The following is a 230,686-nucleotide window of genomic DNA, read 5'->3' on the forward strand; positions in this document are numbered from 1 at the left end:
CCATTCCGCAAGGAAGTAAGATCCCTGAAAGATGATCAGGTTGATAGGTCTGAGGTGGAAGCGTGGTGACACGTGGAGCTGACAGATACTAATAGATCGAGGACTTAACCTATATTCTAATGTGAAGTTTGAACATTGTTATCTAGTTTTGAGAGAACATTCTCTCCATCAGGTTTGGTGGCGATAGCGAAGAGGTCACACCCGTTCCCATACCGAACACGGAAGTTAAGCTCTTCAGCGCCGATGGTAGTTGGGGGTCTCCCCCTGTGAGAGTAGGACGCCGCCAAGCTTTTTGTTTATATCCTTCCAATGGAAGAAGTTACTTTATCATTCCGCAGTAGCTCAGTGGTAGAGCTATCGGCTGTTAACCGATCGGTCGTAGGTTCGAGTCCTACCTGCGGAGCCATGCTTCCATAGCTCAGTAGGTAGAGCACTTCCATGGTAAGGAAGAGGTCAGCGGTTCGAGCCCGCTTGGAAGCTTTCCTCTAAATTATAATGATTAATGTTTAAGGTTTCTCGATGATGAGAAGGCTTTTTTTGTTTTCATATATATTTGAACTCATTCACGTTGGATCACAAACAAGATTGCTATACGAATGGATTGGTTTGCATTAGATTTTTACATGTGCCGTTTTTTGTTTTGGTCTACAGTACCCTATTTATGCTTACGAAAGTGACATATCCTCTCTAACAAAAGACTCTGTACGTTCCTCTTTTCCCCCGAAAGTGAAGCATTGTTTATTTTTCTTTTCTTCATCTCCAGGTTTGGTTAACCTCATTTTTCCATGTTCGGTATGTATATAAAAAGGAGTAGATGGTTTGAAAGATTTATTTGTAAAGCAAGAATGGTTTGGGCATGTGCGTCAGGATGTGCTTGCGGGTATTTTAGTGGCTCTGGCCTTAATTCCAGAGGCGATTGCGTTTTCGATTATTGCGGGCGTTGATCCGAAGATCGGGTTGTATGCTTCGTTTTGTATTGCAATTGTGATTTCGTTTGTTGGTGGACGGCCAGGTATGATTTCGGCCGCTACAGGGGCTATGGCTCTGGTCATGGTTAATTTGGTTGCCGATCATGGATTGCAATATTTGTTTGCAGCTACGATTTTAACAGGTCTGATTCAAATAGTGTTTGGACTCTGCCGAGTGTCTCGTCTGATGAAATTTATTCCGAGGTCCGTGATGGTTGGTTTTGTGAATGCGTTGGCTATTATGATCTTCATGGCTCAGCTTCCACATTTCGTCGGAGAATCAATGGCCATGTATATCATGACAGGTGGCGCCTTGTTGATTATTTATTTATTGCCGATGGTGATAAAGGTGATACCTTCCCCACTCATTGCGATTATTGTCATGACGATCATTGCTGTATTTGGACATATTGATGTTAGAACGGTTGGAGATATGGGAGAGCTTCCTAGTTCTTTGCCTGCTTTTCTGATTCCTCAAGTACCGTTTAGCTGGGAGACACTTACTATCATTTTTCCTTATTCTTTAGCACTTGCGATGGTTGGTTTACTTGAGTCTCTTTTAACTGCACAGATTGTCGATGATATGACGGAGACGTCTAGTCGTAAGAACAAGGAAGCGAGAGGTCAAGGGATTGCTAATGTGGTTGCAGGATTCTTTGGTGGTATGGCTGGCTGTGCGATGATTGGTCAATCAGTGATTAATACGAAGGCAGGCGGGCGTGGCCGTCTTTCTACCTTTGTAGCGGGCGCATTTCTAATGGTGCTGATTTTTGTACTCGGAGATGTGGTGGTTCAAATTCCGATGGCTGCTCTTGTGGCTGTGATGATTATGGTCTCCGTTGGGACATTTGATTGGAGTTCCTTTCAGCAGCTAAAAAAGAATCCGAAAACAGATTCTATTGTCATGATTGTCACGGTCGTGACTGTGGTGTTGACTCATGATTTATCAAAAGGTGTGTTTGCAGGTGTGCTGCTTAGTGCGATATTCTTTGTAGCAAAAATATCAAAGCTTCATATTACCTCTACAGAAAGCCAAGCGGGTATTTGGGTGTATCGAATTAAAGGGCAAATTTTCTTTGCTTCTGTCACTGATTTCATCCAAGCGTTCCATCAGGAGAAAGATCTCCAAGCCGTTGTGATTGATTTGTCTGAAGCGCGTATATGGGATGAATCAGGCGTGGCAGCGATAGAACGTGTAAAGGAAAAGTATCAAGCAGCTGGTGTACAGGTAGACGTAGTTGGAATGGATACCTCGAGTCGAAAGCTTGTGAAACAGGTGAATGGTTCTTAAAAAGATCTTTCTGTTTGTTACAATAGAAAAGGTAAGAAAGTGAAGGATGGAGGTGGCCGGCATGCTTGTGCGTTTGAACCAAGTGCTCGGCCGGATGATGCCGCTTATTACGCCCATTAGTGTGTTACTCGGTGTATTATTGTCGGCCTATTTAAAGGATTTTACGTTTATGGTGCCCTGGGTATTTGCCATGATGACATTTTCAGGGAGCTTGTCATCTACTTTTTCAGCTTTAAAGCATACGGTGATGCACCCATTGCCTTTGATTTTATCGTTTATGATTTTACATGTGCTGATGCCCCTTTATGCCTGGTCAGCGGGGCATTTGATATTTGCGGGTGATTCCATGACGATCACCGGTTTGACGCTTGCGATGGTGATTCCAACAGGTGTTTCTAGTTTAATATGGGCGGCGATGTATAAAGGGAATGTCGGGTTAACGTTATCTATCATTTTAATTGATACATTGCTTTCGCCATTGATTGTGCCAGTAAGCTTGTCACTCTTCGTCGGTACACAGGTCCATATGGACATGGTTGCGATCATGAAAGGGCTGTTTGGTATGGTGGTACTGCCCTCTATTTTAGGGATGCTCGTTCGCCAGTATGCAAAGCCATCGGTGACGAAAACAATTAGTCAGACCCTGTCTCCTTTTTCAAAATTAGGCTTGTTTGTTGTCGTATCGATTAACAGTTCTGTTGTCGCCCCATATTTGCGTGAACTGGATGTTGCATTTTTTAGCAAAGCAGCGACTGTCTTTTTCATTGCGATGAGTGGATATGCTTTTGCATGGTTGATTGGAAAGGTGATGAAATGTACTCAAGGGGAGATTGTGGCCATTGTGTATACGGGCGGCATGAGAAATATTAGTGCCGGAGCTGTGCTTGCTATTAGCTTTTTCCCGCCTGCTGTTGCTGTCCCTGTTGTGATTGGCATGCTATTTCAGCAAGTGCTTGCTGCCTTGTTTGGTTTCTTACTCAATCGTTTTGAGCTGAAGGCGCCTGCTGTGACTAAATCTTTATCATGAAAAGACCTCCATCTTATGAGATGGAGGTCTTTTTGCGAATTAATAGATGAGATATTTCTTCCGTTTCTTTTCGAACGATTTGAGGTCATGATGATAGCGCTTCATGATGTGTTTGACGGAAGTACCTTGATTGATTTCTTCTTTGATCCAACCATTTCCGATGAGTTTATCAAAGCTGCCTGTTTGAAGGAACTGAAAGTCTTTTGGATATAAATCATGTATGGCTTTGATGATGGATAACCCTGTTTTTACCGCTTCGAATGAAGAGCTGTCTGTGACGTATAGCTGCACACCGTGTGATAGCTTACCTGCATGTTTAGAAAAAGTGGGGGTGAATGATACTGGTCTAAATTGTACACCCTTTAGTTTTAACTGATTTAAATGATCTGCTAGTTCGCTGCTATTGATATATGGAGCGCCAATGAGCTCGAACGGTTTTGTTGTTCCTCTGCCTTCAGAGACATTTGTTCCTTCAATTAATCCTGTGGCGGGATATACAAAGGTACTATCCACTGTCGGCATGTTAGGTGAAGGAAGGACGAACGGCAGCTTCGTGTCATCAAACGTCATGGAACGCTTCCAATTTTTCATTTTGATGACTGTGACATCAGCATTGATATGAAACTCTTTGTTAAAGAATTTTGCTAGTTCACCAGTGGTCATTCCATGTCTTAATGGTATTGGATAGAGCCCTACAAATGAAGCGTGCTCAGGTTCTAAGACAGGGCCTTCTACTTTTAGTCCGCCAATGGGGTTTGGACGGTCTAGGACAACAAAGGGAATGTTGTTTTCTTTAGCGGCCTCCATCGCATAAGCCATCGTGTAAATATAGGTGTAATAACGAGCACCAACATCTTGGATATCAAACAGCAAGACATCTACATTTTTGAGCATGTCAGGCGTGGGTTTTCTTGTTTTTCCATAGAGAGAGTAAACAGGGAGACCTGTTTTTTCATCAGTATAGGATTCGACGCCTTCTCCTGCTTGTGCATCGCCGCGCACACCATGTTCTGGTCCATATAGAGCAGTAAGCTTGATACTTGGATGCTCAAATAGGAGATCGACACTGCTTTTCATATTTGCATCAATACCAGTTGGGTTCGTAATGAGGCCGACCCTTTTCCCTTTTAACCATGCAAGGTTGCCTGAGAGTAGTGTTTCGATCCCTGTTTTGACCGCTGCTTTTTTTCCTTTTGTATCTGTTCGTTCTTGGTTTGCGGGGGAGGCGGCGGTCAATGTGCTCATAATGAGAATGCTTGCGAGTATCAAGCTTGCTGTTTTTTTCAAGAGAATCCCTCCTATTTGATCTGTTTCCCTTTCAAGTTGAGTCCATAGCCGAATGGATACAGGGTTTGATTTGGATGAGTGACAGATGGGATATCCACAGGCAATTTGCCCTTAGGTGATGCAGCGCCAAATATCACTTCTAATCCAGCAGGAATATTTGGCTGATTGAATTGCCCGTTTGAGTAGCCTTTAAAACCGTAAACGGCTAGTAAGGCATCAGCCTCCTCAAAATTTGCCGCATCGTAAGGATTTCTTAGACTCATGATGACCATTTTTTTGTTTTGTGCTGCTGCTTCTTTCATAACAGCACGAGGGAAGGCAGTAGCCCATTTTTTCGGGTCCTGTACATTGTCATCAATCACACCATCATTCACAGCTGGGTCATTTTGGACAACGTAAGAGCCGGTAATCACATAGTCAGCATCTTGTATTAGTTTGGCTGTTTCTTTAGTGAAGGTCTTATCCGCAAACGCATATGATTGGATACGTACAGGCTTGATCTTTTTTTGTTTGATCAGAGAGTCAATTGTGACAGACATGGCTTTTGTCTGATCTTCGTAAGGTGCCATGACCAAGATCTTGTTATTCTTTTTAGGCTTGAATGGTAAGGTCTTTTCGTTGTTTTTAAGCAGGGTGATCCCTTCACGTGCCATTTTTTGTTCTGCTTTCCGGTGCGACTTTTTCCCAACGACTTGAGTGGCTTTTTTGATTTTTTTCTCAAGGGTGATGGGTTTCTTGGAAGAAATGATGCCGCGTTTGATTTTCAATTGAAGAATTTTTTCGACAGATTGGTTGATTTGAGACATCGGAATTTCTTTCTTTACAACCGCCTGTTTTACAGCATTGAACACATTCTCTAGGTTTTTTTCTGTTTTTAGAGAGGTGACTGGTGCTGGCATAAGGGCGATGTCGACACCTGCCTTAATAGCCATCACCACGGCTTCTTCCTGCCCAAAGTTATCTGCAATCGCTTTCATATTTAGGGCGTCTGTTACCACAACACCTTGAAAGCCCATCTCTTCTTTTAATAAGTGTGTGATGACTTTTTTCGATAAGGTTGCTGGAACCATAATGTCCTCGCCATCTTTTTTGCTTTTGTACGTTGTGTGGTCAATGGCAGGGAATTGAACATGAGCGGTCATGACCATATCCGCACCAGCGTTGATGGCTTGTTGAAACGGATACAGCTCCACTTTTTTAAGACGATCTAGGTCATGTTCTACGAGCGGCAAGCCATAGTGACTATCGACGGCTGTATCACCATGTCCCGGGAAATGCTTTAGTGTGGAAATGGTCTTTTCCTTTTGAAGTCCTTTCATGGTTTGAAGGCCAAGCCTAGTGACAAGAGCAGGATCAGAGCTAAAGGAACGGACACCAATGACGGGGTTGTTTGGATTATTATTCACATCAAGCACAGGAGAGAAGTTTGTATTGATCCCTAGTGCGTTTAGTTCTTTGCCGATGATTTTACCTGTGTCGTATGCATTTTTCTTACTTCTAGAGGCACCAATCGACATATTTCCTGGGAAATGTGTTCCCTTTTGTAATCTTGTGACGATTCCACCTTCTTGATCAATTGAAATGAGTAATGGAATCTTTGGTGATGCTTTTTGAAATTCATGGGTGAGTTTGACGGTTTGTTTCGTATCAACGACATTCTCCGCAAATAAGATGACACCGCCTAGATGATATTTTTCAACAAGATGGAACACTTCTTTATTCATCTTTGTTAAGCCTGTAGGTGCAGATTCATCTTTTGTTTGCCAATTGCGAAAGTCTGGCATGAGCATTTGACCTATCTTTTCATCCAGGGACATGTCTTGCACCATTTGTTTTGCGGTTGGAAGAGGGGCAGAGCTAACCTTTTCCGTTGGAATGGAAGAGGTTAGCAGGGCCAAAACCAGAGTAGCGGGGAAAAGAGCTTTTAACATCGAATTCCTCCTTTTACTTAAAAGATTCGTAGATTGCGGTCATGATGCTTCCATAAGTACCAGTTGGGAAAAGGTCACCTTCAAATTGATTTGGGTTGGTTTCAGGTGAAACGATAGGCGAATGTTTCTTATTTGTCAGCAAGACGATACCTAGATTATGTTTTGGATCAATCAATGTCATGGTTCCGGTCCAGCCAGTATGTCCATAGGCTTCGTTACTTGCATATTTTCCAAACATCCATTCCATGTCAGTATGACCGTTTTTACGCCAGCCTAGCCCGTAAGTTGGGTTTGTATCAGAAGAGGCTGTAAAGAGATCGATAGAAGCTTGATCAAAGATGGTTTTTTTTCCATAGCCTCCTTTGTTCAGCATGAGCTGGAGCAGCACGCCCATATCTGACATGTTAGAGAAAAGTCCGGCATGACCAGAGATACCTGCCATTGAGTAATATGCTTTCTCATCGTGGACTTCGCCTAGCAGGGTGTACCTGCGAATGTTTTCAAAATCAATGACACCATCTCGCGAATTACCTAAACGTTCGGTTGCTGCAAAATGCTTCGGTTTAAATCCTTTTTGCAGTGGATTGAACATTGTATGTTTGAGACCTAGCGGCCGATAGATCGTCGACTCTACATATTGATCAAGAGGCATACCTGTTTTTTTCTCAATGATCATGCCTAACAGCATGTAATCAATGTCACTATAAATGTGCTGGGTGCCTGGTTTGTATTGCAGCGGCACCTTCGGCAGCCATTTCATCGTTGTCTTTCTATCTTGAGAGAAAAAAGAGCCGGCGGCTTCTTTGCTATAAAATAAGACACTGGAAGGGAGCCCGGCAGAATGGGTCAGAAGATCTTTTACACGGAGCTGATCTTTGCCGGTTACCTTTGCATCTGGTTCATCTTTAAAATCTGGCAGGATGGCTTGTATTTTTTCGTTCACATCCAGTTTTTTCTCGTAGACGAGCTTTTGCAGGGCATAGTTCGTCGCATACATTTTGGTGTTGGATGCTAAGTCGAACAGTGTATTCTTTTTCATTTTTTTATATGATTTGAGTTCAGTTGTGCCTTCGTATTTTTGCCTGTAGCCATAGGCTTTTTGATGGACGATTTTTCCATCTTTGATAATGATGAGTGCGGCTCCTGGAAATCCTGCTTTGATGTCGTTTTGAATCATGTGATCAACCTTCCTAAGCTGCCTGGAAGAAAAACCTGCTTGTTCCGGTCGTTTTGCCTTTTTTAAGACGGGGTATTCTTCAGGTGCTGTTTTAGACAAAGACGATACAGGATGGGAGCTAGTTGCAAATGTTTGTGCTGGTAATCCAAGGAGCATGAGCAGACTTGTTATTAAGAGAAAGTATTTCTTCAAGAGTTAGACCTCCTATTGCTTATTTTTCCTCAAATTCAACAGCCATATCATCATGAAAACCAAATAAGTATGTGAAAATAAATCCAGCGACATATGCAATAAAGAGTCCGATTAAGTAAAGAAGCATTTGATGTGTGTGAACAATAAAGGTTAATGGGAGACCTGATACACCAATCGCCTTCGTTGCAATTTGGAAGTAGGCTTGAAATGCGCCGCCGATTCCAGCGCCAAGACAAGCAGTGAGAAATGGCCGTCCCAGAGGGAGTGTAACACCGAAAATGAGTGGTTCACCAATGCCGAGCATCCCTGAAGGAAGTCCACCTGCGATGGCTCTTTTGAGTTTTTTCTTTTTTGTTTTCATATAAATGGCGAATGCCGCACCTACCTGTCCTGCACCGCCCATAGCGAGAATTGGCAAAAGCGGGTCATCTCCAATGGAATTAATGAGTTCCATATGAATTGGTGTCAGTCCTTGGTGAAGTCCTGTCACAACAAGTGGAAGGAAGGTCGCACCAAGAACAAATCCAGCGAAGATTCCGCCCATATTTAATAGATAAGTTAATCCTGAGGTGATGGCATCCGATATAAATCCGCCGACTGGCATGAAGACAACGTACGTAAAAATGCCTGTAATGAGTAGTGTGATGGTTGGTGTGACGATGATATCAAGTGATTGCGGGACGAAGCGTCTAATTCGGGTTTCCACAAGTGCCATAAAGATGGCGGCTAGAAGAACACCGATGAGCCCGCCTCTGCCTGGTAGAATATTTGTGCCAAATAACATAATGTCTGCGGAGGCTGGGTTAATAATGAGGATACCAGCTAATGCGCCTAATGCAGGAGAGCCTCCAAACTCCTTTGCGGCATTTGATCCGACTAAAATACCGAGATATGCGAACAAGCCTGAACCAATAACGGTTAAAATGATCGCTGCTTGAGACTTTTCATCGAGCCAGCCTGCTTGCACGATTGCTTTCGTAATCCCTGTAATAAGACCTGATGCAACGAGTGCCGGAATGATAGGAATAAAGATGCTGGCAATCCGTCGTAAGAACAGCTTGAACGGTGTGCGGTTCTTTTGTGAAATGGCTTGCTTGTTTTTTTGTGCTTCATTGTTTAAATCATAAGAGCCAGAGGCATTTAGCAGCTGTTCAAACGCACTTGATACTTGGTTGACAACACCTGTACCTAAAATGATTTGAAGCGTTTCTGCCTCAACGACACCAATGACGCCATCGAGTTCTTTAATTGCTGTGATGTGAACTTGTTCATTGTCAATCGGTGTAATTCGGAGACGCGTCATACAATGTGTATGGGAAGAGATGTTTTCAGAACCACCACAGAGAGAAAGAATGTCTTTCGCCAACTGCTGATATTTCTTTTGATGACTCATGTTGAATCCCCCTTTGATTTTCGTTTCATGGAGCGGATGGCATGTCTTGTCTTGTCAATATATTGCGCTGTCTCTTCATATTGACGGGAAGCTAAGCTGAGGAACAAGACATCAATTAAGTAGAGCTGTGCCATTCTAGAGGAAGTGGCTGCACTGCGAAAAGGTGCTTCATTGGAACCGGACGTCGATAGGTGAACATCACTTAAGGCAGAAACGCTTGTTTGACCAGGATGCGTTAAGGCAATGGTTTTCACTTGATTGTCTTTTGCGAGCTGAAGGGCTTGAATGATGTCTAACGTTTCTCCTGAAAAGGATATACCGAACACGATGTCATTCTTTCCTGCATTTGCGATGACCGTTGATGCGATGTGCATGTCAGTGAAGGCAGTCGCTGCATAATTGATTCTGAGAAATTTCTGCTGGGCATCCGCTGCGACGATGCCAGATGCACCGACGCCGATAAAATGGATTTGGTTTGCATGCAGCAGTAATTGAACAGCTTTTTCTAATGCTTCTGCATTTAAAATAGAAGCGGTGTCCTTAATCGATTGAATCGAGTTTCCTGCTGTTTTTTGAATAATGGATTGAAGCGGTTCATCTTGTTCGATATCACGATAGCCTTGTTTATCGTCGTGCATCAAGTCTCCAGCGATTCGCATTTTTAAATCGTGATAGCCATCTAGCCCGAGAGATTTACAAAGGCGGATGACAGCAGAGCTGCTTGCTCCGGCTGCCTGACTGATCTCGTGTACTGTGCTTTTAATGACTTTGTCAGGATGGGCAAGAATATAGTCTGCAATGATTTTTTCAGATTGGGGGAGCTTTGCTTTCATTGTGTGTAGTAGGGTGAGTCCACCTGCTGACATGAGCTCTGCCTCCTTTAGGATTGATGATGAGAGATGGCTTTGTCGATATGGCCATTCGCTTTGTTGAGTAAATCCTTGGCTGTTTTTTTGTCTGTGTTTGTTTGGAGCATGACGATGGCGGTTTTGACTTCTAAGTCTGCTGCTTCAAGAGTCTTCACGGCTTGTTCATAGGAAGCGTTTGTCACATGTTGAATGATGGTGATGGCGCGTTCTTTTAATTTATGATTGCTGACTTTTACATCAACCATCAGGTTTTCATATACTTTACCTTGTCTGATCATGACAGAGGTGGAAAGCATATTTAAAATCATTTTATGAGCGGATGCGGCTTTCATTCGTGTTGACCCAGTGATGGCTTCTGGTCCTACAATGACTTCAATGGCGCAGTCTGCCAGCTCGCTAATTTCTGCTTGTTCATTGCAGCTGAGGGCTACTGTTTTTGCGCCGATGGATTTAGCGTAGTTTAAAGCGCCGATGATGTAGGGTGTCCTGCCGCTGGCGGCGATACCGACGACCGTATCTTTTGATGTCAGGTGAATGTGTACTAAATCCTGTTTGCCGGCTTCTTCACTGTCTTCCACATCTTCGGCAGCATGTGAAAAAGCAGAGTCGCCGCCTGCCATGATACCGACAATCACATCAGGTGAGACGCTATAGGTAGGGGGACATTCAACAGCATCCATCACGCCAAGTCTGCCGCTTGTCCCGGCTCCTAAATAAACGAGTCTACCCCCATTTGAAATGGATTCATAGGCGAAGTCACTTGCTGTTTTGACATGTGGTAGGACACGGTTCACTGCTTGAGCGACCTTCATATCTTCTTCATTGATCAGCTGGAGTATTTCGAGCGGATCTGCTTGTGATATTCCCATTGTGTTAGGGTTTCTTGATTCTGTTGTCAAAGAACGCAATTGAGATGGCTGCATGCGACATTCCTCCTTATTTCTTCATTTTCAGTATATTCAGTGTGATATGAAATTTCAACATTATATTTAAATATTGAAATTATATTTCACTCGAAACGTTGTGCTAACTGGAGGTAAATAATTAGAAAATAAAAAAAATAAAAATCCCCTTTACAAAAGGGGGACAACCTGTATATAATAACTTTTGTCAGCTTCACGGAAACAGCAAACTTGACAAACTGGCCCGTTGGTCAAGCGGTTAAGACACCGCCCTTTCACGGCGGTAACACGGGTTCGAATCCCGTACGGGTCACCATGATGTGGAGGATTAGCTCAGCTGGGAGAGCATCTGCCTTACAAGCAGAGGGTCGGCGGTTCGAGCCCGTCATCCTCCACCATATGCCGGTGTAGCTCAACTGGTAGAGCAACTGACTTGTAATCAGTAGGTTGGGGGTTCAAGTCCTCTTGCCGGCACTGTTTTTTCTTTATCAATTCCATATGTGGAGGGGTAGCGAAGTGGCTAAACGCGGCGGACTGTAAATCCGCTCCCTCCGGGTTCGGCGGTTCGAATCCGCCCCCCTCCACCATTTTTGGGCTATAGCCAAGCGGTAAGGCAACGGACTTTGACTCCGTCATGCGTTGGTTCGAATCCAGCTAGCCCAGTTAAGACACCTTTTTCAAAAAGGTGTCTTTTTTTATGTTGGCAGACGGAATGTATAACTATTCAAAATATTGTTGAGTTGAGTCAGAAGGCATCGAGAAAGTAAAATATAAGCATGAACGGAAAGGGGATGTACATATGGGAGATCAAAAGAAGGTCACGATTGTCGGAGTTCCGATGGATTTGGGTCAAATGAGAAGGGGCGTCGATATGGGACCGAGTGCGATTCGGTGTGCAGGCGTAAAAGAAAAATTGGAATCGCTTTCATTTGATGTGGAGGATCTCGGCGATATTTTGGTTGAACAAAGAGATGATGAGAAAGGTTTATATACAAGTGAAAAGCTAAAAAATTTAACGGAGAATGCTAGTGCGAATCAGCTGCTAGCTGAGAAGGTTGACAGTATTGTGCAATCAGGCTCATTCCCGCTCATTTTAGGCGGTGATCACAGCATTGCGATAGGAACACTTGCGGGGGTAGCCAAGCATTATGAAAACTTAGGTGCCATTTGGTATGATGCACACGGTGATTTAAATACAGAGGAAACCTCTCCTTCTGGAAATATACATGGTATGCCGCTTGCAGTCAGTCTCGGTCTTGGGCATGCTGATTTAACGAACATTGGTGGTTATTCCCCTAAATTGAAGCCTGAGAATGTTGTTATAATTGGTGCTCGATCCTTAGATGAAGGAGAGCGGGCATTGATTAGAGAGAAAGGCATTAAAGTGTATACGATGCATGAAATAGATCGTTTAGGGATGACAAGGGTGATGGAGGAAGCCATTTCATATTTAAAGGAAAGAACAGATGGTGTCCACCTGTCGCTTGATTTAGATGGACTAGATCCAGCGGAGTGCCCTGGTGTAGGAACTCCTGTGGCGGGTGGCATTAGTTACCGGGAGAGTCATCTTGCCATGGAGCTTTTAGAGGAAGCGGGTATTTTGACTTCAGCTGAATTTGTTGAGGTGAATCCGGTATTAGATGAAAAAAATAAAACAGCCGAGGCAGCTGTTGCGTTGATTGGTTCGTTAATGGGCGAAAAGCTATTGTAGAGCGGGACTTGTTCCCGTTCTTTTTTGTTTTGGAGAAATTTAAGGATATATTAAGGTTTTTACCGGTGGATATGCGTAACACGCTGTCAAAAATTTGTTACACTATTTTTTAGAGGAGAATGAAACCTTTTGGAAAGAGATTCGTATACATAAAGACCGGTGAAGGCAGAGGTTGAATATACTATGGACACAATGATTAAAAAGAGAATTAAGCAATTGAAAAAAGGCGACCAGAACGCATTTGCAGACATCGTAGACCTGTATAAAGACAAAATTTATCAGCTGTGCTACCGTATGCTTGGGAATGCACACGAAGCAGAGGATATTGCACAGGAGGCGTTTATTCGTGCCTATGTGAATATTGAAAGCTTTGATGTGAATCGTAAGTTTTCTACGTGGCTGTACCGCATTGCAACCAACCTGACCATCGACCGTATTCGCAAAAAAAAGCCGGATTATTATTTAGATGCAGAGGTGGCAGGAACAGAAGGATTGAATATGTATTCTCAAATTGCTGCTGATGGCATTTTGCCAGAGGAAGAGGTGGTGTCTCTTGAATTATCGAGTACCATTCAGCAAAAAATTCTAAGATTACCCGATAAATATCGTTCGGTCATCGTATTAAAGTATATTGATGAACTCTCGTTAAAAGAAATTAGCGAGATTCTGAATATACCCGTTGGTACGGTGAAAACGAGAATACACAGGGGTAGAGAGGCTCTCCGGAAACAGTTGAGAGACCTTTGAGTGAGGTGATTTTGATGAGCTGTCAGGAAAAAATCGTCCTGCTTATGCATCAGTATTTAGACGGGGACATTGAGCCCCAAGACGAAAAAGAATTAAAAAGCCATCTGCAATCGTGTGAGGAGTGCCGTACTCATTTTCAACAAATTGAGAAATCCATCGCGCTTGTGCAGAGTACATCTCATATAGAAGCACCATCTGATTTCACTGCAAAGGTGATGGCAGGTCTTCCAAAGGAAAAAAAGCGTGTGTCGATTCAAAGATGGATCAAAGCTCATCCGCTGATGGTGGCCGCTGCCCTCTTTCTCATTTTGATGGGAGGCAGTCTGTTTACAAGCTGGAATACCGATCATAATTTCAGTGTGTCAAAACAGTCGAATCTCGTCGTTGTAAATGATACAGTGACCGTACCTAAAGGGGAAACCGTAAAAGGTGATGTCACTGTCAAAAATGGCAAGCTGATTGTAGAAGGCAAGGTTGATGGAAATGTCACCGTCGTCAATGGGGAACAGCTGACTGCTTCTGCCGGACAAGTCACTGGTCAAATTAATGAAATTAATGAAGTGTTTGATTGGATTTGGTACAAAATGAAATCCACAGCACAAAATGTGATGCGGGTCATTGGACCAGAGGAGCAAAAGTAATCATACGGGTCGAGAGCAGTCTCTTTATGGGGCTGCTCTTTTTCTATATTATAGGTCAGAATGTATGCGAACTAGCACGCCAGCCATATATGGCAACTGTTTTCCTTGCTGAAACAAAATGTGGTATAATAGCCACGCTATGTATTTACACATAGTCTCTTTTTTTATTAAAAATGCATCAAACGAAGAATAACTGAAAATTCTGGAGGACGAGGAAATGGCTTTAGGGGATATTCCTTTTTTGCAGTACCTCGGTAATGCTGTTGATGTTCTCGTTGTTTGGTATGTGATATATAAATTAATGATGGTCATCCGCGGAACAAAAGCGGTTCAGCTTTTAAAGGGAATTGTGGTCATTGTTCTTGTCAGGATGGGAAGTGCGTATCTCGGTCTTAACACACTTCAATGGCTGATGGATCAAGCGATTACGTGGGGATTCCTTGCGATCATTATTATTTTTCAGCCAGAGCTAAGGAGAGCGCTTGAGCAGCTTGGGCGCGGCCGTTTCTTCTCAAGAAGCGGGACACCTATAGAGGAACAGCAGCAGAAAACGATCGAGGCAATTACAAAAGCAATTAAATATATGGCAAAACGCAGAATCGGCGCGCTGCTGACAATTGAGCGTGATACTGGGATGAATGATTACATAGAGACTGGAATTCCTTTGAATGCAAAGGTGAGTTCAGAGCTGCTCATTAATATTTTCATTCCAAATACACCGCTTCATGACGGTGCTGTCATTATGAAGCGTGATGAGATTGCAGCTGCGGCTTGTTATTTACCGCTGTCAGAAAGTCCTTTTATCTCTAAGGAACTGGGGACGCGTCACCGGGCGGCAGTCGGAATTAGTGAAGTGACAGACAGCTTAACCGTCATCGTTTCTGAAGAGACAGGCGGCATTTCTGTCGCAAGAAATGGTGATCTCCACCGAGAATTGACAGAAGAAGCGCTTGAAGAAATGCTGATTGCTGAATTTAGTAAGAACAGCAAAGATGCTTCCTCGACCAAATGGTATTGGAGGGGCAAGAAAAATGGATAAGATTTTGAATAATCGCTGGGCCGTAAAGCTTCTTGCATTGGTCTTCGCTTTATTGCTGTATGGTGCAGTCAATTCAGCGCAAGCGCCCACGCCGAAAAAAATCGGTGAATCCTTTTTCCCAACATCGACGACAGATGAAGCAACCTTAACCGACATTCCTGTTAAAGCGTATTATGATGACGAGAAGTACGTCGTTACTGGTGTGCCGCAAACAGTCAATGTGACGATTAAAGGGTCAACGAGTGCTGTGAAAACAGCAAGACAAACAAAGAACTTCGAAATATATGCAGATATGCAGAATTTATCCACAGGTACCCATAAAGTGGAGCTGAAGGCAAGAGATGTATCAAAAGGGCTCACACTATCGATCAACCCATCTGTGACGACGGTGACGATACAAGAAAAAACAACAGCAGAATTTCCTGTTGAAACTGAATTTTATAATCAAAATAAAATCAAAGATGGCTATTCACCTGAACAGCCTATTGTGAATCCGAAAAAAGTCACAGTCACTGGTTCAAAGGACGTAATCGACAAAATTTCTGTCATTAAAGCATTTGTGAACCTAGAGGATGTCGATCAGCAAATTGAAAAGGAAGCGAAGCTCACTGTGTATGATAGCAGCGGGAATGAGCTGCCAGTCGAATTGAGTCCGTCTGTGGTGAATATTACAGTTCCCATCTCAAGTCCAAGCAAAAAGGTTCCGTTTAAAATAGAGCGGACTGGCAGTTTGCCGGATGGGATCAGTATCTCAAGCATTGAGACAAGCCCGAGTGAGGTCACAGTGTACGGCTCTCAAAAAGTGCTGGATTCGCTTGATTTTATTGATGGCGTTAAGCTGGACCTAAGCAAGATCAAAGATGATACCGAGATTGATGCCGACATTCCCCTGCCAGATGGTGTGAAAAAGGTATCGCCCGAAACGGTTAAAATCAAGGTGAAGGTTGCAACAGCGCAAGAAAAAAAGATCGATAATGTACCGATTTCTGTCGTGGGTCTGAGCAAGGATCTCACCTCTGATTTTGTGAGCCCATCTTCTGGACGGCTCACGTTAACAGCAAAGGGATCAAAGAGTGCGATTGATAAACTAAAGGCTTCAGATGTTGAAGCCTATATCAATGTTGGGGACTTGAACGAAGGAACACATGAGGTCACAATTCAAGTGAACGGTCCTCAAAATGTGACGTGGACATTATCGAGATCAAAGGTCAAAGTGAAACTGACTTCTACTGAGACAGAAGATCAGCCAGCGTCTACGAATGATCGCAAGGATCCATCTTCTGATGACGATGATCAGGATGAGAAGAGTAAAGAAGAATCCACGCAAGATAAAGCAAAGAAAGAATCAAGTCAAAGACAGCGGATCAAAGAAGATAAAAAAGAGGACGAAGCGTCCTCTTGAATGGTAAAAAAGGAGCGATTGAAACATGGGCAAGTACTTTGGAACTGATGGTGTAAGGGGTGTGGCGAATAGCGAATTAACGCCAGAGCTCGCATTTAAAATTGGGAGATTTGGCGGCTATGTGCTCACGAAGGATAAAGAACGTCCAAAGGTACTCGTTGGACGAGACACACGTGTATCCGGTCATATGCTAGAAGGAGCGCTCGTTGCAGGCTTACTTTCAATTGGCGCTGAAGTGATGCGTCTAGGTGTGATCTCAACACCTGGTGTGTCTTATTTAACGAAGGCAATGGACGCAGAAGCGGGTGTCATGATTTCTGCTTCTCACAACCCAGTTCAAGACAACGGAATTAAATTCTTCGGCGGTGACGGCTTTAAGCTGTCTGATGAACAGGAGAATGAAATTGAGCAGCTGATGGATCAGCCGGTCGATCAATTGCCACGCCCAGTTGGAGCGGATCTTGGAACGATGAATGACTACTTTGAAGGTGGTCAGAAATACTTGCAATTCTTGAAGCAGACAGCGGACGAGGATTTCACAGGTATTCACGTGGCGCTTGACTGTGCTCACGGTGCAACCTCTTCTCTAGCGACACATTTATTTGCGGATTTAGATGCTGATGTGTCCACAATGGGAACATCACCAAACGGATTGAATATCAATGATGGTGTCGGCTCAACTCATCCAGAGGCACTTTCTGCTTTTGTGAAGGAGAAGGGTGCAGATATTGGTCTTGCGTTTGATGGTGACGGAGACCGTTTAATTGCTGTCGATGAAAAAGGTGATATTGTAGACGGCGATCAAATTATGTACATATGTGCACGTTATTTGAAGGGTGAAGGCCGATTAAAGGATGACACCGTCGTGTCCACGGTCATGAGTAACCTAGGCTTCTATAAAGCGCTGGAGAAACAAGGCATTAAGAGCATCCAAACCGCTGTTGGTGACCGCTATGTGGTTGAAGCGATGAAAAAGGATGGCTATAATGTCGGCGGTGAGCAATCAGGCCATTTGATTTTCCTTGATTACAATACGACAGGTGATGGCATGCTTTCTGCGATCATGCTTGTCAATACACTCAAAGCAACAGGAAAAACATTGTCAGAGCTTGCGGCTGAAATGGAAAAATTCCCGCAGCTTCTAGTGAATGTGAAAGTGTCTGATAAATATAAAGTGGAAGAAAATGAAAAAGTAAAAGCAGTGATTCAAGAGGTCGAAAAAGAGATGAACGGTGATGGCCGTATTCTTGTTCGTCCATCTGGAACAGAGCCGCTTGTACGCGTGATGGCAGAGGCGAAAACAAAAGAGCTGTGTGATGAATATGTGACTCGAATTACCGCTGTTGTGAAAGAGGAAATGGGTATCGAGTAATAGATGAAAGCAAATCGCCAGCGGCGGTTTGCTTTTTTTTCGAATAAACGTCATAAATGGATGGATTTGTACGAATCTTATAAGCGAGGGCAATTTGCTGCCTTCATACATAGGAGAGCACATCAAAGGTAGAACATGACAAGCCTCATCGCATATAGTGTATGGAGGTCTCACTTTCTTGAGCGGGATCACCCGCTAAATTGTGATTGACGGAGGTCAGACCTTATAGTACAATCATCCTTGTGTTACTGGATTTTTATTCTATCAGGAAAGGCAGGGTAGATGTTCAGCAACTCTCTTATAATTATAGCGCCCGAACTAAGCGATCGGACGAAAGATGCTTAGTTGACGAGGATGGAGGTTATCGAATTTTCGGCGGATGCCTCCCGGCTGATCAAAAAAGAGATCACAGCCGTAAGTGTTTCTTTAAAGCAAAGAGGTGACTCTTTGTACAAAGGGAATACACATGATCTCCCAAATTAAACATGTAGAGAGGGACGAAGAAATGTCCCTTCTATTTTAGTAGGCTTTCTTTGTCCCTTTCACATGATCGGGAGGAAGAATATTTATGTGTGGAATCGTAGGTTATATTGGTCAGAATGATGCGAAGGAAATCTTATTAAAGGGTTTAGAGAAGCTAGAGTACCGCGGGTATGACTCAGCAGGTATCGCTGTGGCAAACGAAGAAGGCGTGCATGTGTTCAAAGAAAAAGGACGTATCGCTGAGCTTCGTGAAGTTGTTGATGCAAATGTAGCATCTTCAGCTGGAATCGGACATACACGCTGGGCAACACACGGTGTACCAAGCCATCTAAATGCGCATCCGCATCAAAGTGCTTCTGGCCGTTTTACGCTTGTTCATAACGGTGTCATCGAGAACTATGTACAATTGACACGCGAATATTTACAAGACGTCACACTAAAAAGCGACACAGATACAGAGGTTGTTGTTCAAGTTATCGAACAATTTGTGGACAGAGGTCTTGATACAGAGGAAGCTTTCCGTCAAACGCTTCTTCAACTAAAAGGCTCTTACGCAATTGCCCTTTTCGATAACGAAAACAAAGAAACAATCTATGTGGCGAAAAACAAAAGCCCATTATTGGTTGGTTTCGGAGAAGATTTCAACGTTGTAGCTTCTGACGCAATGGCGATGCTTCAAGTAACAAACGAATATGCGGAATTAATGGATAAAGAAATGGTCATTGTCACAAAAGACGAGGTGATCATCAAAAACCTTGACGGTGATATCATGACACGTCCTTCTTATATCGCTGAGCTAGATGCAAGCGACATCGAGAAAGGCACATATCCTCACTACATGTTAAAAGAAACGGATGAGCAGCCGCTTGTCATGCGCAAAATCATCCAAGAATATCAAGACGAAAACGGCAAGCTGTCAGTCGCTGGCGATATCGCAAGCGCAGTAGCAGAAGCAGACCGCATTTACATTGTGGCTTGCGGAACGAGCTACCATGCAGGACTTGTCGGTAAACAATATATTGAAGACTGGGCGAAAGTACCTGTAGAAGTCCATGTAGCAAGTGAATTCTCTTACAACATGCCGCTTCTATCGAAAAAGCCGTTGTTCATCTTCCTTTCTCAATCTGGGGAGACAGCGGACAGCCGTGCTGTACTTGTTCAAGTCAAAGAGCTTGGTCATAAAGCATTAACGATCACAAACGTACCAGGATCTACGCTTTCTCGTGAAGCGGACTTCACATTGCTTCTTCATGCAGGACCAGAAATCGCAGTGGCTTCAACAAAAGCTTACACAGCGCAAATCGCTGTTCTTGCGATCCTTGCATCCGTTGCAGCTGAATTAAATGGTCAATCTCTTGACTTCGACCTTGTGAAAGAGCTTGGGATTGTAGCAAACGCAATGGAAGCCCTTGTCGATCAAAAGGATGAAATGGAACAAATCGCTCGTGACTTCTTCACAGTGACACGTAACGCATTCTTTATCGGAAGAGGACTTGATTACTATGTGTGCCTTGAAGGTTCACTAAAACTAAAAGAGATCTCTTACATCCAAGCAGAAGGCTTTGCTGGTGGAGAACTCAAACACGGAACAATTGCTTTAATTGAAGAAGGCACACCGGTCATTGCCCTTGCAACGCAAGAGCACGTGAACCTCAGCATTCGCGGTAACGTCAAAGAAGTCGTTGCACGCGGCGCAAACCCATGTGTCATCTCACTAAAAGGCCTAGAAGACGAAGGCGACCGTTTCGTCCTTCCAGCTGTACACCCAGCACTTGCACCACTTGCATCTGTTGTCCCATTACAGCTCATCGCTTACTACGCAGCCCTTCACCGCGGGTGTGATGTGGATAAACCACGTAACCTTGCGAAGAGTGTGACGGTGGAGTAGGGTTTAAATTAAATCAGACTTTTGATACCCCTTTAGATATAATTATCTAAAGGGGTATTTTTGTGTCTAAAGAGCTTAATAAAATGAAAGATAGATTCGATAAGGTCGTACATTTTCAAGGGAGCGGAATGATTATTAGTGAATATTTAAAAAAGGAAAAATGGGGAAATATTTTTTTCTTAATCGTTTATATCGCATTGTTTATTAGCTCTTATTTGTTGATTAGTGGTCCTGCCACGGTCGAAGGACCGATTTGTGTATTCCTTGGATTTTGTTTCGTTCAATTTCTTAAATATAGGACTTTCAAAAAAGATGAAGAGAATAAAAAGAGAAATAATAAAGGTTTATATCATCGTTTATAAGTTGTATGATAGCCATAATTTCACATGGGATATAATGTGCTAAGGACATTAAAAATAGAATGCCAAGTTGGTTTGAAAATAAAGGAATTAGGCATAATGAGAGAGCCGCATCTTTCGCAGGCAATACAGGTTAAATATTTAACAAAGAAAGAGAGAAGAGCGCATGACCAAACATAAAATTTACACAATGAGCTTCGCAAAAGTCTATCCTCTCTATATCGCAAAAGCAGAGAGAAAAGGACGAACAAAGGCTGAAGTCGATACGATTATTTGTTGGTTAACAGGGTACAGTCCGGAAGAGCTGCAGGAACAGGTGGATCAACAGACAGATATTGAAAACTTCTTTGCCGAGGCCCCTGAGCTTCATCCTTCCCGCAGTTTAATCAAAGGAGTCATCTGTGGTGTTCGAGTAGAAGACATTGAGGAAGAAACAATGAAAAACATTCGGTATCTAGATAAGCTGATTGATGAGTTAGCGAAAGGAAAGACGATGGAAAAGATTTTGCGAGGTTCGTTATGACCATCACAAGCAAGCCCAGTGAACAACTTTCACTGGGCTTTTTTATATCTTATAGACCATTCGATCGATAAAAATAAAATCCATTTGAACGAATTCACTCTTCATGTCGTCAAAAGAAGTGATATCAAAACAAATTGGTTATGAAAAAGGAGTGGCGTGGATGGATATGAAGATGATATTACCTCTTATTTTGCTGCAAGCCATTTTAATGGTGATTGGTTTGTTTGATTTGCTGAAAAGAGATCCATCGAGGATCAGAGGAGAAGTGAAGTGGGTTTGGGCTTTGGTGATTGTGTTTGTGGCGAGTGCCGGCCCTATTGCGTATTTCATTTTTGGTCGTAAACAATCTTAGTAGGGGGGATTTGCTTGAATATGCTGGAGTGTCAAGGGCTGACGAAATCGTATGGTCGGCATGAAATTTTAAAAAACGTTTCGTTTTCTGTTGGGGAAGTTGGTTGTGTCGGTTTTTTAGGAGCCAATGGAGCGGGGAAGACAACGACGATTCGGATTTTGACGGGGCTTGCTCGTCCTACGTCTGGCGTCGTGAAGGTGGCGGGTATGGATGTGACAAAGGACATGGATGACATCAGTCATGTGATTGGCTATTGTCCGCAGCAGCCTGCATTTTATCAGGACATGACGGGGCAGGAGTGGATGCATTGGGTTGGCGGGTTATTTCAATTAGAGAAAAAAATCATTCGTTCCAAAACTGAGAAGCTGTTGAAGCTTTGCCGTGTGTATGAGGCGAAGGATCGTGCCATTGGCAGCTATAGCGGAGGGATGAAGCAGAGGCTCGCCATTGCACAGGCGCTCATCAACAGCCCGAAGGTTCTGATCTTGGATGAACCTGTGTCTGCACTTGATCCAATGGGAAGAAAAGACGTCCTGACTTTGATTGAGCGTCTAAAGCATGAGATGCTGATCTTTATGTCGACCCATATTTTAGATGACATTGAACGAGTGGCGGATCATATTATCATGATCAACAGCGGAAAAATTGAGATGTCCTCTTCGATGAAACAGATCAAAGAAGACTATATCCAGCCAGTGATTGAATTTCAATTAGAACAACAGAATACGAAACTAGTGGCTTTGTTAAAAGAACGGGATTGGGTGGAGGAATGCATTGAAACAGGAGACGATTATCAGGTGCGAGTCAATGATCAACAAATGGCATTGAAGGAGCTGCCTCGTCTCATCACTGAAGCTGGCGGTGTTATCCTCCATTATCGACTATCTAAGCTGACGCTAGAAGATATTTTCATGAAGGTTGTGACTGCATGATGATGTTGAAAAAGGAATTTAGGGAGTTATTCACTAGTTATAAAATGTTGTTTGTGCCAATCATTTTTACGATTTTAATGATCACGCAGCCTATTACGCTCAAAATGCTGCCAGATCTTTTGTCGAAATCGGCTAATTTACCTGAAGGGTCTACATTTTATATACCAGAGCCTAGTGCTGGAGAGGCTTTAGCAAGTGCATTGAGTAAATTTGATTCGCTCGGCGTGTTTATCCTGATTATGATCGTGATGGGGACGATTGCTGGAGAGCGTGCCTCTGGGGTGACGGCGATGATTATGGTGAAACCGATCAGTCGAATGAGTTATTATGTCTCGAAAATATGCGCCTATGCTTGTTTGACCTTGTTTAGTTTGGTGGTGGCGGTGCTTGCCTCCGTTTATTATGTGGACATCCAATTTGGGCATGTAGATTGGGTCAATGTGGTAAAAGGAACGCTTCTTTATTACCCCAATTTATTGCTGATTGTGGTATCGACCATTTGTGCTTCGGCATTCTTTACACGTTCCGTCACAGCTGGCGGTGTATCGCTTTTGATCAACCTTATTCTATTTACCGTTCCTTCATTTTATGAGGATACATTAGGGAAGTTTGCGCCTAAAGGCGTGACAAGTGCGGCCGAGGAGATGATTCATGGAGGAACTTATTCGGATCAGGCGCTTACAAGCTTTCTAGGTGTATCGGTATTGATTGGTTTCTTTTTTCTCTTTGGATGGTTTCTTTTTAGAAGACAAGAATTATAGCAGGCGGTTGCGATTGTTTCTTCAGGTTTACTATGAGCATAAAAATCTGAATACCATTGAAAGTTTGATATGATGATAAAAATTGACTGTATTTTCAGAAAAGGGGTTTTTATCAATGCGAACATCACGTAATCCGGAGGCCATTCACCCGCCAGTTGCACCCTACACTCATCAAATAGAAACAACAGGGCCGCAGCGGTGGTTAACCTTGTCAGGGCAAGTGGGGATGGAAGTCGATGGGACCATCCCAGCGAGCCCGATGGAACAGCTCGAGCTAGCGTTAGAGAATGTAAAACGCAATGTAGAAGCGGCAGATATGAAAGTAGAAGATATAACGAAGCTTGTGTTTTATTTGGTAGGTGAGTTTGAAGCAGAGAGCAGAAAGCGAATCATGCGAGAGTTTTTAGGGGATCATCTGCCTTGTATGACGATGATTTATGTGGTGGCTTTGGCTTCACCTGCTTTAAAGGTCGAGGTGGATGCTTGGGCTTGTCGGGATATGGATTGATGAAATGATTGTTTATATCAGTTGAATATGATAAAAATGGTATAAAAAGTGTTAATAAAGAGGTGGTTTTTCGTTTCAATCAAACCAAGAATTGAAAAAAACGGTGTTCTTTTATGCAGGTGTGGGAGCTGTTTTGCTGATTCTCATGATGTTGAAATGGCTGCCGGTTTCTGCAGACTGGGAGTTGCCGTTGATTTTGTTTGGATTGGGGATTTTGTTTTATGTGAAGCGTGTGCTATGGAAGGAAGAAAAAGGTAAGGGCTAAAATGTTTAGCCCTTTTTTACGTAATCAAAGTTTCAAGTTAAGTCAGTGCCTGAATTAGATTTAAATTATGTTGGTTTCTGAACAGTAAATAGATCCAATGAATGATCATTAGGTATGTTGATAGAAGTTTGTTCTGCTATTCCTTTTGAATACCAATCATAATAATTTTCGGCTATTTCTTTTGGTAAATCATGCATGATAGTTGTTTTTGTTGGTTTTGCTCTGTTAACTATTTTAATTGAAGCCAACCCTAATTTCCTTTGGATAAGTGTCTCTGAGATTATTAATCTTTCTATATTATATTTGTGTGTTATGAGAAGTCTATCTGTAAGGCCGCCTTTTTTTATTTGCAAATAATGATCATTACAACTGTAGGAGCTGTACAAACTGCTAAACAATTGAATGAGTAAAAATACAACACTTATAAATATTGAAATATACCATAAGTCATTTCTGAAAAATAAAAGAAGAGCTGGCGTTAAACACCAAAATATGACTGATCTAAATAATTTAGGTATGATAGAATACCATGGTATTCTCTTCATATTGGTCTCTAGTCTAATGCTAGGAAAGATATCTGAAATTAATTTATTTGCCAAATTTTTATTTATAAAAGGAAATAATATATTTGGTGATTTTACATTTTCGTCATTAACTTCAGTCGAACTGATGATTTTTACTTTCACAATAGAAAGTAATTTTTGTATAAAACTGCTAGTGAAGTATAACGCTTCAATCTTTTCTTTTGGGATAGAGAAGTCAGTAATATTCAATTTACCTTTTTCGATGTACAGTCTAGTTTTGTCCGAAGATAATTTAAATCCTCCATATTGCAAGTATGTCTTTAAAATTCCATATAGAATAGACAATATAATAAGTAAAAAAACACTCAGTATAATTGTCATTGGAGAGGATTTTACAAATGAAATCAAACTATCTATATACTTTTCTAAAGACAAAAATTGATTGATTTCTGAGTAAGCAGAATAGAGAAGAAGTAGAAAGAAAAGTAATCTTAAAGATGTAAGGGAAGCAATAAATATCTCCTTCATTTGGATTTCATAATGAAGTTTCTGAGCACTTTGTTGTATAGGTTCTTCAAATTCACTTTCTACATTAGCATTGATACTGCCTTTTTCCGTAAGGTGCTTTTTTATGCTCAAAGCTTCTGAAGTTGTAATCATATGTAATTTTACTACGTGGTCATTATTGCTTGATCCTACATCAATTAACAAAGAGGTAAGGTCAAAAAAACGATGGAAAAAAGTAGATGTTTGATTCACACCTTGAATACTGTTAATTGGAAAATGTCTTTTTACAGTAATGAACCTACCCTTTTCTAAATATAACTCCTCTTCGCTTAGGTCATAACCAAAATGTTTCCACTCTAATAATATAGTAATGACCTTGTAAATTACAAAAATAACAATAATTAAAAAACCTAATTTAGAGAATATTGATATGGATGAAAAACCAAATAATACTGATAAAAAAATACAGAAGAAGATGAAACCTTTAATCGATTTTAATAATTCAAATAGCATCCATAATGGATGTAATCTTTTTAGGCGACTATTAGTTTCCATTTATAGAGAGCTTTCCTTTCTAATCTCATTCTTTTTGGTTTGATTATCAGTAATATGCGCTATATAATCACGAATATCTGAAGCTTCTTTTTCTGGAATGCAAGGTATTTCATGTACATAGCCAATCGTACCAATCTTAATAGAAGATAATTCATATTTTTTTAATAAGGGACCCTGATAAGTATCTACAAAATATACTTTATTCATAGGAATTATTAGGTGTTTCCTTCTGAAAATTCCTCCATGCTTTAATTGAATCATATTTATATCTATTTCATAACGCCAAGTTTTTTGTTTGTAAATAGGGACTAACATGAGTTCTACAATGGCTGATATAATTAAAATACCCATGAGGCTATAAATAAGCCAAACAATCCATTCTGACCAACTATAATAGTTGTGTAGAACTAAAAGGACAGCTAAAACGCTAATTGATATAATAAAATTTATAAAGTCAACTATCCGCCAAACCTTAATCGCATCTTTAGAAATTTTTTTTGAGGGCTCCTTCAATTGATACAAATATAATCCTCCTTATCCTTTGTAGATTTAGTACCACTTGGATACTAAATCTACTTTTTATAGGATTCTTAATTATTATCTCCAATATTAAGAAATATTTCTTCTAATGATGGCTCATCGACTTCTATTCTAAATACATCAATGTTTTTAGAAATAAAAAGCTTGTTGATTAATGGTATAGATGATTCATCTTCAATGGTTATTTGGGATGATAGTTCACTGATTTCACTTTTTATAGAAATACTCTTAAGGTCTACTGTTAATGACTCAATCTGTGCAATTGAAGCAACACTATGCTTTATATAAACGGTCATATTCTTTTTGTATGCTGTTCTTAACTCTTTCATACTTCCTTTAATTTGAATGACACCTTTGTTCATAATAGCAACTTCATCACATAATTTCTCAACTTCATCTAAATTGTGTGAGGTTAGAAATACGGTAGTACCGTTTGTGGCGATTTCTTTAATAATAGAATGGATATTTAATACTGAATTTGCATCAACCCCTGAAGTCGGTTCATCTAAAAAAATTAAATCAGGTTTATTTAATAATGCTTGGGCGATCCCTAGTTTTTTTTTCATTCCAAATGAAAAATTTTTAGTCTTTAACTTAGCTGCATCTTTTAACTCAACTTTATCTAGAAGTTCAATTAAATCTTCTTGTTTTAAATCTAATTTCAATATTTGACTAAAGTATTTCAAATGATCTAGTGCGGTCATGTTTTCATAGAATGTAGAATAGTCAGGGAGAACCCCTATTTTACCCCAGATTGATTTTTGTTGATTCTTTTTATAGCCCAATACTTCATAAAGTCCTTCAGTTGGTTCAATTATACCTGTAATCATATTTATAAATGTTGATTTGCCGGCACCGTTCTTCCCTAGAAAACCAAATATTGTGCCTTTATCGATTGATAAGTTCATTTTATCAACAACAATTTTATTTCCATATCTCTTTGTTAGATTGGTCGTTTTGAGTGCATACACTATAAATCCCTCTTTCTAAAAAGCATTAAACTTACGATTAAAAACAAAATTGGGAAAAGGATGACTATATATGTAAAAGCAGTCTGCTCTTGAGTGAAATAATAATAGGGTGTGATATAACTAATCATTTTAATGATAATATTATTTGATCCAATGCTAATCATACCGATAACAGGTAAAATAATCGACAATGTAATACCTAGAAACATTGTAATAGAAGGGTTTGAAATGATAGTGGATAGTAATAGAGTTAACCCTAAGAAGTAAGAAATAAACACAATACATTGTATTAATTCTAGAAAATAAAAAGTGTTTGAAAACGGGATAATTAATATTAAGGAAATAGTTAAACATACAATCCAAAAAAGAAGATTACCTAAAAACTTTCCTAATAATATGTTATTTCTAGATGTTTTCGTCACTAAAAATCGAACAGTACGAGAGTATACCTCTTTATTGATTACATTATGGGCTAGACTGGTGACAAATAGTGGGGCAGCAATGAAAAGTAATACCATTAATCCACCCACATATGCATTATCACCTAGACCTAAAGATTTCAATTGGTCACTAAATTGGCTAAGGATTTTTGCCGTACCGGTTGTAATTCCAATTAGGACAATAATAATTAGGATAGAGCGTATACTTTTAAACAGTGCTTTGAATTCATTCAAACCAATTGCAAACATAGTTTCACCTCTTTTAGAATGACTGATCTGTCCCGTTTCTTGCTTTTTTATCTTTCACAATTATAGTAATTCCAGCAATTAGATACGCAATGCCGCCAAGTATGCCTAAAAAGATTGTTAATAAGGAGCCTAAAATAGAGGTAGTTATTAATAGAATACCGGCAGAGCGTGCTCTGTTTTTTAATAATATTAATGAAAAAATTCCTGCTAGTATGCTCAATATCGTTATTGCGATCATATATAAAGAACCATTGGCAAGGATGTTAATTACTTGTTCCGGTGTGATATCTTGTACGTTTTCTTCATCAATAAAGTCTTGGATTAGTTTGTTAGTATCATTGTTATTTTTTGTTCCTTCATAAAACATAAAGCTCCCAATAAGTAAGGCTGTGAATAAAATAACACCTATAATAGTAAAAGTCTTTTCTAAAGTACGTTTCATGCTTAACCTCCACAAAATACAATTTATTGGTTAAATAACCTAAACTTACAATAACATATTTTGGATAGGTTTTTCCACATAAATTTTAAAAAAGTTTAGAAAAAATAAACATTATTCATTTTTTTATTCATTTTTTGGTTACATTTATTCTTTCTGTGTTATAATAATAAAAAAGCGGGGTGGCTGATATATGGAGCAAGATATTCCAACATGGATTTTATCTGTAGATTCTGAGGACAGAGAATTTATAAGAAAATTTATACTTAGTTCAGGTTCATTAAAACAAATAGCAAAAGATTATGATGTTTCTTATCCAACAGTTAGAACCCGATTAGACAGAATCATTCAATTGATTAGATTAAATGAAACTCTAGAGCAAGAAACTCTAGTTAAATATGTAAAGAAACTCGCGATTGAGGAAAAAATTAGTTTAGAAGTTGCCAAAAACATTATTGAAAAATATAAAGCAGAAAGGGATGGAGATTAAATGAATGAATTAATGTATTTTATTTTAGTAGTTGTCGTTTTTGCAGTTCAGTATTTCCTTTCAACAAGAAACAACCTTATTTGGGGAGCTTTAATCCCGATCGTCTTTATCGCTGGAATGTCATGGTTTTATTTCGAAAATAAAGTAAGTAATAACATAGGTTTTCTTATTATCGCGCTAGTTGGATTAGCTCTTTTAATTGAAGAGTGGAACCGCGGTCGTAGAATGCTCCACAAAAAAAGAGTCAAAGAAATTGAAAAGATGAAAACACAAGACATCACTATAAAAAAATAATCACAAAAATTATGATTTTTAGGTTTTAAATGTTTGATTTTTGGCTATAATAAAACAATAGGGATAGAGTGTTTACACTATCCCTATTGGGCTAACGAACAACTAGCCATTGATGATGCTGTCAATTTTATCGCTGATCCATTGGAACGTTGCACCGTTCTTGATCCAGTTGATAACAGTTGATTTGTTAGCCCAAGCCCATTTAGCTGCTTTAGTACCAAGTTGAGCAACAAGTCTTAAGAAAGCTACCATTATTTATTTCACCTCCTGAATTCGTTTAGCCTGCTAAAGCTCGGATAATTTGGTTTGAAATCCATTTAAAAGAAAAGCCTTGTCCTATCCATTCAAGTACCTTTTTTTTGTTAGCCCAAGCCCAAATCGCCTGTTTAGCTGTAAGTTTAGAAACAAGTTGTAAGAAAGTTGTCATTCTTTTCACCTCCACCAAACTACTTTGAAAGATAATCTCAGAATTAGCCGTTGATGATGCTGTCAATTTTATCACTGATCCATTGGAACGTTGCACCGTTCTTGATCCAGTTGATAACAGTTGATTTGTTGTCCCAAGCCCATTTAGCTGCTTTAGTGCCAAGTTGAGCAACAAGTCGTAAGAAAGCTACCATATTCTTTCCACCTCCCAAATTCGTTTAATTGCTCAATTTTATTTGCCTGCTAAAGCTTTGATAATTTGTCTTTCAATCCATTTGAAAGAAAAGCCATGTTGCATCCATTCAATAACCTTTTCTTTATTAGCCCAAGCCCAAAAAGCTTTTTCACCTGTAAGTTTAGCCACAAGTCGTAAGAAACCTACCATTATTTCACCTCCACCAAACTACTTTAAAAGATATCTCAGAATTAGCCGTTGATGATGCTGTCAATTTTATCACTGATCCATTGGAACGTTGCACCATTTTTGATCCAGTTGATAACAGTTGATTTGTTGTCCCAAGCCCATTTAGCGGCTTTAGTACCAAGTTGAGCAACAAGCCTCAAGAAAGCTACCATTTTTTTCACCCCCTGTTAATTTATGTATTAAATATTAAATCAAAATAATCCTAAATACAACAATTTTTTCATATTTTACATTAAATTGAAGATTATGAACTATATTTTTCGGGTTTTTTATTGGGTTTCATTTTCGTATAGTAAATAAGTCTTTGTTTTGTAGTAGGGCGAATAAAGTATATATAAAGATAATTATATTAGTTAAATGATGTATAAATTAAATTTTACTTTTAAGAGTATGATTATTTCACTAATCTTACTTGTCTTCTTGTTAAGTACAATTTTAGATAGTTTATAACTTTTGGGGATTTTATAACCTTTTTTTACATATATGGGTTATTATATTGTATGGTTGTATTTATATTTTCCGAAGGAGCTGTCGTGTTGAAGGGATCTAGGGTTGAATTTATTGATAGTTTACGTGGTTTTAGTTTATTAGGTATTTTGATAGTGAATATGCTTAATTTTCAATATGATTATGATTTTGAGAAAATGTTTGATTCGAGCATATGGGGACAGGAATTCGGGGTATATGTGACGGAAATTTTGTTCCAGGGGTCGTTTTATCCGATTTTCTCCTTTTTGTTTGGGTATTCTTTTATCAAGCTGATTGAATCCACTAAGGCCAAGGGGCTGAATACGAATGCTATTGTCGTTCGCCGCGGCTTTGGTCTTATTGTGCTTGGGATGCTGCATTACATATTTATTTGGAATGGTGACATTCTCATGTATTACGGTGCATGTATGTTTTTCTTGCTGATGTTTTTAAGCAGCCGGATCAAAACGATGCTGATTTGGTCAGGTGTGTTAGGTGCCTTGTCATTGGTGGTTTTGCCATATCTGATGACCTTTGTTTATGGAAATGATGATTTGTTAACTGATGTGTATGCGAAGGGTGCATACGGTGATATTATGTTGAGCCGGATTACGATTGAAGACGATATGATGATTGTGACCATTATTATGGCGATCGTGACCATTACGCTGATGCCAATCCTAGGTTTTCTATTCGGTACGATCATGGTGGGGCCATTTGCACTGCTTGGCATGGCCATTGGGAAAAAAGGTCATTTGACAGAAGAAGATCGAGGCATGGCTTATCGTAAAGGCTGGGTTGGGATGATTATCATCGGGCTCGCCTTAAAATGTGCGACGTTCATTGATGCCCCTTGGAGTGAAATGGTGATGACGTTAGGTGCCTATGTTCTGACGATCGGGTATATTCAAGCCTTTATTGTTTTCTACTATTCGAAGGCAGCCCAAGGCCTCAAACGTCTGCTTGCAGGACTTGGCCGTTTGTCTCTATCAAACTATTTGGCGCAGTCGATCATTTGTACAACGATTTTCTATTCTTATGGACTTGGTCTATTTGGACAATTGGGGTCAATGTTGGGACTGCTGCTCGCTGTCGGACTGTATACAGCGCAGCTGTTCATCAGCCATCTCTATTTGAAAAAATGGAGAAGAGGTCCGGTGGAGTGGATGATGGGAAAATGGGTGTATTGGAGATAAATTTTGTTGGGGAAGGCCGCATAGCTGAAGAGCTGTGCGGTTTTTTTAATTGAGTTGCAATCAAAAAGTGGTTGATTATTCTTCCAAAGTGTATATAATGTATATATAGTGTATATACATTATTTTGTTCCAAACACCAGTACAGAAAAAAGAGGTTTTTATATGCAGATTACGATTTCAAACCACTCTAAGGAGCCCATTTATGAGCAAATTACGAATCAAATCAAATCGATGATTTTAACGGGGGAGCTGGCGGAAGGCTCGGCACTGCCGTCTATTCGAAAGCTGGCGAAGGATTTGCAAATTAGCGTCATCACAACAAAGCGAGCATATGAAGAGTTAGAGAAGGCAGGATTTATTTATTCGATTGTAGGCAAGGGATCATTTGTTGCGGAACAAAACCTAGAGGTCATGAGAGAGAAAAAATTGAAGGTGATTGAAGATCAGCTTGGAGCGGTTGTCACAAACGGCAAGGAATTAGGCTTATCTTTTGATGAATTGCAGCAGTTATTAAAGTTCTTGTATGAGGAGTGAGAAGAGTGGAGCATGTGATTGAATTCAAAGGAGTATCAAAACGATTCAAGGACTTTTCAGTTAAGAGTCTCGATTTGCAGGTCAAGAAAGGCTTTGTTACAGGGTTTATTGGAGAAAATGGAGCTGGTAAGTCGACCACCATTAAAATGATCATGAATTTGTTAAAACCAGATTCAGGTGAGGTCAAGATTTTCGGATTAGATTATCACACCCATGAAAAAGAGATTAAGGAACGAATCGGCTTTGTTTACGATGCCAATGTTTTTTTCCCAGGTTTGAATTTAAAAGACATTAAACGGATTGTGGCACCTGCTTATAAACGCTGGGATGACCGTCTTTTCCATCAATATATTGAACAGTTTGGCCTGCCCCTGCATAAAGCAATCAAAACATTCTCAAAAGGGATGCAGATGAAGGCGTCACTTGCGATTGCGCTATCACATCATGCAGAGTTGATTATCATGGATGAGCCAACAGCCGGTTTAGACCCAGTTTTTAGAAGAGAGCTGTTAGGAACGTTACAAGAGTTAATGATTGATGAGAACCGGACCATATTTTTCTCAACACATATGACAACAGATTTAGACCGGATTGCGGATTATATTGCGTTTATACAAAATGGACAATTGGTCTTTCAACAGTCGGTTCATGATGTAGCGGAGAATTATGCGCTGGTGAAGGGAAGCCTGGATTTGTTGGATCGAGACACAGAAAAGGCTTTTGTCCATATTCAGCGTACAGCAGCAGGGTTTGAAGCATTAACAGATCGGATCGGTGAAGTGAATCATATTTTTGGAGACGCTGTTGTGATCGAACCGGCGTCACTTGAGGATATCATGTTTTATTTGAAAGGCGGGGTGGCGCATGTTTCATTTAATGAAGCGTGATGTGATTTTGCAGAAAAAGCAGCTGATTATTTTTCTTCCGTTTATCTTATTTTTTATTCTCATGGATGCGCATCCGGCATTGATTTTTCTAGTCGCTAGTTTCTTCATACCTTTTAACACATATGCGTACGATGAGAAGGCAGAAACGAATATTCTATTAAACTCTTTGCCTTATACACGTAAAGAAATTATCGCATCACGTTATCTTGGTGCCGTTTTCTATATGATTATCGCAATCGGGCTGACAAGTGCTGCTTTATTTGTTTTTGGGAAGCTGTTTTCGCTGACGGATATTGCGATTGGCAGCGGGCTGTTTTTATTGTTTGCGGCGTGTACGTTTCCATTGTTTTATATCTTGAAGCCTGGCTATATCACAACGGCAGTGATTATTGGCTTTATCCTTTTATCTGGTATAGGACCGCCATTTGTTGCCTATTTAGCGGAGCAATTCAGTGGGATCACAGATTTTATCATGAAATTATCGATACCTATTTTATATACTGGGTCAGCTGTGCTGATTATGCTTATCTACCTGCTGTCTTGGGGGCTTTCTACTGCTATTTATCAGAGGAAAGTGTTCTAGGAAAAATAGCTGAATCTATTCAAAGTAGATCATGACCGCAATTATGACCAAGTAGAGGTGAGCGAGATGATGTATAGTCTGTCACGCAAGAGGCGATTTTCTATTTTGAGTCGTATTTGATGGATGAGCTGTATTAAGGCAGGTGCCTGAAATAGTGGGATATTCTCATTTTCATTTCAATATGCGATTGTTTTAGATATCCCTTCTCACAGTGAATCCATTCATTTTGGTGTCTTGCTCAGCGGCAAGGGAACGGTATGGGCAGATGGGTTTCGATTTGAGGAAGTGAATGAGAAGACACCTACAACCAATATGGTGGAGGATTCTGCATTGCCAGATGTTCCAGTGAATTTACAGTTTGAGCTTGAGGAGACCGTGTGAGCGGTCTTTTTTATTTATTTTATATAAAGAACCTATATTGACAGTTTATCATGAAGTAGATTAAAATACATACCAACGGTCGGTATGTAAGAGGAGGCGTTTCATTTGGCCAGAAATAAGTATCCAGAAAAGACAATCAAACAAATTTTAGATGTGTCGACGAAGCTGTTTCAGGAAAAAGGATTTGAAAAGACGAGTTTGCAGGATATCATCCATGAATTGAACATGTCTAAGGGTGCTATTTATCATCATTTCAAATCGAAGGAAGAAATATTACGTGCCGTGATGGATCGGCAATTTCGTCATGCGACAGAGAAGCTTGAAGATCTGATTGAGCATACAGAGGCAGTTCATGCAAAAGAGAAGCTGCAGCTTATTTTAGAGAAGCTTGTGGCAGATCCACAGTCTCACTCAATTGATGGAATCTTAGTTGATCAGATCAAAAACCCGCAGTTTGTGGTGGAAGGGATGAAGGCAGGAGTAAATCAGGATGCGCTTAAAATTAAAAGGCTCATTCTAGAAGGAATTGATGATGGTTCGATGAAGACTGCTTTTCCTGGTGAAGTGGCAGAAGTGTTTATGCTTCTCGTGAATATATGGCTGAATCCAACACTATTTGCCCGTGATGAGCAGGAAACTAGTCAGCGTTTGCTGTTTTTACAACAGATGATGAAAGGGCTTGGAGTGGATGTAGTGAGTGATCTATTTATTCAAAAGGTCACAGCGCATTATGCTGGAATTGGTGGATATGATCAGCCTGGAACCTAAATGGTCAGATAAAAGACAAAAAGAAAAATTCATTTCATAGGAGGATGCCTTATGCTTCACTTCATAAAACTTGAGCTAAGAAAAAGCCATATGAAACATTATATTCAATCTAGTATGATTGCAAGCATTGTACTGCTGGTGTTTATTTATTTTGTCGCGTTTGTTGCACAGGTTGAACAGGAAATAGGTTTTCAGCAATATCCGAATATCTATTTGTTGACCAGTATAGTATGGATGATCTTTTTTTCGATCGTCACAGCCTTGATGTATTGTCGAGTGATGGTGACTGCATTGAAAGAGCATGAACCTCATTCATCAAGTCTGAAAGCATCACTCCTTTCGAGAATGGTCTGGATGCTGTGCTTTTCTACGTTTGCAATGCTGTGTAGCATCATTCCCTCATTTGTTGTGTTTAGTGTCACTGAAACGTTCTTCCCCCTTGTTCAGGATGCGCTGACAGCTGATGTGATGTTCACTGTGATCAAAACGTACCTGGTGTTTACTTGTTGTATCAACGGTATTGGCATGATTGCGATGAGAGTGGGGTTAATGAAGAAATCTACCTCCATGACCATTCTGACTGCGATTGTTCTATGTGCTGTTTTAGGAAACCTATTAATTGCTTTTTATGGAAATGATCAAATGAATTTCATTCTGTCAGGAGTCATGATCGCAGCCGTTCTCATTGTGATCTTGGAATTATGGGGCAGTATCATCCGGCTTCAAGAGAGATGAGCCGCGTTGAAAAAAGGAGGGAGACATTGTGGAGCATACGGTTCGAATTGAAGAATCGGTCGTAGAATTATCGCTGGATTGGCTATTGGGAGAGGTGCGTATTCATCATCATGATCATCCTTATCTATTCATTCGTCAAACGACCAATCAAGCTTTTCCCCAACGTTATTTGCTGCATCATCAGGTAAGAGATGGACGGCTGGTCATTCAAGATAGACGAAAAAAAATACTCAGCTTAGGGCTTCACCTTTATAAAACCGATGTAGCTATTTATCTTCCTAAACAACAATTACAGTCCATATCTCTTCGTTGTAAAGGAACAAATCTTCAGGCAGAGAGGCTGAAGGTGGAAAATGTCTCTTGTCATTTAACTTCTGGAAAGACGATGCTATCAGGTGAAATCAAACATCTCCATTTAGAGACAGTAGGTGGACTTATTTCTAGTCGGCAGCTGGTCGCGCAGAGATTATTACTGCACGCCACATCGTCAAAAGTTGAGTTGACGGGTGCTTTTTTGAACGTTGATCTGCATGTAACAGGTAGAAGGATACAGATTCATTCTACAAACATGCTAAATTCACTTAAGTCTACTTCAACTGGAGCATATGTCAAAGTGGAGATACCGGAAAATGATGGGTTTACTTGTTATGTAAAGAAAAGATCCGGCGCTTTCCGGAATGACTTTTCTTGTCATCGAGAGAAGGAGAAAATGGTGCATAAAAATGGATTGCGATCCTTTGAGGTTGATATAAGAGGCGGTCAGTTTCTAATAAGTCATAAGCATTGAAGTGACTTTCACTCGTTGATTCAATATATCAATATAAAACAATTTGAATCTCTTTTATCGTCGGAATATTTTGATAATAGTGTTTCCCTCAAAAAAACAATTGTTTTTTAAGGGTAGATTTATTATGATAATATACATCGAAAGATTGATGTTTCTCAATCAGAATGAACATTCTGATTTTTATTTTTTATGTTGTTTGTTGATGAGGGGGAAGAAAAGTGGCTCAAAAGGAATTAAAGAGAGGGTTAAGTGCCCGCCATATTCAAATGATCGCACTCGGCGGCACGATTGGTGTTGGCTTATTTATGGGGTCAGCCAAGGCCATTCAATGGACAGGTCCATCGGTTCTTCTCGCGTACGCAGTATGTGGTATCTTTATCTTTTTTATTATGCGTGCGATGGGAGAAATGTTATACGTTGAACCGAGTACAGGTTCATTTGCTACATTCGGTCATCAATATATTCATCCGCTTGCGGGGTATATGACAGCTTGGAGTAACTGGTTCCAGTGGGTCATTGTCGGGATGTCGGAAATTATTGCCGTAGGCGCTTATATGAAATATTGGTTCCCAGAGCTGCCAGCGTGGATTCCAGGATTAATTGCGATGATTATTTTGGGAGCGGCCAACTTGATTTCGGTTAAATCGTTCGGTGAGTTCGAATTTTGGTTTGCAATGATCAAGATTGTGACGATTATTTTAATGATCATTGCAGGTCTAGGCATTATTTTCTTTGGATTTGGAAATGGCGGGACACCTATTGGCTTGTCTAATCTGTGGGCGCACGGCGGGTTCTTTACAGGTGGATTTACCGGATTCTTGTTTGCGTTGTCGCTCGTCATTGCTGCTTATCAAGGTGTAGAATTGATTGGAATTACAGCAGGTGAAGCGCAAAATCCAGAAAAGACACTGACCAATGCTATCAAAAGTATCATCTGGCGTATTTTGATTTTCTATATCGGTGCGATCTTTGTCATTGTGACAGTGTATCCTTGGGATCAGCTGAATACCCTTGGCAGTCCATTTGTGGCGACGTTTGCGAAAATTGGGATTACAGCAGCGGCTGGTATTATTAACTTTGTTGTGATTACAGCAGCGATGTCTGGCTGTAATAGTGGGATTTTCAGTGCGGGTCGTATGCTTTATACATTAGGTGTGAATGGGCAGGCGCCTGCTTTCTTCACCAAGATTTCGAAGAATGGTGTACCGTATTTTGGGACATTCGCTGTGCTGATTGGCTTAGCGATAGGAGTTGTCCTCAATTATGTTGCGCCACCAAACATTTTCGTCTATGTGTATAGTGCGAGTGTACTTCCTGGTATGGTGCCTTGGTTTGTGATTTTGATTAGTCATATCGGCTTTAGAAAGGCGAAGGGATCTGCGCTTGATCAACATCCATTCAAGATGCCGCTAGCGCCATTTTCTAATTATTTGACAATCGGTTTCTTACTGATGGTGCTTGTATTTATGCTCATTAATCAGGATACGCGTATTTCTCTAATCGTGGCCATTGGGTTCTTGATTCTAGTAGCGCTTAGCTTCTATGTCTTTGGGATCGGGAAACGGAAACCGATCGAAACAGCTTCTTCTGATCAAACGGTAAAATAATCAAAGGCCTTGCGGGATGGACCGCAAGGCTTTTTTGTTTAAAGTGAAGCTTTCACACGCTGAAAAACATCTGGAAAGTTGGTGAAAAGACCGGTGACGCCGTATTGAAGTAGACGGGTCATGTCTGCTTCGTTGTTGACCGTATATGGGTGGAGGAGGAGTCCGTGGCTTCTGACCTGCTGTACGTTTTCAAGTGTCAATGCTCTAAAATTCGGTCCGACACCCACTGCATAAGATTTGATGAAATCGAGCTGATCATCTGTGATGGACGTCATTTGGGTTCTGTCTAAAAGCTGTACTTTGGGAAGGCGTGGATCTAATTTCTGTAGTTTTAGCAGGCTGTCTTGGCTAAAGGATTGGATAATGACCTGCCCTTTTCTTGTGTGTTTCCCGAGAAGATGATGTTTTTTAAGGGTAGCCAATAGCTTTTCTTCCATTTGCGGATAGATGTCTGGTTTTTTTGTTTCAATATAATAATTCTCTCGTTTGCCAAAATAGCGCAGCACTTCATCTAATGTGAGGACTCGCTGTCCGATATAGTTGGCATTTTGTCTGTCGGGATTGGCTTCGTTAAACCAAGTACCGGCATCAAGCTGTTTGATTTCGGCAAGTGTGAGGTCTTTGACCCAGCCTGTTCCGTTTGTGGTCCGGTCAACGGTTTCATCGTGCATGACGATGAGGTGTCCATCCTTTGTCATTTGAAGGTCGAGTTCGAGGTAATCCACATTCATCTTTGTGGCGAGTTTGTAGGAAGCCAGGGTATGCTCTGGTGCATACCCTGATGCTCCGCGGTGTGCAACGGTTAAAATACGATCTGGAGATAAAAGATGTTCATGTGCCGATATGGTGGTCGGCACCCACGCAAAAGACAGTAAAGCAAAAGAGAGCAACACGAAAGCAAGTAATCTACTTTTCTTCATATTTTATCCTCCTTTTACGGTAACTGCCTTCATCATAAGAAATAGATGTAAAGGGCATGTTGGGTGGATATGAATCTTTTATGTGATTTTCATTAAGCTTGCTCTACACGCTTCCCAGTATTCCATGTCATCGCTAGGAAGACAATCGCAAGCACACAAGAACCAACCAGTAAAATGAAGCCTCCTGTCCAGTCGTAATGATCCACTACGACGCCCATCATTGCATTGGCAAAAGCAGAGCCGCCAATATAGCCGAAGAACCCTGTCAGGCCGGCAGCAGTGCCAGCGGCTTTTTTGGGAGCGAGATCAATGGCTTGAAGTCCAATGAGCATGACAGGTCCGTAAATTAAAAAGCCGATGCTGATGAGGGCAATGTTATCGACCATTGGATTGCCAGCAGGATTTAGCCAGTAAACGAGAACCGCAATTAATACCCCAGCCATAAAGAGGACGCCCGCTGGTGCACGGCGGCTTCTAAAGAATCGGTCGCTAATCCAGCCGCACAATAATGTGCCGGGAATGCCTGCATATTCATAAAGAAAATATGACCAGCGTGAATGTTCTGGTGAAAAGCCTTTTGCTTCTGTTAAGTAGGTCGGCGCCCAGTCCACGACACCGTAACGGACGAAGTATACAAAGACGTTGGCAATGGCGATATACCAAAGGAATTTATTGTTGAGTACATACTTAAATAAAATCTCTTTCACTGTTAATTCTTTTTCTTGATCTTCATACTGCTGTGCCGGATAGTCATTGCGATATTCCTCGATTGGCGGAAGGCCAGCGGATTGCGGGGTATCCCGGACGAGTAGAATGATCACGATGGAGACGATAATGGCAATGATGGCAGGGAAGAAAAAGATACTTTTCCATGTCGCAAACAGCACGATCCCTAAGGTGATGAGCGGTGCAAGAATTCCCCCGCCGATATTGTGAGCAACGTTCCAAATGGACATTTTCGTTCCACGTTCACTAACCGAAAACCAATGCGCCATCGTGCGTCCGCATGGCGGCCACCCCATGCCTTGGAACCAGCCGTTTAAAAACATGAATAAGAACATGATCCATACACTTGACGTCACCCATGGAAATGAGACAAATAGGATATTGATAAGGGCTGATAGAAAGAGTCCGGTGGCTAAAAAGTATCTTGGGTTACAGCGGTCTGAGATCATCCCCATGATGAATTTACTAAAGCCATAAGCGATAGAGACAGCTGCGAGTACAAAGCCTAATTCACTTTTCGTGAACCCTTCTTCCTGTAGATAAGGAATGGCAAAAGCGAAATTTTTGCGCAGCAAATAGTAGCCCGCATACCCGATAAAGATGCCTAAAAAGACTTGCAGCCGCAGCCGCTTATAGGTCTCATCTGTTTTGGCATCATCGAGCCTGTCGATATGCGGAGCGGGTTTAAACCATTTGAACATAAAGATCCTCCTCTTGTCGTTATCCGATTGACTGAAGCAAAAGTACGAGATCGGCGTTTGATCTTGTACTTTTTAAGAGACAAAAGAATTGATAGCGCTTTCTTTTGTACTCCCATCATATCGGATGGAAGAGACGTTTATGATGAGGCTTTTGTCATAATTTTGGAAAAACAGTTCATCAAGTAACGAAAAAAAATCCGCACAATGGCGGATTTTTCTTAGCTGTTACAGAGATACATTAATTTTCGCAGATTTCTTTAGTTTTTCAATTTCTTTTTGTACTTCTTTCTGCTTTTCTTGAGATTCTAGCTGTTTTTTAATTTGTGATTTAACCTCTTTGTATTCAGGTGCTTTTTGCTTTTGTTTTTTCATTTCATCTGCGTATTGATCATAGTACGCTTTGACATCCTTTTCAGAGACGGACGCTGATTTGATTTCTTTGTCGACATACTGGCTGTATTTGATGCTGTCGGCAATGTCACTTTTCAGCTGATCCATTGTGAGTCCGCTTTTCTTAAGAGCTTCTTCAAATTGAGCGTTGTCTTTGAATTGTTTCTTTTCTTCTTTTAGCTGTTTATCTACCTGCTTGTCAGAGGCTTTGATGCCCTTCTTCTCAGCATCTTGCAGGATGAGCTCTTGACCTACGAGCGCATCAATGGTTTGTTTCTTGACTGCTTTTGCGCCTTCTTTAGATGTTGGGTCTTGCCCTGATTGTTGAAGCTGGCCTTGAATGGTCGATAAAGCACTATTATATTCATTACCTGTGATTTTGTCTTGGTTGACGGTCGCCACGACCTTTTGATCATCGATTTTTTGTGCGTCTAATTTCTTTTGCATCTCTTCCATTTGCTTTTGCTGTTCTTTTTGGTCAGCCTGTGTTGTTTCCTTGCTTTTGGCTGAATCGTTTTGCTTATCTTGTTTGGTATCGTTTGACGAGCAGGCTGCAAGCCCAACAGATAACAGACAAGCGATGAGTGTGTATGATACCTTTTTCATCATTTTCTCTCCCTTCGGTATGAGAACATCTAGTGCGCATTCTAACCGTTTTTTAGGAAAAATAAAACCGTACAGACAATTTGTTAGCGGATTGACATGTTTTTTATCTGTTTGTCCTCATTTTGTCTTCTCATAGTCATCTTATGACAAACTCAATCGTGGAATAATTGTTCCATCGCCTCGTCGATATTGGTAATGGGCTGGCGGCAACTGTAGTTTTCACAAATATACACAGTGGTTCTGCCATCGATTGTTTTGTAATCTTTTGTAAAGGGCGCGAGCTGCGCTAATTCCTGCCCTGTTTCGGCAGTCAATATGATATCAAATGGCATGAAGCGTTTTTGAAGCGCCTGTAAAAGCTGTTCTTTTTGAGGGTCTCCGTTTTTTCCGAGAATGATGATTTCTCTTTTCGATGCATATTGAGCGAGGAGCCCTTGCAGAAAAGCTGTGTGCCCGCTTGGATAGGAAGAGACATCGACATAAAAGGCTTGGAACATCTGCTCTAATGTGTCCAGCCAATCCTGACGTCCGGTCAGTCTGCTTAGCGTGAGAAGGTGCTTGAGTGCGGTGCTGTTACCAGAAGGCATGGCGCCGTCGTACACTTCTTTTTCTCGAACGATGAGCGCTTCCGCATCTGATCCTGAGAAGAAAAAGCCCCCTTTTTCCTTGTCCCAAAACAGCTCAAACATGTTCTCGGCAATGGCTGTCGCTTTTTCCAACCATTCTAATTCAAAGGTCGCTTCGTATAAAGACATATACGCTTTTAGCATATGCGAATAATCCTCGATAAAGCCAAGATGCTTTACGTCTCCTTCTCTATATCGGACCATGAGCCGCTCATGTTGGACGAGGTGTGTTTCTAGAAAAGATATCGCCTGTTTCGCCCTATCGATCGCTTCCTCTGCATCAAATACTCTTCCAGCTTTGGCGAGAGATGAGATCATGAGCGCATTCCAGGATGTGAGCACCTTGTCATCGATAAGCGGTGCAGGTCGCTGATGTCTGACAGATTGTAAAATGTGCCGGGCTTCATGCAGCTTAGACTGAAGCGTATGGTCATCAATTGAAAAAGAGGCTTTGATGTCATCAAAAGAGGTGGAAATGGTATGAGGGATGTTCGCCCCTTCAAAGTTCCCCTCATCTGTGATGTGATAGACAGCGCAGAATAATGCGCCGAGATCCTCGCCTAAATGAGTCATGATCTCATCTTTTGACCAGACGTAATATTGCCCTTCTTTCCCCTCAGAATCCGCATCGATCGCTGAATAAAAGGAGCCATCCGGATTCATCATATCTCGCTTGATAAAGTGAATCAGGCGGTGGACAAGCTTTTCATATGTAGGTTGTTGAGTGAGCTGATACGCTTCTGTGTAAGCCTCCATCAGCAAGGCGTTATCATACAGCATCTTTTCAAAATGAGGCACAAGCCATTTTTCGTCTGTTGAATAACGAGAAAAACCTGAACCGACATGGTCGTATATACCGCCATTTGCGATTCCATCTAATGTTTTCGTGACTGCATATAGCGCATTTTCCTGCCCAGTCCATTCGTAATAGCGCATCAAGAATGAAAGCATATGAGGTGCAGGAAATTTCGGTGCGGAGCCGAACCCGCCGTGCAGCGTATCAAAGCTGCTCATGAGCTGGTAATAGGCTTTGTGGATCGCCTCTTGAGACAAGGTATTTTCTGTCTGTCCTGCTGCTTTGATCCGCAAATTATTTGTCGCCTTCTCTGCCAACGATTCGATATGATCGCGGTCGTTGTGGTACGCATCCAGCAGTTGCGTCAGTGCTTCAATGAAACCAGGACGTCCGTAAGCACTTCTCTTTGGAAAATAAGTCCCCGCATAAAAAGGCTTTTGATCAGGCGTGACAAATACATTCAACGGCCAGCCGCCTTGCCCCGTCATCATCTGACAAACAGACATATACATAGAATCGATGTCTGGACGCTCCTCACGATCGACTTTAATCGAAATGAAATGCTCATTTAAGATGTCAGCGACTTGCTGATCTTCGAAGCTTTCGTGTGCCATGACGTGGCACCAATGACATGTGCGTGTAGCTACCCGAGCTAGCTATACCCAATAGATACGAGAACAGGTTTGTTTTCGCGTTTCGCTTTTTCAAATGCTTCTTCTCCCCAAGGGAACCAATTAACGGGGTTGTGAGCATGTTGAAGTAAATATAGAGACTTCTCAGCGATTAATCTATTGGGCTTATTGTTAGTGGGCATGGGATCACCTTCTTTCGATACAGTTTCTTATCAGTATGGTCTTTCCAATATCTAATATACCAAATATCAAAAAAGAAGAGGTCTTTTAGGGTTAGCCTCTTCTTTTCTTTTTATAAGGTGATTCCAGACCTCAATTGGATAAAAGGCGACGTTCAACAATAGGCATAAAAAAGTGAAGGATCATGCCTCCTAAACACACAGTTAAAATGGTTCCGATACCGACAGGGCCTTTACATATATAAGCCAACAATAAGAAAAAAGCATACAATACTGTTCTTGAAAATAGGATGGTTCTTTTTGAAATATCTCGAATAATGAGTGTTAAATGGTCGATAGGAGTTGATGCAAATTTTGTTTGAAGATAGATGGCTGTTCCAAGACCAATGAATACCAAACCAACTCCGAAACACGTCAGTTTGCTAAACCACATGCTTGTGTAGATGACATGTTTTATGAGGAACAACCACAGATCAATGCCTATTCCAGTCACGAATGCTGTTATCAAACCTAAAAAAACAGGTTTTTTTCTTGTTAATATAGAGTTACAGATTAAGGTGATGACAGAAATAAGGACCTCCCAGCTTCCTACGGTAAGACCGAATTCTTTGGAAAGGCCAACCAAAAGGGCATCGAATGGGGAAGTACCTAGTCCTGATTGTATTGTTAAAGAAATGCCTAAACTTAATACGAGTATACCTAGTCCGTAATAAACATACTTCTTTTTATTAGACATGATTTGTATTTCAAGATATTTCTTTTGTCATCAAGACGTGTGGAATTCCGTCTTCCATAAATTCATCTGAAGCAGTTTGATAGCCCAGTTTTTTATAAAAGCCTTCTGCATGTGTTTGCCCATGCAGCTTAATCTTAGTAATGCCTTTTTCTTGCATGATTTTTTCCAGCTCTCCAATGATGATTTTGCCCAAACCGTACTTACGATAAGGTTTTAGGATACAAATTCTTTCCAGTTTACCTGTATGATCAACGATGCGCACACGGCCTGTGCCGACAGGCTGATTCTCATGATATACCAAGACATGCTGGCATTGTTCATTGAGTGTATCGAATTGATCGAACTCATCGGATTCAGGTACTTGCTGTTCTTCAATGAATACCGATTTTCTAATATCTTGAGCAACATGTAAATCATTTTCAGTTGTTATTCTTTTTATATTCATTATTTATCAATCCTTTTCTGATATTAGTCTGGACTGTACAGCATGCGTGTGGTCTTATAAAAGTAAGGTTAAATTATTTTTGTTGTAATTGCAACGAAAATAGATGTAATTACAACAAAAAATATGTGAGGAGTTTTGGGTATGAACGACATTTTACGAGAGATCGGCATGATATCCAGAGGTTTAGATTCCATAAGCAATATTGAATTTAAAGATTTGGACTTAACGAGAGGGCAGTATCTCTATCTTGTACGTATATACGAAAACCCCGGTGTTATTCAAGATAAATTGGCTGAAATGATAAAAGTTGACCGAACAACGGCTGCACGGGCAATTAAGAAATTGGAAATATAAGGATTGATTGAAAAACAGCCGGACAGACAGAATAAAAAAATAAAAAAGCTGTTCACGACTGAGAAAGGGAAAAAAGTTTATCCTTTTTTAAAAAAAGAAGAAGAACATTCTATGAAAGTGGCCTGGTCTGATTTTTCACCTGAGGAAAAGGAAACCATTTTTAAACTTCTTCACAGAGTCAGGAAAAATGTAGAACGGGATTGGGAAAATGTGAAGAAGGGAAACAAAAGGGACTACTAAAGTACAAATTTCAACTTTAAAAGTTTTAGAGCACATTATGTGGTATAGTCCCTTCAATAAAAATATGTGTAATGGCATCAATGGCTAGTTTAACAGCCTATAAATAAAGGGAGTCCCATAAACAGGGACTCCCTTTATTTGTAAATTGTAGAAGCATCCTTAGAATTAATGCCTCATATGAATCTTTTTGTATGAGAATGGTGTCATATTCATAGCTTGTTGAAATTTACTTATGAAATAACTGGTACTGTTAAATCCAACTTGATAAGACACTTCTGTCACAGTGGTTTCCGGGTGTTGCAGTAATAGTAAGCTTTTTTGGATTCTATAATCCAGTACATAACGTAACGGCGTCTTATTCAGCATTCGTTTAAAATAACGGCAGCACTCAGAACGGCTTAATTGGCCAGCTTTTGCAATGTCTTCTAATGTCATTTTCTCAGCATAATGGAGATGTATCCAGTTTAACATTTGTTTCATTCGATGACTTTTTATCATTTCAGATTGATCGTACTTTAATTGAAAACCATTAATGACTAAGTTTTTCCATATTAAAGTTAATTGCATGGTAATGTCAATTTCATAGAGCGATGTCTTTTGTTGAACCAATTGATTTATTTTTTTTACAGCTTGTAGAATGTTATTTGCCCAATGTTGATTTCCACCCAAAAATAAATGGGATAAATTAGTTGAAAGAATATAGGGCTGAACATAGCTTGAATACAGCTCTTGAGCTAAAACGAAATGGGGTGAAACATTTAAACAAATGTAAGTACAACCCGAGTGATCCTTTTCCTCTGCCATGTGCAAGCAGCCACTATTAATAAATAATCCATCACCTTCTTGAACCTCTATTTTTTCTTCATTTATTTGAAAGACAGCTATCCCTTTTAGTATCAAAACAAATTGAATTTCGTCATGCCAATGAAGCGGTATATAGCCATTTATATTTTGATTGATCCTTGTCTCGTAACATGCAACTGGTAATGCAACCGTTCGGTGTTCTGTTAATTCCTTTAAGTTTTGATCAACCATAAAATTTTTTACTTGCACCCTTTCCACCTCAATATATTTATATTTTTTTGTTCGATTTAAGTATTTTTTATGAGATTTTGAATTTATGATAACACTATTATTATATTTATTAGCGAGGGATCTTGCATGAATAATTCAAATAGAAGAATGGGATTGTTCTATGTTATAACAGGGGCGACATGTTGGGGAATTGGGGGTACAGTAGCCAAAAAACTTTTTCAAGGTGATCAAATTGATGTCAATTGGCTTGTAACGATACGCTTACTTACGGCTGGCATTTTACTCTTGATGCTTCAATTGTTCAGAAAGAATCGGATTCAGATTATCGAGATTTGGAAAAATAAAGCCACAGCTTGTCAGCTTCTTATTTTTGGCTTATTCGGAATGCTAGCTGTGCAGTACACATATATGGCATCCATTCAACATGGGAATGCAGCGGTTGCTACGTTATTACAATATTTATCCCCAGTAATCGTTATTATCTACTCGCTTTTGCGAAAACGAACGGTTCTTACCAAACAAGATATCATAACAGTATCACTTGCTCTGGCGGGGTGCTTTTTTCTACTAACAAATGGTTCACTTTCTCAACTTTCAGTACCGGTAGCTGCGGTCGTATGGGGAGTTTTATCAGGATTCGCGGCAGCTTTCTATACTTTATATGCCGTTGGCTTATTAAATAAATTTAATTCTCTTGTTGTTGTAGGCTGGGCTATGATTATTGGCAGTTTTGCATTAAGTTTTATTCATCCGCCATGGCAAATGGATTTTAAAAGTTTAACTGCTGAGGTGTATGTATATATTATATTTGTAATAGTGTTTGGCACAATGATTGCGTTCTGGTTCTTCATAAAAAGTCTGCAAAGCCTCTCACCTAAAGAAACAAGCTTGTTAGGAAGCTTAGAGCCTCTATCTGCAGTTGTCACAACTGTTGTTTGGTTAAAGGAACCATTTGGGTATTTTCAGTGGATTGGTGCTGTATGTATTATAGGAAACACTCTGATATTGGCTTTGCATAAAGGGCCTTCTAAGCGGAGTGAGAAATCTAATTTGAAGATTGGGGAATCTTGCAAACACTAAAAGTTAAAAGGAAAAAAGAACCTGTAGAATTAACTATTTTGCCGCCCTTAAAAGGGCTTTTTTTTGTAAAACTTTAAGGTCACTTTAGCAGACATGGCACCAGTGACAAGTTGAATAGCCGATGCTGACCAGAACCGGCTTGTTTTCACGTTTTGCTTTTTCGAAGGCTTCTTCTCCCCAAGGGTACCAGTCTACGGGGTTGTGGGCGTGTTGAAGTAAGTATGGTGATTTTTCATTGATTAATCTATTGGGTTTACTTTTGTTTGGCATGGGATCACCTTCTTTCTGAATTTAACTAAAGATAACATACCACATTTTCTTTATTTAACTCTCCTTTTCAAATACCGCCTAAAATCATGAATAAAAAGCGTTATAAAACCAATATAAATATCGTGATTAAAATATGAAAAGGAGACTCAAGATGGAACTTATTCTTCATTATGGGTTTATTGCTGGTTCGCTGGCATGGGAGTATTTTTAACTAGAGAAAACGAAGATATGTGTATTACAACCAGGCCCTTTTCAAAAGTTTTACACCCTGTGTTATTTCATCAAAGTCGAGATGAGCGAAACCTAACTTTATGATTGGTCTATTAGGATTTCTATTAACGAAATAAATGTTAGTAGGATATACTTTTACTCCATATTTTAAAGCACGTTGGATTAATCTTTCTTCTGAATAGTTCAGATGAACTTTCACTAATATATATAATCCAGACTGCTCACCAATAATCGTTAAATGATCTCCGAACTGCTTCTTTAAATTTGAAGTAAAGTGCTGCATTTTGCTTCTATAAGTGGTGCGCATGCGTTTAATATGGCGGGCCCATTCACCTTCTTTCATAAATTCGGCCATGGTTAGTTGGTTAAGCAAAGAAGCAGTGCTTTCGAAATGAAGAAAACGGTTTTTGTATCGATGTAATATAGGCTGGGGCAAAACCATATAGCTTAGGCGAATGCCTGGAAGAAAGGATTTTGAGAAATTTCCTAAATAGATGACTCTTTCTGAATGAATGGAGGCAAGGGCAGGAAATGGCTGCTGCGTATAACGGAATTCACTATCATAATCATCTTCAAGAATATATCCCTCTTTTTTATTAATCCAATTGATAAGTGTTTGACGTTGCTGAATGGGCATGCTTACTCCGTAAGGGCTATGATGAGAAGGTGTCACATAAATTAGTTTTTCTTTCATTGAATGTAACTTCGAAAAATCAGCCCCACTTTCAAAGACAGGTAATGTTTCTAGAGAAAACCCATGAAATTGAAATGTTTCTCTAGCACCGTCAAAACCAGGATCCTCAACTATGATCCCGGAAAATTCATCTTTCAGAATATGACCAAGATAAACCAACATTTGTTGGGTGCTGCTGCCAATGATAATGGAATTTGCATCAGTTTTCACCCCGCGGGATTCTAACAGATAAGCAGCTACTTGTTCACGTAGCTGTATTTCTCCGAATGCTTCACCGTATAGGTAGCTTTTCTCTAATGTCAAAACTTGATTGTACAATTTTCTCCATGTTTTCAGAGGGAAGAGCTTTTGATCTACGGCACCTGCACGAAAATCAATCAGAACCCGTTCTAATGACATTTCTGTTTGCTTACTCCGAAAAGAGTTATTTTTTCTTTGGAACAAAAGGGTTTCTACTTTATTGACAAAATATCCTTTTCTTTTTTCGCCCCGAATGTACCCCTCCGCTAATAGTAGATCATACGCCATTAGCGTTGTATTGCGGCTTACCTGCAGGGAATTTGCTAATTCACGAATAGATGGTAATTGTTCATTTGCTTGGATATTTCCTTGCTCGATTAATATTTTGAATTGTTCATAAATTTGTTTGTATTTAGGAGTATTACTTTTAAAAGCAAAAATAATGTTTTTCATCGTCTTCTCCCCTGACATGTATATTTATTTGGAATTGTACCTTTTTAAATGTCAGTTAGTATCATATTATACTCTAAAAGCGCTTTATCAATCCATTTTGAGAGAGGAGAGTTTTTATGTATATCCCTGCCTCATTTCAGCTTAGTGAAGACGAAGCTTGCGATGTTATAAAAGAGTATGGTTTTGCAACATTGTTTTCAATGCACGATGGTATGCCATATGCAACCCATTTGCCCTTGATGATGAGCAACGATAAAAATTACTTATACGGTCATTTTGCTCTACCGAATCCTCAGTGGGAAGATATTGAAAGCCAATTCGTTTTAGCAGTTTTTCAAGGGCCTCATTGTTATATTTCGCCCAAGTGGTATGAGACAAATCAGGCTGTACCTACATGGAATTACGTATCTGCTCATGTTTACGGGAAAGTTGAACTTTTGGATGAGGAAGAAACAATAAATTCAATGAGTGATCTGGTATTGAAATACGAAAGCCCTGACAGTCCATACAAATTAGGGGATGTCGATTCTAAATTGTTAGCGGGCATGAACAAAGGGGTAAAAGGTTTTAAAATCAAAATCAACAAAATAGAGGGGAAAGCGAAGCTAAGTCAAAATCATTCGATATTACGGCAAGAATTAGTCGTTAACCAACTCAGTCTAATACCACATACACACGAACAAATAATCTCTAGTTTAATGAAAGAAAATATAAACAAAAAAATGCAATAAGTTTATAAGTTGGAGGTTGCTTTATAATGAAAAATTTTAACGTTGCTATTCCTACTCCTTTTTATGAAGATGAGAGTTTATTTTTAGAAGGCTTTGACCCTATTGTTGAATATTTACAAAACAACGGAATCGATTCCTTGCTTATATGCGGCACTACTGGTGAACAACATTCACTCAGCATTAATGAACGTATACAAATCATTGAACATTTCAATCAGCAAAAATTTGAGGATATTGAACTGATGTTTGGTGTGTCATCTATAAGAACAAGTGATGCTAGAAAGCTTATTGAAAAAATCGAAAAAACCAATATAGATGTTATATTACTTGGCTTTCCACCTTATATAAAACCAACACAACAGCAAGCTATTTATTATGTTGATGAACTGCTTAGCCATACGTCTAAAGAGGTTGTACTTTATAATAATCCTGCTCGAACTGGCTTTGATTTGAGCGAGAAAGCACTTAAAGACTTGGTTAGCCGGCATCCTAATATTATTGGACTGAAAGAAGGAGGGGACGTTCATCGTCATCAACAAACAAATCTTCCTAAAGACTTTATTATGTTTGCAGCAGGAGATGTAAACTTCCTAGAGTTAATCAATAATGGATGTAACGGTTTGTCGAGTATGGTAGGGAATGTTTATCCTCGAGAAGTCAAAGAAGCTTTCAATAACTTGTTAGAGAATAAACCGGTTAATCTAAATAAATTAAACGACCTAATAAATGAGGTTACAAATAATCAACCTATTGTCAATATAAAGACCCACTATAACAAGATCGGTATAAAAGTAGGGAATTGTCGGTCACCAATCATATCACTTTAAAGAAGGTTTGACATTAAACTAGTTGCTACCCAGTGAGTAACTAGTTTTTTATATCAAGCTAGTCTGCCTTTTACTGACTTGTTGAAATTAAAGAAAGTACATATGGATATTTCCAAATGATGTCAACACGAGTAGCAAAGATGTCAACACCGAAAACCATAAATGTCAGCACTCAAAACCATCCAAGTCAACACCGATATTTTGGCAAAGCAAAAACAGCTTTTCTCAATCTTTTTACATATAAAGACTATTTCCTGATTTGTTCCTAATAGAGATCAAATCAGGTTTTTATTTTCTCTTGGTCTTTTTGGTGTCCAAAAATTAGCAAGCTAGGAACAGCCAAATGATTTTCTAATCCTTATAATAGAGGCAGAGGTGGTAGTATGCAGTACAAGCAAATTATTGATCAAAGTATCACTTATATTAAAGACCACATTAACGAGCAGCTTATCGCTGAAAAAATAGCAAATCATGTTGGATACTCTACCTTTCATTTTTGTAGAATTTTTTCTCTGGTAAAAGGGGTTCCGGTCATGGAGTATGTGAGAAAATACCGCCTATCGACAGCAAGAATTGAACTTTCTGATAACCAGAAAATCTTAGATGTTGCCTTGCAGTATGGCTTTGAATCGGCAAGCGGATTTTCAAAATCATTTAGGCAAGAATTTGGATATACCCCGACATCATATAAAATTAGAATGGCGGATAGTGATAATACTCTCGTAAAAAATATACGAGATGTCCTAGATCCACCGAAATTCGTTGATAAAGAGCCCTTTAGGGTAGCAGGTTATGGCTTACACGCAAATATTGCAGATAATTATAGCCATCAAATAGCTGCTTACTGGGATTCAAGTAACGAATCCAATTTAGAGGAAAAGCTTTATGAACAATTAAAACCACCCAAACATGGTGAAGTTGGGCTGTGGCTTCCTTATCAGAATGAAGGTAATGCAATCTATTTATTTGGGGTTATTGTCGATGACTTTAGTCTGGCAACCTCAGATATGATCGTTGCAGAAATACCAAGTGCAACGTACGCTGTCTTCACTACTCCACCTATCAACAATCTATCAACCGCCACAACATACGACAAAGATCCTTTATCAATAGCTGTTAAGGAAACCTGGCGGTACATTTTTTCGGAGTGGTTTGATCAAAGTTCATATGAATTGGATGAAGATCGCCTTGCTTATGAATATTATGATGAACGCTGTCATGCCTCCGAAAATTCTATTATGGAAATCTATATACCGATTAAGAAATCATAGAAAGAAGTTGAAAATATGTTTACAGAATATGGTGAATTAAGCACCATGCTATACCAGTTGACCAAACCAGCCGGATACTCTATTGATGGTGATTTGGAATACTATTATGAACATTTGAAAAGTACTAAAGGTAAAATCTTAGAAGCAGGCGTCGGCACTGGTAGAATGATGATTCCTTTTCTGCAAAAGGGACTTGATGTAGAAGGTGTTGACGTATCTGAAGATATGTTAAAACAATGTAGAGCTAACATGGAGGCCGCAAAAGTGAAGGGAACTCTCTACCAAGGAGATCTTACTGACCTTCATCTACCTGAAAAATACGAGGCGATTATCATGCCTACCGGGAGTTTCTGTCTATTACCCCGGAATCAAGTTAAGGATATTCTGCGTTCTTTTTACCAACATCTTGAAGTAGGCGGTAAAATTATTATTGATTTGGAATTGCCAACTGGATTCATACCAGACAAAGTTTCAACAGGTCAATTTTCAATCGACAATGAAACTGGCATTCTATTTACGTCAACAACCCAAGGAATAGATTGGCTTCAACAGAAAACCAGCTTTATTCACCGATACGATTTGCTCAAAATTGGTAAGATTCAAGAAACAGAAATATCAAATTTTGTTCTCTATTGGTATGGAATCCAGGAGTTTCAGCTTTTACTGGAACATGAAGGATATTCTTCGATTGAGTATAAACTTGGGTATGAGAGAGATACGTCTTCTTCCCTCATCACCTTTTTTGCAAGTAAAGAATAATTAGGTTATTTCTTTTTAAGAAAGCTTCGCCAAAAACTACAAATTCATTTCTCTCTTACCTGTCACTCTGTTTATCATTTTTGGATTTTTTTACAGGTACTAACTTAGAAAAGATATTTAGTGTTCCGAGGAGGAGTCGAATGATTCAATACCAAAAGATCCTACAAATGTACTTCAACGGTGACTCTCAACGAACCATCGCAGCCGCCACCGGTCATTCATGGCGGACGGTAAAAGATGTGATTTACCGAGCAGAAAATAAAAATATCATTGAGCTGAAGCCGGAGATGGATAATCTCTGGCTATTTGGCTTCCTATACCCCGAAAGGCAGACATTTGAGCGGGGTTATTACCCTGTTAATTGGGAGTATATCCATAAAGAGCTGATGAAAAAGAACGTGACGCTCCAACTTCTTCATCGTGAATACAAAGAGAAAGCTCGAAACTCAAAGAAATATCCTTATTCCTATACCAGCTTTACAAGGGGTTATCGTCTATTTGTGATAACGCAAATACATTTGTATAATTCACATTTATGTAAATTAGTGAATAAAAAAAGCATATCCTTTAAGATATGCTGTAATTAAACACGTATGTAACTCATGGCTAATCCATTTTCATTTTTTTGAATTACTTTAAACCCGTTGTTTTCATAAAAAGATGATAACTGTTCATTTTCTTCATATTCAACAGATACTATTCTAATTGCAACTAATTTATTAATTAGCTTACAATTTTGAAACAAGAATTTTGGAACTTTCCAAGATTCATTAGGAAAGCACCTAATATACAAACTTTTTGTTTGATGTCTTTACAGAAATTATAAATCAAAATAGTCGCATCCTCAAGTGTTTTGTTGCAGATATCATTATTATCCTCCCCAATTATTAGTTATTTTATGCAGTTTCAAGCATATTAAATGACAAAAAATATGCTTCATTTATAGGTGGCAACAATATGACAAAAAAAGAGCATATCTAGTTAGAAGTTTGTTCTTTTTCTCTGTGCATCTTATAAAATCCATATCATATATTATTAAATTGAGGGGTTCGAATCTTTGTAACACTCGAGGCATTTGCAAGCTAATCAAACATTACTAGTTGATCTTTTGATTTTGCGTTATTCTGTTTTTATATCAGAGTAGCTAAACAAACAGGACACCAGTGACAAGTGGCGTAGCCGATGCTGACAAGCACTGGTTTATTTTCACGCTTGGCTTTGTCGAAGGCTTCTTGCCCCCACGGGTACCAGTGAACTGGGTTGTGGGCGTGCTGAAGGAGGTACGGTGATTTTTCGTTGATGAGTTGGTTGGGTGTTTGGTTGTTTGGCATGGGTCACCTGCTTTTACATCATTAGTTTAATTTCATCTTAAATTTCTTAAGGAGTAGAGACTAAGTCATTATTTGAGTGTATCATTTTGTTAAAATATAGGTTTTTCTTGATATTTGGAAACTGAATAAACACCCTACAATTTTAAAATTCGAAGGAGTTCTAATGTCTAAAAAAATAATGAGACGGTTATCACTGCTATGCTTTGTAATAGGTGTTCTACTATGGAGCCCTAATTTGATATTTGGATATGGAAGCGGATTATGGTTATTGAATTATCTATTAGGTCCAGTTGGTATTATATTAAGTATTTATAGTAGAAATTATCTTTATACGTTTTTAAACTTACTCACCACATTTAGCTTTTTTATCTTCATGTTTCTTGGGTATCACTGATTTACAACGTGACGTCAATTCACCTATCTAATACTAAATAATAAGAATGGAGAGATAAAATGGACTATGTTTATCAGAAAAATGAAAAGAAAAACGGTAATTGTGTCATATCCGTTCGAGATAGATGGGAGAATTCAATTATTGAATTTGAAAAAAAGCTACATCACATTGATATAGTGGTTAATTACCGTAATGATAAAACAACGAAGTATTCAATGCCAATAGAGATTTTTGAAAAAGTTTACGATGATCTACACAGAGATAATTGAGGCCTAAACTTTTCAACGCCTCATTGATGTTCCATTTCAATTCTCCTCTACTTCTTCACCAGCACATATTGTAAGTGTTCTAATTCAAACATATCAATCAGTTCACCGATCTCTTTAAAATCGATATGTTTCCCAAATCGTTTTTTGCTTAGGTCAATTTCTACATTTAATTGATCGTCTTTTTCTTTCGTTTCCAGGCCGTCTACACAAGAGTAGATTTCAATGGTTTCTCCTTTGGACAGCTCTGTTTCAATGAAAAGGAAAAGAGGACGGAGAGAATGAATGATGCCTAAATCATAAACAAAAGGATGCGTGAATTTGTCTCTTACGGCTTCATAGACCGGATCTACATAAGCAATGTGAATGTCAGCAAAGTCCTCTTCTGTTTCGTATACTTCTATCAAGGGCTCTTCTTTTTGATAGGTTTTGGGCTTTTTTCGTTTTCTATCAACCGTTTTGATATTGAGTTCAGAGAGTGGTTTATAGGTAGACTTTTGACCAAAGGTACCAAGCGACAGCTCTTTATTAGCACCAATATAGTGATGTAAAGTCATATGTGTGTCCTCTTTTCGCCAACTAATTTCTCGTGCATTGATTAACTTCTTTTTATCAATAAATGGTGGAATGTGCAATTCTTTTCACATACGATCTATCCTTTCTCTATAAAAAGGAGGGCAAGTCGTTTGACTAAATACCTCTTAGGGTATACTATCTGTTCATAGAAAGAATAGAAAGGAGTGCTGGTACATGGAATATAATCAGCAGATGAAGAACCGTCTTCGCCGGATTGAAGGGCAGATTAAAGGGGTTCTTTCGATGATGGAGCAAGGCAAGGATTGCCGCGAGGTGGTGACGCAGCTGTCTGCATCACGTAATGCCATTGATCGGGCAATGGGTGTGATTGTGAGTACAAATCTTGAGCAATGTGTTCGTGAAAGTCTTGAACAAGGCAAGGATACGGAAGGTCTTGTGAAAGAGGCAGTTGAGCTATTGGTGAAAAGCCGGTAAGAAATTCCTCAGCCTTTGGTGGTTGACGGATTTTTTTACTTGATGTAATATACCCTTACCGGTATATGTATATTTTTTATTTTCTATATACCCCCATAGGTAATTGTTGAAGGAGGAGCAGAATGGAAGAACAGAAAAAACGCACGACGATTGTGTTATTTAGTGGAGATTATGATAAAGCGATGGCAGCTTACATTATTGCTAATGGTGCAGCAGCCTATGATCATGAGGTGACCATTTTCCATACGTTTTGGGGGCTGAACGCCTTGCGTAAGGATGAGATGGTACCGATGAAAAAAGGATTTTTAGAAAAAATGTTTGGCAAGATGATGCCGCGCGGGGCTGATCGCATGGGGCTTTCCAAGATGAATTTTGCGGGAATGGGGCCGAAAATGATCAAGCATGTGATCAAAAAGCACAATGCTATGACCTTGCCGCAGCTCATTGAGATGGCGAAGGAGCAGGATATCAATCTCGTGGCATGTACAATGACGATGGATCTTTTAGGATTACAGGAGAAAGAATTATTAGATGACATTCAATATGCTGGTGTAGCGGCATATTTAGCAGAGGCTGAAATCGGACGTGTGAATTTATTTATCTAGTGAGGTGAAGCAGGATGGTGCAGACGATTTTACTCATCATCGTAATTGGATTACTCGTGAGCCGCTTTTTGCCGGTACGAGGTGTAAAGCAAATGGATGCAGCTCATATGAAAAAGAAGCTGAAAAGCAAAGGTCAACAGCTCATTGATGTGCGATCTCCTAGTGAATTTCAAACAAATCATATCAAAGGCTTTCAAAACATCCCGTTGTCTCATTTGAAGAAACGAGCTTCTCAGCTTGAGAAAAATGAAGAGGTCTATGTGATATGTCAAAGCGGAATGAGAAGTATGCAGGCGGCGAAAATATTGAAGAAGCAGGGATTTACTCAGATTACAAACATCAAGGGTGGCATGAATGCTTGGCATTAAATGCGCAATAAAATATACCCCCACCCCTATATAAAGGAGGATAAGACATGCAGCAACCAACTGTCATTTTAGATGCAAAAGGACTGGCATGCCCGATGCCGATTGTGAAAACAAAAAAACAAATGAATGAGCTTTTACCAGGAGACGTACTGGAAGTGCAAGCCACTGATAAAGGATCAGCAGCGGATCTAGCGGCATGGTCAAAAAGTGCAGGCCACGAATTTTTAGGAACAAAAGTAGAAGGCCAGGTGCTTCATCATTTGATTCGTAAGGGCGGAGAACAAGAGAAAGAAGGGAAGTCCATGATTTCGGAAATGTCTTTGGAGACTTTTCAACAGAAAGTAAAAGAAGATCCATCTTTGTTTATTTTAGATGTGCGAGAGCTGGATGAATACGAGGCGGGGCATATTCCAGGAGCTGTTCATATTCCTCTTGGTGAGGTTGAACAACGTGCGGAGGAATTGAGCCGGGAGACGGACATTTACCTGATCTGTCATTCAGGCAGAAGAAGTGAATTAGCTGCGCAAAAGTTAAAAGAAAAAGGATTTCATCAATTGACGAATATTGTGCCAGGCATGAATAGCTGGACAGGAGCGATTGAAAAATAGGAGCTGAATGGAACATGACGGTAAAAGTGATGAACGCAGAGCAGTTAACAAAAAAGATTGTGAACAAGGAACCGCTCTTTTTACTAGATGTGCGAAATCAAGCGGATGTACAGGACTGGAAGATCGAAGGGGAAGCAATCGTTCATATGAATGTGCCTTATTTTGATCTCCTTGAAGGAGTAGAGGGCATTTTATCTCACATTCCTTATGACCGTGAAGTGTTGGTGGTTTGTGCCAAGGAAGGCTCCTCTATCATGGTGGCGGAGATGCTGTCAGAGGCGGGCAGAACGGTCCATTATTTAGAAGGCGGTATGAAGGCGTGGAGCGAGCATCTAGAGCCAGTGAAGATCGGGGATTTAACCGGCGGTGGAGAGCTGTATCAATTTGTGCGTATGGGCAAGGGATGCCTGTCTTATATGATCATGTCGAATGGAGAAGCCGCAATTGTAGATGCAGCTAGAATGACGGATATCTATACCCGTTTTGCTAAAAAACATCATGTCTCTATAACGCAAGTGTTGGATACTCATCTTCATGCGGATCATATTTCTGGTGGGAAAAGACTGGCTGAACAGACTGGTGCCAGCTACTGGCTGCCGCCAAAAGATGCAGAAGAGGTGATCTTTGAATATCACCGTCTTGAAGAAGGGCAGCGGATGACGATTGGAGCGGCTTCCATTGATATTCACCCCCTTTACTCGCCGGGGCATACGATTGGTTCAACATCTTTTATCGTGGATCATCAATATCTTCTTTCAGGTGATATTTTGTTCGTTGATTCGATTGGAAGACCTGATCTCGCTGGAATGGCGGAGGACTGGGTAGGTGATTTGAGAGAAACACTTTATGACCGATATAGAGCACTTTCGAAAGAATTCATTGTATTGCCAGCGCATTTCATGATCATGGATGAAGTTAATGAAGACGGAAGCGTTTGGAAGGAGCTAGGCGTTCTATTTGAAGAAAATCATGGACTGAATATTGATGATGAAGCCGTATTTAGAGAAATGGTCACGAAGAACCTACCTGCACAACCAAACGCCTATCAAGACATTCGTCAAACCAATATGGGGAAGCTGAGCCCAGACGATGAAGCGCAGCGTGAAATGGAAATTGGTCCAAACCGTTGTGCGATTCGGTAATGTCCAATAAAATAAGAGGAGAGGAACAACGAAATGACATCAGATCAAATGTTAGACGTCACAGGGCTTGCATGCCCAATGCCGATTATTCGAACAAAGAAAAAAATGAACGACTTGGCGGAAGGTCAAGTTTTAGAAATACATGCAACAGATAAAGGAGCTAAAGCTGACTTGGCAGCATGGGCGAAGTCAAGCGGACATGAATTGATCACGCAGACGGATGAAGGACATGTGCTGAAGTTCTGGGTGAGAAAAGGGTCCTAAAGGATGTTAGGGGTATCTGCTGAAGATCCCCTTTTCCTTTTGCAAAGGAGGAGACCAGCGTGGATTTTGCGTTTTTGATTACACTTTTTATCATCGGATGTATTGGTTCCTTCTTATCAGGAATGGTGGGGATCGGGGGATCTGTGATCAACTATCCTATGCTGCTTTATATCCCGCCACTGGTCGGTGTGATGGCACTATCGGCTCACGAGGTATCAGGAATTGGCGCTATTCAAGTGCTTTTTTCGACGCTCGGTGGGGTATTGGCCTACCGAAAAAGCGGGTATTTACATCGGTCGTTGATTTTATATATGGGGAGCAGTATATTGGCGGGCAGCTTATTAGGCAGTTATGTATCTCACTTTATGCCAGAGAATGGGATGAATCTCGTCTATGGATTGCTCGCGGTAGTGGCTGTGATCCTTATGCTGATCCCAAAAAAGGGACAGCGTGCAGACTCAGAGGGAGAAGTCACTTTTCATAAAGGGCTTGCGGCAGGTATTGCCTTTGTGATTGGCAGTGTTTCCGGGGTGCTAGGCGCGGGTGGAGCATTTATATTGGTACCGGTGATGCTGTCTATTTTAAAAATTCCTGTCCGGATGACGATTGCGTCCTCACTTGCGATTACGTTTCTATCTGCGATCGGTGCATCGACTGGAAAGGTATTGACGGGTCAAGTCATGCTTCTTCCTGCGGTTGTGCTGATGCTGGCAAGTTTAATAGCCGCTCCGATTGGTGCTAAGGTCGGTCAGAAAATCAACGCCGTCTACTTACAATGGGCACTTGCTGTGATGATTACGGCGACAGCGGTCAAAATTTGGCTGGATTTATTATAAAGAAAAGACCAACAAAGCGTGTTGGTCTTTTTTATTTGACGTCATCGTGCTCGATATATGTTTCAAGGGCTGGATGAAACTCTTTTTGATAATGAAGGTTGGGGCATGTTTTCACGACTTTGCCTTGCAGGGCATTGGACTTAGAGACTTCTAATGCTGTTTTACATTTAGGGCAGCGTTCGGCAAACAGTGAGGGCCAGCGCTTCATATATCACCACTCCAGTTAAAGTCTTAAAAACCGATTATATTAATATGAATTATAGGGGATCGTGCAGGTGAGGTCAATGGGTGTTTGGGTCTTTTTAACAAAAAAAAAGCATCGTAAAGGATGCTTCTCTTTCGTTTCGATTCTCAATAAGCTTTCGCCCAGAAGACCATATCAGATGCAGGCTTTCCGCAGCAGACACATGTGTCTGAAACGGATTCCTGTTCAAATGGGATACAGCGTGAGGTCGCCCCTGTTCTTTCTTTAATGTCGTTTTCACAGGCTTCGTCACCGCACCACATGGCTTTAATCAATCGGTTTTCTTCTGAAAGAATGTGCTCAATGTCTTCAATTGTGTGAGCTTTTGATGTTTTTTCATGTAATCGTTCTTTCGCCTTTTCGTACATTGTCCGTTGAATGTCTTCAAGCGTGGATGTGATGGTTTGTTCAAGTGCATCTAATGTGACAGCTTGCTTTTCACCAGTGTCTCGTCTTGCGAGCATCACCTGTCCTTTTTCGATGTCCTTTGGTCCTACTTCGACACGTAGAGGGATGCCCTGCATTTCACATTCGTTGAACTTCCAGCCTGGCTGTTTATCACTTGCATCGATGTCAGTACGTGCGATGCGGGTGAGTCGATCTTTCAACTCGTAGGCATGATCGAGTACGCCTTCTTTATGAGAGGCGATTGGCACGATTCGCACTTGGGCTGGCGCAATGTTTGGCGGAAGGACGAGTCCTCTGTCATCACCGTGCACCATGATCATGGCACCGATGATTCTTGTCGTAAAGCCCCAAGAGGTTTGCTGGACATGCTCTAGTTTTCCTTCGCGGTTTAAGAATTCGATGCCAAATGCTTTGGCAAATCCGTTTCCGAAGAAGTGAGAAGTGGCCGTTTGCAGGGCTTTTCCGTCATGCATCAGACTTTCGACTGTATAGGTGAAGCGGGCGCCAGCGAATTTTTCTTTCTCTGTTTTCCTGCCTTTAATGACAGGGATCGCTAGAAGCTCTTCACAAATAGACGCATAGATATGGAGCATTCTTTCTGTTTCTTCAATCGCTTCTTGCTCAGTCTCGTGACAAGTGTGCCCTTCCTGCCAGAGGAATTCAAGGGTTCTAAGGAATGGACGTGTTGTCTTTTCCCAGCGGACGACATTGGCCCATTGGTTATATAGCTTCGGTAAATCACGGTAGGAATGAATGATATTTTTGTAATGCTCAGCGAACAGTACTTCAGAGGTTGGTCTGACGCAGAGCCTTTCCTGTAATTCGGATTCACCGCCATGTGTGACCCACGCCACTTCAGGAGCGAAGCCTTCGATATGGTCTTTTTCCTGCTGCAGCAGACTCTCTGGGATAAAGAGCGGCATATACACATTCTCATGCCCTGTTTCTTTGATTTGGCGGTCAAGTTCGTCGCGAATATTCTCCCAAATTTTAAAGCCATATGGCTGAATGATCATACTGCCTCTGACGCTTGAATAATCGACGAGTCGTGCCTTTGTGACAACATCTGTATACCACTGGGCAAAGTCGTCTTCCATGCTTGTGATTTTTTCAACAAATTGTTTCTTTGACATTGCATTTTCCTCCTTTTAAAAAACAAAAAAGCTGTGCTTTAAGTTAGGGACCATTCCTGGTGGTACCACCCTAATTTAAAGCACAGCTTTACACTCGATCATGATAACGGTATGAACCGCTGTATGAAACAGAACTAAATCGGCAGGTTCACTTGAAGATGTCAGTAGGAACTTCTCAGCACCGTTCCCTCTCTGTTAAAGGTCAATTCAAGCTACTATTCCAGATCTACGTTGATCAATGTTCGTTGATTTTTCATCAGTTTACCTGTAAATGCAGGAGAAAGCAAGTTGTACTGGGGTTTCTTTTCATGCTGTTCTGAGTGCTTTTGTGTGATCGTGAATTTGCAGTCATTTCCTATTTTTACAGCTTGCCAGTTATGTAAGGCTATGCTAATATATTTGAAGAAAAAAATAGACTTGTATAACCTCAATAATATGGTTTGAGGGTTTCTACCAGGATCCGATAAATCCTGATTACAAAAGCGCGCTTTCCTTTTTTGTAATCAGGGTTTTTTTGTTTGTCTGCGCCCTGTATCAAAAGTGAAAGCGATGATATATAGAAGGGATGTTAGACATGAACTGGAGAGTATATTTATTAGCCGTTTCTACTTTTGCGGTTGGATTAGTTGAGCTTGTGGTCGGGGGCATTTTGCCAAGCCTTGCAGAGGATTTGAATGTATCTCTTGCGACAGCTGGGCAGCTTATCACCGTATTTGCCATTGTGTATGCCATTTCAGCACCTGTGCTGCTGACTGCCACAGCTAAAATTGAACGAAAGCGTCTTTATCTAATCGCGTTATTGGTGTTTACAATAGGGAATGTATTCACATATTTTAGTTCGACTTTTGCCCTTGTCATGATCTCTAGGGTATTGATCGCAATGAGTACAGCGCTTGTCGTGGTGTTGTCACTGACGATCACTGCTAAATTGGTGGAACCAGCGCATCGTGCGAAGGCATTAGGGCTGATTTTTATTGGGATTAGTTCTTCACTTGTTCTCGGTGTACCGATCGGTATTTTTATTACAGAGAGCTTTGGCTGGAGAGTGATGTTTTTAGGAATCAGTATTTTATCAGCGATATCGATGGTGCTGATCTATTTCCTATTGGAGAAAATGCCTGTTGAAAAAGTGACACCTCTTAGAGAGCAAATACGTTCTTTAGGGCATCCGAAAATTTTTAGTGCACACTTGATTAGTTTGTTTATGCTGGCAGGTCATTATATGCTTTATTCTTATTTCACTCCGTTTTTAATGGAAGTTCTGCATATGACCCCGTTCTGGATTAGTATTTGTTATTTGGTCTTTGGGCTTGCATCTATTGGCGGGAATGGGTTTGGCGGCTGGCTTAGTGACAAGCTGGGTTCAGGGAAAGCCATTTTGCTGGTGACAATCGCGTTTGCAGTTGTGATGTTTATCATTCCTTATACAGCGGGTGTGTTTGTCCTCTTTATGATCATGGTTGTCCTATGGGGAGCGCTTAGCTGGGCATTAACGCCTGCCTTGCAGAGTTATTTGATTCAAACAGATCCTGTGACGTCTGATATTCAGCAAAGCTTAAATACATCGGCCTTGCAAATTGGTATCTCAATTGGATCAGCGGTTGGCGGTGTCCTGTTTACGATGACCGGTTCATCTGTTGATCTGGCGAAATTCGGTGCAGTGTTTGTGCTGATTGCCTTTAGCTGTGCGGTGATTTCGTTGAAAAGACCACCACTTTATATGGATCGTCAGCATCGTGCTGAATAGCTGCCTCATGATAGGCAGCTTTTTTTCTGTTCTATATTATTTCAACATCTCACGAAAAGAGCCTTTCTTTCCATGAATTATAGCAAATAAAAGAAAGAGGAGCTGTGACATGATGGGTCAACTAGTAGAAAAGTGCATACACCATTTTCAGGTCTGATGGCCTGTTCTTTTTCTCACACTGACATTTCTTTTGACTCCTCTTTTAATTATTAGTACCATTTTATTAACCAGTTAAGAGTGGAGGTTCAGATGGAAACTAAAGAGCAGATTGTATTAAAAGCGATTCAAGATCTGATTATGCATAGGGAAAAGAGACGGAATGATCCAACAGATCCACTGATTACCACGACTGATACACTCAAGCAAGATTGGACACTCACACAGCTTCACATTTTATCGATGATTCAAGCCAATCCAAACGAATCAAATAATACATTTCTTTCTCAACAACTAAAACTATCAAAGCCTGCCATTACAAAGGCTGTGAAAAAACTAATTGATAAAGGCATGGTGGACTATTGCCACCGGCAAGGGGATAAGAAATCTGTCTACTATTCATTGACAGAGAAAGGCACGCAATTGGCAGCGCTGCATGATGAACTACATGAAAAAGCCGTCGCGTCCTACTTAGAATTTCTCCAGCAGTTTCATGAAGATGAATTACAAGTAATTGAGCGCTTTTTGAAGGCATGGAAAGAAAAAATATAGATTAAAAAAACCGAAACCATCGTAGAAAATGAGATGATTTCGGTTTTTTATATGGTAAAATTAACATATATTGACGTTATTCCTGATCATGTTAAAAGGGAGGGAGCTTCTCTGGGGAAAGAAATGATGGAAAATTTTAAAAAGTCAGCAGCCATCATGCCGTTCGTAGGACTGTTTGTCAGCTTGCTATTATTTGTTTACTATTTTGGTATTACAGGAGTTGAAGAACCTGTTTGGGCGGCCGCTTTGTATTGTGCCCTGCCCTTTTTAGGGTACACGATCTTCTATCTGCCTGTATGTATTTATTTTAAAGTCAGTAAAAAACGCTCAATCCATAAAAATGAGGAACAGACGTGATTGTGGTCAGCGCTTGTCTTGCTGGGTTGAAGGTCCGGTATAATGGCAGCCATCGATTAGATCAGCGAATTGAAGAGCTTGTGCAGGAAGGAAAGGCTGTGACAGTTTGTCCTGAACTGCTTGGCGGCTTCTCTACGCCTAGACCACCGGCAGAAATCATTGGCGGAGATGGATATGATGTTTTACGGGGGCAGGCTGCTGTTGTCGATGTTCATGGAACTGACGTCACAGAGATGTATGTAAAAGGTGCAAAAGCCACGCTGGAACAGGTTCAGTCTCTGAAAGCAACAGCAGTTGTGTTAAAAGAGTACAGCCCTTCTTGCGGGAGCCGGCTGATTTACCAGGGAGAGTTTAACGGTAAGACAAAAGCGGGTGATGGTGTGACGTCCGCCTTGCTGAAACAGCACGGGATTCAAGTGTTCTCTGAGGAGGATGATTGGACTTCGTTGTTTCAATAGGTGTGGCGTGGATAGAAGGAGGAGCTAGGTTGAAAAAGTGGATCATTGGTGTAGGTGTAGTGGTTTTAATAGGAATAGGTATTTATTTTATGATCAATACCAAAACATACTCTTTTGATGATGTGACCTCACTGGATAAGAATAAGGTGACTTCGATTCAAATTGAGCATGATAATGAGCAAGTTGTGGTAGATAAGAAAGAAGATATTCAAAAGCTGCTGAATGAATTTTCAGGTATGAAATTAAAGAAGGCGAATGGCGCTAAAAAAGAAACAAAAGAGTCTTATTGGATTAGGGTGTTAGAGGAAGGCAATGTTACATACGGATTCGTCTTTTATGATCAAGCTTATTTAGAGACATATGATGGTTCTAAAACGAAAAATAAGATCAGCGAATACCAAATCGTTGACGCCAATCAAGTCGATATAGGACAATATATCAAATAACACCAGCGAAATTTCTTGCATGATCAATAGAAAATTCGGGTATAGTGCTTGGTAAGTAAAAATGAAGCGGAGGTTTGTTTGATGAGTGGATTAACAGATACAGTCACATTAGCAAACGGAGTAAAAATGCCGAAGCTAGGCTTTGGTGTATGGCAGGTAAAAGACGGGGAAGAGGCTGTAAATGCAGTCACAGACGCTCTTGAAGCGGGCTACCGCAGCATCGATACAGCAGCAGCCTATCAAAATGAAGAAGGGGTAGGCAAAGCCATTCAGCAATCAGGCATCTCTCGCGATGATCTGTTTATTACGACAAAGGTCTGGAATCGTGATCAAGGCTATGAAGCAACACTTGAAGCCTTTGAAACAAGTATGAACAAGCTTGGGCTAGATGTATTAGACCTTTATTTAATTCATTGGCCAGTTGAAGGTAAATATAAAGATACTTGGAAAGCACTAGAGAAGCTGTATAAGGATGGACGCGTTCGAGCCATCGGTGTGTGTAACTTCCATCAGCACCACCTAGATGATTTATTAGAAGAGGCAGAAGTTGTGCCAATGGTCAATCAAATCGAGCTACATCCTAAGCTAACGCAGGAGCCTTTACGAGACTACTGCAAGGAGAAAGGGATTCATGTAGAAGCGTGGTCACCATTAGGCAGCGGGAAGCTTCTGAACCATCCTGTTCTTCAGGATATTGCGAAAAAACATGACAAATCCGTGGCTCAAGTCATTCTTCGCTGGGACTTGCAGCATGGCATTATCACCATTCCAAAATCTGTGACGAAGAGCCGAATCATCGAAAACACACAAGTCTTCGATTTCGAGCTGTCCGCACATGAGATGGGTGTCATCGATCAGCTCAATGAAGATGAGCGCACAGGTCCAGATCCAGATAACTTTGATTTTTAATCGAAAGAAAAGTACAGGTGGATGCCTGTGCTTTTTTTTATTTAACGGTTTTTCGAGGCTGATACGTTTTCAATGACTTGAATGGCGTCGGCAATTTGCTCTTTGGAATAGTCTCCAATCAAGCAAAAGGTTTCGTCTGCACGTGCAGCATGGCTTGCCACTGTTTTTGCGGCTTCTTCCAGCTGAGCTGTGATGCCAAGCTCACGCATATTTCTAGGTAATCCGAGTGTTTCATAAAGCTCAAGTAATTCTTCTACTTCGCTCATTCGATTTTCTGCGGCAAGCTGAACAAGAATGCCATAGGCCACTTTTTGACCATGTAATACGTGATGCGTTTCTTCAATAAATGTCAATCCGTTATGGATGGCGTGAGCTCCTGCCATTCTGCCGTAGCGTCCCCCGTACCCGCCGACCGTGCCGGCTAATGTAATAATGGTATCCGTTACATCCGCAAATGCTTGCGAGTGCTGCCCTGTTGTCAAGCTGTGGACGGCTTCTTCGCTATGGGAAAGAAGAATGTCTCTGACGTATACCGCCTGCTTTAGTGCAGCATGCACCATGAGCGGTAAGGAGTCTTTTGCATTTCGAATAATGGCTTCCGCTTCATACCATTTGGCCAGCGTATCTCCAATCCCACTTTGAAGGTAGGAAAGAGGAGAAGAAAGCAAAAATGTATGATCAATGAGCGTGAGGTAGCTGGACCGTTTATGATAATCGACTCTCATGAAATTCCCCTTGTCATCATAAATGACGCTAAGCGGTGTAGATGCAGCACATGTCCCTGGGATGGTTGGAACCATGATCACTTCAATTTGAAGAGCTTCTGCTACTGACTTGGCGGTGTCTAAAATCGTGCCGCCTCCAATCCCAATCATCACATCTGCCCCTTTCAGTTCTTCAGCAATTCGTGTGATCGCATTTGGTGAACTGTATCCTTTGTGCTGAACAACAGGCCAATGAGGTGGAAGCTTTGTGTACGCTGAAAAAGCATGAAATGAATCGTGTCCCGTCAGTACAGCGGGCGACTGGAAGGATGGAGAAACAAGTGAATCGAGTTCATGATAAATGCCTTTTTGAGAAATAAATTGGTTTGGACCGCTTCTGACGATATCTTCTGGCTGGATCATTGCGTTCTGCTCCTTTACAACATCATATTTCATAAATCATCTCATTTTACAGAAAGTTCTGTCAAATATGAGGAAAAAGACCCTTCCGTTTTATGGAATTGAGCCGCTGTCATTGCCTTTAGGTATGTATTTCCTGTATGATAAAGAACGGTATGTTTTGATTAAATTTAAGAGGTGTTTATATATATGGAAAAACAATATCGTGTCTTACTTTACTATCAATATGTCCCCATTGAGGACCCAGAGACGTTTACAGCAGAGCATCTAGCATTCTGTAAGGAGCTTGGTTTGTTAGGCCGTATCCTTGTGTCAGCAGAAGGCTTGAACGGAACTGTTTCTGGTACCATTGAGCAAACGGACAAGTACATGCAAGCGTTAAAAGAAGATCCGCGCTTTGCGTCTATGCCGATCAAAATTGACGAAGCAGACGGTCATGCGTTTAAAAAAATGCACGTCCGCCATCGAAATGAACTAGTGAATCTGAGCCTTGAAGATGACGTGAACCCGTTAGAATTAACAGGTAAACATCTCAGCCCAGTTGAATTTTACGAGCAAATGCAATCACCTGATACCGTTGTGATTGATGCACGTAATGATTACGAGTTTGATGTCGGCCACTTTAGAGGGGCAGTACGTCCTGATATCGAGACATTCCGCGAATTACCTGAGTGGATTCGTGACAATAAAGAGATTCTTGAAGGGAAAAAAATCCTGACGTATTGCACAGGCGGCGTACGCTGTGAGAAATTCTCAGGCTGGTTAAAGCGTGAAGGCTTTGAAGATGTCTCTCAGCTTGACGGCGGAATTGTCACGTACGGAAAAGACCCAGAAGTTCAAGGAAAGCTATGGGATGGTCAATGCTATGTGTTTGATACCCGCTTAACAGTGCCAGTGAATCAAACAGAGCATGTAGTTGTCGGAAAAGATTTCTTCACCGGTGAGCCTTGCGAGCGTTATGTGAACTGTGCAAACCCTGCATGCAACCGCAAAATGATTGCAACAGAAGAGAGCGAGCATAAGTATATGCGCAGCTGCAGCCATGAATGCCGTACAAGTGAACGTAACCTTTATGTGAAACAGCACAATCTGTCTGAAGAAGAAGTGCAAGAAAGACTAGCTGTGATTGAAAAAGAACAAGCAATCTCACAAGGATAGAGGGACCCCCTTTATCCTTTTTTTCTATACACGAGAGGGTTCAGAAGAAAGAGGGATTCATTTCCTCTTTCTTTTTTTGTTTTGTTTTTTTCAAAATAAGGGTAAAGGTAGTTATTCAGTCTAATAGATTGAATCGTTGAAAAAGCGCTTTCTTTAGAAATAAGCATGTTCGACTATTTCAGAAAATAGAGAATTGAGAGATAATAAAACAGGCGAAAAAATGAACAAGGGTAAAGATTTAGTTGAAGAAATATTTGTCAATTGATTGAAAAGTGAGCTGCAAGTAAGAAAGACGCTTACTTGGGCACATGCTTTGTAATTTAATCGAAAGGTGTTATGAACATGAATCATTTGCATCGTAGAATGGGAACTTTCGCTTTAATGATGGTAGGTCTTGGCTCAATCATTGGTTCAGGATGGCTTTTCGGTGCTTGGCGTGCCGCTCAAATTGCCGGCCCTGCTGCTATTTTGTCCTGGTTGATTGGGATGGTCGTGATTTTATTTATCGCTTTGTCTTATAGTGAACTCGGATCGATGTTTCCAGAGGCAGGCGGAATGGTGAAATATACGCAATATTCACACGGCTCTTTTATCGGGTTTATTGCTGCTTGGGCAAACTGGATCGCTATTGTCTCCGTCATTCCTGTTGAGGCGGTGGCTTCTGTCCAGTATATGAGCTCATGGCCTTGGGAGTGGGCAAAGTGGACAAGCCATTTGGTCACAAAAGGGGTTTTGACGACAGAAGGGCTCATGGTCGCCAGTGTACTTCTTGTGATTTACTTTCTGCTCAATTATTGGACAGTTGGGTTATTTTCAAAAGCGAATACATTCATTACTGTGTTTAAAATTGTCATTCCAGGATTAACAATTGGTGCGCTCTTATTCGTAGGTTTTCATAGTGAGAATTTTACTTCTGGAACAAGTATTGCCCCTAATGGCTGGGCGAGTGTGCTGACAGCTGTTGCGACATCAGGGATTGTGTTTGCCTTCAATGGCTTCCAAAGCCCGATTAATATGGCTGGTGAGGCGAAAAATCCAGGCCGATCGATTCCGATCGCCATTGTTGGATCCATTTTGATTGCGACTGTAATTTATGTGCTTTTACAAATCGCCTTTATCGGTGCTGTCAATCCGTCCATGATTGTGAATGGATGGGGCCATTTGAATTTTAACTCGCCATTTGCTGACCTTGCCATTGCGCTTGGGATTAACTGGCTGGTTCTGATTTTATATGCAGATGCGTTTGTATCACCTTCTGGTACAGGGATTACGTATACGGCGACGACATCTCGTATGATTTATGGAATGGAAAAAAACAAATACATGCCAAGCGTGCTTGGCCGTCTGCACCCTATTTACGGTGTGCCTCGTCCAGCGATGTTTTTTAACTTAGCCGTATCGTTTATCTTTCTGTTTTTATTTAGAGGCTGGGGTGTACTTGCAGAAATCATTTCAGTTGCGACGCTCATTTCTTATTTGACAGGTCCAGTGACCGTTATGACACTGAGAAAGACAGGGACAGATTTATATCGTCCGCTTCGAATAAAAGGACTCAGCATCATTGCTCCTCTCGGCTTTGTCTTTGCCTCATTGACGCTGTATTGGGCGAGGTGGCCGTTAACAGGTCAGGTGCTGTTCATTATCCTCATCGGTCTTCCGATCTATTTTTACTATCAAGCAAAAGCGAAGTGGAAAGGCTTCGGCCGCAACTTTAAGGCGGGTGCTTGGATGGTCGTGTACTTGCTTGTGATGATGACGATTTCCTGCCTTGGCAGTGACAAATTCGGCGGCTATAACGTCATTCATTATGGCTGGGACATGGCACTTATTACAGTGGTTGCCTTGCTATTTTATATGTGGGCACTCAAAAGTGGATTTGAAACAGAATTTCTAAAGGATGCGAAAAAAATTAATGATGAGCTGCGTACTTCTCAGCAAGAAGCCGCATCATCCAAAGAATAAAGGAACGGCTGCCTGAATATCGCGGGCAGCCGTTTTATTTTGATAAATGATGCATCACGTGCTGCCTCAGCCAAGTGGTGACGCCACGCAAAACGGCTGCTGTGACAAATGAGATGAGCACATATCTCCAAAGCTGATCCATGCCTTGTCCACTAAGCCAAAACACGATTCCTAGAAAAACGAGTGTGAATAGAAGCATGAATAAAAATGATGCAGACCAGAAAAAAGCCTTCACTGAAGGTCACCTCCTCGGAGTATTGTATGCAGGCAATTGAATGATCAGACCAGCTATGAAGGGGTAGAATCATGATGAAATCTATTTCAAAAGTCAGATAAAAACACCAAGTGATTTGACAGTTGTGTTAAGATGAGAGCATATTTTGAGTGAAGATTGTGGGTCATAGACGGAGGTGTTTGGGGTTGCAGATACAAAAAGTTCTAAACAATAATGTCATTAGTGTGATAGATGAACAAGGAAAAGAAATCGTCGTCATGGGCAGAGGTATCGCGTTTCAACGACGGCCTGGAGACCCGGTAGACGAATCGTTAATCGATAAAGTCTTCCGCCTGGAGGATCACTCCGTTCATGAGCGGATGAAAATGCTGCTTCTGGAAGTTCCGTATGATGTGGTCAAGGTAACCGAAGAAATGATTCAATATGCACATACAAAGCTGAACCGAAGATTAAATGAAAGTCTGCATGTATCACTCGCAGACCATATTCATTACGCCATCGAACGATTGAAGAAAAATCACCTCATTGAGAATTCGCTTATTTGGGAGATTAAACGCTTATACAAAGATGAATTTCTTGTGGCAAAGGACTGTCTTGAGATGATTGAAGAGCGTCTTCATATTGAACTGCCTGAGGATGAAGCAGGCTTTATTGCGATGCATATCATTAATGCAGAGCTCAATGAGGACATGAATACAACGGTCAATATCACAAAAGAAGTAAACGCCATTCTCACCATTGTGAAATATCATCTCAACATGGATTTTGATGAAGACTCACTCAACTATTACCGTTTTCTCACGCATTTGCGCTTTTTCGTCCAGCGTCTGATCAACGAAACACTGCTTGTCAGCGAAGATCAGGACTTGTATCAGCTGATCAAGGTGAAATATCCGAAGGCTTACGAATGTGCAAAGAAAATCGCAGAATATGTCTATCAAACCTATCACCGAGATCTCACATCAGAGGAGATGCTGTATCTATCCATTCATTTGAATCGATTGATCAAACGAGAAAAATAAAGGTAGATTTTAAAAGAAAGCGTTGACATGAGAAAAGCTGAGTGGTACTATTTGCTCATAAACATAAAAGAATACGGTTTCACAATGATCGTCTTAGAGGATTGTGACTGTTCGGCAGGCAAAACCTAAACGTTCACTGAAAAAGCGCAATGGCAAGTTGCGACTATTTTTGGTGCCCGTTTAGGTTTTTATTTTGCCCAAAAACGTATTTTTTTGAAAAAAAGGGGGTTTTTGTATGAGTTATCGTCAATTAGCAGAAGACATTATCAAACACATTGGCACAGAGAAAAACGTTCATTCACTGGTCCATTGTGCCACAAGACTTCGCTTCACATTACATGACCGATCAAAAGCAGACAAAGCAGCCATTGAAAAATTAAATGGTGTTGTAACCGTCATGGAAAGCGGCGGCCAATTTCAAGTAGTCATTGGCAATACCGTACCAGAGGTTTATCGAGAAATTGGGGAGTTTACGAATCTATTAGAGGATTCCACTTCTTCATCTGCAAAATCAGGTGGAGAGAGCACAAGCCTTTTCGGAAAATTCGTCGACATTGTCTCTGGTATTTTCACACCACTTCTCGGTGTCATGGCGGGTGCTGGTATTTTAAAAGGTCTATTAGGCATCTGTATCAATGCGAAATGGTTATCACCTGAAGATACGTCGTACCAAATTTTATTTGCTGCGTCTGACAGCTTGTTCTACTTCCTGCCATTACTGCTCGCATTCACTTCGGCGAGGAAGTTTAGAGCGAATCCATTTGTCGCTGTGACGATTGCTGGTGCACTCATTTACCCAACCATTCAAGAGTTGTCAAAAGGCGGCGGAGATGTGACCTTCTTCGGTATTCCGGTCGTCTTAATGTCGTATACATCAACGGTTATTCCAATCATTTTGGCAGTGTTTGTCATGGGATATATCGAACGTTTCTTTAACAAAGTCATTCATGAAAGTGTCAAAAACTTTATTACACCACTGATTTTACTTGTCACGGTTGTTCCGCTGACACTCATTGTATTCGGCCCATTTGGTGTGTATGCAGGGAACGGCATTGCAGCTGTCTTGCTGAAAATATTCTCCTTTAGTCCTACACTTGCAGGTGCTTTAATTGCGATGGCATGGCAGGTTCTCGTGATCTTCGGTATCCACTGGGGTCTAGTGCCAGTGATTTTAAATAATATCGCCGTCCATGGAAAAGATCATATCAAGCCGGCTACTGCGCCAGCTGTATTCTCACAAGCCGGTGCCTCAATCGGTGTTATGCTGAAAACAAAGAATAAAAAACTGAAATCATTGGCTGGATCGACAGCGGTTTCTGCCGTGTTTGGGATTACAGAGCCAGCTGTATACGGGGTCACGCTTCGTTTGAAAAAACCATTTATTGCAGCCGTTCTCTCTGCCGGTGTCGGCGGTGCGATCATCGGTTATTCACAAAGTATTGCGATTGCGTCAGGGCTTCCAAGTTTACTGACACTTCCGATTTTCTACGGACAAGGGTTTACAGGGTTCATCATCGGAATCTCGGTCTCGTTTGTTCTATCCATCGTCTTGACTTATTTGATTGGATTTAAGGATCCAGTAGATGAAGATGACACGCCAGCACCGATTTCCGCACCAACAATGGAAAACGAACATGGGGTCAAAGCAGCTCATGTGAAGAGTCCTTTAAAAGGCGAGGTGATCAAGCTGGAGGAAGTGCAGGATAAGGCATTCTCATCTGGTGCACTAGGAAAGGGTGCAGCCATCATTCCATCAGAAGGCAAGCTGTTTGCACCAGTATCAGGAGTCGTGACAACGGTGTTCCCAACAGGCCATGCGTACGGCCTCACCTCTGAAAGCGGAGCAGAAGTGCTCATTCACATTGGACTGGATACCGTCCAATTAGGCGGTCAGCATTTTGCCCCGAAGGTCGTACAGGGGCAAACCATCACAGAAGGTGAACTGCTTGCAGAATTTGATATTGAAGCCATCCAAGCTTCCGGCCTGTCCGTCACAACACCAGTGATTATTACCAATTCCGGTGAGTTTAGCGATATCATAGAAACAGAAGTAAAACAAATCACACCAGGACAATCATTTTTACATCTCGTTTAATCAAGAGGAGGAAGAAATTATGAGATATTCAACACTAGCACCATTTCCAAAGGACTTTTTCTGGGGCGGATCTACTTCCGCCTATCAAGTAGAAGGTGCGTGGAACGAGGATGGCAAGGGGCCTTCTGTCATTGATATGAGAGCAAGTTACCCTGAAGGGACAACGGATTTTAAAGTCGCAAGCGATCACTATCACCGCTATAAAGAGGATGTGAAGATGTTTGCAGAAATGGGTTTAAAGGCTTATCGCTTCTCTATTGCATGGACACGGATCATTCCAGATGGAGATGGGGAGATCAATCAAAAGGGGATTGAATTCTATCATTCTCTCATCGATGAATTGCGCCGCTATGACATTGAACCAATCGTGACAATGTATCATTTTGATCTGCCTCATGCGCTTCAAGTAAAAGGCGGTTGGTCAAATCGTGCGACAGTAGATGCGTTTGAACGTTATGCAGAGGTTCTCTTTAAGGAATATGGCCAGAAGGTAAACTATTGGCTGACCATTAATGAACAAAACATGATGATCTTACATGGATCGGCGCTCGGTACACTTGATCCAAATTTAGAAAATCCAAAAAAAGAACTGTATCAGCAGAACCACCATATGCTCGTAGCTCAGGCGAAAGCCATGACGCTTTGTCATCGTTTGCTGCCTGAAGCGAAAATTGGACCAGCACCAAATATTGCACTCATTTATCCGGCATCTCCAAAGCCTGAGGATGTGCTTGCTGCGGCGAATTACAATGCGATCCGCAACTGGCTGTATCTTGATATGGCAGTCTTCGGCCGTTATAACAACCTTGCTTGGGCATACATGAAAGAAAAAGACATTCTTCCTGTTATTGAAGAGGGAGATATGGATATTTTGAAAAGTGCGAAGCCAGACTTCATTGCCTTTAACTACTACACATCTCAAACGGTTGAAGCGAGTAAAGGAGATGGCAACGATGAATTTGCACGCGGCGGAGATCAGCATTTAAAATCTGGTGAAGATGGCGTATACAAAGGCGGCAACAACCCGTTCTTAAGTAAAAATGCGTTTGGCTGGGAGATTGACCCTGTCGGCTTCCGTTCAACGATGCGCGAGATTTATGACCGTTATCAGCTGCCCCTTATTATCACGGAAAACGGATTGGGTGCTTTCGACAAATTAGAAGAAGATGGATCGATTCAAGATGATTATCGAATTGACTATTTAGAAAAGCATATCGAACAAATCAAATGGGCAATCACAGACGGCGTCGAGGTTTTCGGATACTGCCCATGGTCTGCAATCGATCTAATCAGCACACACCAAGGATGCTCCAAGCGCTACGGATTCATCTACGTCAACCGCGACGAATTTGACCTAAAAGACCTCAAACGAATTCGTAAAAAGAGCTCTTATTGGTACGAAACCTTGATTCAGCAAAATGGAGAGAACATCGGGGGGTAACAAATAAAAAAGCCAATCACCTTATGCGGGTGGCTGGCTTTTTTTCTTCATTCACTCTAATTAGCAAGATCATATTGTTCGAGTTGTTCTAAAATGATAGTCTAATTATATATTGTAAAATTTGGTTTAATATCCATTATAAGAGAGGGTCTGTTTATATGATGACGATTCTTTTTCTGTTTTTCTTATTGTTTTTCATTTTTTATGCTTTGAATTATATAGGTCAGAAATTAATTGCGAAGGAATACCCAATGAACCATGGTGTGATTGTGACTCTATCAGCTGTGGAAGGTATTCTTGTTTTTGTACTTGTTGGTGTTAATGAGAAGTTTCCATTTTTTTAGATCCAATCACATCTTGCTCTCTACTATTATTATACCGCGAATACAATCTCATTTACAGACTGTTTTCCGCCCAAATCAGGTCGTATACTGTTATACGCAAGTCAAAAACGATAAGGGGTGCGGCTGTATGAATGACAATGAGCAGGTTTTAGATCCTGGCCCATTTTTTCATGGGACGAAAGCAGAATTGAAGATTGGAGATCTGCTTGAACCGCTGTATTTATCCAATTTTCAGGATAAAAAATCAAACCATATCTATTTCACTGGAACATTAAATGCGGCCAAATGGGGTGCTGAGTTAGCAAGGTCTGATGCGAAAGAGAGAATATATCTTGTAGAACCGTTAGGCGAATTTGAAAATGATCCGAATTTGACTGACAAAAAATTTCCCGGCAATCCAACACGTTCTTATCGATCGAAATCCCCTTTGAAAATTGTCGCAGAATTAGGTTCATGGGAAAGACATTCTGATGAAGAAATTGAACATATGCTGAGCTCTTTGAAGAAATTAAGCGAAGAAGGGAAAAATGTCATATACGATTGATGATCCATATTCTAAATAACACGAAGGCCGCCTCATCAACAACTGGGCGGCCTTTGTTCTATTTTATTGAAACAATGCATCCATCAACTCATCAAATGTTTTTGCTTGCTTCAGGAAGTGAATGCGGTCTGGATTGTCCAGTAAATCGACGGCCTGTTCAAAGAATTGATTCATACAGACTGCGTCATCCTTATGAATGGCTAATAAAAAGACAAGTGATACTTGGTCTCCCTGCCAGTCAATTGGCTGTTTTAAGTGTGCGATGGCTACGCAGGATGTGCCTTCATTTGTGATGAGCGGGTGAGGCATAGCCATTCCTCTGCCAAGATAGGTAGACGACATTTGCTCCCGCTCAAGCACCGAGGACCGAAAAGAAGGCGATACTAGCTGATGCTTCTCTAAACGGCTGCATAGTGTGTCTAATACCTCCTCCTTGCTGGATAGGTCAGCATTCAATAAGGTCAATCGTTCTTGAAAAAATGCCATCAGCTCTTTAGAGGGAGTCCCATGTCCATTTAATAAATGAATGATCTCATTTACCCGCTGTACATCATGATGTTCAAAAAAAGCGCTGACCTGAATCACGGGTTTTCCCTTTGATGCGAGTGGGACGGTTGTAATGATGACATCACAGGGCAGGGTGGTGCTCATGAGATAATCCTGATAGGAATACAGCTCGACGATTTCCAGTTCGTGCTGAAAGGCTGCCTTCAATTTAATTTCAAGCAGTCTTGCCGTCCCTAGTCCAGACCCGCACACGATAATGGCTTTCTTTTTTTGCGAGGTATCGAGCTGACTTCTTTCAAATGAAGCAGCGATATGCAGAGCAACATATGCCGCCTCGTCTTCATTTGGCGTCCGTACCAGCTGTAAGGCATTCAGTCCGCTGACAGCCAAATCAAACGGGTAAGGATAGGACGCTTTGATCTCATGCAAAAGCGGATTTTGTAAGGATACGCCATATTGGATTCGATTTAATAATGGCTTCATATGAAGCATCAAGTCTTGCTGCAGGATGTTGTCATCTGCAAAGCGGTGGCCGCTTGTTTTCTCAATGTGCTGTAGAAAGACCGCAACCGCCTGCTGAACTTCCACTGTCGTCTGATGCTGAGCGGCTTCTTTCCACGTTTGATTCGCCAATAGATGCATCACTAAGTAATCTGTTTCATCCTCTGATAAGATGACGTGAAAGGTGTCACTTACCTGCTGTATGATCTTTTGGGCAATTCTCATTAAGACTTGCGATCTTTGTGTACGAGTGGTACTGGCGGATATCCGCTGGTTTTTTCGTGTCTGCTGAATCGCAATCGCTAAGTGAATGACTAAGTTTTTTAAGGCAATGTCTTTAATGAGCAATGACTCTTGATGCAGGTTCGTCAGGACAATAGATCGAATGGTTTCAAGAGAAATATCAGGAAAATGGAGCTGCTCCCGCTCGGTGATATGAGAAAGTGCAGGCTCTTCCTCAAGGAGTAAGTCTGCATAGCATGTTCTTTTTTGCAGCTCGTCTCCCTCAATCTTTAAGCCAAAACCAGGCTTTGACACAAGGGTCATGCCGTAACGGGCTAACAGCTCTCGTCCTTTTTTTAAATCACTGCTGACCGTCATGCGGCTGATAAACAGTTCTTCAGCCAGCTGGTCAATTTTTAAGTAATCCGGTTGAAGCAATAGCTTTCTCATCATAAATCGTACACGCTCTTCTGGCATGACGGGGACGAGAGAGCGGGCAGGAAGCTTCTGTTGATGAAGCCAAAGCAGGAAGGCGTCTTGGTCACTTGTTAATAGGGTGTATCCCTTTCCGCGGATCGTTTTAATCTTGGCTCCAGCTTCCTTTAATTGCTCATTTGCTTCTTTGATTAAATTGCGGATGGAGCGGTCAGATAAGCGAAAAGAGGCAGTGAGCTCCTCCAGCTTCACGAACCCCTTCGTTTCAAATAGCCGCTGAATCAGCTGATAGGTTCGAGGATCTGCCGTCATCATCATTGCGCGGCTCCTTGCGCCTGTAAGGCATCAGTACCAAGAGCGATTGCGCCCATTAAACCCGATAATCCATCAAAGGATGGCTTGGTGATAATTTCATTTAAAGGCTTTGGCAGCTGCAAATACCCGTGAAGCCGCTTTTCTGTTTCATCAAGAATGAGCGGCAGCATAGCGGGCTGTTTCATCACACCTCCGCCGAGAATGATGCGTTCAGGTGAAAGAGTGAGTAATAAATTGGCGGTCATCTGCCCGAGATAGTAGGCATGAAGTGACCAGGCAGGATGCTCCTCTGGCAGCATTTGCGCCAGTGTATGATAGCGTCCTTCTATGGCAGGTCCAGATGCCAGTCCCTCTAAACAGTCGTGATGTATTGGGCAGCAGCCTCCGTAGGAATCATGAGGATGCCGCTGAACGGTGATATGACCCATTTCTGGATGCAACAATCCGTGAATGAGGCGGTGTTCAATATAGGCACCGCCGCCTATTCCTGTTCCAACTGTGATGTAAACCAAAGAAGCAGGCTTTTGTGCTTCGACCGAAAAGCGGGCTTCCCCGAGTGCTGCACAGTTCACATCGGTATCAAGCTTCATCGGGAGCCCAAGGGCTTGTTTTAAGGTAGAGAAGAAAGAGAATTGGCGCCAGGCTGTTTTTGGTGTATCTAAAATCGTCCCATAGCTTGGGCTTTGTTCTTTTACATCGACAGGCCCGAATGCCCCAATGCCAATGGCATCGACAGGATGCTTTGTAAAGTAATCGATCACTTGCCGGCATGTTTCAATTGGGTTTCCTGTTGCAAAGGAAGTCATGTGTTCAATCGTTCCGTCTGTTGTTCCGTAGCCGCAGACAAATTTTGTTCCGCCTGCTTCAATGCCTCCAATTCGCATGATCAATGCCCTCCATTAAAGAGGGGCGGAATCCAAATGGACCCCGCCCCTACATGTTCATTTTTTCTTTACAATGTAGGTTTGTACCTGACAAGGTGTGAGCGGTTCAATGTGTAATGATCCATGTTGTGCTTTGAGTATATGTCCTTCAGGTGTTTCGCCTAAATTCGCTGTTTCTCCGTGTTGTAGAGATGAACTATTGATTGAAGCGGCTGTTTGACGCGTTAAATATGGATTGAAGAGACGGATGACAATGCCTGTTCCATGCTCTTCTTTTTTTAGAGCGCTTAGAATGGCTCCGTCTGTCTCAATGTCAAGCAGGCTATAAGTAGATTGTAAGTCTTCTTTTTCATCTCGGAAAGAGAAAATTAAACGACCGTTTAAAAAGTCTGCCCGTTCGTAGCATTGAACTGGGGTGGTATACCGCTTAGCAAGCTGCGCTAAGTGCCCCTCGCTGACAGCGTCCTTGCTATAGTGCATGCCAAATGAGAACGACAGTGCACCTTGCAGCTGAGCGTCAGGTGTCTCAACAATTTTTTCCCCAGATGCGCGGCCTGGACGGTAAAGAAGATTTTCTTTCCCCATTTTTCCGAAACAGCGGAAGAGCGTATACGCAATCGTTGTGTAGCCTTCTCCTGTGATCTGGTATTCTCTCACACAGTCGGTCAATAGAGCGACACCATATGCTTCATCACGAAGTGCAGTAAAGGATTGCATCGGTTCAATGGTGATCGGTTTTTCTTCCCAATGCTCATTGCTCCACCATTCAAGCTCTTGCGTGAGCTCTGTTGGGCGTTCGATGGTTCCAAACTGCTGATCGCTCAGTGATACCTTTGATGCGATGCCTGTATCAAAGAGGACACGCAGACGATGGTCTAACGCATGATTGTCGACATCGACATGAAAACGGATGACAGGCTCATCTTTGTTTAATGCCACCTTCGCTGTGATCGGGAGTGAAGTCGTGACCGATTGCTGAGAGCGCTCTTCTAAGTCATATGGGACAGTGAGAGTAAGCTGGATGGTGAGCTCTTCCTGCAGGCCGCTTTTAGACACTGTGATGTCTGCTGAAGAAAGATCCTTGGATGACACATACAGATCTTCGCGCGGCGGGGAATAGTTGTAGGAATCTCCATCGTCTCCATTGTCTTCAAAGATCATTTGCTCAGAGAATGTCCGGCCTGTTTGTTTATCTGTGATGTCCAGCGATCCGTTGTCATTTGCCGCTATGCGGTAATACGTATTTTCAATCGCGCGTCCTTCTGTTTGTTCCCATACAGATTCGCTCGATTCATCGAAAACCATGCTGACTTGTGTATAACCAACGGACGGTAAGCTGGCGGCTTCAATCAGCAGAATGGCTTTCCATACTTGTTTTGGCATGTACACATCTTTACTTGGGTTAAGAGAAATTTGCTGTGCCAGCACATAATCTGTGACATCGGTTTTGCTTTTCACTGTGTAGTGAAGCGTTCTTCCGTTTGCATCCTTTAGTGTAAATGGACGTTCCGTGATAAAGGTTTCGACCTCAATGACTTCAGAACGCTTTGAAGGCAGTGTATTAAATAACGTGAATGTGATTTCTTGCTCAGTTTGCAGTCGAATAGCAATGAGACGCATGTGTAAGTCCACAAGATTCTCGGCGATTTCCTTTGCCTGCTTGTAGCGGAAGAAGACATCTTGATTCGTCGTGTCGCTATTGCAGCCGCCAATGCTGTCATGCGCTGCATTTTCAAACATGAGGTACCAAATATCACGAACCGTATCATGCGGATAGTCGTGTCCGAGTGAATAGCTAATCGTTAGGATGGGTTCCATCACATTGACGAGATAGTTTTCAATTTGATTGTTTAAGATTTTTAAATCAGCTCGTGTTGAAAAAATAGATTTGTGAATCCGCATATGCTTCGCATGAATGAGCTCTCCTTCTAATGTTTCAAAAGACGTCCGCTCTTTTTTTACTGCTGCAATGTAATCTTCTAAACTGCTAATTTGATAGTGGTGCTCGTTAAGTTCATTGGCTTTTTCCAATAAGTCAGGCAGGTTTTTGCGGATCGGTGCCTGGTCAAAGCCATTTGGGAAATAGACATTCTTTGTGGTTGCTTTTGCTTGCAGCGCACCAATTTTTTCAGATAAAAAGGCTTGTAAGTCCTCATCCTTTTCAGGAATATTTCCACCGTAGTAGTAGCCAAATGGCAGGTTCACAGCAAAGACCTCACTGCCGTCAGCACCTTGCCAATTGAATTCAGTGTGATTCGTCATATGGTCTGAAACACCGCGCCAAAAAGCTGTATCCACAATGCCGAATCCACGGTAAATTTGAGGCATTTGCGCGGATTGACCGAAGGAATCAGGGACATAGCCGACTTTCATCACATGACCGAACTGCTGACAGCGTTCAATCCCATATTGCAGGTTCCGTACAATCGATTCACCTGAAATGACGAGCTGGTCGGTTTGGGTATACCATGGGCCGATGATGAGACGTTTGGCTGTGACGAGCTTTTTGATTCTATTCTCATCCTCAGGGCGCCATTTCAAGTAATCATCCAATAAGGATGCCTGTGCATCGAGCATGAAGTAATGGAACCTTTCATCTGTTTCAAGGGTGTCTAAAATGTCCATTACGCTTTTCATTAAGTAGATACGGGATCGGGAGGTGGTGAAATACCATTCCCGGTCCCAGTGAGTATGTGGAATCACATGTACATTGACAGTCATTGATCAACGACACCTTTCTATGTTCAAATTATCCTTCTAGCACAAGGTCAAAATCGTCTTCTTCTTTCTGCTTCTGGTCATGTTCTGGCGTTTTTGGCTCTTTTTTCTCAGAGAAATTCACAAGCAGGTTGGCGCCAATACCGATGACGAGTGCGCCAGTAAGGGCTCCGATTAAATAGGCCCACCAGTTTCCGACTGAGAAGAAGCCGTATAGCCCGCCAATTGGCGGCATGATGTCATGAACACCTAATAATGCAGCGACCCCGCTTCCAGCAGCACACGCGACAACATTGAGCGGAATTAATTTCAAAGGATTGACAAGGGTAAAAGGAATCGCCCCTTCCGTAATACCGATAATGCCCATCACAAGCCCGCCTCGTCCGGCTTCTCTAAAGGTTGGAGAGAAGTTGCGTTTTCGAATCAATGTCGCAAGCCCGTATCCAAGCGGCGGAATGACAATCGCAATATTGACGAGGATGGCAGGGAGGTAGACGCCTGATAGGAAGAGTGCATTACCTGCCATCCAAGCGGATTTATTCACCGGTCCGCCAAGGTCGAAGCCAATCATCGCACCTAGAATCAGAGCGAGTGCAAGTGTGCTTGTGCCGTCAGCGACCATACCTTTAATCCATTCAATTAATGCCGTGTTCAAAGCGCCTAATGGCCCGCCAAGCAGAACGGACATGAGAAGTCCGGTTAAGCCAACGGTAATAAGCGGTAAGATGAGCAGAGGAACGAGTCCTGCTGCGGAGCCTTGAATTTGAATTTTTCGTTTCACAAAGAGAGCAACATATCCTGCGAAGAAGCCTGCAATGACGGCACCGATAAATCCAGCATTCGTTGAGCTGGCAAGGGCACCACCGATGAAGCCGGCCGCAAGACCTGATTTATCCGCAATCGAATAGGCGATAAATCCAGCGAGCAGGACGTTCATTAAGCCAATGCCTGTCCAGCCAACCTGCTCCATTAAATAGGCGCCGTGTAAAATGCCGCCAGCATCCTTATAGGCGTTTAAATCTGAAACACCAAATCCTAATCCGACTAGTTTTGCTAAACCAACGATAAGGGAGGCGCCGATGATCACAGGAAGAATATAAGAAATACCGGTCATGAGATGGCCTTCAATGACTTTTAATTTTGCTTTCATTTTGCTTTGCTCCTTTCTATATGGCATTGCTCACGTTTATTGAGATTCAGATTTTTTCTTTTCAACAAGTGCTACGGCTTTTGTGATGATTTGCTCGGCATTTTTTAAGGCGCGTCCGATCTCGACACGTACTGTGGGAATGCCTGAGAAACGTTCCGCATCGTTGATATGCTGATTTGAGGCAATGATACAAAGGTCTGCCTGTTTTGCTTCCTCTGCTGTAATGCCATTTACCTGTCCCATAATCCCTTGCTGCTCGATTTTGATCTCGTGACCGAGCTGTTTACCCGCATTTTCTAACGCCTTTGCTGCCATTGGTGTATGAGCTAACCCTGCTGGACATGAAGTGACACCGACAATTTTCATTGTGTAATCCCCTCTTTCAATTGTTGTTCAATGACTTCGTAATAATAGTCAGCGGTTTGACCTGGTTGTATCTTTTCGATGAAAGCCGGTTCCATGAGGCTTGTCGCAATCCCTGACAGTAATTTCAAGTGTGTGACATTTGCTTCTTCTAATGGAACGAGCAGTGTAAATAAATAGCTTGTGGGCAAATCGTCGAAGCTTCCCCATTCAATCGGTTGTTCTAACTCTAAAAATAGAAGTGAAGCCGTTTGTACAGCGGAGCTTTTTGTATGAGGAATGGCGAAGCCTTGCTGAAGTCCTGTTGAGACTTCGTCTTCGCGTGTCAACAAATCGGATAATAACCCCGCCTGATCGTTTGTAATCTGAAGGTCTTCAGCTTTCTCGGCAATGTATTGTAAAATCTCATTCTTTGATCGTCCGTTTACTTGTGTGAAAACATGATCTTTTTGGAACAAGCTGATCCCTTCTCTCTTGTTTGTTAAGCGCTTACAAGTTGATTGTAATGTACTTTTCGGCATGGTTAAATAGCATCATTTTCCGTTTGAAATGGCAAAAAGTTTATGAAGCTATCTGTCATACTTTCTGGATATCTCAAATCCTAGCTTAAAACGAGTTTAATTATGTAAAAAACAGATTCTACTAAATGCATTTCTGTGATATTCTTCCAAGGTATTACAAAAGATAAGGGGGTCTTTTCATGTTCAAAAAGCAGGTCAAATCCTGTGTGATCGTACTCATGGCCATCATTCTCTGTATGGCGGCATTACCTGGATATGAGGCAGCAGCTGCCAGTAAAGGAACAACTGTCAATGAAGCCATTGGGTTAAAAAATGGTGAAGTGATTTCAGGTACATTACAGAATGAAAAGGAAGAGTCATGGTACCAAATCACGCCATCTGCACAAGAGGTGGCAAAACATACGCATATGAAAATTTCTGTAAAAAGTAAACAAGTGTTGTCCGTATCGGTCTATCCAAGCAAGGACAGAGCGATGAAGGATGACACTTATTCCAGATATCGTGTGGACACTGCAAGTGGAGAGACAGAGATCGACTTCCCGCATGCATGGTCAGGTCCTTATTTTGTCAAAGTGCTCTATTTAGGGTCGGAGGAAGACAGCCGTGATGAGGAAGAGGATGCGGCCTATACAATTGGGTATAAAGGAGCTAACCTTCCGCCTTCTGAACCCGTTTTCCCTGAAGACGATGAGCCTGACATCATTATTATTGAGAAAAAGTACGGGCGCGAAATTCTCCAATCGATGCGTACAATTGAAGATAAACGTTTTAATGAAACACCAAATGGTCAGAAGCTGAGTCGCCTGCTCCAAAAGACAAAGCCATTTCTCAAATTGAAGCTCATCAAACAAAAAAATGAGCAGCAAAAGGTATACAATCATCTGCTGACATTAAAGTCACTGCTAAATGACGTAGAGAAAAATGGTGCATTTAGCGGTCATATCGTGACAGAGAAAGAACAACAGGCGATCCGTTCCCTTTTTGATATGCTCAAAGGAGCAAGTCCTGCCTATTTAAAGAAGGAATTAGAAGCAGTGAGTCAAAATATTGGAATCGATCAGCTTGAAGGAAAATCGATCGGTTATGTATTAGAGAAGCAAAAGCTTGTAAAAGAAGAGAAAGTGAAGACGAATAAGATCATTTTTAAATTAAAGGATGGCCAAACGCTTCAATCTGCGAAAAAGAAGATGAAAAGCTATGGAATCCAAGAAAACCGCGTGACATCGCAGTCAGTAAGTCCTTTGTTTAAAGGAATGTATGTCTATGATGTACCAGCAGGGCAAGAATCAGCTGGGAAGACACTAAAAGCAGGCAAAGCTGTGATCAAAAGCACTGCAAGAAAGCTGTCCAGTATGCCGAATGTTGAATTTGCGGAGCCTGTTCAAACGTATCGTGCACTTAGCAATGACGTGCAGTATGGTTACCAGTGGCCACTGAAAAACAGTGCGCAAAACAGCGGGAAAAAAGGCGCTGATGTGAAGTTTGAACAAATGAATACACTGATTGGCACAAGCAAGATGAAGCAAACATTGATTGCAGTTGTGGATACAGGTGTAGACAGTCGTTTGACTGATTTAAGCGGGACTGTTCGTACGGACTTAGGTGCGAATCTCATTGGACGAAACAAAGATGCGATTGATGACAATGGACACGGTACGCATGTTGCCGGCATCATTGCCGCAAAAGCCGATAATCATTACTCCATGGCAGGTCTCAATCAACATACGGGCATCATTCCGGTGAAGGTGCTGGATGCCTATGGCTTTGGAGATACAGAGCATATTGCACTTGGAATCAAGCATGCAGTGGATAAAGGTGCAAAGGTCATCAACATGAGCCTTGGCGGCTACTACAGCAGGGTGATTGAATACGCAATGAACTACGCGGCTCAAAGAAATGTACTAGTGGTCGTGGCGAGTGGAAATGATGGCGTTCCAGAAATGGGCTATCCTGCGACATCAAAGTATGCAATGGCCATTGGCGCAAGCAACCGTATGGATATTGCCGCTGAATTCTCAAGCTACGGTAAAGGACTGAGCATGTCTGCACCAGGATCTGATATTCCAAGCTTAATGCCAGATGGGAATGTCTCATATCTGAGCGGGACATCAATGGCGACACCATATGTGGCAGCGGCAGCAGGATTACTGCTTTCTAAAAATCCATCCTTGAAGCCAAATCAAGTAAGGAATATCTTGCAAAGCACAGCAGATAAGATCTCCTTTACATCTGTTGATGGAAAAGATGACGTTTTCTATGATGAAAACGATGAGCCAATTGTCGATCCGAAAATTCCAGGTATTGATTGGATGACAGGTCATGGCAGACTGAATGCATTTGCTGCTTTAAGTGCTGTCGAACTGAATGCATCTGTGAGCAAAGTGGAGGATCAGCATCAAAAGGTGACAGGTAAAGCAAAGGCCGGCGCTGCTATTTCTGTGTATAGAGGCAGAACCCTGCTTGGAAAAGGCACAGCAGGCAAAAATGGAACTTTTAGTGTGAAGATCAAGCATCAGAACAAAAACAAAGTCCTTCACATTAAGATTTCAAAAGGAAAGGCCGCTACAACGCTCAAAACAGTCGTCAAAAAAGGCAAAGCACCAGCTAAGCCGAAAGTGGGAAAAGTAACGGTCAAAAGTAAAACGGTCAAAGGTACTGCGGGTGCAGGATTGACCATTAAAGTGAAAAACAAATCAAAGAAAGTCATCAAAACGGTGAAAACGAATAACAAGGGCGCATTTACTGCCCAAATAAAACCGCAAAAAGCCAAAACAGTCTTGTATGTGACCGCTTCTGATGTGAGAAAAAGAGAAAGCAAAGCGGTGAAGGTTGTTGTTGTGAAAAAGTAAGAGAAGAACTTCCCTTTCTAAAAAAGGGAAGTTCTTTTGTTTGTTACTGGAAAAATACCAATTAATGTCGATGGTAATATAGTAGGAAAAAAAGGAGGATTTATCGATGAAAAAAATGATGTTTGCTTTCTTTCTATCATTGCTTCTCGTATTCCCAACCTTTGCACATGCAGAGGAAACAGGAGCAGTACCAGCATCTGTACAAGTAACAAGTGTTACAGCAGCCGATAGTGGATTGGTGAATTACGGCTATGGCAGTAAATATCGCGTGGGTTCTTATTATCCAGCTACGTTTAAAGGAACACTAAAAGATGCAAGTGGAAATCTCATGCCCAATCAGCCGATCCAGCTTTATTTTGAAGCAGCAATCAAATCATATGCTCAAACAGCGACAGGCACAACAGACGTAAATGGACAATTTTCACTGACGTTTCAAGTTCCTGCAGGTGCAGGCTACCAAACATACAATAATGCAGGCTGGTCTACACATTACTACGATATCGTTCCAGTGACGTTCACTTCAAACGACATCAAGCTATCTTCAAATGTCACAAGTGTATACCATTTGGCATATACATCACGTTACTAATCTGCTGGAAGAGGCGACTTGGCGAAAGCCCTGTCGTTTTTTTCATAGAAAAAAGGATGTCATCATTTGACATCCTTTTCTTTTTGTTAGCAAACCTGCTGGGCGGCAACCGAAAGAGTCGATAAACAAACACTCATGAGCCGTGACTCCCAGATTTGATCGAGTGTTTACCTTTTAATTCTGAGCTTTGATGGATAAGAACTTTCACACTTGAACGTTGATCCTTGAACCTTCAGCTTTGAGCTTTTATCAAGGATCATCCAGAGATGATCAGATGAGGAGGGAATGACCTTTCCCTCGGAGGTGTTTAGTTCTATCGATTTTCGGCTCACTAACAAAATCAATTAATCGATCTGTATTTTCGTCAGTGTATTGCTTTCAGACAAGGAAAAATCAACTTCCATTTGAAAATCCTCAATTTCGTTCGAAAGCTTTTCAATCTTCACTCGAAGACGAAGCGGATCGATGATCGTTGCCTCATTTTCAGCTAGGAACGACTTGACGATCTCTTGGTTGGCAGCCGCTTGTGTTTTTCCGTCTTTTCCAAACAAGGTTTCTAAATGCTGGTCGAGTCTCTTTTTCACATCTTCATTGGTTTGTTCTGCTTTGTCTACTAGTTCTGTGTACACCTTTTTTAATTTCCGTAAATAACGAATATCGTATTCAATGGACGTCTTCCGTTCAATCGCTTCTGCCACCGTCATGCTGACACCCGCTACATCAATTGTTGTGGTCGCATTCGACACAACAATGGCTGATTTGATGGCATTCCGGCGTTTGATTAATGCTTGAATCGATTGGTCATCAGCCTTCGCCTTTTTTTCGATTTCTTCTTGATTTTGAAACCCGTGCTGTATATGTTTCCCGATCATCAATCCACCAAGTACGGCTTCATCAACGGTTCGGTTGATTCTCTTATCTAACATTTTCAGTTCACTTAATGCTCTTGTAATGGTCATTTCCATATTAGTGACAACTCCCTTGGTTCATCCTGAAAATCATAGATTCCTATCATATACCAATGTGTGTTTCTTTTGCTAGCGATATCCTTTTTTGTCAAGTTGTTTATACTTTAAAAAACCTGGTGCTATACACCAGGTTCTTCTCGTTTTTTCTGAATCCAAGCTGTCACATAATAGGCAGCATAGCAGAGCGCGATGAAAGGAATGCCGCAGATGAGGGCAATCCGCTGATTTGGATCAAAGGCAATACCGATGACAGATGCAAAACACAGGAGGAAGGCAGCAATTGGAACCACTGGATAGAGCGGGGTTCGAAAGGAAAGATCATGGAGCTGTCCGCCTTCCTGTAAAAAACGTTTCCGAAACATCAACTGTGACGCAGCAATCCCCATCCACACGATTACAACGGCCAGTCCAGAGATCGAAACAAGGACAAGGTATACCGTTTCGGGTGCGATGACACTTGATAACAAAGAAAGAATACCGCCGATCATACTTAAAATCAGTGCATTCAAAGGAATTCCTTTTGATGTCAGCTTTGCAAGTTTCTTAGGCAGTGTCCGTTCCTCAGAAAGTGACCAGAGCATACGGGATGACGCGTATAGTCCAGAGTTTGCAGCAGATAAGATCGCTGTCAAAATGACAAAATTCATGAAATCTGCGGCATATGGAATCCCGATTCGATCAAACACCACAACAAATGGACTTTTGATCACCCCGGCTTCTTCCACTGGGATCAAGCCGGCTAAGACCACGATCGTTCCAACGAAAAACAGGACAAGACGCAGTACGGTTGTGCGAATCGCTCTTGGAATGGTCTCGTCAGGATTGACGCTTTCACCCGCAGCAATTCCAATTAACTCCGTACCTGAAAAAGCAAAATTGACGGCTAGCATCGTCATTAAAATTGGTAAAAAGCCGTTTGGGAAAAGTCCGCCTTCTCCAGTGAAGTTAGAAAAGAACGGAGCGGCCTCACCGCCCTTTAATGGAATCAAGCCAAACATCGCAGCTCCGCCAAGGATAATAAAGAGAATAATAGCCATTACTTTAATGCTGGAAAACCAAAATTCCGATTCTGCAAAGAACTTAACTGTAAAAGCATTGAGTAAAAAGATGAGAAGAGCAAAAACGCCGCTCCACATCCAAACCGATGTGTCTGGGAACCAGCGCTGCATTAAAAGGCCTGCCGCTGTAAATTCCGAACCGAGTGCCACTGTCCATGTCAGCCAGTAGAGCCAAGCGACTGTATAGCCTGTGCCGGGTCCAATGTATTTTGTTGCATACGTATGAAAGGCCCCTGTAACCGGCATTGCGACAGATAGCTCGCCTAAACAGAGCATCACTAGGTACACAATTAATGCCCCGACAAGATAGGCAAGAATCGTTCCTGCGGGTCCTGCCTGATTGATGGTATACCCAGAGCTTAAAAAGAGCCCTGTTCCAATAACGCCGCCTAGAGAAAGCATGAACAGGTGGCGGCTCGTCATTTTTCGTTGATATTGTTGTGACTGATCTTTTGCTTGTTCCATGTCTTCCCGCCCTTTTGCTTAGAAGTATGTGTGATGATTCGTGGTGCTATGATGTGGTTTGTTTTAAGATGTCCGTGATATCTTCTGGGGTCGTCCGGCAGCAGCCGCCGATGATATGCGCGCCGTCTTTGTACCATTGATGCGCACATTCACCAAATGTATGCTGAGATGTATCCCCGCTCCATACCTTTTCTTCAGGATCATATAATTCTCCTGAGTTTGGATACACGACAATCGGCTTGCTCGTCCCCTTTTTCATCTCTTGAATGAGAGAAGAGATAAATTGCGGCGGCGTACAGTTTACACCAACAGCAGCGATCTGTTCATAAGGTTCCAATGCTTGTACACATTCTCTGAGCAAATCACCTTCACTAATATGAAGGTCATCCTTCGCGCTGAAAGTAATCCAAGCACATACACCACTGAATTCATCTTGCAGCAGCTTTGCGATAGCCGTTGCTTCAATCAGACAAGGGATCGTTTCACATGCAAGAATGTCTGCACCAGCTTCTACTAATGCCTGAATTCTTGGTCTGTGAAAATCAATAAGTGCCTGCTCCGTGAGTCCGTAATTTCCCTTATATTCTGAACCATCAGACAAATAAGCGCCGAATGGCCCCACAGATCCTGCGACAAATGGTTTTGTCCGCCCTTTACGACGCGCTTCATCCTGCCAAAAAAGATCGCGTGCCTCTTTTGCTAAAGTGACAGATCGTTTCATTAGTTCAATGGCTTCTTCTTTTGTATAGCCTTTTTCAGCGAAGCCATCAATCGTTGTTTGGTAGCTCGCTGTTGTGGCACAGTCAGCTCCGGCTTGGAAGTAATCCAAGTGTACTTGCTGAATCAATTCTGGCTGTTCAATGAGTATTTTGGCTGACCATAAACGATCGTTTAAATCGCAGCCCTTTCGTTCAAGCTCCGTTGCAAGTGCACCGTCTAAAACCAAAGGTGCGTGAGGCTGTAAACGGCTTTGAATAGGATTCATCGGAATCGAACACCCTCCTTTTTAGTTGGAAATGATGGATATGATATGAGGCAGTAGTTTAAATGACTAAAGTGTTTTTGTCAAGGAGAGGAAAAAGCATGATATCGCGGAAAAACCTTGAAAACATGCGGGTTCCGGTGCATAAACATGCAGTCAAAATAATAGAAAACCAAGTCATTGACAGCCTCTAAAAAGAGATATATATTATGGAAAGGTTCATTTCAGAAAGCTTCATCAAAAGGCGCTGTCTTTTGATTTTTATTTTGTCCAACGACTGTCTTCTTTCGTGCAGAAAGAGGGTTTTTTATATGCTTAGAAAAGGAGGAAAGAAGAAATTGAAAAAATGTGTAAAAGATTTGGCTATGATTCTGATTGGTTCTTTTTTATTTGCTGCAGCAGTGAACATGTTTGTCATTCCACTTGAATTTGGTGAAGGCGGTGTAACGGGGCTGTCCATCATTTTCTATTATTTGTTTGAAATTGCACCATGGCTGACGAACCTGGTGTTTAATTCCATCCTGCTGCTTGTGGGGTATAAATATTTGGACAAGAAGACGACGATTTATACTGTGGTTGCCGTCGCAAGTAACTCCCTATTTTTACACCTGACCACAACATGGGTCGTGAATGTACATGAATTGATCATTGGAGCGATTTTCGCAGGAATTATCATCGGTATTGGAATTGGTCTTGTGCTAAGAGCAGGCGGTACAACGGCGGGTTCTGCCATACTCGGAAGAATTGCCAACAAGTATTTAGACTGGAACGTGAGCTATGCCATCTTGTTCTTTGATCTGATCGTCGTATTTGCTTCCTACTTTATTATTGGTGCGGAAAAATTAATGTTCACCATTGTGATGCTGTACGTGGCAACAAAGGTGATGGACTTCGTGATAGAAGGGCTTAACACGAAAAAGGCAGTAACGATTATTTCTTCATGCAAAGATGATATTGCTGAAGAAATCAATCACACTTTGGATCGAGGCGTGACGATTTTAAACGGACGCGGTCATTATTCAAAGGAATCGAAGGAGATTCTCTACGCAGTCATTCAAAAGCAAGAGCTCATGCGCCTAAAGAAAATCATCAAGAAAATTGATCGAGACGCATTCGTTGTTGTCCATGACGTGCGTGATGTGTTCGGAGAAGGATTTGTGAATATATAAACCTGAAAAGACCTTAACCGGGTCTTTTTTTATGCTCTATACCTCTTGTCACATCATACTATGTATTGTATAGTATAAATGGTTAGGAGTTGTAATCATGAATGCACAATTAAAAAAAGGTTTGCTGGAATTCTGTGTACTGGCGGTATTAAAGAAAGGCGATTCCTATGGTTATCAAATTATTAAAGATATGTCCCATTGTATTGAGATTTCAGAATCGACATTATATCCGATATTAAAGCGGTTAGAGCAAAACAACTATGTGGAGACCTATTCCCAGGAACATAACAGTCGATTAAGAAAGTACTACCGAATGACAAATAGCGGCCGTGAGCATATGGCGCAGTTTTTAGCGGAATGGGATCAAGTAATGGCGATTTACGACTTTATTTCTGGAGGACAGGGCAATGAATAAAAAAGAATTTTTAGCCAGCTTAGAGAAGCACCTGCATCGTCTAGGCGAAAAAGAAAGTGATCGGTTCATCGAATATTACGATGAAATGATCGAGGATTATCAGGAAGATGGCTACAGCGAACAGGAAGCTGTTCATCAAGTGGGTCAGCCTTCAATCATCGCTGAGGGGATTATGAAGGAACAAGGAATCAAAACTGCTCAGGTGCCGACGTTCGGAGAAAAAGCTACAAGGCTTTCCATTCTCATTTTGGGCTTTCCGTTATGGGGAAGTATTTTAGCAACGGTCATTCTGCTGATTCTTTCTGTCTATATGGTGGTTTGGTGCGTTCCGCTCGTCACAGGTGCATTGACGCTCACTGGTCTGCTCGGAGGTTTTTGGAGCATCATTGGTTCTCCATTTATTTTTCAGGACGGTTTGCATGTGGTGGTGACGCAGGTTGGAGTGGGTATTCTTCTATTAGGTGTCGGATTATTATGCGGCATAGCCACGGTGTATTTGACAAAGCTATTTGTTCAAATGACTGTTCAAACCACTAAGGCATTCATGGGAATGTTTAAAAAGAAGGTCGTGAGAATATGAATGTGAATGATTTAAAAAAGCAATGCATCAAATGGGGGATCATCTTCACCGTTGTCGGAGGAATGATCATGGCAATTGGTTTTGGACTATCAGGCTTTGACCTAGATGCATATCACAACAATGACCAGAACAATGTGTTTCGCACTATCAATTGGAACAAGCCATAAATGAAAGACCCGCTTATGCGGGTCTTTTTTTCGCTCGAACCACAAAGAAGAAATAACAGCAAAGTGCACCTAGTTCACAAAGCATAATGATCAGGCCCATTGGAAAGGCTGTTTGGCTTCCCGCTAGTCCGACAAGAGGTGTCATGCATGCGCCTAGCAGCATTTGTGCCACCCCGATGAGGGCAGCTGCACTTCCTGCATGCGCTCCATGATGCTGCATCGCAAGAGACGGCGCGGACGTACCGACAATTCCGACGCTTGAGACAACAAAAAACAATGGAATGAGAATGCCATACAATCCTGCATCAATGGAGATCATCAAAAATAAGGTGACGCCGCCTAAGGCAGCTGTCAGCAATCCAATGCGAAGAACTTTCTCTTCGCCGATTTTTACAGCGACACGGGCAAATACTTGTCCAGCCATGATGATGCCAAGACTGTTCACTGCAAAGGCAGCACTAAATCCTTGTGGAGAAAGGTGGAAAAGATCCTGGAGCACAAACGGTGAGCCAGAAATATAGGCAAACATCGCTGCGAATACAAGACCCTGCGAGAGGGCATACCCAACAAAGAGACGATCACTCGCTAAAATTTTCATGGCACCAACAATCTGTTGAAAGCCCCCAGTCTGTCTGCGCTCCACAGGTAAACTTTCTTGTAGTGAAAAAATGGATCTCAGCAGCATCAAGGCCCCGAGAATTCCTAGTAGAACAAATACACCCTGCCATGTTGTAAAGCGTAAAATCTGTCCGCCCACAATAGGTGCCGCTGCCGGAGCAACCCCGTTGACCAACATCAGCAGTGCAAAGAATTTCGTCATTTCTGATCCTTCATAATGATCTCGCACAATGGCTCGTGCAATGACAATGCCAGCTGAACCAGCGAGCCCTTGAATCAATCTTAAGAGGATGAACATCCAAATCGATGTGACTACCGTACATAAAAGTGATGAGGCTATAAAAATGATTAAGCCGATCATCAGCGGTTTTCTTCTGCCGATCGTATCACTAATAGGACCTGCAATCAGCTGTCCAAGCGCCAGTCCAATAAGACAAGCCATAAGACTTAATTGGGACAAAGCCGTGCTTGCTTCAAAATCACGCGCAATATTAGGCAAAGCAGGTAAATACATATCCATTGCAAGCGGTGCAAGGGCTGTTAAAGACCCAAGCAATGCAGCAAGGAGAAATCGATTTTTTTTCGATTCTTGGGGATAAGATAAAGAACTCATATGATTACTACACTCCTCGTATACTTCCTCAAAACAGCATAATGAATCAAGCGTTCCTTTTCAATAGAAATTTTCAAAGATGGATTCCGTGCAAAATGATTGATCTTTCGAATGAGACTCTTTACATTGAATGAGTAGAGAAAAGAACAAGGTCATCGACATGCAGTATTTGCATGATACGTATATCTAGCAATAAGCAACAGGAGGTGCTGACATGAAGCAGCAAGAGCTGATCATTCGTCAAGCAGTCAAAGAAGATCATGAAGCGATCAGGCATGTACTAATCAAATCCTATTCACAGTATGAGCCTCAATTTACAGAGGAAGGCTGGCAAAATTATTCTGCTGCGCTTGCAGCAGCTGTAGATAATCCGAACATGGAGCTGATGCTTGTGGCGGAGCTTGAAGGCAAGGTCGTGGGGACGCTTCAAATGTTTCGGTCATCAGAGCAAGCGTATGACAAACCCGAAATGGGCATTACATCAGCCATCGTCCGGTTTTTAGGAGTAGATCCCGATGTTAGGGGAAAAGGAATTGCAGAGTCATTGTTACGTAAAAGTATTGAACTTACGCAATCATGGGGCGAAAATGTCCTGTATCTTCATACATCTGATAAAATGCAGGCTGCCATTCGTCTATATGAAAGAATGGGCTTTGAGCGTGCACTAGATAAAGAATTTGTGAATCAAAATGGGACGCATGTCAAGAGCTATCAATATGTTATCCAGAAAGAACAGCCGGCTGGTTCATCACATCACTCGTAATAAAAGGAAGAGCACGTCCTTCAGGGACAGCTCTTCCTTTTTTCAATTTACGCCCACAGTACAAGCGCCCAATATGATACCCCCCACGAAATTAAACCGAACATGACTTTTAACACGCGTTTGTAAAGGGACAGCTTTCGTTCTCTCTTCGTTTTCACCAGCCGCCAATAAAAGGCATAGCTGCATAAAAAGAGGATGATTTGTCCAAGCTCTGTAAGGTTTTCAAAAATCGTGATTCCGTTCATTTATTTCACTTCATCATAGGTCTTCCATAAGTAAATGCAGCAACCCTTTATTTCTTCAAAAAAAATCGGTGTATACTGGAAAGAGAGAAACTAGATGCAGAGGGAGTTGTGACATGTTGTTTTCGCTACGTGCGGATCGTTGGGATGAAGTAATCGAGAGGAAAATCAAATACGATCAGAAGGTCGTGGAATATACTTGTCAGCTGTTAGACGCACAGGAGCAGCAGGCTGTGCTGTTTCACAAGATCGAAGACACGTTTACGATGAGGGCAGGTGATGGTGCTCTGACGATTCCAAAAGGGAGCTATACGACCGCTTATTATTGGAAGGATCGACCTTACAATATTTACTTCTGGAGGGATGATCAAGGGAAGGAACTTGGGTCTTATTTTAATATTGTGGGGAATACATGGTTCAACGGCCAGCTGGTCATATTTGAAGACCTCATTATTGATCTTCTCGTTCTGCCGAATGGTCATTTCTTTGTGTTGGATGAAGATGAATTGCCGGAGAGTTTAGCGGCTTTTGAACAAGGTTCAGTGCGCCAGGCATTAGAGGGTGTGATGGCTTCGTTAGAAAGCATACTCGATCAAGTGAGGGCAGATGTCGAAGGGAAATATCATCACAGCTTGTTTGCGCCGCTGTTGAAATAAAAAACGATTCCTTTAAAGCGAGGAATCGTTTTTTTTCTGTTACACTTTGATCCGGTTCAATCGTTTTTGTAAACTGGTTTTCGTTTTAGAAGCTTTTAACTGTTTCACAGCGGTTTGCGCTGCTGCTTTTGTTTTCTTTGTTCGTTTGGCTTCTGCTTTTTTGACCTTTTGTTTGGCGTCTGTCACTTTCTTTTGATAGGCGACCTGTTTTTTGACTTTGTCGAGCCGGTTTTGGAGGCTTGTTTTTTCTTTGCCTTTGTTTAGCTTTTTGATAGCCGTTTGGGCGCTTTTAATGGCGCCTTGTGTTTTGCTTTTTTCGGCTGTTTGGACCTTTGCACGTGCGGAACGGATATCAATGGTTCCTTGTACTTTTTTCACCCGTTCGGTGAGTGCTGTTTTTTGTTTACTTGCAGTGAGTCTGCCAATTCTCGTTTTGGCTTGATTGACATCTGCCTGCTTTTTAGATGTTTCGGCTGTTTTGACAGCGCTGGTCGCAGCCTTCAAAAAGCTTGATTGTGGTATATATTGCATGCGGCCATAGCCGAATTGTGGATCCCTTCCTTTTGCGCCAAGATCCACTGTATAGCTGCGCAATAAGGTGCGAAGCTGTACATTTGTTTTCTTCGGATGAAGCTGTTTCAACAGTGCCAGCATGCCTGTGACATGCGGTGCAGCTTGTGATGTACCTGTTGCATACCAATATTCATTCTTTAAATAAGTGCTAATGACGTTCTGGCCAGGGGCAGAAAATTCAATGCCTTTCCCTGTATTTGAGAGAGACGCGAGTTTGTCTTTGTCCGTCGTTGCAGAAACGGCAATGACGCTATTGTACGCGGCAGGGTAGCTAATATAATTCTTCTTCCCATCATTCCCGCTTGCAGCGACCACAAGCAGTCCTTTTTTGTATGCCGCATCCACTGCTGAATGCAAGATGGGGATATTGTCTTCAAAACTTAGGCTTAAATTCATAATATCCATCTTGTTGTTAATGGCCCAATCGATTCCTCGAAGCAGGCTGTACAAGTCGCCTTCTCCCTTTTTATCTAACACTTTTACAGCATACAGCTTCGCACCAGAAGCGACGCCGACTGTGCCATAATCGTTATTGAGCGCACCAATCGTGCCTGCGACATGTGTGCCATGCCCTTGATCATCTTTATAGGAAGTTGTGTACTTCACAAATGATTTCCCGCCGGATATCTTTAAATCCTCATGTGGAGAAATACCAGTATCTAAAACAGCTACCTTCACATTTTTCCCCGTGACGCCTTCTTTTATCGCTTGCTTTACATTCAGCTTTTGCAAGTTGTAAGATTGTTGAACCAAAAAATTCTGACCCGTAGCGGCAGCGGTTTTTTTCATAGTAGAAGAAGCGAGTTTAACCTTTATGTTTTTTGAGACATAAGCGATGTTTGGATCTTTTTTGAGTGAGGTGACCGCTTGTTCATCTGCTGTCACAGCGACAGCGGGAAGATGTATGTACTGAGCGTTCACTTTTTCACTTTCTTCAATAGCCGTTTGCTTTCCTTTTTGGTTTTTATAGACGATGATGACATCTGTTTCTTTTGGCGGTGCAGCTGCCTGCGAATGGTAGGGCAAAGCAGTTGTCAACGCAAGAAGAAACGCGATGACTATGAATATTTTCTTTTTCAAGGCGATAGCCCCTTGCATACGATGACCTCCGTCTTTTTTTCTCTATTATATCGGAGAAATGAGAAGGATGGTTAGAAGAATCATATTGTTTGTCAGAAAGTTTTTTTACAAGTAACCTTAAATTGAAATTCATACAAATCTAGTAGACAATAGAGAGATCATAATAAGAGAAAGTAGGATATGCTGATGAACGTAAAAGAGTATATGACGTATGATGCGACTGGCTTGGCAGCACTTGTACGGAAGAAGCAGGTAACGCCAGACGAGCTTGTACAGGCTGCATTTGCTAGATTGAATGAGGTCAATCCTGAACTAAATGCGGTGATTCAGACAAGACAAGATCAAGTATTAAAAGAAATCAAGACATTACATACGAATCAGCCGTTTGCGGGCGTTCCATTTGTACTGAAAAATATATCGCAAGGGATGGAAAATGAACCGCTGACAGCAGGTGCTGCATTGTTAAAGGATGTAAAGGCAAAAACGGATTCCCACTTTGTCCATCGATTGAAGCAGGCTGGATTTCTCATGATGGGGCATACAAACACACCAGAATTCGGTTTAAGGAATGTAACAGAACCTTCTTTACATGGTCCAACGAGGAACCCTTGGCATCCTGACTATTCCCCTGGCGGTTCAAGCGGCGGGACGGCAGCAGCTGTTGCAAGCGGCATCGTACCGGCTGGTGGAGCAAGTGATGGCGGTGGGTCCATTCGGATTCCAGCATCCTTTACAGGTTTGTTCGGTCTCAAACCAACGAGAGGAAGAACGCCGGTAGGACCAGGCGCAGGAAGGCAGTGGCAAGGGGCTTCCATTGATTTTACACTCACAAAAACAGTGCGGGACAGTGCAGCCCTTCTTGATCTGCTTCAAGTCATTCAGCCTGAAGCGGCTTTCCAAACGCCGTTATACGACGGCAGCTATCAAGAAGATCTAGTGAAATGTACATCTTCTATGCGAATTGCTTACAGTATAGAATCTCCAGTAGGTACGAAGGTTAGTGAGGAAGCGAAGCAGGCGGTTCAGCAAACAGTGAAATGGCTGAGTGACCAAGGGCACCAAGTAGAAGAAGCGAAGCCGGCAATTGACGGGATCCATCTAATGCAGCAATACTACGTCATGAACAGCGGAGAAATGTCTGCATTATTCACGTCCTTGGCTCGTTCATTAGGACGTCCAGTCAATCCGGAGGAAACGGACATCGTCGCATGGGTGCTGGCGGAGGCTGGCAAGAATGTGACCGCTGCTGCTTATACAGAAAGTCTTGATGCGTGGGATATGGCGGCTGCACAAATGGCATCATTTCATCAAACGTACGATCTTTTTGTGACACCAGCTACTGCCTATTCAGCTCCAAAGGTTGGTGAGCTGATGCATTCGAAAGAGGAAATCACTGAACTTTTACGTGTGTCATCCCTCTCAATGCAAGCGCAGCAGGATCTCATTTATGACATGTTCTTAAAGAGTCTGACCTACACACCATTTACACAGCTTGCCAACTTAACGGGTCAGCCTTCTATGAGTGTTCCTGTTCATCTCACTGAAGCGGGCATGCCTTTAGGGGTACAGGTGACAGCACCAAAGGGAAAAGAGGACTGGCTGCTTCGGCTTGCAGCAGAAATGGAGACATCCTCGATTTGGAAAGGAACAAATCAAATCATACGTTGAAACGACATTTGTCTATGGAGGGAAAGGAGTGTCACACGTGAGTACGAAGGACAGAATCATTCAAACGGCTGCACTTCTTTTACGAAAACAGGGGTATCATGCGACAGGATTGAATCAAATTATTAGAGAGAGCGGCACCCCTAAAGGATCTCTTTATTATTACTTTCCAAACGGAAAAGAAGAGCTAGCCATAGCAGCCGTTGAATATATTAGTCAAAAGGTCATCGATCGAATTGAAGAAAGTTTTGCCTATTCGGATGACCCTTATATCGCCATCGACCGTTTTATGACAAACATCATTCGGGGATTTATGGAGCAAGAAAGTGAAAGAGGGATTCCGATTGTCTTGCTGGCGGCAGAATCCAAGCCAGAACATACGCAGCTTCATGCTGCATGCAAACAAGAAATGATCCGCTGGCAAGAGCTTGTGAAAGAAAAGCTAATGAACAGCGGATATGAAGAAAACAAAGCGGATGAGCTGGCTTCTCTCCTTCATTCAATGGTGATTGGGGGTCTATCGATGACCACAGCACTCAAACAAACGACCCCGTTAGAACACGTAAAGTGTTACCTTAGACACTTATTTATGCGAGAAGAGTAAAATCTCTCGCATATTGTCTATCTATTATATCAATTGGTCTATATAATAAAGATAGTCAATTAGTCATGAGGAGTGATGGGATGTCGGAGCAACCGCAATCAATCAAGCAATCCGAGGATACCTATTTTTATACCGTGTCTGGATCAGGGAAGCTGTATGGGCTGGAAAATCAGCTTGTTCATGTACTGGCAGAAGCAAATCAAACGAATCAGCTGTTTGAGCTTGTCTTAATCACAGGTGGGAAAGGAGCTTATTTTCCACTTCATTGTCATGAGCACTTATTTGAAACCATTTTCATGCTGGAAGGAAAGCTTGAAGTGATACTGGACGGTAAAAAATATATGGTCACAGCCTTCGATTATATTCATATCCCGCCTAAAACGATTCATGGCTACAGAATGCATAGTCACAAAACAAGGTTTATTTCATATACGTTGGGCGGACAAATGACAGATGTCTATCAGCAAATTGGGAAGAGGCTTCAGCAGAACGAATGGCTGATGACTGATCATGCTTTCGATGCAGCCAGCTTTGAACAAGCTGAAAAAGAAAGCGATCTCATATTGATGCATGGTATCCGGCAGCTATCAAATACAACCAAGCCCTCCGTTTTATTTCATAGTCAGCTCCCTCAGGCGGTGCAGCCCTATGTATTAGAGGCTGGTGAAGGGAAGCAATATATCGTGGATGGTCAGCTTCATGAGCTGATCGCAACAACAGAAACAACTGGAGGCGGGTTCAGCCATTTTGTGATTGAAGGCGCGAAGGGAAAGTATTTTCCTCCGCATTATCATCAAGTACATACAGAAGCACTCTATTGCGTTGAAGGAAAAATGAACCTTCAATTGAACGGAGAGGATATTTGCCTGATGCCGGGTGATTTTGCCTATATACCGCCGGATACGATTCATTCTTATGAATTCGTTTCCCATTCTAATAAATTTTTGCTTTTACTGCTCCCTGGAAAGATTGAGCAGTTGTATGAGCAGTTTGAAGAATCACAAAGCCCGAGTATATGTCCTTATTTTATTCAAGAAGGGAACTTGATGATCGATCGAGAGACTTCCTCTCAATATGATTTGGTTTTTGTCGAAAAAGGATAAATATGTAACGCGTTACACATGATTGAATAAGCGCCTGTCGAACCCATCGACGGGCTTTTTTGTTTTTCAAATATTCCTGATCTGATGCATGAACCATCCATTCCAGGTGAAGCTATGTACAGATGATTTTCGCTAAAGGAGGAAATGCATGTGAGAGCTGTTACTTATCAAGGAAAAAATAGCATTGCAGTGAAGAAAGTAGATGCGCCATCTATTCAAGATCGGGAAGATGTGATCATACGAATTACATCAACAGCAATTTGTGGATCTGATTTACATTTGTATCAGGGGAACTTCCCGCTTCCAATCGGCTATGTGATTGGGCATGAGCCAATGGGGATTGTGGAGGAAGTTGGACCGGATGTCACGGTAGTAAAAAAGGGAGATCGTGTCGTTATTCCATTTACCGTTGCATGTGGTCAATGCCAATATTGTCATCATCATTTAGAAAGTCAATGCGACAACTCAAACCCGCACTACGATTCGGGTGGGCTTTTTGGATATAGTGAGAAATATGGGAATTATCCTGGAGGACAGGCAGAGTATTTACGCGTGCCTTTTGGAAATTACACCCCGTTTAAGATCCCAGATGATTGTGAGCTGGAGGATGAACAATTACTGTTCTTATCGGATGTTCTTCCAACTGCCTATTGGAGCGTGGAGCACGCAGGTGTGAAAAAAGGTGATACGGTCATTGTGTTAGGCTGTGGACCTGTTGGGTTAATGGCGCAGCAATTTGCATGGCAAAAAGGGGCAGAACGTGTGATTGCGGTCGATTACATTGATTACCGTCTGCGACATGCAAAACGGATGAGCGGCGTAGAAGTATTTGATTTTACAGAAGATCCCGACATGGGAGAAACGTTAAAGGAGCTCACCAAGGGTGGAGCCGATGTTGTGATCGATTGTGTGGGAATGGACGGGAAGAAGTCACCGCTTGAAAAAATTGAGCAGAAACTCAAGCTGCAAGGTGGAACGATCGGACCGATTCAAATTGCTACAAAAGCCGTCCGTAAATGTGGAACGGTGCAGATGACGGGTGTGTACGGCGGCCTATACAATATGTTCCCATTAGGTGCCTTTTTCGCAAGAAACGTCACCCTGAAAATGGGACAGGCTCCGGCGAGAGGCTACATGTCAAAGCTCTATCAAAAAGTGACAACCGGTGAAATTGATCCTAGAGCGATCATCACACATCAATTGCCATTAGATGATGCCGCTCATGCGTATCACATATTTAACGAAAAACAGGATGATTGTATAAAGGTCATCTTAAAGCCATAAAAAGAAGGCCCTCAGCATGTAGACAAACCCTCGCATTCGGTGTCAGTCCTGCGTGCCGGTACTCACGAATGTAAATTCGCTCCGCTCCGGTACTCGTCCTTCCTAGGGCTGCAAAGGTTTTCTATCACGCTGAAAAGAAGACAAAGGGCATTTTAGCCCTTTGTCAAAAAATCTAAAGGCTTAGGAGTATTCCTAAGCCTTTAATGTGTGCTCGTCCATCATTTTTTCGATTAATTCAAAAAATGTTTTTTTATCTTCTTCTGAAAGATGGTTGAACAGCTGATTGACAAGCAGCTGGCGGTTGTCGATCATTTGTTTTGCGATTTGTTCACCTGATTCAGAGAGTGTAATCCATACAGTGCGGCGGTCATTATTATTTCGAGAGCGGATAATCAGCCCTTCATCTTCTAAGTGATTGAGAGCGGTTGTTGTTGCAGAGGGAGATAATGAAACTTCCTGCAGAATATTTTTCACAGTACATGATTGATGGCGATAAATGATGCGTAAAATAAACCCTTTCACATTCGTGACGTTTTTCGGGATGTTCTCTTCATCTATTTGCTTCGTCGCCTTTAAATACTTTGTCAGCGCATGGTCTAATAAACTTGCCTCTAGCTCGAAATGTTGCATTCTCCATACCTCTTTTCCTATTGCGTTCGCATTTTCCGATCAATTACTAGGTCTATCTTATCATAATAGTTATCATCATTTAAACCAAAATGGAAGACGGCTATAAAATTACCTATATTATCAATTAATATAAAGAACAATTCCAAAATGAAATGATTTTACTTTCAGCTGGTTTTATTTTAGAATGTGAATGAGATAAAATCTGCCAACCCCATTCACTGGAAATTGGCTATTGTAAATCAAACGTTTGGAGATGAAGATATTGAATACTTTACAGGCATTACTTAACGACAGAATGGAACGCTCTTCACAAATTGAAGCGGTAACTGGCGGGGGTGTGTCTTATACATTTGAAGAATATGCAAAACGCATTGACCAGCTCGCTCATTACTTATATCAAAAGGGGATTCGAAAAGGAGACCGCGTTTGCTTTATTTGTCAAAACCATCATCACTTTTCAACGATTATGCTGGCAGCCATCAAAGCAGGTGCAGTCGCAGTTCCGCTTAGCTGGCAGCTTACTTCTTTTGAGCTGGAAGGTATTTTGAAAAAAGCAGAGCCAAAGGCTTTATTTTTTGACCGTGAATTCCGTGACATCATTGCGGCAGTGAATGTGTCTTTAGAAGATTGTCTGATGGTGGAATCCGGTGCCAATGCGAAAACAACCCAGCTGTTTGAAGACATTTTGGCTTCAAATGATGGAAGTCATCTTGCTGATGAGGTATCAGAAGAGGATTTAGCGATGATTTTATTCACTTCTGGAACAACGGGCAATCCAAAGGGCTGTATGGTCGGGCATGGACGAATTTATCAATTTTTAACAAGACATGGGAATCGAGGATTTGATCTGAAAGGAAAACGGTACTTGGCGAGTCATCCGCTGTATCATATGAGTTCAATTAATCATCTGATCGCAGCTGCGATTGAAGGGTATACGCTTGTCTTCTTACATGATGCAACACCGAAACGCATTTTAGAAACGATTGAGAAAGAAAGAATTACGTTCATGATGGCTTTCCCATCAGCTTACACGTACATGCTAGAAGAAATGAAACGCGGTTCGTACGATCTCTCATCTTTTGAAATTGCGATTTCTGGCGGTACGAAGGTGCCGGTACGCTTAATTAAAGATTACAAAGAAGCAGGCATTCAGATGATGCATGGCTATGGAAGTACGGAAGCATGGATTGTCAGTGCGTGGCATCCAGCGATGGGTGAGGATAAAATGGGCTCTGCCGGTAAAGTGGATGCGGATGTAGATGTGAAAATCGTGCATCCTGAGACAGAGGAGACATTGCCAGCAGGAGAAATTGGCGAAGTCGTCATGAGAAGTCCATTTTATTTCCTAGGCTACTATCATCAGCCTGACGCTACTGAGAAGGTGCTGAAAGATGGCTGGTTCCATATGGGGGATGCAGGCTATCTAGATAAAGACGGTTTTCTTTTCATCACAGGCAGATACAAAGATGTGATTCTGTACGGCGGGGATAATATCTATCCTGACCAAGTAGAAGAGATTATTGAACAAATTCCAGGTGTGATTGAGTCAGCTGTCATCGGGGTACCGGACGAATTATATGGGGAAGTGCCAAGTGCGTATATCGTAAAAGACGAATCCTCCGATTTCTCCGAAGAAGATGTGGTGAACTATTGCCAGGAACGTTTGGCAGATTACAAAGTGCCCTCCATTCATTTCACACAGGAGCTGCCAAAAAACAAGCTTGGTAAAATCATGAAGAAAGATTTACGTGAATTGGTTGTGAATGCGTAGTACCTATTCTGCTATAATGAAATTTGAATGATTTTTTGTTTTTCTAACGTTTTGGAGGGAAAGGGTTTGCGACATATTCTTCGTAAGAAACACATTCACGATTTGTTAGAACAGAGCAGGCAGCAAAAGGTAAAGAGAACGCTGGGCGGGCTCGATCTCACGCTCCTCGGTATAGGGGCAGTGATCGGCACGGGGGTCATGGTGTTAACCGGAATTACAGCGGCTAAGGATGCAGGACCGGCTGTCATTTTCTCCTTTGCCATTGCAGCGATTGTGTGCAGTTTGGCAGCACTTTGCTATGCAGAAATGGCTTCAGCGCTGCCTGTATTCGGCAGTGCATACATTTATTCATATACAACGATGGGTGAGCTTGTCGGGCATCTAATGGGATGGACTTTATTGTCCGTTTATATGCTGACTGCTTCAGCTGTCGCCAGTGGCTGGTCGAGTTATTTCAACAGCTTGCTTGAGGGGTTTGGCATTTCGATTCCCCATCAATTTTTAGCGGGGCCAGAACAAGGCGGATATATGAATCTGCCAGCCATTATCATTGCCTTACTGATTGCGTGGATCTTATCTAGAGGAACGAAGGAAAGTAAAAAATTCAATAATATCATGGTGTTTGTGAAACTCGGTATTATTGTTCTTTTCATTGTAGTAGGCGGGTTTTATGTACAGCCATCCAATTGGCAGCCGTTCATGCCATTTGGTGCAGAAGGCGTCATTGCCGGTGCTGCTGCTGTATTTTTTGCCTTTTTAGGATTTGATGCGATTTCTGCTTCTGCGGAAGAGGTGAAAAATCCGCAGCGGAATCTGCCAATTGGCATTATTGGCTCATTACTCATTTGCACGATCATTTACATTGTCGTTTGTTTGATCATGACAGGTATGGTGCACTATACAAAACTGAATGTCACAGAGGCTATGTCCTATGTGCTGCAAAGTGTACATCAAAATAGCGTAGCCGGTATTATTTCTGTCGGTGCGGTCATTGGATTGATGGCTGTGATTTTCGCCAATAATTATGCAGCAACTCGAATTGCCTATGCGATGGGCCGAGACGGTCTTTTGCCTAAAGTGTTTTCGAAAACAAACAAAAGCGATACGCCTGTTGCAAGCATATGGATGATTGGCGGCATGACAGCTGTTATTTCAGGGTTTATTGATTTAAAGGACTTGTCGAATTTAGCGAATATCGGTGCTTTATTGACGTTTGCAATGGTGAGTTTATCTGTGCTCATTTTGAGAAAGACACATCAGCAGCTTGAGAGGGGATTCCGGGTTCCATTTGTGCCGGTCTTGCCGATTATCTCAATGGGCTGCTGCTTGTTCCTTATGCTCAACTTACCAGGCCGGACGTGGCTTTACTTTGGTGTTTGGCTGTTAATCGGTGTCGTCATGTACGCAGCGTATTCAAACAAACATAGTGAATTAGCGAAAGCTTCATGAGAAAAAGGTGCAAATCCGTTGACGATTTGTGCCTTTTTTCATACGATTTGGGATAAGCTATAAAAGAGAAGATGGACGGAAACAAGAGGAGGATGAAGGGTATGATTAGCGTTAGTCCTTATATTGTGGTAGACGATGTGAAGGAATCTCTTCAATATTATCAAGGAATTTTTGGCGGAGATATTCATATTTTAAATGAACATCAAGACCGTGTGTTGCATGCGGAACTTCACCTTGGAGAATCATTGCTTCACTTTTCAGATACGTTTGGCCGCACACCAAAGCCCGAACATCTCAGATTGATTATGCAGTTTGACAATGAAGAAGAACTAAAGGCTGTATATGAAGCGCTAGAAGCTGATGGAGATGTACTGGTCGAATTACAGGATACGTTCTTTGGCGCACTTCACGGACAAGTACAGGACCGCAAAAATGGGTTGATCTGGGTGCTGAATTATATGAAATAGATGAAGACAAAGAGCTAAATAAAGATCATGCAATGATATAAAAATAAAAAATGATTGTGGACACAGCAACCTCAAAAAACTATTCCCTTATATTTACCTTAAATCTATTGAATATCCAGGTGATAAATCTATGTATGATCTCTTTTCAGCAAAATTATTGTTTGAATCCATACCGTCTCCCAAAGTTAGACCTGATAAGATATTTGAAGAAAGAATCGTATTAATCAAAGCAAAAGATCAAGATGAAGTTAAAAAAATTATAGAAAAAAGTTTTCCAGAAGAAACATTTGGAAATGGGGATTACGGACAAACAACAAAAAAATTAGTAGCAATCCTAGATATATTTGAACTTGTAGACAATTTAGAAGAAGAACCACTTCACTTAAGTGAAGTGTATTGTCGTTATCTTTCATTTGATGAAGAAATATCTCCAAAAGAAGCAATAGAAAAATATTCTCTAGATAAATAAAAATCGTAAAAAAAGCAGACTGATTAGAGTCTGCTTTTTTAGTTATTTAGTCATTTAGCACAAATACATATCTTCTCTGTTTCTTTCGCAATAAGACACCAATTCGCTGTTCAAGGATCCTTGGTCAAAATTCTAAGACCTTCACTATTGTGAAGGTTTTTTTGGGAGTGTTTTTATTTTCTGAAAAATGGAAAATATGCTATGTTGGAAGAATAAAAGAACAAGGAGAAGGGTGGCAAAGGGATGGAGCAAATTGAATTTCAATCGATCCAAACAAATGGTGTAACACTTCACACAGCAATGGCTGGACCTGAGAATGGCCCGCTGCTTGTACTGCTGCACGGGTTTCCTGAGTTCTGGTACGGCTGGAAGAACCAAATCATGCCCCTCGCTGAGGCAGGCTATCGTGTCGTCGTTCCTGATCAAAGGGGCTACCATCTAAGTGATAAGCCAGAAGGAATCGAATCCTACGTATTAGATCAACTGAGAGATGATATCGTAGGGCTGATTAAGACGCTTAGTCCGAATCAAAAGGCGATTGTGGGTGGTCATGATTGGGGCGGAGCAGTTGCTTGGCATTTGGCATCCACACGTTCTCAATATGTAGAGAAATTAATCATTGTCAACATGCCGCATCCGCGGGTCATGATGAAGGTTCTTCCGTTTTATCCCCCGCAGTGGAAGAAAAGCTCCTATATCGCTTTCTTTCAGCTTCCGAATGTGCCAGAGGCAGCACTTCAAGAAAATCACTACCAACGGCTGGATGAAGCCATTGGGCTGTCTGCACGACCACACCTATTTACAAAAGAAGATGTATCAAGATATAAGCTGGCTTGGACGCAGCCAGGTGCCATGACCTCAATGCTGAATTGGTACCGCGCCATCAAAAAAGGCGGCTTTGAAAAGCCGATATCTAAACGCATTTTAGTACCTGTTCGCATGATCTGGGGGATGGAGGACAAGTTTTTAAGCAGAAAGCTGGCGAAGGAATCGATGAAGATTTGCCCAAATGGTCAGCTGATTTTTGTCGATGATGCATCTCATTGGATCAATCATGAAAAGCCAGAAGTGGTGAACAAACTCATACTCGAATTTTTGAACTAAAGAAAAAAGCTCTGGTCAGACGACCAGAGCTTTTGTGATTTATCCGATATGATTCTTTTTCAACGAAGCAGGTTCGTCGTCCCAGCATTCAATGTTCTCATTGTTTGGAACGGCATTTTTATAAAAGACTGGATCTTTCCCCTCTTTTTTCTGCCGTGAATAATCCTTTAATGCTGCAAAGGCGACTTTAGACAGCATGGTAATGGCAATGAGGTTGACGATGACCATTAACCCCATAAACAGGTCGGCAAGATTCCAAACAAAAGGAACACTTGCTACAGCACCGAATAAAACCATGACAATTACCGCAATACGGTATCCAATCAACCATGCTTTGCTTGATTTAAGGAACTCAATGTTCGTTTCCCCATAGTAATAATTCCCGATCAGCGTACTAAACGCAAATAAGAAAACCATAATGGCAAGAACACCAGAAGCCCAAGGACCGATGTGTTCACTCAAAGATGCTTGAGTGAGCTCAATACCTGTTAATTTTGTCGTTTTATATGCACTTGAGAAAAGGACGATAAAGGCAGTACTTGTACAAATAATCAGGGTATCAATTAAGACACCAAATGCTTGAATCAGTCCTTGCTTCACAGGGTGGCTCGTCACGGCAGCTGCAGCAGCGTTTGGTGCGCTACCCATCCCTGCTTCGTTTGAGAATAGACCCCGTTTGATTCCTTCCATAATGACGGCACCCATCGTACCACCTGCAAACTGCTCAATACCGAATGCATGTGAAATAATAGTATGGACAACACCAGGCAGTTCAGTAATGTTTGTAATCATGACAAAAAGAGCAATACCAATATATGCGACAGCTAAGAAGACCACAATGTATTCTGCCATCTTGGCAATCGTTTTGACCCCGCCGAAAATGATGATACTAAATCCAATAGCCATAATGACGCCTACGACCAAACGATTTGTGCCAAATGAATTTTCAAAAGCAATGGTAATGGTGTTCGACTGTACAGCATTAAAGACAATACCGAAAGAAATGGTGATTAATACAGCAAACAAAATCCCCATCCAGCGTTTCTTTAAGCCTCTTTCAATATAGTAAGCGGGACCACCGCGAAAGCCTGATGCATCTTTTACTTTATACACTTGGGCAAGCGTACTTTCAACAAAGCTTGACGCGGAACCGATAATGGCTAGGATCCACATCCAAAAAATAGCGCCAGGACCACCCATGGCAATTGCGATCGCAATCCCAGTAATGTTCCCAGTTCCAACCCGAGCCGCCATACTAATAGCAAAGGCTTGGAATGGTGATACGCCAGATTTTTGTTTATTTGTTCCTTCTTTCAGAACGATCACCATTTCCTTAAGCATACGCACTTGAAGGAAACGAGACCTGAATGTGAAATAAAGGCCGACAAGAATTAATAGTGCAACAATAATATATGACCATAGAAAACCATTTGTTGTTGTTAATAAACCATTCATAACATCACCTCTTCTAATTCATCCTATTTCTTTAAAAAATACTGAGATCCCACTCTTTGGCGAGCTTTTTCAGCATCATGACACCGGTAATACTATTTCCACAATCGTCAATGGCGGGACCATAAATACCGATTCCACAGCCTGTCTGAAACGGGAATTCTCTTCTTGCGCTTGGCGGAACGCAAGCCATAATTCCTCCAGACACACCACTTTTGGCTGGTACGCCTACGAAAGCAGCAAAATTACCTGATGCATTATACATGCCGCATGTCAGCATCAATGCCTTTGTTAGTCTTGCGATATCTTTTGGGATGACTTGGACTTGTTTAAAGGGATGGTAGCCATCACTTGAAATAATTAGTCCAATCAAGGCGATGTCCTCAGTTGTGACCTCGATGGAACATTGCTTTAAATACACTTCTAATGTGTCCTCGACATCTGATTCTAAGTAATTGGTTTCTTTTAAGTAATAAGCAAGAGCACGGTTGCGGTGCGCAGTTGCCCATTCTGATTGATAAACCTCTTCATTAACAGATGGACGCTTTCCTATTAAGTTTTCGATTAAATCGAAAATATATGCTAGCTTTTCTGTAGAAGTCTTTCCGGGAAGGATGGAGGATACGGTAATAGCTCCAGCATTAATCATTGGATTAAAGGGCTTCCCCGGTTTATGCATCTCAAGGCGGTAGATGGAATTAAATGCATCACCAGTTGGCTCTACATCTACCCGGTCCAAGACGTAAGGAACGCCTCTTCCTAAACAGGCAGCTATAAAGCTGATGACTTTTGAGATACTTTGCAGGGTAAAGGGAACGTCCCAATCACCATATCGTACAGATGATCCATCTGGGCCTATCACGCTGATACCAAGTTGAGAGGAATTCACTTTTCCGAGTGCTGGAATGTAGCCAGCATTCTGCCCGTTTTTGTAATACGGACGTATTTCTTCTGCCCATTGATCAACAGAAGACTGGCATGCGTGTTGTGTATTATTAGAAATTGCTGTTTTCATACGATTCCTCCAATCAAAAATCAAAAAGTACCCTATTGAATTGGCGGATGACAAAAAATGCGATCAAATAGGCACGAAAACATGTTACACATCTTCAAAGAACTTGTCATGCGCTGCTTGTACCACTCCTTTACACCTAAATATATGTTCAATTGAAGGCTTTGGCGGCGAAAAAACAAAAAGGGTTTTTAGTGAAAATTCAGAAAACGCTTACATATAGTTTCACTAAAATTGTTCATTCAATTTATCTTGGAAACTACACAATCTGACGAAAATCTACAGAAAAACTTACAAATAAAAATCGGTTTGTCGATGATTGTCTAAACAATTCCCATTATTGTAGACAATCACCAAAACACTGAATAGCTGAAAGGTCACCATGCCGCCTCGGAGAATAGTCATAAAAAAGGATTTTGGGGAAAGAAGGAGCTGTGAAAATTATTTTTTTGCACATTGTGAAGAAAAGAGTCTCCTTGTATACTGTGGCTATGCAAAAAGGGGAAGGGATGTCAGTCATTTGAGTTTAAACCAGCTTGTCAAAAAAGACGCATTCATTTTAATTTTTATGGTGGTTATTGTGCCGCTTGCAGGAGAACTGAAGTTTTATCCTGTGAATGAGACGTTCCGGATCAGCTTTGGCGCACCTGCGTTTTTCTTTTGTTTATTACTCTTAAGGAAATCTAGACCGTTTTTGCCTGGGTTTTTAACAGGCGCAGCCATTGTGCTTTTTCGAGTAGGCTTAGATCTGATTCAGCATCATGCTGATCTCGCTGCATCATTTTATCAGCAATTCCCAAGTTTCTTTTTCTATTTTACATATGCATTTCTGTTCTTTGCCGTCCGTACGGGACGTTTTAAACAGCGCTCTATTTTTATTGGCATCATTGGTCTCATGATTGAATTAGTGGCTGATTTTGTTGAGCTCTTTGTACAATTTTTAGTGTTTGATACGACGATGACGCTATCAAAGCTGAGTGATATGTTTCTCATTGCGTTTGCTCACAGCTTTGTCGTAATCAGCTTTTTTAATATGATGAAGCTATATGAGGCACAATCAAGAGAGAAGCAAATCATGAAACAAAATGAGCATATGATGATGGTCATTTCAAATTTATACGAAGAAACGGTTCATTTAAAGAAAACGTTAAAACATACAGAGCACATTACGCAAGAATCATACAGGCTTTATCGTCTCTTGCATGAACACGAAGCAGGGAAGAAAGTGAGTCAGGAGCTATTGAAGCTTGCAGGAGAAATCCATGAAGTGAAAAAGGATAATCAGCGTATATATGCTGGGCTTTCGAAGCTAATTTCTAAGGAAAATATGCAAGACTATATGAAGGCAGAAGAACTCGTTCAAATTGTACTCCGCATTCAAGAAAAGTATGCGCTCTCTCTAGGGAAAAACATCTCCTTTATATCTGATATAAGGGGCATTCATTTGCATGATTATCATGTGTTCATTTTTTTATCGCTCATTAATAATTTAATGGCAAATGCGGTTGAAGCCATAAAGGATACTGGAATGATCTCACTCGTATTGAAAGGAAGTCATGATAAAATAGAGATTCGGATTGAAGATGATGGCCCGGGGATTCCTGAAAAAATGAGAGAAATAGTATTTGATCCAGGCTATACTTCTAAATTTGATGCATATGGAACACCATCAACTGGGATTGGATTATCCTATGTGAAAGAGCTGGTTAAAGAGCTTGGCGGTCAAATTAAAATCGAACAAAGAGAAACAAAGGGAACAGCTTTTCAGCTAATCCTTCCTATACAAAATTTAATACAGAGAGGGTGAGTGTATGCGATTTTTCATTGCAGATGATGATCGTGCAATACGCTCGATTTTAGGTCAAATCATTGAGGATGAAGATTTGGGAGAAGTCGTAGATGAAGCCGATGACGGAGTTGGATTAGAAGCCCATTCATTGAACCTAAAAAAAGTAGACATCCTTCTGATTGACCTTTTAATGCCTGCTAGAGACGGCATTCAAACGATTCGTCATATTCACCCTGAATTCAAAGGTAAAATCATGATGATTTCCCAAGTAGAGGCGAAAGAGATGATGGCAGAAGCCTATGAATTAGGGATCGAATATTATATTCATAAACCTGTCAATCGAATTGAGATCGTCAGTGTGATTCGAAAAGTCATGGAGCGTATTAAGCTGGAGAAATCGATATATGATATTCAAGCTTCCCTTCGCCATGTGCTGCCGTTAGAGCCTGTAATTTCTCATGATACGACGGGTGCTGGGGCGAAAAAAAGGACGATGAAAGAGGCAGGGGAATTTCTCTTATCCGAACTAGGAATTGTCGGAGAGAGCGGTTCTAAGGATTTACTAGAGATCCTGATCTACTTACATGAAACACAGTCAGCCAATTCTCATGAGGTCAATTTCCCGCCGCTAAAGCAGCTCTTTATCAAAACAGCGGAGAGGAAGCTGGATCATGGAGCAACCGATGTAGAAGTGATGAGGGAAGTGAAAGCGGCAGAGCAGCGGATTAGACGAGCTATTCACCATTCCTTGAATCATTTTGCTTCACTAGGATTAACAGATTTTTCGAATCCTAAATTTGAGCACTATGCGTCGAAGTTTTTTGACTTTACCGATGTCAGCCAAAGAATGAAAGAGATGCAGAAGACCTCTTCATCCGCAGGATCGACGGGCAGAGTCAATACGAAGAAGTTTGTTCAAATCTTTTATTTTGAAGCAAAGCAGTTATTTGAGGGAATGAGCTGAAGAAAATCTGTTGGAATGATTGGAGAAAATAAACAGAAAAAGACCGCTATTCCTATGATCTGTCGTGATCTTTATGTATCTTTGTTATTTAACTGATCATTCTGATTTTTCTTTTTTCTTGAAAATAAAACTCTCCTGTGCAATCGTTTGTTAAAATAGTGAGGTTAGACTAGAATGTCGGAGGTTTTATTTTGGGAAAAATTAAACGAAATGCGCTCTGCTCATGCGGAAGCGGAAAAAAATATAAACATTGCTGTGGTCAAAAGTCAGGCGGAGAACAAACGTCTGAGCTTGTGTTTAAGGAAGCTGTACAAGTTCAAAAGGATTTAATGAATTATGCTTTCTCTAAGCATCAGAGAGCCATCAATCAATTCATTAATGAGTTTTCTTTCCTTGCAGATATGGATAAAGAAACGCAACAAATTTCAGTTTTCCATTTGAGTGTATGGGGCATTTTCTTCCGTCCATTAACGGATCAGAAAGAAACCATCTTCCAAGAATTTCTGACAAAGAAAGCAGAGGATATTACCCGTCCGAAAACAAAACAAGTGGTTCAATCATGGACAAACATGGAACCATCTTTGCTTTTATTAAATGAAAAAACGGACGAGTCTCTTTACTTTGAGAATATGGTGACAGCTGAGAAGGTTGAAGTAGATGTAAAACCGGATCAAACAGTCTTGCCTGAAAAAGGAAGTCTCGTGCTTGGATTCCCTGTTCAATTTGAAGAAAAAGCAGAGTTTTTCATTCAATATACGATGTTTGCGAAAGAGTTTACAGATACGCTTCTTCTTCAGGTTCGTCAGCTTGTTGAAGCATATGAGGCAAATGGAGGGGCACGCAGTACATTTATGAGAGAATCATTCCCTGACGTGCTGAAGTGCATGTTTGCGAAGCAAGAAGTAGAAGAATCAGAAACATCTGCTCAAACAGAAGGCGATACTGGTCTATCAGCAGATCGTATGGACTGGGCAAGTGACGTTCAGCTGGAAACAGCTAAGCTGATTGAAGACGGAATGAAGGAACACGGTGATCAAAGCCTGACAGATGGCGCTTTAACTGTGTGGAAAGCCTATTGTGATCAGAAATCACCTGTGATCCGTAAAGCAGCATCATTTGCTGCGGGAATCGAATATTACATTCATTCACTTGCAAGCGATGCCCCGCTTTCTCAAGCGCAAATAGCGAAAAAGTATGGCATTAGTGCGTCTACTGTATCGAGCCGTTTTAAAGATATTGAAAAAGCGGTGAAAGAAGAGCAAGAGGCGACTGTATAGCATAATAGAAAAGACGCGGCACCTTCATGGGCCAGCGTCTTTTTTGTTGATGCTTATCTTGTTTTAATAAAACCGCTCATGTACTGCGATGTATTATAATCGTTGAGGTCAATTTTCCACTGACCATCCCCATTACGTTTCATTTTCACTTCGTATTCAGCTGGGCTGGAGACTGGGGGAAGCTTCTCGAATTCAGACGCGTACATGTCTAAGCTTTTCTTATACAATTCTTCTTTAGAGCGGATCTTGCCGTTGTAAAACTCGTCTCTTTGCTTGTCTAGCTTGTCTTTTAAGTTAGAAGCATCAATGCCTGTTACTTGAGCGACAACCTTCGCCTCGTCATCAGAGATGGTTTTCACACTTGTTTCTACTTTGGCTTTATCCTTCATGGTGTTTTGAATGCGTTTATACATAGACAGAATATCACGATCACTTACTTCATTTCCGTACATTCCGGCACTTCTTTTGAAGTCTTTGACAAACATTTCGTGGTATTTATTGACGACATCCGATTGGTTGTCACCTGTTAAATCGGCAAATTGATCGTTCTTTTTGTCAAAGACAATCATATCGGTATAAGCGGATAGCGCCTTTGCAGGGTTATCCAGCTTTTTCGCTGTATCCAGTATTTTGTTTCCATCTAGGTTGATTTCGATCGAATCACTGTTTTTCTTGATGCTGTCTTGGTACACGAACTGATATTTTTTCCCTTTGTCTACTAGGAAATAAAGAGCACCTGATTGTGATTTGCCTTTGTTCAATGAACCGAGGTCAAGGCGGTCTTTACTGCCGTAAAATTTTAAATCAGATACTTTGGCATCGTCCTGATAAAGGGAGAAGTCAGAGTTATATAATGAAAGGGCTTTGTCACCTTTGTTTGTGATCGTCAAGTTGACTTTTAAAACCAATTCATTGTCTCTTAGCGTAGTTGTTGAGTCTTCTGGTAACGTATATTCGTAGCTATTGACTTTTACCTCTGCTGTTTTTGTTGATTTTTGATCAGCGTTGCTTGATTTGGCTGAGCTCTGGCAGGCTGCAGAGATGATCATCACGAATGAAATCATGAGGAGTGCACTTATTTTTTTTAGATTCACAGTTGATGCTCCTTTGCTTTTCTTTCGTCATTTCATTCCCGCTATCTGACTATGAAAAAAGAAACAGATAGAATGGTATATTCGGGTGTTAAAGGGGAAAATCTCCTTATGACGATTTGCACTATTCATTCTATCGAAATTCAATCATGATGAGGAATAGGTTTTAATCCCTATCTTTGAAAGAAATTTACACAAACATCTTTAATAAAAGGAATTTTGTAAGTCTAATATACTAGTTAATAAGAATTAATTTATAGATTTATCATGGGTTTTAAATGTTTTTTAGGTAAAAATCTTGAAGTGAAGGTGTTAATGCTTTTAGAGAGATGACTATACGTCCCTTCATTTTTTCAGCATCTACCTGCTATGTTAATTTTCAGAGAGCAGGATACTTGAATGTTGAAAAGGATTCATGGGAAAATAAGGATGATTAAGCAGATAAGGGAGATGAGCTTTTGAAAAAGGTAACGCTTGGACGAACTGATTTACAGGTGAATCCGATAGGGCTTGGTACGAATGCGGTAGGTGGACATAATTTGTTCCCGAACCTGAGTGAAGATGCCGGACGAGAGCTTGTGGAGACGGCTCTTGATCAAGGTGTCAATTTCTTAGATTCTGCTTTTATTTATGGGCTGGGCCGTTCAGAGGAATTGATCGGTGAGATCATTGCCAAAAGAGGCGGCAGAGAAAACCTTGTCCTTGCGACAAAGGGGGCTCATAAAGAAGTAAACGGACAAATTGAACTGGATAACAGCCGGGACTTTTTAAGAGAGCAGGTCGAAAATAGCCTGAAACGACTGCAAACAGATTATATTGATTTATACTATATGCATTTCCCGGACGGCCGGACGCCGCTGGAAGAAGTAGCAGGCACATTAAAGGAATTGAAGGATGAAGGAAAAATCAGGGCAATTGGTGCATCAAACCTTGATTTTGAACAGCTTCAAGCCTTTAATCGAGATGGCTACTTAGACGTGCTTCAGTCGGAGTATTCTCTGCTGAAACGTGAGGCAGAGCAGGATCTTCTCCCATACTGTGTCGAGCATCGTATTTCCTTTATTCCTTATTTCCCGTTGGCGTCAGGCCTGTTGACTGGGAAATTTACGAAGGATGCGACATTTGATGATATTCGAGCAAAAGACCCGCTTTTCCAAGGCGAGGCGTTCCTGCAAAACCTCGAAAAAGTAGACAAGCTGAAGGCAATTGCACAATCAAAGAACGCTGAAACGGCACACGTCGCACTGGCTTGGCTTTTAGCGCAGGACGGCATCGACGCCATCATTCCAGGTGCAAAACGAGCTGAGCAAGTTCTGCAAAACCTAAAAACAAACGATGTTCAATTAACAAAAGAGGAAATCAATCAAATTGACCACATTTTCTCTTAACATAAAAAAGGTGCTCAGCTGCACCTTTTTTTTATGACATCGTAAGGGGAATTTTGATGACGAGCCGCAAATTTGGAGAACGGTAAGTGAAATCAAGTTTACCGTCTGCCTTTTCAACAAGCTGATGAATGATATACGTCCCCATTCCTTGATGATCGCCGCCTTTTGTCGAGCGCCCATAGGTTTTGAACAAATGGTCTAACACGTGTTTTTCCATTCCTTTTGTGCTGTTCTCACAATGGATTAAAAAGAGCCCGCTCCGAATAGAGGTCGTGATTGAGATGCTTCCCTCGTTCCCGGCTTGCTTCGCTTCAATCGCCGCATCTAGGGCATTATCAAGCAGGTTGCCAGTAAAACTAACCTGATCCGCCTTAGAAAACGGAAGCGATGAAAAAGGTGCTTGAAGGTCTAGTGAAAGGGCAATGTCCTCTTTTTCAGCCCGCTCAAAAAAGGAGTGCAGGGTTGAGGCCAAATAAGCATTTTCTCCTTTAATCCATGGGAAATGTTTCACGTATTGCTGAATCAAATCCTTGATCTCATGTTCGTCGTTCGACGCGGAAAAGGCATTTAAATGTCTAGCTGTTTCATGATGTTTACTGCGCAGCTCAAGCAGCAATTCATTGGTTCTTGATTCTGCGTTGATCAGCTCTTGAAGCCGTCCATTTAACCGTCTCTCCGTCTGCATCATCTTCAATGAAAGGATATCTGCTGTCATGATGATTATAAAAGCCAAAAGAGAGCTCAGCCCATTTCCTTGCGTCAGAAAAAGGGAAAGACCTGCACAGGTGAAGAGCACAAAAGCGCCCAGCATCACATAACCACTCACATGAGACAAAAACCTTTTGTACATGAAGAATGTATAAAGACAAATCACACAAAAGGTGAGGAGCCACAGCACCCCAGATGATAGCGGCAGAAAAGCTTCAACAGCTGCATGAAATGCAAGACCTAGCCATATGAGAGCATACATGCGGAATCCAAGATAGAAAGCGTTCACGTTCGTTCTCCTTAAAAATAGTATTTCTTAAAGTATTCTAATTGCTGCTTGGTCATCATGGCTTTTTTATCCGTACCTTCAAAAGACACGATAAACGAATTTTTGGCATACGCCGAGAAGTTCTTAATGTAATGAATATTGATGATAAACGATCGGTGGGAGCGGATAAAATCTCTTTCAGCCAGATCGCCTTTTAACTCGTTTAATGTCTGATATGTCTGGATATCTCCTGTTGTTGTGACAATGGTGGTTGACCGTCCTGTTCGCTCAACAAAAATGACATCCTTCTTTTGCAGCACATGAATATCTGACTGCTGCTTAATGAGAAGCCGTCCATGAATGCTTTTCTCCTGCTTGGTGGACAGATAGCGATCTAAGGATTTGGCAATTCGATCGGCTTGATAGGGCTTCATAATATAATCATGAACATTTAAATCAAACGCATGGACCGCATATCCGCTGTTTCCTGTCACAAATACAACATCGACATTCAGTGCGTGAGAGTGAATGAGATCCGCTAATTCATAACCGGACATTCCGGGCATTTCAATGTCTGCGAACAACAGGTCAATGTCTCCCTGTTTGACCTTCTCGTATGCATCCTCTGCTGACTGCGTGACAAAGACAATGTCCACAGCCTCCATTCTGCCCACAATGGCATGCAGTTTTTCTAAATCTACTCGGTAATCATCAACGAGACCTACTTTTATCATAAAAATCACCTGTGACTCTTCTTATTATTTGTCTATTTTACCATTTGTTTTTTTAAAATAGATCATTTCAAGACAGAAAAAGGACGTTTCGCGACATTTTTATGTCAGGGAAGCGTTATTTTTTCTATCATAGACTTAGAAAGTTGAAAGGGGCGAACCAAATGATTACTCTCAGCGATTGCAGCTGCTGGTTTAAAGATAAGAAAAAAGTCGTGAAAGCAATGAAACACATGACGTTCTCTGTGAAGGAAGGGGAAGTCGTTGGCATCTTAGGAGAAAATGGTGCAGGAAAAACCACATTATTGCGCGCCGTAGCCACATTATTAGAGCCTACGCACGGAACAGTCACTGTCGCAGGCTTTGATACGGTGAAAGAAGCAACTGAAGTGAAAAAGCGAATTGGTGTTTTGTTTGGCGGTGAGACGGGGCTTTACGATCGTTTGACGGCACGAGAAAATCTTGAATACTTTGGCAAATTATATGGCTTAGATCAGCATGAAATCAAAGCAAGAATAGAGGATCTGGCAAAGCGTTTTGGGATGAGACAATATATGGATCGCAAGGTGAAAGGATTCTCAAGAGGAATGAAACAAAAGGTGGCAATTGCCAGAACCTTGATTCATGATCCTGACATTATCTTATTTGATGAGCCGACAACAGGCTTGGATATCACATCAAGTAATATTTTCAGAGACTTTATTCATCAGCTCAAGCAGCAAAATAAAACCATCCTTTTTTCAAGCCACATCATGGAAGAAGTCAGCCAGCTTTGTGACAGTGTCATGATGATTCATCAAGGAGAGCTTGTGTACAAAGGAACACTTCCAGAATTATATACACAGGAACAAAGTGATGACTTGAACTATATCTTTATGTCGAAGCTCGCTAGGGGGATTTCATAATGTGGAAAACCGTATTTTTAAAAGAAATGACAGATGCGCTAAGGGACCGAAAAACCTTACTCTTAACAGTGCTGATTCCTCTTTTGACGATGCTTGGACTGGTGTTCTTTTATGAAAGCATGATTGCAGATCCAGGGGATGAAACCTATACGGTCGCAATCAATGAAAAGCTTCCAACTGAAATGAATCAAATGATCAAAGAGGTCAAAAACCTCACGCTTGAAACATTTGATGACCCGCAGCAAGCTGTCAAAGAAGGGAAGGCGAATGCTTACCTGGAAATGCCGAAAGAGGCTGACGACATGCTTCAGCATCAAAAATCATTTGCGATTAAAATTCATGGGTACACAACAGATGATGATTCGGTCATCGCGGTTCAAATGCTGCAATCCTTACTGGAGCAGTATCAAAACCAAATCGTAGAAAAGCGTTTAGCCGCTGATCAAATCAATACATCTGTTATTCATCCATTTCAGGTGCAGGCCGTTGATGTAGAAGAAGGCGATGAAGGGGAAAATGGAATGACCGCTATGCTTTTGTCGATTCTCCTTCCGATGATTTTGGTGACCTCCGTTATCTCAGGAGCTTTGCCAGCTGCGCTTGATATTGTAGCGGGTGAAAAAGACCGGAAATCCATTGAAGCGTTGTTCCTGACACCTGCCAGCAGACTTCATATTCTCATAGGAAAATGGCTTGCTGTCTCCATGTTCGGGATTTTAAGTGGAATTGTGGCGATCGGCATGCTGCTTTTATCCACGCTGCTCTTTACAGAAAAGCTAAAACAAGCACTGAACTTTGGTGATCAAATGTGGAGCATTATCGCCGTCATGTTTGCGGCGCTTATCATCTTCTCATTCATGGTATCGATGATTGAACTGCTGCTCAGTGTCGTTTCAAGCTCAGTGAAAGAAGCGCAATCGTACATGTCCATGATCATTACATTAGGTGTGATCCCAATGTTCTTTACCATGAGAGCAGGTGCTACGCAGCTAGATACGTACTACTTTGCTGTCCCATTCCTTAATATTCATGCATTGTGTAAGCAATTGATGTTTGGCATCATCGATCCGATGTCCATCACTCTGACACTCGGCTCCTCAGCCCTCGCAGTCGTCATCTTGTTTGTCATCGTGAGAAGCTTGTTTATGAAAGAAAAGTGGATGCTTGCAAAATAAAGAAACGCCCTCTATGATAGAGGGCGTTTTCAAGTGAATGCCGATCACCGTATGTTTTAGTTTAAGAAACCGAATTGATCCAAGTTCTCTAAATAAAATTGAAAATACTCGTTATGAATATCAACTGGATATTCTTCTAACTCATTTTCAATAATTGCACCTACAATTAAAGCATTTAAATACCTATCAAGCTTTTCGCAGCTAGCTCTTACTTGAGATTCTGAAATATATAATCCATCTTTACTTTCTAAAATGATATCAATTCTTCTACCTTCTTGTTCATCAAGCAATAAGTGATTATACTCCCATTCTTTGACTCTCTTGGGGTTTAAGGGATGTTCACGATTATCAAGTATTTCTTCACGATGATTCTTTTTTTCCTCATTTGAAAACAATTGAATCAATATACTTGGATCATCTATGACAAAACATTTATATATCTTATTATACTCAAAGTGATCATCATTTACTAAATCTAAAATTTTTGTTTTTGAAAATTCTCTAGCTTTAAATTTAGACGTTATCATCTCAGCGACTCGTTCTTTAGTAAAAATCAATTGATCTTTTTTATATAAATACTGTTTATATAGCTTTTCGTAATTATACATTGTTCACCTCTATTAATTATTTAACAGGACCTCCGTAGAATGAATGAGCTTTTGGAGTTCTTTTATAGGGATGCCAGTGATAATAATACCATGAGAGCAGGAGCTACGCAGCTAGATACGTATTACTTTGCTATCCCATTCTTAATATTCACGTACTATGTAAGTAATTGATGTTTGGCAGCGTGAGAAGTTTGTTTATGAAAGAAAAGTGAATGCTTGCGAAATAAAAAAGCTAAAAACTTGTAGATTTTTTCTGCAAGTTTTTTTATATCCAGAGATTCATATAAAAGAGGTTCACGATCGGACAAAAGAAATGGCATAATAGAAGGCGAAATGACATTATTATCCTAATTTAATTAAAGAGGTGATTGGTGTATGTCTTATCAAACAGATGATGATGATGTGCTAGAGTTATGTAATATATATGCTCAACAAACACACCATTTTGAAGCGTTTATTTTGGGAAACAGGAAAGGGTTATTGGAATTAAGAAAAGCGATAGATGAGGCATTAGAAACGGGTAGTTCCGTTGCACATTTATATCCATCTGATTTTGAAGGATATGAAACGTATGTTGCTTTAGTAGATGATGAGCAAAAGTTTGAGAAATTAATGGACCCTTATGTAGAGGAATACGCACAAGAGGAGGATGCGGTTGATCCGGTTGAGGTGATAAAAGAGTATGAAGCTGTAAAAGAAAATCCTTCATAATAGACCGTATCTTACTTTCTTGGCTGCAATTCGGAACTAAATATAGGGATCAAACAAAAAACCCCCGGCATCGGGGGTTTTTCATTAGTTCTTGATGAATTTTTCAACTAATGAGCTTGTTTTGTAATCGTTCAAATCAAGTTTCCATTGGTCGATGTCATTTTTCTTCATGTTGACTTCTACTGTTTCTTCAGAAGATGAAGGTCCTAATTTTTTGAACTCTTCTGGGTAGATCGAGAGTAAATATTTTTGTGCTTCATCATAAGACGCTGTACGGTTTTTGCTGTAGAACTCAGTTGCTTTTTCTTTTAAACGATCAACAAGCGGGCTTGCGTCAATTGGTGTGAGAGTCACAGTCACGACGGCTTTATCACCGCTGATTGATTTTGTTTTTGTTGAAACTTTTGATTTTTCAGCTAATGTTTCTTTCACAGCTTTTAACAGCTTATCAAGGTTTTCATCTTTCGCTGAACTAGAAGAAATACCTGATGACGTGATGTAGCCTTGTTTGAATGATTTATTAAATTCGTTGACAACGGTTGATTTGTTATCACCTGTTAGTTTTTCGAACTCGTCGTTATTCTTACCAAAAATCATCACATCAATATAAGAAGAAAGGGCTTTTGCAGATGCTTGAAGTGTATCTGCTTTTTTCATTAAGTCTTTTCCTTTAATATCGAACTCTAGTGTTTTGTCATCTTTTTTAGAACCAGTGCCTGGCTCTGTGTATACAAGCTGATAGTCTTTGTCTTTATCAACAACAAAGAAAAGACCGCCTTTTGATACTTTGTCTGCATTTAGAGAGCTTGAAGATAATACTTCGTTGTAGTCATCTGGAGAGATCGTAGACACCTGTGCGTCATCTTGGTAAAGCGTGAAGTTGCTTTTATCAACATTTAGAGGCTCTTTGCTGATATTTTTTACAGATACATTCACTTTTAGAACATACTGATCATCCTGTACAGATGTATCGTATTGAGGTGGTAATGTGTACTCAGCACTTTCTACCTTTACCTCTGCTGCATCAAGGGATTTTGTATCTTTTTCCTTTGCAGCTGACTTTTCTTTTCCACCACTACAAGCAGCAGCGACAACAGTGACACACAAGATCAGAAGAAACAGGGATAATTTCTTTTTAAACATGACGTGTTTTCCTCCTCGGGTTTATGATGAATTTCATTGGAAAGCTTTAGTTCATATCGTTCTTTTTGCACAAAAAGAAAAATACTGTATGTTTTTTACTGTAGAATGAAGCGAAAGTACTGTCAATACTTCAGTGCGTTTCAAAGGTCGCACAGCTTCAAGTAGTAAAAATGACACTAAGTTGAGAGGAGAAACTTGTAATTTATTATTTGATATCTCCTGTAAAAACTCAACATTTTATATTTTAAGGTTTTGAGTCGGATTATTGAATAGGTTCAAATGACTGTTTTTGACGAAGGTGTAGCAATTAGAAGGATTTTTATGACTTGTAAATGAGTCTATAGTAATGAATATTTTTTCCTGTTATGTGTATGATCACTTGGTTTGTGTGTTGTTGGCAGAGAGACACATGTCCAGCAAAATGTTGAGGTGTTTAGACAGGCTCTCGACACTGAATGTGTCTTTTCCCGTCAAAATGGCAGTCATCTACACAGAAAGACCACATAAAATAAAAGAGAAACGAAATGGAGGTGGATGTATGGCAGTGGTAAGAGCGACAAGCTCTGATATTGATCTAATGGCCAGACTGCTGAGAGCGGAGGCAGAAGGTGAAGGGAAGCAAGGGATGCTGCTCGTAGGAAATGTAGGCATCAACCGGTTGCGTGCCAACTGCTCTGACTTTAAAGGGCTGCGTACGATTCCACAAATGATTTATCAGGAGCATGCATTTGAAGCGGTCACGCATGGTTATTTTTATCAACGAGCACGAGAAACGGAAAAAGCACTAGCGCGGAGGAATATTAACGGAGAACGATTTTGGCCGGCAAAATTCAGCCTTTGGTATTTTAAACCGCCCGGAAATTGTCCACCGACTTGGTACAATCAGCCGTTTGTGGCAAGGTATAAGTCGCATTGCTTTTATCAGCCAACCGGTGAAACATGTGAAAATGTCTATAACACCTTTTAGCTTGATGAACAGCACAATCCTCTTAGTCAACGATTGCAGAGGGTTGTGTTTTTCTTTTTTTCAAAATGGGTAACCATTGTGTATCAACAAGATGAAGCACGTGATTGGGGGAAATGAAGATGTATCAAGATTTAAAAGGAAAAACAGCCATTGTCACAGGTTCTTCAAAAGGAATCGGACAAGCCATCGCATTACGATTTGGACAAGAGCAAATGAATGTGGTTGTAAACTATAAAGGCGATGAAGATGGTGCTGAAGAAACGGTACAAGCTATTCAGCAGCGCGGAGGTCAAGCGGTGAAAGTACACGCAGATGTCTCCAAAGAGGAAGGAATTCAAGCCATCATGGATACAGCACTGGAGCATTTCGGTACAGTAGATGTGTTCGTTAATAATTCAGGCTTTAATGGCGAAGAAGCGATGCCGCATGAGATGACGCTTGAACAATGGCAAAAAGTCATTGATGTCAATATCACAGGCGCCTTTTTAGGAGCAAAGGCTGCGATCGCCTATATGATGGAGCATGACATCAAAGGGTCCATTTTAAATATATCCAGTGTCCATCAGGAAATACCGCGCCCGTTCAATGTTCACTATTCCACTTCCAAAGGTGGAATGAATATGATGACGAAGACGCTGGCTCTTGATTATGCGGAAGCAGGGATTCGGATCAATGCGATTGCACCAGGTACAATGGGAACCGAATCGAATGATGATTTGCAGGATGAACAGAAAAAACAAAAGCAGCTTGAAAAGATTCCGATGAGAGCCTTTGGCGAACCGAAGGAGATTGGGTCCGCCGCTGCATTCCTCGTATCTAAGGAAGCTTCGTATATCACAGGCACCACCTTATTTGTGGATGGAGGAATGACGCTTTATCCTTCTCAAATCAATGATTAATACAAAAAGCATCCGCCCGATCAGCCGGCGGATGTTTTTTGTTCGTAGCGGTGTGCTGTTTTGGCTGGTTTGCCGAGCAGCATCGGATACTTGCTCAGGAAGGAGATACACGGCACCATAAGCAGCAAAGTCCCGATTGTATAAAAGAGTGTCCAAGAGAGCTGCGCTGTATCCGCAATATTGATACCAAGTCCATAATAAACAAATGCTTTCATGATATCGATGCCGGCAAACTGCAAGACAAGAATAACAATAGAATTTCGTCCGAGATACGTCAAAATTGGGGACGTTTTGAATTTAAAGCTTAAATAAATCACGGCAGCTGAACCGAGCAGTGCACATGCATAGAAAAGAAAGAGATCGCCATAGTCGTTAACGCGCATATCGATCCGTGAATTCAAGCTTTGCATGTAAGCCGTCAGTACAAGCAGACCTGTACATAGAAGAAGGGTTGGATCTGTTTTTAATTCCACAAACCATTGCTTTGCCAAAAATCCAATTGAATAAAACACAACAGCCGTCAAGGCGACATTGGCATTCCAAGGAAGACTTTGGTCTAAAAGCAATGTAGAGACATATCCAGCACCTCCGCAAAAAACGGTCAGTAAGATCAGGACAGCAGGTTTCCCTTTTGTCAGACGGTGCATAAAGAAAAATATAATTTCCACTAAAAAGAGCGTCGTTAAAAACCAGATGGCTGGGTTATGCGTGAGTCTAGCTTCATCTGCATTGGATATAAAAATACCTGTAAACGGAACGAAAGGGTCAATATCCGTTTGTCCCTTAAAGGCAAAAAAACGAGTAACGGAGAACCAGAAAACATACGTAATGATGGAGAAATAGAGATAGGGTAAGAGTAAGCTCTTGGCTTTCTTCTGAATAAATGACAGAGCAGGGTGTGAGGATGATCGAAACATCATGCCTGATAGTAAAAAGAAAAGCGGCATATGAAAAGAGTAAATGAATTGCTTTAAAGAATCTGGAATGGGCACATGCGCCATGACCACGAGCAGAATGCCGATTCCTTTAGCCGCATCGACCCAATCGAGTCTCTTTTTCATGGCCTGTCATCTCCTTCCTTCTAGCGTCGTAAACGATTCTTTGAATATGTACCTCTACTATATAAAAGGTACACCCCTTATGCGTTTACAGTTCGCTAACGATTAGAAGACACATTTGCGATCAGATGACAGACGGAAGGATTTTGACATCTTGATGTTACATTTCCCATTTTCTATGACAATGAAAAAAAGAAGCCAAGGGGATTGGCTTCAAAATAATTCTGCGATTCGTTTGAAGGAGCGCTGTTTTTCGATCGGATCAAAGGAATTGTTTAGAATCATGATGTCATCCGTTTGATAGCGGTCCATCAAGCTAAGTAATTGCTCTTTCACCGTTGCCTTTGAGCCAACAATCATCCGCTGGCGGTTTTGTAACACTTTTTTCTTTTCCTGCGTGGTGTAGTGATAGGAACTGGCTTCTTCTATAGAAGGTACGCGGCTGTCCAGTCCTTTTTCAACACGCAGCAGCCATAAATCTGTACTGCTGGCGATCTGGTCGGCCTCTTCATCTGTTTCACCACAGATGACAAAAACAGCAAACATAGCGTGCGGCTGCCCGGAAAAGACAGATGGAGAAAAGTGAGACCGGTACGTCTCAAATGCTTGCTTGCCGCGTGCAGGGTGGATAAAATGACCAAAAATATAGTTGATCCCAAGCTCCGCCGCCTGCATGGCACTATTTTCTCCTAGCCCAAGCAGCCAAACCGGCGGATGAGCATCAACAAGCGGAGAAGCTTTGACTCCTGCATGCGGGTGCCCAGAAGGCAGGCTGTCTGATAAGTAAAATAGAAGATCCTTCAGCTGGCGGTCAAACTGAGACAGGTCTTTATGCACGCCGTCCGTCAAAGCCAGTCTCGTCCTTTCAATCCCGCCCGGAGATTTGCCGACACCGATTTCAATTCGTCCAGGATAAAGGGCCTCAAGCTGCCGCGTGACCTCTGCTACTTTAAAAGGGCTGTACTGCGGAAGTAAAATGCCGCCAGACCCGGTACGTAAGGTTGATGTATGAGCGGCAATATGAGCCATTAATATTTCAGGTGCTGTACTAGCGAGCCCTCTTGTGCTGTGGTGTTCAGCAAACCAATAACGCTCATACCCAAGAGTTTCCGCAAGCTGAGCCAGCTGCGTTGTGTGAATCAATGTCTCTTGGGCTGTCTGACCTTTAGGAATAGCGACTTGATCTAATATGTGAAGTGATGGCATCATCAACATCCTTTCATCGACACGGTCAATGTTCTTCATCTCAAGTATAAAGAAATCCATGAATAGAAGGAAACGAAAGGGTTTATCTCTCGATCGCAAGCTTTTATATTTTCTATATCAACATATAAAACCAAGTGAAATGATGCCTACACTTCGTTCATTCAGCTAGAGCTGCTTACCGGGAACATTCGACAATGTTTCACATGAAACACTTCATTTACGACATGAACCATTTTCAACATGGATCTTTCGTTAAAAAAATATCATCTGTTTGAAACCTATCTTGAACATAGATCGTATATACTAGTAAATAGAAAAAAGAGTAAGAGGCTCCAATGTCATATCATGAATTTTGTCGAATTTTCATGTATGATAATTTTAATAGGGTCCATCGCTTAATAAATAGATTTTTATTATGCTGGAGGAGTGATTGATTTGGCGATTACATTAGAAAAAGGTCAACGTATTGATTTAACAAAAGGCAAAGCAGGGCTAACGAATATTCTTGTTGGACTTGGCTGGGACCCTGTATCACAAGGCGGCGGATTTTTAGGAAAGCTGTTTGGCGGCGGAGGCGGCGCTGATGTTGATTGTGATGCTTCAGTGCTCATGCTGAAAAATGATAAGTTTACGGAAAATAAAGATTTGATTTATTTTGGCAACTTGAAAAGCAAATGCGGCAGTGTCGAGCATACAGGTGACAACCTAACTGGTGAAGGAGACGGAGATGATGAACAAGTCCTCGTCAACTTGAGCAAGGTGCCAGGCAATGTGAATAAATTGGTGTTTGTTGTGAACATCTATGATGCACTAAGAAGAAATCAACATTTTGGTATGATTCAAAATGCGTACATTCGCATCGTGGATCGTTCAAACAATCAAGAATTAGTGAAATATAATTTAAAAGATGAGTATGCAGGGAAAACATCGTTAATCGTTGGAGAGCTTTATCGTCATGAGAATGATTGGAAGTTTGCGGCTGTTGGAAACGGTACAAATGATGCGAAGCTTGCCGATATTACGAGAAACTATATTTAATCAGAAGGGAGAGATTCCTAGTGGGAATTTCTTTAGCGAAAGGTCAAAAAATTGATTTAACAAAAACGAATCCAGGTTTAACAAAAGTGGTCGTCGGTCTTGGCTGGGACGTCAATAAGTATGACGGCGGACATGACTTTGATCTAGACGCAAGTGTATTTCTTTTAGATGCAGCAGGTAAGGCAAGCTCTCCATCGGATTTTGTCTTTTACAATCAAACAACTGGCGGTGGCGGCAGTGTCGTACATACAGGCGATAACCGCACTGGTGAAGGAGACGGAGATGACGAGCAAGTCAATATCGACTTATCAGCTGTACCAGCGAGTATTGAGAAGATTTCATTTGTCATTACGATTCATGATGCGGAAGCGCGCAGTCAAAATTTCGGACAAGTAACGAACGCATATGTGCGTATTTTAAATGCGGCATCAAATGAAGAACTCATTCGCTACGATTTGGCAGAGGACTTCTCCATCGAGACAGCGATTATTGTAGGTGAATTATACCGTCATGGCGGGGAATGGAAATTCTCAGCTGTCGGATCGGGCTATCAAGGCGGACTTGCCCGCATTGCAACGGACTTCGGTTTAGATATCGGGTAACGGCTAGTTTCATATTTTCAAAGACAGGAGAGGTACGAATATGGCGATTCAGCTTTCAAAAGGACAACGTGTCGATTTAACAAAAACCAACCCAGGGCTGACGAAAGTGATGATCGGTCTTGGCTGGGATACGAATAAATATTCTGGTGGAGCCGAATTTGATTTGGACGCTTCGGCTTTCTTAGTCGATGCAAACAATCGTTGTCAGCAAGACACAGATTTTGTCTTCTATAATAACCTTCAGCACCCAAGCGGCAGTGTCACTCATACAGGTGATAACCGGACGGGCGAAGGAGATGGAGATGATGAGCAAATTCTCGTTGATTTCTCAAAAATTCCTGCTAACATTGATCGTATCGGAATTACAGTTACGATTCATGATGCAGAGACGCGCAGCCAGAATTTTGGACAAGTCTCTAATGCGTTTGTTCGTGTTGTAAATGAAGAGGGCGGGGAAGAATTGATTCGCTTTGATTTAGGGGAAGACTTCTCAATTGAAACAGCTGTTGTGGTATGTGAGTTGTACCGCCACGGAAGCGATTGGAAGTTTAACGCCATCGGAAGCGGATTCTCTGGCGGACTTGCAGCTCTTTGTCAAAATTATGGGTTAGAAGTGTAAACGATAGAAACAAATCGATTCAAGTGGCGCTGCCAATGACTCATATGAGGGCCTTTTCCAAAGTGAGAAAGAAACAGCGGTCAAGAATAACAGCAGGCGAAAGCCTGCTGATGCTTCTACACTTATAGGAGGAAAACCAGTTGGATATTTTGAAACATATGTTGGACACGTATGCCTCGTTTTTTGATTGGCATATGTGGGCAGAGGTATTAACAAACCCTGTCTCTTGGGGGCTTATTGGGACCCTTGTTGTGCTTGAAGGATTGTTATCAGCAGATAACGCGCTTGTATTAGCTGTCATGGTGAAACATTTACCAGAAAAGCAGCGTAAAAAGGCATTAACCTACGGATTAATTGGCGCTTATTTCTTCCGTTTTCTATTCATTGGCGTAGGGATGCTGCTTATTAAGTTCTGGTGGATTAAGGTCCTCGGAGCTGCATATTTAGCATGGCTTGTCATTAAGCACTTCTGGTTAGGTGACGGCGATGACGAAGCGAAGGAATTGAAAAAAGAAGGCTGGATGGTTCGTGTATTTGGCGTGTTTTGGGCAACTGTTATTTCTGTGGAAATTATGGACCTTGCCTTCTCGGTGGACAGTATTCTTGCGGCATTCGCTGTATCTGAGGAAGTATGGATTCTGCTATTAGGCGGAATGCTTGGAATTCTCATGATGCGTACAGTGGCACAGTTATTCCTTGTCCTCATTGACCGTATTCCAGAGCTTGAGAATACAGCGTTTATTCTCATTGGAATTATTGCCATCAAAATGGGCTTAAGTGCTGCTCATATTGAAATTCCGCATGTCGCATTCTTTGCAATTATTATCCTAGCATTTATCGGGACGTTTATTGTTCATAAAATCAATAAGAAGAAACATCAAGATGTGACAAACGAAGCTGCGGCTTCAAAAGAAGAATAGGACGATCAAAAAGGAATGGAGTTGACTAGCGGCTCCATCCTTTTTTGAATCATCAGGTCATTTATTTTCTCTAAACAACAGGAGGTGGCACAGCATGCGGTATTTTCGATTTTTATCAGAGGCGAGGCAGCACGATCTTTTTTTCAAGCGGCCAGGGGCGATGTATTCACTGACACCGAGGCATGTACTTGCGCATGCATTAGGTGCTACTTTGTATATGCCTGCGACAAGACAAGATATAGCAGATATGCTGCTGTCACAGAAATATGAAGCGCTTTGTTCTGTTGTATTTTGCTTGGAGGATGCCATCGGTGATCAAGAAGTGGACATGGCCGAACAGAATCTAGTGGCACAATTGGCCAGTCTCAAAGAGAAAGTAACGCATGCTCCTGAAACGGCTGAACAATTGCCTCTTTTATTTATTCGAGTTCGTTCGCCGAAACAGCTGCTTAAAATGGCAGACTTGCTCGGTTCCTCTCTTCAATTACTTACCGGTTTTGTGTTTCCGAAGTGCTCGGTTCATAATGCGAAGGATTATTTGGACAGTCTGAAACAGGCATCGTCCCAAACGCGGACAACACTTTATGGGATGCCCATTTTGGAAACACCCGATTTATTAGAAAAAGAAACAAGATATACGGTGTTGTCTGAGTTAAAGCAGATCTTGCTGAATGATGAAGAATATATTTTGAATATTCGCATTGGGGCAACGGATCTTTGCGGTTTGTACGGTATTCGCCGTGATCGTGACACGACCATCTATGAGATCAAATTGATTGCAGATTTAATCACAGATATCATCAATTATTTTGGGCGTTCCTTTGTAATTTCTGGGGCTGTGTGGGAGCATTTTGGCCCTGCTCGAAAGGAACAAAAGCCATTCATCCGTGCGCTTTCTCATAGGAGCGGTGAACCGTCTTTATCTGAATTTGATGACGTACAAGGTTTACTCAAGGAGACAAAACTCGATGTCGCTAACGGCATTCATGGAAAGACGGTCATTCATCCAACACATCTTAAGCCGGTGCAAAGCATGTATGTTGTGACGAAGGAAGAGTATATGGATGCATTAAGCATTCTTGAACATGCAGACGGCACAGTTGGCGTAATGAAGAGTACCTTCTCTAATAAAATGAATGAAACGAAGCCGCATTACCGGTGGGCAGAGCACATTTTAATTAAGTCAGATATTTACGGGGTGTTTCATGAAAATAGAAGCTATATCGACATACTCACAGAAACAGAAGCCGCATACGCTGAGCATCTTGGAACATATGGAAGTTGAGCTTGATCTCAAAAAAGGTGCGCTTCAGCTGGAAAAAGAGCATCTTTTTGACATGGCAGCAAGAGTGAACAAAAAAAGAGCCTTTTTATTCGTTAGTAAGGTGCTCGGTAAGCATATTCCTGTTCATCCAGTAAAACCGCTTCTTGTCTCGGGTCTTTTAGCCATGGCGTATGCACAAGAGCAAACAGGCAAGACGTCTCCGCATCAAGACCTTTTAGTAGAAGCACTCAAGACGGATGACCACACGGCATTAACTAAAGCCTACGAAGCACTCAAAAAAGAGAAGCTTTCATCAGGAAAACAGCCGATCGTGATCGGCTTTGCAGAAACAGCAACAGCACTGGGTCATGGTGTGTATGACGTAATAGAAGGAGCATCTTACATCCATACGACACGTGAACAGCTGCTGGATCTTGATCCTTCATTGGTATTTGAAGAAGAGCATTCGCATGCAACGGATCAGCTTTGTTATGCAGACGAAGCATTACTTCGCACAGACCATCCCATCGTGCTAGTAGATGATGAAGTCACGACAGGCCGTACGAATATCAATATCATTCGGGACCTTCATGCAAAGCATCCGCGGCATTCTTACACGATTCTTTCTATTTTGGACTGGCGGACTGAGGAGCACGAGAAAGCCATGTGTGAGCTTGAAGAGGAGCTTGGTATTCACATCACATCATTGTCTTTATTAAAAGGGCAAATGGTCTTTCGGGGCAAAACGCTGGATGAGCCAGCTTATTCGTATGAGATTGCTGAGCAAAAGGATCTGCCAAGTCTCTCTGTTCACTCTCTTCAATCTTTCTTTAAGCACGAGCCGTATGCACTTTCTCATGCAGCAAATTCGGCGGGTCATTCGCCATATATACATGAAACGGGCCGTTTTGGTTTAAACGCAGCAGATACGGCAGCCATCGACCAAGCAGCTGCACAGGCTGGGCTGAAACTGAAGAAGGAACGTAAAGGAAAGCAGACACTTTGTTTAGGAACAGGTGAGCTGATGTATGTGCCGATGAGACTGGCTGCACATATGGGAGAAGGCGTTCTCTTTCATTCAACGACGAGAAGCCCAATTCACCCTGTTGAAAAGGATGGATACGCTGTTCAAAATGGGTTTACCTTTGTGAGTCCAGAGGATGCCCGAATTCAGCACTACGTGTACAACATACCAAAAGATCAATACGATGATGTATTTCTCTTTTTTGAGAAAAAGGTCTCTCAGGAGGCATTGCGTCCGCTTGTTCACTTATTTGCCGAGCGGCATGTGAAGCATGTGCATATTGTGACTTTATCAGACGAGGTGAAGGTGAATGGCTAATGTGTATACAAAGATGGGAAGCTATCCAGAGCAGGATGTAACCTTCTTACTCAAAGATTTATCATCCATTGAGATGGAGAAAAGTACAGAAGAGCGGGAGCGTTCGATTCAGAGCGGTGCGCATTATTCAGAAATGCTGCCGATTGAGTATAAACCAACGGAATCTTATATGGATTTATTCTATCAATCTCTGAAAGAAAGTAAGGAAAAGGTAGCAGAAGCAGTAGCTGTGGTAGCAGAACAGATTGTGAAAAAGCGAGGCTTCCAAACGGTTCTTTGCAGTTTGGCTAGGGCGGGAACGCCGATCGGGGTGCTCATCAAACGATATATTCGAAAGACATATGGTCTTGAACTGCCTCATTACAGCATCTCTATTATTCGTGACCGAGGAATAGATGAGAATGCGCTGCATTATATGCTCAAGGAACATCCGGGCTTTGAGATTGCCTTTATTGATGGATGGACCGGAAAAGGTGCGATTTCGAGAGAGCTCCAAAAAGCTGTGATTGATTTTGAAAGAAAGTATGATATTCGTCTTTCTAGTGAACTGGCTGTACTAGCTGATCCAGGCTATTGTACAAATGTCTACGGAACGAGAGAGGACTTTCTCATTCCAAGTGCCTGCCTGAATTCGACGGTATCAGGACTTGTCAGTCGAACGGTACTAAACAACCGCTGGATCAATGCCGATGATTTCCATGGGGCGAAGTATTATGAAGAGCTGCTTGATGAGGATGTGTCCAACCTGTATGTGGATACAATTGAAGAAGCATTTTCTAGCCTCAAACCAAATGTAGAAGAGAAAGCAGAGACTATCCTCACACAAGGAATGCCTGCGGACTGGCGGGGGATGGCGTCCATTGAAGCGATCGGTCAGGAGTTTCACATTGAAAATACCCATTTGATTAAGCCGGGTGTTGGTGAGACGACCCGTGTGCTGCTTAGAAGAATCCCTTGGAAAATCCTGATTCAGCCGGGGTCTCAGGAGAAGCTGAAGCATATTTTGCTTCTGGCAGAGGACAGAGGCGTTCCTGTCATTGAATATGCCAATATGTCCTATACGTGCTGTGGACTTATTCGTCCGATGGAACAGACGTCATGAAGACATGTGCGTTTGCCAGTGATTTAGACCGGACACTGATTTACTCACATCGAGTGCTTGATCAGTATGAGTATGAAGGAGATTATGATTTAGTTGAGGTGCTGGATGAACGGCCGCTTTCCTATATGTCGGTTGAAACGAAAAAATCCTTGCAGACAATCCATCAACTGGGCTGGTTCATTCCAGTGACGACAAGAACGACTGCTCAGTATGAACGGATCACCTTCTTTCAGCAAGAGCTTAAACCGGAGTATGCCGTTACGACAAATGGGGGCTGTATCCTTCATCACGGCAAGCCGCTTGAGGATTGGCAGGCCATCGTTGATGAGAGGCTCAAAGCGTGTATGTCAGTCAGAGAGATGCTAAGAGCCATCTCCGACCTTCCAGTTGCGGCATGGGTGAAGCGTACCCGGACAGCAGAGGGGAAATTTCTTTATTTGATTATGAAAGATGAGTATTTGTCTCACATTCCACTTGCTGAATTGAAGCTGTGGGGCGAGGAGAGAGGCTGGCAGGTTTCTCTTCAAGGACGGAAGCTTTATTTTATTCCGGAGCCGCTCAATAAGTGGGATGCTGTTGCTTTTTTAAAGGAACGGCTGGAGCTTGAATATGTATATGGTGCAGGCGATTCCCTTTTAGATGCAGGTCTTATTCGTCAGGCGGATATGGGCTTTGCCCCGAGGCATGGGGAAGTGCTTGACTTTGACCCATTACTTGAGCCGACAGCAGCATCTGGCATGGCAGCAGCAGATGAAATCACCTCTTGTGTCATGAAGCAGATGACGACCGTAAAAAAGCCTTCGATTCGATAGCAGAAGTAGAAGGGTGAATGATATGATAGTAGTAGCTTTCGAGAAAATATAGGAGAAAGGAAGGAGCGGCGTGAGTTATAAAGAAATCGATGTCAACCATACACGGGCGGAGCAGGAAGCCTGGAAAAACGTGCTGAAAAAGCCGCTCCCTGAAAGAGACGGTTATGTAAAGGACGAGCATACATTGTCCTTGCCGCGTCTCGCCGCCCGGGTCCTTGGAACTCCGCATGATGCAACCGATTATTTTATTTATTTACATGAATTATATGAAACAGATGGCGTTCATATTTTAAGTGAAACGCTCAATCGTCATATTGAGCCGGAGCATTTTCAAGCGCTTCAACGCATTCATTTGATTAACCAAGAAGAAAAGGGATTGTCCGTGAATCGCTTTGTGGCTTTTTTAGATGGTGAACAGCTGATTGTACGCCATCCAAACCCTGTGATGAACCGGCATATCCGCCTTTCATTGATCAAGGTGTTTGAGCATTTCAAACAGATGCATGAGGGTGGATTTCAGCATCCCGATTTCCGCCGGGTTCTGCTGGATGTAGTGAAGTTTTCAAATAATCATCTAGATCCATGGCTGAAGGAAGTCAATATAGAAGAAAAAATGCCGGCTGTCATTTGGTATGGAGAGGCGAATAAAAGTCAGCTTTATTTTCTTTACTATGTCATGCTGATTGGCTGTGATGTTGTGCTATTTCATCCAGAGGGCGAGGATTCGTTCCGCGAATTAGATCCAGAAGAAAAGCTGACTTTTATTGATCAGTATCCGGGAAATTCAAAGCTTGAACCGTTCCCTACTGAAAAGCCTGAGAGGAAATCAACGGTGGCGTACCGCTCGACAAGAGAGCTTGAAGAGGTGCTCCACACGGAAGATTCAATGCTGTATAAGCCGTGGCAATTCAGAGATCATACCCCTCATTCCATTACGCTGAAGACAACGTATGATGAGCTGTTTTTAATTGCAAAGGAACGTTCCTTTATTCGCCCTAATTTTCAAGCAGACCGGGACACGATACAGATTCCGAATCTCTTTGCGAAAATGATGGGGATCACACGAGACAAGCGTGAATACTGGGATCGTATCCATACGTTAATGGAAGGGAAAGAGACGAAGACCATTCGCCATTTTCCTTTTACGAAAGAAGTGTCTTCGAATTATCAATTTCATTATCAGCATGCCCTTTCTTCTGCTGGAGAGATTGATCCTGAATTATTAATGAAAAGCAATGTATGGCAGTTTTCTCATCTATATGAGGGCGCGCAGCGTGCGATAGCAGAGGCGATATCTCGAATCTGTCACCATCCAAAGCTATTAAAAGAAGGCAATGAGACCGAATTAGATGTCCGTATTTATTTATTCAAACAGATACTGCATATCGGCCAGGAGCTCATTGAACTCATTCAAACCTTTGATTATGCACAAACCGTACCGAAAGTGATTTTATACCATACGGAATATAATGGTGAGCTGACTCGTTCTGATGCGGCTGCCCTCATTTTCCTAAACGAAATGGGGGTGGATCTCTTCGTGTATCATCCGGCGGGATACCAGTGTATCGAGCGGTATATAGATGACCAATTATTTGATACCCATTGGCTTGATGAGATGGTCATGAATCAGGAGTTTAAAGAGCCATCCATCGTCAGAAAGTTATTTCAATCCATTAAAAATCGATAAGGAGATCAAAGCTTATGACAAATACAAACGGAAATGACATCATTTCAATTGATAAAGAGGAAATCTCCATTGAGAAGGCAGACGATATCCGCGTTCAGCTTCGAAATGAACCAGAAGTGCAAAATATTGCGAGACAGATCGATGCGAAAAATCAGCTGGAGCTGCTTGAATACGGAAAACAGCCGGCCGTTGAAATCTCTAAGTTCTCTGATCGTATTCTTTCGATGATGCGTTCAACAAGTGTCACTGACTCAGGAACGATGCTGACGCAGCTTGGAAAAATTATGGATCGTTTTGATAAAAATGATTTTGACGAGCCAAAGGGTGGTTTGTTGTCAAAAATCTTTAAGCGCGGCGGCAGCATGATTGAAAAGATTTTCAGTAAATATCAAACGCTCGGTGCAGAGATTGAAAAAATTAATGTAGAAATCAGTAAATATAAAGACGAAATGACTAAATCGACTGTGACGCTTGAAGAAATGTATGAGCATAACATTCAATACTATATGGAGCTTGAAAAGTATGTTGTTGCAGGTCAAATGAAAATCGAAGAATTAAAGCAATTGGTTCCTTCTTATGAAGAAAAAGCGGCTAGTGGAAACCAGCTGGCACAAATGGAGCTTGATACACTTCGTAACGGCATTCAAGCATTGGAAGAGCGTGTATATGACCTTGATATGGCACGGATGGTGGCTCTTCAAACGGCACCGCAAATTCGTTTGCTGCAGCGTGGGAATACGAAATTAATCGGTAAAATCAACTCAGCGTTCATCATCACCATTCCAATTTTTAAAAATGGGATCATTCAAGCTGTTACAGCGAAGAGACAAAAGCTTGTGGCTGATTCAATGAGTGAGCTGGATAGAAGAACAAATGAAATGCTGAAACGAAATGCTGAAAACATCTCAAGTCAAAGTGTGGAGATTGCCAAATTGTCTGGACGTCCAAGTATCGACATTGAAACGATCGAATCTTCCTTTAATACGATTGTACAAGGGATGAAAGAGACGAAACAGATCGAAGAAGAAAACAAACGATTACGCGAAGATGGAACAAAACGTATGCTTGAATTGCAAGATAATATTAAGCGGGCTGCCCTAGAGTCCTAAAAAATAAGCTGTCTGTAACTAAAGTTGCAGGCAGTTACTCATGAATTTTATTAAAATTTGAAGAAAAAAGGTTTTTATGTGACCATTTTCGGGTAAATCCTGTTCAGGGGAATGGTTCGCCCATGTTTGAAAAAGTCCGCTATGGTGAGGATTCGAGTTATTTTTTAGCACAATTAGGAATTTCCAGTAAAATATTGTCTGATGAGAGGAAATACCCCGTAAAATATGTAGTTTATGAAGCATTCTATAGGATTTACGAGTAATACGGCGTATAAACTCTAATCACCAGACCTCTATATGGAATTCATACATATTGTGCGGAAATAAGCGAATTCTAAAGATTGTTCGCATCATAACGCTTATGTTACGGTTATAAAGATGCTAATTTGGAGGGAAAATATGAATTCTGAAGAGAGAACTATCAAAATCAAGATAAATAATGTATCTAAAATTTTCGGTAAAAATGCTAAAAAAGCATCTCAAATGCTTGGAAAAGGGAAAACAAAAAGAGAGATTCTAAAAGAGACCGGCGCAACAGTTGGTGTCAATCGAGCAAATTTTGATGTGTATGACGGCGAGATATTTGTCATCATGGGGCTATCAGGGAGCGGAAAGTCCACACTTGTGCGGCTGCTAAATAGGTTAATCGAACCAACCTCCGGAGAAATATTTATTGATGGGGATATGATAACAAATATGTCAAAGGATCAATTGCGTGAAGTCAGACGGAAAAAGATCAGCATGGTCTTCCAAAACTTTGCATTGTTCCCCCACCGTACGATTCTTGAGAACACCGAGTACGGTCTTGAATTACAAGGTGTAGACAAAGAAGAGCGCCGCTCAAAAGCGCTTGAATCCTTAAAGCTTGTTGGACTTGAAGGCTTTGAAGAACAGTACCCAAACCAATTAAGTGGCGGGATGCAGCAGCGTGTTGGATTGGCACGTGCATTAGCAAATGACCCTGATATTTTATTAATGGATGAAGCATTCAGCGCACTCGATCCATTAATTCGTAAAGATATGCAGGATGAATTGCTTGAGCTTCATACATCTGTAGGAAAAACGATCATTTTCATTACCCATGATTTAGATGAGGCGCTTCGGATTGGCGACCGCATTGTGCTCATGAAGGACGGAAATATCGTTCAAATCGGAACACCAGAAGAAATTCTGATGAACCCATCGAATGAATATGTTGAACGTTTCGTTGAAGATGTCGACCTTTCTAAAGTATTAACCGCTGGTCATATTATGAAACGTGCAGAAACAATTCAGATCGACAAAGGGGCACGTGTTGCGCTCACGCTCATGAAAAACCTTGGGATTTCGTCTATCTATGCAGTAGATAAGAAAAAGCATTTATTAGGTGTTATTTCTGCACAAGCAGCGAAAAAGGCAGCAGAAATGGGAGCGTCGCTTGAAACAGTTCTCGATAAAGAATTCACGACAGTATTGGAATCTACGTATTTGACAGAAATCTTTGACGCAGTGTCTGATGCAGCAAACATTCCGATTGCCGTTGTCGATGAGAAAAACAGAATGAAGGGTATTGTGGTCAGAGGTGCATTAATTGGTGCGTTATCAGGTAATGATGAGTATATCAACATGTCTTCTAACAAACTTGAGGAAATTAAAACACAAGAGCCTTCTGCACAGGAGGTAGAATAAGATGTTTAGTATGAGTGATTTACCTAGAATTCAGTTCGCGGATTACATTGATCGATTTGTTGACTGGTTAACATTAACGTTTGGTGGTTTCTTTGATGGCATCACAAATGGATTAGCAGGCACAGTAAATGGAATTGTGGCAGCACTTGGTGTGATTCCATCTATTATTTTAACCCTTATTTTTGCCGGCATTGCCTGGTGGATCAGTACAAGAGGAGTTGCTCTTTTCACACTTATTGGATTTTTGCTGATCGACTATTTAGGCTACTGGCATCCAATGCTACAAACACTTGCGCTCGTTTTGACAGCTGTGGTCATTTCCATCGTGATCGGGGTTCCGATCGGTATTTGGGCATCACAGAAGGAAACTGTGCGTAAGATTGTAACACCTATTTTAGATTTAATGCAGACAATGCCTGCATTCGTTTATCTATTACCAGCAATCTTCTTCTTTAACATTGGCGTTGTGCCTGGGGTTGTGGCATCAGTTATTTTCTCCATGCCGCCAACGATTCGTATGACGATTCTCGGTATTAAACAAGTACCAGCTGATTTAATTGAAGCAACAGAAGCATTTGGTTCAACGACATTCCAGCGTTTATTCAAAGTTCAGCTTCCACTTGCAACAAAAACCATCCTAGCTGGTATTAACCAAAGTATCATGCTTGCTCTATCAATGGTCGTCATTGCGGCAATGGTAGGTGCTCCAGGACTTGGTTCGGAAGTATATAGTGCGGTAACGCAGCTGAAAACAGGAATTGGTTTTGAAGCAGGTATTGCCATTGTGATTGTGGCGATTACACTCGACCGTATTACACAAAACATTAAAACGAAAAAAACCAGGGGGAATGCTTAATGTGGAAAAAGTCTCTCTACATTGGGATGACCGCCCTGCTTGTCTTTTTACTAGCCGCTTGTGGCGTGAAGTCAGATTCAAATGCGAGTGCAGCACAGCAGGTGAATAAAACCATTATCGGCATTGATCCGGGTTCAGGGATTATGGCGCTAACGGATCAAGCGAAAAAGGATTACGGCTTAGAGGATTGGACGGTTGTGTCTGCATCAAGTGCAGCTATGACCGCAACGCTCAAGAAATCTTACGACCGTAAAAAGCCAATTATTATCACTGGCTGGAATCCACACTGGATGTTTACTCGCTATGATTTAAAATATTTAGAGGATCCAAAGAAATCTTACGGTGAAGCGGAAGAGATTCATACGATTTCACGTAAAGGTTTTGCAAAAGATCAGCCGGAAGCAGCCAAAATGCTTAGTCAATTTAAATGGTCTCAAGATGACATGGGCGAAGTCATGATGGATATCCAAGATGGTATCAATCCAAAGGATGCCGCCGTTAAATATGTGAAAAAACATAAAGACCAAGTAGCGAAATGGACAAAAGGCGTGAAAAAGTCGAATGGTGACAAAGTCAATCTTGCCTACGTTGCGTGGGATAGTGAGATTGCAAGTACCAATGTCGCTGCAGAAGTACTGCGTGAGCTCGGATTTGAAGTGACCTTGACTCAGGTGGAAGCAGGTCCGATGTGGACAGCAATTGCAACTGGAAGTGCAGATGCATCGTTATCTGCTTGGCTGCCAAATACGCATAAAACGTATGCAGCGAAGTTTAAAGGGAAATATGATGATCTAGGCACAAGTATGAAAGGTCTTCGTATGGGGCTAGTTGTTCCGACATATATGAAGAACGTCAACTCGATTGAGGATTTGAAAAAATAGCCTATAGTGATGAGGTTCCCTTATAATAGAAGGGAGCATATGAAAAAGCAGTCTGCTCAAAAAGCGGCTGCTTTTTTCTTATATAAGGATGGTGGACGAGTTGTCGATGATGGATAAGCCAATCATGATTTTCCTGCATGGCGGAGGAGTCAGCAGCTGGATGTGGCAGGAGCAGATGGAAACATTCAAGGAAGCGTATGAATGCTATACGCCTGAACTGATTGGTCACGGGACAAGAGCAAATGAACAGTCATTTTCCATGCGAGAAAGCGCTCTTGAAGTCATCTCGTGGTTCAAGCAGCATGCGCACGGCCGTAAAGTGATACTCATTGGATTCTCTCTAGGTGCACAGGTTGCCGTTGAAGTGTTATCGAATGAGCCTGATATCGTAGACATAGCCGTCATCAACAGCGCTCTTGTGATGCCGCTGCCATGGCTTTACTTGATGGTGAGACCTCTTCTCCCTCTTACGTATCCATTATTAAAGAAAGATTGGTTTATCCAGCTCCAAGCTGAAAAGATGGGGCTTCCAAACGATGTACTGAATGACTATGCGGCGGATTCGAAGAGTTTGCAGAAGAAAACCCTTCTGACGATGTTTCAAGAAAATCTCCATTACAAGCTCCCAGACACGTTTCAACAAGCGAAGGCACGGATTCTTGTCACAGTGGGAGAAAAGGAAAAAGGTATCATGAAACGGTCAGCAAAGAAAATAACGACATCACATCCGAAGGCAACAGGTGTCGTCGTTCCTGATATTGGACATACATTTACGTTTGAAAAGAAAGAACTGTTTATTGATATGATTCAATCCTTTATAGAAGAGCGTGCGTTACCGGTGGAATTAAAGGAAATCAAGTAGCCGAAAGTGAAGACAGGCATAAAAGAGGCAGTTAGATCTTAGAACCTATATGATATAGGCATAAAACGCTTACAGATGAGCTGCAGTCTGACTGAAAGCTCATGAGCCGTAGAAGGAGGAGCTATGAGTAAAAACTATATCATATTCGGTGCGAGTCAAGGCTTAGGGGATGCTTTTGTAAAAGGTCTTCCTTCAAGTGGAGATACAGTTTGGATTGTGTCTCGAAGTGAACCGAGCAGTTTGAACATAGATGACGGTGTACATAGAATTTGGCTGAAAATTGATTTATCAAGCCAAACCCACATCCCTTTTATGCTCGAAGCATTGGAGAATAAAACCATTGATGTTCTCATCTATAACATTGGTTTATGGGAAAAACGAGGCTTTGAAGATGATTATTCATTCGATCACGATCAGCCAGAGGATATCGCTCATTTAATCAATGTGAATGTCACCTCTACGATTACTTACATCCAAGCACTGCTTCCGCACGTAAGGAAATCGGAGAATGGAAAAATCATCGTGATTGGCTCAACGGCGGGACTAGATCATACAAACCTGCCGCAGGTTTCTTTTGTCGCTTCTAAATTTGGCCTGCGCGGAATTGTGAATGCACTGAGAGAACATGTGAGAAAAGATAAAATATCCGTCACCTGTATCAATCCAGGAGAGCTGGCGGCAGAGGTTCCATATGAAGATGGAGCCGAAAAAGCCATCACTCTATATGGTGAAACGAGAATCCCTGTACAGGATATTGTAGAGCTTGCGAGATGTGTGATTCATTTATCAAGGGTATCCTGTGTAAAAGAAATCAACGTCCCAGCCATGACAGATTTGAATGCATAATATAAAGCATACCACCCGTTTAAAGAAAAAACGGGTGGTTTTTTGATTTTATGATGAATGCTGCTGAAGGGTTTGATAGACAGCTTCCGTCAAGATCTCAATGCCGGTAAAGATAGCAGAGCGGTCGAATGTCATATATGGATGATGTAGACCGGGCTCTAGATCACAGCCTAAACCAAGCATCGTGGATTTGATATGCGGAACCTTTGCTGCATAAAAGTGAAAATCCTCTCCGCCTGTCGTGACGATCGGGGGATCGAGCTGCTCTTTGCCTAAAATCTGTTCAATTGCATTAGACATGATCTGGACAGCTTCCTCATTTAAGGTTGCGGCAGGCAGACGGTGATCGGTTGAAAGTGTAATGGAAGCGCCAAAGGCATCCGCTACAGCATGTACGGCTCTTTCAATTTCTTTTTCTAGTTCATCCATCACATCATTTGTTTGTGCCCTGACATCTAATGTAAAAGAAGCTTTGCCAGGGATGATGTTTGAACTGCCCCCGCCAGCATGTAGGTTGGTCATTTTTACAGAATGTGCAACTCTTGGGTCGACATGGATATGCGCGAGTCTCTGCACGAGGGTAGAAGCCACTTCAATGACGTTGACCCCAAGATGCGGGCGTGCACCGTGGGCTTCCTCTCCAATAATTGTGCCGATGTAATGATTACTCGATCCATGTAAAATTGCAGGTGCACAGCGTCCGTTTAATGTTTCTTGAATTGGGCGCACATGCACTCCGTATAAGTAATCAACGTCTGCTAACATACCTTTTTCAATCATTTTCAGCGCGCCGCCGCCTTTTTCCTCAGCAGGCTGAAAAATGAAGCGGATGGTGCCGTTCGGGAGCTCCTTTTCCTTTAATGCCATGAAGGCGCCGAGAGCCATTGTCATGTGTGCATCGTGACCACATGAATGATTGGGTTGAAACTCACCATCTACTTCCTGCCAAAGTGCATCAATATCGGCTCTCACAGCGACCACTGGTGCGCCTTCTCCAATTTCACCAATCACTCCTGTACAGTCGTCAAATGTTCGAGTCTTGCAGCCCATTTTTTTTAATATGCCTTCAAGATAAGCCGTCGTATTCGTTTCTTCCCAGCTTATTTCTGGGTGGGCGTGCAGGTGTTCAAAGATGTCTGTCACGGTCTGTTGCATTTCGTTTGTCAAAGTTGTCATGAGTAGCCTCCTTGCTGACAGAAAATCTGCCAAAACATTCTTTTAGTGAAATAATATTGATCTTAAATATCATCAGTGTTTATAATATAACACATCATTTGATTATTCTGAAAATTAAGTGAAATTCCGATCGGGACAAAGGGGTTTTGACACATGAAAACAGCGGCAGTATCAGCACCAGAGAAACAAAAACGAAAACTTCAAATGCCGGATGCGTATGTTCTCTTATTTATCATTGCGCTCATTTGTACCATTGCAACGTATTTTGTACCAGCGGGTGAGTTTGACCGAAAGACATCAGGGGAAATCACAACAGCTGTTCCTGGTAGCTATCACCGCATTGATCAATCACCCGTAAGTCCCGTTGGCTTTTTTACAGCCATTCAGGAAGGGATGGTAGGGTCCTCTTCTATTATTTTTCTCATTCTATTTACTGGCGGAACCATTGCCATTTTGGAGAAAACAGGTGCCATTAACGGAATGATTCACCATGTCATCAGCAGGTTTCAAACGAAGCAATTATTGTTTATTTGTATTGTTGGAGGATTATTTTCGGTGCTTGGAACGACCGGCATTGTCGTGAATTCTGTTATAGGATTTATTCCAATCGGGATTATTGTGGCAAGGTCCTTGAAATGGGACGCTGTGGCAGGAGCAGCGGTCATTTACATCGGCTGTTATGCTGGATTTAACGCAACCATTTTGTCTCCATCTCCACTAGGTTTATCTCAAACGATTGCAGAGCTGCCGATCTTTTCTGGCATTGGCCTGCGTGTCATTATTTATCTTTGCTTTCTTATATCTAGTATTGTGTACATCTATTTATATACAAGACGCCTGAAGAATAAAGAAAAGGGAAGTCTTCTTGGTGATCAATGGTTTCCTGCGAAGGGGCTTGGCGGATCTGATGCAGAATCTGTGGACAAGCCTGCATTTACCGGCAGACATAAGCTGATTTTAGCGGTGTGCGGATTGTCTCTTGGGGGCTTCTTATATGGCGCGCTTCAGCTTGGCTGGACCGATAAGGAAATGGCAGGTGTGTTCATTTTTATGGCCATTGCTGCTGGATTGCTTGGCGGATTAGCAGCCAATGATATTGCGAAAACATTTATTGTCGGCTGTCAAAGCCTTGTGTACGGCGCACTCATTGTCGGAATGGCACGCTGCATTTCTGTCATTTTAGAAAACGGTAAGCTGCTTGATACAGTGGTCAATGGCTTGGCGAGTATGCTGACAGGATTTAGTCCAATTGCTGGTGCGATTGGGATGTATATTGCGAGTGCACTTCTTCACTTTTTGATTTCATCAGGATCAGGAGAAGCGGTTGTCTTTATTCCAATTCTTGCGCCACTGGCTGATTTAATGGGCATCACAAGACAGGTAGCTGTTGAAGCGGTTATGCTTGGCGAAGGGGTGGTCAACTGTATCAATCCGACGTCAGGTGTGTTGATGGCTGTGCTTGCTGCAAGTGGTATTCCTTATGTGAAGTGGCTGCGTTTTATGGTACCGCTTGCGCTCATTTGGTTTGTCATTGGTCTTGTCTTTATTTGTATCGGCGTTATGATCAACTGGGGACCTTATTAAACATGTATAAAGCTGCTGACAATTGTTTGGCAGCTTTTTTCTTGTGGAAATATGCATGGAGACAGCGCTTTGAAAGCACAATAAGTGTGTTCACAAATTCGCTACATATTTTTTTTGAGCAACCCCCTTGCAAAAGTTTGTGAAGTATTGCACAATAAGAATGTGAAATACTTCACATACGAAAAACAACCTAGTTTTACTCAGGAGGATGAGATAAATGACAAACGAAAAAGTAAACAAAGTAGCACTTATTGGAGCAGGTTTTGTAGGCAGCAGTTATGCCTTTACATTAATAAATCAAGCGATCACAGATGAATTGGTTGTCATCGATTTAAATCAAGATAAAGCAATGGGTGACGTCATGGATTTGAACCACGGGAAAGCATTTGCTCCGCATCCTGTGAATACATGGTATGGAGATTATGAGGATTGTAAGGATGCAGACATTGTATGTATCTGTGCTGGTGCGAACCAAAAGCCAGGTGAAACGAGACTTGACCTTGTTGAGAAAAATTTAAATATATTTAAAGGCATTGTAGACAATGTGATGAAAAGTGGATTCGATGGTATTTTCTTAGTCGCCACGAACCCTGTTGATATTTTGACATATGCCACTTGGAAATTCAGTGGCCTGCCAAAAGAGCGAGTGATTGGCAGTGGAACCACACTTGATACTGCAAGATTTAGATACATGCTCAGTGAGTACTTTGAAGCAGCGGCACACAATGTGCATGCGTACATCATTGGAGAGCATGGGGATACAGAGCTTGCTGTGTGGAGTCATGCGAATATCGGAAGTGTACCCATTACAGAATTAATGAAGAGAAATGATCAATACAAACAAGAAGATTTAGATGAGATGATGGAAAATGTCCGCCATGCCGCTTACCAAATCATTGAGAAAAAAGGCGCCACTTACTACGGCGTAGCGATGAGTTTGGCCCGCATTACAAGAGCGATCCTGCACAATGAAAACAGTATTTTGACCGTCAGCACTTACTTAGATGGAGAGTATGGAGCAGAAGATGTCTACATTGGTGTACCTGCCCTTGTGAATCGAAATGGCGCAACAGAAGTGATGGAGCTTGCACTTAATGATACAGAAAAAGAACAATTCGCACACAGTGTGAATGTGTTAAAAGAGATTTTGGCTCCTCATTTTTAATCAAAAGCAACCTATCTGAGCAGAAAAGGATGAATCACTATGTGGCAGCAAATATATAATCCGTTTGGTAATGAGTTCGTGAGTGCATTGGTAGCAATGCTCCCAATTTTGTTTTTCCTGCTTGCATTAACTGTATTTAAGTTAAAAGGTGTTTTAGCCGCTTGTTTTACCTTAATCGTCAGCTTTGTAACAGCTGTTTTCTTCTTTCATATGCCAATTGAAAAGGCATTATCTGCTGTGCTGCTCGGTATATCTAATGGGCTGTGGCCGATTGGATATATCGTCATCATGGCGGTATGGCTCTATAAAATTGCTGTGAAATCTGGTAAATTCGATGTCATTCGTTCTAGTATTGCAGGAATCTCTCAAGATCAACGTCTTCAGCTCTTATTAATTGGTTTTAGTTTTAACGCATTTTTAGAGGGAGCCGCTGGGTTTGGTGTACCGATTGCGATCAGTGCCGCTCTCTTAACAGAGCTTGGGTTTAAACCGCTGAAAGCTGCGATGCTCTGCTTAATTGCCAATGCTGCGTCTGGCGCATTTGGTGCTGTGGGTATCCCAGTCATTACAGGGGCGCAAATGGGCAATATGACGCCGCTTGCGTTATCTCAAACCCTTGTGTATACGATACCGTTTATTTCATTCTGTATTCCGTTCCTCCTCATTCTCATTGTGGACGGATTCAAAGGGATTAAAGAAACGCTCCCTGCCTTGCTTGTTGTAAGTGGAAGCTATGCCATTTTACAAGCTGTCACAATGGTGACAATGGGTCCTGAGCTTGCCAATATTATTTCAGCTTTAGCAAGTATGGGCATTTTGGCTTTATTTCTTCGAAAATGGCAGCCGAAACACATTTATCGTGAAGAAGGAGCACCAGCCATTGAACAGAAACAAACGTATCGCGGCATTGAAGTGCTGAAAGCATGGTCTCCGTTCTATATTTTAACCGCCGTTATTACGGTATGGAGTCTGCCAGCATTTAAAGCATTGTTTGCTGCAGGAGGCCCGCTCAACTGGACGACGATTTTAGTGAAGATGCCGTTTTTGCATCAGCAAATTGTGAAATTACCACCAATTGCACAAACAGAAACACCTATTGATGCAATCTTTAAAATTGATGTCATCAGTGCAACGGGTACTGCCATTCTGATTGCGGTGATGCTGACAGGGTTGTTTAGCAGACATATTACATTAACAGAAGGCGCTGCCTGCTTAAAAGCATCAGTGAAAGAGCTTTGGGTACCTGTTCTTACCATTTGTTTTGTCATGGGCTTTGCCAACTTGGCGAACTTCGCTGGACTAAGTTCAGCCATTGGGCTTGCACTTGCCAAAACAGGCGATTTGTTCCCGCTTGTCAGCCCGGTGCTTGGCTGGATCGGGGTGTTTATTACAGGATCTGTCGTGAGTAACAACGCCTTATTCGGCAACCTTCAAGCGGTCACTGCTTCTCAAATCGGCTCACAGGCAGGTTTGTTAATCGGGGCAAATACAACTGGCGGGGTCATGGCAAAATTAATTTCTCCACAATCCATTGCCATAGCTACAGCAGCTGTTGGAGAAACAGGTAAAGAATCTGAGCTCTTCCAAAAGACTGTGAAGTACAGCTTCATCCTGCTCGTTATTGTGTGTATATGGACATTCATTCTTGCTCAATTTGTATAGGTTTAAAAAAAGACTGAGACAGCTCTCAGTCACAGCGTGTAGATAAACCCTCGCATTCTTTGTCAGGTCTGTGCTCCGGTGCTCACGAATGTAAAATTCGCTCCGCTCCGGTGCTCGCCTTTCCTAGACTGCAAAGGTTTTCTATCACGCTGCAAGAAGGAAGACAAAGGGCTAAAACAAAGATCATTTTAGCCCTTTGTCAACAAAAAAGACTGAGACAGCTCTCAGTCTTTTTTGTTTATGTCGATTCCCTTGTCACAAGCCGGGTAGGCAGATGGATATGTTCACGCTGTAATGGTTTTTGGTCTTGCAGGATCTCGATTATTTGCTGCACAGACCGCTGGCCAAGCTCTACGATCGGGATGTCAATTGTGGTGATTGTTGGAGCTGTCACCTCGCAAATGTCTTGATTGTCATAGCCGATCACCGCTAGATCCTTAGGGATTTGATAACCGTATGAAATGGCCTGTTTAATGAGCCCTGCTGCGACTTGATCATTACCCGTGAAAATGGCATCAGGTGCATTCTTCATGTCATGGATGACATCCATTAAGCGAAAACCGTCTTCAATGGTGAAGGCCTCCCCAAAAAGCCAATCGTCATGCAGCGGCAAGCCGTGTGCAGAAAGTGCATCAAGATAGCCCTGTTTCCTTTGTTTTTGTGCTTCACTGCTTTCAGTATCAAAGCAAAACCCAATCGATCTTCGCCCTGACTGAATCAAGTAGTCAACCGCTTTATAGGCGGCTTCCCGCTCATCGTATCCAATAATCGGGATGTCTGCTGTTTGATGATATTCGTTCGCCATGACAATAGGGCCGTTCGTTAAAAATGGCTCGATCTTTTCCCACGGATTTTCTAATGCCCCTAATATGACCCCATCTACTTCTCTTTTTTTTAATAATTGAAGCCCTTCAAGCTCTAACGATTCCTGATAAAACGTCTGAAGCACGATGGCTTTATAACCTTGATCCAGTACTTCCTTTGATATGCCTTTAATCAATTGTGCAAAAAAAGGATGGTCCACAGCCGGGACAGACACAGCAATGGTTTTTGTCTGATGTGAACGAAGAGTGCGAGCCGCTGAACTTGGTGTATATTCCATTTCTTTCATCACCTGTAAAATAAGCTGACGCTTTTCCTCTGACACATATGGATGATGATTCAGCACTCTGGAAACGGTGGTGGTTGAAACCCCGCAGCGTTTGGCAATTTCATAAATTGTACACATATTAACAAATCCTTTACACAAAGTTATTGTTCTGAAATCGATAACATCATTTACAATGTGAAACAAGTTAAATATTAACAAATGGAATTGATTAATTGGAGGGAATGGAATGCAAATATTGACGAAGATATCAGGTAAAAGCAAGGATTATCTTCCTTTGCTGGATATGATCAATCAAGGTGTTCAAGTAAAGTCTGATTCAGTTGAGAAGCACCTAGCAAATGAAAAGCTGGTGACGTTCCTTGAGCAAGATATAGGGCGCACAGGCTTGGAAAAAATTCTCTTCCATTATAAACAAAATAAGGAAAAAAAGATACCGTTTCTGCCAGTTGATAAACTGATTTCAGAGGATGAGATCGATGATATCATGCAGGTGTTGAAAGAAGTATTGAGTTCTGGCCGTTTTACTTCAGGGCCATATATTCCGGCGTTTGAAAAGCAGCTCGCTGAGTACTTAGGGAAGAAATATGTCATTGCCACGTCAAGTGGAACAGATGCCCTAATGATCAGCCTCATATCAGCAGGCGTCCATCCGGGAGACGAGGTCATTTTGCCAGCGAATAGCTTTGCTGCAACAGAAAATGCAGTGCTTGCGATTGGGGCTGTTCCGGTCTATGCCGATATTGATTCAGATACTTACTGCTTGGCACCGAGTGAAATTGAGAAGCATATCACAGATCAAACGGCATGCATTCTTCCGGTTCATTTATATGGAAAGCAAGCGGATATGAAGGCCATTTCGGCGATTGCGAAACAGCATGGGTTGAAAATCATTGAAGATGGCTGTCAGGCGATCGGCAGCAGCGGCCTTGGTGCATATGGAGATGGACTTGTTCTCAGCTTTAATCCATACAAAAACCTTGGCGTCTGCGGTAAGGCAGGGGCTATCGCCACAAATGATGAAGCCTTAGCGGAAAAATGCATGGAGATCAGCTATCACGGCTTTGAAGTAGGAAAGAAAAATGTCAAACGCAGTGACTATGGATTTAATTCTAAAATTGATAATTTGCAGGCAGCGATCGGACTCGAACGCATGAAGTATTTAGGATTACAAAACTTTAAACGCTTTTACTTAGCAAAGCGATACATTGACCAGCTGCAAACGCTTGAGGAAGAAGGATACTTGAAGCTTCCGAAGCTGACGGATGATCATGTCTGGCATCTGTTCCCGATCAGAGTGCTAAAGGGCGAACGAGATGAGCTTGCAGCGAAATTGCTGGAAATGGGCATAGAAACAGATGTTTATTACCCGATTCTATCGCATCAGCATCAAACAAATCTTGTTTCTCAAAAGTATAAACGTACGACACTTCCACACACGGAAAAAGCAGCACAGCAATTACTTCACTTGCCGCTGTATCCAGGCATGCCGCTGCAAGATCAGGAGAAGGTCATCGAGGGGGTTCATCATGTTATCAAGTCTTCCATTCAATAAAAAGCTGCTGAATCAGCCGGAAAATCCGAAGTGGATCGTCTTCTGTGACTTTGATGAAACCTATTATTCTCACGGAATGACCAATGAGCAGAGAGAGGATGTAAAGCGGCTGGAAGCCTTTGTGGCAGAAAAGAGCGAAGCAGGACAGCTCATGCTTGGCTGGGTCACGGGAAGCAGCCTCGATTCTGTCACAAGTAAAATGGAAAAAGGAGGTTTTCATCAATTCCCGCATTTCATTGCGTCGAACTTAGGAACTGAAATTGTGTATACATCGGAAGCCCGTTTTGGACAGCCAGATGCGGAATGGATGAAGCGGCTGGATGCGCAGGGCTTTTCAGATGAAAAAATTGAAGACATCCTGGAAACCGTACGTGAAAAGGGAATTCATCTCAGACCGCAAACGCAGCTGGGCAGCTCAGGGTATAAGAAGAATTTCTATTATCAGGAGCAGGATGAACGGACAGATCTTCATCATCTATCATTCATCCAAACACTTGCCAAAGAGCGCGGGGTGGCGGTCAACATTAACAAATGCAATCCGCTCGCAGGAGACCCTGCGGATTGCTATGATGTCGATTTTTTACCAGTCGGCACAGGGAAGGATGAAATTGTCCGCTTTATGCTGAACCAATATGATCTATCAAAAGATCAAGGCTTTGCCTTTGGAGATAGTGGGAACGATTTGCGGATGCTTCAATCCGTCACGCATGGTTTCCTCGTCCAAAATGCGACGGCCGAAGCCAAGCGGCACCATCATCAGATTTGTCATCATGGGTATGCAAAAGGAATCTATGAAACACTGAAAACAGTGATGTATAAACATGAGGAGGCACATTCATGAAGAAAATTGGAATTGTTGGAGCAGGGAATATTGCAAAAGCTCATGCAAGAGCATTATCAACAATCAAAGGTGCAGAGTTATCCGGTGTCTATGATTTGCACGAGTCAGTTGCACAGGGATTCATTAAACAGTACGGCGGACGTGTGTATTCAAGTATCGAAACACTAGCAGATGCATCTGATGGGTTGATCATTGCCTCCCCTAATTTTTGTCACAAAGACCATGCCCTTCAGGCACTAAGAGCAGGACAGCCCATTTTATGTGAAAAGCCGATGGCTGTGTCGCTGAAGGAAGCGAAGGAAATGGTGGAGACAGCCAAACAGTTCCAGGTTCAAGCCAGTATGGGCTTTAACTATCGTTACTTATCCTTTGTGAATATTTTGAAGAACTTGATTGCCAATGGTGAATTAGGCCGCATTTTGACCGTCAGGACTCATTTTAAGAAAAACAGTGCCCTCAGAAGAAAGACATTTTCATGGAGAGACGGCGGTGAGAGTCTGCGCACGAGCGGTGCATTAGGGGATCTTGGTATTCATTTAATTGATATGCTGTGGTACTTATTTGGCAGTGACATGAAGAAAGAATCACTTAATACCAAGATGCTGACACATGTAAAGGAAAAAGAAGAGAAAAAGGTGCAGGTGGATGATCATACCGAAATTTTCGGTCAGATGGAGAATCAAGTATTCTTTCACTTGGTCACATCCAAAAGCACGCAGCCTGAGGAATGCGGATTTAGTGTAGAAGTCGTTGGTCATGACAAGGTATTCAAATACCATACGAACATGAAAAACGAATATGAGATCAGTGATGGATTGTGCGTGGAGCGTCATCAAATGCCGCAAACCCTGCTGACAGATCCGCCAAATGAATTTTACGGATGGTCTGATACGTTCCGTGATCAGCTGATGCACTGGGTGAATACTGATCCATATCCATGTCATATGAAAGTGGCTGATTTTGTAGATGGGTATCGCGCACAGGCTGCGCTCAATACATGCTTCGAGAGGGAAGAGGCTGTCAAGTCTGCCCGGGCATATTAAAGAGGTGGAGCGGAGGATGTCATGACTCCGCTCCTTTTTAGAGGAAGTGAAAAGATGAAAAAAGTATTTTATTTTGGCTGTGTCTTTTATTTTTTTATTGGGACCATTCATGTGTTTTTTGGCAGCTTAACTCCTTATTTACTGTCAAGTTACGATAAGGGTCCCGGGGAATTATCTTCTTTAATCTTTTTTCAGTTTATTGGTTTTTTGACAGGTGTTCTGTTATCCCCCATTCTTGTGAGGAAAAAAGGCTATGGCGCTGTTCTGACCATGGGTCTTTTGCTGATGATCGGGTCACTTCTCCTTGGGCTTTTGGTGCCGGGCTGGACAACACTTGTGCTGGCAGGTTTTTTTCTTGGGAGCGGTGCAGGCAGTCTTGAGACCACAGCCGGAGCGTATGTGATTTCGATGGCAAACAGTGCGAAGCGAATCAGCATCATGGAGGTCTTTTTTGGGTTAGGAGCGCTGTTATTTCCACTTGTGATTCTGCTCACTGTCACTGAACAGACGTGGCACTATGTGTTTTTATTTCAAGTCGGTGCACTGACTTTCTTTCTTATGCTCTGGCTTGCCTTTATGAACAAATTGCCTTGTGGACAGATGGATTCTTCTTCCAATTCCAATGGGATGAGAAAACCGTCCTTACTTGTTGATCGAAACAATCGAATGATTGTGGTGCTCATGATCTGTTTTGCTTTTTTCTACGCAGGGATTGAAACGAACTTTGCGAACTTTTTGCCGTCGATCATGCTGGAAAAAGGGGGAGACAACTGGAGTCTTTTTGCGGTTTCTACCTTTTGGACAGCGATCGTCATTGGCAGAACTGTCATTGCGAGAAAAGCTGATCAGCTGCATCCGCTGCGTTTTTTAAAGCTAAGCGCAGCACTCATGATTCTGCTGCTCGTTGTATTTGCCCTGACAACCCACATCGCCGCGCAGCTGCTTCTCATCTTTTTCATCGGCCTGTGCGCAGCTGGCATGTTCCCAATCGCACTGACTGCATCTGCATTAATGATTGAAAATGCCATCGACGAGGCAACGAGTTACTTTATTGCAGCCGCAAGTTTAGGCGGAGCCTGCTTGTCCTTCTTGATTGGCTTTAGTCTTGAATGGGCAGGAGCAGCAAGTGCCGTCTTTGTTTTCGCCTTCTTAGCTGTTCTTCTGTTTGCAGCTGCGATTCAAATGAATCGTGCTAAGAAAAAGGATACGGTTCTGTCGCAGCAATCGGCGCTGAAAGCCGATCGGTAAGCAATATCCAATGTCTCCTTGAGTCCACCTGAAAAGATACAAAGGACTTGTACTAAAACACAGAACGTTTGAATAATATGTACAAGTCAGCATCAAAAGGAGGACGTCTATGTGGCGGTGTTTTTTGGTTATATCTTTTTAGGGTTGTCACTTTCAGCGCCTGTTGGGCCAGTCAATGCAGCCCAAATCGACAGAGGGATTAAAAGTGGATTTTGGCACGCGTGGATTTTTGGTGTGGGGGCGATGGCCGCGGATATTGTCTATATGCTCCTCATCTATTTTGGTGTCGCCCAGCTTTTGACTGCACCTCTAGTGAAAACCTTTTTGTGGCTGTTCGGCTTTTTTGTTCTGACCTATACGGGCATTGAAAGTCTGCGTAAAATCAATTTGCAGGAGAGCCCGAAAAAGGATGGTGGAAACACTTCGGTTGGTCAGTCGTTCATGACGGGGTTTTTCATTTCTCTTTCCAATCCGCTCAGTATTTTATTTTGGCTTGGCATCTACGGCAGTATTTTGGCTAATACGATTGAAAAGTATGGGGCATCTCAAATGCTGATGTACAGCATGGCTATTTTTATCGGCATGCTGATCTGGGATTTCAGTATGGCGCTTCTTGCTAGTTCGTTTAGGCGCTATTTAAGTGAACGTGTCTTACATGGCTTATCCGTTCTTGCAGGCTTATCTTTACTTGGTTTCGGCGCCTATTTTGGGTATCAAGGGATCATGGCGTTGATTGGGTAGAAAAACAGACTGATACATTCAGTCTGTTTTTTTGTAAGGATTGACAGACATAACACATTCTTGAATAATGGTGGGATATTGCCATCCGTATTTTTCTTCCAGTATTCAACTATGTGTGCATGCTGATCTTATCAGTTATCACAGCAACATTGTCTATCTATTTAGCTTTTGCTCAGCCCTCATTTATTGGGTGCTTGATTCTGTCTTTTTGATGAAGAACAGATCATAGGAATGATACAAAAGCGCTCTATTAAAAGAAGCAGTTTGACGGCTGCATACACTTGTCTGTTCATGCATCATGGAGTGAAAGACACACATACATGCTCAATTTGAACGAGAATATCCACCTCTTGCGTGCGCAAGGAAAGTCGTTGAAGGACAGTCACCACAGCCTTTTTTTCTCATAGGCTATGGAGAAGACGCTAAAACGAGGTGGAAGAAATGGCCCAGTTGTATGCAAAAAGTTGCCTTGATCAAAATCTACGATCACTAGAAGAATGGAAGCAGGATGCTTTTACTCAATTTGGAGATATGGTAGGAGATGAGGCAGATACATTCCCTTGTGTACCGGGAAGACAGGGGTTTTTTCTCGATCATTTACGCTATGGGTTTGTTGGTGATCCGAGGAAAGAGGAAGCGGTTGATGAATTAGCCCAGCTGCTGAGAGAATATCAAAGCTGTGCGAAAGAAACGGGTCAATATGCTTCATTTATTTGTTTTTTTGAAACACCGCAGGATTTAAAAGAAAGTTCACTTGAACAGTTTGAGCAGCAGTTTTGGTCACTGCTTCAACGACTGCACCAGAAAGATGAAGTGCCATGGCCTGAGGATATTCCACTAGATACTCATCATCATGAGTGGGAGTATTGCTTTCACGGGGAAGCGTATTTTATTTTGTGCTCCACACCGGCTCATAAGCTCAGAAAAAGCCGCCACTTCCCTTATGTCTTGATGGCATTTCAGCCTAGATGGGTGTTTGAGAAATTGAATGGATCGACCAAGTTTGGTCAAAAAATGAGCCAGCTCGTTCGCAAGCGGCTCAAAGCGTATGATGAGGTCAGCGTTCACCCATCATTAAAATGGTACGGTGATCCGACCAATCATGAATGGAAGCAATACTTTCTCCCAGATGAAGAGGCGGAGAAACCAGCCTCCGCCAAATGTCCTTTTACTGCATTAAAAAACATGATGAAATTATGATGCGGTCTGATCCTGCTGCTTCCACTTTTTTCTCATAAATAGCACCATGATGGCAATCACTGCAATGATCCCAAGGCTGATAAAAAAGCCAGGTCGTCCGCTTGCCTCTGTTAAAGTGCCTGAAATGGCGGCTCCAATCAAGAGAAGCGCAAGAATCATTTCGCACGTTTGGCGAGTGGATGGCTTTGATAGCTTTTTACTTGAGAACAGAATGAATACCCATGTGTACAGAAGGGTAAGGCCGGCTGCTGTTGTGAGATGCTCGTAGATGTGTTTGGACAAAAAGAGCGCAAGCAAAATCGAGACAATTAAGCCAGCGGCAGTTAAGATAATCGAAGGCCATCCGACATGAGTTGGGTCTTTTTGTTTAAAACAAGCAGGTGCATCTTGATGCTCCGACATTGAGCCAAGCAGTGTCGTGACCGCATAAAGAGAGGCAACCAATGTCGAAAAGCCGGCAATAATGAAGATGCCATTAAAGATATGAAGAAAGATCGATAAATGAAACGGCTCCAATGATGTAATAAATGGACTGCTGTTCTTGTCAAAGGCGGTTACTGGGACAAGCAAGAGAGCAAGTCCAATTGAGACGATATAGATGACCGCTAGAATGATCAGCATGACGCGTCCAGACTTTGCCGCATCCTTCGGGTCCTTTAAATGAACCGCCATCAGCCCCATGACTTCAATTCCCCCAAATGCATAAAACGCGTAAATCAATCCATTCCAAAGACCAAGCGGACCGAGGGGCATCCATTCGTGATCTTTGTTTGGCAGATGCAGGGTCGGTTTATGATCTGTCAGAATGCCGAATAACACAAGCACAGCAAGGATCATAAATAGAAAAATCGCCGCTGTCTTCAGTACTGCAAGGACATTTTCTGTCTTTTGAAAAGAAGAAAGCCCTATGATAATCACGAGCAGGGCAAGAGCGGAATAAATCGCAGAAAACACCCAGAGCGGAACAGATGGAAACCAGTGGCGGGTAAAAAGAGAAATCGCTGTTAACTGACTTCCCGTAATCAACATTTCTGCAAACCAATACACCCAGCCATTGCTAAACCCTGCCCAGCGTCCATATGCTTTACGAGCATAGGAACAAAATGACCCTTTATCAGGGTTATCGGCTGTCATCGCAGCCAAATGTTTAAAGACGAGATAGGTTCCGACCGCAGCAAGCAAAAAAGAAATGCAGACGGAAAAACCGGACTTTGTAATGGCAATGCTGGAACCAAGGAAGAAACCAGTGCCAATTGTACAGCCGACTCCGATGAGAGAAAGCTGCCACCAAGATAAAGTTTGTTCTTCTTTCAAAGCATGTGCAACACCTTTCGATTTCAATGACATTAGCTTGTGACCGCCGTCTTTTTTTATACATGATCAAGGGGACGTTTTGGGCATACTGACATGGAAAGGAGTGCATGTGATGAACGGAGAATATGTCATTTTACCAAAGGATGGACACGGCTTTCGCTTAGGAAAAGGCCAATGTATGCGGGTCGTTGATATTGAAGGTCAGCAAGTAGCAGATGTCATGGCCTATCATGAAAAGGATTTTTATGAAAAATTTGACCAAGGCGCGACAATGGACAGCCTATTTTCGTCAAAAGTGAAAAAAGGGGATAAGCTCTATTCTAATTTATATAAACCGATGTTTACGGTCATTGAAGACACAGTCGAATGCCATGATTTATACATGCCCGCCTGCCGGCAAGAAATGTATCAGCTTTTATACGGACGGACGCATTTAGAGGTCATGCATACATGCTACGATAATTTGCGGACTGCCTTTGAGCCATTTGGGATTCCTAAGGAGGATATGTACTATCCTTTTAATGCCTTTATGAATACAGTCATTGATGAAAAAGGAAAACTGTCTGTGGAGCTCCCAAAATCTCTTCCCGGTGATTACATTCGTCTGCGAGCCGAAATGGATCTCATTGTGGCCGTATCCGCATGTCCTTCTGATATTGGGAATTGTAATGGCGCAAGCTGTACATCTATACGGGTAGAAATTGATTGAAAAAGAAAAGGGCCAGTCCATATAGACATGGTCTTTTTCTTTTGTGAATGTTTGATCATTAATGAAATAGGGGAACGTCTAACAAAATGTTCTTCCTGAAAACATGGTATAATGAAGACTTAAAAAACGTTGTCAAACCAATGAATTCAGAGTAAAACCTGTTCTCTTCATGTAGAGGATGCTTAGGAGGAAAAGTGTATGAGTTTGCAGAAAAAGATCAGCCAAGAGTTGCATGTGCAGCCCTCAATTGACCCAAAGCAGGAGATCGAAAAGCGGGTTGGATTTCTAAAGGAATACTTGAAAAAAACTGGCGCAAAAGGATTCGTCCTCGGCATTAGCGGCGGACAGGATTCAACGCTCGCTGGCCGTCTTGCACAGCTGGCTGCATCTGAGCTGCGTCAAGAAGGAAAAGAAGAGGCAGTCTTTATTGCGGTGCGCCTCCCGCACGGTGTGCAGCAGGATGAAGATGATGCACAGCTCGCTTTATCATTTATTCAGCCGGACAAGTCGTGGAAATATGATATTGCGCCTGCCGTGACGGCATTTAGTGAACAATATCAAAAGGACACAGGCGGCCCGTTGTCTGACTTTAATAAAGGAAATGTCAAAGCACGTATGAGAATGATCGCGCAGTATGCTGTCGGAGGAGAAGAAGGATTGCTTGTCATCGGTACAGATCATGCAGCTGAAGCAGTAACCGGCTTCTTCACGAAGTATGGCGATGGCGGTGCAGATGTTCTTCCGCTCACAGGTCTGACGAAACGCCAAGGCCGGATGCTGCTAGAAGCGCTGCAAGCACCTGAGCGCCTATACTTAAAGAAACCGACAGCGGATCTGCTTGATGACAAACCTCAGCAAACGGATGAAACAGAACTTGGCATTACGTACAATGAAATTGATGATTACTTAGAAGGTAAGCCAGTGTCAGATCAAGCAGCAGAAGCGATTGAAAAGCGCTATGTTCAATCAGAGCATAAACGCCAAGTACCAGCTTCCATGTTTGATGACTGGTGGAAATAAGAAAATGCAAGAGACCTCTCCTGTGATGGAGAGGTTTTTTATAGTAAAAATACTGTTTGGAAAATATAAAATTATTTATAATGGTCTCTTATTGAATATGTATTTAGGATGATAATCAGCAACTTTAACCAGCAGATATTGCTTAATCATTTAAGAAATAAAACAAACCTATATTATTTACTAGAAAAATGAAATTGATTGTATTTTTATTTGAATAATAAAAATTTTCTAAAAATTTAGTTGACAATCTCCGTTATGTCATTTTATGATTGTTTACGTAAACGCTTACCGTAAACGTTTACTATAATCGAAAGGGGAGGAATTTGTTGATGAAAAATAAAGAAAAATGGAGCGGTGTATTCCCGGCTGTCTTAATTCCTTTTAAAGATGACTATTCAATTGATGAACCTGCTTTTCGTAAGCTTGTCCGTTGGGTGGCGGAGCACAAAGGGATTAACGGTATCGTTGTCAATGGACATACTGGCGAGATTATGACTTTACTGCCACATGAACGAGCTGAGGCTGTGCGCATTGCAGCCGACGAATTAAAAGGGGAAGTACCTGTCATTTCTGGGGTTTCTGCTGAAGGGACAATTGAAGCGATCCAACATGCAAAAGCCGTTGAAGAAGCTGGCGGAGAAGGTATACTTCTCATGCCGCCACATTCATGGCTAAGATTCGGTATGCAGCCTGAGTCACCTGTCCAATTCTTTAAAGAAGTTGCAGAAGCGATTGACATTTCAATCATCGTACATCAATATCCAACTTGGACAAAAACCTCATATACAACCAATCAATTACTAGAAATGTCGGAAATTGAGAATGTTGTCTCGTTTAAAATTGGTCAAAGAGACATGGCACAATACGAGGTCGATGTGCGGGCATTGAAAAAACATGCACCAGATGTATCGTTACTCACATGTCACGATGAATATTTATTGCCAACATTAATTCAAGGGATTGATGGAGCACTTGTAGGTTTCGGCTGTTTTGTGCCAGATTTGATCGCTGAACTTGTGAAATGTGTGGAAGAAAAAGATCTTGTAGCGGCCAATAAAGTTTACGATAGAATCTTCGAATTAAAGCATGCTGTGTATAAAATGGATGAACCTTCATCTACCTCTCATCTGCGAATGAAGGAAGCGATGTACCAGCGAGGTCTAATCAGTAGTTCGCTTGCTAGGAAGCCGGTCTTACCTTTAACTCATAAGGAGAAAGAAGAGATTCGCCAGGGCCTTCAAAGTGTTGGTTTGCTTAAGGAAAACGTCAGTAGATAACAGACCATTAATTTCATGATGAAGGTGAGTCAGGTTATAATAGAGGACAAAACAACAGACTCCCGGAGGTATGAAATGTGTCAGTAAGTATTAAAGATGTAGCATTGAAAGCTGGAGTGTCTATAGCATCTGTTTCCCGAGTATTAAGTGGTAAACCAGGAGTAGGTGCTCAAACGGCTGAAAGAATCAAACAAGTAATTGATGAATTAGGCTATCGTCCTAATTTAGGAGCTAGAGGGCTCGTCAAAAGGAAGACTGGGAATATAGCTGTAGTGGTTCCGCGTGGTTCATATATTTTGAATAATCCATTTTTTTCAACGATTCTAGATGGAATAGCGAAGGAATTAGATGAGACGGAATTCAATATGTTGATGTCGTTTACATCTGTACAACAGCAGCGATTACTTGAAACGCAGGCAGTAGATGGAGCCATTCTATTTTCACCAAGAAATGAAGAACTAAGCATGGATTGGTTAAAAAGTTTAGCCATTCCCATTATAGTTGTCGGAAGTTATCTAGATGATTCTCCATTTCCATGTGTCAGGCCAGATGATGAAGAAGGTGTGTGTCAATCAATAACGGCCTTATTTGATAAAGGTCATCGAACCATTGGGCTGGTCAATGGTCCAATGAGTTCGATGCATAGTGTGAGGTATTACAAGGGATATGAGCGCACACTTAAAAGTTTAGGGTTAACAATAAACAAAGAACTTGTGTTTGAGTTAGATGAATTTGATGGGGGAAAAGTAGTAGAAGTGGTTTCTCAATTTCTCCAAGGAAACCAGCACATGACTGGAGTTGTTTGCTCTTCAGATTTTTTGGCGATGGGGGTCATGAAAGCGGCAAATAACGCAAATGTGTCAATACCTCATGATTTGTCTGTCGTTGGTGCCGATGATGTGCCCATTGCAAGTTTTCTAACCCCTTCTTTATCTTCAGTTCATGTTGATTTAGTTGGAATGGGAAGAAAAGCTGTTTCTTTACTAACACAGTTATTGGAAGGAGAACAGTTAGATGCGATGGAACATATCTTCCCTATGTACTATATAGACCGGGGCACCACGGGAACGCCAAAAAAGAAATGATAGATGCTGAAAACTCGTATGAACGCTTTAGAATGTCTATTGGTTTAAAATGTAAGCGATTTCTTTAGCGCTCTTCGGCATGTACTTTTGCATCATTTCCTCTAATAAGGAGGAGATACCATGACGTTAGAACTCAGCGGAAATCCAAATTCTCATGATGGGCAAGTTGTTGATAGAGCTTCACAACTATTGACTAGAATGGAAAGTGTACCTTTTTCTAGATGGCATTTAAAACCTCGTATCATTATGGGATCTGCTACTTTTTTTGATGCTTTTGATGCTCTATCTTTAGCGTTTGTTCTCCCAGTTCTCATCGGAATGTGGAGTTTATCACCTGCTCAAATTGGTCTTCTTATTGGGTCTGGTTATATAGGACAAGCGATTGGTGCTATTTTCTTTGGCTGGTTAGCAGAAAGGCGCGGCCGTGTATTTAGTGCAAAGTGGACTGTACTCCTCATGTCCGTCATGAGTATTGCATGCGTGTTTTCAGGTAATTTTATGGCCCTGTTTATTTTTCGTTTTATACAAGGGATTGGGGTAGGAGGAGAGGTGCCGGTAGCAGCCTCATATATCAATGAGCTGTCCCGTGCTCAAGGGAGAGGCAGGTTTTTTATGCTGTATGAGATGATTTTTCCTTTAGGTTTAATGATCTCAGCTCAAATAGGTGCATTTGTTGTACCTAGCTTTGGTTGGAAGTGGATGTTTTTGATTGGGGGCATCGGAGGTCTCGTCGTCTTTGTATTCTTTTTTATGTTACGTGAATCTCCAAGGTGGTTGATTTCGAAAGGCAGATTTGATGAAGCCGAAAGAATTATTGAAGAAATTGAAGCTAGTACTGACAAACGAATGCCTGTAGCAAAGCAAGTATCTAGCAGTACTGAAAAGGGCGACTGGAAAGAGCTTTTTTCAACTTTTTATCGTAAAAGAACATTGATCGTATGGGGACTCTGGTTTTCTGCCTACTTTGTATCGAATGGTTTAAATAACTGGTTACCAAGTCTTTATAATACGGTTTACAATTTGCCAGTTGGAGATTCATTAAGGGCAGCCTCTCTGACAAATATTTTACAGACCGTCGGTGTATTCGCTTGTGCATTTTTAATTGATAAAGTAGGACGAAAGCGCTGGGCAACCATTGCATTTATTGTAACAGGTGCTTTATTAACTGCTTTATGGATCAGCGGAGCTAATTCTCCAGAAAGTGTTATATATTTAGGGTCCGCTGCTTACGGAATGATGGGGACAATTACAGTTCTTCTCTATCTATATACACCTGAAATTTATCCAACACGTATGAGGGTGATTGGAACGGCATTTGCTACAGCGTGGCTTAGGCTGGCCTCAGCGATCGCTCCTATTATGATAGGCTTTATTTTAGAGGTAAGCGGTGTTTCAACTATTTTTATTCTTTTCGCAAGTGTGACTGTAGTGGGAGCAATTCTTGCTTTTAAAATGATCGAAACGCGCGAGAAAGTATTAGAGGATATTGCACCGTGAGTTACGCACGCAGTGAAGAACTTATTCCAAAGAGGGTAGGTTCTTTTTTCTATGCAGATGATCTACGTACAATTTTTCAAATTGCCTATCTTTTCGCGCGCCATTTATCATATAATAGATACATTATGTAGCATTCCTTGTCGTAAGGAGGACGTGTCACGAATATGAAAAACAATAGAGAAATCCCTGTGAGACAGCGAAATATTGTCCTCATTGGCTTTATGGGTGTTGGGAAAACAACCATTGGGCAGCTGGTTGCCAAAAAGCTATATAGAGATTTTATTGATGTGGATCAGGAGATTGAGAAAAAGTATAACATGACGATTCCAGATATCTTTCAGCAAAAAGGAGAAGCATTCTTCAGGCAGGCTGAAAAAGATTATATCGTCGATTTATGTGAACATACGCAGCTAAAGATCGTTTCTCTTGGAGGCGGTGCATTCAAACAGGAAGAAATCAAACGCGCCTGCTTGAAGCATTGTACGGTTCTTTTCCTTGATTTATCCTGGGAGAATTGGAAACAGCGGCTGGATATTTTAATTGAAAACCGCCCTGTTCTTCACAACCGGACGCTCGATGAGATGAAAGAGCTGTTTGAAGAGCGCCGGGAAATATATGCCCTTCATAACTCAAGAGTCGAAACAGATCATCTAGAAGCTGAGGAAGTCGCCAATTATATTGTGGACACACTCAAGCTTGGCTGGGATTTATACTCGAAATAAAAAAGTCTACCAACGAGGGTAGACTTTTTCTATAAGTTCAATTCTTCATTCCTTGAATGAGTGCAGCTTTTAAACAGAAGGAAATAGGCTGCTGCTGTGCATCGAATTGAAGTTGAAACAGCTGCTTTGTATCAGGGTCTGCGGATTGAAGATGGGAAACGATCTCTTTTTGAACATTCTCTGGTGTGCGTCCACGCATCATCCAGTCCTGATAATCAATTTGCAGATCCCAGTAACGCTTTTCTTTTTGAGTCAGTTGGTTGGCAGCGAAGAGCTCTTTCCATTCTGATAACGAGCTTTCTCGCACATGAGAAGGATCTCTGAGTCTATTTAAGTGATTAATGAATGAATCCTGTGCAGTGTTTTCGGGTGCGTAATGATCGACGAGCAGGAATGTGCCGCCTTTTTTTAAGACACGGCTGATTTCAGACATAGCTGCCGGCAGGTTTGGAAAGTGGTGAGCGGCAAAGCGGCACGTCACGATGTCAAATGATTCATCAGCGAAGGGCAGTGCTTCTGCGGCTGCCCGCTCAAAAGTAATATGTTTCAGTTGGCGTTCTTCCGCAAGTGCTGCTGCAACCTCGATCATTTTTTGCGTGACATCAATGCCGATTCCTTTAGAAATGATATCTGAAAAGGAAAAAACGGTATGTCCTGCCCCGCAGCCGATATCAAGTAAATGCTCGTGACCCTTCGTATTGGCTGTTGCTTTCATCCATTCCAGCTCTTCTCCGGCTGCAAATATAGGTGAATCTCGATAGTTCTCGGCATTTTGTGAGAATTGGTTTTCGGCTTTAGCATATGGATTCATTTCTTCTCCCCCTTTGTTGTCTCTTTATCGTAAAATTCATTTTGTTATTTGTCTAAGACATAAAAGATATGACATGAATAGTTAAAACCTATGAGGTGATGAAAGTGGATATACGAATGATGGAATATGTCATGGAAGTGTACCGGCAGAAAAGTTTTACAAAAGCAGCGGATCAACTTCACATTGCACAGCCTTCTTTAAGCCAACAAATGAAGAAGCTGGAAGAGGAATTAGACACACCCCTCTTTATTCGAAAGTATGGACAAGTCACGCCCACACCTCAAGGGAGTCGATTCATTAAAAGGGCTGAGAACATTTTGAAGGAAAGAGATGATTTGCTGCGTGAAATGGGAGAAGCAGCTTATGAGGTGGGGAAAGAGCTGAACATTGGAGCGCCAGCAGTCACAGGGGGCTATGTCTTGCCCGGTTTATTAAAAACCTTTTGTCGAACGTATCCTCATGTTCACGTTCAACTAATAGAAGAATCACCTCGTGAGCTAGAAAAACTTCTATTGGCTGGAAAGCTGGATTTGGCTATTTTATCTATGCCTGTCGAGCATGAATCATTGAAAACGAAACACATGCTGACAGAGCCGCTTCTTCTCGCAGTTCCGCAAACTGCCCAGCCCTGGTCAACAGATGAATTGAACGAAATCATCAATCAAGCAGATCAGAAAGGGTCTGTTCCGTTTCGCCTTCTGGAAGACGCCGCATTTATTATGTTGAAAGAGGGATATGGCTTTCGGCAAGTGGTCATGGAACTATGTCTTCATCATGGTTTTCAGCCGAAGATTACCTTTGAAACAAGTCATATTCAAACAGCGCAGGCATTGGTCAAAAATGGACTAGGTGTGACAGTTGTGCCGAAAATGGTGGCACAAGAGGAAAGGAACGAAGTCACTTATTTGAAAATTGATTCATGCCCAACCCGCACTCTTGTGTTTGCATATGTGGAAGAAAGGTATTTAACGAAAGCCGCTCAAGCCCTAATGGACCTTTACCAGAATCAAGCTTAAACAAACGTTTAATTAAATGCAAAAAGCAGGGGAGCACCCTGCTTTCTAATAGATATCCAGACGCTGATCCGTCATCACAGGAATTTGCTGTCTCACTTCATCCACTAGCTGAAGATCAATTTCCGCATAATAAATGTCTTCCTCATGGCTTGTTTCAAGCAGAATACGGCCAAGTGGATCAATCACCATGGAGTGGCCAGGGAATTCAGTGTCTCTGCTTGTGCCTGTTCTGTTAACAGCAATCATAAATGACTGGTTCTCAATCGCTCTTGCGATGAGCAGGCAACGCCAATGATCCACTCTTGCTGACGGCCATTGCGCCGTATTGATGAGCACTTTCGCCCCTTTGTTTACAAGTGTTCTGGAAAGCTGCGGAAAGCGAAGGTCGTAGCAGATCATCGCACCGATCTTCACATCCTCATCATAGTCAAATAAACCAAGCTGATCACCAGCTGTTAAATAGTTGTGCTCATCCATTAAGCGGAATAAGTGAATTTTATCATAATCCACTAAGAGCTCACCTTGGCGGTTAAAGACATACATCGTGTTGGTGATGTTGTCATCTTCTGTGCGCTTGTTCAATACACTTCCTGCGATGAGAACCACTTGGTGTTTGCGGGCAAAGGAAGAGAAGAGCTGTTTTGTGCGTTCACCGTTTACATCTGCAAGCTGCTCGGCTTGTTCAAGATCGTAACCGGTATTCCACATTTCGGGTAAAATGATCAGATCAGGCTGCTGATGGATGGCTTCTTCTAAAAACGCTTCTGCTTTTTGAAAGTTCACATTAGGTTCTCCAATTTGTACGTCCATTTGGACAAGGGCGATTTTCATACAGGTTCCTCCTTTATGCGATGGTGTAAATGTGAAAATCCATGAATGTCTATCAATTTGTTTTGCCTGAGAACATCTATTCTTCAAGCCAGTTTCTTTATCATAAAGGTTTCAATCCTCTTTGCCAATATAAATGTCAGAAGGTTTTGTCTTTTGTAGTGAAAATGACTTTCTAAGTCAAGAAAACAGTGATATGATACTCATAACTAATAAAACAAAGGGGAATAGTATGGTATGCAATTGTTCGATTTACCACTAGAAGAGCTAAAAGTATATAAACCGAAGAAAACAGCACGACCTGATTTCTCAGACTTTTGGAAGGCGTCGCTCGAAGAACTGCGCCAAGTGGAGGCAGAGCCAGCACTTGAACCTTATGATTATCCAGTGAAAGGCGTCAAGGTGTACCGCCTGACGTATCAAAGCTTTGGTCATTCTCGAATTGAAGGCTGGTATGCGGTACCAGATCAAACAGGTCCGCATCCAGCGCTCGTTCGTTTTCATGGCTATAATGCCAGCTATGACGGCGGCATTCACGACATCGTCAACTGGGCACTGCATGGCTATGCGACATTTGGTATGCTCGTCCGCGGTCAAGGGGGCAGTGAAGATAAGACAGTGACTCCAGGCGGGCAGGCTTTGGGATGGATGACAAAAGGCATTTTATCGAAAGAGACCTACTATTATCGAGGTGTTTATTTAGATGCGGTTCGTGCACTCGACGTTATTCAGTCCTTTCCGGAAGTGGATGAACACCGTATCGGCGTGGTGGGTGGAAGCCAGGGAGGTGCACTGGCGGTTGCAGCTGCGGCACTTTCAGACATTCCAAAGGTCGTCGTGGCAGATTATCCTTACTTATCAAATTTCGAGCGTGCAGTGGATGTGGCATTGGAGCAGCCTTATTTAGAAATCAATTCATACTTTCGAAGAAACAGTGATCCAGAAGCGGAAGAAAAGGTATTTGAGACATTGAGCTACTTTGATTTGATCAATTTAGCCGAATGGGTGAAACAGCCCACATTGATGGCCATCGGTCTGATCGACCAAATCACCCCGCCATCTACTGTGTTTGCGGTATACAACCATTTAGAAACAGATAAAGATTTAAAGGTGTATCGCTACTTTGGACACGAGTACATCCCGGCTTTTCAAACAGAGAAGCTTGCCTTCTTACAAAAGCATTTAAGGATCTAAAAGAAAAGAGGCCGCTCTAGGAGGGCCTCTTTTTTAATAGCTCGTATTCTGTCTCGTTTTTTCATCAGGCACTAACGCAGTGATAATCAGGGCAAGGGCAGTGATGATATGAAGAATGAATCCGAGAATTGGAATCCAAGCAAGGCAGGATGTGACAATTCCGATGATGCTTCCAATCATTGGTCCCTGGTCTCGCTTCGATAAGACGAGTGTGATAATATGCAGAATAAGCATGACCATGAGCGGTGAATAGCCATTGCTGATAACGAATAGACCTCCGATCACAGGGATGGCAAGGCAGGCTTCAAAAATCCCGGTGATCCATTTCATAATGCGAGATATAGACATCAGATCCAACTCCTTTTTTATATGTCTTATTCGTATTTTCCCAAAACGTGAAGAAGTCATGCAGAATTCTATAGAAAGAGTTGATGGATGTTGAGAGAGAGAATCAAGGAAGAGCTGAAAATCATCGAAGAAACGTATGACGTAAAGATTTGCCTCGCCGTTGAATCAGGCAGCAGGGCATGGGGATTTCCCTCGACTGATAGTGATTATGATGTTCGTTTTTTATATGTTCCCCGGAAAGAATGGTATTGGGCGATGGAAGAGCATCGTGATGTCATTGAACGGCCGATTGATGACGTGCTTGATATCAGCGGCTGGGAGCTTAGAAAGGCACTTCGCTTATTCAATAAATCAAATCCATCCATCATGGAATGGCTATCTTCTGACATCATCTATGCTGAATCTTTCTCTTTAGCAAAGCAGCTAAGAGAATTAAAGGATCGAGCGTTTTATCCTGCAGCATTGATGTATCATTACCTCAATATGGCGAAGCGGAATGAAAGCCGGCATTTACGAGGGGAGCAGGTGCGAATCAAGAAGTATTTCTATGTGCTTCGTCCGCTATTTGCCTGTCAGTGGATTGAACGCTACCGGACGGTTCCGCCGATGGACTTTCATGAACTGCTCGAGGAGCTAGTGGAGGAAGGCCCGCTTTTAACAGAAATTCACGAGCTGCTCAAACGTAAAATGGACGGAGAGGAAATGGATGTAGAGAACCGTCTCGCCTATGTCCATCCATTCATCGACAAAGAGCTGGCGCGTTTTGATGAATTGGTGAAAAGCTACAATCAGCCGAAAGACAATCTCACGCTAGAATTAAATGAGCTGCTGCAGTCTACCCTTGATGAGGTGTGGGCGTAGGAGGGAAGAGCCAGCCGGATAGCGGCAGGCTCTTTTTTAACTCTTATTGTGATAAAACCACAAAAAAAGTCAGAATTTTTGTCATCTTCAAATATTGTAGCGGACAGCTTATGAGCCTTACAATAAAGACATAGCTTACAAAGAGTGGGAGGTGCCCTTTATGGAGTCGGTCACAAGAAATTTCTTCTTGTTTTTGTCAAAGAGCAGTCTCTTGAACCATATTGCTCGTAATTGGGGAAGTGCTGTTGCATCTAAGAAAATCATCGGTGGGAAGGATTTTGAGAGCGCTATCTCTGTCATCAAACGATTAAATGATCAAGGAATGGCTGTAACAGTTGATCACCTTGGTGAGTTTGTCACAAAGGCAGAGATTGCAAATGAGCGGACGAATGAGTGTATTCAAACCATTCAGCGGATTGCTGAGGCGGGACTCAATTCCCACGTGTCACTCAAAATGACATCACTAGGCCTGGATATTGACGATGACCTTGTGTATCGCAATATGAAAAGCATTTTAGATACGGCAGAGAAACACCGTATCATGGTGACAATCGATATGGAGGATGAACAGCGCTGTCAAAAAACGCTGGACATTTTTAAAGAGATGAAATCTCAATATGAGTATGTCAGTACGGTCCTGCAGGCGTATTTGTACAGAACAGAAAAGGATCTTGATGACCTAAATGAGCTTCAGCCATTTTTAAGACTTGTAAAGGGTGCCTATAAGGAATCCGCTGAAGTGGCGTATCCAAACAAAAAAGACGTCGATCAGAATTATCAAAAGCTGATCGAAAAGCAATTACTCACAGGGAACTATACAGCCATTGCGACACATGACGATCAAATGATCGAGTTTACGAAAAATATTGTGAAAAAACACAATATACCGACAAGTCAGTTCGAATTTCAAATGCTGTATGGCATGAGGTCAGAAACGCAGCAGGCACTTGTGCAAGAGGGCTATCAAATGAGGGTCTATACCCCGTATGGACGAGAGTGGTATGGCTACTACATGAGACGTCTTGCAGAACGGCCGGCAAACATTGCCTTTGCTTTAAAAGGGATGACGAGAAAATAATTTGAAACGGGAGCGTGACAAAGATGACAACACCTTACAAACATGAACCATTCACGGATTTTAGCCAGGAAGAAAACCGCAAAGCGTTTGAACAAGCATTAGCAAAGGTAACAGAATCACTTGGTCAAACCTATCCGCTCGTGATTAATGGAGAAAGAATCGAAACGAAAGACCAGATTATCTCGATCAATCCAGCGAAAAAGGATGAAGTCGTTGGAACCGTATCAAAGGCCGGGAAAGAAGAGGCAGAGCAAGCGGTTCAAGCTGCGGCGAAAGCATTTGAAACTTGGCGCTATACGTCTCCAGAAGAAAGAGCCAGCGTCATATTCCGTGCTGCGGCAAGCATTCGCCGTAAAAAGCATGAGTATTCAGCCCTTCTTGTAAAAGAAGCAGGTAAGCCTTGGAACGAAGCGGATGCAGATACAGCAGAAGCAATCGACTTCCTTGAATACTATGCCCGTCAAATGCTGGAGCTGGCGAAAGGCAAACCAGTGAACAGCCGCGAAGGGGAACGCAATCAATATGTTTACACACCAACTGGCGTGACGCTCGTCATTCCGCCGTGGAACTTCTTGTTTGCCATTATGGCAGGAACAACAGTAGCACCAATCGTTACAGGGAACACAGTTGTCTTAAAACCAGCGAGTGCAACTCCTGTGATTGCGGCACGTTTTGTGGAAGAGCTTGAGCAAGCAGGTCTTCCAAAGGGTGTGGTGAACTTTGTACCAGGAAGCGGAGCAGAGGTCGGAGATTACTTAGTCGATCATCCGAAAACAAGCCTGATTACATTCACTGGCTCAAGAGAAGTAGGGACACGTATCTTTGAACGCGCGGCAAAAGTACAGCCAGGTCAGCAGCATTTAAAGCGCGTCATTGCTGAAATGGGCGGTAAAGATACAGTGGTTGTAGATGAGGATGCAGACGTCGAATTAGCGGCTAATGCCATTTTCACATCAGCCTTCGGTTTTTCAGGTCAGAAATGTTCGGCTGGATCTCGGGCTGTCGTCCACGAGAAGCTGTATGACCAAGTGGTCGAGCGAGTGAAGGAAATCACAGAAACAAAAACAACAGCGAATCCTCTTTCTGCGGATGTCTACATGGGACCTGTCATTGATCAAGCGTCCTTTGACAAGATCACGGATTATATCGAGGTGGGCAAGGAGGAAGGCCGCTTAGTGACTGGTGGAACGAGTGATGATTCGGAAGGATACTTCATTCACCCAACCATTTTTGCAGATCTTGAGCCAACATCTCGCTTGATGCAAGAAGAAATCTTCGGACCAGTCTTGGCCTTCTCGAAAGTGTCTAGCTTTGATGAGGCACTTGAAGTAGCCAACAACACGGAATATGGTTTGACAGGTGCTGTCATTACCAATAATCGTGATCACATCAACCGTGCGAAGCAGGAGTTCCATGTAGGGAATCTCTACTTTAACCGTAACTGCACAGGAGCCATCGTGGGATACCACCCATTTGGCGGATTCAAAATGTCAGGAACCGATTCAAAAGCAGGCGGTCCAGATTACCTAGCTCTACACATGCAGGCGAAAACGATTAGTGAAATGTTTTAAGATGGAAAAGCATGAACCTGTGCACACGGGTTCATGCTTTTTTTGCTTGTCTACGACTTGTTTCTATACAAATCTGTCCGGAAAGAAGTATGATAAATGTATTACTTAATCAGGGAGCAATCGGGATGGAAGAGATATTAGAAAAGCTTCATACATTTTTTGATGTCGATAAGTTAATTGCATTTATTAGCGGGTATTTAAAAAAACCAGTCATTTTAGAAAGCACAGAGTGCCAGCTCCTTGCTTATAATTCTTACAGCATACAGCAGTTTGACCCAGTCAATCAGCAAACGATTTTCTCAAAGGAATGCCCGGGGTCTGTAGTCGATTGGTTAAAGAAAACAGGGGTCATCGAGCGGCTTCACAAGGAGTCAAAGCCTTTTTATGTGAGCGGTCATGACGAGCTCGGGTTTAATCGGCGGGTGGCTGTGAGCGCCAAGCATAAACAAGAGGTTGTAGGCTTTATTTGGGTGCAGGACATTGAGGATTCCCTCTCTCAGGAGGAGCTGCAATTTTTGCACGAAGCTTCCTTTCAAGTGGGAAAAGTGATTTATAAGAATAAGAAACAGCTGGAGAAAAAGGAAGGCAAGATTGAAGAATTTTTCAAAAAGGTCATGGATGATCATTTTTATACAGAAGAAGAACTGAAGTGGGAGGCTGAGAATTTAAGTATCCCATTGCCGGCAGTATTTACTGTCATGGTCGTACATGCTGCCGATAACAAAAGTGAGACGGCAGAAGACGTGAAGGATGTCATTCGAACGTATTTGCAGCTAGAAGATAAGGTGAATCACGTATACTCCGTTCAAGCCGACATTGTCGTGATATTGGGCAGCTTGTCAGACCGGCACTCACCGAAAGCAACTGCTGCCGGCGTCATCGCTCATCTGCAATCGAAAACGCATGCCCATCCTTCGCCGCTGTATATCGGGATGGGAAGAGAGTATCGAGATGTCATGAAAATGAGTACAAGTCGATTTGAAGCGATAGAGGTCGTGAAGGCTGTGAAAATTGTTGGGGGACAAGAGCTGATTCCATATGATTACGAGAATCTGGGGGTTTTCCGGTTCTTAGACTCGATTTACAGCCATCAAAAAAAGAAAAATGATTTCAATCCAGATTTGTTACGTTTGAAGGAAAAAGACCGTGACAGCCAAACTTCTTTTTTAAAAACGCTTGAAGTCTACTTATTGAATAACTGCAAGCTAAAGCCTGCTGCAGAGCAGTTGTTTATTCATCAAAATACATTAAACTATCGAATGAAACAAATCTTTGATATGACCTCAATCGATTTAAGTCACTTCAGCCAGCGATGTGAGTTATTTATTGAATTGATGCTGATGAAAAAAGATCAATAGTCATCGAATCCGCAGGTGCCCGGGATCACCTGCGGGTTTTCATGTGAAAATGGCATACAACTGCTGCGTTACGTTGTATGATAGATAAGGATTTTATGAAAGGGGGGCCACCTTTGGGAGCAGTCACCTTGGCCATTTTGATTTTTATCCTGACCCTCGTCCTTGTCATTTGGCAGCCAGGACGTTTAACCATTGGATGGTCAGCATGTGGAGGCGCCATTCTTGCACTTGTCTTTGGTGTCGTTCATCTGGGCGATGTGTGGGAAGTGACGCATATAGTATGGAACGCGACATTTGCGTTTATTGGCATCATTATTATTTCGTTAATTTTAGATGAAATTGGGTTTTTCGAATGGGCTGCACTGCATATGGCAAAAGCCGCAAAAGGGAACGGTGTCCGCATGTTTATTTATTTAACATTGCTCGGCGCTGTCGTGGCTGCTTTTTTTGCGAACGATGGAGCGGCACTGATTTTGACCCCGATCGTCTTGTCTGTGGTGAGAGCGTTAAAGCTGGATGAGCGGATGATCCTGCCTTTTGTGATGGCGAGCGGCTTTATTGCAGATACAACCTCCTTGCCATTTGTGATTAGTAACTTGGTTAATATCGTATCAGCCGACTATTTTCATATTGGATTTCTAGAATATACAGCGAACATGTTCGTGCCAAACCTTGTGTCGCTTGGAGCGAGCATGCTAGTGCTTTATGTGTTTTACCGGAAGCTCATCCCAAAAACATACGATCTGTCACAAGCGAAAGAGCCGGCATCAGCTATTCGAGATATCCGCATGTTCCGCTTGTCTTGGTATGTGCTTGGCTGTCTGCTTGTCGGTTATTTTGCAGGGGAACTCATTGGGGTTCCGGTCTCCATCATTGTGGGCGGTATTGCTCTTGTCTTCTTGTGGCTGGCGAGAAGAAGTCCGCAAGTGGCGACAAAACGCGTCATAAAAGAAGCACCGTGGTCCATAGTCTTTTTCTCAATTGGCATGTATGTCGTCGTATATGGACTGAAGAATGTCGGTCTCACAGAAATATTGGCGGCATGGATCGAACAAGGCGCATCGCATGGCTTGCTTGGGGGAACGATGTTTATGGGCGTGCTTGCCGCAGTGCTGTCCTCTGTCATGAACAATCTGCCCACTGTGTTAATCGATGCGATTGCGATCGGTCATACAGATACAGCAGGCGTCATGAGAGACGGACTGATTTATGCCAATGTCATCGGCTCCAACCTTGGTCCGAAAATGACCCCTATCGGCTCATTGGCGACATTGCTGTGGCTTCATGTTCTCAAGAAAAAGGGCGTCCATATTTCTTGGGGTGCATACATGAAAGCCGGAATCATCCTGACCATCCCAACCTTGATCCTTACTTTACTAGGGTTATATGTGTGGTTATGGCTGATACATTAAAGCTAAATACAAAAGAGAGCAGATCCATGAGATCTGCTCTCCTTTATTACAGATATTTCGCATAGCGCTTTTCTAAAAAGTCTTGAAGCAATGAGACTACGCTGCAAATGCCCCAGTATATGAGTGCGACCAAAATATACATGGTCATATAATCGAATTCTCGTCCACCTACAATTTTTGCTTGCTGGAAGAGCTCGGGTACAGTAATCATCGCAGCCAGTGAGGAGGCTTTGATTAAATCGAGCATGACATTGGTCAATGGCGGCAGTGCGATGCGGACGGATTGAGGTAAAATGACACCGCGCATCGTTTGCCAATAGCTGAGACCTAGTGACTTGGCAGCTTCCACCTGTCCACTCGGAACAGAGGAGAGGGCCGCCCGGTTGATTTCTGCAATATAGGCAGCGCTATTGAAGCTGAACCCAATAATGGCAGCGGTGACCGCTGTAAACTCAATCCCGATATAAGGGAATCCAAAATAAAGAATAAACAAAATCACCAGAATGGGCACGCCTCGCATGAATGAGATATACAACCGTGCAGGCAGGCGAAGCATCCACGTGTTCGCCATTCTGGCAAGCGCAATAAAAAAGCCAAGAATTGTACCAAAAAACATGCTCACAAAGGAAATGAGCAGCGTCAGCCAGATGCCTTTCATGACAAATGGAAATGACGCCTTTGCCAGTGCAGGATTAAATATATATTCTAAATGAATATCTCCCACGATTGCGGCTCCTTATTTAGAAATGTCGACATCTTCGACATCAGCATCTATTTTCTTTGAGACGTCTGCATGATGAAAGAATTTTTCGGAAATCTTTTTCATGGTTCCGTCTTTTTTCATGTCTTTTAAGACACGATTTAATTCTTTTTGAAGCTCTGTGTTGTCTTTCTTCATCACAAAACCTTGTTCGTTTGGCATGTATTTTAAGTCAGGGTGAATCGTAATATTTAGTTTCGGGAATGCAGCAAGAGCTAGTGTCTGCAAGTAATAATCATTTAGAATGACATCTGTACGACCATTAGCTACATCCTTTAAGTATTGCTCGTTTGTCGCATTATCATAAATGACTTCCTTCGCACCGTACTTGCGAGCGACATCCATGTAAATCGTTGTGGCAGCTCCAGCTGCTTTCTTTCCTTTTAAATCTTTTAACTTCTTAATGCCAGACAAATCATCTTTTCGTACGATCGCCGTGCCATAGGAATATTTATAAGGAGTTGAAAAGGCAAACTTATCTTTTCTGTCATCTGTGATGTCAATGTCGTTTGCAGCGGCATCCACTTGACCAGAATTAATGGCGCTCAGCATGCCATCATAGCCCATTTCTTTAAATTCTACTTTCACATCAAGGCGTTTAAACGCTTCTTTGACCACTTCCACTTCATAACCAGTCAATTGATCCTTGCCATTAGATGTATCATGATATGACGTTGGATAAAGGGTGCCTGAAGTAGCAACCACGATTTTCCCTTTCTTTTGAATCTCATCCCACTTTGAATCTCCAGACTGAGAAGAGCTTGATTGACTGCAAGCAGACATGACAAGTATGAAAGCAGACACAACAAGCATCAACCATATCGATTTTCTATGATAAAAACGACTCATTTAAGAATCCTCCTCTATTTTTTATACAAAACAAAACATAGCACGCTTTTTCTGTTAGGACAACGTTTTCAGAAGAAAAGCGAAAAAGTAAGAATATTATGTGAAATTTGCGTGGTGAAATAATGTATAAAAAAGGAAAGTGCGTACAAAATAATTGCGAATAAAGGAGGGAATAACAATGATGAAAAAAGTAAGTGGCTTAATCATATTATCGATGATGCTGTTGTCTGGTTTTTATATGGAAACAGCTCATGGTGAAACACCCCAAATGGAAAAGCGTCCAGTAACGCATCAAGTAAAATTAACGACAGAACAACAAAAACAAATTGAAATGCTTGAGCAGCAAATTCTTTCTAAACGAAAAAAAGTGATTGAGAAATACGTTCAATATGGTGTGTTAACAAAGGAACAAGGTACACATATTACCAAACGAATGGATGAGCATTACAATCATTTGAAAAATAACGGATTTGTTCCATTGCTGAAAAAACCACAGCACCATCGACCATAATGATGAAACCGGCAGCGAGGTGCCGGTTTTTTATTGTTTATGAATCTATTCAGAAGGGGAGACTTTCACCATCTTTAGGGACAAAAATGGCTTGTTCTGCTTGATGCTCCTGAATGTAAGCTTGTAAAGAAGCTCTTGTTAGCAAGCAATGGTTCACTGCCTCAAGGTGACAAGCGACAATTTGTGCTTTTGGCTGAGAACGGTGAACGTCTAAAATATCTTCCTTCGTCATGGTAATCGGATCGCCTTCTAAAAATTGAGCAGCTCCGCTATTAACCACAATGACATCTGGCTTGCATGTATTGACAACCTCCTTCGGCTCATCACACCAAATGGTATCACCTGCAATGTAAAGGGTAGGTTCATCAGGGTGAGAGAAAACAAAACCGCTGACCTGTCCCATCCGCTTCGCAGTTTCTCCTGTCCCATGCTGTCCACCTGTCCGCTTAATATGAACACCGCAAATGTCTATTTCATCTTCAATGCATGTGACATGCTGGAAACCGGCTTCTTCAACTTCTTTTTTGTCATTCTCCGATTGCGTATAAATGGGCTGGTCTTGAGCTAATTTTTGTTTTGCCTCGTCATCAAAGTGATCCACGTGCAAATGAGTGAGTAAGACAGCATCTGGGTGTAACATGTTGTCTAAGTCAATGTTTACAGGCAGATCAACAATAGGATTGTTCAAATGTTGATTGGCTGTATGAGGAAACGGTGGATATGTTCCTTTTGCTGCTAAAAAGGGATCAATGAAGAAAGTTGCCTGACCATATTGAAGGTATAAAGTAGCATTCCGAATGAGCGTGATTTTCATGAAAAGGCCTCCTTTTTTTCTGATTAAGTTTACAGTATATTAAAAGAGTTCCATATGACAGAGGGTAATGAAAGTCTTTCAGCAGAAGGACTTGATTTTTGAAAGAGGTGAGCCAATGTTAGACCAGACCGATATGGATATATTAAAAGAGCTCTCTAAAAACAGCCGATTGACCATGAAAGCGCTAGGTGAAAAAGTTCATTTAACCGGTCAAGCTGTTGCAAATCGTGTGTTAAAGCTTGAAGAAGAGGGTGTGATTGAAGCATATACCATTTCGATTGACTGGCGGACTCAAAAGACCATCCAAACATTTATGCAGCTCTATACCCGCAGTCATCATCACGAACCACTTCTGTCGTTTCTCGACCAACAGGAAGAGATCAAGAACTTGTTTAAAATAAGTGGTGAGGGCTGTTATATGGCTGAAGGCCATTTTTCCAGTCATGATGAACTGGATCTGTTTTTAACGGAGCTGACAAATTACGCAAATTATAAACTGTCTATTGCGGTTAAACGTCTCATTCATCAGTAATAGAAGAGACGCAGGAGGAAAAGGAACGATGAAAAAATTAATCAAAAATCAAGCTGAACCGATGACAAAGGAAAGAATCAAAGCAGACTTGGTTCAACTTGGTGTGAAAAAAGGCATGATTTTATGTGTTCACTCATCTTTATCATCTATCGGCTGGGTAAACGGAGGCGCTGTTGCCCTCATACAAGCATTGATGGAAACCTTATCAGAAGAGGGGACACTGATCATGCCGGCACAAACGTTAGAGCTTTCTGATCCCGCTGATTGGATCAATCCGCCTGTTCCTTTTTCGTGGTGGAAATCGATCAAAGAGACGATGCCTGCATTTGATCCAGCATACACGACGCCAACAGCAATGGGAAAGGTAGCGGAAACGTTTTGGAAATACCCAGGCGTGGCGAGAAGCAATCATCCTCATTTTTCATTCACAGCCTGGGGCAAAAGGAAACATGAGCTTCTGAAACACCACGCACTTTCTTTTGGATTAGGAGAACATTCGCCTCTAGCCCGCATGTATGATCTTCAGGCTCAGGTGCTGCTGATTGGTACGTCATTTGAGAGCCTGACAGCTTTCCATCTTGCTGAATATCGCATCCCTCAGCAAGACCTCATGACAAGAGGAGCTCCCATCTTAGAAAATGGATGGAGGGTATGGAAAGAGTACCAAGATATTATCACAAGAGAAGAACTATTTGAGCAGATCGGTCGTGATTTTCTACAATCAGGAGGCACTCATGATCACGGTCAAATCGGACTTGCCAGTTCATATTTATTGCCGGTGAGAGAATCAGTAGACTTTGCGGAAAAGTGGCTTGATTTGTACGATCAGTCGTGATCTACACAGTTTGGAAATTTATATGATAAAGGTCTTGATCAGGCTGCTGTGAGGTATAGCAGGTGAGCTGATAGTCTCCCTTTGGAATAGGGAAAGATAGCACCTGAGCCATGACGCTTGTGATATAAACTTGATCGCTTGCATGCGTAAAAGGCACTGTAACTATTCTGTCAGCCGAGGCTGGGGGCATATCGCTATTTAAAGTTACGGTAACAGATGCTTTTCCGTTGTTGACCCCTTCAAAGGACACACCCTGATCTCCCATGGCGAATCCTTGAAGAATGTCATCATCTGACCAATCAATCACAGGTGGTGTTTTGCTTCCGGTGTATACGGTGATTTGGTGATAAGAGATAGATAGGGAATAGGCTTGGTTTAACTTATTCATTTAAAAAACTCCTTTATACATAGATTTTCGTTGGAATGTGAATGGTTGAAAGAATGATTCTTGAAGAGAATGTTAGGCAGCAAGACGATTGTCGCCGTCTTGCGCTTCTATTTGAGGAATCTAGATGTGAAATTGCGAAACCATTGCTTTTAAATCTCCTGCTAAATGGGCAAGAGCTTCTGATGATGCTGTTACTTCTTCCATTGAGGCAAATTGTTCTTCTGTTAAACCGGCTACTTGCTGTGAATGTTCACTCGTTAGTTTAACGCCTTCTGTGATAGTGGCAAAGGATTGTTTCGCATCGTTTGTATAAGCTGCGATTTTTTGTGATGCACTAGATAAATGCTTGATGCCATCTGCCATTTCTCTCATTGACTGTTGAATATCAATAAATGATTCTTCTGTATGAGAAATAAGTACAGTCCCTTGAGCCGCTTCCTCTTTTACTCGTTTGATGGCATTCGTCGAATGAGTCATCTCTTTTTGGATTTCAGAAATGAGATGGGAAATCATGTTTGATGATGCTTGAGATTCTTCAGCGAGCTTTCTCACTTCGTCTGCGACAACCGCAAAACCTTTTCCATGCTCGCCTGCTCGTGCTGCTTCAATTGCTGCGTTAAGAGCAAGCAGGTTTGTCTGATTAGCGATGTCTGTAATAACATTGGAAATATGATCAATTTCAGCTGAACGTGTTTCTAATGCTTGAACGGCTGTCCCATTTTCCTCGATTGATTTTGCAATAGATGTCATTTGTGAGTTTACTTCCCCAATATTCTGTACACCTTTTAGGGCCATTTCTTGTGCAAATTGACTTCTTGAAGCCATTTGTTCCGCATTTTCCGTGATGTTTGCCAGCTCGTTAGATACTTGAATCATCGTGTGCTCACTTGTTGTCATTTGAGCTGATTGTTCTTCTGATGATTGAGCTACTTCTTGAATACTGTGGGTGATTTTTTCTGATGCTGCACTTGTTTCTTCTGCGCTAACTGAAAGCTGCTCAGATGAGGTGGCCACTAATTCAGATGTGTTCATGACATTAAGAATGGTTTGATTTAATTTTTCCCGCATCTTATTGAAATGACCAGCCAGGTCAGACAGTTCATCGCCTGCCGTATCCGACACATTGATGGTTAAATTTCCTTCGCCTGCACTTTTAATGGCAGAAGCTATGCACTTGAGGCGTGACTGAAACCGCTTTGTGAAAATAGAAATAATGATAACTGCAACAATTAAACTTAACAACAGAACAATGACAAATTGAATATAGAATGACTGAAGCATTTGTGAAATCATGCTTTGATTGGCGCCCGTATAAAAAATACCAATCGTTTTGCCTGCTTCATTTTTGATCGGCATATAAGCCGTTTGATAGTCTTTCCCGGCAACATTTGCTGTGCCGTAATAGTTTTCTCCTTTATCTAATACAGTGGCCTTCACTTCAGGTGAGACTTCTGTACCGACAGCTCGTTTTCCGTTTAACATGACATTCGTCGCGACACGGGTATTCCCTTGGAAAATTGTGATGGTATCATCGGTATATTCAGCTAATTGGTCAACCAATGTATCATGATCATTGATTTGGGTATCCCCTTTATAAAGCTTGCCATCTTTTATCTGCCACGAGCCTGCCACTTTTTCATCTAGGTAGGCATAGCCTAGCTTTAAATCACTTTTTGCTTTTTCAGTGGCCATGTGCTTGATGTTTTCTGTCATTTCACGATTCACCACATAACCAACAACTGCTGAAAAGATGATGAGGACACTTAAAAAGATCAGCAAAATTTTTGCACCAAGCCTCAGTTTTCCCTTTTTCTTCATGCTTTTTGACTCCTTTAGGTATAAGGTAGGTTAAACCTCCTTAAGGATTATCGGCATGAAAAAAATGTTTGAAATACCTGTATGCAGTTACGAGAAAATTTTTTTAGATAGAAAAAGGAAATGGCGTTAATCGATGATAAATTGTATTCTTGTGCCGTCAGGATCATCCGATAATTGATGACCGACCCATGAGCCTGCTCCCCTATTATCTGAAGGACTGATATATTTGACAGAAGCTCCTGTTCCTCCTTCCTTACACATCGCCATCGGCCATTCGTCCCGATCATACCCGCGCTTTGTTGGGATGCCATGAAGTGATTGGTCTCTCTGTTCATCGCTATGTTTACGGTCAATCGTACATACGGATGAATGGCCTTCATCAATTGCCTCTTCTATGTGTTTCGCGGTTTCTGGGTAACGATCTGATGGGAAGTGAATGGTTTTGTCATAAGATGAATTCGTCGTCTCTTGTTTACTTTGCTCCAGCTGAATATAGCCTGTTGCTACACCAACGACGATTAGTAAAAGCAAGAGAATGATTTTAAGAAGTTTCATAGATGCTAGCTCTCTTTCTTGTTTGCGTATTTTGTAAACAGAAGTATAGCAGAATTACTTACCAATTTCTCCTGGTTTTGAAAAAACGCCTTTTAAAGTTCGAAAAACGGTTTTTATCCGTTTTCTTGCTTTTTATATTTGTAAAAATTCATAAAAATTTTAATTTTGCTGGTCAAAAAAAGATTATGCTTTATCAAAATGGCTTTATCACTGCTTTTTGGGCTAATTTCAAGAATTTAACACACAGAAATTTTAAAAAAATAAAATTGACTAGACCGATATGCTTTAATAATATGGAGTCAAATATCAAAAAATGTCGTAATTTATCAAAATATGATTCTATTTACATTGCAGGAGGGGAGTACAAATGGCGGATGTCTCTTATCGGCTTGGTATAGACATAGGAGGAACATTTACTGATTTATCGCTGATGAATGAAGCAACAGGGGCGCTGACTGAACTCAAAACACCCACAGTGACTGACGACCCAGCCCAGGGAATTATCAATGGGCTAAAACTTCTAAAAGACAGGGGTGTTGATTTATCTAAAATCCAATATCTCGTACACGGAATGACAATCGGTCTTAATACATTATTGCAGCGAAAAGGAGCAGACTTAGCCCTTTTTGTGACGGAAGGCTTTCAAGACATATTGTCACTACAACGTTTACGGTTACCCATTCCTTATGACTTCAATTCTCGTTTGCCGGAACCATTGATACCACGAAAGCATGTATACCCAATCTCTGAAAGGTTGATACACGATGGTACGATCAAAAAACCTCTCCATCTGCAGCAATTAGATCATGCTGTCCAGCAGGTCATGTCTAAAAGGCTAGCAGGTATTGTCATTTCTTTTTTACATAGTTATCAAAATCCAGTTCATGAATTACAGGCAAAAGCCTATATCAAACACCATTATCCGCAATTAGAAGTTCTTACTTCATCTGAATTATGGCCTCAAATGAGAGAATACGAGCGTACTGTGATGTCTGTTGTCAATTTGTACATTCAACCAAAGGTAAAACAGTATTTACAAACATTGAAAAGCCGTTTGAAGGAAGAAGGTGTACCAATTTCTCCATACATTACACAATCAAATGGTGGTTTAATGGATGCAGAAAGTGCAGCAACCTCACCTGTTAAAACACTTTTTTCTGGTCCAGCAGCTGGTGTCATTGGTGCGGCAAGAATCGCAGCCTCTGCAAACGAATCCAACCTGATCACTTTTGATGTAGGGGGGACGAGTGCAGATATCTCCATTATTCAAAAGGGGCAGCCTACAATGGCTCAGTCTAATCAGCTTTCAGGTTTTCCTATCATTCTTCCATCTGTTGCGATGTATTCAATAGGGGCAGGCGGAGGTTCTGTCGCGTGGATTGATCAGGGCGGGCTTCTCAAAGCAGGACCAGAATCAGTTGGCTCACAGCCGGGACCAGCTTCGTATGGTAAGGGAAAGAAAGCCGCCTTAACTGATGCGTTCCTCATATGCGGTTATCTCAATCAAGAGCGTTTTGCCGGAGGACATTTACAACTACAGCTGTCCGCGGCGGAAAAAGCCTTTCAGCCAATTGCTGACCAGCTCAACAAAACAGTAGAAGAAGCGGCTGACCAGCTGATTCAAGTAGCTGTCGCCAATATGTACACAGAATTAAGCAATGTCATGGAGCAGCAGGGGTTTGACCCAAGAGATTTTAGTTTACTAGCGTTTGGCGGAGCAGGACCGGTTGTGGCGAATTTCCTTGCGCGAGAAATCCATGCGAAAAACGTGGTCGTTCCTCCAGGTCCAGGAACATTATGTGCATTAGGTGCTCTGACCGCTGATTTTATTCATGATGCGGTGCTGTCGAAGAAAATATGCTTACAAGACTACTCGATAGATCAACTAAAACAAGATTATGAGATGCTTTCGCGAAAAGCGACTGATTGGTTCAGTCGGCAGAACATTCAGCATATTAAACAGACATCCATTCTATTATTGGCAGATGCACGTTATCAAGGACAAGCCTTTGAGATTGAATTACCATTATCAGCTGAATGGCTGAAGCAAGAACAAGATATCCACCAACTCATTGAAGCCTTTCACAAACTGCATCAGCGTCAATATGGTCATAGAGATGATCAGGCGAACATCGAGTTTACTCATTTACGAGTTCGAGTCATAGGCGAGACGCCGCCGCTGCCTTTCACACCTGTTCATGAAAGCAGCGGACAATCTTTGAAGCCATATGAATACAGGCGAATCTTTATAGAAGAAAAAGAACATGAAGCAGCTATTTATTACAGAGATACTTTGTCAGTAGGTTCTGTCATCAATGGACCTGCCATTATTGAGCAGGATGATACGACAACATTGATTCTGCCAAATTGGACAGGCAGCATTGATCAATCAGGGAACTTGGTGATTTCAAGGGAGGCGGCTTTACATGAGAACTGATCCAGCAAAGCTTGAGATGATGCGCAGTTATTTTAATGCAATTGCGTCTGGCATGGGACATGTCATTGAGCGGACGTCTTTTACGACTTTCGTCAAAGAATCAGCTGACTTTGCGACAGCGTTAGCCACGCCTTCTGGAGATTTCTTTGTTTATCCGAAGACAGTGGGTGTAACGATCTTTTTAGGGCTGAGTCTTAAAAAAGCGATTGAAGAGAGCGGGGCGATGCAGCCGGGAGATATTATCATCACAAATGACCCTTATACGACAGATGGTTTAGCGACTCACCTGCCGGATGTCCATATCATTAAGCCAATTTTCGTAGATGGTGAAATTGTCAGCTATGCTTGGTCTTTTGTTCATGTGAGTGATGTGGGCGGACTTGTGCCCTCGAGTATTTCACCGACAGCAACAGATGTCCATCAAGAAGGATTAAGAATCCCGCCAGTGAAAATTTATGAAGGCGGGAAAGAGAATCAGGTCGTTCGTACCTTTTTAAGAGCCAACAGCCGAGCCAGTCATTTAAATGATGGGGATATCAATGCGATGATTGCTGCAGTAAATACAGCAGAAATTCGGTTAAAAGAAATGATCGGCAAATTTGGAAAAAATGAAGTGAAACAAGGAATGATGGACCTGCTGAAGCAAGCTGAGATTCGTGCAGGAAAGGTCATTGAAGCCATTCCGGATGGAACGAGTGAATTCGCTGATTATTTAGATGATGATATGATCTCGGATGTGCCGATCCGATTGAAAATCAAGTTAACGGTCAAAGGAAAGCGGCTGACGCTGGATTTCTCTGAGTGTGACCCGCAAGTGAAAACAGCTTTTAACCTTGTCACTAATGGTCAGAAGCATTCCTTCCTATATCAAGGGTTGATTAATTACATTATTAGTAAAGATCCCTTTATACCGATTAATGGCGGAATAACATATCCAATTGAAGTGATTTCACCTAAAGGGACGCTGGTGCATCCAGAATACCCGGCCTCTGTTGGTATTCGGCATTCGATTACGATGAGGCTGTATAATGTCGTGCTAGGCGCCATTGGTAAGCTGTTACCTGAAGCAGTGCCGGCAGCAGGTGCAGGTCAATCTGCTATTGTTGTTCTCTCTGTTCCTGATGATCAAACAGGTGGCAGGAAAATGTCTGTTGTCGAACCATTAGGCGGAGGCGGCGGTGCTCAAAATGGAACGGATGGAGTAGATGGCATTGATCATTCATCTGGCTTTTTGAAAAATACACCCATTGAGAGTTTAGAACAGCATATTGATATTCATGTTCACCGATATGAGCTTTTGCCGAACACAGGCGGGGCAGGAGAAAACAGAGGTGGACATGCGATTGGTTTGGAATTTGAAATGATCAAGCCTGAATCTATGGTGACCGCACGAGGAATGGAACGAATGAAGTTTCAGCCTTGGGGGTTAATGGGCGGCCGAGCAGGAGCTGTTGGTGAGGTCAAGCTGATCACAGCAAAAGGTGAAAAACAAGACCAGCCAAAAATAGATGTTCTGCGTCTTGAAAAAGGCGATATTGTGCAATTAATATCACCAAGTGGAGGCGGCTGGGGAAATCCATTTGCTAGAAATAAAGAAAAAGTCCTTCAGGAAGTGGAAGCAGGTCTATTAAGTGAAGAAAGAGCGCTGCAGCAATATGGCGTTAAAGTGTATCTAGACCAAAATGAATGGAAGATTGATGAAAAGCAAACGAATAAGCTTCGTGAAAAGGTTGATCATCCTGCTGATATCATGTGGGATTTCGGAGAACACAGAGAAGCTTATGAGAAAGTATGGACGGATGAAGCCAGCAGCGAGCTTGCTGTGCAGCTGCGTTCTTACCCAGCTAATGAACGTACGCATTATAAACATGCAGTTCATCAACATTTCAGTCATAGAAATGAGCCGTTAACAAAGAAAGATATTATTCAAGCACTTCTTCATATGGATGGACAAAAAGGGGGAAATCAATCATGAAAAGAAGATTAATCACTATTTTTGCAGGTGTACTATCAATGATTCTACTGCTGACAGCTTGCGGTGGAAATGGACAGGATCAAGGTAAACAGCAGCAGACTGTGATCGTTGGCGTATACGGAGGCGATTGGGAAAAGAATATCAAACCAATCCTCGAAAAGTTTGAAAAAGATACGGGAATTAAAGTCCAAACCGTCTCTGGAGCGGATTCTGAATGGTTTACGAAATTAAAAGCGTCCAATGGAAAAAATCCACCGTATGACCTGCTTATTTTACAGCCTGATACGATTCAAAGAGGCATTGCAGCAAATGTTCTTGCGCCGATTGACGAAGAGCAAGCACCGAATGTCAAAAAACTTTACCGTTCTGTCCAAAAGAAGCTCACTATTGATGGGAAACAATATGCAGCAGGCTTTAGCATGGGGCAGCTAGGAATTGCTTATCGAAAAGATCTTGTGAAGCAGGAACCAAACAGCTGGACAGACCTATGGAGCAGTCAGCTAAAAGGGAAGGTGGCGATATCATCTCCGACTTATTCAGCCGGTTTGCAATTTTTCTCTGCGCTTGTCCATGCTCAAGGGGGGACAGAATCAAATCCTAAGGATATTGATAAAGCCTTTAAAAGCCTTTCACAATTAAAAGGACATGTAGCTGCTTTTCCAGATAATCCAGGGTCTATTCAAACCTTGTTAGAACGTGGTGACGTGGCAGCAGTTCCATATTGGGATGGACGAGTATTTGCACTTGAAGAAGAAGGAATGGATATTGGTTTCTCATATCCGAAAGAAGGCGCTGTTGCAGCTGTTGCGAGCTGGGCTTTAACGAAGGGAAGTCAGCATGAAGAAGCGGCTTACAAACTATTAAACTATTTAAGTGGAAAAGAAGCTCAGGAGGCTTTCTCGGAAAAATCTTATTATGGCATGTCGAATTCTGATGTGAAATACGGTGACAAGATTAAGGGGAAGGTCAAGGTTGGAGAGAATTATTATAGCAAGCTGACTTGGGTAGATTACGAAACAGCAACTTCAGAGCTTGGCAATTGGACAAATCGATGGAACGAAGTATTAGGCGGAGGAAAATAGGTGATCGCATGAGTGGAATCCATTTAGAACATATCAGCCAGCATTTCGGCGAGCAGATTGCTCTTAACGATGTCAGTCTTACGGTGAATGAGGGAGAGTTTTTCTCCCTTCTTGGCCCTAGCGGCTGCGGAAAATCAACGTTATTAAACATCATTGGCGGTTTTTTAGAGCCAACAAAAGGTGTCGTCTATATTGGTGATCAGGATGTGACGACTTTACCGCCTTATCAAAGAAAAACGGGTATGGTCTTTCAAAGCTATGCACTCTTTCCGCATCTGACCGTATTTGATAATGTGGCGTACGGGTTAAAGGTTCAAAAGAAAAAGAAGGCAGAAATCAAAGAGAAAGTAATGGAATGTTTGTCTCTTGTGCAATTAGAGGCGTTTGCGAAACGTATGCCGCATCAATTAAGTGGTGGACAGCAGCAGCGGGTAGCGATTGCAAGGGCGCTTGCGATTCAGCCGTCTGTTCTTCTTCTTGATGAACCGCTCAGTAACCTAGATGCAAAACTTAGAAAGAATATGCAGACAGAGCTTCGAAATATTCAAAAGAATGTCGGAATTACAACCATCCTCGTGACCCATGACCAAGAGGAAGCATTAAGCCTTTCTGATCGGATTGGGATTTTAGGTGAGGGAAGAATCCAGCAGATTGGGACGCCTTTAGAGGTGTATCGCCAGCCAAACAATCGATTTGTTGCTGAATTTATCGGACAGGTGAACCTATTTGAAGCAGTATATGATGAAGCTAAAGCTGCATTTATCGTTCCTCATTTAACCCAGTCAAACGGGCAGCATGTTGAGTTAAAGGCTGCGGCACACCAAGAGAAGAAGGGGAATCATTTACTCATGCTCCGTCCAGAAAGAATCAGCATATCTTCTGAGTGGGAAAACGTTCAGCCCAACCATGTATCAGGCGTGCTGGCAGATGTCAGTTATATTGGTCACTCATTACGTTTGGTGGTGGGGCTCGATAGCGGTGAAATGATTGTCCATGCTTCTGATGCAGCATTTCCTGAACTGCCGAAAGCTGGAGAAGCTATTCATATCAATTGGCAGCCTGAAGATATTGTTTTCCTAGATTCGAAGGTGCACACGTGATGCGTATCAAGAAAAAAAATCAGCGATTTCATTGGTTCATGCTGCTGCCTGCGTGTTTGTTTCTTGTTGTATTTCTTCTAGCGCCGCTTGTGATGATGTTCGTCCTCAGTTTTCGCGATGTGGATTCAATGATGAATACATTACAAACGTACAGCTTTTCTCAATATATTCATGTGTTCACGACAGATGCGTATGTGAAGGCGATTGGAAGTACAGTGTGGGTAGCCTTGCAGACAACGGTAATTTGTTTATTGATGGCATACCCCGCAGCATACGTGCTCGTCAAGGCACCTCATCCGCGTCTGCGGGCATTTTTCTATATCTTACTTGTCTCGCCGCTTTTGACAAGTGTTGTGATTCGGACGTTTGCATGGATTGTCCTTCTTTCGCAAAATGGTCTGATCAATGGCATGTTATTAGATTTACATGTGATTGAGAAGCCGCTCTCTATGCTGTGGAATATGAATGCGGTGATTATTGCTTATGTTCAGGTCATGCTGCCTTTTGCAGTGCTGCCTATCGCGACGAGCTTAACCGATATGGATCGTCATTTACGACCGGCTTCTATGAGTCTAGGAGCTGGACGTATTCGAACCTTCTTTCATGTGACCTTTCCACTGACCATTCCAGGTATGGTGACTGGAGCTATTATTGTCTTTTCACTGGCGGCTGGGAGCTATATCACCCCGCTGTTAGTCGGCGGAAGGATGCAGCCTCTGCTGCCGCTGTCTATTTATCAGCAGGTCATGCAGGTGTATAACTTGCCTCTTGCTGCAGCGATGTCCTTTACGTTATTGGTTTGTGTGCTTGTGGTGGTCAGTTTATTAAGCTATCTATTGAAGCGTTGGGAGGCGAGGATGCATGCGTAAAAAATCATTAGGTGACCGCTTGCTTTCAATCCTGATTTGGACTGCTGGGTCATTGGTTTATCTCTTTTTAACCATACCTGTTCTTGTCATCGTTTTATCTGCTTTTAGTCCAAATGCCTTTCCTGAATTTCCGCCGACTTCGTTCTCCGTTCGTTGGTTTCAAGAGGTCGTGTCGAATCCAGAATGGATGGAGTCTCTGCGTATCAGTGTGATTTTGCTATTCATCGTAACGCCGCTCACGGTTCTTTTAGGCACGATGGCTTCGTATGCTTTAGCAAGGCTTACCTTTAAGGGAAAGGAGGCCATCCAAGCCTTCATTTTGTCACCACTTATGATTCCTCAGGTAGTGTTGGGGATTGCCATGCTTTATTTGTTTACGGCTATGGGGTTTACGGGATCTTTGTGGGCGCTTGTCATAGGTCACGTCATTATTGGCTTTCCCTATGTGGTTCGAACAGTAGGCGTCAGTGTCTCGAATTTGGACCCGCAGCTTGAGCTAGCTTCAATGAATCTTGGCGCAGGACCCATTCGCACATTCTTTCGAGTGACGCTGCCTTTGATTAAGCCAGGAATTATTGCAGGCGGAGTGTTTTCAGCTGTGACGTCATTTGGGGAAATATCGATCAGTTTGTTCGTTTCCTCTCCCCAAACCATTACGATTCCCATCAGGACGTTTAATTACATTGAGCAAACCTTTGATCCGAGTGTCAATGCGATATCTGTCATATTTATTATCATTTCTATCATTGCGTTGCTCATCATTGAGAAAACGATTGGCCTGTCTAAGGTGATGTAAATATAATGAAGAAACAAGGGAGCTGTCATTTGAAATGGCAGCTCTTTTTGTGTTGTTTTTACGGTAAATATTTTCAATTTTTCAGGGAATATAGTTCTTAAGATTTAAGAAATTTTGGAGAATGAAAGGAGACCTCTATCCTGCATTTTCGGTCATATTTGCAAATTTTAAGGGGAAACATGAAATTTTTGCGGTATTTAGTCGATTATTTTCGGTTGAACGCAACTATTATTAGTTATTTTCGGTAAATATCGTAAATTATCATGTGATTCATTCGGTATAACGCATGAATCTTTACACCCATTTTTCGGTGAAAAAAACAATAATTTCATATAAAGTGGACGTAAATAGAAAATATTTAAAAAGAAAAGAAGAAAAAGGCAAATCTATGGAAACGTAGAGACGCAAAGCCATGTCCTAAGGTGAAAGTTGCTTTTTTTACTATGGTCGGCAGGTTACCGAATCAAAATGGGAGTCCCTCCGTTTTATTCGGGGTGGGCTTCTTTCCGTATTTCGTCTATTTAATCAAATAGACTTGGTTCTTTTGATATAGAGGGTGCAGGGTGTCACATTGGTGGAGAAAACATAGAAGAGGCGGAGGATAAGAATGAATACAGTTTATTACCCCTTAACACATGCGCAAAAGCGAGTATTCTACACGGAAAGATTTTATCCAGGTACAAGTATTTCTAATTTGGGTGGATTCGCCAGATTGAGATCGGTATCAGGTTTAGATCCATCTTTAGTCGTTGACGTGCTTCAAGCGTACATTCGCCAAACTGACTCCCTTCGTTTGAGGCTGGTGTATCGACATGAGCAGGAGGAGCCTGTTCAATATATGAAGCCTTATGAAGAACAGCCGATTCGCATGGAGAAGGGCTGGAGTGAAGAAGAAGTGAGGGCTTGGGCGAATGAGCAAATCCGTGAGCCAATGCCGTTAATTGACAGCCCCTTGATTGAATTTACGGTCTTTCAAATCAGTGATCAAGAGTGCTGGCTGTTCTGTAAAGCACATCATATTGTGGCGGATGGTATCTCGATTATCTTGATGGGAAATCGCATTATCGACTTATACCAGAACATGCTGCACGGGGTAGACATCTCACCGGTTGAGGAGATTTCCTTCGTTGATCACATCATGAGTGAGCAAAGCTATGAAACTTCTAAACGATTTCAAAAAGACCAAGCCTTTTGGAATGAGCAATTTGCCAATATTCCAGATTTCGCTTCTTTAAAACCGCATAAGGGATACGAGATGAGTTTACATGCGCAGCGATTTTCGGGGGATATTCCAGATTCTTTGAAGGAGAAACTTCGTGCTTTTTGTGAAGAGCAGAAAGTCAGTATGCTCTCGATGTTTATGTCCACTGTTTATGTATATTTACATCGTTTTAGCGGCATGGAGGATGTTGTTCTTGGAACCTTTATGGGCAACCGAACGAATGCCAAAGAAAAAAAGATGATTGGTATGTTTGTTTCCACGATTCCAATGCGTGCATCTGTTCATGGGTCGCAAACATTTCTTGATTTCGTAAAACAGGTCATGGCGGATCAAATGAAGATCTTGCGTCACCAAAAGTACCCTTACAATCTCCTCATGAATGATTTGCGAGAAAGAGAAGGGTTTACAGGGCGCCTTTTTGATATTTCTTTAGAATACCAGGTCATGCAGTGGCAGAAAAAAGAGAATCTGTCTTTTATTACTGAACCGATTTTTAGCGGGAGCGGAATGAATGATATTTCAATCCATGTAAAGGACCGCTGGGATACAGATACATTGACCATTGATTTGGACTACCGTACAGATGTATTCACCGAAGAAGAAATCAGTAAGATGTTTGATCGATTTTTGATCATACTAGAGGCGGCGGTCTCTCAGCCTGACCAGCTGATCGGGACACTTCCTTTACTTCCATCAGATGAACAAAAGGAACTGCTGCAACTATCTGAGAGAATCCCGTTTGAAAAACCAGCTGAAAAACCGGTTCACCACATGTTTGATGAGACAGCAAATAAGTATGCAGAGCGGACAGCCATTGTAGCGGAAAATGGAGCATTTACTTATGGAGAGCTGTATCAAAAGGCAGAAAAGCTGGCGCGGTTTTTACAAATGAAAGGTGTCTCGCGTGATGTGCCTGTTGCTGTCCTAATGGATCGGAAGGCAGATGCTATGGTGGCGATCTTCGGCATATTAAAGGCTGGCGGGGCGTATGTACCGATTGATCCGGCATTACCTGAGGAGCGCATTCAATATATTGTGGAGGATTCTGGTGCTTCCATTGTGTTAACAGAGGAATCGTTCGTTTCAACATACCGTGCCCTCTCGGAAAAAATGGTCGTTCAGCAGCAAATCGAATTAGATGATGGTCTGCTGCCTGCGCTTGTAAATCAGTCGGCACCTGAGGATTTGGCTTACATGATTTATACATCAGGTACGACTGGAAAGCCGAAAGGCGTCATGATTGAGCATCTTCAGCTGCATCATTTGGTCCATGCCTTGCATCATGAGATTTATCAAGGGGCGAGTGAGCTTCAAATGGCGCTTCTTGCACCATTCCATTTTGATGCATCGGTGAAACAAATCTTTGCTGCTCTTTTATTTGGGCATACGCTTCATATCATCCCGCGAGAAACGACGAGAAATGGTGTTCAATTAGCGGCTTATTATAAAAAACATCAAATTGAAGCAGCAGACGGAACACCGGCGCATGTGCAGCTTTTACTTGCAGCGGATTTGGACGGGCTGTCATTGACACACATGTTGATTGGGGGAGAAGCATTGCCTGCGAAAGCAGCACACTCTCTTATCGAAGCGCTTCGTATGAGTGAGCCTGATTTTACTTTGTGGAATGTGTATGGTCCGACTGAGACGTGTGTCGATGCGGCGGTTCATCGTCTGGAACTAAGTGAGCTGCGCGAATCATCTGAACAGCAGCGTTATGTGTCGATCGGAAAACCACTCGGTCATCACCGTCTTTATATTTTAAATGACCATGATCAATTACAGGTGCAGGGGGCTATTGGAGAGCTATGCATTGCAGGGATAGGTGTTGGACGAGGCTATGTGAATCAGCCTGAATTAACGGAGAAGGTATTCACGACAGATCCGTTTTCTCCACACGAGCGGATGTATCGAACGGGGGATCTAGTCAGATGGCTTCCGGATGGCACCATTGATTATCTTGGCAGAATGGATGATCAAGTAAAAATAAGGGGTTACCGCATAGAAACAGGCGAAATTGAAGCAGTGATGGAGCAGGTAGATGGAGTCGATCAAGCTGTCGTACTTGTGGTTGATGAAGCGGATGGGGAAAAGGCGTTAAGTGCTTACTATCAAGCTCGTCAAGAAGGTGTGTCAGTTGACATGCTGCAAGCCGCTATCAAACATCAGCTTCCAGCTTACATGATGCCGCTCTATTTCAAAGAGCTCGATGCATTTCCACTCACAGTCAGCGGCAAAGTCGATCGTCGTGCACTTGCTGCTTTAAAAGGCGACAAAGCAGTTCATGCTGTATATGTTGCACCTAGAAACGATCTCGAAACGAAGCTTGTGCGTTTGTGGGAAGAAATCCTTGGTCAAGAGAAGATGGGTGTATATGATTCTTTCTTCGAGCGAGGTGGTCATTCACTTAAAGCGATGACAGTACTCACACATGTTCAGCGAGACTTTCAGGTGGAAGTGCCGCTCTCCATTTTATTTGAACAGCAGACCATTGCTGCTTTGGCTGCCTACATTGAGCAAGCGGAAACATCTTCTGAAACGGTGATACCAAAAGCGCCGGCAGCAGACCACTATCCATTGTCACCTCCACAGCAGCGCGTTTATATGGTGAGTCAATTGGAGCAAAGCACCGCATACCATATGCCGGCTGTTGTGAGGTTAAAAGGAACATTGCAGCGAGAGAAGCTGACTGAAGCCTTTGAAAGACTCATCACACGTCATGATATGCTGCGTACTTCTTTTCATACGTTGAAAGGTGTTCCATGTCAGCAGGTAGCTCCATCAGTGCCATTTCAAATAGAGCAGCTGACAGGCGGCACGATGGAAGAAAATATGCAGCAATTTGTCAGACCTTTTGACCTTGAGTGTGCACCACTTCTTCGCATTGGCTTGAAGTCATTACATGATCAGGAGCACCTGCTCTTTTTCGATATGCATCATCTCATCTCAGATGGTCTTTCGATTGATTTAATGCTGCGTGAGCTGTCAGATGCTTACGAGGGATCGGTCAAAGCACCATTGAAGCTTCAATATCAAGATTATGCTGTTTGGCAAGAACACCAAGATTTTCAAAAAGAAGAGGCATTCTGGCTGCAGGAATTTTCGGGTGATCTTCCTGCTTTACAGCTGATGACCGATTATCAACGCCCAGCGGTCCAGTCTTTCACAGGGGATCGTGTGATCAAAGAAATAGATGAAACGTTAAAGGAACAATTGCAGGAGCTTGCGGCAAAACACCACACGACACTGTATACGGTTCTGCTTTCTGCTTACTATACATTGCTTGCGAAGTACACGGGTCAAAAGGAATTCGTGGTTGGAACACCGGCGGCAGGGCGTGTGCATGCAGACCTGGATGACATGATCGGCATGTTTGTCCAGACACTTGCTTTGCGGTCAGAGGTTGATCCGAATGGAACCGTGTCGCAGTTGATCGAGCAAGTTAAGGAAAAGACGATGCATGCATTTGAGCATCAGCAATATCCATTTGAACGGCTGCTTGAAAAGCTGAATATACCAAGAGATTTTAGCCGTCATCCTTTATTCGATACCGTTTTTACACTCATGCCAGATCATGGAGCAGCCCAGCATATTGGAGAGATGCAAGTTGAAATTGAAGAAACCAATTTCCATATTGCAAAGTTTGATTTAACGCTGCAAGCGATGGAGTCAGATCAAGGTTTATCCTTTGTCCTCGATTACAGTACGGCGCTATTTAAACGAAGTACAGCCGAGCAAATGCTACATCATTATATGTATTTGCTGGAGCAGATGGTCCAATCGCCGGAGGAAGCGATTCGATCCTATCGATTACTGTCTGAACAGGAAGCGGAAGCTCAACTGAATCTGTGGAATCCGTTACCGACGCCTTATCCGGCAGAAGAAACCATTGTGACGCAGTTTGAAGCACAGGTGCAGGAGCATGGTCATAAGTCTGCACTCCAATGTGAAGGTGTGATTCTTTCTTACCAAGAACTGAATGACCGAGTGAACCAGCTGGCTCATTATTTGCGTGAACATGGGTTTGAAAGAGGGATGAAAGCGGCCTTATTCTTTGAGCGATCTAATGAAATGGTACTCTCTGTTCTAGCTGTACTTAAGGCGGGCGGCGTCTATGTACCAATTGATCCTGATTTCCCTGATGAGCGCGTGAAGCACTTTTTGACAGACAGCGGTGCGCGATTCTTATTGACACATCAAGTGCTGCGCCATCGCTCGGTACTCGCTTCTTTCGAGGGAACCATCATCGAAACAGAAGATCAGGCAATTGACCAGCAATCAGACAGCCCTATAGATGTTGGTATTTTACCAGAGGACTTGGCGAATTTGACCTATACATCTGGTACAACTGGCAAGCCGAAAGGAAATATGGTGACACACCGGAACATTTTGAGAACGGTGAAGCAATCAAATTATCTTGCCATTCATCATGAAGACACGGTGATGAGCCTATCAAACTATGTATTTGATGCTTTTATGTTCGATGTGTTTGGTGCTTTATTAAACGGTGCGAAACTGATTGTTCTGCCAAAGGATCATATCTTAAACATGAATGAGCTTTCTGGAGCGATTGAGAAGGAAAAAGTCAGTATTTTAATGATCACGACAGCTCTTTTTCACTTACTCATCGATATGAAAAAAGACAGCCTGAAGAACGTCAGAAAAGTTCTGTTTGGCGGAGAGCGAGCTTCCGTGCCTCATGTCATGACTGCACTTGAAACGGTAGGAGAAGGCAAACTTGTTCATATGTACGGTCCTTCTGAAAGCACGATCTTTACTACGTATTATCCTGTGAATCGCATTGAGAAGCATGCGTTGTCTATTCCAATTGGAAAGCCAGTGAGTCAAACGGCTGTTTATATTGTAGATGAATTTGGGCAGCTGCAGCCGCCAGGTGTAGCAGGAGAGCTATGTGTCGCTGGTGATGGACTGGTGAAAGGATATTATGGACAGCCAGAGCTCACAAGCGAAAAATTCGTGGAAAATCCTTTCTGCCCTGGTGAGGTCATGTATAAAACGGGTGATCTTGCACGATGGCTGTCAAATGGAGAGATTGAATTCATTGGACGAATCGATCATCAAGTGAAGATTCGAGGTCAGCGTATTGAACTTGGAGAAATTGAGCATCAGCTGCTTCGCCATCCGCAATTGAAGGAAGCCGTCGTCATTGCGGCTCCAAATGATACATTATGTGTGTATTTCACAGCAGAAGGGTCTGTCTCATTAACTGATTTGCGCGAGCAAGCAGGACGTGAACTGCCTGTGTATATGATGCCGTCGTTCTTCATGCAATTAGACGATCTTCCGCTGACGAATAACGGCAAGGTAGATAGGCGCGCCTTACCGGTGCCTGACCTAAGTGAGCAGGGGGTAAATGAGTACATCCCTCCTCAAACCGAAACAGAGCATCACGTAGCGCGCATTTGGGAGGAAGTTCTTGAAGTGCCGAGAATCGGCAGGGACGATCATTTCTTTGAATGCGGTGGCCATTCGCTGCGCGGCATGAAAATGCTGAACAGGCTGTATGAAGAGATGCACGTGGAGCTCACTTTGAAGTCTTTATTTGAATCTCCAACATTAGAGGCGTTTGCCTTTGCGGTTGATCAAGCGGATCAAACGGAGATCAAGCGGGTGGAGGTTGCAGAAGAAGCGGCCTATTATCCAGTGACATCTGCTCAGAAAAGGCTGTTTGTATTGGAGAAAATGACCGATGCGGAGCAAAGCTATCATATGCCGGCTGCTTTAAAGCTAGAAGGTGTTTTTGATGAAAAACGATTTAAAAAAGCGATTGAGCAGCTTGTCCATCGTCATGAAGCATTTAGAACGAGCTTTGACTTTGTTCAGAATGAACCTGTTCAACGGATTGAATCAAATATTTCCTTAGACATTGAGGAAATCGAAGGGAACGGAAGAGACATACAGGAATTGATGAATGACTTTATCCGTACATTTGATATAGAAAAGGCGCCTCTACTCAGAGTAGGTCTAGTTTCTGCTTCCGTAAATGTTCATTATTTGCTGATTGATATGCACCATATCATTTCAGATGGTGCATCTGTGGGCATTTTAATTGAGGAGCTTTCAGCCTTGTATCGAGGGGACAAACTAGAGGAATTACCTGTTCAATATAAGGATTATGCGGTTTGGTCAAAAAGCGAGACGTTTGCTGCACAAATAGAAGCTGAAGAGGCGTTTTGGCTGGAGCAATTACAAGGAGAACTGCCTGTACTGGCACTGCCGGAAGACCTGCCAAGACCAAAAGTGCAAACATTCGCAGGAGAGCGCGTCTCATTTACAATCAATGGGCCGCTTAAAGCGAAATTGGATGAGCTGGTCAGAGCGCTCAACAGTACGACGTATACAGTCCTACTCACTTGCTACAGTACCCTTTTAAGCAAGCTATCAAGACAAGAAGATATCATCATCGGTTCACCGATTGTGGGCAGAACTCACCCTGATATTCAATCTGTCATTGGTATGTTTGTGAACACGCTGGCACTTAGAACAAAGCCAGCAGGACATCTGACAGCTGCAGAATTTGCGTCAAATGTTCATCAACTTGTGTTAGAGGCAAATGAGCATCAGTTGTACCCATTTGAAGAATTGGTAGACCAAGTACAAACGGTTCGAGACACTAGCCGTCACCCAATCTTTGATGTAGTGTTCTCGATGGAAAATGCGGATATCCGTGATTTAACGATGGATGGACTTCACATCGTTCCAGAGCCATTTGAAGAAAATATCGCCAAATTTGATTTGACCTTAACTGGAAACGAATCGGCTGATCACATTGAGCTTGTGTTCGATTTTAATACTTCTATCTTTCAACAGTCTTCGATTGAAAAGTGGAAGGAGTTTTTCCTTCATTTATTGGAACAAATGGTATCAGCGCCAGATCAATCGCTAGATCAAATGCAGCTATTATCACCGAAGCAGCAGCAAAAACTGCTCAGTGAATGGTCAGGTCCTGTCCTAGACGTTCCGTCAGATCAAACCATTCATAAACTGATCGAGGCTAAAGCATTTGAAGCACCGCACCAAAAAGCGGCAACCTTCTGCGGAACAAGCTGGACGTATGAAGAACTGAACAGTCGGGCGAATACAGTCGCTTCAAGGCTCATCTCAAACGGCATAAAACGAGGAGACCGCATCGGCATTCTCACCCGTCCGTCCCTTGATATGACGGCAGCTGTCCTTGGCGTCTTGAAGGCAGGTGCGGCATTCGTTCCAATCGATGCGGATTATCCGGATCAGCGCATTACCTACATGCTGGAAGACTGCGGGGCAGAGGTTCTTTTGATGCAAAAAGGATTGACTGCACCATCTTCATTCACAGGTCATGTCCTATTGATAGAGGATGCCGTAAAAGGTGAAGCGCAAGAAATTCAGATTCATATGAAACCGACTGATCTCGCCTATATGATTTACACGTCTGGAACAACAGGACAGCCGAAGGGTGTCATGGTCGAGCACCAGTCCCTTGTAAACCTAGCGTTTTGGCACAATGATGCCTTCCAAGTGACCAATGCAGATCGAACCGCCAAATATGCCGGCTTTGGCTTTGATGCCTCCATTTGGGAAATGTTCCCGTCATGGATCGCCGGCGCAGAGCTGCACATCATCGATGAAGCGATTCGTCTCGATATGATCAAGCTCAATGCGTATTTCAATCAAGAAGGTATCACCATTGCGTTCCTGCCGACCCAGTTATGCGAGCAGTTTATGTCAATGGACAATCATTCTCTGCGTTACTTACTAACAGGCGGAGATAAGCTGAAACAGATAAAGCCTGTTCCATATAAACTCGTGAATAACTACGGTCCGACGGAAAATACAGTCGTGGCGACAAGCGGGATTATCAATCCAGATCAAGGAACGCTTCCAATCGGAACAGCGATTGCCAATACACGTTTTTACATTATGGGTTCGTTATATGACCTCTCGCCGCCAGGCGTACCGGGTGAGCTTGTGATCGCAGGAAAAGGACTGGCTAGGGGGTACTGGAATCTTCCGGAGGAAACAGATAAACGATTTGTCCCAGATCCATTTTATCCAGGTGAGCGCATGTATCGCACAGGCGACTTAGTGAAATGGACAGAGGATGGCGAGCTGATCTATCACGGCAGAAAAGACCATCAGGTCAATATCCGAGGCTTCCGGATTGAGCTATCAGAAATTGAAGCTCAGCTTCTTGAGCTGGATTCAGTCAAAGAAGCAGTCGTGACAACGGTGAAAGATGCAAGCGATCAAGACGCCCTTGCCGCATATGTCATCACGGAGAATGAAACAGAAGACTTAAAAGAAAGCTTAAAACGCACGTTGCCAGACTATATGGTGCCTTCATGGATCATCAAGCTAGACCAACTGCCGATGACGGCAAATGGCAAAGTCGATCTGAAAGCATTGCCAACACCAGATATGGAAGCCAACCAAACGGCTTACGAAGCGCCAAGAGACGAAGTCGAAACGCTTCTATGCGGCATTTGGGAAGACGTACTTGGCGTGAGCCAAGTCGGCATTCACGATCACTTCTTCTTCCTTGGCGGAGATTCGATTAAAGGCATTCAAATGGCAAGCAGACTCACACAAGCGGGCTGGAAGCTCGATATGAAACTACTATTCCAGTACCCAACGATTGCAGAGCTACGCCCATATATCGAAGAAGCTGATCAACTGACAGCCGACCAGTCACCTGTCGAAGGGGAAGTCATTTTCACACCGATTCAGCGCTGGTTCTTTGAGCGAAACTTTACGAGTCAGCACCATTGGAACCAATCGGTTATGCTCCAAGCGCCAAATGGTTTGGATGAAACCATCGCTCAGCAAGTGTTGGAGCAGCTTATGATCCATCACGATGCCTTGCGAATGGTGTATCCGATTGAAGAAGGACGCGTGATCCAGCGTCATCGAAAAATCGAAGAAAACTTGGTGGCTGTTGATGTAATGGAAGTACGAGGGGAACTGTCGGAGCAAATCCTGCAGGTAGAAAAGCTGGCAAATGAAGTGCAGGCGAGTATATCGCTAGCAGAAGGACCTTTAGTAAAGCCAGCTATTTTCCGAACGGATCAAGGGGATCATTTACTGCTCGCTGTACATCATCTTGTCATCGATGGTGTGTCATGGCGTATTTTCCTTGAAGATTTTATGGCTCTTTATGAACAGTCGAAGCGCGGGGAAATCCTGACACTTCCTGAAAAAACACACTCTTTCCAAGAATATGCCCAGAAGCTGACGGAATACGCGATGTCAGATGAGTTGCTGTCGGAAAGAGCCTATTGGAAAAAGGTACTTGCGCATTCCGTTACACCGATTCAAAAGGATTATGTGACAGAAGATCAGCGGATGCTTCATACACAGACCATTCGTTTTACATTGTCTGAGGAGGAAACACGCAGTCTGCTGACAGATGTACATGAAGCATATCAAACAGACATCAATGATATTTTGCTGACAGCACTTGGATTGTCCATGAAAGAGTGGACAGGTGAAGACAGACACTTTATTCATCTTGAAGGACACGGGAGAGAGAACATCCTCCCTGCAATCAATGTATCACGGACGATTGGCTGGTTTACAAGTATGTATCCTGTGTTACTGGATATGTCGCATGCAGACGATCTTTCTTATCAGATCAAGCATTTAAAAGAGGAACTCAGGCACATTCCGAACAAGGGAATCGGCTATGGCATATTAAAATATTTAACCCCTGACAAGATGAAGGACGATATCTCATTTGATCTCGCGCCAGATATCAGCTTTAACTATCTTGGTCAGTTTGATGAACAGATCAGCGGTGAGTTAAGCCGCTCAACGTGGCATCCAGGACAATCGCTGAGTCCTGAATCAGAGAAACCTCATGCACTTGATATTGTGGGATTCGTCGAACAAGCCATGTTCCATGTGACGATTTCTTATCATCAACTTGAATTTGAAGAACGTACGATGGAACAATTCAAGGATCTTCTTGAAAAGAATGTGAGGGCGCTGATTTCACATTGCGTATCACAGGAGGAAACCCAGATGACACCTAGTGATGTAGGGGATGAAGATCTCACGATGGATGAACTTGAAAAGCTAATGGATATATTTTAAGCAAACGAAGAGGTGGACATATGAGCAAGCAGAAGATTCAGAAGGTATATCCTTTAACACCCATGCAGGAGGGCATGCTGTATCATGCCATGCTAGACCCTAATTCCTCCTCTTATTTCACACAGCTTGAGCTTGGAATAAGCGGAGAGTTTGATCTCGCTCTTTTTGAAAAAAGTCTCAATGAGCTCATACGGACATATGACATTCTCCGTACAGCCTTTGTCTATCAACAATTGCAAAAGCCTCGTCAGGTTGTACTGGCTGAACGTCATCTAGATGTGTATCGAGAGAATCTATCTCATCTGAATCATCAAGAGCAGCAAAAGGTATTGGGTCAATATAAAAAGCAAGTGAGAAAGCAAGGATTTCACTTAACAAATGATCTGTTATTGAAGGTCGCTGTTTTTCAACTAAATGAAACAAACTGGCATCTAATTTGGAGCAACCATCACATCATCATGGATGGTTGGTCCATGGGTGTTTTAATGAAAAAACTGTTTCATTACTATGAATCTTTTCGGAACGATCGAACGCCGGATCGCTCACAGGGAAAGCCTTATGCAGATTATATCCAGTGGCTTGGAAAGCAAAATAAACAAGAAGCGGAAAGTTATTGGCAGGAGCGTCTAGATGGAGCGGTTCAGCATCAAGGGCTGCTGCAGCAAAATGAAGCGAACGGACAATACGACCATCAGGAATGGACGTTTACATGGGATGCTCAAACGGTACAAGCCATTCAAAATGTAGCAAGAAAATGCCAAGTGACAGCCCCGAACCTGTTTCAGGCTGTCTGGTCTGTTCTATTAGGCACCTATCATGCAGCTGATGATGTCACATTCGGCACCGTTGTATCGGGCAGACCTCCAAGTGTATCTGGAATTGAGCGCATGGCAGGGCTGTTTATCAATACGATACCCGTTCGAGTGACATTGGATCAGGGGCAGACGTTCAAACAGTTGTTTCAAAAGGTTCAGCAGCATGCACTGGAAGCGGAAAACTATGATTTTATGCCGCTTTATGACATTCAGCAAAAGACAGCTGCTGGAGGGCAGCTCTTTGATCATTTGGTTGGGTTTGAGAACTATCCTTTAGATCAGGAGCTGTCTGGTGATACCATGTCTGCACGGCTTGGTTTTTCCATTGATGTAAAGGACGGATTTGAACAAACGAATTTCGACCTAAATGTCCTTGTTTATCCAGGTGAAACGTGGACATTGAAAATCAAATACAACGCCATAGCTTTTGAAGAAAAGATCATTGAAAACATATCAAAACATCTGACCAATCTCATGAAGCAAATCATCCAGAACCCTGATGTACGCCTTCATGAAGTGACATGTATCACAGAAGAGGAGAAGCAGCAGATTGAAGCTTGGAATCAGACAGAGCGAGATTATCCGAAGCATCTGTCTATTCCTGAGCTGCTTAATGAACGTATGAAGGCGCAGCCTGACCATCTGGCATTAGTTGAAGGCGATCGAACATTCACGTACGAGGAGCTTGGACAAGAAATCCGTCGTTTAGCCGGCAGTCTTGTTGAAAACGGCGTACAGCCCGGAGATGCTGTCGCGGTGTATATGAACCGATCAGCAGATGCGGTGATCGCCATTTTAGCAGTTCTGCACGCAGGGGCAGCTTATGTGCCGATTGATCCTTCCCAGCCTGAGGAGAGAATCCGATGGATGCTTGAAGACAGCGGCGCATCCATTTTGCTGCATGCTGACAATCAGCCGCCAGTTGATGAACATATCAAGGCTGTACATGTGACCAGCATGCCTCATCGCTCACACGTGGATTTCTCAGTCCGGACGTCTCCATCTCAATTGGCGTATATCATGTATACATCAGGATCAACTGGACAGCCCAAAGGGGTTCAAATTGAGCATCAGCATATTGTGAGATTGGCTTGCTCTCAGGAGAAATTAGGCTTGACCAAGTCGGATCGTATGGCGCATACAGGGGCCGTCAGCTTTGATGCTATTACCTTTGAGATATTTACCACGCTGCTAAATGGGGCGACGCTTTATCCTGTTGACCGTGATACTTTATTGGATATTCATCGATTCGAACAATTTATCCAAACACATCAGTTGACGGCGCTCTTTTTAACAACTGGATTATTTAATCAGCTCGCTCAGCAGCGGCCGCAAATGTTCGAAGGATTAACCACATTAATTACAGGCGGTGACGTCATCAATGTGAAGAGTGCGGAGCTTGTGAAACAGCATCATCCAGCACTTGTTTTACTGAATGCCTATGGTCCAACTGAAAATACAACCATCTCGACCATTTACGAAGTAAGAGGAGATGAAACGGGTCCGATCCCAATTGGTCAGCCGATCAACCATTCGTCGGCTTATATTTTAGATGATGATCAAAGATTGCAGCCAATTGGAGCGCCAGGAGAGCTGTATGTTGGCGGAGATGGTGTCGCAAGAGGGTATCTCCATCGTCCGGATTTGACCAATCAAGTGTTCATGGCAGATCCTTTTAAGCCGTCAGGCCGTTTGTATCGAACAGGGGATTTGGCTAGATATGGCGCGGATGGCCAGATCGAATTCCTCGGCCGGACAGATGATCAGGTGAAAATTCGAGGCTTCCGTATTGAGCTTGGTGAAATTGAAACAGTGCTTCAGCAAAAAGCGGGCATAGATGATGCGGTTGTGCTTGTCCATTCGTTTTCCTCAGATGAAAAGGAAATCACCGCTTACTTCACAGGGACAATGACAGAAGAAGAGGTGCGGGATTTATTCAATCAAGAGCTGCCAGCTTATATGGTGCCGCACCATGTGATGAAGCTGGATGCTTTTACGCTCACATCGAACGGGAAGGTAGATCGAAAAGCTTTACCAAAGCCGGACGAAGCGCATCAGGAGAAAAAGGAAATCATTTCGCCTGAGACGGAGACAGAAAAGGCACTTGCTCAAATTTGGGAGGAGCTCCTTGGGAAAACGGTAGGAGTAGATGAACATTTCTTCATGGCTGGCGGGCACTCTCTCAAAGCAATGATGATGTCCGCGAAAATTCAAGAGGTGCTTCAAAAGGAAGTACCGATTCAAGTGATTTTTGAGAAGCCGACGATTCGTTCATTAGCGGCATATATCGATCAGGATGGTCAAGAAGAAAAAGGACATCCCATCTTACCAGCAGAGCAGGCGGACGAATATCCGGTATCACCAGCTCAGCGCCGTTTATACATTTTGCAGACACTCGAACCTGACAGCACGAATTATCATATTCCGATCGTCTTAACGCTTGAAGGGGCACTCGAATATCAGCGGCTCAGATCAGCGTTTGATCAGTTGATCCAAACGCATGAAATCTTAAGAACGAGTTTTCATATAAATGGAGAAGACATCGTCCAAAGGGTGAATGAATGGACTGCATTTGACCTTCCCGTTCATGACATCAAAGAAGAAGAGGCAGAGGCATTCCTTTCTGAACGTCAAACACCATTTGATTTAACAGCTGCGCCTCTATTGCGAGCTCAGTTGTTGAAGGTCAGTGAGAACCGTCATCTTCTCGTCTTGGAAGCACATCATCTCATTACAGATGGCAGCTCCATGAAGACGTTCATTCAAGATTTGGCGAAGGCCTATGATGGAGAAGCTCTTGCAGAAAGAGCCATTCATTATAAAGATTACGCTGTCTGGCAGTTAAGTGAAGAAGAGACGGAGAAACAGAAGGAGCATGAAGCATATTGGTTGAAGCAATTCGAAGGAGACTTACCGGTATTAGAGCTGCCAACTGATTATCCGCGTCCAGCGGAACGTTATTTTTACGGAGAACGATTCATGTTTGGCTGTGATCAAGCGACGACTCAGCGGATTCATGAATTGCTTCAGAAAACAGATACGACCATGTACATGTTCTTGTTATCTGCCTTTCAAGTGCTGCTTGCCACCTATAGCGGCCAGGAAGATATCATCGTTGGTTCCCCTGTTGCAGGACGGACACACCCTGATATACAGGACATGCCGGGGATGTTTATCAACACTGTTGCGATGCGCGGAAAACCAGAACAAACGAAGACATTTTTACAGCTGCTTGAAGAAATAAAAGAAACGAGTGTTGACGCTTTTGCTCATCAAAGCTATCCACTCGAAGAGTTAATTGCACGTCTTCCGCTAGATCGTGATACAACCCGAAGCCCGCTCTTTAGCGTGTCATTTAACATGCAGAACATGGAGGTTCCGGCGCTAAAGCTCGGCGATCTGCACATTTCGCCTTATGCCATTCAGCATCACTCTGTCAAATTTGACTTGTCTCTAGAAGCATTTGAACGAGAGGGAGCATTAAAGCTGAGCTTTGACTATGCAGCGGCATTATTTAAAGAAGAGACGGTCCGCAGGTTCGGAACTCATCTTCTAGCGATTATTCGTGAAGCGGTCCAACACCCGGATGAACAGATCGGCTTGCTCCGTATCCTTGATCAGCATGAGCAAATAGAGCGATTGGAGAAAAAAGACGAAGTGCAATCGAATCGTCATGAGCCCTTCCATGTCCAATTTTCGCGTCAGGTAAAGGAAACACCAGATGCCATTGCGGTGATGGATGATCAACGGAAGCTCACTTACCGCGAGCTGGAAGACATGGCAAATGCGCTTGGCAGTGAACTGAAGGTGCGAGGCGTCGAGAAAGAAAAGACTGTAGCACTGATTCTTGACCGCTCTGTCTATGTCATCGTCTCAATGCTTGGTGTGATGAAAGCAGGTGGTGCATTTGTACCAATTGATCCGGCCTTCCCTGCGGAACGTATCCGTTACACATTAGAAGATTCAGGTGCACAAGTGATCGTGACAAATGAGTCTCTTGCAGGTTCCTATCAAGATCACAAGTCGATTCAGGTGGTGCAGGTTGAAAAAGCAGTGCAGCAAAGCCGCTCGCTAGATCTGCCGGAAGGCTCAGCCGATCAGCTCGCTTATGTAATATACACATCTGGTACAACAGGGAAGCCGAAGGGTGTACAGCTCACGCATCGTAATCTATCACACTATGTCAACTGGCTGACAAATGAGGTGACATTGCAAGAATGCGATCGGACGGCACTGCTTTCTTCTTATGCATACGATCTCGGTTACACAAGCATTTTCCCTGTTTTAAAAGCAGGGGGGACACTCTATGTGCCTCGTGAAGATGTGTATACAGACCCGGTGCGTCTTATGCGTTTGATTGATGAACAAGAGCTGACGTATATCAAAATGACACCATCCTTATTTCATATGATGGCAGATTCGAAGGATCATGCATTTAATGCTTTACGCCTTGTGATACTTGGAGGGGAACCGATTGTCTCTGAGGATGTTGAAACGTTTATGGAGCAGCACCCATGTGTGGCAGTGATGAACCACTATGGCCCGACAGAGACAACTATTGGGACTGTGACCAAGCTGATCACACCGCAAGAGCTAGGCGCTTTGATGGATCGCTCTGTGATCGGGCAGCCAATTGCTCACACAAGAGCGCTCGCACTCAATCGTCAGCAGCGCCTTGTCCCTTATGGCGCACCTGGAGAGCTTTATATATCGGGGGAAGGTGTATCGAGAGGGTATTTGAATCAGCCTGAATTAACAGCAGAGCGTTTTCTTGAAAATCCATATTATCCTCAGGAGCGAATGTATCGCACAGGGGATTTGGTCAGACAGCATGCAAATGGAGACATTGAGTTTCTCGGAAGAATAGATGATCAAGTGAAAATCCGCGGTTATCGTATTGAGAAACAGGAAATTGAGCATGCCGCGCGTGCACGATTATCCATTCAAGAGGTGTATGTCAAAGTAATTCACATGTCCCGTTTACCGGAGCTTGCACTCTATTACACAGCGCCTGAGCCAATTGGAACACTGACGTTTAGAGAAAAGCTTGCGGAGACACTGCCGGATTATATGATTCCAACGTACTTTGTCAAAGTCGACCACATTCCGCTCACACAAAACGGAAAGGTAGATGCGAAGTCTATGCCGCTTCCGCACGAGGTGCATATGAACCGCGCGGTGCATGCAGCACCAGAAACGGCACTTGAGCAGTCGCTGTGTGACATTTGGTCAGAAGTACTTGGGGTTGAACAAATAGGTGTTCATGATCACTTCTTTGAATTGGGAGGTCATTCTCTCAAAGGCATGGTGCTCATTTCGAAGGTACAAGCCAAGCTGAACAAGCATGTGCCGCTCAAAGTCCTTTTTGAAAAGCCAACGATACGGGCGATGGCAGCCTATTTGGAAGAAGTGGATTCTTCGGACATCACATCCATTCATCCGGCGGAGAAGCAAGATTTCTATCCTGTCTCTTCCGCTCAAAAGCGGATGTATGTGTTACAGCAGCTGCATCCAGAAGCAGTTACTTACCATATGCCAGCTGTTTTGATGATGGAAGGCAGCCTTGATGTGAAGCTGCTAGAAGAAGCGCTGCAAGCCTTGATCGAACGACATGAATCATTGCGGACAGCCTTTGTAGAAATTGACGGCGTACCAGTTCAAAAAGTCTATCGCCGAATGCCGTTTACGTTAGAGGTTGTTGAAGTAGAGAGAGGTCATGAACAACCTGTCATAGACGCATTCATCACCCCATTCTCATTACATCAAGCACCATTAATGAGGGCAAAGGTGGCGAAGCTTTCTAATGAAGAATATGTGTTCATGATGGATATGCACCATATCATCGCAGATGGTGTCACACGCAGTTTGCTCATTCAAGAATTGGCAGAGTTGTATGAGAAAAAGACATTACCGCCAGTTCAGCTGCACTACAAGGATTATGCGGTATGGCAGCAGGAAGAAAAGCAGCAAGCGCTGCTCGAGAAACAGCGTCAATATTGGCTAGAGCAATACGCTCAGCCGCCTGAAGATTTGGCGCTGCCACTTGATTTTCCGCGCCCTCATGTTCAGTCATTTGAAGGAGACCGAGTCGACAGATGGTTATCTGCTGAAAAGGTGCAGTCCATTAAAACGCTCATGGCTGAAAAAGGTGTAAGCTTGAACATGGTCATGCAAACGGCATTTGCCATTTTCCTTTCCAATTTAACTGGGCAGACAGATATCGTTATAGGCGCTGTGACAGCAGGACGTACGCATGCTTCAATGGAACGGGTTCCGGGCATGTTTGTGAATACACTGGCTCTTCGACATGAAGTGCAGCTGGAGGAAACGACAGCACAATTGCTTGAAAAAATGAAAGATCGCAGCCTATCAGCCCATGAACATCAAGATTTCCCGTTTGAGGAATTGGTGGCACAGTTAGATCTTCCGAAAGACACGAGCCGCAATCCATTGTTTAGTGTCATGCTGACAACGGATGACCGAGATCTGACGTTACCGGATCTGGATGGACTCAAGCTTTCGCAAAAACAGCAAGAGACAGTTCAAGCAAAATTTGATGTAACGCTCGGTGTATTTGAAGAAAAAGACCAAGTGGGCCTGCGTTTTGAGTATGCAGCGGCACTGTTTAAAAAGAAGACCATTCAGCGTTGGAGTCAATATTTTGAACAAATCATAGACGAAATGCTGGCTAAGCTCAATCAGCCAATTTCAGCGCTATCGATCTTAACTGAAGAGGAAAAACGAGAACTGATCAATGAATGGTCAGGTCCTGTCCTAGACGTTCCGTCAGATCAAACGATCCATGAACTAATTGGAGCTAATGCGCACAAAGCGCCTCACCAAAAGGCGGCGACCTTCTGCGGAACGAGCTGGACATATGAGGAACTGAACAATCGGGCGAATGTAGTTGCTCAGAAATTGATCTCTCTTGGCACAAAACCCGGAGATCGCGTCGGCATTCTCACCCGTCCATCGCTTGACATGACGGCAGCCGTCCTTGGCGTCCTGAAGGCAGGTGCGGCATTCGTTCCAATTGATGCGGATTATCCGGCTCAGCGTATTGCGTACATGCTAGAGGACTGCGAGGCAGAGGTGCTTCTGATGCAAAAAGGACTGACTGCACCAACTTCTTTCACAGGTCATGTTCTGCAAATAGAAGATGCCGTAGAAGGAGAAGCACAAGAAATTCAGGTACATGTGAAACCAACAGATCTCGCCTATATGATTTACACATCGGGAACGACTGGACAGCCGAAGGGTGTCATGGTCGAGCACCAGTCCCTTGTCAATCTTGCTTTCTGGCACAATGATGCCTTCCAAGTGACAAATGCGGATCGAACCGCCAAATATGCCGGCTTTGGCTTTGACGCCTCCATTTGGGAAATGTTCCCGTCATGGATCGCCGGCGCAGAGCTGCACATCATCGATGAAGCGATTCGTCTCGATATGATCAAGCTCAATACGTATTTCAATGAAAAAGGGATCACCATTGCGTTCCTGCCGACCCAGTTATGCGAGCAGTTTATGTCAATGGACAATCATTCACTGCGCTACCTACTGACTGGCGGAGACAAGCTGAAACAGGTAAAGCCTGTTCCATATAAACTCGTCAATAACTATGGCCCAACAGAAAACACAGTCGTAGCGACCAGCGGGATCATCAACCCAGATCAAGGCACACTTCCGATCGGAACAGCGATTGCCAATACTCGTTTCTACATCATGGGTTCGTTATACGACCTCTCGCCGCCAGGCGTACCGGGTGAGCTCGTGATCGCAGGAAAAGGACTGGCAAGAGGGTACTGGAATCTTCCAGAGGAAACAGAGAAACGATTTGTCCCAGATCCATTTTATCCAGGCGAGCGCATGTACCGTACAGGCGACTTGGTGAAATGGACAGAGGATGGTGAGCTGATTTACCTCGGCAGAAAAGACCATCAGGTCAACATCCGAGGCTTCCGTATTGAACTGTCAGAAGTTGAGGCGCAGCTCCTTGCGCTGGCGGAAGTCAAAGAAGCAGTCGTGACAACGGTCAAAGATGCCAGCGAACAAGATTCGCTTGTGGCATATGTCATCACCGATGAAGAAACGACCGACCTGAAAGAAAGTCTAAAACGAACGTTGCCAGACTATATGGTGCCATCATCCATCATCAAGCTTAACCAACTGCCGATGACGGCAAATGGCAAAGTCGATCTAAAAGCATTGCCAGCGCCTGATATGGAAGCAAACCAAACGGCATACGAAGCGCCAAGAGACGAAGTTGAAACACTGCTTTGCGATATTTGGGCAGATGTCCTTGGCGTGAGCCAAGTCGGCATTCACGACCACTTCTTCTTCCTTGGTGGAGACTCAATTAAAGGCATCCAAATGGCAAGCAGACTCACACAAGCGGGCTGGAAGCTCGATATGAAGCTACTATTCCAATATCCAACGATTGCGGAGCTGCGCCCATATATCGAAGAAGCCGATCAAATGACAGCCGACCAATCACCAGTTGAAGGGGAAGTCATTTTGACTCCAATTCAACGCTGGTTCTTTGAGCGAGCATTCAGTGACCAGCACCATTGGAATCTCTCGATGATGCTTCATGCGCCAAACGGATTTGACCTTTCGATTACAGAACAAGTGATGCAGAAATTACTTTCACATCATGATGCACTGCGTATGGTATACAGGCAGGAGCATGATGACATTCTGCAATACAATCAGCGGGAGCTCAGGGAATCGATTGCGATTATTTCTCATGATGTCTCTAAAGAGCACGACGTGAAAAAGGCCATTTCCACATATGCCAACGAGTATCAGCGTCAGCTGAACCTCGAAACAGGTCCACTCATGAAAGTGATTTGTTTCCGTGCAAAAGATGGCGATCACTTACTCATCGTGACACACCATCTTGTCATTGACGGTGTCTCATGCCGAATTTTACTAGAGGATTTTATGTCTCTTTATCAGCAGGCAGCTCAAGGACAAACGCTCGTCCTTCCGCCAAAAACCCATTCCTTTAAAGAATGGGCAGAGGCAATCGAACGATACGCACAGTCCAAGCCGTTAAAAAGCCAAAGTGAGTACTGGACAGAGATTGACACTCTGCCATTGACCACTTTACCTGTTGATCATGAAGTAACGAAAAGAAAAGTTGCTCAAACAAAAGCAGTACAGATGCAGCTTTCAGAGTCCGAAACCGAGCATCTCTTAACCGATATTCATCTACCGTACACAACGGAAATGAATGATATTCTTCTATGTGCTCTCGGGCTTGCCGTTCAGGAGTGGACAGGGAAGTCCCATGTACATGTGCAACTTGAAGGTCATGGAAGAGAGGATATTTTATCAGGGCTGGATGTCTCCCGCACGGTTGGCTGGTTTACGAGTATGTATCCAGTTGTTCTTGAAGCAAAGCCGGATCAGACCATAGCTGATGCTATTAAAGGAACGAAAGAGATGCTGCGGCGTGTGCCAAATAAAGGAATTGGCTACGGGATTTTGAAATACATGACAGCCACTGAGCCGTCAGGACAGCACGTACATCCTGAAATCAGCTTGAACTATCTTGGGCAGATCGATCAGGAAGTGACGACAGAACTCTTTGGACCGTCCACCTATGATATGGGACGACAAGCAAGCCCTGATTCAGAAGCTGTCTATAAGCTGAACCTCAGTGGTCTTGTTCAACACAATCGATTCATGTTGTCGTGTTCCTATTGTACAGATGAATATGAAGAACAAACGATACAGCAGTTCATGGCATTGTTGAAAGAAAAAATCCAATCCATCATTACCCATTGTTTAGCGCAGCACGAAAGAGAATTTACGCCAAGTGACTTCTCTGCGGCTGATCTTGAAATGGATGAAATGGACGACATTTTTGACATGCTTGAGGAAAAATTGACCTAACAACACGAGATCAGTCATACAAACGGGAAGGGAGGATGAAATAGATGAGTTCATTTAAAAGGGATCAAGTTCAAGACATGTATTATCTGTCACCGATGCAAGAAGGAATGCTGTTTCATACCCTCCATCATCAAGAAAAGGGCTTTTATGTAGAGCAAATGGATATGAACGTAAAGGGCACACTGCGTCATGACTTACTTGAGAAAAGCATGAATGTCATCGTGGAACGGTACGATATTTTTCGTACCGTATTTCTCCACGAAAAAGTGAAGCGCCCTGTCCAAGTTGTGCTGAAGAAACGCCCTTTTACGCTTGATGTGGTGGACATGCAGGATCTTTCTGAAGACGAACAGCTTGTACGTATTGAGACATTTAAACAACAGGATCAGCTGAGAGGATTTGATCTCTCGAAGGATTCTCTCATGCGGGCATCCGTTTTCCAAACGGGTCCTGCCAGCTATCGCTGGATATGGAGCTATCACCATATCCTCCTTGATGGCTGGTGCTTTGGGCTTGTGGTGCAGGAGTTATTTGCAATTTATCATGCACTTTTGCATGACGTCCCTTACAAGCTGGAACCGGTTAAACCATACAAAGAATATATTCAATGGCTGGAAAAACAAGATAAACAAGCATCACTTCAATATTGGCAGCAATCATTAGCCGGGTTTGATGGACAATCAACCTTTAAAGAACAGAGAAAACAAACGAATGAACATGAATTAGGCGAAATGGAATGGTCGATGAGCAAAGAAGAAACGGCTGCTTTATCAGAGTTAGCGTTGCAGCAAAATGCCACGTTAAGCAGCGTGCTTCAATCGGTGTGGTCAATTCTGTTGAGCAGATATCAGCGTTCAAATGATGTGTTGTTTGGCACGGTTGTGTCGGGACGTCCGGCAGATTTGGCTGGTGTTGACAGAATGGTTGGCTTGTTCATCAATGTCATCCCAAGAAGAATTCAGCTGACAGATGACATGACATTCCGTTCTCTTCTATCAGAGACTCAGCAGCAGTCTCTTGCAGCCGAGCCGCACCAATATATTCCGATTTATGATATTCAGGCAAAGACAGGTCAGCAGCCACTCATTGATCATATTGTCGTGTTTGAAAACGTCCCAGCCGCAAAGAAGGACGAGCAAGAGGCGCGATTAGGGTTTACTGTGGAAAACATGAATGTGTATGAAAAATCGAACTATGATCTCAATTTGCTGGCATCACCAGGAGAACAATTGCAATTGAAGCTGGCCTTTAACCAAAAAGCATTTGATCCTCAATTTGTCCACCGGTTAAAGGAGCAGCTGAGTCTATTGATGAGCGAGGCGATCAAGCATCCTGATCAATCGGTTCATACACTTACACTCGTCACGAAACAGGAAAAGCAGCTGATTCTTGAGGAATGGAATGCGCCTGAGCTTGAGCATGACCAGCTGTATTTGTCGAAATGGTTTGAGCATAATGTCCGCAAACAGCCGAATGCAGTGGCATTATCAGCAGGTGAGCACACGATGACATATGCGGAGCTGAATGAACAAGCCAATCGATTGGCAAGGCATTTGCAAAAAAATGGGGTCACGCATCAAACGGTCATCGCCATTTTAGCCGACCGCACGCCTAAACTTATTGTCAGCCTGCTGGCTGTCTTAAAAGCAGGCGCAATCTATGTGCCAATTGATCCCGATTATCCAGAAAGCCGCATTCAATACATGCTTAAAGACAGCGGGGCAACGCATCTTCTGACTCACTCATCCTTTATCGGTCAGGCGAAGGCACTTGCGTTTGATGGTACGTATCTGTTTGCGGATGATCAGGAAATTTCACTGATGAGCTCAGAGAATCTTCTGCTAGAAGCAGGCTTACACGATACGGCTTACATCATGTATACATCTGGTACAACAGGTCAGCCAAAAGGCATCATGACGACCCATTCCAATATTGCCCGGGTGGTCAAAAATACGAACTACTTAACCATTTCAGAAACAGATACACTGCTGTCACTATCCAACAGTGTATTTGATGGCTTTACATTTGATGTATATGGCGCACTTTTAAACGGAGCAAAGCTTGTCTTGCCGAAAAAAGAGACCATTTTAAACATGGGCGAGCTGACGGGGTTGATTAAAAGGGAAAACATTTCTGTCATGTTTGTTCCGACGGCATTATTTAATCTCCTCGTTGATGAAGAAACCGACTGGATGCGCAGTGTGCGCAAGGTGCTGTTCGGAGGAGAGCGGGCATCGGTACAGCATGTGAGGAAAGCCTTTGATGTCATGGGGAAAGCCAGACTGATCAATGTCTACGGTCCAACCGAATCAACGGTCTTCGCCACCTATTATCCAGTAGATGAGGCTCTGCCGGTAGAGACGCGTTCGATTCCAATCGGAAAGCCGCTCAACCAGACGGGTGCTTATATATTGAGCCCGCACGGACAGCTTCAGCCGATTGGAATGGTCGGAGAACTATGCCTGAGCGGAAAAGGGCTTGCGAAGGGGTATTTGAATCGTCCTGATCTGACAAAACAAGCCTTTATCGCCCATCCATTTGCTGCGGGAGAAAGGCTGTATCGTACGGGAGACTTGGCCTATTTTCGAGCAGACGGTTTGATTGAGTATGCAGGCAGAGTGGATGACCAGGTGAAAATTCGTGGTCATCGAATTGAGCTGACAGAAATTGAAGCCCACCTTCTCATGCATCCAGGCGTAAAGCAAGCTGCCCTTATAGCTGATCAGCATAACACGCAGCATACAAGGCTGCTCGCCTATATGACGTGTGAGGAGGAGTGGAAGGACAAACTCGATGTGATCAAGTCAGGGCTGAAGGAAAAACTTCCGGCTTACATGCAGCCTCATGAGCTGATCAGACTTGAGAAAATGCCGCTTACGCCAAATGGAAAGGTTGATAAACGTCAGCTGCCAAAGCCAGAGGCGCCTCAAGGAAACCGCCATGTGAAGCTTCCAGTAAATGAGGTAGAACAAAAGTTGCTTGTGATGTGGAGGGAAGTGCTTGAAAGAGATGATATCAGCACAGATGACCATTTCTTTGAGCTTGGCGGGCATTCATTAAAAGCGATGTCGCTTTTATCCAAGGTGTCGAAGGAATTCGATGTTCAGGTGCCCATTCATTTGCTGTTTGAGACGCCTACCATTGAAGCAATCAGCCGTTATATTCAACAGCAGGATCAGGAAGCCGCAGGCTATCTTGTATTCAATGAATCTCAAACGCCAACAGTCTTTGCTCTCCCGCCATTACCAGGCTATGGCTTTATTTATCAGGAAGCCGCAAAAACGCTTGATGGTGTTCGTTTGATCGCCTTTGACTTTATTGAAGCCGATCATCGAATTTCGCAATATGTTCAGCATATCCAGCACCTTCAGCCTGAAGGACCGCTGACTTTGATGGGATACTCTGGCGGGTGCTACCTAGCCTTTGAGCTTGTTCAATCGCTCGAACAAGCAGGGCGGACCGTCGAAAAGGTCATCATGATCGATTCCTATAAGAAAATAGGAGAAAGTGATTTAGAAGGACGATCCATTGATGACGATATAGCAGCGATCGTCCATCAGTCGCAGCAAAGTGAACTTGCCCAAGCGGAGCTCATCCAAGACGCGCTGGCTCAAAAAACGAGAGCCTACTATGAAACTTTTGTTAAGGGGGTGAACCAAGGAGAGATACAAGCAGACATTGACTTCATCCAATCCGAAGAGCAAATTGCGATACCAGACTGGATGGAAAATTGGGAAGCTGCGACGACCGGCGCTTATCGACAATATCAAGGCTATGGTCAGCACGCTGACATGTTCAAAAACAAAGAATGTGCCGCTCAAAATGCACAGCTGATCCAAAAGATAGTCCATCATAAAAATAGAGAAGCAGTCTTGTAAACTTTAGATTAGGCAGGGGTGCACACTGGCAGCCCTGCCTGACAAAAAAGGAAAGGAACTCATATGAAACCATCAACCATCAATCAATCGAATGTACATGAATCAATGGATACGATTTTACAAGATGTACAGAAAACCATTTTACAAACCAACGAAATCGAACGCTTCGCTGTTTTTTCTCGTGAAAAAACCATTCGACCTCGGCCATATCACCTCTCTCATTTATTTCTCGACCATCACATGGAGCAGGAGGCCGCAGTTGAATGGATACAGACGCAAATGGCTTCGCCTATTTTAGCGGACATGCCCCCAGCCATTTCCTATGGGGGGGATATAGATGTTAGTGCAGGAGCTCAAACCTTGCAGGACGCTCTAACTGAGGCAGCCAAAACGACAAACGGGCTGACTTATATCATCAATAGTGAAAATGAACTCACGCAATCCTACGCACAGTTAAAGGAGGATGCCGAACGGGTTCTGACGGGTTTAAGGGCACTAGGGCTTGAGCCAGGTGATCCTGTCTTCTTTCAATTTTCATCGAATCATGCGATGGTCACGGCCTTTTGGGCATGTGTGTTAGGCGGATTTGTCCCAACACTTGTATCGGCAGCCCCGACCTATCGGGAAATGAATGCCTCAGTGAAGAAGCTTCATCACGCTTGGAACCTGCTGGAACACCCGCTCATTCTCACGGATGACTCGCTGATTGATGAGGTGCAAGGCTTAGCTTTACTGTGGCATACAGATCAATTACGTGTGGCAGCCGTTGAACCGATGCTCACTTTAGAAAGAGATCTAGAAGCACATCCAGTCACGCCTGATGATTCAGTCTTTTTTATCTTAACGTCTGGAAGTACGGGGATGCCTAAATGCGTAGAGCATTCTCATAGAAGTGTGCTGGCGAATGTCAAAGGGACAGTGGCAGCCAATCAGTTTACACAAGAGGATGTCTCGTTAGACTGGATGCCATTAGATCATATTGGCGGCATTGTGATGTTCCACCTTGTCAATGTGTACACAGGCTGTGAACAGATTCGGGCAAGGACAGATGACTTCATCGCTCAGCCGCTGCGCTGGCTTGACTGGATGGACCGCTATCGTGCAACGAAGACGTGGGCACCTAACTTCGCATTTGCGATGATCAATGATTATGAGAAAGACATTTCTTCAGGATCATGGGATCTTTCTGCCATGACGTGCATGATCAATGGGGCAGAAGCGGTCGTACCGAAGACAATTCACCGGTTTTTACACCTGCTCGCTCCGCACGGCTTAAAGGGAGACGTCATCAGACCGGCTTTCGGCATGTCTGAAATCTCATCAGCCGTTGTCTTCTCTTTTGCGATTGAGCGGGGAGATGAAAACAGCGGGGTTCTGACCTTTGAGGAAACGTCGCTGACAGAGCAGCTAAGACCAGCGGAGGCACGTGAGACAGGAACCGTCAGCTTTACAGAGCTGGGGAAACCGATTCCGGGTATCACGATTCGTATCGTCAACCATCAGCATGAGCTTCTTCCCGAAGATCATATTGGCAGCGTGCAAATCAAAGGGCCGACGACAATGAAGGGCTATTACAAGAATGACGAAGCGAATCAAGAGGTTTTTCAAACAGAGGGCTGGTTTCACACGGGTGATTTAGGTTTTCTGCACGAAGGAAGGCTGACATTAACCGGTAGAGAAAAAGACATGATCATCATCAACGGGAAAAATTATCACAACTATGAGATTGAAGCCATGGCAGAGGAAGTACCAGGCGTAGAAACGAGCTTTGTGGCTGCTTGCTCCGTTCGGATGGAGGCATCTGCATCCGATGAACTGATTCTCTTTTTTACACCGAAGCTGTATGAGCCTGCTTATATCATGAGGGCTAGCCAGCATATTAAAACCCATATTGCGACAAAAATGGGTCTGTCTGCATCAAAGGTTATCCCTGTCCAGAAGCATGCCTTTCCGAAAACAAGCTCTGGAAAAATAGAAAGGGCACAGCTCAAGACAAGGTGGCAGGAAGGTGAATTCGACGAAATCATCAAGGAACTGGACATCAGACTTGAAAATGAACACACCTTGCCTGATTGGAGTTATCAAAAGAAGTGGACACCTGCTCCGCTTCATGAAACTGAAAAGCAAACAGCAGGGGACATGGTGATCTTTGCAGATGCATTAGGGCTGGCAGATCAATTGAGATCCCTCTCAAACAATGAACAAACCTATATTACGGTTGAACCGGGTCAAGCATTCACACAACTCACACATACTCACTTCATCATCCACCCGAATCGGCCGTCAGACTACGAACAACTCTTTGAGACGCTCCGTTCGTATGGCGTTTCGGTGAAACAAATCATTCACCTTTGGAACTACACAAACAAGGAAGACACACTTCAAGCGGCAATGGCGAAGGAAGCGCAGAAAACTGGCAGCATGAGTGCATTATATGTAACAAAAGCGATTGCCACCTATGAGGAACCTGTAGAGATCACCTTTGTCTCAGCTCATGCGATGAATTTGCCAGAAGATCAAACGCATCATGTGGAAAAAGCAACGACAACAGGATTGATGACAGCTGTACAGCATGAATGGCCGTTTATCAAGGTGCGATGTCTTGATTTTTCTCTAACAGAACCGGCTGACCGTTCTCATGCATCAGCGATCATGACAGAGCTTACACATGACACAAGCCATCATATCGCTGCTTACCGTGAAGGTGTTCGTTATATTCCTCTTTTATCACCGCTGCATCTGGAAAAAGATCAAAAGAGGAAGAAACCGCCATTTGAATCATCTGGGCTTTACGTGATGACAGGAGGGCTTGGCGGCATTGGGCGGATGCTGAGTGAACACCTTCTGAAGTCCTATCAAGCGCATCTTGTGCTGCTTGGAAGAAAAGCACGAAAGGCTTTATCTGCGGAGCAGCAAGACGTTTTGACCTCACTTGAGAAACAAGCGAAAGACCATGGCGGCACAGTTTTTTATGAAGAAGTGGACATGACGGACGCAAAAGACATTGAAGCGCTCATCTCAAGACAAGAGGCGGCTCAAGGAAAAAGGCTGCATGGCGTGATTCATTTCGCTGGCATCATTCAAGAGGAGCTGCTTGCTGACATGACGTCTGCGTCCTTACATGCGATGTACGAAGCGAAGGTATATGGCACGATTGCGCTTCATGAAGCGGCTTCTAAACGGCAGAACGTCTTATTTTTATCTAGCTCGTCAGCACGAACGTTAAAGGGCGGGATGACCGTCGGCGCTTATTGCGCTGCCAATGAGTTCGTTGAACAATTTGCTCATTATCAAAGGCTGACATCTACAGTGAAGCCGTATTGCTTTAGCTTTAGCATGTGGGATGAGGTCGGCATGAGCGAGGGTTCGATGATCAAAGGCATGTTAAAAGAAAGAGGCTATCTTCCGATTCCAAAGCGGGCGGGCTTCCAGACAATGCTGGCATGTTTGATGACAGATGCACCTCTCATTTATATGGGATTAGATCGGTCAAAGCAGGACATTCAAGAAATGAGCCAAGCGGAGAGGCAAACAGAGCAAGCCATGTATGTCTTTTTTAAAACCGACAAAACAAAGGCTATTGAAGAACGGCTGTATCAGTCCATTTATACGTGTTTGCAGTCTCATCTATCTGGTGAATATTCCGTACATCTATTTCCTGAGGAATACTGGAAAGAATCAGAGGATGGCATGCCGGATGAAGCGTATTTCAAAGCATTCATTGAGGAAAGTGGACAGGAGGCAGAGGACAGAGCGCCTCAAACGGAGACGGAGAAACTTTTGGCAAACATTTGGTCCGAGCTGCTTGATGTCTCAAATGTCAGCTGCGGTGATCATTTCTTTCTACTCGGGGGTCATTCGCTCAAGGCAACGCAAATGCTGTCTGCGGTGAGACAAAGAATGGGATTTGACGTGCCGCTCGCTGTTCTTTTTGAGCATACGAGACTTGGGGAATTAGCGGAATGGATCGATTCGCATGCAAAAGTGGATGAAGCGGTTCCGATGCGGAAAATGGAAAAGGGTCAGGAGATTCCGATGTCTTATGCCCAGCAAAGGCAGTGGTTTCTCTATCAATTACAGCCCGATCTGCCATTTTATAATAATACAATTTCCTTTCGGATGAATGGACCTTTAGATGTGAAGGTGCTTCAGAGGAGTCTGCAGCAAATGGTGCAAAGGCATGAATCGCTCAGAACTTCCTTTACCATGAGCGGCGATGAACCAGTGCAGATCATACATGAGCATATGACTCTTCCAGAGCTTGAAGTGGTGGATCTATCAGATCTGACAGCACAGAAAGAAAAAGAACAAAAAGCGGCTGAATGGGCAAAAAGAGAGGCGGGCACACCTTTCCGCTTAGAACATGATCCGCTCTTTCGAGTGAAACTGATTCGGCTGTCGGAAACAGATCATTTGCTGCTGATGTCCATTCACCACATTGTGTCAGATGGCTGGTCGGTTGGGATTGCCGCAAGAGAGCTGTCTGAGTGGTATACAGCGATGATTGACAAGAGAGCGCCTGATCTTTCGCCGCTGCCGATTCAATATGCGGATTACGCACTATGGCAGAAGGAGTATTTGACTGGAGAGACGCTGCATAAGCAGCTTTCCTATTGGAAGGAGCAATTTGCGGTTCCTGTAGAAGATTTGGTTTTGCCGTATGACTACCCGCGGCCAGCCGTTCAATCCTACAAGGGAAAAACGAAAAAATACCACTTGTCGAAGTCGCTATCTGAGCAGCTGGCTGCCCTTTCTAAAAAGACAGACAGCACCCTTTATATGACGTTACTGACTGCCTTTTCTACCTTGCTGCATCGATTGTCTTCACAGGATGAGTTTGTGATTGGATCAGTCATTGCTGGGAGAAATCGGACGGAGATGGAGCATCTCATCGGATTTTTCGTAAATACGCTGGCACTTCGGATCGATCATAGCGGGAATCCTGCTTTCACTGAACTATTAGAGCGGGTGAAAGAAACAACAATGGGCGCCTATGCGCATCAGGATGTGCCGTTTGAGATGGTCGTAGATGAGCTGAATATTGTACGTGAGGCTGGCAAGCAGCCGCTGTTTCAGGTCATGTTCGTTCTGCAAAACCTACCGCTTGAAGCTTCTCCGATGGGGGAGGCGACATCCGTTTTAGCCATTGAAGATAACGATACCGCCAAATTTGATCTATCCCTGTTTGTTTTTGAAGGGGCGGAGGGTCTTCAATTAAAACTGGAGTATGATGTGGACTTATTTTCTGACGACACGATGGATCGGTTCCTTCGGTACTACGAGCATCTGCTTGCGTGTATTTGTGAAAATCCAGCACAGCCGATCAGACAAATGAATTACCTGCCAGAGAAAGAAAAGCATCAGCTGCTCTATGAATGGAGCGGTAAAACCAATCAGCCTGCAGGCCCGCTTCTCATCACGGAACGGTTTGAAGCGCAGGTGAGAAAGTCACCCGATGCCATTGCTCTCGAATTCGGGGAAGAGCAGTGGACGTATCGTGTGTTACAAGAGAAAGTCGACCGGCTTGCTGCTTCTCTGCAGCAGCGAGGTGTGACGCCGCATGAACCAGTAGGGCTGCTCATCGACAGGTCGCCTCAAATGATTCTTGGGGTGCTGGCGATTGTGAAAGCAGGAGGCGCCTACGTGCCAATTGATCCTGAATATCCAGATACACGGATTGATTATATGCTGAGGGATACAGGTATTAAGCTGTTACTAACAAAAAATGAATGGCTCAAAAAGGTGTCAATCAGTCAAACCGAACTCATTTGTCTTGATGAGGGATATGAAGAGTTTTTATCAGAAGCAGAACTCATACCTGTTGCCCTAAAACCTGATGGACTCGCTTATATCAATTACACGTCAGGATCAACTGGACAGCCGAAAGGGGTTTTGATCCCGCATCAAGCAGTCATCCGGCTTGTCTGTGAAACAGATTATGTCACCCTTGATGAACATACGCGCATTTTACAAATCGCCAGCTTCTCCTTTGATGCCTTTACGTATGAAATATGGGGAGCCCTGCTAAATGGGGGAAGGCTGATCCTGACCGATCGAGATACGATTTTATCAATGGATACGCTGGCTGACACGCTGACATCATACAAGATCACAACAGGATTTCTGACGGTGCCGCTGTTCAACCGGTTAACAGAGGAACATCCTGAAGCCTTATCTGGATTCGATGCATTATTGGTTGGTGGTGATGCGCTCTCAGCTGCTCATATCCGCAAGGCACTGCCGTATTTACCTGAAGGGCTTTTAAACGGCTATGGACCAACTGAGAATACGACGTTCTCCTGTGTGCATCACATTCGCTCATTAGACGAAGGGCAGGCGACAGTTCCTATCGGTCAGCCAATTGCTTATTCACAAGCCTATGTATTAGACGACCAGCTGCAGCCGGTTCCGCAGGGTGTTATTGGAGAGATCTACGTTGGCGGAACAGGGCTGGCACTCGGTTACCTTGGAGATGAAGAAAAAACATCGCAATCATTTATCCCGCATCCTTTCCAAAAAGGAGCGCGTTTATATAAAACAGGCGATATGGGCCGCTGGCTCCCAAATGGTATTATCGACTGCCTTGGAAGAATCGATCATCAAGTGAAAATACGCGGACACCGCGTCGAATGCGGAGAAATTGAAGCCGCTATGCTGAGTGTTGAAGACATCATAGAATGTGCGGTCATTCCGCATCAGCACGAAAGTGGTCATAAGCGGCTCATCTGTTATTTTGTCCAAAAAGGTGCATGGACCCAGCAAGACATTCGCGGCGCCTTGAAAGACATGCTGCCAGATTATATGGTACCAAGTCTATTCATAGAGCTAGAGGAACTGCCGCTCACGCCAAACGGCAAGGTAGACCAAAAGCGTCTCCCGCCGCCAGAGTGGAGACAGGAAGAAGCAGACAAACCAGCAGATAAGGCACTCAGTGAGGAAGAACGAGTGCTGGAAAAAGTGTGGACTCAGCTTCTTGGCACTCCTTCAATTGATGTACATGATAACTACTTTGAACTAGGCGGAGATTCCATTATTGTCATACAAATGGTGGCACGCCTAGCACAGGAAGGCTACATCATTCAGCCAAGAGATGTATTTGAAAAACAGACCATTTCACAGCTGGCACGCGCTATGAAAAGAGCGGATGTGTCTGTGTCCTATGATCAATCGCCTGTTACAGGAGAAGCTCGTCTGCTTCCAATCCAATCTTGGTTCCTTGAGCAATCGATGACAAACCAAGATTATTGGAATCTATCAGCGCATATTGAATTCAAGCTATCCGTACAAGCCGAACAGTTGTCACAGGTTCTCTCAAAGCTTGTCGACCATCACGATATGCTGAGAGCCATTTATACAAAAGCAGCAGACGGCACATGGATTCAAACCATTCGTGCGCCTGGCATCATCCCTTGTGTCACATTCTTTGATTTGACGGATGTTTCTCACGAGGAAGCGCTGGAGCAAATTCGTTTGGAGACAAGCGCTTGTCAAGGAACATTGTCATTAGAGCGGGGAGAAGTGATCAAAGCCATTCTTTTTCAGACAAGTGATCGTACGTCTGAACTCTTTATCGCAGCCCACCATCTTGTGATGGATGGAATATCGTGGCGCATCATACAGGAAGATTTATTAAATGGATTGAAGCAGCTTGCGGCACGGCAGGAGATCGCGCTTGCAAAGAAAACCGCTTCCTATCAGCAGTGGGCAGATGCACTCTATGAATATGCACAAACCGATCAATTACAAGAGCAGGTTCCTTTTTGGCAAAAGATCATGGATCAAGAGGAAGAAGGTTCTCCTTTTCAAACACCTGCGCTTTTCAATATAGAAGAACATGCAGAGATCCTGACTGTTCAATTGACGAAGGATCAAACAGACATTTTACTAAGGCACGCATCACAAGCGTACCGAACTGAGGTCAACGATTTACTTTTATCAGGACTTGCGCAAGCTGTTGGAAAGCCAATATTGATCACGTTAGAAGGGCACGGACGCGAGGATTTATTTGAACAGATGGATTTGTCACGGACAGTCGGCTGGTTTACAAGCTCTTATCCTATTTTTATTCCTTTTATTCAAACCGATGTGGAGAGACAAATCAAAGATGTCAAAGAAACCTTAAGAGCTGTGCCGCAAAAGGGGATCGGTTATGGCTTGCTTCAATACATGACAGCATCTCGCTTACTCAAAACGGCAGCGCCGCAGATGAGCTTTAATTACCTTGGACAGTTAGATCAAATAGATGGTGAGGCAAATCTGTATTTAGCAGATGAACGAAATGGACATGTACATGATCCAAAAGCAGAAAGACAGCATTTAATCGATGTGTACGGATACGTTGTCAGTGGTCAGCTTCAGATGAATTTTATGATCAATCGTGAACTGCTTCAGCATGAAGAGGTGCGTCATTTACCTGAACGGTTCAAAGAAAAAATGGAGGACATTCTGACGCATTGTGTAGAGACAAAAGGCGGCTTTACGCCATCTGATTTTCCAATGGTCCAGCTGACGCAAAAGCAAATAGATGAGCTTCCAGATCATGTGGTGGATGTGTATCCACTATCTCCGATGCAGCAAGGGATGCTGTTTCATGCACTGTTAGATCAAGCGTCACAGGCTTATTTTGGTCAGGTGCATATGACGCTCGAAGGCTTAACGGACGGCGAAGCCTATGAAAAAGCATGGAATCTGCTTGTAGAACGTCATTCGATTTTGCGGACAAGATTTGCTTGGGAGGGGCTAAAGGAGCCTGTCCAATTAATTCAATCAGAAGGAAGCATTCACCTCACTCAGCACGATGTGCGCCACCTGAGTGAAACGGATCAGAAGAAAACCATTGAGCGTTATTTACAATCCGATCGTTCAAAGGATTTCGAATTAGAGGATGCGGCTGAACCGCTCATTCGTATCGCTTTATTCCATCGTGACGAGAAAACATGCACGTTTGTTTTTAGCTTTCATCATATTTTAATCGATGGCTGGAGCCTGTTCGGCTTGATTGAGGAATCCTTTTCAATGTATCGCTCTCTTGTGGATGAACGAGAGATAAACCTTCCTGTTGTACGTCCGTATAAAGATTTTATCGAATGGCTGCAAAAGCAGGATCAAGAGAGGGCGCAAGAGTTCTGGAAACATTATATGTCAGGAGTGGAGGAAGCCACACCACTTCCTGGGGACGGAGAGCAGACTTCGAATGAAGGAGCAGGTATTGATCAATTTAGTATCAAACTGACGCCTGAAATGCAGCAGAAGCTGGAGAGGATGACAGGCACACAGAAGGTCACGATGAGCACACTGATTCAGGCGGCATGGGGGCTGCTCTTGCACCTTCATTCAGGCTCAGAGGATGTCGTGTTCGGTGTCACAGTATCTGGGCGGCCGGCGGACTTACCAGAGGTTGAAAGCATGACAGGGCTCTTTATTAACACCTTGCCGCTCCGTTTGCCGATCACACCAGACAGGACCATTGCCGAGCTGCTGGCACAGACGCAGGAAACGGTTTTTCACATGCGAGAATTTGAGTATACCGTACTGCCAGATATTCAGCAGATGACCCAAATCCCGAATGGAGAATCATTGTTTAACAGCATTGTCGTGTTTGAAAACTATCCGATTGAATCTGTAGAGCCGTATGGTGTACGGATATTAGACATTGCAAGTCATGAAGAAACAAACTATGACCTGACCCTTGTGGCTGTCCCAGGAGATACGCTGGAGCTTCGAGTCACATACCGCTTCAATCAATATACAGAAAAACAAATACAATCGCTGATGCAGCAGCTGATCCACACACTTGAAGCCATGACAGAACAAGTGGAGACACCACTCTCTGATTTCACGATGGTGACAAATGAAGAAAAAGAGCGGATGATCACCGATTGGTCGAAAAACGCACAAGTCAGCGTGCTGTACCCAGACCAAGAAGAGGTCTACTCAGGTGTGCACGATCCTTCCTGTGAGACGGAAATATTTGTGCTAAGCGAAGAGCATCAGCTCATGCCGGTAGGATTTTCTGGAGATATTTTTATCGGCGCGAAGGATATCAAAGCACTTTGTGGGGAGCTTGCCGATTGGATGGAGACGCATAAAATTCCGCATCCATTCAAACATCAAACAGGCGAATACCTCTATCCGACAGGGGATGTCGGCGTTTGGACTGAAAAAAACAAGATTCAGATTTTGGATTGGATGTAGGAGGAGAAGAACGATGTTAGTTAGTAGACGAAAAGGACATGCAGCAAATCATATCGTCAGAATCAATGGAAAACGAATCGATCTGAAAGCATTAGAGCAAGTCATGATGCTTCATTTTCCGCTAAAGGAATGTGTGTTAATCCCTAAGAAAAATCAAGAAGGCAGCCTCTCGCTTGTGCTATTTGCACAGGCGAAGGCCCCTTCGCTGACAAGAGAGGACTTGATGAAAGGCCCGCTTCATCCTCATGAAGTACCAGCCGCTCTCGTCTTATTGCCTTCCTTGCCAAGGGCAGAAAGTGGAGCAGTCGATACAGAAGCACTGCTTTCGATCGACATCATTGATGAAGAGGGTTTAAGAAAGATAGAAGAGCGTACGAAAGCCATAGATGGAGTGGAGGAAGCGGCCGCTCTCATTGAAAATCAGACAGAAAAACAAATGCGTTATCACCTAGATGACCTGTTTCCTAATCGGCAGCGTGCGCAAGGGAACGAATCGATCTCGAAGGATGAAGCGGGCGAAACAAAGCAAGCATCCGCTCATGAAAAGCCGCCAGCACTTGTGTATGGCGGGGATGTCATCAAAAAACCTGGCACACCTGTCACACTGACAGAGGTGCTAATTCGATCAGCCTTTATGTCACCTGACCGCGGGGTGACCTATATCAAAGAAGGCGGGCGCACATTGACCCAAACCTATCCTGAGTTACTCACAAACGCAGAACGGGTTCTGTCTGGTTTAAGGAAAGCAGGCCTGACAAATGGCGATCAAGTGTTACTTCAATTAAAAGATCATCACGATTTCATCACCGTGTTTTGGGGCTGTATTCTCGGTGGCATCATTCCGACTCCAGTCTCTGTTCCGCCTGTTTATGATGAGATGAATCAAGGAGTGAACAAGCTCAAGGGCGTGTTTCAGCTGCAAAATGAACCGTTTATTATTACAAACGAAGCAAGTGCTGAAGACATTGCTGGGCTGCGTGAGACATTTGAGACAAAAGAAATACCTATTTTAACAGTAGAAACATTGCTCTCGTGTGAACCTGATGAACAGCATTATGAGCCAGAGCCGGATGAGCCTGTGCTTCAGCTGCTCTCTTCAGGAAGTACGGGTGTGCCAAAGTGTATCCGTCACAACCATCAAAGTATTTTATCTAGAATCATCTCCTTTGAGCAGACAAATGGCTTTACGCATGAGGATGTGTCGCTTAACTGGATGCCGCTTGATCATGTAGGAGGCATTGTCATGTTTCATGTGCATGACGTCTACCTTGGCTGCCAGCAGATTAGTCCATCCATCGATCAATTTATCGAGCGGCCGATGGTGTGGCTGGATTGGGTAGAAACATACGGCGTCACAAGGACATGGGCACCGAATTTTGCTTTTGCCATGATGAATGAATATGAGGACGACATTCGCAAGGGGAGCTGGAATCTCTCCACACTGACTTATATTATGAATGCAGCCGAAGCGGTTGTTCCAAAAGTGACGCAGCGCTTCATGCATATCATGGGTCAGCACAGATTAAGCCGCCATGCGATGGTGCCGGCGTACGGCATGTCTGAAACATCCTCAGCCATTGTTCAATCAAAGAAATTCATGCGGCATGATGATCAGGATGGACAGCTGACGATTGATCAGACCTCGTTAACAGGTGAGATCCAATACGTGGAGCAAGATCATCCGCACAAAATGACGTTTACAGAAGTCGGCGTACCTATTCCGTCTGTATGGGTTCGGATTGTAGACGAGCATCATCATGTGCTGCCAGAAGATCAGGTCGGGCGCTTACAGGTGAAGAGTCCAACGATTATGATGGGCTATCATCAAAATGAGGAAGCCAATCAAGAGGTATTTGCGGAAAATGGCTGGTTTCACACAGGGGATTTAGGGTTTATTCACGAAGGGCGTCTTGTTCTGACAGGCCGGGAAAAGGACATCATCGTCATCAACGGAGCCAACTATTTGAATTACGAAATTGAAGCGGTTGTGGAAGAGGTGGACGGGGTTGAAGTCACCTTTGCCGCTGCGTACGGCATTTACAATCCCGAATCAAGCAACGACACGCTTGCCGTCTTTTTTGTCTCGCAAAAAGATTCGATAGAGGAACAAATCACGATGATTCAGCAGATTAGAGAGGCCATCATCCGAAAAATCGGGATAGAGCCTGATCACATCATTCCGGTGAAAAAAGACCAATTTCCGAAAACAGAGAGTGGGAAAATCCAACGTGCCCAGTTAGGTGCAGCGCTAAAAGAGGGAGTATTCCGTGACATTGAAAGGGCACTGGATCTTGCTTCTGAAAATGAACAAACACTCCCAGATTGGTTTTTCAAACGCACTTGGGCAAAGGAGCATATTGGTCCGTCTCAGCCTTCTGCTGATCATGTACTCGTTTTCGAGGATGAAAAAGGGCTGTACCAATCGCTTTACGCACAATTAGAACAAAGAAATCAGTCCTATGTTTCTGTGAAAAAAGGGCATGAATTTTTGCGTCTGTCCAAAGGAATGTATCAAATGAACCCGAGAATCAAGGGGGATTATGTCAGGCTCGCTGCAGCACTTGAAGCAGATGAATTAAAGACCGGGCAGGTGCTCCACCTGTGGAATGTGACAGACAAAGAAGCCATCGTTGAGCCTGCGCAGTTCAAAGAAATGCATGCGAGTTCCAATCAATCTATTTTGTACTTGTATCAAGCATGGAGACAAGAAAACAAAGAGCCGATCCGGCTTGTCGTAGTGACAAAGGGTGGTCAATTTGTAAGCCCTGAAGACGATCTTCATGTGGAGAAAACGTCGCTCGTTGGTTTATTAAAAACCATCCCGCAAGAATGGGAAGGAGCAGAGGTGTCCCATATTGATATTGAAGCGGAGCATGTGGAACAGGATGCAAAGCACATTGCTGAAGAGCTGTCAGCGATTCATATAAAAGCGGAGGTGTCATACCGAAACGGGCACAGGTTCGTACCAAAGCTGGAAAAAGTCAATATGATGAAAGCACCTCAAACAGAAGGGTTTTTAGAATATGAAGGTCTTTATTTGCTGACTGGAGGTCTTGGCGGTATTGGATTTGAGCTGTCTAAGCAGATGCTCCAATTTGGCCTAAAGCTCGTATTGATTGGAAGGACATCTCTGGAAGGCAGCTTGGAAAAGAAAGAGGCGCTCTCACAGCTAAAAGACTTCGGTGACGTCATCTATGTACAAGCGGATGTGACCGATTTAGCTGATGTCGAGCGGGCGATTTACAAAGCAGAAAAACATTTTGGTCAATCGATCCGAGGCGTGCTGCATTTAGCTGGGGCTGGCAATGTGTCAGAGCATTTTCAGCATGCGGATAAGTATGCATTGGCTCATACGTCAGAAGAGGATTTCACAAAGGAGCTGTCAGGGAAAGCAGACGGAGCGTTTGTCCTGCAGGAAGCCTTCAAGCATGACCCGGCAGTACCACTCGTCTTTTTTGGATCGGTGAATGGCTTTTTTGGCGGCACAACATTCGGGGCATACTCTGCAGCCAACAGCTTTTTAGATGGACTTGCGCACGCTCTCACCTTTCAAGAAGGAAGACGGGCGATCTCTTTGAACTTCAGCATGTGGGATAATCTTGGTTTGTCTAAGGGACATACCGGCGCAGCGCTAACCGTTCGCAAGGGATTTCAATTGATTGGAAAGAAGCAAGGTCTCCATTCATTATGTCTAGGTGCCCGGCTGAATGAAGCGCATCTATTTATCGGCCTAGACGGAGCCAATCCAGAAATCGCTGAGTATCTTCAGCCAGCACCAATACCGACTTTTGAGAAAAAGCTTTTTTACACGGTTCAGTCTGGCAAAGAAGTGCATCTTGAAGATATCGCAGGCGTAACAAAAGGTGACTGGGATATTCAGCAAGTACAGGAAATACCGAAAAAACAAGATGGCTCTATTGATCATGAAGCCCTCAAGCTGAATCATCACAAAAATGGACAACCCCTTGAAAAACAATTGCCAGAAACGAAAACAGAGCAAATTCTTGCTGCCATATGGGAGGACATTTTAGACGTAGATCGTGTGTACAAAGAGGATCAATTCTTTGACCTTGGCGGGCATTCATTAAAGGCGACTCAAACTATTTCTCGGATCAATCATGAATGTTCAATCAAGGCGCCTTTAAAAATATTATTTGAAAGTAAGCATCTGGCCCATCTGGCGCAAATGGTTGATGACATCAAAGGGGCACCGGCTGTTCAGGAAGCCAAGATTCCAAAGCTTGAAAAGCGAACAAGCTATGAGCTGTCACATGCTCAGAAGCGCATTTGGTTCTTATCCACATTAGAAAAGAGCCATCATTACAATATATTAGGTGCTTGGAAGCTGACAGGACAACTGCACATTCAAGCGTTAACAAAAGCGATTGGTCTCTTAACGAAACGTCATGAAGCACTGCGTGCAACATTTAAATCGCTTGGCGGCAAGCCAGTTCAACTGATACGTGAAGACCTTCCGCCATCCGTCACAGTTGCGAATTTCTCATTATTTAATGAAAAAACGAGAACGAGAAGACTCAAGCAGCTTATTCAGCAAGAGGCAAACCGAGTCTATGATTTAGAAAGAGGACCTCTTGTGCAGTGGACGATTGTGGATATGGGCAATGAGGAATTTTATCTTCTTTGCGCGCAGCACCACATCATTTCAGATGCATGGTCGCTCAGCCTGCTCATTCAGGAGTTAGAAGTGGCATATGACGGGCTTCTTTCAGATGAATCGCCCCAGCTCCCGGCGCTGGAAATCGAATGGACAGATTATGTTCATTGGGAAAATGAGCAACTAACGCATCATCAAGCAGACCAAACCTATTGGCTCGATACCTTACAAGGTGAACTTCCAGTGCTAGAGCTGCCGTTTGACCGCCCTCGTCCGCCGGTTCAAACATTTAACGGCGCTACAGAGCAAATCGTCTTGGAAGAACCGCTTATCCGCCGTTTGCAGTCTTTGTCCAAGCAGCAGGGCACAACGCTGTTCATGACGATGCT

Annotated in this window: 194 protein-coding genes, 7 tRNA genes, 2 rRNA genes, 3 pseudogenes and 2 riboswitches (1 of these 208 cut by a window edge); of the genes and pseudogenes, 140 read left to right on the forward strand and 66 right to left on the reverse strand. The window is 42.7% G+C overall.

The window, feature by feature from the left end; translation table 11 throughout:
- The 6 genes from C6344_RS14495 to C6344_RS14520 form a co-directional block, all read left to right on the forward strand.
- Positions 1–112, forward strand: a 23S ribosomal RNA gene (locus tag C6344_RS14495); the annotation flags it as partial.
- A 61-nt stretch (positions 113–173) separates the two neighbouring features.
- Positions 174–289, forward strand: a 5S ribosomal RNA gene (gene rrf, locus C6344_RS14500).
- Positions 290–331: 42 nt separating this feature from the next.
- Positions 332–406 (forward strand) — tRNA-Asn (locus C6344_RS14505).
- 1 nt (position 407) lies between these two features.
- Positions 408–480: transfer RNA gene (locus tag C6344_RS14510), tRNA-Thr, on the forward strand.
- A gap of 339 nt (positions 481–819) precedes the next feature.
- A complete protein-coding gene (locus tag C6344_RS14515; protein WP_060595388.1) occupies positions 820–2,259 on the forward strand; it encodes a SulP family inorganic anion transporter in 1,440 nt (479 codons plus the stop codon).
- A gap of 46 nt (positions 2,260–2,305) precedes the next feature.
- Entirely contained in the window at positions 2,306–3,286 is a 981-nt protein-coding gene (locus tag C6344_RS14520; protein ID WP_081311457.1) for a bile acid:sodium symporter family protein, read from the forward strand.
- 39 nt (positions 3,287–3,325) lie between these two features.
- Here C6344_RS14520 and C6344_RS14525 read toward each other — a convergent pair whose 3' ends face one another.
- The 6 genes from C6344_RS14525 to murQ are packed head-to-tail and all read right to left on the reverse strand — an operon-like array spanning position 3,326 to position 11,058.
- Positions 3,326–4,573 carry an exo-beta-N-acetylmuramidase NamZ family protein gene (locus C6344_RS14525; RefSeq protein ID WP_106039410.1) on the reverse strand — a complete coding sequence of 416 codons (1,248 nt, stop codon included), beginning with the start codon at positions 4,571–4,573 and terminating at the stop codon, positions 3,326–3,328.
- Between the two features lie 11 nt (positions 4,574–4,584).
- A complete protein-coding gene (locus C6344_RS14530) occupies positions 4,585–6,504 on the reverse strand; it encodes a glycoside hydrolase family 3 protein (protein ID WP_106073051.1) in 1,920 nt (639 codons plus the stop codon).
- Positions 6,505–6,517: 13 nt separating this feature from the next.
- Positions 6,518–7,873 (reverse strand): penicillin binding protein PBP4B, encoded by a 1,356-nt coding sequence (gene pbp4b / locus C6344_RS14535; protein ID WP_106073052.1) that lies wholly within the window; start codon positions 7,871–7,873, stop codon positions 6,518–6,520.
- 19 nt (positions 7,874–7,892) lie between these two features.
- The gene (locus C6344_RS14540; protein WP_060595392.1) at positions 7,893–9,266 is read right to left on the reverse strand and encodes a PTS transporter subunit EIIC; all 1,374 of its coding nucleotides are present in this window, start codon (positions 9,264–9,266) and stop codon (positions 7,893–7,895) included.
- Positions 9,263–10,132, reverse strand: a complete 870-nt coding sequence (locus C6344_RS14545) for a MurR/RpiR family transcriptional regulator (RefSeq protein ID WP_060595393.1) — start codon at positions 10,130–10,132, stop codon at positions 9,263–9,265. The genes C6344_RS14540 and C6344_RS14545 overlap by 4 nt, the downstream gene beginning before the upstream one ends.
- 14 nt (positions 10,133–10,146) lie before the next feature.
- On the reverse strand, positions 10,147–11,058 hold the full coding sequence (murQ, locus tag C6344_RS14550) for an N-acetylmuramic acid 6-phosphate etherase (RefSeq protein WP_106039406.1): 912 nt from the start codon (positions 11,056–11,058) through the stop codon (positions 10,147–10,149).
- Positions 11,059–11,278: 220 nt separating this feature from the next.
- Between murQ and C6344_RS14555 the strand changes: the two genes are divergently transcribed.
- The 19 genes from C6344_RS14555 to C6344_RS19130 all read left to right on the forward strand — a co-directional run bounded on the left by C6344_RS14555 (position 11,279) and on the right by C6344_RS19130 (position 24,020).
- A tRNA-Glu gene (locus tag C6344_RS14555) sits at positions 11,279–11,353 on the forward strand.
- A 6-nt stretch (positions 11,354–11,359) separates the two neighbouring features.
- Positions 11,360–11,435: transfer RNA gene (locus C6344_RS14560), tRNA-Val, on the forward strand.
- 3 nt (positions 11,436–11,438) lie between these two features.
- Positions 11,439–11,511 (forward strand) — tRNA-Thr (locus tag C6344_RS14565).
- Positions 11,512–11,539: 28 nt separating this feature from the next.
- Positions 11,540–11,624 (forward strand) — tRNA-Tyr (locus C6344_RS14570).
- A 4-nt stretch (positions 11,625–11,628) separates the two neighbouring features.
- A tRNA-Gln gene (locus tag C6344_RS14575) sits at positions 11,629–11,700 on the forward strand.
- Between the two features lie 136 nt (positions 11,701–11,836).
- Positions 11,837–12,748, forward strand: coding sequence for an arginase (gene rocF / locus C6344_RS14580; RefSeq protein WP_060595395.1), 912 nt, complete (start codon positions 11,837–11,839; stop codon positions 12,746–12,748).
- A gap of 183 nt (positions 12,749–12,931) precedes the next feature.
- On the forward strand, positions 12,932–13,495 hold the full coding sequence (gene sigW / locus C6344_RS14585; RefSeq protein ID WP_003217112.1) for an RNA polymerase sigma factor SigW: 564 nt from the start codon (positions 12,932–12,934) through the stop codon (positions 13,493–13,495).
- A gap of 14 nt (positions 13,496–13,509) precedes the next feature.
- Complete coding sequence (gene rsiW, locus C6344_RS14590; protein ID WP_106037017.1) at positions 13,510–14,136, forward strand: anti-sigma-W factor RsiW; 627 nt, start codon at positions 13,510–13,512, stop codon at positions 14,134–14,136.
- Positions 14,137–14,353: 217 nt separating this feature from the next.
- Positions 14,354–15,175, forward strand: a complete 822-nt coding sequence (gene cdaA, locus C6344_RS14595) for a diadenylate cyclase CdaA (protein ID WP_060595397.1) — start codon at positions 14,354–14,356, stop codon at positions 15,173–15,175.
- Positions 15,168–16,577 (forward strand): CdaR family protein, encoded by a 1,410-nt coding sequence (locus tag C6344_RS14600; RefSeq protein ID WP_060595398.1) that lies wholly within the window; start codon positions 15,168–15,170, stop codon positions 16,575–16,577. Before cdaA ends, C6344_RS14600 begins: the two co-directional genes overlap by 8 nt.
- 25 nt (positions 16,578–16,602) lie before the next feature.
- Entirely contained in the window at positions 16,603–17,949 is a 1,347-nt protein-coding gene (gene glmM, locus C6344_RS14605; protein ID WP_034664420.1) for a phosphoglucosamine mutase, read from the forward strand.
- 568 nt (positions 17,950–18,517) lie between these two features.
- Entirely contained in the window at positions 18,518–20,320 is a 1,803-nt protein-coding gene (gene glmS, locus C6344_RS14610; RefSeq protein ID WP_060595399.1) for a glutamine--fructose-6-phosphate transaminase (isomerizing), read from the forward strand.
- A 62-nt stretch (positions 20,321–20,382) separates the two neighbouring features.
- On the forward strand, positions 20,383–20,682 hold the full coding sequence (locus tag C6344_RS14615; protein WP_106048551.1) for a hypothetical protein: 300 nt from the start codon (positions 20,383–20,385) through the stop codon (positions 20,680–20,682).
- A 163-nt stretch (positions 20,683–20,845) separates the two neighbouring features.
- Positions 20,846–21,202 carry a DUF2200 domain-containing protein gene (locus C6344_RS14620; protein WP_106072359.1) on the forward strand — a complete coding sequence of 119 codons (357 nt, stop codon included), beginning with the start codon at positions 20,846–20,848 and terminating at the stop codon, positions 21,200–21,202.
- A gap of 160 nt (positions 21,203–21,362) precedes the next feature.
- Entirely contained in the window at positions 21,363–21,554 is a 192-nt protein-coding gene (locus C6344_RS14625) for a PLD nuclease N-terminal domain-containing protein (protein WP_003217265.1), read from the forward strand.
- A gap of 14 nt (positions 21,555–21,568) precedes the next feature.
- Complete coding sequence (locus C6344_RS14630; protein ID WP_106073053.1) at positions 21,569–22,486, forward strand: ABC transporter ATP-binding protein; 918 nt, start codon at positions 21,569–21,571, stop codon at positions 22,484–22,486.
- Complete coding sequence (locus C6344_RS14635; RefSeq protein WP_106073054.1) at positions 22,483–23,247, forward strand: ABC transporter permease; 765 nt, start codon at positions 22,483–22,485, stop codon at positions 23,245–23,247. Before C6344_RS14630 ends, C6344_RS14635 begins: the two co-directional genes overlap by 4 nt.
- 115 nt (positions 23,248–23,362) lie before the next feature.
- Positions 23,363–23,755: a RidA family protein gene (locus C6344_RS14640; RefSeq protein ID WP_106071700.1), complete on the forward strand. Its 393-nt coding sequence runs from the start codon at positions 23,363–23,365 to the stop codon at positions 23,753–23,755.
- Between the two features lie 133 nt (positions 23,756–23,888).
- Positions 23,889–24,020 (forward strand): hypothetical protein, encoded by a 132-nt coding sequence (locus tag C6344_RS19130; protein ID WP_260335735.1) that lies wholly within the window; start codon positions 23,889–23,891, stop codon positions 24,018–24,020.
- 65 nt (positions 24,021–24,085) lie between these two features.
- On the opposite strand, the gene C6344_RS14645 is transcribed toward C6344_RS19130, so the two are convergent.
- From C6344_RS14645 to C6344_RS14665, 5 genes are all read right to left on the reverse strand, one after another.
- Positions 24,086–25,606, reverse strand: a complete 1,521-nt coding sequence (locus C6344_RS14645) for a PH domain-containing protein (RefSeq protein WP_106071701.1) — start codon at positions 25,604–25,606, stop codon at positions 24,086–24,088.
- A complete protein-coding gene (locus C6344_RS14650; RefSeq protein WP_106071702.1) occupies positions 25,607–26,128 on the reverse strand; it encodes a PH domain-containing protein in 522 nt (173 codons plus the stop codon). It abuts the gene before it with no gap.
- Between the two features lie 68 nt (positions 26,129–26,196).
- On the reverse strand, positions 26,197–27,117 hold the full coding sequence (locus C6344_RS14655; protein ID WP_106071703.1) for an ABC transporter ATP-binding protein: 921 nt from the start codon (positions 27,115–27,117) through the stop codon (positions 26,197–26,199).
- Positions 27,117–27,806 carry an ABC transporter permease subunit gene (locus tag C6344_RS14660; RefSeq protein ID WP_050826862.1) on the reverse strand — a complete coding sequence of 230 codons (690 nt, stop codon included), beginning with the start codon at positions 27,804–27,806 and terminating at the stop codon, positions 27,117–27,119. The genes C6344_RS14655 and C6344_RS14660 overlap by 1 nt, the downstream gene beginning before the upstream one ends.
- Positions 27,807–27,819: 13 nt before the next feature.
- Positions 27,820–28,248: a DUF4064 domain-containing protein gene (locus C6344_RS14665; protein ID WP_017358892.1), complete on the reverse strand. Its 429-nt coding sequence runs from the start codon at positions 28,246–28,248 to the stop codon at positions 27,820–27,822.
- Positions 28,249–28,438: 190 nt separating this feature from the next.
- Between C6344_RS14665 and C6344_RS14670 the strand changes: the two genes are divergently transcribed.
- Entirely contained in the window at positions 28,439–28,735 is a 297-nt protein-coding gene (locus C6344_RS14670) for a DUF2089 family protein (RefSeq protein WP_106071704.1), read from the forward strand.
- Positions 28,736–29,029, forward strand: a complete 294-nt coding sequence (locus tag C6344_RS14675) for a hypothetical protein (RefSeq protein WP_106071705.1) — start codon at positions 28,736–28,738, stop codon at positions 29,027–29,029. It abuts the gene before it with no gap.
- 102 nt (positions 29,030–29,131) lie between these two features.
- On the opposite strand, the gene C6344_RS14680 is transcribed toward C6344_RS14675, so the two are convergent.
- Genes C6344_RS14680 through C6344_RS14700 form a run of 5 tightly spaced genes read right to left on the reverse strand, consistent with a single transcriptional unit; the run spans position 29,132 to position 30,031 of the window.
- On the reverse strand, positions 29,132–29,281 hold the full coding sequence (locus C6344_RS14680; RefSeq protein ID WP_017358895.1) for an aureocin A53 family class IId bacteriocin: 150 nt from the start codon (positions 29,279–29,281) through the stop codon (positions 29,132–29,134).
- 25 nt (positions 29,282–29,306) lie between these two features.
- Positions 29,307–29,456 (reverse strand): aureocin A53 family class IId bacteriocin, encoded by a 150-nt coding sequence (locus C6344_RS14685; RefSeq protein ID WP_106071706.1) that lies wholly within the window; start codon positions 29,454–29,456, stop codon positions 29,307–29,309.
- A 43-nt stretch (positions 29,457–29,499) separates the two neighbouring features.
- Positions 29,500–29,649, reverse strand: coding sequence for an aureocin A53 family class IId bacteriocin (locus C6344_RS14690; RefSeq protein WP_035390638.1), 150 nt, complete (start codon positions 29,647–29,649; stop codon positions 29,500–29,502).
- A 38-nt stretch (positions 29,650–29,687) separates the two neighbouring features.
- A complete protein-coding gene (locus C6344_RS14695) occupies positions 29,688–29,840 on the reverse strand; it encodes an aureocin A53 family class IId bacteriocin (RefSeq protein ID WP_106071707.1) in 153 nt (50 codons plus the stop codon).
- A gap of 41 nt (positions 29,841–29,881) precedes the next feature.
- Complete coding sequence (locus tag C6344_RS14700) at positions 29,882–30,031, reverse strand: aureocin A53 family class IId bacteriocin (RefSeq protein ID WP_035390638.1); 150 nt, start codon at positions 30,029–30,031, stop codon at positions 29,882–29,884.
- Positions 30,032–30,415: 384 nt separating this feature from the next.
- Here C6344_RS14700 and C6344_RS14705 point away from each other — a divergent pair, with 384 nt between their 5' ends.
- The 9 genes and pseudogenes from C6344_RS14705 to C6344_RS14745 all read left to right on the forward strand — a co-directional run bounded on the left by C6344_RS14705 (position 30,416) and on the right by C6344_RS14745 (position 37,825).
- Positions 30,416–31,543, forward strand: coding sequence for a DUF418 domain-containing protein (locus C6344_RS14705; RefSeq protein WP_106071708.1), 1,128 nt, complete (start codon positions 30,416–30,418; stop codon positions 31,541–31,543).
- Between the two features lie 162 nt (positions 31,544–31,705).
- On the forward strand, positions 31,706–32,077 hold the full coding sequence (locus C6344_RS14710; protein WP_106037022.1) for a GntR family transcriptional regulator: 372 nt from the start codon (positions 31,706–31,708) through the stop codon (positions 32,075–32,077).
- 5 nt (positions 32,078–32,082) lie between these two features.
- Complete coding sequence (locus tag C6344_RS14715) at positions 32,083–32,964, forward strand: ABC transporter ATP-binding protein (RefSeq protein ID WP_106031874.1); 882 nt, start codon at positions 32,083–32,085, stop codon at positions 32,962–32,964.
- On the forward strand, positions 32,942–33,547 hold the full coding sequence (locus tag C6344_RS14720; protein ID WP_106073055.1) for an ABC-2 transporter permease: 606 nt from the start codon (positions 32,942–32,944) through the stop codon (positions 33,545–33,547). The genes C6344_RS14715 and C6344_RS14720 overlap by 23 nt, the downstream gene beginning before the upstream one ends.
- Positions 33,548–33,724: 177 nt before the next feature.
- A pseudogene (locus C6344_RS14725) lies at positions 33,725–33,928 on the forward strand (AraC family transcriptional regulator); the annotation flags it as partial.
- A gap of 135 nt (positions 33,929–34,063) precedes the next feature.
- The gene (locus C6344_RS14730; RefSeq protein WP_106037150.1) at positions 34,064–34,696 is read left to right on the forward strand and encodes a TetR/AcrR family transcriptional regulator; all 633 of its coding nucleotides are present in this window, start codon (positions 34,064–34,066) and stop codon (positions 34,694–34,696) included.
- A gap of 51 nt (positions 34,697–34,747) precedes the next feature.
- On the forward strand, positions 34,748–35,431 hold the full coding sequence (locus C6344_RS14735; protein ID WP_060595415.1) for a hypothetical protein: 684 nt from the start codon (positions 34,748–34,750) through the stop codon (positions 35,429–35,431).
- A gap of 28 nt (positions 35,432–35,459) precedes the next feature.
- Positions 35,460–36,218: a DUF4097 family beta strand repeat-containing protein gene (locus tag C6344_RS14740; protein ID WP_060595416.1), complete on the forward strand. Its 759-nt coding sequence runs from the start codon at positions 35,460–35,462 to the stop codon at positions 36,216–36,218.
- A 218-nt stretch (positions 36,219–36,436) separates the two neighbouring features.
- A complete protein-coding gene (locus tag C6344_RS14745; RefSeq protein ID WP_106072349.1) occupies positions 36,437–37,825 on the forward strand; it encodes an amino acid permease in 1,389 nt (462 codons plus the stop codon).
- A 38-nt stretch (positions 37,826–37,863) separates the two neighbouring features.
- On the opposite strand, the gene C6344_RS14750 is transcribed toward C6344_RS14745, so the two are convergent.
- From C6344_RS14750 to C6344_RS14780, 7 genes are all read right to left on the reverse strand, one after another.
- Positions 37,864–38,745 carry a glycerophosphodiester phosphodiesterase gene (locus tag C6344_RS14750; protein WP_106073056.1) on the reverse strand — a complete coding sequence of 294 codons (882 nt, stop codon included), beginning with the start codon at positions 38,743–38,745 and terminating at the stop codon, positions 37,864–37,866.
- A gap of 92 nt (positions 38,746–38,837) precedes the next feature.
- Entirely contained in the window at positions 38,838–40,172 is a 1,335-nt protein-coding gene (gene glpT, locus C6344_RS14755; protein WP_034664381.1) for a glycerol-3-phosphate transporter, read from the reverse strand.
- 225 nt (positions 40,173–40,397) lie between these two features.
- Positions 40,398–41,168, reverse strand: a complete 771-nt coding sequence (locus C6344_RS14760) for a SurA N-terminal domain-containing protein (protein WP_106073057.1) — start codon at positions 41,166–41,168, stop codon at positions 40,398–40,400.
- A 152-nt stretch (positions 41,169–41,320) separates the two neighbouring features.
- Positions 41,321–43,204, reverse strand: a complete 1,884-nt coding sequence (locus C6344_RS19135; RefSeq protein ID WP_106039394.1) for a thioredoxin domain-containing protein — start codon at positions 43,202–43,204, stop codon at positions 41,321–41,323.
- Positions 43,205–43,242: 38 nt separating this feature from the next.
- The gene (locus tag C6344_RS19140; RefSeq protein WP_106039393.1) at positions 43,243–43,404 is read right to left on the reverse strand and encodes a DUF255 domain-containing protein; all 162 of its coding nucleotides are present in this window, start codon (positions 43,402–43,404) and stop codon (positions 43,243–43,245) included.
- 130 nt (positions 43,405–43,534) lie between these two features.
- Positions 43,535–44,137 (reverse strand): YczE/YyaS/YitT family protein, encoded by a 603-nt coding sequence (locus tag C6344_RS14775; RefSeq protein WP_106039392.1) that lies wholly within the window; start codon positions 44,135–44,137, stop codon positions 43,535–43,537.
- Between the two features lie 10 nt (positions 44,138–44,147).
- Positions 44,148–44,582, reverse strand: a complete 435-nt coding sequence (locus tag C6344_RS14780) for a GNAT family N-acetyltransferase (protein WP_106039391.1) — start codon at positions 44,580–44,582, stop codon at positions 44,148–44,150.
- A 141-nt stretch (positions 44,583–44,723) separates the two neighbouring features.
- Here C6344_RS14780 and C6344_RS14785 point away from each other — a divergent pair.
- Positions 44,724–45,176, forward strand: a pseudogene (locus C6344_RS14785) (MarR family winged helix-turn-helix transcriptional regulator).
- A 165-nt stretch (positions 45,177–45,341) separates the two neighbouring features.
- On the opposite strand, the gene C6344_RS14790 reads toward C6344_RS14785, so the two are convergent.
- Positions 45,342–46,211 carry an AraC family transcriptional regulator gene (locus tag C6344_RS14790; protein WP_106039413.1) on the reverse strand — a complete coding sequence of 290 codons (870 nt, stop codon included), beginning with the start codon at positions 46,209–46,211 and terminating at the stop codon, positions 45,342–45,344.
- A gap of 126 nt (positions 46,212–46,337) precedes the next feature.
- Here C6344_RS14790 and C6344_RS14795 point away from each other — a divergent pair, with 126 nt between their 5' ends.
- A complete protein-coding gene (locus C6344_RS14795) occupies positions 46,338–47,291 on the forward strand; it encodes a DMT family transporter (RefSeq protein WP_106039389.1) in 954 nt (317 codons plus the stop codon).
- Positions 47,292–47,381: 90 nt separating this feature from the next.
- On the opposite strand, the pseudogene C6344_RS14800 reads toward C6344_RS14795, so the two are convergent.
- Positions 47,382–47,561 (reverse strand): annotated as a pseudogene (locus C6344_RS14800) (DUF255 domain-containing protein); the annotation flags it as partial.
- Positions 47,562–47,796: 235 nt separating this feature from the next.
- Positions 47,797–49,179 (reverse strand): MocR-like pyridoxine biosynthesis transcription factor PdxR, encoded by a 1,383-nt coding sequence (gene pdxR / locus C6344_RS14805; RefSeq protein WP_106061688.1) that lies wholly within the window; start codon positions 49,177–49,179, stop codon positions 47,797–47,799.
- 116 nt (positions 49,180–49,295) lie between these two features.
- On the opposite strand from pdxR, the gene C6344_RS14810 reads away from it, so the two are divergent.
- The 5 genes from C6344_RS14810 (at position 49,296) to C6344_RS18890 (ending at position 53,354) form a co-directional block, all read left to right on the forward strand.
- Positions 49,296–49,910 carry an FMN-binding negative transcriptional regulator gene (locus tag C6344_RS14810; protein WP_106039386.1) on the forward strand — a complete coding sequence of 205 codons (615 nt, stop codon included), beginning with the start codon at positions 49,296–49,298 and terminating at the stop codon, positions 49,908–49,910.
- Between the two features lie 26 nt (positions 49,911–49,936).
- Positions 49,937–50,737 carry a dihydrodipicolinate synthase family protein gene (locus C6344_RS14815; protein WP_106061689.1) on the forward strand — a complete coding sequence of 267 codons (801 nt, stop codon included), beginning with the start codon at positions 49,937–49,939 and terminating at the stop codon, positions 50,735–50,737.
- A 383-nt stretch (positions 50,738–51,120) separates the two neighbouring features.
- Positions 51,121–52,008: an AraC family transcriptional regulator gene (locus tag C6344_RS14820; RefSeq protein ID WP_106073058.1), complete on the forward strand. Its 888-nt coding sequence runs from the start codon at positions 51,121–51,123 to the stop codon at positions 52,006–52,008.
- Positions 52,009–52,023: 15 nt separating this feature from the next.
- On the forward strand, positions 52,024–52,767 hold the full coding sequence (locus C6344_RS14825; protein WP_106039383.1) for a class I SAM-dependent methyltransferase: 744 nt from the start codon (positions 52,024–52,026) through the stop codon (positions 52,765–52,767).
- 140 nt (positions 52,768–52,907) lie between these two features.
- Complete coding sequence (locus C6344_RS18890; protein ID WP_189313031.1) at positions 52,908–53,354, forward strand: transposase; 447 nt, start codon at positions 52,908–52,910, stop codon at positions 53,352–53,354.
- A gap of 543 nt (positions 53,355–53,897) precedes the next feature.
- Here C6344_RS18890 and C6344_RS14835 read toward each other — a convergent pair.
- The gene (locus C6344_RS14835; RefSeq protein WP_106039382.1) at positions 53,898–54,098 is read right to left on the reverse strand and encodes a DUF255 domain-containing protein; all 201 of its coding nucleotides are present in this window, start codon (positions 54,096–54,098) and stop codon (positions 53,898–53,900) included.
- 453 nt (positions 54,099–54,551) lie between these two features.
- On the opposite strand from C6344_RS14835, the gene C6344_RS19065 reads away from it, so the two are divergent.
- Complete coding sequence (locus C6344_RS19065; protein WP_106039381.1) at positions 54,552–54,761, forward strand: hypothetical protein; 210 nt, start codon at positions 54,552–54,554, stop codon at positions 54,759–54,761.
- Positions 54,762–54,808: 47 nt separating this feature from the next.
- On the opposite strand, the gene C6344_RS14850 is transcribed toward C6344_RS19065, so the two are convergent.
- Positions 54,809–55,315 (reverse strand): hypothetical protein, encoded by a 507-nt coding sequence (locus tag C6344_RS14850; protein WP_106073059.1) that lies wholly within the window; start codon positions 55,313–55,315, stop codon positions 54,809–54,811.
- A 193-nt stretch (positions 55,316–55,508) separates the two neighbouring features.
- Here C6344_RS14850 and C6344_RS14855 point away from each other — a divergent pair, with 193 nt between their 5' ends.
- The 7 genes from C6344_RS14855 (at position 55,509) to C6344_RS14885 (ending at position 59,592) form a co-directional block, all read left to right on the forward strand.
- Complete coding sequence (locus tag C6344_RS14855; protein WP_106073060.1) at positions 55,509–55,769, forward strand: metal-sensitive transcriptional regulator; 261 nt, start codon at positions 55,509–55,511, stop codon at positions 55,767–55,769.
- A 122-nt stretch (positions 55,770–55,891) separates the two neighbouring features.
- On the forward strand, positions 55,892–56,374 hold the full coding sequence (locus C6344_RS14860) for a DsrE/DsrF/DrsH-like family protein (protein ID WP_003216959.1): 483 nt from the start codon (positions 55,892–55,894) through the stop codon (positions 56,372–56,374).
- Positions 56,375–56,388: 14 nt separating this feature from the next.
- The gene (locus C6344_RS14865; RefSeq protein ID WP_088003756.1) at positions 56,389–56,742 is read left to right on the forward strand and encodes a rhodanese-like domain-containing protein; all 354 of its coding nucleotides are present in this window, start codon (positions 56,389–56,391) and stop codon (positions 56,740–56,742) included.
- A 47-nt stretch (positions 56,743–56,789) separates the two neighbouring features.
- Entirely contained in the window at positions 56,790–57,350 is a 561-nt protein-coding gene (locus tag C6344_RS14870) for a sulfurtransferase TusA family protein (RefSeq protein WP_066031395.1), read from the forward strand.
- 14 nt (positions 57,351–57,364) lie between these two features.
- Entirely contained in the window at positions 57,365–58,492 is a 1,128-nt protein-coding gene (locus C6344_RS14875) for an MBL fold metallo-hydrolase (RefSeq protein ID WP_106073061.1), read from the forward strand.
- A 33-nt stretch (positions 58,493–58,525) separates the two neighbouring features.
- A complete protein-coding gene (locus C6344_RS14880) occupies positions 58,526–58,756 on the forward strand; it encodes a sulfurtransferase TusA family protein (protein ID WP_106037037.1) in 231 nt (76 codons plus the stop codon).
- 59 nt (positions 58,757–58,815) lie between these two features.
- Positions 58,816–59,592, forward strand: coding sequence for a sulfite exporter TauE/SafE family protein (locus C6344_RS14885; RefSeq protein ID WP_106037038.1), 777 nt, complete (start codon positions 58,816–58,818; stop codon positions 59,590–59,592).
- Between the two features lie 31 nt (positions 59,593–59,623).
- Here the strand turns inward: C6344_RS14885 and C6344_RS18895 are convergent, their stop codons facing one another.
- Positions 59,624–59,800 carry a hypothetical protein gene (locus tag C6344_RS18895; protein ID WP_003216908.1) on the reverse strand — a complete coding sequence of 59 codons (177 nt, stop codon included), beginning with the start codon at positions 59,798–59,800 and terminating at the stop codon, positions 59,624–59,626.
- Positions 59,801–59,943: 143 nt separating this feature from the next.
- Positions 59,944–61,377, reverse strand: a complete 1,434-nt coding sequence (gene proS / locus C6344_RS14890) for a proline--tRNA ligase (protein ID WP_106073062.1) — start codon at positions 61,375–61,377, stop codon at positions 59,944–59,946.
- Between the two features lie 397 nt (positions 61,378–61,774).
- A riboswitch (purine riboswitch) is annotated at positions 61,775–61,874 on the forward strand.
- Positions 61,875–61,951: 77 nt separating this feature from the next.
- Between proS and C6344_RS14895 the strand changes: the two genes are divergently transcribed.
- The 6 genes from C6344_RS14895 (at position 61,952) to C6344_RS14920 (ending at position 66,002) form a co-directional block, all read left to right on the forward strand.
- A complete protein-coding gene (locus C6344_RS14895; protein WP_060595432.1) occupies positions 61,952–63,124 on the forward strand; it encodes an MFS transporter in 1,173 nt (390 codons plus the stop codon).
- A gap of 249 nt (positions 63,125–63,373) precedes the next feature.
- Positions 63,374–63,832, forward strand: a complete 459-nt coding sequence (locus C6344_RS14900; protein ID WP_034664352.1) for a MarR family transcriptional regulator — start codon at positions 63,374–63,376, stop codon at positions 63,830–63,832.
- A gap of 126 nt (positions 63,833–63,958) precedes the next feature.
- Positions 63,959–64,189 carry a hypothetical protein gene (locus C6344_RS14905; RefSeq protein WP_223250469.1) on the forward strand — a complete coding sequence of 77 codons (231 nt, stop codon included), beginning with the start codon at positions 63,959–63,961 and terminating at the stop codon, positions 64,187–64,189.
- Positions 64,186–64,647 (forward strand): 2-thiouracil desulfurase family protein, encoded by a 462-nt coding sequence (locus C6344_RS14910; protein ID WP_034664351.1) that lies wholly within the window; start codon positions 64,186–64,188, stop codon positions 64,645–64,647. The genes C6344_RS14905 and C6344_RS14910 overlap by 4 nt, the downstream gene beginning before the upstream one ends.
- 29 nt (positions 64,648–64,676) lie before the next feature.
- Positions 64,677–65,093 (forward strand): hypothetical protein, encoded by a 417-nt coding sequence (locus C6344_RS14915; protein ID WP_060595435.1) that lies wholly within the window; start codon positions 64,677–64,679, stop codon positions 65,091–65,093.
- A gap of 81 nt (positions 65,094–65,174) precedes the next feature.
- Entirely contained in the window at positions 65,175–66,002 is an 828-nt protein-coding gene (locus C6344_RS14920) for an aldo/keto reductase (protein ID WP_066031391.1), read from the forward strand.
- Between the two features lie 41 nt (positions 66,003–66,043).
- Here the strand turns inward: C6344_RS14920 and C6344_RS14925 are convergent, their stop codons facing one another.
- On the reverse strand, positions 66,044–67,126 hold the full coding sequence (locus tag C6344_RS14925) for an iron-containing alcohol dehydrogenase family protein (RefSeq protein ID WP_060595537.1): 1,083 nt from the start codon (positions 67,124–67,126) through the stop codon (positions 66,044–66,046).
- A 189-nt stretch (positions 67,127–67,315) separates the two neighbouring features.
- On the opposite strand from C6344_RS14925, the gene trhO reads away from it, so the two are divergent.
- The gene (gene trhO / locus C6344_RS14930; RefSeq protein WP_060595437.1) at positions 67,316–68,284 is read left to right on the forward strand and encodes an oxygen-dependent tRNA uridine(34) hydroxylase TrhO; all 969 of its coding nucleotides are present in this window, start codon (positions 67,316–67,318) and stop codon (positions 68,282–68,284) included.
- 342 nt (positions 68,285–68,626) lie between these two features.
- Positions 68,627–70,246 carry a glutamate/serine transporter AimA gene (gene aimA / locus C6344_RS14935; protein ID WP_066031390.1) on the forward strand — a complete coding sequence of 540 codons (1,620 nt, stop codon included), beginning with the start codon at positions 68,627–68,629 and terminating at the stop codon, positions 70,244–70,246.
- Between the two features lie 34 nt (positions 70,247–70,280).
- Here the strand turns inward: aimA and C6344_RS14940 are convergent, their stop codons facing one another.
- Positions 70,281–70,481 carry a hypothetical protein gene (locus C6344_RS14940; RefSeq protein WP_060595439.1) on the reverse strand — a complete coding sequence of 67 codons (201 nt, stop codon included), beginning with the start codon at positions 70,479–70,481 and terminating at the stop codon, positions 70,281–70,283.
- A gap of 185 nt (positions 70,482–70,666) precedes the next feature.
- Between C6344_RS14940 and licT the strand changes: the two genes are divergently transcribed.
- The 4 genes from licT to arr all read left to right on the forward strand — a co-directional run bounded on the left by licT (position 70,667) and on the right by arr (position 75,927).
- On the forward strand, positions 70,667–71,503 hold the full coding sequence (gene licT / locus C6344_RS14945; RefSeq protein WP_066031389.1) for a BglG family transcription antiterminator LicT: 837 nt from the start codon (positions 70,667–70,669) through the stop codon (positions 71,501–71,503).
- A gap of 235 nt (positions 71,504–71,738) precedes the next feature.
- Positions 71,739–73,598: a beta-glucoside-specific PTS transporter subunit IIABC gene (locus C6344_RS14950; protein ID WP_106031955.1), complete on the forward strand. Its 1,860-nt coding sequence runs from the start codon at positions 71,739–71,741 to the stop codon at positions 73,596–73,598.
- A 19-nt stretch (positions 73,599–73,617) separates the two neighbouring features.
- Positions 73,618–75,039 (forward strand): glycoside hydrolase family 1 protein, encoded by a 1,422-nt coding sequence (locus C6344_RS14955; protein ID WP_106031956.1) that lies wholly within the window; start codon positions 73,618–73,620, stop codon positions 75,037–75,039.
- 471 nt (positions 75,040–75,510) lie between these two features.
- A complete protein-coding gene (gene arr / locus C6344_RS14965; protein ID WP_034664337.1) occupies positions 75,511–75,927 on the forward strand; it encodes an NAD(+)--rifampin ADP-ribosyltransferase in 417 nt (138 codons plus the stop codon).
- Positions 75,928–75,990: 63 nt separating this feature from the next.
- On the opposite strand, the gene C6344_RS14970 is transcribed toward arr, so the two are convergent.
- The 6 genes from C6344_RS14970 to C6344_RS14995 are packed head-to-tail and all read right to left on the reverse strand — an operon-like array spanning position 75,991 to position 83,543.
- Entirely contained in the window at positions 75,991–77,910 is a 1,920-nt protein-coding gene (locus C6344_RS14970; protein WP_060595444.1) for a BglG family transcription antiterminator, read from the reverse strand.
- Positions 77,907–78,791, reverse strand: a complete 885-nt coding sequence (locus C6344_RS14975; protein WP_106073063.1) for an ROK family protein — start codon at positions 78,789–78,791, stop codon at positions 77,907–77,909. The genes C6344_RS14970 and C6344_RS14975 overlap by 4 nt, the downstream gene beginning before the upstream one ends.
- A gap of 57 nt (positions 78,792–78,848) precedes the next feature.
- Positions 78,849–81,512 carry a mannosylglycerate hydrolase gene (mngB, locus tag C6344_RS14980; RefSeq protein ID WP_106073064.1) on the reverse strand — a complete coding sequence of 888 codons (2,664 nt, stop codon included), beginning with the start codon at positions 81,510–81,512 and terminating at the stop codon, positions 78,849–78,851.
- A 28-nt stretch (positions 81,513–81,540) separates the two neighbouring features.
- Entirely contained in the window at positions 81,541–82,659 is a 1,119-nt protein-coding gene (locus tag C6344_RS14985; protein ID WP_034664325.1) for a PTS fructose transporter subunit IIC, read from the reverse strand.
- Between the two features lie 36 nt (positions 82,660–82,695).
- Complete coding sequence (locus C6344_RS14990) at positions 82,696–83,025, reverse strand: PTS fructose transporter subunit IIB (RefSeq protein ID WP_007498438.1); 330 nt, start codon at positions 83,023–83,025, stop codon at positions 82,696–82,698.
- Positions 83,022–83,543 (reverse strand): PTS sugar transporter subunit IIA, encoded by a 522-nt coding sequence (locus C6344_RS14995; protein ID WP_223250468.1) that lies wholly within the window; start codon positions 83,541–83,543, stop codon positions 83,022–83,024. The genes C6344_RS14990 and C6344_RS14995 overlap by 4 nt, the downstream gene beginning before the upstream one ends.
- Positions 83,544–83,722: 179 nt before the next feature.
- Between C6344_RS14995 and C6344_RS15000 the strand changes: the two genes are divergently transcribed.
- Together C6344_RS15000 and C6344_RS15005 are read left to right on the forward strand one after the other, a co-directional pair.
- On the forward strand, positions 83,723–86,392 hold the full coding sequence (locus tag C6344_RS15000) for a S8 family peptidase (RefSeq protein WP_106073065.1): 2,670 nt from the start codon (positions 83,723–83,725) through the stop codon (positions 86,390–86,392).
- Between the two features lie 106 nt (positions 86,393–86,498).
- The gene (locus C6344_RS15005; RefSeq protein ID WP_060595449.1) at positions 86,499–86,981 is read left to right on the forward strand and encodes an Ig-like domain-containing protein; all 483 of its coding nucleotides are present in this window, start codon (positions 86,499–86,501) and stop codon (positions 86,979–86,981) included.
- A 344-nt stretch (positions 86,982–87,325) separates the two neighbouring features.
- Here C6344_RS15005 and C6344_RS15010 read toward each other — a convergent pair whose 3' ends face one another.
- From C6344_RS15010 to mmuM, 3 genes are all read right to left on the reverse strand, one after another.
- The gene (locus tag C6344_RS15010; RefSeq protein WP_034664315.1) at positions 87,326–87,946 is read right to left on the reverse strand and encodes a hypothetical protein; all 621 of its coding nucleotides are present in this window, start codon (positions 87,944–87,946) and stop codon (positions 87,326–87,328) included.
- A 122-nt stretch (positions 87,947–88,068) separates the two neighbouring features.
- The gene (mmuP, locus tag C6344_RS15015; RefSeq protein WP_060595450.1) at positions 88,069–89,472 is read right to left on the reverse strand and encodes an S-methylmethionine permease; all 1,404 of its coding nucleotides are present in this window, start codon (positions 89,470–89,472) and stop codon (positions 88,069–88,071) included.
- A 46-nt stretch (positions 89,473–89,518) separates the two neighbouring features.
- A complete protein-coding gene (gene mmuM, locus C6344_RS15020; protein WP_060595451.1) occupies positions 89,519–90,457 on the reverse strand; it encodes a homocysteine S-methyltransferase in 939 nt (312 codons plus the stop codon).
- Positions 90,458–90,792: 335 nt separating this feature from the next.
- Between mmuM and C6344_RS15025 the strand changes: the two genes are divergently transcribed.
- From C6344_RS15025 to C6344_RS18900, 4 genes are all read left to right on the forward strand, one after another.
- Complete coding sequence (locus tag C6344_RS15025) at positions 90,793–91,623, forward strand: YitT family protein (protein ID WP_066031792.1); 831 nt, start codon at positions 90,793–90,795, stop codon at positions 91,621–91,623.
- Between the two features lie 97 nt (positions 91,624–91,720).
- The gene (locus C6344_RS15030) at positions 91,721–92,038 is read left to right on the forward strand and encodes a PadR family transcriptional regulator (RefSeq protein ID WP_034664309.1); all 318 of its coding nucleotides are present in this window, start codon (positions 91,721–91,723) and stop codon (positions 92,036–92,038) included.
- Positions 92,031–92,618, forward strand: a complete 588-nt coding sequence (locus C6344_RS15035) for a DUF1700 domain-containing protein (protein WP_066031385.1) — start codon at positions 92,031–92,033, stop codon at positions 92,616–92,618. The genes C6344_RS15030 and C6344_RS15035 overlap by 8 nt, the downstream gene beginning before the upstream one ends.
- Positions 92,615–92,785, forward strand: coding sequence for a hypothetical protein (locus C6344_RS18900; RefSeq protein WP_181185465.1), 171 nt, complete (start codon positions 92,615–92,617; stop codon positions 92,783–92,785). Before C6344_RS15035 ends, C6344_RS18900 begins: the two co-directional genes overlap by 4 nt.
- Positions 92,786–92,798: 13 nt before the next feature.
- Here the strand turns inward: C6344_RS18900 and C6344_RS15040 are convergent, their stop codons facing one another.
- Positions 92,799–94,016, reverse strand: a complete 1,218-nt coding sequence (locus C6344_RS15040) for a multidrug effflux MFS transporter (protein ID WP_066031384.1) — start codon at positions 94,014–94,016, stop codon at positions 92,799–92,801.
- A gap of 214 nt (positions 94,017–94,230) precedes the next feature.
- On the opposite strand from C6344_RS15040, the gene C6344_RS15045 reads away from it, so the two are divergent.
- Entirely contained in the window at positions 94,231–94,779 is a 549-nt protein-coding gene (locus C6344_RS15045) for a GNAT family N-acetyltransferase (protein WP_066031383.1), read from the forward strand.
- A gap of 47 nt (positions 94,780–94,826) precedes the next feature.
- On the opposite strand, the gene C6344_RS15050 is transcribed toward C6344_RS15045, so the two are convergent.
- The gene (locus C6344_RS15050) at positions 94,827–95,024 is read right to left on the reverse strand and encodes a hypothetical protein (protein WP_066031382.1); all 198 of its coding nucleotides are present in this window, start codon (positions 95,022–95,024) and stop codon (positions 94,827–94,829) included.
- A gap of 113 nt (positions 95,025–95,137) precedes the next feature.
- Here C6344_RS15050 and C6344_RS15055 point away from each other — a divergent pair, with 113 nt between their 5' ends.
- A complete protein-coding gene (locus tag C6344_RS15055) occupies positions 95,138–95,677 on the forward strand; it encodes a ribonuclease FAU-1 family protein (RefSeq protein WP_106073066.1) in 540 nt (179 codons plus the stop codon).
- Positions 95,678–95,716: 39 nt separating this feature from the next.
- Here C6344_RS15055 and C6344_RS15060 read toward each other — a convergent pair whose 3' ends face one another.
- Positions 95,717–97,348: a S8 family peptidase gene (locus tag C6344_RS15060; protein ID WP_066031381.1), complete on the reverse strand. Its 1,632-nt coding sequence runs from the start codon at positions 97,346–97,348 to the stop codon at positions 95,717–95,719.
- 168 nt (positions 97,349–97,516) lie between these two features.
- Here C6344_RS15060 and C6344_RS15065 point away from each other — a divergent pair, with 168 nt between their 5' ends.
- The 4 genes from C6344_RS15065 to C6344_RS15080 all read left to right on the forward strand — a co-directional run bounded on the left by C6344_RS15065 (position 97,517) and on the right by C6344_RS15080 (position 101,986).
- Entirely contained in the window at positions 97,517–98,998 is a 1,482-nt protein-coding gene (locus C6344_RS15065; protein WP_189313038.1) for an amidase, read from the forward strand.
- A 37-nt stretch (positions 98,999–99,035) separates the two neighbouring features.
- Positions 99,036–99,599, forward strand: coding sequence for a TetR/AcrR family transcriptional regulator (locus tag C6344_RS15070; protein ID WP_034664477.1), 564 nt, complete (start codon positions 99,036–99,038; stop codon positions 99,597–99,599).
- Positions 99,600–99,679: 80 nt separating this feature from the next.
- On the forward strand, positions 99,680–100,702 hold the full coding sequence (locus tag C6344_RS15075) for a quercetin 2,3-dioxygenase (RefSeq protein ID WP_060595457.1): 1,023 nt from the start codon (positions 99,680–99,682) through the stop codon (positions 100,700–100,702).
- A 150-nt stretch (positions 100,703–100,852) separates the two neighbouring features.
- On the forward strand, positions 100,853–101,986 hold the full coding sequence (locus tag C6344_RS15080; protein WP_106037056.1) for a zinc-dependent alcohol dehydrogenase: 1,134 nt from the start codon (positions 100,853–100,855) through the stop codon (positions 101,984–101,986).
- A 192-nt stretch (positions 101,987–102,178) separates the two neighbouring features.
- Here the strand turns inward: C6344_RS15080 and C6344_RS15085 are convergent, their stop codons facing one another.
- The gene (locus tag C6344_RS15085; protein ID WP_060595459.1) at positions 102,179–102,616 is read right to left on the reverse strand and encodes a MarR family winged helix-turn-helix transcriptional regulator; all 438 of its coding nucleotides are present in this window, start codon (positions 102,614–102,616) and stop codon (positions 102,179–102,181) included.
- A gap of 262 nt (positions 102,617–102,878) precedes the next feature.
- Between C6344_RS15085 and C6344_RS15090 the strand changes: the two genes are divergently transcribed.
- The 5 genes from C6344_RS15090 to C6344_RS15110 all read left to right on the forward strand — a co-directional run bounded on the left by C6344_RS15090 (position 102,879) and on the right by C6344_RS15110 (position 107,876).
- Positions 102,879–104,387, forward strand: a complete 1,509-nt coding sequence (locus tag C6344_RS15090) for a class I adenylate-forming enzyme family protein (protein WP_060595460.1) — start codon at positions 102,879–102,881, stop codon at positions 104,385–104,387.
- A 66-nt stretch (positions 104,388–104,453) separates the two neighbouring features.
- The gene (locus C6344_RS15095) at positions 104,454–105,836 is read left to right on the forward strand and encodes an amino acid permease (RefSeq protein WP_060595461.1); all 1,383 of its coding nucleotides are present in this window, start codon (positions 104,454–104,456) and stop codon (positions 105,834–105,836) included.
- A gap of 101 nt (positions 105,837–105,937) precedes the next feature.
- Entirely contained in the window at positions 105,938–106,303 is a 366-nt protein-coding gene (locus tag C6344_RS15100) for a VOC family protein (protein ID WP_058015219.1), read from the forward strand.
- Positions 106,304–106,433: 130 nt separating this feature from the next.
- Positions 106,434–106,772 (forward strand): DUF4288 domain-containing protein, encoded by a 339-nt coding sequence (locus C6344_RS15105; protein WP_034664284.1) that lies wholly within the window; start codon positions 106,434–106,436, stop codon positions 106,770–106,772.
- Between the two features lie 243 nt (positions 106,773–107,015).
- Positions 107,016–107,876, forward strand: coding sequence for an alpha/beta fold hydrolase (locus tag C6344_RS15110; RefSeq protein WP_060595462.1), 861 nt, complete (start codon positions 107,016–107,018; stop codon positions 107,874–107,876).
- Between the two features lie 39 nt (positions 107,877–107,915).
- Here the strand turns inward: C6344_RS15110 and C6344_RS15115 are convergent, their stop codons facing one another.
- Positions 107,916–109,331: an alanine/glycine:cation symporter family protein gene (locus C6344_RS15115; RefSeq protein ID WP_060595463.1), complete on the reverse strand. Its 1,416-nt coding sequence runs from the start codon at positions 109,329–109,331 to the stop codon at positions 107,916–107,918.
- A 31-nt stretch (positions 109,332–109,362) separates the two neighbouring features.
- On the reverse strand, positions 109,363–110,343 hold the full coding sequence (locus C6344_RS15120; RefSeq protein WP_008342152.1) for a glutaminase: 981 nt from the start codon (positions 110,341–110,343) through the stop codon (positions 109,363–109,365).
- 517 nt (positions 110,344–110,860) lie between these two features.
- On the opposite strand from C6344_RS15120, the gene C6344_RS15125 reads away from it, so the two are divergent.
- The 3 genes from C6344_RS15125 to C6344_RS15135 all read left to right on the forward strand — a co-directional run bounded on the left by C6344_RS15125 (position 110,861) and on the right by C6344_RS15135 (position 114,370).
- A complete protein-coding gene (locus tag C6344_RS15125) occupies positions 110,861–112,147 on the forward strand; it encodes an ATP-binding protein (RefSeq protein ID WP_106037057.1) in 1,287 nt (428 codons plus the stop codon).
- A 4-nt stretch (positions 112,148–112,151) separates the two neighbouring features.
- Positions 112,152–113,093 carry a response regulator gene (locus C6344_RS15130; protein ID WP_066031376.1) on the forward strand — a complete coding sequence of 314 codons (942 nt, stop codon included), beginning with the start codon at positions 112,152–112,154 and terminating at the stop codon, positions 113,091–113,093.
- A 191-nt stretch (positions 113,094–113,284) separates the two neighbouring features.
- Complete coding sequence (locus C6344_RS15135; RefSeq protein WP_106073068.1) at positions 113,285–114,370, forward strand: SEC-C metal-binding domain-containing protein; 1,086 nt, start codon at positions 113,285–113,287, stop codon at positions 114,368–114,370.
- A gap of 53 nt (positions 114,371–114,423) precedes the next feature.
- On the opposite strand, the gene C6344_RS15140 is transcribed toward C6344_RS15135, so the two are convergent.
- Entirely contained in the window at positions 114,424–115,464 is a 1,041-nt protein-coding gene (locus C6344_RS15140) for a DUF4352 domain-containing protein (RefSeq protein WP_066031374.1), read from the reverse strand.
- Between the two features lie 455 nt (positions 115,465–115,919).
- Between C6344_RS15140 and C6344_RS15145 the strand changes: the two genes are divergently transcribed.
- On the forward strand, positions 115,920–116,849 hold the full coding sequence (locus C6344_RS15145) for an aldo/keto reductase (RefSeq protein ID WP_060595468.1): 930 nt from the start codon (positions 115,920–115,922) through the stop codon (positions 116,847–116,849).
- 31 nt (positions 116,850–116,880) lie between these two features.
- On the opposite strand, the gene C6344_RS15150 is transcribed toward C6344_RS15145, so the two are convergent.
- Together C6344_RS15150 and C6344_RS15155 are read right to left on the reverse strand one after the other, a co-directional pair.
- Positions 116,881–117,846, reverse strand: a complete 966-nt coding sequence (locus C6344_RS15150; RefSeq protein WP_060595469.1) for a sensor histidine kinase — start codon at positions 117,844–117,846, stop codon at positions 116,881–116,883.
- A gap of 11 nt (positions 117,847–117,857) precedes the next feature.
- On the reverse strand, positions 117,858–118,559 hold the full coding sequence (locus C6344_RS15155) for a LytR/AlgR family response regulator transcription factor (protein ID WP_060595470.1): 702 nt from the start codon (positions 118,557–118,559) through the stop codon (positions 117,858–117,860).
- A gap of 161 nt (positions 118,560–118,720) precedes the next feature.
- Between C6344_RS15155 and C6344_RS15160 the strand changes: the two genes are divergently transcribed.
- Both C6344_RS15160 and C6344_RS15165 read left to right on the forward strand, forming a co-directional pair.
- A complete protein-coding gene (locus C6344_RS15160) occupies positions 118,721–119,461 on the forward strand; it encodes an ATP-binding cassette domain-containing protein (RefSeq protein ID WP_024427223.1) in 741 nt (246 codons plus the stop codon).
- Positions 119,461–120,636: an ABC transporter permease gene (locus tag C6344_RS15165; RefSeq protein WP_060595471.1), complete on the forward strand. Its 1,176-nt coding sequence runs from the start codon at positions 119,461–119,463 to the stop codon at positions 120,634–120,636. The genes C6344_RS15160 and C6344_RS15165 overlap by 1 nt, the downstream gene beginning before the upstream one ends.
- 56 nt (positions 120,637–120,692) lie before the next feature.
- Here C6344_RS15165 and C6344_RS15170 read toward each other — a convergent pair whose 3' ends face one another.
- Positions 120,693–121,244, reverse strand: a complete 552-nt coding sequence (locus C6344_RS15170) for a hypothetical protein (RefSeq protein ID WP_106037061.1) — start codon at positions 121,242–121,244, stop codon at positions 120,693–120,695.
- 375 nt (positions 121,245–121,619) lie between these two features.
- Between C6344_RS15170 and C6344_RS15175 the strand changes: the two genes are divergently transcribed.
- Positions 121,620–121,955 (forward strand): hypothetical protein, encoded by a 336-nt coding sequence (locus C6344_RS15175; protein ID WP_060595472.1) that lies wholly within the window; start codon positions 121,620–121,622, stop codon positions 121,953–121,955.
- A gap of 84 nt (positions 121,956–122,039) precedes the next feature.
- Here the strand turns inward: C6344_RS15175 and C6344_RS15180 are convergent, their stop codons facing one another.
- A complete protein-coding gene (locus tag C6344_RS15180; protein WP_060595473.1) occupies positions 122,040–123,098 on the reverse strand; it encodes a DUF4352 domain-containing protein in 1,059 nt (352 codons plus the stop codon).
- 538 nt (positions 123,099–123,636) lie between these two features.
- Between C6344_RS15180 and C6344_RS15185 the strand changes: the two genes are divergently transcribed.
- Together C6344_RS15185 and C6344_RS15190 are read left to right on the forward strand one after the other, a co-directional pair.
- Positions 123,637–124,065, forward strand: a complete 429-nt coding sequence (locus tag C6344_RS15185; protein WP_034664257.1) for a cell wall hydrolase — start codon at positions 123,637–123,639, stop codon at positions 124,063–124,065.
- A 119-nt stretch (positions 124,066–124,184) separates the two neighbouring features.
- A complete protein-coding gene (locus C6344_RS15190; RefSeq protein WP_060595474.1) occupies positions 124,185–124,964 on the forward strand; it encodes a glucose 1-dehydrogenase in 780 nt (259 codons plus the stop codon).
- Between the two features lie 20 nt (positions 124,965–124,984).
- Here C6344_RS15190 and C6344_RS15195 read toward each other — a convergent pair whose 3' ends face one another.
- A complete protein-coding gene (locus tag C6344_RS15195; protein WP_060595475.1) occupies positions 124,985–126,025 on the reverse strand; it encodes an acyltransferase family protein in 1,041 nt (346 codons plus the stop codon).
- A gap of 210 nt (positions 126,026–126,235) precedes the next feature.
- Entirely contained in the window at positions 126,236–127,228 is a 993-nt protein-coding gene (locus tag C6344_RS15200) for an LLM class flavin-dependent oxidoreductase (protein ID WP_060595476.1), read from the reverse strand.
- 435 nt (positions 127,229–127,663) lie between these two features.
- On the opposite strand from C6344_RS15200, the gene C6344_RS15205 reads away from it, so the two are divergent.
- The 15 genes from C6344_RS15205 (at position 127,664) to C6344_RS15275 (ending at position 142,836) form a co-directional block, all read left to right on the forward strand.
- Complete coding sequence (locus tag C6344_RS15205; protein ID WP_034664249.1) at positions 127,664–128,266, forward strand: TerD family protein; 603 nt, start codon at positions 127,664–127,666, stop codon at positions 128,264–128,266.
- Between the two features lie 20 nt (positions 128,267–128,286).
- Positions 128,287–128,868 (forward strand): TerD family protein, encoded by a 582-nt coding sequence (locus C6344_RS15210; protein WP_034664247.1) that lies wholly within the window; start codon positions 128,287–128,289, stop codon positions 128,866–128,868.
- A 40-nt stretch (positions 128,869–128,908) separates the two neighbouring features.
- Positions 128,909–129,487, forward strand: coding sequence for a TerD family protein (locus tag C6344_RS15215; RefSeq protein ID WP_034664245.1), 579 nt, complete (start codon positions 128,909–128,911; stop codon positions 129,485–129,487).
- A gap of 140 nt (positions 129,488–129,627) precedes the next feature.
- Positions 129,628–130,407, forward strand: a complete 780-nt coding sequence (locus C6344_RS15220) for a TerC family protein (RefSeq protein ID WP_034664243.1) — start codon at positions 129,628–129,630, stop codon at positions 130,405–130,407.
- 94 nt (positions 130,408–130,501) lie between these two features.
- A complete protein-coding gene (locus C6344_RS15225) occupies positions 130,502–131,692 on the forward strand; it encodes an HpcH/HpaI aldolase/citrate lyase family protein (RefSeq protein ID WP_060595477.1) in 1,191 nt (396 codons plus the stop codon).
- Entirely contained in the window at positions 131,682–133,013 is a 1,332-nt protein-coding gene (locus C6344_RS15230; RefSeq protein WP_106073069.1) for a phosphoribosyltransferase family protein, read from the forward strand. The genes C6344_RS15225 and C6344_RS15230 overlap by 11 nt, the downstream gene beginning before the upstream one ends.
- Positions 133,006–134,115 (forward strand): cysteine protease StiP family protein, encoded by a 1,110-nt coding sequence (locus tag C6344_RS15235; protein ID WP_060595479.1) that lies wholly within the window; start codon positions 133,006–133,008, stop codon positions 134,113–134,115. The genes C6344_RS15230 and C6344_RS15235 overlap by 8 nt, the downstream gene beginning before the upstream one ends.
- On the forward strand, positions 134,112–134,927 hold the full coding sequence (locus C6344_RS15240; RefSeq protein WP_060595480.1) for an HAD family hydrolase: 816 nt from the start codon (positions 134,112–134,114) through the stop codon (positions 134,925–134,927). The genes C6344_RS15235 and C6344_RS15240 overlap by 4 nt, the downstream gene beginning before the upstream one ends.
- A 70-nt stretch (positions 134,928–134,997) precedes the next feature.
- Entirely contained in the window at positions 134,998–136,614 is a 1,617-nt protein-coding gene (locus C6344_RS15245) for a YceG family protein (protein ID WP_060595481.1), read from the forward strand.
- 14 nt (positions 136,615–136,628) lie between these two features.
- A complete protein-coding gene (locus tag C6344_RS15250) occupies positions 136,629–137,723 on the forward strand; it encodes a toxic anion resistance protein (protein WP_003217200.1) in 1,095 nt (364 codons plus the stop codon).
- Between the two features lie 399 nt (positions 137,724–138,122).
- On the forward strand, positions 138,123–139,391 hold the full coding sequence (opuAA, locus tag C6344_RS15255; protein ID WP_034664221.1) for a glycine/proline betaine ABC transporter ATP-binding protein OpuAA: 1,269 nt from the start codon (positions 138,123–138,125) through the stop codon (positions 139,389–139,391).
- 10 nt (positions 139,392–139,401) lie between these two features.
- Positions 139,402–140,247 (forward strand): glycine/proline betaine ABC transporter permease subunit OpuAB, encoded by an 846-nt coding sequence (gene opuAB, locus C6344_RS15260; RefSeq protein ID WP_034664471.1) that lies wholly within the window; start codon positions 139,402–139,404, stop codon positions 140,245–140,247.
- On the forward strand, positions 140,247–141,128 hold the full coding sequence (locus C6344_RS15265) for a glycine betaine ABC transporter substrate-binding protein (protein WP_034664219.1): 882 nt from the start codon (positions 140,247–140,249) through the stop codon (positions 141,126–141,128). The genes opuAB and C6344_RS15265 overlap by 1 nt, the downstream gene beginning before the upstream one ends.
- Before the next feature lie 106 nt (positions 141,129–141,234).
- Complete coding sequence (locus C6344_RS15270; protein WP_223253307.1) at positions 141,235–141,990, forward strand: alpha/beta fold hydrolase; 756 nt, start codon at positions 141,235–141,237, stop codon at positions 141,988–141,990.
- Between the two features lie 123 nt (positions 141,991–142,113).
- Positions 142,114–142,836, forward strand: coding sequence for an SDR family oxidoreductase (locus C6344_RS15275; protein ID WP_106039352.1), 723 nt, complete (start codon positions 142,114–142,116; stop codon positions 142,834–142,836).
- A gap of 48 nt (positions 142,837–142,884) precedes the next feature.
- Here C6344_RS15275 and C6344_RS15280 read toward each other — a convergent pair whose 3' ends face one another.
- Complete coding sequence (locus C6344_RS15280) at positions 142,885–144,012, reverse strand: M20 peptidase aminoacylase family protein (RefSeq protein WP_066031361.1); 1,128 nt, start codon at positions 144,010–144,012, stop codon at positions 142,885–142,887.
- Positions 144,013–144,165: 153 nt separating this feature from the next.
- Here C6344_RS15280 and C6344_RS15285 point away from each other — a divergent pair, with 153 nt between their 5' ends.
- From C6344_RS15285 to C6344_RS15295, 3 genes are all read left to right on the forward strand, one after another.
- A complete protein-coding gene (locus C6344_RS15285; protein ID WP_060595483.1) occupies positions 144,166–145,596 on the forward strand; it encodes a YfcC family protein in 1,431 nt (476 codons plus the stop codon).
- A gap of 217 nt (positions 145,597–145,813) precedes the next feature.
- Complete coding sequence (locus tag C6344_RS15290) at positions 145,814–146,761, forward strand: L-lactate dehydrogenase (protein WP_060595484.1); 948 nt, start codon at positions 145,814–145,816, stop codon at positions 146,759–146,761.
- A 39-nt stretch (positions 146,762–146,800) separates the two neighbouring features.
- The gene (locus C6344_RS15295) at positions 146,801–148,423 is read left to right on the forward strand and encodes an L-lactate permease (RefSeq protein WP_060595485.1); all 1,623 of its coding nucleotides are present in this window, start codon (positions 146,801–146,803) and stop codon (positions 148,421–148,423) included.
- 238 nt (positions 148,424–148,661) lie between these two features.
- Here C6344_RS15295 and C6344_RS15300 read toward each other — a convergent pair whose 3' ends face one another.
- Entirely contained in the window at positions 148,662–149,651 is a 990-nt protein-coding gene (locus C6344_RS15300; RefSeq protein ID WP_060595486.1) for a LacI family DNA-binding transcriptional regulator, read from the reverse strand.
- Positions 149,652–149,760: 109 nt separating this feature from the next.
- On the opposite strand from C6344_RS15300, the gene C6344_RS15305 reads away from it, so the two are divergent.
- The 6 genes from C6344_RS15305 to C6344_RS15335 all read left to right on the forward strand — a co-directional run bounded on the left by C6344_RS15305 (position 149,761) and on the right by C6344_RS15335 (position 156,159).
- Positions 149,761–151,086 carry a DegT/DnrJ/EryC1/StrS family aminotransferase gene (locus C6344_RS15305; protein ID WP_060595487.1) on the forward strand — a complete coding sequence of 442 codons (1,326 nt, stop codon included), beginning with the start codon at positions 149,761–149,763 and terminating at the stop codon, positions 151,084–151,086.
- Positions 151,061–151,927, forward strand: coding sequence for an HAD-IIB family hydrolase (locus tag C6344_RS15310; RefSeq protein WP_060595488.1), 867 nt, complete (start codon positions 151,061–151,063; stop codon positions 151,925–151,927). Before C6344_RS15305 ends, C6344_RS15310 begins: the two co-directional genes overlap by 26 nt.
- Entirely contained in the window at positions 151,924–152,970 is a 1,047-nt protein-coding gene (locus tag C6344_RS15315) for a Gfo/Idh/MocA family protein (protein ID WP_060595489.1), read from the forward strand. The genes C6344_RS15310 and C6344_RS15315 overlap by 4 nt, the downstream gene beginning before the upstream one ends.
- 54 nt (positions 152,971–153,024) lie before the next feature.
- Positions 153,025–154,218: an MFS transporter gene (locus tag C6344_RS15320; RefSeq protein WP_066031358.1), complete on the forward strand. Its 1,194-nt coding sequence runs from the start codon at positions 153,025–153,027 to the stop codon at positions 154,216–154,218.
- 111 nt (positions 154,219–154,329) lie between these two features.
- Positions 154,330–154,959, forward strand: a complete 630-nt coding sequence (locus C6344_RS15325; protein WP_034664197.1) for a LysE family translocator — start codon at positions 154,330–154,332, stop codon at positions 154,957–154,959.
- A gap of 441 nt (positions 154,960–155,400) precedes the next feature.
- Positions 155,401–156,159: a YqcI/YcgG family protein gene (locus tag C6344_RS15335; RefSeq protein WP_060595491.1), complete on the forward strand. Its 759-nt coding sequence runs from the start codon at positions 155,401–155,403 to the stop codon at positions 156,157–156,159.
- On the opposite strand, the gene C6344_RS15340 is transcribed toward C6344_RS15335, so the two are convergent.
- Positions 156,154–157,506 (reverse strand): amino acid permease, encoded by a 1,353-nt coding sequence (locus C6344_RS15340; RefSeq protein ID WP_060595492.1) that lies wholly within the window; start codon positions 157,504–157,506, stop codon positions 156,154–156,156. The genes C6344_RS15335 and C6344_RS15340 overlap by 6 nt on opposite strands.
- Positions 157,507–157,585: 79 nt before the next feature.
- Between C6344_RS15340 and C6344_RS15345 the strand changes: the two genes are divergently transcribed.
- The 6 genes from C6344_RS15345 to C6344_RS15370 all read left to right on the forward strand — a co-directional run bounded on the left by C6344_RS15345 (position 157,586) and on the right by C6344_RS15370 (position 163,783).
- Positions 157,586–158,182, forward strand: a complete 597-nt coding sequence (locus C6344_RS15345; RefSeq protein ID WP_060595493.1) for a DUF1989 domain-containing protein — start codon at positions 157,586–157,588, stop codon at positions 158,180–158,182.
- Positions 158,183–158,380: 198 nt separating this feature from the next.
- The gene (gene nadE, locus C6344_RS15350; protein ID WP_034664190.1) at positions 158,381–159,202 is read left to right on the forward strand and encodes an ammonia-dependent NAD(+) synthetase; all 822 of its coding nucleotides are present in this window, start codon (positions 158,381–158,383) and stop codon (positions 159,200–159,202) included.
- Positions 159,203–159,531: 329 nt separating this feature from the next.
- On the forward strand, positions 159,532–160,479 hold the full coding sequence (locus tag C6344_RS15355; protein WP_060595495.1) for a dihydrodipicolinate synthase family protein: 948 nt from the start codon (positions 159,532–159,534) through the stop codon (positions 160,477–160,479).
- Positions 160,480–160,556: 77 nt separating this feature from the next.
- Positions 160,557–161,564 carry a LacI family DNA-binding transcriptional regulator gene (locus C6344_RS15360; protein ID WP_066031354.1) on the forward strand — a complete coding sequence of 336 codons (1,008 nt, stop codon included), beginning with the start codon at positions 160,557–160,559 and terminating at the stop codon, positions 161,562–161,564.
- 120 nt (positions 161,565–161,684) lie between these two features.
- Positions 161,685–163,061 carry an MFS transporter gene (locus C6344_RS15365; protein ID WP_106072318.1) on the forward strand — a complete coding sequence of 459 codons (1,377 nt, stop codon included), beginning with the start codon at positions 161,685–161,687 and terminating at the stop codon, positions 163,059–163,061.
- 164 nt (positions 163,062–163,225) lie between these two features.
- Complete coding sequence (locus tag C6344_RS15370; protein WP_066031352.1) at positions 163,226–163,783, forward strand: shikimate kinase; 558 nt, start codon at positions 163,226–163,228, stop codon at positions 163,781–163,783.
- 37 nt (positions 163,784–163,820) lie between these two features.
- Here C6344_RS15370 and C6344_RS15375 read toward each other — a convergent pair whose 3' ends face one another.
- A complete protein-coding gene (locus C6344_RS15375) occupies positions 163,821–164,594 on the reverse strand; it encodes a class I SAM-dependent methyltransferase (protein WP_106037072.1) in 774 nt (257 codons plus the stop codon).
- Positions 164,595–164,710: 116 nt separating this feature from the next.
- Between C6344_RS15375 and C6344_RS15380 the strand changes: the two genes are divergently transcribed.
- Positions 164,711–165,610 carry a LysR family transcriptional regulator gene (locus C6344_RS15380; RefSeq protein WP_060595499.1) on the forward strand — a complete coding sequence of 300 codons (900 nt, stop codon included), beginning with the start codon at positions 164,711–164,713 and terminating at the stop codon, positions 165,608–165,610.
- A 45-nt stretch (positions 165,611–165,655) separates the two neighbouring features.
- On the opposite strand, the gene C6344_RS15385 is transcribed toward C6344_RS15380, so the two are convergent.
- Positions 165,656–166,441: a carbon-nitrogen family hydrolase gene (locus C6344_RS15385; RefSeq protein WP_060595500.1), complete on the reverse strand. Its 786-nt coding sequence runs from the start codon at positions 166,439–166,441 to the stop codon at positions 165,656–165,658.
- A 234-nt stretch (positions 166,442–166,675) separates the two neighbouring features.
- Between C6344_RS15385 and C6344_RS15390 the strand changes: the two genes are divergently transcribed.
- Complete coding sequence (locus C6344_RS15390; RefSeq protein ID WP_034664179.1) at positions 166,676–167,632, forward strand: acetylxylan esterase; 957 nt, start codon at positions 166,676–166,678, stop codon at positions 167,630–167,632.
- A gap of 33 nt (positions 167,633–167,665) precedes the next feature.
- On the opposite strand, the gene C6344_RS15395 is transcribed toward C6344_RS15390, so the two are convergent.
- Entirely contained in the window at positions 167,666–167,980 is a 315-nt protein-coding gene (locus C6344_RS15395) for a hypothetical protein (RefSeq protein ID WP_012008865.1), read from the reverse strand.
- A 90-nt stretch (positions 167,981–168,070) separates the two neighbouring features.
- On the opposite strand from C6344_RS15395, the gene C6344_RS15400 reads away from it, so the two are divergent.
- From C6344_RS15400 to C6344_RS15420, 5 genes are all read left to right on the forward strand, one after another.
- Positions 168,071–168,841, forward strand: a complete 771-nt coding sequence (locus tag C6344_RS15400) for a nucleotidyltransferase domain-containing protein (protein ID WP_066031789.1) — start codon at positions 168,071–168,073, stop codon at positions 168,839–168,841.
- Between the two features lie 160 nt (positions 168,842–169,001).
- On the forward strand, positions 169,002–169,919 hold the full coding sequence (locus C6344_RS15405) for a proline dehydrogenase family protein (RefSeq protein ID WP_066031348.1): 918 nt from the start codon (positions 169,002–169,004) through the stop codon (positions 169,917–169,919).
- Positions 169,920–169,942: 23 nt separating this feature from the next.
- On the forward strand, positions 169,943–171,490 hold the full coding sequence (gene pruA, locus C6344_RS15410) for an L-glutamate gamma-semialdehyde dehydrogenase (protein WP_060595502.1): 1,548 nt from the start codon (positions 169,943–169,945) through the stop codon (positions 171,488–171,490).
- A gap of 125 nt (positions 171,491–171,615) precedes the next feature.
- Positions 171,616–172,848 (forward strand): PucR family transcriptional regulator, encoded by a 1,233-nt coding sequence (locus tag C6344_RS15415; RefSeq protein WP_106072317.1) that lies wholly within the window; start codon positions 171,616–171,618, stop codon positions 172,846–172,848.
- Between the two features lie 113 nt (positions 172,849–172,961).
- A complete protein-coding gene (locus C6344_RS15420; RefSeq protein WP_106037076.1) occupies positions 172,962–174,260 on the forward strand; it encodes an arsenic transporter in 1,299 nt (432 codons plus the stop codon).
- 46 nt (positions 174,261–174,306) lie between these two features.
- On the opposite strand, the gene C6344_RS15425 is transcribed toward C6344_RS15420, so the two are convergent.
- Both C6344_RS15425 and C6344_RS15430 read right to left on the reverse strand, forming a co-directional pair.
- The gene (locus tag C6344_RS15425) at positions 174,307–174,984 is read right to left on the reverse strand and encodes an amino acid ABC transporter permease (protein ID WP_034664171.1); all 678 of its coding nucleotides are present in this window, start codon (positions 174,982–174,984) and stop codon (positions 174,307–174,309) included.
- A gap of 12 nt (positions 174,985–174,996) precedes the next feature.
- On the reverse strand, positions 174,997–175,869 hold the full coding sequence (locus C6344_RS15430; protein WP_106073070.1) for a transporter substrate-binding domain-containing protein: 873 nt from the start codon (positions 175,867–175,869) through the stop codon (positions 174,997–174,999).
- A 181-nt stretch (positions 175,870–176,050) separates the two neighbouring features.
- Between C6344_RS15430 and C6344_RS15435 the strand changes: the two genes are divergently transcribed.
- On the forward strand, positions 176,051–176,380 hold the full coding sequence (locus C6344_RS15435; RefSeq protein WP_106039412.1) for a YckD family protein: 330 nt from the start codon (positions 176,051–176,053) through the stop codon (positions 176,378–176,380).
- A gap of 49 nt (positions 176,381–176,429) precedes the next feature.
- On the opposite strand, the gene C6344_RS15440 is transcribed toward C6344_RS15435, so the two are convergent.
- Positions 176,430–177,194: an MBL fold metallo-hydrolase gene (locus tag C6344_RS15440; RefSeq protein WP_106072315.1), complete on the reverse strand. Its 765-nt coding sequence runs from the start codon at positions 177,192–177,194 to the stop codon at positions 176,430–176,432.
- Between the two features lie 115 nt (positions 177,195–177,309).
- Here C6344_RS15440 and C6344_RS15445 point away from each other — a divergent pair, with 115 nt between their 5' ends.
- Together C6344_RS15445 and C6344_RS15450 are read left to right on the forward strand one after the other, a co-directional pair.
- Entirely contained in the window at positions 177,310–177,726 is a 417-nt protein-coding gene (locus C6344_RS15445) for an Lrp/AsnC family transcriptional regulator (RefSeq protein ID WP_034664465.1), read from the forward strand.
- Positions 177,727–177,754: 28 nt separating this feature from the next.
- The gene (locus tag C6344_RS15450) at positions 177,755–178,561 is read left to right on the forward strand and encodes an AAC(3) family N-acetyltransferase (RefSeq protein ID WP_095285948.1); all 807 of its coding nucleotides are present in this window, start codon (positions 177,755–177,757) and stop codon (positions 178,559–178,561) included.
- A gap of 1 nt (position 178,562) precedes the next feature.
- On the opposite strand, the gene C6344_RS15455 is transcribed toward C6344_RS15450, so the two are convergent.
- From C6344_RS15455 to C6344_RS15465, 3 genes are all read right to left on the reverse strand, one after another.
- Complete coding sequence (locus C6344_RS15455) at positions 178,563–178,949, reverse strand: competence protein ComJ (protein ID WP_106031574.1); 387 nt, start codon at positions 178,947–178,949, stop codon at positions 178,563–178,565.
- 120 nt (positions 178,950–179,069) lie between these two features.
- Positions 179,070–180,767 carry a methyl-accepting chemotaxis protein gene (locus C6344_RS15460; RefSeq protein WP_106031575.1) on the reverse strand — a complete coding sequence of 566 codons (1,698 nt, stop codon included), beginning with the start codon at positions 180,765–180,767 and terminating at the stop codon, positions 179,070–179,072.
- Positions 180,768–180,893: 126 nt separating this feature from the next.
- Positions 180,894–181,322 (reverse strand): NucA/NucB deoxyribonuclease domain-containing protein, encoded by a 429-nt coding sequence (locus C6344_RS15465; RefSeq protein WP_034664156.1) that lies wholly within the window; start codon positions 181,320–181,322, stop codon positions 180,894–180,896.
- Positions 181,323–181,689: 367 nt separating this feature from the next.
- Between C6344_RS15465 and C6344_RS15475 the strand changes: the two genes are divergently transcribed.
- From C6344_RS15475 to C6344_RS15525, 11 genes are all read left to right on the forward strand, one after another.
- Positions 181,690–183,759: a hydantoinase/oxoprolinase family protein gene (locus C6344_RS15475; protein ID WP_106037079.1), complete on the forward strand. Its 2,070-nt coding sequence runs from the start codon at positions 181,690–181,692 to the stop codon at positions 183,757–183,759.
- Positions 183,749–185,734 carry a hydantoinase B/oxoprolinase family protein gene (locus tag C6344_RS15480; RefSeq protein ID WP_106037080.1) on the forward strand — a complete coding sequence of 662 codons (1,986 nt, stop codon included), beginning with the start codon at positions 183,749–183,751 and terminating at the stop codon, positions 185,732–185,734. Before C6344_RS15475 ends, C6344_RS15480 begins: the two co-directional genes overlap by 11 nt.
- Complete coding sequence (locus tag C6344_RS15485) at positions 185,731–186,816, forward strand: ABC transporter substrate-binding protein (protein WP_034664150.1); 1,086 nt, start codon at positions 185,731–185,733, stop codon at positions 186,814–186,816. Before C6344_RS15480 ends, C6344_RS15485 begins: the two co-directional genes overlap by 4 nt.
- An 8-nt stretch (positions 186,817–186,824) precedes the next feature.
- On the forward strand, positions 186,825–187,916 hold the full coding sequence (locus C6344_RS15490; protein ID WP_060595512.1) for an ABC transporter ATP-binding protein: 1,092 nt from the start codon (positions 186,825–186,827) through the stop codon (positions 187,914–187,916).
- The gene (locus C6344_RS15495; protein ID WP_060595513.1) at positions 187,916–188,785 is read left to right on the forward strand and encodes an ABC transporter permease; all 870 of its coding nucleotides are present in this window, start codon (positions 187,916–187,918) and stop codon (positions 188,783–188,785) included. Before C6344_RS15490 ends, C6344_RS15495 begins: the two co-directional genes overlap by 1 nt.
- Complete coding sequence (locus C6344_RS15500; protein WP_060595514.1) at positions 188,778–189,581, forward strand: ABC transporter permease; 804 nt, start codon at positions 188,778–188,780, stop codon at positions 189,579–189,581. Before C6344_RS15495 ends, C6344_RS15500 begins: the two co-directional genes overlap by 8 nt.
- 369 nt (positions 189,582–189,950) lie before the next feature.
- A riboswitch (cyclic di-GMP riboswitch) is annotated at positions 189,951–190,044 on the forward strand.
- Positions 190,045–190,188: 144 nt separating this feature from the next.
- The gene (locus tag C6344_RS15505; RefSeq protein ID WP_189313033.1) at positions 190,189–200,895 is read left to right on the forward strand and encodes a non-ribosomal peptide synthetase; all 10,707 of its coding nucleotides are present in this window, start codon (positions 190,189–190,191) and stop codon (positions 200,893–200,895) included.
- Positions 200,896–200,915: 20 nt separating this feature from the next.
- Positions 200,916–211,610: a non-ribosomal peptide synthetase gene (locus C6344_RS15510; RefSeq protein ID WP_106073072.1), complete on the forward strand. Its 10,695-nt coding sequence runs from the start codon at positions 200,916–200,918 to the stop codon at positions 211,608–211,610.
- 44 nt (positions 211,611–211,654) lie between these two features.
- Positions 211,655–215,488 carry a non-ribosomal peptide synthetase gene (locus C6344_RS15515; RefSeq protein WP_106061730.1) on the forward strand — a complete coding sequence of 1,278 codons (3,834 nt, stop codon included), beginning with the start codon at positions 211,655–211,657 and terminating at the stop codon, positions 215,486–215,488.
- A 63-nt stretch (positions 215,489–215,551) separates the two neighbouring features.
- Entirely contained in the window at positions 215,552–225,682 is a 10,131-nt protein-coding gene (locus C6344_RS15520; protein ID WP_106073073.1) for a non-ribosomal peptide synthetase, read from the forward strand.
- Positions 225,683–225,695: 13 nt separating this feature from the next.
- Positions 225,696–230,686, forward strand: the 5' portion of a protein-coding gene (locus C6344_RS15525; protein ID WP_106073074.1) for a non-ribosomal peptide synthetase. It continues 3,205 nt past the right edge of the window; the window shows 4,991 of its 8,196 coding nt (coding positions 1–4,991); it begins with the start codon at positions 225,696–225,698; its stop codon lies off the right edge, out of view.

The organism is Bacillus sp. GBSW19, from assembly GCF_002998655.1.
Classification (GTDB): Bacteria; Bacillota; Bacilli; order Bacillales; family Bacillaceae; genus Bacillus.

Bases quoted from the DNA above. Each gene is read 5' to 3' on its own strand.
- C6344_RS14520 (WP_081311457.1), top strand. From the start codon at position 2,306: ATGGAGGTGGCCGGCATGCTTGTGCGTTTGAACCAAGTGCTCGGCCGG.
- C6344_RS14530 (WP_106073051.1), bottom strand. From the start codon at position 6,504: ATGTTAAAAGCTCTTTTCCCCGCTACTCTGGTTTTGGCCCTGCTAACC.
- C6344_RS14540 (WP_060595392.1), bottom strand. From the start codon at position 9,266: ATGAGTCATCAAAAGAAATATCAGCAGTTGGCGAAAGACATTCTTTCT.
- C6344_RS14545 (WP_060595393.1), bottom strand. From the start codon at position 10,132: ATGTCAGCAGGTGGACTCACCCTACTACACACAATGAAAGCAAAGCTC.
- murQ (WP_106039406.1), bottom strand. From the start codon at position 11,058: ATGCAGCCATCTCAATTGCGTTCTTTGACAACAGAATCAAGAAACCCT.
- rocF (WP_060595395.1), top strand. From the start codon at position 11,837: ATGGGAGATCAAAAGAAGGTCACGATTGTCGGAGTTCCGATGGATTTG.
- sigW (WP_003217112.1), top strand. From the start codon at position 12,932: ATGGACACAATGATTAAAAAGAGAATTAAGCAATTGAAAAAAGGCGAC.
- rsiW (WP_106037017.1), top strand. From the start codon at position 13,510: ATGAGCTGTCAGGAAAAAATCGTCCTGCTTATGCATCAGTATTTAGAC.
- cdaA (WP_060595397.1), top strand. From the start codon at position 14,354: ATGGCTTTAGGGGATATTCCTTTTTTGCAGTACCTCGGTAATGCTGTT.
- C6344_RS14600 (WP_060595398.1), top strand. From the start codon at position 15,168: ATGGATAAGATTTTGAATAATCGCTGGGCCGTAAAGCTTCTTGCATTG.
- glmM (WP_034664420.1), top strand. From the start codon at position 16,603: ATGGGCAAGTACTTTGGAACTGATGGTGTAAGGGGTGTGGCGAATAGC.
- glmS (WP_060595399.1), top strand. From the start codon at position 18,518: ATGTGTGGAATCGTAGGTTATATTGGTCAGAATGATGCGAAGGAAATC.
- C6344_RS14620 (WP_106072359.1), top strand. From the start codon at position 20,846: ATGACCAAACATAAAATTTACACAATGAGCTTCGCAAAAGTCTATCCT.
- C6344_RS14625 (WP_003217265.1), top strand. From the start codon at position 21,363: ATGGATATGAAGATGATATTACCTCTTATTTTGCTGCAAGCCATTTTA.
- C6344_RS14635 (WP_106073054.1), top strand. From the start codon at position 22,483: ATGATGATGTTGAAAAAGGAATTTAGGGAGTTATTCACTAGTTATAAA.
- C6344_RS14640 (WP_106071700.1), top strand. From the start codon at position 23,363: ATGCGAACATCACGTAATCCGGAGGCCATTCACCCGCCAGTTGCACCC.
- C6344_RS14645 (WP_106071701.1), bottom strand. From the start codon at position 25,606: ATGGAAACTAATAGTCGCCTAAAAAGATTACATCCATTATGGATGCTA.
- C6344_RS14660 (WP_050826862.1), bottom strand. From the start codon at position 27,806: ATGTTTGCAATTGGTTTGAATGAATTCAAAGCACTGTTTAAAAGTATA.
- C6344_RS14665 (WP_017358892.1), bottom strand. From the start codon at position 28,248: ATGAAACGTACTTTAGAAAAGACTTTTACTATTATAGGTGTTATTTTA.
- C6344_RS14670 (WP_106071704.1), top strand. From the start codon at position 28,439: ATGGAGCAAGATATTCCAACATGGATTTTATCTGTAGATTCTGAGGAC.
- C6344_RS14675 (WP_106071705.1), top strand. From the start codon at position 28,736: ATGAATGAATTAATGTATTTTATTTTAGTAGTTGTCGTTTTTGCAGTT.
- C6344_RS14680 (WP_017358895.1), bottom strand. From the start codon at position 29,281: ATGGTAGCTTTCTTAAGACTTGTTGCTCAACTTGGTACTAAAGCAGCT.
- C6344_RS14685 (WP_106071706.1), bottom strand. From the start codon at position 29,456: ATGACAACTTTCTTACAACTTGTTTCTAAACTTACAGCTAAACAGGCG.
- C6344_RS14690 (WP_035390638.1), bottom strand. From the start codon at position 29,649: ATGGTAGCTTTCTTACGACTTGTTGCTCAACTTGGCACTAAAGCAGCT.
- C6344_RS14695 (WP_106071707.1), bottom strand. From the start codon at position 29,840: ATGGTAGGTTTCTTACGACTTGTGGCTAAACTTACAGGTGAAAAAGCT.
- C6344_RS14700 (WP_035390638.1), bottom strand. From the start codon at position 30,031: ATGGTAGCTTTCTTGAGGCTTGTTGCTCAACTTGGTACTAAAGCCGCT.
- C6344_RS14710 (WP_106037022.1), top strand. From the start codon at position 31,706: ATGCAGATTACGATTTCAAACCACTCTAAGGAGCCCATTTATGAGCAA.
- C6344_RS14720 (WP_106073055.1), top strand. From the start codon at position 32,942: ATGTTTCATTTAATGAAGCGTGATGTGATTTTGCAGAAAAAGCAGCTG.
- C6344_RS14735 (WP_060595415.1), top strand. From the start codon at position 34,748: ATGCTTCACTTCATAAAACTTGAGCTAAGAAAAAGCCATATGAAACAT.
- C6344_RS14750 (WP_106073056.1), bottom strand. From the start codon at position 38,745: ATGAAGAAAAGTAGATTACTTGCTTTCGTGTTGCTCTCTTTTGCTTTA.
- glpT (WP_034664381.1), bottom strand. From the start codon at position 40,172: ATGTTCAAATGGTTTAAACCCGCTCCGCATATCGACAGGCTCGATGAT.
- C6344_RS14760 (WP_106073057.1), bottom strand. From the start codon at position 41,168: ATGAAAAAGGTATCATACACACTCATCGCTTGTCTGTTATCTGTTGGG.
- C6344_RS19135 (WP_106039394.1), bottom strand. From the start codon at position 43,204: ATGGCACACGAAAGCTTCGAAGATCAGCAAGTCGCTGACATCTTAAAT.
- C6344_RS19140 (WP_106039393.1), bottom strand. From the start codon at position 43,404: ATGCCCACTAACAATAAGCCCAATAGATTAATCGCTGAGAAGTCTCTA.
- C6344_RS14775 (WP_106039392.1), bottom strand. From the start codon at position 44,137: ATGTCTAATAAAAAGAAGTATGTTTATTACGGACTAGGTATACTCGTA.
- C6344_RS14780 (WP_106039391.1), bottom strand. From the start codon at position 44,582: ATGAATATAAAAAGAATAACAACTGAAAATGATTTACATGTTGCTCAA.
- C6344_RS14790 (WP_106039413.1), bottom strand. From the start codon at position 46,211: ATGGTTGATCAAAACTTAAAGGAATTAACAGAACACCGAACGGTTGCA.
- C6344_RS14795 (WP_106039389.1), top strand. From the start codon at position 46,338: ATGAATAATTCAAATAGAAGAATGGGATTGTTCTATGTTATAACAGGG.
- pdxR (WP_106061688.1), bottom strand. From the start codon at position 49,179: ATGAAAAACATTATTTTTGCTTTTAAAAGTAATACTCCTAAATACAAA.
- C6344_RS14810 (WP_106039386.1), top strand. From the start codon at position 49,296: ATGTATATCCCTGCCTCATTTCAGCTTAGTGAAGACGAAGCTTGCGAT.
- C6344_RS14815 (WP_106061689.1), top strand. From the start codon at position 49,937: ATGAAAAATTTTAACGTTGCTATTCCTACTCCTTTTTATGAAGATGAG.
- C6344_RS14820 (WP_106073058.1), top strand. From the start codon at position 51,121: ATGCAGTACAAGCAAATTATTGATCAAAGTATCACTTATATTAAAGAC.
- C6344_RS14825 (WP_106039383.1), top strand. From the start codon at position 52,024: ATGTTTACAGAATATGGTGAATTAAGCACCATGCTATACCAGTTGACC.
- C6344_RS18890 (WP_189313031.1), top strand. From the start codon at position 52,908: ATGATTCAATACCAAAAGATCCTACAAATGTACTTCAACGGTGACTCT.
- C6344_RS14835 (WP_106039382.1), bottom strand. From the start codon at position 54,098: ATGCCAAACAACCAAACACCCAACCAACTCATCAACGAAAAATCACCG.
- C6344_RS19065 (WP_106039381.1), top strand. From the start codon at position 54,552: ATGGACTATGTTTATCAGAAAAATGAAAAGAAAAACGGTAATTGTGTC.
- C6344_RS14850 (WP_106073059.1), bottom strand. From the start codon at position 55,315: ATGACTTTACATCACTATATTGGTGCTAATAAAGAGCTGTCGCTTGGT.
- C6344_RS14855 (WP_106073060.1), top strand. From the start codon at position 55,509: ATGGAATATAATCAGCAGATGAAGAACCGTCTTCGCCGGATTGAAGGG.
- C6344_RS14860 (WP_003216959.1), top strand. From the start codon at position 55,892: ATGGAAGAACAGAAAAAACGCACGACGATTGTGTTATTTAGTGGAGAT.
- C6344_RS14865 (WP_088003756.1), top strand. From the start codon at position 56,389: ATGGTGCAGACGATTTTACTCATCATCGTAATTGGATTACTCGTGAGC.
- C6344_RS14870 (WP_066031395.1), top strand. From the start codon at position 56,790: ATGCAGCAACCAACTGTCATTTTAGATGCAAAAGGACTGGCATGCCCG.
- C6344_RS14875 (WP_106073061.1), top strand. From the start codon at position 57,365: ATGACGGTAAAAGTGATGAACGCAGAGCAGTTAACAAAAAAGATTGTG.
- C6344_RS14880 (WP_106037037.1), top strand. From the start codon at position 58,526: ATGACATCAGATCAAATGTTAGACGTCACAGGGCTTGCATGCCCAATG.
- C6344_RS18895 (WP_003216908.1), bottom strand. From the start codon at position 59,800: ATGAAGCGCTGGCCCTCACTGTTTGCCGAACGCTGCCCTAAATGTAAA.
- proS (WP_106073062.1), bottom strand. From the start codon at position 61,377: ATGTCAAAGAAACAATTTGTTGAAAAAATCACAAGCATGGAAGACGAC.
- C6344_RS14895 (WP_060595432.1), top strand. From the start codon at position 61,952: ATGAACTGGAGAGTATATTTATTAGCCGTTTCTACTTTTGCGGTTGGA.
- C6344_RS14900 (WP_034664352.1), top strand. From the start codon at position 63,374: ATGGAAACTAAAGAGCAGATTGTATTAAAAGCGATTCAAGATCTGATT.
- C6344_RS14905 (WP_223250469.1), top strand. From the start codon at position 63,959: ATGGAAAATTTTAAAAAGTCAGCAGCCATCATGCCGTTCGTAGGACTG.
- C6344_RS14920 (WP_066031391.1), top strand. From the start codon at position 65,175: ATGAGTGGATTAACAGATACAGTCACATTAGCAAACGGAGTAAAAATG.
- trhO (WP_060595437.1), top strand. From the start codon at position 67,316: ATGGAAAAACAATATCGTGTCTTACTTTACTATCAATATGTCCCCATT.
- aimA (WP_066031390.1), top strand. From the start codon at position 68,627: ATGAATCATTTGCATCGTAGAATGGGAACTTTCGCTTTAATGATGGTA.
- C6344_RS14950 (WP_106031955.1), top strand. From the start codon at position 71,739: ATGAGTTATCGTCAATTAGCAGAAGACATTATCAAACACATTGGCACA.
- C6344_RS14955 (WP_106031956.1), top strand. From the start codon at position 73,618: ATGAGATATTCAACACTAGCACCATTTCCAAAGGACTTTTTCTGGGGC.
- arr (WP_034664337.1), top strand. From the start codon at position 75,511: ATGAATGACAATGAGCAGGTTTTAGATCCTGGCCCATTTTTTCATGGG.
- C6344_RS14970 (WP_060595444.1), bottom strand. From the start codon at position 77,910: ATGATGATGACGGCAGATCCTCGAACCTATCAGCTGATTCAGCGGCTA.
- C6344_RS14975 (WP_106073063.1), bottom strand. From the start codon at position 78,791: ATGCGAATTGGAGGCATTGAAGCAGGCGGAACAAAATTTGTCTGCGGC.
- mngB (WP_106073064.1), bottom strand. From the start codon at position 81,512: ATGACTGTCAATGTACATGTGATTCCACATACTCACTGGGACCGGGAA.
- C6344_RS14985 (WP_034664325.1), bottom strand. From the start codon at position 82,659: ATGAAAGCAAAATTAAAAGTCATTGAAGGCCATCTCATGACCGGTATT.
- C6344_RS14990 (WP_007498438.1), bottom strand. From the start codon at position 83,025: ATGAAAATTGTCGGTGTCACTTCATGTCCAGCAGGGTTAGCTCATACA.
- C6344_RS14995 (WP_223250468.1), bottom strand. From the start codon at position 83,543: ATGCCGAAAAGTACATTACAATCAACTTGTAAGCGCTTAACAAACAAG.
- C6344_RS15000 (WP_106073065.1), top strand. From the start codon at position 83,723: ATGTTCAAAAAGCAGGTCAAATCCTGTGTGATCGTACTCATGGCCATC.
- C6344_RS15005 (WP_060595449.1), top strand. From the start codon at position 86,499: ATGAAAAAAATGATGTTTGCTTTCTTTCTATCATTGCTTCTCGTATTC.
- C6344_RS15010 (WP_034664315.1), bottom strand. From the start codon at position 87,946: ATGGAAATGACCATTACAAGAGCATTAAGTGAACTGAAAATGTTAGAT.
- mmuP (WP_060595450.1), bottom strand. From the start codon at position 89,472: ATGGAACAAGCAAAAGATCAGTCACAACAATATCAACGAAAAATGACG.
- mmuM (WP_060595451.1), bottom strand. From the start codon at position 90,457: ATGAATCCTATTCAAAGCCGTTTACAGCCTCACGCACCTTTGGTTTTA.
- C6344_RS15030 (WP_034664309.1), top strand. From the start codon at position 91,721: ATGAATGCACAATTAAAAAAAGGTTTGCTGGAATTCTGTGTACTGGCG.
- C6344_RS15035 (WP_066031385.1), top strand. From the start codon at position 92,031: ATGAATAAAAAAGAATTTTTAGCCAGCTTAGAGAAGCACCTGCATCGT.
- C6344_RS18900 (WP_181185465.1), top strand. From the start codon at position 92,615: ATGAATGTGAATGATTTAAAAAAGCAATGCATCAAATGGGGGATCATC.
- C6344_RS15040 (WP_066031384.1), bottom strand. From the start codon at position 94,016: ATGAGTTCTTTATCTTATCCCCAAGAATCGAAAAAAAATCGATTTCTC.
- C6344_RS15045 (WP_066031383.1), top strand. From the start codon at position 94,231: ATGAAGCAGCAAGAGCTGATCATTCGTCAAGCAGTCAAAGAAGATCAT.
- C6344_RS15050 (WP_066031382.1), bottom strand. From the start codon at position 95,024: ATGAACGGAATCACGATTTTTGAAAACCTTACAGAGCTTGGACAAATC.
- C6344_RS15055 (WP_106073066.1), top strand. From the start codon at position 95,138: ATGTTGTTTTCGCTACGTGCGGATCGTTGGGATGAAGTAATCGAGAGG.
- C6344_RS15060 (WP_066031381.1), bottom strand. From the start codon at position 97,348: ATGCAAGGGGCTATCGCCTTGAAAAAGAAAATATTCATAGTCATCGCG.
- C6344_RS15065 (WP_189313038.1), top strand. From the start codon at position 97,517: ATGAACGTAAAAGAGTATATGACGTATGATGCGACTGGCTTGGCAGCA.
- C6344_RS15075 (WP_060595457.1), top strand. From the start codon at position 99,680: ATGTCGGAGCAACCGCAATCAATCAAGCAATCCGAGGATACCTATTTT.
- C6344_RS15085 (WP_060595459.1), bottom strand. From the start codon at position 102,616: ATGCAACATTTCGAGCTAGAGGCAAGTTTATTAGACCATGCGCTGACA.
- C6344_RS15100 (WP_058015219.1), top strand. From the start codon at position 105,938: ATGATTAGCGTTAGTCCTTATATTGTGGTAGACGATGTGAAGGAATCT.
- C6344_RS15105 (WP_034664284.1), top strand. From the start codon at position 106,434: ATGTATGATCTCTTTTCAGCAAAATTATTGTTTGAATCCATACCGTCT.
- C6344_RS15110 (WP_060595462.1), top strand. From the start codon at position 107,016: ATGGAGCAAATTGAATTTCAATCGATCCAAACAAATGGTGTAACACTT.
- C6344_RS15115 (WP_060595463.1), bottom strand. From the start codon at position 109,331: ATGAATGGTTTATTAACAACAACAAATGGTTTTCTATGGTCATATATT.
- C6344_RS15120 (WP_008342152.1), bottom strand. From the start codon at position 110,343: ATGAAAACAGCAATTTCTAATAATACACAACACGCATGCCAGTCTTCT.
- C6344_RS15130 (WP_066031376.1), top strand. From the start codon at position 112,152: ATGCGATTTTTCATTGCAGATGATGATCGTGCAATACGCTCGATTTTA.
- C6344_RS15155 (WP_060595470.1), bottom strand. From the start codon at position 118,559: ATGATAAAAGTAGGTCTCGTTGATGATTACCGAGTAGATTTAGAAAAA.
- C6344_RS15160 (WP_024427223.1), top strand. From the start codon at position 118,721: ATGATTACTCTCAGCGATTGCAGCTGCTGGTTTAAAGATAAGAAAAAA.
- C6344_RS15165 (WP_060595471.1), top strand. From the start codon at position 119,461: ATGTGGAAAACCGTATTTTTAAAAGAAATGACAGATGCGCTAAGGGAC.
- C6344_RS15170 (WP_106037061.1), bottom strand. From the start codon at position 121,244: ATGTATAATTACGAAAAGCTATATAAACAGTATTTATATAAAAAAGAT.
- C6344_RS15175 (WP_060595472.1), top strand. From the start codon at position 121,620: ATGTCTTATCAAACAGATGATGATGATGTGCTAGAGTTATGTAATATA.
- C6344_RS15180 (WP_060595473.1), bottom strand. From the start codon at position 123,098: ATGTTTAAAAAGAAATTATCCCTGTTTCTTCTGATCTTGTGTGTCACT.
- C6344_RS15185 (WP_034664257.1), top strand. From the start codon at position 123,637: ATGGCAGTGGTAAGAGCGACAAGCTCTGATATTGATCTAATGGCCAGA.
- C6344_RS15190 (WP_060595474.1), top strand. From the start codon at position 124,185: ATGTATCAAGATTTAAAAGGAAAAACAGCCATTGTCACAGGTTCTTCA.
- C6344_RS15195 (WP_060595475.1), bottom strand. From the start codon at position 126,025: ATGAAAAAGAGACTCGATTGGGTCGATGCGGCTAAAGGAATCGGCATT.
- C6344_RS15200 (WP_060595476.1), bottom strand. From the start codon at position 127,228: ATGCCATCACTTCACATATTAGATCAAGTCGCTATTCCTAAAGGTCAG.
- C6344_RS15215 (WP_034664245.1), top strand. From the start codon at position 128,909: ATGGCGATTCAGCTTTCAAAAGGACAACGTGTCGATTTAACAAAAACC.
- C6344_RS15225 (WP_060595477.1), top strand. From the start codon at position 130,502: ATGCGGTATTTTCGATTTTTATCAGAGGCGAGGCAGCACGATCTTTTT.
- C6344_RS15230 (WP_106073069.1), top strand. From the start codon at position 131,682: ATGGAAGTTGAGCTTGATCTCAAAAAAGGTGCGCTTCAGCTGGAAAAA.
- C6344_RS15235 (WP_060595479.1), top strand. From the start codon at position 133,006: ATGGCTAATGTGTATACAAAGATGGGAAGCTATCCAGAGCAGGATGTA.
- C6344_RS15240 (WP_060595480.1), top strand. From the start codon at position 134,112: ATGAAGACATGTGCGTTTGCCAGTGATTTAGACCGGACACTGATTTAC.
- C6344_RS15250 (WP_003217200.1), top strand. From the start codon at position 136,629: ATGACAAATACAAACGGAAATGACATCATTTCAATTGATAAAGAGGAA.
- opuAA (WP_034664221.1), top strand. From the start codon at position 138,123: ATGAATTCTGAAGAGAGAACTATCAAAATCAAGATAAATAATGTATCT.
- opuAB (WP_034664471.1), top strand. From the start codon at position 139,402: ATGAGTGATTTACCTAGAATTCAGTTCGCGGATTACATTGATCGATTT.
- C6344_RS15265 (WP_034664219.1), top strand. From the start codon at position 140,247: ATGTGGAAAAAGTCTCTCTACATTGGGATGACCGCCCTGCTTGTCTTT.
- C6344_RS15270 (WP_223253307.1), top strand. From the start codon at position 141,235: ATGATGGATAAGCCAATCATGATTTTCCTGCATGGCGGAGGAGTCAGC.
- C6344_RS15275 (WP_106039352.1), top strand. From the start codon at position 142,114: ATGAGTAAAAACTATATCATATTCGGTGCGAGTCAAGGCTTAGGGGAT.
- C6344_RS15280 (WP_066031361.1), bottom strand. From the start codon at position 144,012: ATGACAACTTTGACAAACGAAATGCAACAGACCGTGACAGACATCTTT.
- C6344_RS15285 (WP_060595483.1), top strand. From the start codon at position 144,166: ATGAAAACAGCGGCAGTATCAGCACCAGAGAAACAAAAACGAAAACTT.
- C6344_RS15290 (WP_060595484.1), top strand. From the start codon at position 145,814: ATGACAAACGAAAAAGTAAACAAAGTAGCACTTATTGGAGCAGGTTTT.
- C6344_RS15295 (WP_060595485.1), top strand. From the start codon at position 146,801: ATGTGGCAGCAAATATATAATCCGTTTGGTAATGAGTTCGTGAGTGCA.
- C6344_RS15300 (WP_060595486.1), bottom strand. From the start codon at position 149,651: ATGTGTACAATTTATGAAATTGCCAAACGCTGCGGGGTTTCAACCACC.
- C6344_RS15305 (WP_060595487.1), top strand. From the start codon at position 149,761: ATGCAAATATTGACGAAGATATCAGGTAAAAGCAAGGATTATCTTCCT.
- C6344_RS15310 (WP_060595488.1), top strand. From the start codon at position 151,061: ATGTTATCAAGTCTTCCATTCAATAAAAAGCTGCTGAATCAGCCGGAA.
- C6344_RS15315 (WP_060595489.1), top strand. From the start codon at position 151,924: ATGAAGAAAATTGGAATTGTTGGAGCAGGGAATATTGCAAAAGCTCAT.
- C6344_RS15320 (WP_066031358.1), top strand. From the start codon at position 153,025: ATGAAAAAAGTATTTTATTTTGGCTGTGTCTTTTATTTTTTTATTGGG.
- C6344_RS15335 (WP_060595491.1), top strand. From the start codon at position 155,401: ATGGCCCAGTTGTATGCAAAAAGTTGCCTTGATCAAAATCTACGATCA.
- C6344_RS15340 (WP_060595492.1), bottom strand. From the start codon at position 157,506: ATGTCATTGAAATCGAAAGGTGTTGCACATGCTTTGAAAGAAGAACAA.
- C6344_RS15345 (WP_060595493.1), top strand. From the start codon at position 157,586: ATGAACGGAGAATATGTCATTTTACCAAAGGATGGACACGGCTTTCGC.
- nadE (WP_034664190.1), top strand. From the start codon at position 158,381: ATGAGTTTGCAGAAAAAGATCAGCCAAGAGTTGCATGTGCAGCCCTCA.
- C6344_RS15355 (WP_060595495.1), top strand. From the start codon at position 159,532: ATGAAAAATAAAGAAAAATGGAGCGGTGTATTCCCGGCTGTCTTAATT.
- C6344_RS15365 (WP_106072318.1), top strand. From the start codon at position 161,685: ATGACGTTAGAACTCAGCGGAAATCCAAATTCTCATGATGGGCAAGTT.
- C6344_RS15370 (WP_066031352.1), top strand. From the start codon at position 163,226: ATGAAAAACAATAGAGAAATCCCTGTGAGACAGCGAAATATTGTCCTC.
- C6344_RS15375 (WP_106037072.1), bottom strand. From the start codon at position 164,594: ATGAATCCATATGCTAAAGCCGAAAACCAATTCTCACAAAATGCCGAG.
- C6344_RS15380 (WP_060595499.1), top strand. From the start codon at position 164,711: ATGATGGAATATGTCATGGAAGTGTACCGGCAGAAAAGTTTTACAAAA.
- C6344_RS15385 (WP_060595500.1), bottom strand. From the start codon at position 166,441: ATGAAAATCGCCCTTGTCCAAATGGACGTACAAATTGGAGAACCTAAT.
- C6344_RS15390 (WP_034664179.1), top strand. From the start codon at position 166,676: ATGCAATTGTTCGATTTACCACTAGAAGAGCTAAAAGTATATAAACCG.
- C6344_RS15395 (WP_012008865.1), bottom strand. From the start codon at position 167,980: ATGTCTATATCTCGCATTATGAAATGGATCACCGGGATTTTTGAAGCC.
- C6344_RS15405 (WP_066031348.1), top strand. From the start codon at position 169,002: ATGGAGTCGGTCACAAGAAATTTCTTCTTGTTTTTGTCAAAGAGCAGT.
- pruA (WP_060595502.1), top strand. From the start codon at position 169,943: ATGACAACACCTTACAAACATGAACCATTCACGGATTTTAGCCAGGAA.
- C6344_RS15415 (WP_106072317.1), top strand. From the start codon at position 171,616: ATGGAAGAGATATTAGAAAAGCTTCATACATTTTTTGATGTCGATAAG.
- C6344_RS15430 (WP_106073070.1), bottom strand. From the start codon at position 175,869: ATGAGTCGTTTTTATCATAGAAAATCGATATGGTTGATGCTTGTTGTG.
- C6344_RS15435 (WP_106039412.1), top strand. From the start codon at position 176,051: ATGAAAAAAGTAAGTGGCTTAATCATATTATCGATGATGCTGTTGTCT.
- C6344_RS15440 (WP_106072315.1), bottom strand. From the start codon at position 177,194: ATGAAAATCACGCTCATTCGGAATGCTACTTTATACCTTCAATATGGT.
- C6344_RS15445 (WP_034664465.1), top strand. From the start codon at position 177,310: ATGTTAGACCAGACCGATATGGATATATTAAAAGAGCTCTCTAAAAAC.
- C6344_RS15450 (WP_095285948.1), top strand. From the start codon at position 177,755: ATGAAAAAATTAATCAAAAATCAAGCTGAACCGATGACAAAGGAAAGA.
- C6344_RS15455 (WP_106031574.1), bottom strand. From the start codon at position 178,949: ATGAATAAGTTAAACCAAGCCTATTCCCTATCTATCTCTTATCACCAA.
- C6344_RS15460 (WP_106031575.1), bottom strand. From the start codon at position 180,767: ATGAAGAAAAAGGGAAAACTGAGGCTTGGTGCAAAAATTTTGCTGATC.
- C6344_RS15465 (WP_034664156.1), bottom strand. From the start codon at position 181,322: ATGAAACTTCTTAAAATCATTCTCTTGCTTTTACTAATCGTCGTTGGT.
- C6344_RS15475 (WP_106037079.1), top strand. From the start codon at position 181,690: ATGGCGGATGTCTCTTATCGGCTTGGTATAGACATAGGAGGAACATTT.
- C6344_RS15480 (WP_106037080.1), top strand. From the start codon at position 183,749: ATGAGAACTGATCCAGCAAAGCTTGAGATGATGCGCAGTTATTTTAAT.
- C6344_RS15485 (WP_034664150.1), top strand. From the start codon at position 185,731: ATGAAAAGAAGATTAATCACTATTTTTGCAGGTGTACTATCAATGATT.
- C6344_RS15490 (WP_060595512.1), top strand. From the start codon at position 186,825: ATGAGTGGAATCCATTTAGAACATATCAGCCAGCATTTCGGCGAGCAG.
- C6344_RS15495 (WP_060595513.1), top strand. From the start codon at position 187,916: ATGCGTATCAAGAAAAAAAATCAGCGATTTCATTGGTTCATGCTGCTG.
- C6344_RS15500 (WP_060595514.1), top strand. From the start codon at position 188,778: ATGCGTAAAAAATCATTAGGTGACCGCTTGCTTTCAATCCTGATTTGG.
- C6344_RS15505 (WP_189313033.1), top strand. From the start codon at position 190,189: ATGAATACAGTTTATTACCCCTTAACACATGCGCAAAAGCGAGTATTC.
- C6344_RS15510 (WP_106073072.1), top strand. From the start codon at position 200,916: ATGAGCAAGCAGAAGATTCAGAAGGTATATCCTTTAACACCCATGCAG.
- C6344_RS15515 (WP_106061730.1), top strand. From the start codon at position 211,655: ATGAGTTCATTTAAAAGGGATCAAGTTCAAGACATGTATTATCTGTCA.
- C6344_RS15520 (WP_106073073.1), top strand. From the start codon at position 215,552: ATGAAACCATCAACCATCAATCAATCGAATGTACATGAATCAATGGAT.